178 protein-coding genes, 4 tRNA genes, 1 other RNA gene, 2 pseudogenes and 1 other annotated feature are annotated in these 167,330 nt (G+C 40.8%); of the genes and pseudogenes, 151 read left to right on the forward strand and 34 right to left on the reverse strand.

Annotated features, from left to right (window positions below; genetic code table 11):
- The first annotated feature begins 360 nt into the window (after nt 1–360).
- From AC1EKL_RS04265 to AC1EKL_RS04275, 3 genes are all read left to right on the forward strand, one after another.
- On the forward strand, nt 361–492 hold the full coding sequence (locus AC1EKL_RS04265) for a hypothetical protein (protein WP_006916985.1): 132 nt from the start codon (nt 361–363) through the stop codon (nt 490–492).
- A gap of 217 nt (nt 493–709) precedes the next feature.
- Nucleotides 710–1,102: a zinc ribbon domain-containing protein gene (locus tag AC1EKL_RS04270; RefSeq protein ID WP_480188552.1), complete on the forward strand. Its 393-nt coding sequence runs from the start codon at nt 710–712 to the stop codon at nt 1,100–1,102.
- An 18-nt stretch (nt 1,103–1,120) separates the two neighbouring features.
- Nucleotides 1,121–1,762, forward strand: a complete 642-nt coding sequence (locus tag AC1EKL_RS04275) for a hypothetical protein (RefSeq protein ID WP_480188553.1) — start codon at nt 1,121–1,123, stop codon at nt 1,760–1,762.
- 166 nt (nt 1,763–1,928) lie between these two features.
- Here the strand turns inward: AC1EKL_RS04275 and AC1EKL_RS04280 are convergent, their stop codons facing one another.
- The 3 genes from AC1EKL_RS04280 to AC1EKL_RS04290 form a co-directional block, all read right to left on the reverse strand.
- The gene (locus AC1EKL_RS04280) at nt 1,929–3,014 is read right to left on the reverse strand and encodes a tyrosine-type recombinase/integrase (protein ID WP_480175090.1); all 1,086 of its coding nucleotides are present in this window, start codon (nt 3,012–3,014) and stop codon (nt 1,929–1,931) included.
- A gap of 159 nt (nt 3,015–3,173) precedes the next feature.
- The gene (locus AC1EKL_RS04285) at nt 3,174–3,680 is read right to left on the reverse strand and encodes a hypothetical protein (RefSeq protein ID WP_480175091.1); all 507 of its coding nucleotides are present in this window, start codon (nt 3,678–3,680) and stop codon (nt 3,174–3,176) included.
- 53 nt (nt 3,681–3,733) lie between these two features.
- A complete protein-coding gene (locus AC1EKL_RS04290; protein ID WP_480175092.1) occupies nt 3,734–4,765 on the reverse strand; it encodes a helix-turn-helix domain-containing protein in 1,032 nt (343 codons plus the stop codon).
- A 119-nt stretch (nt 4,766–4,884) separates the two neighbouring features.
- On the opposite strand from AC1EKL_RS04290, the gene AC1EKL_RS04295 reads away from it, so the two are divergent.
- From AC1EKL_RS04295 to AC1EKL_RS04345, 11 genes are all read left to right on the forward strand, one after another.
- A complete protein-coding gene (locus AC1EKL_RS04295) occupies nt 4,885–5,124 on the forward strand; it encodes a helix-turn-helix domain-containing protein (RefSeq protein WP_480175093.1) in 240 nt (79 codons plus the stop codon).
- A gap of 44 nt (nt 5,125–5,168) precedes the next feature.
- Nucleotides 5,169–5,795, forward strand: a complete 627-nt coding sequence (locus tag AC1EKL_RS04300) for a Rha family transcriptional regulator (RefSeq protein ID WP_480175094.1) — start codon at nt 5,169–5,171, stop codon at nt 5,793–5,795.
- Between the two features lie 108 nt (nt 5,796–5,903).
- Nucleotides 5,904–6,158 carry a hypothetical protein gene (locus AC1EKL_RS04305; protein WP_480190213.1) on the forward strand — a complete coding sequence of 85 codons (255 nt, stop codon included), beginning with the start codon at nt 5,904–5,906 and terminating at the stop codon, nt 6,156–6,158.
- Nucleotides 6,159–6,190: 32 nt separating this feature from the next.
- Nucleotides 6,191–6,457 (forward strand): helix-turn-helix transcriptional regulator, encoded by a 267-nt coding sequence (locus AC1EKL_RS04310; protein ID WP_480175096.1) that lies wholly within the window; start codon nt 6,191–6,193, stop codon nt 6,455–6,457.
- Nucleotides 6,458–6,706: 249 nt separating this feature from the next.
- The gene (locus AC1EKL_RS04315) at nt 6,707–7,084 is read left to right on the forward strand and encodes a hypothetical protein (RefSeq protein ID WP_480175097.1); all 378 of its coding nucleotides are present in this window, start codon (nt 6,707–6,709) and stop codon (nt 7,082–7,084) included.
- Between the two features lie 148 nt (nt 7,085–7,232).
- The gene (locus tag AC1EKL_RS04320) at nt 7,233–7,541 is read left to right on the forward strand and encodes a hypothetical protein (RefSeq protein ID WP_480175098.1); all 309 of its coding nucleotides are present in this window, start codon (nt 7,233–7,235) and stop codon (nt 7,539–7,541) included.
- A 17-nt stretch (nt 7,542–7,558) separates the two neighbouring features.
- A complete protein-coding gene (locus AC1EKL_RS04325; RefSeq protein WP_480175099.1) occupies nt 7,559–8,038 on the forward strand; it encodes a hypothetical protein in 480 nt (159 codons plus the stop codon).
- Between the two features lie 1,505 nt (nt 8,039–9,543).
- A complete protein-coding gene (locus AC1EKL_RS04330; protein WP_480175100.1) occupies nt 9,544–9,927 on the forward strand; it encodes a primase-like DNA-binding domain-containing protein in 384 nt (127 codons plus the stop codon).
- 993 nt (nt 9,928–10,920) lie between these two features.
- Nucleotides 10,921–11,097 (forward strand): hypothetical protein, encoded by a 177-nt coding sequence (locus tag AC1EKL_RS04335; protein WP_480175101.1) that lies wholly within the window; start codon nt 10,921–10,923, stop codon nt 11,095–11,097.
- 157 nt (nt 11,098–11,254) lie between these two features.
- Nucleotides 11,255–11,440 (forward strand): hypothetical protein, encoded by a 186-nt coding sequence (locus tag AC1EKL_RS04340; RefSeq protein ID WP_480175102.1) that lies wholly within the window; start codon nt 11,255–11,257, stop codon nt 11,438–11,440.
- Nucleotides 11,441–12,065: 625 nt separating this feature from the next.
- Nucleotides 12,066–12,428 (forward strand): ArpU family phage packaging/lysis transcriptional regulator, encoded by a 363-nt coding sequence (locus AC1EKL_RS04345; RefSeq protein WP_480175103.1) that lies wholly within the window; start codon nt 12,066–12,068, stop codon nt 12,426–12,428.
- Nucleotides 12,429–12,726: 298 nt separating this feature from the next.
- Here AC1EKL_RS04345 and AC1EKL_RS04350 read toward each other — a convergent pair.
- Both AC1EKL_RS04350 and AC1EKL_RS04355 read right to left on the reverse strand, forming a co-directional pair.
- Nucleotides 12,727–12,810 (reverse strand) — tRNA-Leu (locus tag AC1EKL_RS04350).
- An 8-nt stretch (nt 12,811–12,818) separates the two neighbouring features.
- Nucleotides 12,819–12,890, reverse strand: a tRNA-Arg gene (locus tag AC1EKL_RS04355).
- Nucleotides 12,891–13,111: 221 nt separating this feature from the next.
- Here AC1EKL_RS04355 and gap point away from each other — a divergent pair.
- From gap to smpB, 9 genes are all read left to right on the forward strand, one after another.
- Nucleotides 13,112–14,125 (forward strand): type I glyceraldehyde-3-phosphate dehydrogenase, encoded by a 1,014-nt coding sequence (gene gap / locus AC1EKL_RS04360; protein WP_464465328.1) that lies wholly within the window; start codon nt 13,112–13,114, stop codon nt 14,123–14,125.
- A 77-nt stretch (nt 14,126–14,202) separates the two neighbouring features.
- The gene (locus tag AC1EKL_RS04365) at nt 14,203–15,411 is read left to right on the forward strand and encodes a phosphoglycerate kinase (RefSeq protein WP_480190214.1); all 1,209 of its coding nucleotides are present in this window, start codon (nt 14,203–14,205) and stop codon (nt 15,409–15,411) included.
- A gap of 124 nt (nt 15,412–15,535) precedes the next feature.
- Nucleotides 15,536–16,285 (forward strand): triose-phosphate isomerase, encoded by a 750-nt coding sequence (gene tpiA / locus AC1EKL_RS04370; protein WP_480188741.1) that lies wholly within the window; start codon nt 15,536–15,538, stop codon nt 16,283–16,285.
- Between the two features lie 90 nt (nt 16,286–16,375).
- Nucleotides 16,376–17,698 carry a phosphopyruvate hydratase gene (eno, locus tag AC1EKL_RS04375; RefSeq protein WP_480188555.1) on the forward strand — a complete coding sequence of 441 codons (1,323 nt, stop codon included), beginning with the start codon at nt 16,376–16,378 and terminating at the stop codon, nt 17,696–17,698.
- Nucleotides 17,699–17,842: 144 nt separating this feature from the next.
- Nucleotides 17,843–19,231: an amino acid permease gene (locus AC1EKL_RS04380; RefSeq protein ID WP_480190215.1), complete on the forward strand. Its 1,389-nt coding sequence runs from the start codon at nt 17,843–17,845 to the stop codon at nt 19,229–19,231.
- 46 nt (nt 19,232–19,277) lie between these two features.
- A complete protein-coding gene (locus AC1EKL_RS04385) occupies nt 19,278–20,837 on the forward strand; it encodes a ClC family H(+)/Cl(-) exchange transporter (RefSeq protein ID WP_480188557.1) in 1,560 nt (519 codons plus the stop codon).
- Nucleotides 20,838–20,890: 53 nt separating this feature from the next.
- Nucleotides 20,891–21,130: a preprotein translocase subunit SecG gene (secG, locus tag AC1EKL_RS04390; protein ID WP_006916961.1), complete on the forward strand. Its 240-nt coding sequence runs from the start codon at nt 20,891–20,893 to the stop codon at nt 21,128–21,130.
- Between the two features lie 83 nt (nt 21,131–21,213).
- Nucleotides 21,214–23,565 (forward strand): ribonuclease R, encoded by a 2,352-nt coding sequence (rnr, locus tag AC1EKL_RS04395; protein ID WP_480188558.1) that lies wholly within the window; start codon nt 21,214–21,216, stop codon nt 23,563–23,565.
- Nucleotides 23,566–23,580: 15 nt separating this feature from the next.
- Nucleotides 23,581–24,054, forward strand: a complete 474-nt coding sequence (smpB, locus tag AC1EKL_RS04400; protein ID WP_480188559.1) for an SsrA-binding protein SmpB — start codon at nt 23,581–23,583, stop codon at nt 24,052–24,054.
- Nucleotides 24,055–24,097: 43 nt separating this feature from the next.
- Here smpB and AC1EKL_RS04405 read toward each other — a convergent pair whose 3' ends face one another.
- Nucleotides 24,098–24,643, reverse strand: a complete 546-nt coding sequence (locus AC1EKL_RS04405) for an LURP-one-related/scramblase family protein (protein WP_480188742.1) — start codon at nt 24,641–24,643, stop codon at nt 24,098–24,100.
- 125 nt (nt 24,644–24,768) lie between these two features.
- Between AC1EKL_RS04405 and AC1EKL_RS04410 the strand changes: the two genes are divergently transcribed.
- Genes AC1EKL_RS04410 through AC1EKL_RS04425 form a run of 4 tightly spaced genes read left to right on the forward strand, consistent with a single transcriptional unit; the run spans nt 24,769 to nt 27,401 of the window.
- Entirely contained in the window at nt 24,769–25,464 is a 696-nt protein-coding gene (locus AC1EKL_RS04410; RefSeq protein WP_480188560.1) for a uracil-DNA glycosylase, read from the forward strand.
- Between the two features lie 11 nt (nt 25,465–25,475).
- A complete protein-coding gene (gene pta / locus AC1EKL_RS04415) occupies nt 25,476–26,441 on the forward strand; it encodes a phosphate acetyltransferase (protein ID WP_480188561.1) in 966 nt (321 codons plus the stop codon).
- Between the two features lies 1 nt (nt 26,442).
- Nucleotides 26,443–26,895: a tRNA (adenosine(37)-N6)-threonylcarbamoyltransferase complex ATPase subunit type 1 TsaE gene (gene tsaE, locus AC1EKL_RS04420; protein WP_480188562.1), complete on the forward strand. Its 453-nt coding sequence runs from the start codon at nt 26,443–26,445 to the stop codon at nt 26,893–26,895.
- Entirely contained in the window at nt 26,892–27,401 is a 510-nt protein-coding gene (locus AC1EKL_RS04425) for a GNAT family N-acetyltransferase (RefSeq protein ID WP_480188563.1), read from the forward strand. Before tsaE ends, AC1EKL_RS04425 begins: the two co-directional genes overlap by 4 nt.
- Before the next feature lie 56 nt (nt 27,402–27,457).
- Here AC1EKL_RS04425 and AC1EKL_RS04430 read toward each other — a convergent pair whose 3' ends face one another.
- Complete coding sequence (locus AC1EKL_RS04430) at nt 27,458–27,994, reverse strand: 3'-5' exonuclease (protein ID WP_480188564.1); 537 nt, start codon at nt 27,992–27,994, stop codon at nt 27,458–27,460.
- Between the two features lie 95 nt (nt 27,995–28,089).
- Here AC1EKL_RS04430 and murB point away from each other — a divergent pair, with 95 nt between their 5' ends.
- The gene (gene murB, locus AC1EKL_RS04435; protein ID WP_480188565.1) at nt 28,090–28,986 is read left to right on the forward strand and encodes a UDP-N-acetylmuramate dehydrogenase; all 897 of its coding nucleotides are present in this window, start codon (nt 28,090–28,092) and stop codon (nt 28,984–28,986) included.
- A 166-nt stretch (nt 28,987–29,152) separates the two neighbouring features.
- Here the strand turns inward: murB and AC1EKL_RS04440 are convergent, their stop codons facing one another.
- On the reverse strand, nt 29,153–29,821 hold the full coding sequence (locus tag AC1EKL_RS04440; protein WP_480188566.1) for a DUF1361 domain-containing protein: 669 nt from the start codon (nt 29,819–29,821) through the stop codon (nt 29,153–29,155).
- A 126-nt stretch (nt 29,822–29,947) separates the two neighbouring features.
- On the opposite strand from AC1EKL_RS04440, the gene cdaA reads away from it, so the two are divergent.
- From cdaA to AC1EKL_RS04485, 9 genes are all read left to right on the forward strand, one after another.
- Nucleotides 29,948–30,799, forward strand: coding sequence for a diadenylate cyclase CdaA (cdaA, locus tag AC1EKL_RS04445; protein WP_480188567.1), 852 nt, complete (start codon nt 29,948–29,950; stop codon nt 30,797–30,799).
- Entirely contained in the window at nt 30,789–31,622 is an 834-nt protein-coding gene (locus tag AC1EKL_RS04450; RefSeq protein WP_480188568.1) for a CdaR family protein, read from the forward strand. Before cdaA ends, AC1EKL_RS04450 begins: the two co-directional genes overlap by 11 nt.
- A gap of 25 nt (nt 31,623–31,647) precedes the next feature.
- Complete coding sequence (gene glmM, locus AC1EKL_RS04455) at nt 31,648–33,000, forward strand: phosphoglucosamine mutase (protein WP_480188569.1); 1,353 nt, start codon at nt 31,648–31,650, stop codon at nt 32,998–33,000.
- Between the two features lie 248 nt (nt 33,001–33,248).
- Complete coding sequence (glmS, locus tag AC1EKL_RS04460; protein WP_480188570.1) at nt 33,249–35,066, forward strand: glutamine--fructose-6-phosphate transaminase (isomerizing); 1,818 nt, start codon at nt 33,249–33,251, stop codon at nt 35,064–35,066.
- Nucleotides 35,067–35,260: 194 nt separating this feature from the next.
- A complete protein-coding gene (locus AC1EKL_RS04465; protein WP_480172720.1) occupies nt 35,261–35,572 on the forward strand; it encodes a hypothetical protein in 312 nt (103 codons plus the stop codon).
- A gap of 206 nt (nt 35,573–35,778) precedes the next feature.
- Nucleotides 35,779–37,632 carry an acyltransferase family protein gene (locus AC1EKL_RS04470; protein ID WP_480188571.1) on the forward strand — a complete coding sequence of 618 codons (1,854 nt, stop codon included), beginning with the start codon at nt 35,779–35,781 and terminating at the stop codon, nt 37,630–37,632.
- Nucleotides 37,633–37,643: 11 nt separating this feature from the next.
- A complete protein-coding gene (locus AC1EKL_RS04475; protein ID WP_480188572.1) occupies nt 37,644–38,456 on the forward strand; it encodes a Cof-type HAD-IIB family hydrolase in 813 nt (270 codons plus the stop codon).
- A 309-nt stretch (nt 38,457–38,765) separates the two neighbouring features.
- Nucleotides 38,766–39,299, forward strand: coding sequence for an aggregation-promoting factor (gene apf / locus AC1EKL_RS04480; RefSeq protein ID WP_480188573.1), 534 nt, complete (start codon nt 38,766–38,768; stop codon nt 39,297–39,299).
- A 113-nt stretch (nt 39,300–39,412) separates the two neighbouring features.
- Nucleotides 39,413–39,946, forward strand: a complete 534-nt coding sequence (locus AC1EKL_RS04485; protein WP_480190216.1) for an NAD(P)H-dependent oxidoreductase — start codon at nt 39,413–39,415, stop codon at nt 39,944–39,946.
- 59 nt (nt 39,947–40,005) lie between these two features.
- Here the strand turns inward: AC1EKL_RS04485 and AC1EKL_RS04490 are convergent.
- A pseudogene (locus tag AC1EKL_RS04490) lies at nt 40,006–40,950 on the reverse strand (Dyp-type peroxidase).
- Between the two features lie 138 nt (nt 40,951–41,088).
- Between AC1EKL_RS04490 and AC1EKL_RS04495 the strand changes: the two are divergent.
- Nucleotides 41,089–41,745, forward strand: coding sequence for a DNA alkylation repair protein (locus AC1EKL_RS04495; protein WP_480188575.1), 657 nt, complete (start codon nt 41,089–41,091; stop codon nt 41,743–41,745).
- A gap of 180 nt (nt 41,746–41,925) precedes the next feature.
- Nucleotides 41,926–43,938 carry a mucin-binding protein gene (locus AC1EKL_RS04500; RefSeq protein ID WP_480188576.1) on the forward strand — a complete coding sequence of 671 codons (2,013 nt, stop codon included), beginning with the start codon at nt 41,926–41,928 and terminating at the stop codon, nt 43,936–43,938.
- 125 nt (nt 43,939–44,063) lie between these two features.
- Here AC1EKL_RS04500 and ssrA read toward each other — a convergent pair.
- Nucleotides 44,064–44,439, reverse strand: a transfer-messenger RNA (tmRNA) gene (gene ssrA, locus AC1EKL_RS04505).
- A gap of 123 nt (nt 44,440–44,562) precedes the next feature.
- On the opposite strand from ssrA, the gene AC1EKL_RS04510 reads away from it, so the two are divergent.
- The 3 genes from AC1EKL_RS04510 (at nt 44,563) to AC1EKL_RS04520 (ending at nt 47,703) form a co-directional block, all read left to right on the forward strand.
- Nucleotides 44,563–45,276: a response regulator transcription factor gene (locus AC1EKL_RS04510; protein WP_480188625.1), complete on the forward strand. Its 714-nt coding sequence runs from the start codon at nt 44,563–44,565 to the stop codon at nt 45,274–45,276.
- A gap of 5 nt (nt 45,277–45,281) precedes the next feature.
- Entirely contained in the window at nt 45,282–46,748 is a 1,467-nt protein-coding gene (locus tag AC1EKL_RS04515) for an ATP-binding protein (protein WP_480188626.1), read from the forward strand.
- Between the two features lie 94 nt (nt 46,749–46,842).
- A complete protein-coding gene (locus AC1EKL_RS04520) occupies nt 46,843–47,703 on the forward strand; it encodes a GRP family sugar transporter (protein ID WP_480188627.1) in 861 nt (286 codons plus the stop codon).
- Nucleotides 47,704–47,774: 71 nt separating this feature from the next.
- Here the strand turns inward: AC1EKL_RS04520 and AC1EKL_RS04525 are convergent, their stop codons facing one another.
- Nucleotides 47,775–48,656, reverse strand: coding sequence for a TSUP family transporter (locus AC1EKL_RS04525; protein WP_480188628.1), 882 nt, complete (start codon nt 48,654–48,656; stop codon nt 47,775–47,777).
- Nucleotides 48,657–48,847: 191 nt separating this feature from the next.
- Here AC1EKL_RS04525 and AC1EKL_RS04530 point away from each other — a divergent pair, with 191 nt between their 5' ends.
- From AC1EKL_RS04530 to AC1EKL_RS04540, 3 genes are all read left to right on the forward strand, one after another.
- Nucleotides 48,848–50,206 carry a glucose-6-phosphate isomerase gene (locus AC1EKL_RS04530; protein ID WP_480188629.1) on the forward strand — a complete coding sequence of 453 codons (1,359 nt, stop codon included), beginning with the start codon at nt 48,848–48,850 and terminating at the stop codon, nt 50,204–50,206.
- A 130-nt stretch (nt 50,207–50,336) separates the two neighbouring features.
- Complete coding sequence (gene scrK / locus AC1EKL_RS04535) at nt 50,337–51,212, forward strand: fructokinase ScrK (RefSeq protein WP_480188630.1); 876 nt, start codon at nt 50,337–50,339, stop codon at nt 51,210–51,212.
- A gap of 11 nt (nt 51,213–51,223) precedes the next feature.
- The gene (locus AC1EKL_RS04540) at nt 51,224–51,937 is read left to right on the forward strand and encodes an MIP/aquaporin family protein (RefSeq protein ID WP_480188631.1); all 714 of its coding nucleotides are present in this window, start codon (nt 51,224–51,226) and stop codon (nt 51,935–51,937) included.
- Nucleotides 51,938–52,188: 251 nt separating this feature from the next.
- Here AC1EKL_RS04540 and AC1EKL_RS04545 read toward each other — a convergent pair whose 3' ends face one another.
- From AC1EKL_RS04545 to AC1EKL_RS04565, 5 genes are all read right to left on the reverse strand, one after another.
- Nucleotides 52,189–52,848: a matrixin family metalloprotease gene (locus tag AC1EKL_RS04545; protein ID WP_480190217.1), complete on the reverse strand. Its 660-nt coding sequence runs from the start codon at nt 52,846–52,848 to the stop codon at nt 52,189–52,191.
- A gap of 153 nt (nt 52,849–53,001) precedes the next feature.
- Nucleotides 53,002–53,853, reverse strand: coding sequence for an aldo/keto reductase (locus tag AC1EKL_RS04550; protein ID WP_480188633.1), 852 nt, complete (start codon nt 53,851–53,853; stop codon nt 53,002–53,004).
- A 172-nt stretch (nt 53,854–54,025) separates the two neighbouring features.
- On the reverse strand, nt 54,026–55,114 hold the full coding sequence (locus AC1EKL_RS04555) for a tyrosine-type recombinase/integrase (protein ID WP_480188634.1): 1,089 nt from the start codon (nt 55,112–55,114) through the stop codon (nt 54,026–54,028).
- A 155-nt stretch (nt 55,115–55,269) separates the two neighbouring features.
- Complete coding sequence (locus tag AC1EKL_RS04560; RefSeq protein ID WP_480188635.1) at nt 55,270–55,776, reverse strand: hypothetical protein; 507 nt, start codon at nt 55,774–55,776, stop codon at nt 55,270–55,272.
- A 49-nt stretch (nt 55,777–55,825) separates the two neighbouring features.
- Complete coding sequence (locus AC1EKL_RS04565) at nt 55,826–56,500, reverse strand: helix-turn-helix domain-containing protein (RefSeq protein ID WP_480188636.1); 675 nt, start codon at nt 56,498–56,500, stop codon at nt 55,826–55,828.
- A gap of 174 nt (nt 56,501–56,674) precedes the next feature.
- Here AC1EKL_RS04565 and AC1EKL_RS04570 point away from each other — a divergent pair, with 174 nt between their 5' ends.
- From AC1EKL_RS04570 to AC1EKL_RS04640, 15 genes are all read left to right on the forward strand, one after another.
- On the forward strand, nt 56,675–56,914 hold the full coding sequence (locus AC1EKL_RS04570) for a helix-turn-helix domain-containing protein (protein ID WP_480188637.1): 240 nt from the start codon (nt 56,675–56,677) through the stop codon (nt 56,912–56,914).
- Between the two features lie 48 nt (nt 56,915–56,962).
- The gene (locus AC1EKL_RS04575; RefSeq protein WP_480188638.1) at nt 56,963–57,265 is read left to right on the forward strand and encodes a hypothetical protein; all 303 of its coding nucleotides are present in this window, start codon (nt 56,963–56,965) and stop codon (nt 57,263–57,265) included.
- A gap of 20 nt (nt 57,266–57,285) precedes the next feature.
- A complete protein-coding gene (locus tag AC1EKL_RS04580) occupies nt 57,286–57,918 on the forward strand; it encodes a Rha family transcriptional regulator (protein WP_480190218.1) in 633 nt (210 codons plus the stop codon).
- The gene (locus AC1EKL_RS04585) at nt 57,919–58,170 is read left to right on the forward strand and encodes a helix-turn-helix domain-containing protein (RefSeq protein WP_464465498.1); all 252 of its coding nucleotides are present in this window, start codon (nt 57,919–57,921) and stop codon (nt 58,168–58,170) included.
- 35 nt (nt 58,171–58,205) lie between these two features.
- Complete coding sequence (locus AC1EKL_RS04590; protein ID WP_480190055.1) at nt 58,206–58,379, forward strand: hypothetical protein; 174 nt, start codon at nt 58,206–58,208, stop codon at nt 58,377–58,379.
- An 11-nt stretch (nt 58,380–58,390) separates the two neighbouring features.
- Nucleotides 58,391–58,573, forward strand: a complete 183-nt coding sequence (locus AC1EKL_RS04595; RefSeq protein WP_480188641.1) for a hypothetical protein — start codon at nt 58,391–58,393, stop codon at nt 58,571–58,573.
- The gene (locus AC1EKL_RS04600) at nt 58,554–58,766 is read left to right on the forward strand and encodes a hypothetical protein (RefSeq protein ID WP_480188642.1); all 213 of its coding nucleotides are present in this window, start codon (nt 58,554–58,556) and stop codon (nt 58,764–58,766) included. The genes AC1EKL_RS04595 and AC1EKL_RS04600 overlap by 20 nt, the downstream gene beginning before the upstream one ends.
- On the forward strand, nt 58,753–59,070 hold the full coding sequence (locus AC1EKL_RS04605) for a hypothetical protein (protein WP_480188643.1): 318 nt from the start codon (nt 58,753–58,755) through the stop codon (nt 59,068–59,070). The genes AC1EKL_RS04600 and AC1EKL_RS04605 overlap by 14 nt, the downstream gene beginning before the upstream one ends.
- A gap of 103 nt (nt 59,071–59,173) precedes the next feature.
- A complete protein-coding gene (locus AC1EKL_RS04610) occupies nt 59,174–59,362 on the forward strand; it encodes a hypothetical protein (protein ID WP_480188644.1) in 189 nt (62 codons plus the stop codon).
- A gap of 4 nt (nt 59,363–59,366) precedes the next feature.
- Nucleotides 59,367–60,161 (forward strand): bifunctional DNA primase/polymerase, encoded by a 795-nt coding sequence (locus AC1EKL_RS04615; protein ID WP_480188645.1) that lies wholly within the window; start codon nt 59,367–59,369, stop codon nt 60,159–60,161.
- Nucleotides 60,145–61,578 (forward strand): DNA primase family protein, encoded by a 1,434-nt coding sequence (locus AC1EKL_RS04620; protein ID WP_480188646.1) that lies wholly within the window; start codon nt 60,145–60,147, stop codon nt 61,576–61,578. Before AC1EKL_RS04615 ends, AC1EKL_RS04620 begins: the two co-directional genes overlap by 17 nt.
- Before the next feature lie 2,354 nt (nt 61,579–63,932).
- Nucleotides 63,933–64,316, forward strand: coding sequence for a hypothetical protein (locus AC1EKL_RS04625; RefSeq protein WP_480188647.1), 384 nt, complete (start codon nt 63,933–63,935; stop codon nt 64,314–64,316).
- Nucleotides 64,317–64,422: 106 nt separating this feature from the next.
- Nucleotides 64,423–64,557, forward strand: a complete 135-nt coding sequence (locus AC1EKL_RS04630; protein WP_480190079.1) for a hypothetical protein — start codon at nt 64,423–64,425, stop codon at nt 64,555–64,557.
- A gap of 672 nt (nt 64,558–65,229) precedes the next feature.
- Complete coding sequence (locus AC1EKL_RS04635; RefSeq protein WP_480190219.1) at nt 65,230–65,511, forward strand: hypothetical protein; 282 nt, start codon at nt 65,230–65,232, stop codon at nt 65,509–65,511.
- Nucleotides 65,512–65,874: 363 nt separating this feature from the next.
- Nucleotides 65,875–66,237, forward strand: a complete 363-nt coding sequence (locus tag AC1EKL_RS04640) for a DUF1492 domain-containing protein (RefSeq protein ID WP_480188649.1) — start codon at nt 65,875–65,877, stop codon at nt 66,235–66,237.
- 201 nt (nt 66,238–66,438) lie between these two features.
- On the opposite strand, the gene AC1EKL_RS04645 is transcribed toward AC1EKL_RS04640, so the two are convergent.
- Nucleotides 66,439–66,511: transfer RNA gene (locus AC1EKL_RS04645), tRNA-Glu, on the reverse strand.
- 52 nt (nt 66,512–66,563) lie between these two features.
- Complete coding sequence (locus AC1EKL_RS04650; protein WP_480188650.1) at nt 66,564–66,893, reverse strand: hypothetical protein; 330 nt, start codon at nt 66,891–66,893, stop codon at nt 66,564–66,566.
- 126 nt (nt 66,894–67,019) lie between these two features.
- Here AC1EKL_RS04650 and AC1EKL_RS04655 point away from each other — a divergent pair.
- Both AC1EKL_RS04655 and AC1EKL_RS04660 read left to right on the forward strand, forming a co-directional pair.
- Nucleotides 67,020–67,092 (forward strand) — tRNA-Gln (locus AC1EKL_RS04655).
- Nucleotides 67,093–67,312: 220 nt separating this feature from the next.
- Nucleotides 67,313–67,879, forward strand: a complete 567-nt coding sequence (locus AC1EKL_RS04660; protein ID WP_480188651.1) for a hypothetical protein — start codon at nt 67,313–67,315, stop codon at nt 67,877–67,879.
- 67 nt (nt 67,880–67,946) lie between these two features.
- Here AC1EKL_RS04660 and AC1EKL_RS04665 read toward each other — a convergent pair whose 3' ends face one another.
- On the reverse strand, nt 67,947–68,402 hold the full coding sequence (locus AC1EKL_RS04665; protein WP_480188652.1) for a DUF441 domain-containing protein: 456 nt from the start codon (nt 68,400–68,402) through the stop codon (nt 67,947–67,949).
- Nucleotides 68,403–68,534: 132 nt separating this feature from the next.
- On the opposite strand from AC1EKL_RS04665, the gene AC1EKL_RS04670 reads away from it, so the two are divergent.
- From AC1EKL_RS04670 to AC1EKL_RS04685, 4 genes are read left to right on the forward strand one after another with little or no spacing between them, the layout of a single operon-like run.
- Nucleotides 68,535–68,984 carry a MarR family winged helix-turn-helix transcriptional regulator gene (locus AC1EKL_RS04670; RefSeq protein ID WP_480188653.1) on the forward strand — a complete coding sequence of 150 codons (450 nt, stop codon included), beginning with the start codon at nt 68,535–68,537 and terminating at the stop codon, nt 68,982–68,984.
- Entirely contained in the window at nt 68,985–70,721 is a 1,737-nt protein-coding gene (locus AC1EKL_RS04675; RefSeq protein WP_480188654.1) for an ABC transporter ATP-binding protein, read from the forward strand.
- Nucleotides 70,714–72,552 (forward strand): ABC transporter ATP-binding protein, encoded by a 1,839-nt coding sequence (locus AC1EKL_RS04680; RefSeq protein WP_480190220.1) that lies wholly within the window; start codon nt 70,714–70,716, stop codon nt 72,550–72,552. The genes AC1EKL_RS04675 and AC1EKL_RS04680 overlap by 8 nt, the downstream gene beginning before the upstream one ends.
- A 12-nt stretch (nt 72,553–72,564) precedes the next feature.
- Nucleotides 72,565–73,587 (forward strand): serine hydrolase domain-containing protein, encoded by a 1,023-nt coding sequence (locus AC1EKL_RS04685; protein WP_480188656.1) that lies wholly within the window; start codon nt 72,565–72,567, stop codon nt 73,585–73,587.
- 53 nt (nt 73,588–73,640) lie between these two features.
- Here AC1EKL_RS04685 and AC1EKL_RS04690 read toward each other — a convergent pair whose 3' ends face one another.
- Genes AC1EKL_RS04690 through AC1EKL_RS04700 form a run of 3 tightly spaced genes read right to left on the reverse strand, consistent with a single transcriptional unit; the run spans nt 73,641 to nt 76,019 of the window.
- Nucleotides 73,641–73,940, reverse strand: coding sequence for a hypothetical protein (locus AC1EKL_RS04690; RefSeq protein ID WP_480188657.1), 300 nt, complete (start codon nt 73,938–73,940; stop codon nt 73,641–73,643).
- 10 nt (nt 73,941–73,950) lie between these two features.
- Complete coding sequence (locus AC1EKL_RS04695) at nt 73,951–74,682, reverse strand: type 1 glutamine amidotransferase (RefSeq protein ID WP_480190221.1); 732 nt, start codon at nt 74,680–74,682, stop codon at nt 73,951–73,953.
- Nucleotides 74,682–76,019, reverse strand: coding sequence for a MurT ligase domain-containing protein (locus tag AC1EKL_RS04700; protein ID WP_480188659.1), 1,338 nt, complete (start codon nt 76,017–76,019; stop codon nt 74,682–74,684). The genes AC1EKL_RS04695 and AC1EKL_RS04700 overlap by 1 nt, the downstream gene beginning before the upstream one ends.
- A 276-nt stretch (nt 76,020–76,295) precedes the next feature.
- On the opposite strand from AC1EKL_RS04700, the gene AC1EKL_RS04705 reads away from it, so the two are divergent.
- The 5 genes from AC1EKL_RS04705 (at nt 76,296) to upp (ending at nt 80,589) form a co-directional block, all read left to right on the forward strand.
- Nucleotides 76,296–76,892 (forward strand): thymidine kinase, encoded by a 597-nt coding sequence (locus tag AC1EKL_RS04705; RefSeq protein WP_480188660.1) that lies wholly within the window; start codon nt 76,296–76,298, stop codon nt 76,890–76,892.
- A gap of 5 nt (nt 76,893–76,897) precedes the next feature.
- On the forward strand, nt 76,898–77,980 hold the full coding sequence (gene prfA / locus AC1EKL_RS04710; protein WP_480188744.1) for a peptide chain release factor 1: 1,083 nt from the start codon (nt 76,898–76,900) through the stop codon (nt 77,978–77,980).
- Nucleotides 77,973–78,821 (forward strand): peptide chain release factor N(5)-glutamine methyltransferase, encoded by an 849-nt coding sequence (prmC, locus tag AC1EKL_RS04715; protein ID WP_480188661.1) that lies wholly within the window; start codon nt 77,973–77,975, stop codon nt 78,819–78,821. The genes prfA and prmC overlap by 8 nt, the downstream gene beginning before the upstream one ends.
- A gap of 18 nt (nt 78,822–78,839) precedes the next feature.
- Entirely contained in the window at nt 78,840–79,868 is a 1,029-nt protein-coding gene (locus tag AC1EKL_RS04720; protein ID WP_480188662.1) for an L-threonylcarbamoyladenylate synthase, read from the forward strand.
- A gap of 85 nt (nt 79,869–79,953) precedes the next feature.
- Entirely contained in the window at nt 79,954–80,589 is a 636-nt protein-coding gene (gene upp / locus AC1EKL_RS04725; RefSeq protein ID WP_006916904.1) for a uracil phosphoribosyltransferase, read from the forward strand.
- A gap of 35 nt (nt 80,590–80,624) precedes the next feature.
- Here upp and AC1EKL_RS04730 read toward each other — a convergent pair whose 3' ends face one another.
- Nucleotides 80,625–81,278, reverse strand: coding sequence for a histidine phosphatase family protein (locus AC1EKL_RS04730; protein ID WP_480188663.1), 654 nt, complete (start codon nt 81,276–81,278; stop codon nt 80,625–80,627).
- A 138-nt stretch (nt 81,279–81,416) separates the two neighbouring features.
- Here AC1EKL_RS04730 and AC1EKL_RS04735 point away from each other — a divergent pair, with 138 nt between their 5' ends.
- The 21 genes from AC1EKL_RS04735 to AC1EKL_RS04835 all read left to right on the forward strand — a co-directional run bounded on the left by AC1EKL_RS04735 (nt 81,417) and on the right by AC1EKL_RS04835 (nt 99,503).
- On the forward strand, nt 81,417–82,535 hold the full coding sequence (locus AC1EKL_RS04735) for a YibE/F family protein (RefSeq protein WP_480188664.1): 1,119 nt from the start codon (nt 81,417–81,419) through the stop codon (nt 82,533–82,535).
- On the forward strand, nt 82,532–83,323 hold the full coding sequence (locus AC1EKL_RS04740; protein WP_480188665.1) for a YibE/F family protein: 792 nt from the start codon (nt 82,532–82,534) through the stop codon (nt 83,321–83,323). Before AC1EKL_RS04735 ends, AC1EKL_RS04740 begins: the two co-directional genes overlap by 4 nt.
- Before the next feature lie 134 nt (nt 83,324–83,457).
- A complete protein-coding gene (locus AC1EKL_RS04745) occupies nt 83,458–84,735 on the forward strand; it encodes a uracil-xanthine permease family protein (RefSeq protein WP_480188666.1) in 1,278 nt (425 codons plus the stop codon).
- Nucleotides 84,736–84,915: 180 nt separating this feature from the next.
- Complete coding sequence (gene atpB / locus AC1EKL_RS04750; RefSeq protein ID WP_006916897.1) at nt 84,916–85,626, forward strand: F0F1 ATP synthase subunit A; 711 nt, start codon at nt 84,916–84,918, stop codon at nt 85,624–85,626.
- Between the two features lie 31 nt (nt 85,627–85,657).
- Complete coding sequence (atpE, locus tag AC1EKL_RS04755; protein WP_480188667.1) at nt 85,658–85,870, forward strand: F0F1 ATP synthase subunit C; 213 nt, start codon at nt 85,658–85,660, stop codon at nt 85,868–85,870.
- A gap of 44 nt (nt 85,871–85,914) precedes the next feature.
- Entirely contained in the window at nt 85,915–86,418 is a 504-nt protein-coding gene (gene atpF / locus AC1EKL_RS04760) for a F0F1 ATP synthase subunit B (protein ID WP_006916895.1), read from the forward strand.
- Nucleotides 86,415–86,957, forward strand: a complete 543-nt coding sequence (gene atpH / locus AC1EKL_RS04765; RefSeq protein WP_480188668.1) for an ATP synthase F1 subunit delta — start codon at nt 86,415–86,417, stop codon at nt 86,955–86,957. The genes atpF and atpH overlap by 4 nt, the downstream gene beginning before the upstream one ends.
- A gap of 31 nt (nt 86,958–86,988) precedes the next feature.
- Nucleotides 86,989–88,548: a F0F1 ATP synthase subunit alpha gene (gene atpA, locus AC1EKL_RS04770; RefSeq protein WP_480188669.1), complete on the forward strand. Its 1,560-nt coding sequence runs from the start codon at nt 86,989–86,991 to the stop codon at nt 88,546–88,548.
- A gap of 33 nt (nt 88,549–88,581) precedes the next feature.
- Entirely contained in the window at nt 88,582–89,520 is a 939-nt protein-coding gene (locus AC1EKL_RS04775; protein WP_006916892.1) for a F0F1 ATP synthase subunit gamma, read from the forward strand.
- Nucleotides 89,521–89,544: 24 nt separating this feature from the next.
- The gene (gene atpD, locus AC1EKL_RS04780; protein ID WP_480190230.1) at nt 89,545–90,963 is read left to right on the forward strand and encodes a F0F1 ATP synthase subunit beta; all 1,419 of its coding nucleotides are present in this window, start codon (nt 89,545–89,547) and stop codon (nt 90,961–90,963) included.
- 11 nt (nt 90,964–90,974) lie between these two features.
- Entirely contained in the window at nt 90,975–91,400 is a 426-nt protein-coding gene (locus AC1EKL_RS04785; RefSeq protein WP_480188670.1) for a F0F1 ATP synthase subunit epsilon, read from the forward strand.
- A 115-nt stretch (nt 91,401–91,515) separates the two neighbouring features.
- Nucleotides 91,516–91,746, forward strand: coding sequence for a DUF1146 family protein (locus AC1EKL_RS04790; RefSeq protein ID WP_480188671.1), 231 nt, complete (start codon nt 91,516–91,518; stop codon nt 91,744–91,746).
- Nucleotides 91,747–91,760: 14 nt separating this feature from the next.
- Nucleotides 91,761–93,005: a hypothetical protein gene (locus AC1EKL_RS04795; RefSeq protein ID WP_480188672.1), complete on the forward strand. Its 1,245-nt coding sequence runs from the start codon at nt 91,761–91,763 to the stop codon at nt 93,003–93,005.
- Nucleotides 93,006–93,094: 89 nt separating this feature from the next.
- The gene (gene mreB / locus AC1EKL_RS04800) at nt 93,095–94,120 is read left to right on the forward strand and encodes a rod shape-determining protein MreB (protein WP_480190222.1); all 1,026 of its coding nucleotides are present in this window, start codon (nt 93,095–93,097) and stop codon (nt 94,118–94,120) included.
- Nucleotides 94,121–94,126: 6 nt separating this feature from the next.
- Nucleotides 94,127–94,360: a membrane protein insertion efficiency factor YidD gene (gene yidD / locus AC1EKL_RS04805; protein WP_480188674.1), complete on the forward strand. Its 234-nt coding sequence runs from the start codon at nt 94,127–94,129 to the stop codon at nt 94,358–94,360.
- Nucleotides 94,361–94,378: 18 nt separating this feature from the next.
- Complete coding sequence (locus AC1EKL_RS04810; protein ID WP_006916885.1) at nt 94,379–94,603, forward strand: DUF2969 domain-containing protein; 225 nt, start codon at nt 94,379–94,381, stop codon at nt 94,601–94,603.
- 31 nt (nt 94,604–94,634) lie between these two features.
- Nucleotides 94,635–95,831 carry an FtsW/RodA/SpoVE family cell cycle protein gene (locus tag AC1EKL_RS04815; protein WP_006916884.1) on the forward strand — a complete coding sequence of 399 codons (1,197 nt, stop codon included), beginning with the start codon at nt 94,635–94,637 and terminating at the stop codon, nt 95,829–95,831.
- A gap of 8 nt (nt 95,832–95,839) precedes the next feature.
- Complete coding sequence (locus AC1EKL_RS04820; RefSeq protein ID WP_480188675.1) at nt 95,840–96,130, forward strand: biotin/lipoyl attachment domain-containing protein; 291 nt, start codon at nt 95,840–95,842, stop codon at nt 96,128–96,130.
- 63 nt (nt 96,131–96,193) lie between these two features.
- Entirely contained in the window at nt 96,194–97,150 is a 957-nt protein-coding gene (locus tag AC1EKL_RS04825; RefSeq protein ID WP_480188676.1) for a DUF2785 domain-containing protein, read from the forward strand.
- Nucleotides 97,151–97,259: 109 nt separating this feature from the next.
- Entirely contained in the window at nt 97,260–98,393 is a 1,134-nt protein-coding gene (locus AC1EKL_RS04830) for a D-alanine--D-alanine ligase family protein (RefSeq protein WP_480190020.1), read from the forward strand.
- A gap of 288 nt (nt 98,394–98,681) precedes the next feature.
- Nucleotides 98,682–99,503 carry a helix-turn-helix domain-containing protein gene (locus tag AC1EKL_RS04835; RefSeq protein ID WP_040455973.1) on the forward strand — a complete coding sequence of 274 codons (822 nt, stop codon included), beginning with the start codon at nt 98,682–98,684 and terminating at the stop codon, nt 99,501–99,503.
- A gap of 67 nt (nt 99,504–99,570) precedes the next feature.
- On the opposite strand, the gene AC1EKL_RS04840 is transcribed toward AC1EKL_RS04835, so the two are convergent.
- From AC1EKL_RS04840 to rpsD, 4 genes are all read right to left on the reverse strand, one after another.
- Nucleotides 99,571–100,053 (reverse strand): universal stress protein, encoded by a 483-nt coding sequence (locus AC1EKL_RS04840; RefSeq protein WP_480188678.1) that lies wholly within the window; start codon nt 100,051–100,053, stop codon nt 99,571–99,573.
- Between the two features lie 335 nt (nt 100,054–100,388).
- Entirely contained in the window at nt 100,389–101,645 is a 1,257-nt protein-coding gene (locus AC1EKL_RS04845; protein ID WP_480188746.1) for a replication-associated recombination protein A, read from the reverse strand.
- Nucleotides 101,646–101,681: 36 nt separating this feature from the next.
- A complete protein-coding gene (locus tag AC1EKL_RS04850; RefSeq protein ID WP_480188679.1) occupies nt 101,682–102,143 on the reverse strand; it encodes a YueI family protein in 462 nt (153 codons plus the stop codon).
- A gap of 85 nt (nt 102,144–102,228) precedes the next feature.
- Nucleotides 102,229–102,837 carry a 30S ribosomal protein S4 gene (gene rpsD / locus AC1EKL_RS04855; protein ID WP_480188680.1) on the reverse strand — a complete coding sequence of 203 codons (609 nt, stop codon included), beginning with the start codon at nt 102,835–102,837 and terminating at the stop codon, nt 102,229–102,231.
- Between the two features lie 359 nt (nt 102,838–103,196).
- Between rpsD and ezrA the strand changes: the two genes are divergently transcribed.
- The 3 genes from ezrA to thiI all read left to right on the forward strand — a co-directional run bounded on the left by ezrA (nt 103,197) and on the right by thiI (nt 107,415).
- Nucleotides 103,197–104,897: a septation ring formation regulator EzrA gene (gene ezrA, locus AC1EKL_RS04860; protein ID WP_480190021.1), complete on the forward strand. Its 1,701-nt coding sequence runs from the start codon at nt 103,197–103,199 to the stop codon at nt 104,895–104,897.
- Between the two features lie 139 nt (nt 104,898–105,036).
- Nucleotides 105,037–106,185, forward strand: coding sequence for a cysteine desulfurase family protein (locus AC1EKL_RS04865; RefSeq protein WP_480188682.1), 1,149 nt, complete (start codon nt 105,037–105,039; stop codon nt 106,183–106,185).
- Nucleotides 106,186–106,194: 9 nt separating this feature from the next.
- Entirely contained in the window at nt 106,195–107,415 is a 1,221-nt protein-coding gene (gene thiI / locus AC1EKL_RS04870; protein ID WP_480188683.1) for a tRNA uracil 4-sulfurtransferase ThiI, read from the forward strand.
- A gap of 66 nt (nt 107,416–107,481) precedes the next feature.
- Here thiI and AC1EKL_RS04875 read toward each other — a convergent pair.
- Nucleotides 107,482–107,850 (reverse strand): annotated as a pseudogene (locus tag AC1EKL_RS04875) (DUF1304 domain-containing protein).
- A gap of 112 nt (nt 107,851–107,962) precedes the next feature.
- On the opposite strand from AC1EKL_RS04875, the gene tpx reads away from it, so the two are divergent.
- Nucleotides 107,963–108,457, forward strand: a complete 495-nt coding sequence (gene tpx / locus AC1EKL_RS04880) for a thiol peroxidase (protein ID WP_480188684.1) — start codon at nt 107,963–107,965, stop codon at nt 108,455–108,457.
- 190 nt (nt 108,458–108,647) lie between these two features.
- Here the strand turns inward: tpx and AC1EKL_RS04885 are convergent, their stop codons facing one another.
- Nucleotides 108,648–109,655, reverse strand: coding sequence for a cation diffusion facilitator family transporter (locus tag AC1EKL_RS04885; protein WP_480188685.1), 1,008 nt, complete (start codon nt 109,653–109,655; stop codon nt 108,648–108,650).
- Between the two features lie 161 nt (nt 109,656–109,816).
- Nucleotides 109,817–110,037, forward strand: a binding site (T-box leader).
- Between the two features lie 47 nt (nt 110,038–110,084).
- Between AC1EKL_RS04885 and AC1EKL_RS04890 the strand changes: the two genes are divergently transcribed.
- From AC1EKL_RS04890 to AC1EKL_RS05025, 28 genes are all read left to right on the forward strand, one after another.
- Nucleotides 110,085–112,748 (forward strand): valine--tRNA ligase, encoded by a 2,664-nt coding sequence (locus tag AC1EKL_RS04890; protein ID WP_480190022.1) that lies wholly within the window; start codon nt 110,085–110,087, stop codon nt 112,746–112,748.
- A 73-nt stretch (nt 112,749–112,821) separates the two neighbouring features.
- Nucleotides 112,822–114,141: a bifunctional folylpolyglutamate synthase/dihydrofolate synthase gene (locus tag AC1EKL_RS04895; protein WP_480190223.1), complete on the forward strand. Its 1,320-nt coding sequence runs from the start codon at nt 112,822–112,824 to the stop codon at nt 114,139–114,141.
- Nucleotides 114,142–114,192: 51 nt separating this feature from the next.
- On the forward strand, nt 114,193–114,804 hold the full coding sequence (locus AC1EKL_RS04900; RefSeq protein WP_480190224.1) for a JAB domain-containing protein: 612 nt from the start codon (nt 114,193–114,195) through the stop codon (nt 114,802–114,804).
- A gap of 126 nt (nt 114,805–114,930) precedes the next feature.
- A complete protein-coding gene (locus AC1EKL_RS04905) occupies nt 114,931–115,959 on the forward strand; it encodes a rod shape-determining protein (RefSeq protein WP_480188689.1) in 1,029 nt (342 codons plus the stop codon).
- A 111-nt stretch (nt 115,960–116,070) separates the two neighbouring features.
- Nucleotides 116,071–116,922, forward strand: coding sequence for a rod shape-determining protein MreC (mreC, locus tag AC1EKL_RS04910; RefSeq protein WP_480188690.1), 852 nt, complete (start codon nt 116,071–116,073; stop codon nt 116,920–116,922).
- A gap of 10 nt (nt 116,923–116,932) precedes the next feature.
- Complete coding sequence (gene mreD / locus AC1EKL_RS04915) at nt 116,933–117,469, forward strand: rod shape-determining protein MreD (protein ID WP_480188691.1); 537 nt, start codon at nt 116,933–116,935, stop codon at nt 117,467–117,469.
- 455 nt (nt 117,470–117,924) lie between these two features.
- Complete coding sequence (locus AC1EKL_RS04920; protein WP_480188692.1) at nt 117,925–118,572, forward strand: amino acid ABC transporter permease; 648 nt, start codon at nt 117,925–117,927, stop codon at nt 118,570–118,572.
- 18 nt (nt 118,573–118,590) lie between these two features.
- The gene (locus AC1EKL_RS04925; protein ID WP_480188693.1) at nt 118,591–119,235 is read left to right on the forward strand and encodes an amino acid ABC transporter ATP-binding protein; all 645 of its coding nucleotides are present in this window, start codon (nt 118,591–118,593) and stop codon (nt 119,233–119,235) included.
- A gap of 17 nt (nt 119,236–119,252) precedes the next feature.
- Nucleotides 119,253–120,098, forward strand: coding sequence for an amino acid ABC transporter substrate-binding protein (locus tag AC1EKL_RS04930; RefSeq protein WP_480188694.1), 846 nt, complete (start codon nt 119,253–119,255; stop codon nt 120,096–120,098).
- A gap of 109 nt (nt 120,099–120,207) precedes the next feature.
- Nucleotides 120,208–121,455, forward strand: a complete 1,248-nt coding sequence (gene yfmF / locus AC1EKL_RS04935; protein WP_480188695.1) for an EF-P 5-aminopentanol modification-associated protein YfmF — start codon at nt 120,208–120,210, stop codon at nt 121,453–121,455.
- 4 nt (nt 121,456–121,459) lie between these two features.
- Entirely contained in the window at nt 121,460–122,755 is a 1,296-nt protein-coding gene (gene yfmH / locus AC1EKL_RS04940) for an EF-P 5-aminopentanol modification-associated protein YfmH (protein WP_480188696.1), read from the forward strand.
- 79 nt (nt 122,756–122,834) lie between these two features.
- Nucleotides 122,835–123,860 carry a RodZ domain-containing protein gene (locus AC1EKL_RS04945; RefSeq protein WP_480190023.1) on the forward strand — a complete coding sequence of 342 codons (1,026 nt, stop codon included), beginning with the start codon at nt 122,835–122,837 and terminating at the stop codon, nt 123,858–123,860.
- A 15-nt stretch (nt 123,861–123,875) separates the two neighbouring features.
- Complete coding sequence (gene pgsA / locus AC1EKL_RS04950) at nt 123,876–124,460, forward strand: CDP-diacylglycerol--glycerol-3-phosphate 3-phosphatidyltransferase (RefSeq protein ID WP_480188698.1); 585 nt, start codon at nt 123,876–123,878, stop codon at nt 124,458–124,460.
- 78 nt (nt 124,461–124,538) lie between these two features.
- Complete coding sequence (locus AC1EKL_RS04955; protein WP_480188699.1) at nt 124,539–125,786, forward strand: competence/damage-inducible protein A; 1,248 nt, start codon at nt 124,539–124,541, stop codon at nt 125,784–125,786.
- 82 nt (nt 125,787–125,868) lie between these two features.
- Nucleotides 125,869–126,948 (forward strand): recombinase RecA, encoded by a 1,080-nt coding sequence (recA, locus tag AC1EKL_RS04960; RefSeq protein WP_480188700.1) that lies wholly within the window; start codon nt 125,869–125,871, stop codon nt 126,946–126,948.
- A 181-nt stretch (nt 126,949–127,129) separates the two neighbouring features.
- Nucleotides 127,130–128,677 carry a ribonuclease Y gene (rny, locus tag AC1EKL_RS04965; RefSeq protein WP_480188701.1) on the forward strand — a complete coding sequence of 516 codons (1,548 nt, stop codon included), beginning with the start codon at nt 127,130–127,132 and terminating at the stop codon, nt 128,675–128,677.
- A gap of 79 nt (nt 128,678–128,756) precedes the next feature.
- Nucleotides 128,757–131,381: a DNA mismatch repair protein MutS gene (gene mutS, locus AC1EKL_RS04970; RefSeq protein WP_480188747.1), complete on the forward strand. Its 2,625-nt coding sequence runs from the start codon at nt 128,757–128,759 to the stop codon at nt 131,379–131,381.
- Nucleotides 131,382–131,393: 12 nt separating this feature from the next.
- Nucleotides 131,394–133,382, forward strand: a complete 1,989-nt coding sequence (mutL, locus tag AC1EKL_RS04975) for a DNA mismatch repair endonuclease MutL (protein ID WP_480188702.1) — start codon at nt 131,394–131,396, stop codon at nt 133,380–133,382.
- Between the two features lie 14 nt (nt 133,383–133,396).
- Nucleotides 133,397–133,999, forward strand: a complete 603-nt coding sequence (gene ruvA, locus AC1EKL_RS04980) for a Holliday junction branch migration protein RuvA (protein ID WP_480188703.1) — start codon at nt 133,397–133,399, stop codon at nt 133,997–133,999.
- Nucleotides 134,000–134,014: 15 nt separating this feature from the next.
- Nucleotides 134,015–135,028: a Holliday junction branch migration DNA helicase RuvB gene (gene ruvB, locus AC1EKL_RS04985; RefSeq protein WP_480188704.1), complete on the forward strand. Its 1,014-nt coding sequence runs from the start codon at nt 134,015–134,017 to the stop codon at nt 135,026–135,028.
- 14 nt (nt 135,029–135,042) lie between these two features.
- On the forward strand, nt 135,043–136,110 hold the full coding sequence (locus tag AC1EKL_RS04990; protein WP_480188705.1) for a tRNA-guanine transglycosylase: 1,068 nt from the start codon (nt 135,043–135,045) through the stop codon (nt 136,108–136,110).
- Between the two features lie 89 nt (nt 136,111–136,199).
- On the forward strand, nt 136,200–136,598 hold the full coding sequence (yajC, locus tag AC1EKL_RS04995) for a preprotein translocase subunit YajC (protein ID WP_480188748.1): 399 nt from the start codon (nt 136,200–136,202) through the stop codon (nt 136,596–136,598).
- A gap of 67 nt (nt 136,599–136,665) precedes the next feature.
- Nucleotides 136,666–137,613 carry a DHH family phosphoesterase gene (locus AC1EKL_RS05000; protein ID WP_480190225.1) on the forward strand — a complete coding sequence of 316 codons (948 nt, stop codon included), beginning with the start codon at nt 136,666–136,668 and terminating at the stop codon, nt 137,611–137,613.
- Nucleotides 137,614–137,623: 10 nt separating this feature from the next.
- Complete coding sequence (locus tag AC1EKL_RS05005; protein WP_480188707.1) at nt 137,624–139,012, forward strand: DEAD/DEAH box helicase; 1,389 nt, start codon at nt 137,624–137,626, stop codon at nt 139,010–139,012.
- A 246-nt stretch (nt 139,013–139,258) separates the two neighbouring features.
- Complete coding sequence (gene alaS, locus AC1EKL_RS05010; protein WP_480188708.1) at nt 139,259–141,910, forward strand: alanine--tRNA ligase; 2,652 nt, start codon at nt 139,259–139,261, stop codon at nt 141,908–141,910.
- A gap of 97 nt (nt 141,911–142,007) precedes the next feature.
- Nucleotides 142,008–142,271 (forward strand): IreB family regulatory phosphoprotein, encoded by a 264-nt coding sequence (locus AC1EKL_RS05015; protein ID WP_006916838.1) that lies wholly within the window; start codon nt 142,008–142,010, stop codon nt 142,269–142,271.
- Nucleotides 142,271–142,711, forward strand: coding sequence for a Holliday junction resolvase RuvX (gene ruvX / locus AC1EKL_RS05020; RefSeq protein WP_480188709.1), 441 nt, complete (start codon nt 142,271–142,273; stop codon nt 142,709–142,711). The genes AC1EKL_RS05015 and ruvX overlap by 1 nt, the downstream gene beginning before the upstream one ends.
- 9 nt (nt 142,712–142,720) lie before the next feature.
- Nucleotides 142,721–143,026 carry a DUF1292 domain-containing protein gene (locus AC1EKL_RS05025; protein WP_480188710.1) on the forward strand — a complete coding sequence of 102 codons (306 nt, stop codon included), beginning with the start codon at nt 142,721–142,723 and terminating at the stop codon, nt 143,024–143,026.
- Nucleotides 143,027–143,146: 120 nt separating this feature from the next.
- Here AC1EKL_RS05025 and rnhC read toward each other — a convergent pair whose 3' ends face one another.
- Nucleotides 143,147–144,067, reverse strand: a complete 921-nt coding sequence (gene rnhC / locus AC1EKL_RS05030; protein WP_480190226.1) for a ribonuclease HIII — start codon at nt 144,065–144,067, stop codon at nt 143,147–143,149.
- A 38-nt stretch (nt 144,068–144,105) separates the two neighbouring features.
- Here rnhC and AC1EKL_RS05035 point away from each other — a divergent pair, with 38 nt between their 5' ends.
- The 3 genes from AC1EKL_RS05035 to trxA all read left to right on the forward strand — a co-directional run bounded on the left by AC1EKL_RS05035 (nt 144,106) and on the right by trxA (nt 147,422).
- Nucleotides 144,106–144,645 (forward strand): CvpA family protein, encoded by a 540-nt coding sequence (locus AC1EKL_RS05035; RefSeq protein ID WP_480188712.1) that lies wholly within the window; start codon nt 144,106–144,108, stop codon nt 144,643–144,645.
- A 10-nt stretch (nt 144,646–144,655) separates the two neighbouring features.
- Nucleotides 144,656–147,031, forward strand: a complete 2,376-nt coding sequence (locus tag AC1EKL_RS05040; RefSeq protein ID WP_480190025.1) for an endonuclease MutS2 — start codon at nt 144,656–144,658, stop codon at nt 147,029–147,031.
- 76 nt (nt 147,032–147,107) lie between these two features.
- On the forward strand, nt 147,108–147,422 hold the full coding sequence (gene trxA / locus AC1EKL_RS05045) for a thioredoxin (RefSeq protein WP_006916832.1): 315 nt from the start codon (nt 147,108–147,110) through the stop codon (nt 147,420–147,422).
- Between the two features lie 67 nt (nt 147,423–147,489).
- Here the strand turns inward: trxA and AC1EKL_RS05050 are convergent, their stop codons facing one another.
- Nucleotides 147,490–147,990 carry a DUF2507 domain-containing protein gene (locus AC1EKL_RS05050; protein ID WP_480188714.1) on the reverse strand — a complete coding sequence of 167 codons (501 nt, stop codon included), beginning with the start codon at nt 147,988–147,990 and terminating at the stop codon, nt 147,490–147,492.
- 151 nt (nt 147,991–148,141) lie between these two features.
- Between AC1EKL_RS05050 and murI the strand changes: the two genes are divergently transcribed.
- From murI to AC1EKL_RS05065, 3 genes are read left to right on the forward strand one after another with little or no spacing between them, the layout of a single operon-like run.
- Nucleotides 148,142–148,945 carry a glutamate racemase gene (gene murI / locus AC1EKL_RS05055; RefSeq protein ID WP_480188715.1) on the forward strand — a complete coding sequence of 268 codons (804 nt, stop codon included), beginning with the start codon at nt 148,142–148,144 and terminating at the stop codon, nt 148,943–148,945.
- A gap of 2 nt (nt 148,946–148,947) precedes the next feature.
- Nucleotides 148,948–149,541: an XTP/dITP diphosphatase gene (locus AC1EKL_RS05060; RefSeq protein WP_480188749.1), complete on the forward strand. Its 594-nt coding sequence runs from the start codon at nt 148,948–148,950 to the stop codon at nt 149,539–149,541.
- A complete protein-coding gene (locus AC1EKL_RS05065) occupies nt 149,541–150,062 on the forward strand; it encodes a YfcE family phosphodiesterase (protein ID WP_480188716.1) in 522 nt (173 codons plus the stop codon). Before AC1EKL_RS05060 ends, AC1EKL_RS05065 begins: the two co-directional genes overlap by 1 nt.
- Nucleotides 150,063–150,165: 103 nt before the next feature.
- Here the strand turns inward: AC1EKL_RS05065 and AC1EKL_RS05070 are convergent, their stop codons facing one another.
- Both AC1EKL_RS05070 and AC1EKL_RS05075 read right to left on the reverse strand, forming a co-directional pair.
- Nucleotides 150,166–150,969 (reverse strand): HAD-IIB family hydrolase, encoded by an 804-nt coding sequence (locus AC1EKL_RS05070; protein ID WP_480188717.1) that lies wholly within the window; start codon nt 150,967–150,969, stop codon nt 150,166–150,168.
- A 12-nt stretch (nt 150,970–150,981) separates the two neighbouring features.
- Nucleotides 150,982–151,824: a mechanosensitive ion channel family protein gene (locus AC1EKL_RS05075; RefSeq protein WP_480188718.1), complete on the reverse strand. Its 843-nt coding sequence runs from the start codon at nt 151,822–151,824 to the stop codon at nt 150,982–150,984.
- Nucleotides 151,825–151,975: 151 nt separating this feature from the next.
- Here AC1EKL_RS05075 and AC1EKL_RS05080 point away from each other — a divergent pair, with 151 nt between their 5' ends.
- The 21 genes from AC1EKL_RS05080 to AC1EKL_RS05180 all read left to right on the forward strand — a co-directional run bounded on the left by AC1EKL_RS05080 (nt 151,976) and on the right by AC1EKL_RS05180 (nt 166,231).
- The gene (locus tag AC1EKL_RS05080) at nt 151,976–152,380 is read left to right on the forward strand and encodes a DUF948 domain-containing protein (protein ID WP_480188719.1); all 405 of its coding nucleotides are present in this window, start codon (nt 151,976–151,978) and stop codon (nt 152,378–152,380) included.
- Between the two features lie 17 nt (nt 152,381–152,397).
- Nucleotides 152,398–152,775 (forward strand): hypothetical protein, encoded by a 378-nt coding sequence (locus AC1EKL_RS05085; RefSeq protein WP_480188720.1) that lies wholly within the window; start codon nt 152,398–152,400, stop codon nt 152,773–152,775.
- Between the two features lie 225 nt (nt 152,776–153,000).
- Nucleotides 153,001–154,026, forward strand: coding sequence for a catabolite control protein A (gene ccpA, locus AC1EKL_RS05090; RefSeq protein ID WP_480190227.1), 1,026 nt, complete (start codon nt 153,001–153,003; stop codon nt 154,024–154,026).
- A gap of 10 nt (nt 154,027–154,036) precedes the next feature.
- Nucleotides 154,037–154,852 carry a hypothetical protein gene (locus AC1EKL_RS05095; protein WP_480188722.1) on the forward strand — a complete coding sequence of 272 codons (816 nt, stop codon included), beginning with the start codon at nt 154,037–154,039 and terminating at the stop codon, nt 154,850–154,852.
- Between the two features lie 67 nt (nt 154,853–154,919).
- Nucleotides 154,920–155,660 carry a YebC/PmpR family DNA-binding transcriptional regulator gene (locus AC1EKL_RS05100; protein WP_480188723.1) on the forward strand — a complete coding sequence of 247 codons (741 nt, stop codon included), beginning with the start codon at nt 154,920–154,922 and terminating at the stop codon, nt 155,658–155,660.
- A gap of 501 nt (nt 155,661–156,161) precedes the next feature.
- The gene (ltrA, locus tag AC1EKL_RS05105) at nt 156,162–157,544 is read left to right on the forward strand and encodes a group II intron reverse transcriptase/maturase (protein WP_480188724.1); all 1,383 of its coding nucleotides are present in this window, start codon (nt 156,162–156,164) and stop codon (nt 157,542–157,544) included.
- Nucleotides 157,545–157,676: 132 nt separating this feature from the next.
- Nucleotides 157,677–158,480, forward strand: a complete 804-nt coding sequence (gene comGA, locus AC1EKL_RS05110; protein WP_480190026.1) for a competence type IV pilus ATPase ComGA — start codon at nt 157,677–157,679, stop codon at nt 158,478–158,480.
- Complete coding sequence (locus AC1EKL_RS05115; RefSeq protein ID WP_480188726.1) at nt 158,465–158,653, forward strand: hypothetical protein; 189 nt, start codon at nt 158,465–158,467, stop codon at nt 158,651–158,653. The genes comGA and AC1EKL_RS05115 overlap by 16 nt, the downstream gene beginning before the upstream one ends.
- A gap of 40 nt (nt 158,654–158,693) precedes the next feature.
- A complete protein-coding gene (locus AC1EKL_RS05120; RefSeq protein WP_480188727.1) occupies nt 158,694–159,638 on the forward strand; it encodes a type II secretion system F family protein in 945 nt (314 codons plus the stop codon).
- Nucleotides 159,635–159,937, forward strand: coding sequence for a competence type IV pilus major pilin ComGC (comGC, locus tag AC1EKL_RS05125; RefSeq protein WP_480188728.1), 303 nt, complete (start codon nt 159,635–159,637; stop codon nt 159,935–159,937). The genes AC1EKL_RS05120 and comGC overlap by 4 nt, the downstream gene beginning before the upstream one ends.
- Nucleotides 159,934–160,158: a hypothetical protein gene (locus AC1EKL_RS05130; RefSeq protein WP_480188729.1), complete on the forward strand. Its 225-nt coding sequence runs from the start codon at nt 159,934–159,936 to the stop codon at nt 160,156–160,158. The genes comGC and AC1EKL_RS05130 overlap by 4 nt, the downstream gene beginning before the upstream one ends.
- Nucleotides 160,159–160,225: 67 nt before the next feature.
- Nucleotides 160,226–160,360: a hypothetical protein gene (locus tag AC1EKL_RS05135; RefSeq protein ID WP_480190228.1), complete on the forward strand. Its 135-nt coding sequence runs from the start codon at nt 160,226–160,228 to the stop codon at nt 160,358–160,360.
- On the forward strand, nt 160,332–160,598 hold the full coding sequence (locus AC1EKL_RS05140; RefSeq protein ID WP_480188730.1) for a hypothetical protein: 267 nt from the start codon (nt 160,332–160,334) through the stop codon (nt 160,596–160,598). The genes AC1EKL_RS05135 and AC1EKL_RS05140 overlap by 29 nt, the downstream gene beginning before the upstream one ends.
- Nucleotides 160,592–161,026 (forward strand): prepilin-type N-terminal cleavage/methylation domain-containing protein, encoded by a 435-nt coding sequence (locus tag AC1EKL_RS05145; protein ID WP_480190229.1) that lies wholly within the window; start codon nt 160,592–160,594, stop codon nt 161,024–161,026. Before AC1EKL_RS05140 ends, AC1EKL_RS05145 begins: the two co-directional genes overlap by 7 nt.
- Nucleotides 160,995–161,270 (forward strand): hypothetical protein, encoded by a 276-nt coding sequence (locus AC1EKL_RS05150; RefSeq protein WP_480188732.1) that lies wholly within the window; start codon nt 160,995–160,997, stop codon nt 161,268–161,270. The genes AC1EKL_RS05145 and AC1EKL_RS05150 overlap by 32 nt, the downstream gene beginning before the upstream one ends.
- 77 nt (nt 161,271–161,347) lie before the next feature.
- On the forward strand, nt 161,348–162,358 hold the full coding sequence (locus AC1EKL_RS05155) for a class I SAM-dependent methyltransferase (protein ID WP_480188733.1): 1,011 nt from the start codon (nt 161,348–161,350) through the stop codon (nt 162,356–162,358).
- Nucleotides 162,359–162,370: 12 nt separating this feature from the next.
- Complete coding sequence (locus AC1EKL_RS05160; RefSeq protein ID WP_480188734.1) at nt 162,371–163,570, forward strand: acetate kinase; 1,200 nt, start codon at nt 162,371–162,373, stop codon at nt 163,568–163,570.
- An 81-nt stretch (nt 163,571–163,651) separates the two neighbouring features.
- Nucleotides 163,652–164,266 carry a metallophosphatase gene (locus AC1EKL_RS05165; RefSeq protein WP_480188735.1) on the forward strand — a complete coding sequence of 205 codons (615 nt, stop codon included), beginning with the start codon at nt 163,652–163,654 and terminating at the stop codon, nt 164,264–164,266.
- 12 nt (nt 164,267–164,278) lie between these two features.
- Complete coding sequence (locus AC1EKL_RS05170; RefSeq protein WP_480190027.1) at nt 164,279–164,821, forward strand: YutD family protein; 543 nt, start codon at nt 164,279–164,281, stop codon at nt 164,819–164,821.
- Between the two features lie 2 nt (nt 164,822–164,823).
- Nucleotides 164,824–165,600 (forward strand): TIGR01457 family HAD-type hydrolase, encoded by a 777-nt coding sequence (locus AC1EKL_RS05175; RefSeq protein ID WP_480188737.1) that lies wholly within the window; start codon nt 164,824–164,826, stop codon nt 165,598–165,600.
- Nucleotides 165,581–166,231, forward strand: coding sequence for a TIGR01906 family membrane protein (locus AC1EKL_RS05180; protein WP_480188750.1), 651 nt, complete (start codon nt 165,581–165,583; stop codon nt 166,229–166,231). Before AC1EKL_RS05175 ends, AC1EKL_RS05180 begins: the two co-directional genes overlap by 20 nt.
- Here the strand turns inward: AC1EKL_RS05180 and AC1EKL_RS05185 are convergent.
- Complete coding sequence (locus AC1EKL_RS05185; RefSeq protein WP_480188738.1) at nt 166,202–166,858, reverse strand: VTT domain-containing protein; 657 nt, start codon at nt 166,856–166,858, stop codon at nt 166,202–166,204. The two genes, AC1EKL_RS05180 and AC1EKL_RS05185, sit on opposite strands and share 30 nt — an antisense overlap.
- Nucleotides 166,859–167,330: the final 472 nt, after the last annotated feature.

Raw genomic sequence — 167,330 nt, forward strand, 5'->3', positions numbered from 1 at the left:
AGTTCTAAATCAGCACATTCGTTATCTAATTGATCTCGATCTTGATCTGGTTTAATTTCAAACATTTTGAATTGTAAGTCTTGCTTGGACATAATAATCCTCCATCTTAGTTTGGTGTTTGAATTGGTTAATTAAGTTAAACACCGTGATCTTTTAACAGTTTCCATATTATCTTAAATTGGTATAGTTATCAAGAAGTTTATCATTACAGTTTTGATAAACGTTTGCATAAAATGGTCTAACTTTAAGGAGTGGTTAAAAATTACAGGTTCTGGATGGAAAGGTTGCGCTTTTTGCAGCATTTAGTTATAATCGGAATGTTGATTATTAACGATAATATATTAAAGGAGGCATATTGACATGCGTAAAGCACATCCACATGGCGTACAAGGCCGTCGTCCAGTTGCTCCTAAGTACAAGCGGGCATTAAAGGAAAAGAAGATTGAAGAAATTCGTAAGTGGGCTAAAGAAAAGCCAGCTGACGAAAAGTAATCAGTTTAATTATTAAATTATGAGCAGGAATCATTTGATTCCTGCTTTTTTTGTGACTTCAATCAAACGTTTTTTATCGGATGATATCACTTGCAACGCTGGTTTAACAATGATGATATTCCTAGCTAGATAGGATTGTTGACTGACCATTGACTACTTATTGATAATTTGATATATTTTTAGCGATTTAGGAGGTTAATTTTTAGGGAGGATTAAAATGAAAAAATGTCAACGTTGTGGCCAGTCAATGGCGGAACGCTTACTAGTTTGCCCACATTGTGGTCAACCAGTTCCTGGAGCATTAGAAAATGACCATTCTAGTAGTCAACTGGAATCTTCAGAACAAGTGCCAGAACAATCCGCGGAGAAAATTGAAGCTGTCGTACCAAATGTTGGGAATAGTGTTCATTCCCATTCTGTAGATTCAGGAAGTTTTGGTTGGGCCATACTTGGCTTCTTCATTCCATTAGTAGGGTTGATTTTATTTTTAGTGTGGAGAAAAGAACGACCGATGAATGCAAATTCTGCGGGAATTGGTGCCTTGATCAGCGTTGTAGCTAATTTAGTATTTTTCGTATCGTTAACGATTATTGTAATTCTAGCGAGTTAGATTTGGGAGGATTTAGTTATGAAGCGAGTTTGGTACCATAATAAGGTTTACTGGATTTCAATTGTGGCAGTGTTGGCGGTTCTAATCGCACTTGTTGATGTGGCAACTTATCATGGAATCCATAAGTTGCAAGCGGCAGGAGAAAGCACGGGACTAGTGGTTAATCACCATGATGATCACGCTGCAAGAGTCAAGGGGAAGATTAAACTGACGTATGATTCATACCAATATACCGATCAAAAGACTTATCATTTAAACCGGGACGTTAATTCTTGGGATCATGCTAATATTAAGATTAATAGTGTGACAATTTATAAATTGGCTAAAGATTATCAAAGAATCGGCCTTGATGGTAAATCTGGCAATTGCGTGATGCTAATTAATATGACAATCAAAGCCAACCAGGATATTAGTATTTACCCAACTCAAGGAACGGTGTCGACTAATAATGGTTTACAAGCGAATGCGATGATGGGCGACCAAGACTTTGATGGAGATATTGATAATGGAATTGCTAAAACTGGTGATGTTGTAGTGGTATTTAATCACGTCAAGAACATTAATGATATTAAGAAATTGCGTTTTAAATTCGAAGCTTTTGGTAAAAGTGATGACGATGTATCAAATAAACAATACGATCTTCATTTAAATTTGAAGTAAGTAAAAAGGCATCCTGGTGATTAGGATGCCTTTTGTATATATAAACCGCTGATTACTCAACGGTTGAAAGTAATTAATTATGCCCAAGGCAGACACAAAAACCGTGTCCTAAACGTTGATATATCAATGTTTTACTCTGATTTGGTAGCAGTTTGGTAGCAGAAAATCAGAGGTTAGCTAATTTGCTAATAATCAAAGTATCATTCTTTGCCTTGTACTCATCAATCAAATAAGAGTACACCCGTAGCGTAGTAGTGATATTGGAGTGTCCTAGACGCTTGCTAATTGCGTAAACATCGACACCTTGCCCGATTAAATAGGCAACATGAACATGACGTAATGAGTAGAACGTGAAATTTTGCTTTTTAATACCGACATGGTTCATAATACGGTGTAGACATTTATTTAAAGCGGTTGATGTTGGGACGGTTCCTAAACCATTCATAAAGACCAGCGTTGACCCGTTAGCCTTTAAATCTGCAAGATGTTTCAGTAATTCACGATTAACCTTAATCGTTCGGTTACTGGTTGAAGTCTTAGTAGGTTTAAAGGCTTTTTTATTTTCGTCCCATGACTTGTTAATGGTAATGGTGGAATGGAGAAAATCTATATCTTTCCAAGTTAAGGCTTGCACCTCCGCTTTTCGCATTCCCGTATAAATTGCTGTTAAGATCATGTAACTGCTAGTACTTAATGGGTTCAGGCTTTGCACTACCGCATCTTTGAGCTGGACTAATTCAGCATTGGTTAAGTATTCCACATTAACTTTTCTGGAGCGGTCATAAACAATTTGCACGTTATGAGTGAAGTCTTTGGTAATAATATCATCATCAATTGCATAACCGACACAGCTTCGCAATGCACCGTTGAGCTTGGTGACGCTATCCCGTGCATGGTTAGCGCCATACCAATTGATAAAGCCTTGATAGTCAGACCGCCGAATATTAACCAGCTTAGTGTCATCAAAATAATCTTGAATCGCCTTGCCGATGACTTTGTAGCGGTTCTTAGTAACATCCGTGATATTTGCTTGCTTGTAGAGCTTGAACCAGCGTTCATAATAGGCAAGCAAAGTAATATCTTGTAAATCCATGTTACGTTGATCAAGTTCTTTTTCTAAATCATTGCCTGCTTGTTGGGCTTGCCGTTTGAGCTTGAAAAGCCCCGCACTTTTAACGTGACGCTTGCCGTGTTTGTCGTAGTAACTAGCGTAACCGTAATATCCTTTACTAACTTTCTTTGTATAACTCATTTTCTATCATTCCTTTTTTCGCACAGCTAACCAGCGCAATGTGATGTATTTGAATGATATGGGGTCAAAATTGATCCGTGAGAGCTTTTAAAGTAGTTGATGGGTAATTGATCAAAACATGGTTAAAACGTCACAGAGAGCAAAACAACTATTGATTAATCACCATTGATGATTTTGATCATAATCTGGGAAATTATCGTTTCCATTGTCCCAAGCGTTATCACGAGCATAAACCCAATTTTTAAAGTTTTGAGTTTCATTACCGTTTGCGTCTTCGATACCCTTACGCATATTTTCTTCATGTTGCATTTGAGCCGTTTGTGATTGGATGTTAGGGGTATCAGGATGGTCATGCAGATAAGCATTAAAACTTGGGTAACCCTTATATGGTTTATCCCATGTACTTGCATCGAATGGATCAGCTTGATCACCGCTGTTATTTTGCTGTTGGTTCTGCTGATTAGACGCACTCACAGCGGATGAACTACTAGCATGTTTACTTTTGTTAACCTTTTTCTTTGAGCGTTTAGCTTTCTTATGGTGCTTTACCACTTTAGAGCTAGACGCTTTATTATTTGAACTTGCTTTCTTGCTGGAGTTGCTACCGCAAGCCGTCAAGGATAGACCAGCTAATAGAACGGCGCTGAGTAAGGTTAATTTTTTCATGATGTACTTCTCCCAATAGCTTTTAACGTCAATCACGTTTGGACGTATGAATGCTATTTATCGCTATAGTTATTTGCATTGTTTTTTTGAATTAAACGGTTAAAAGTATCAATTAGCAATTTTTTATCAGATAAACTGATGTTAAGACTTTGAATTTTCTTATTAATACTTGCGTACGGGTTTTCGCTAAATTCATCATTGAAAATGTTTTCCTTTAATTTGTTTGCAATTTCATATTCTGGTGTAATGCCAGCCGACCATTCGCTTGCGCCAATGGTCGACAGAAAAACGAAGTCTGATAAAAAGGTGAATTTATTCATACATGTTTTTTTAAATTTTTCAACAGTATTCTGGTCAAAATATTGTTCAAAAGTATTGAAATCTTCTACATTTCGGCCAAACTGGTTTTCAATATTATCAAAATCTTGAGTAAGCATATCATTGCCATTGTCTTTTTTACTTTTATAATCCTGATATTCGAGCCATGTTTTAGCACTTAGCAATTGGTGGCAAAGGCCATCAATCAGTTCTTTGTTAATAGCCTTTTCTAGCAGAGCAACTATATTGATCTCATCGTTTTCAATTCCGTCAATAATTTCATTTCTAATATCATCAATTTCAGATTGATTTAAGTATTTATCCGTTAATTCTGGAATCTCAAATTCATCAACATTTTCAAACTCATCAAAACTCATGTAGTTACTAATATGTTCTAATGCTAGTTTATTAAAGTTTGGTAAATCCTCATTGTCTAATTCATCTAATGTTTCTTTTTCCAATCCATATTTAGCAACCTTACCTCTAAAGGCGTAATGATCCGATGGCAACAACAAATTATCGTTGTATCTGTTAGTAATCATAAACAATAAAAATTTGATAACTTTTGACGCTGACCAACCAGACCCTTGTAAATAAGCCACAGGCACATTAAAGAAATCTGCTAGTTTTTGCCATGTTTCCATTTTTGGTTGCCTTTTGCCTGTTTCGTATTGGCTTAAAGTATTATCACGCATAGAAATTCTATTGCCTAACTCTTTTAAAGTTAGGCTTTTTTCATGGCGTAACTCAGCTATGCGATTATCCATAATTTCACCAACTTTCGTATTAAGGTTACATCAAAACTCACTAAATGTGAATATGTTTATTGACATTCACAAAATGTGAGCTTAAAATAATCACAAAATGTGAATATGGAGGTGAAAACATGGAACTTACTAATCAGCAAGTAACGGCAATCAAACGTAAACGGGGAGAATTGAATTTATCCACCGTTGCGCTTGGTCGTCAACTTGGTTTAAGTCGGTGGACGCTGGATAACATTTTCAAGCGCAACCATCGCAAGGTGACACCAGCTACTTACAAGAAATTAAGTGACTGGTTAATTAGTGAGTATGCAACGGCTGACCAGGAAGAAAGTCAGCTAGTCGCAACTCAGGGCAAATAAAAAGCATCCGCCGTTGAGTGGATGCAGAGAGAGGAGTGGTAAAGATGCACGATTTAGTTTTCATTGGTTCCGTGAATGATGAGCCGTATACCACCGACAAGATTATTGCTGATTACAGTGGTAACGATCTTGATAGTGTAAGGCGACTAATCAGAAACCACAAAAACGATTTTGAAGAGTATGGAATTTTGGGATTTGAAATCCGTAAATTAAAAAGACGAGGTAGACCAGAGAAGATTTACCATCTTAACGAAATGCAAGCGACTTTGTTAATGACCTATCTTGATAACACTGATAAGGTCAGAGAATTTAAGAAACGATTGGTCAGGGCTTTCTTTCAAATGAGAAACGAAAAGCTGGAGCAAGTCAGAAACCGAGTTGTTGGTATTCCGCAACGGCGCACCCTTACGGATGCTATTCAGCAATGGAAACATGGCAACCGCTGGAGCTATAAGACCATTACTGATTTACTGCTGAAACAGGTAACTGGTATGAATGCTAAACAGCTTAAAGCGTCAAGGCACGTTAAGAATGCAATGGACGGTTTAACAACTGCTGAACAAGCAAAATATCAGCAACTGGAAAATGTTGTAACTGGATTTATTGGACTGAATAAAACTTATGACCAGATCAAGGGAATTTTGCTATTAACCGATGGTCAGGCTGTTTAAAGAATTTTGGAGGTATTTAATCATGGAAAAGACACAAAAGATTGTTGTATTAGCACAAGGCGACCAAGTTTGTTGTGAACAGGCAGTTTATACAGCTACTAAAAAGGGTTGGAACTAACCAAGCTACTTGATAACAAGGACAATCGAAATAGGATTTTTGCTGACCGTCAAGTAGACGGAAAGAGCATTCTACCGCTTGCGGCTAATGAAATGATCAGTTACGCAGGCGAAGGCTATTTGTTTGCACAAGTTGACCCATCAATTCCTAATTCCCATGTTTTGGTATGGGATGATGGTTTGCAAATTGCCATTAATGAAAGACGCACCAAAGATGATTTTGTGATTATTGGTTCGCAAAAATAAGGCGCATTGATTTAGAAAGTGAGGTGCCAAACATGGATTTTACTTTCAACATTCCCGATAAGGTCTTACAAGATGCTTTGACGGAACGCATGAAAACTTACAAACCAGTTGATCCGTTCCCTGCTGTACTTAACAAACAGCAAGCATCAAAGTTTCTTGGTTGTGGACGGGCAACCCTTGATAAATGGATTAAAGAATACGATGACTTCCCTGTTGCCGTGATTGGTGGTAGCTATCGTTTTACCAAGTCAGATTTAGAACAATGGGTTAAGTCACGTAGTCAGTTACACAGTCACTAATAATCACAGCTAACCAGCGCAATGTGTTGTATTTGAATGGGTGGACGTAATGAGAACACAGATACAAAACGATTTAAATTTATGTATGGATTTTGAACTAACGAAGAACGGGGCTTTGTTACTCTGGATAATTCTAAACGTGATTATTGCCCTCTGGTTTGGCTTCTATGCTGTTCTGATAGTTCATGCAATAGAAATACTAAGATGGTTTAGAAGCCACTGGAGAATCGAAATTAAGGGGGTCAACGAATGAAAGAACATCAACTAGCACTGTTTACAATGCCAACGATTGATCAGCAAGCAATCAAAGGCGAAAACAACATCGAACGTCAAGTATTAAAATTGTTGCCTTATGGATCAGAAAACCCCATATCACGAAGCAGGGTGGCGGATACCATAGGGGTTGATGTAAGAGCCGTCAGCAACATCATTGCCCGTTTAACTAATGAGGGTGTCCCTATTGGAATGGATAACGGCTATTACTTAATCAGCACTGAAGAGGAGCTGCAACGAACTTACACTAACATCCGCACTTCTGGTCTTTCGATGATGTTAAGGGCGGAACGTTTGAAACAGAATTACTACAATCAATTTAAAGACACAAAAAAAGCCGTTCACGCCGACTAATAACCACAAGAGAAAGCGTTGAACGACTTGGGGAAGATGACACTATCATGCTAGATAATGCACCTAAACCAGAAAGATTAAAGCGGGCTTTGAACTAACCCGCTTTATTCATATTAGCAGATTATGAATAAAAAGGGGAACCAATACCATGAAAGAAACGTATTTTGATATTAACAAGATTGAAAACTTAGTAGCAGATCAAGAAAACGTCAAGGGCTTGTTAGATTTGCTTGATGATGTTTTACGAAAGATCAAGTCTCCAATTGCTGGAGCTGATTATCAGGACTTATCAGACGTTTCAGACCAACAAATGATTGGAGTTGTAGTTGAACTGTTACGCAATGATGATGCTTTGTCGTCAATCGTTCGTTTCTTGCAAGATATGAATACTAAGACGACCCAAACCATTATGGGCGAAGTTGAACACTACTACCAAGACGCACGGATTAGTAAATAGAACGAGGTAATTAATATATGGCAAACGGACGAATGCTAACTAAAGGCTTACTAATGAATAATCACTATTTAAAAGTCAGCAATGATAGTAAAGCACTATATCAATATCTAGTAGTGTTTGCTGATGATGATGGAATTGTTGAGCGGTCAATGATGATTGATGCCCCGTTACAAGTTGACGATAGTAATTATAAGGAACTCGAACAAGCAAAGCTAATAATTAGCTATGATGATCAGATCAAAGTTGTAACGGACTGGAACGCTCTGCAAACAATTCGTAAAGATATTTATACTACTTCAGAACAGGTAGAAGTAAAGAAAAAACTATACTTAAGAACTGATTTTTCCTACTCAACAAATAAAGATGATGACCATGTAATGATTAGTCTAAATGATTGGATAACGTTTGATCGTCCTAAAGACAGGGAAAAAATAAAACAATTTCAAAAATCATTAAACGTTTCTTCTCACACAAAACCATTTGACAATGATTTTTGAACCACGTAACGCATCCGTTACACACACGTTACAGTTACGGCACGTTAATATAATATAAGTAAATATAATATAAATAAATACAAGTAAAGACAAAATCAATTCAACTCAAATCAAAAAAATGTAGTTTAAGAAAGGACTAAGGAAAAGAAAGTCTGAAAGGAAAACCCAAAGTTGCCGTTGAGAAAGTGCAAGGCAAAGTCGCAAGCAAAGTGATAAGCGCCTATGTAAATGCCTAAATAACAGGCTTTTGACCTATTAAAGAAAATTTTAATACCTATTCAAAAAAACTTGATGGGGGTAATTAGTAGAGAAGAAAGGGGACGCTGAAACAACAATCAACGCCCCTTATTGCTAATTTAACAACATTTGTAACCCCGTATAGTGAGCTGTACCCCCCTAGTCTAATCAGCTATACCCCATGTAAACCAACATGACAACTAACATGTATACCATCTTGTAAACCAACATGTACACTATCTTGGTGTTGATTAGTATCATCATTAGATACACTGTTAGGTACACCATTAAATACACTGATAACACCACTAATAAGCACACTGTTATCACTACTAAACATCCGAAACCCTTGATGTTATGCAATCGGACAGGTTGTCTTAATGGAGTTGCCCGAAGTGACAAATGCACAATGAAGCTGATTAGATAGCTAGATATAGTTGGATATATAGCTGTGAATAGTAAGGCACGATTTGGTCCGCTGTTTTAGGTGACCAACTGGGTCCGAATGTTAGATAGCTAGATATAGCTGATATATAGTTGCATGGCTCTAACACCCTTACTACAAGTATCAACGCCAAATAGTAGTAACAATGGTAGTAGTAATAGTAGTAGCAACAGTAGTAATAACAGTAGTAGCAACGGTAGTAGTAGAGTTAGTAATGGAAATGTTTCACACCATCGTTTCACGATAGGGCGGTTAGGGCGCATCCTAAAAAGCCGACAATTCAGACACCCTAAAAAGAGGTAATCAAATGGCAATTCTTAGTAGTTTTGATGACTGGATGTTTTACCGAATAATAGCCAACGTTTTTCATATCACACTAGATCAAGCCTATTGGCGTACCAACATAACAATGCTGACCATTCTTATTTTGGTGGTACTGATTTATGTGTTGGTGGATCATAAGCACTTATGACATCCGCTTAATGGGGCTTGATACCGACAAATGTTAATCGGTTAGAAAGAACGTTGTATCAACGATTAATGATAATTCATTTTGAGCATTAGACGGAAAAGGTGGATTTATATGTTGTGGTTTATGTTTTGGTGGTTTGAGTTCGTACTGTAAATTGCTGGTCTGGTAATTCTGTATTTTTTGAGGTGGAAATGATGAGTGCAAACGTGGTTAATAATTTAGCTTTTGGGTTTCTATTAGGGGTACTGATTCAATTTATTTTTTCACAGTTTAAAAGATAGTTAAAAGAATTAGGCTGGTTACTTTAATTAGTGGTTTAAGTAACGGTTTAACTAAGTTTGGAGGGATTGAATGGGTTGGTATAAAGGGCGATATGTATTTAGTCAACGTAGCTTGTCAACGTGGTTTGATGCAAGCAATCGTAAGAAAGATAACTATTTCAGGATTAGGAACCGTGACCAAGCGGAAGCAAGCGTAGTGAAGTTTGTATATAGTCCTAACGTGATCAAGAATCGGCGCTTATATGCACCGTGCGCAAGGGTTTACCAACACTACACGGAATATTGTAATCAGCAAGGGATTACACCATTAGGCAACCGCCAATTCAAAAAGAACATGCAACTATTAGGGTTTGTCTACCAGAAACATCATCGGTTCTATGCTGGTTACTATCAGAACAAAGTAACCACCGCATATAAGAACATCGGGATTAGGTCACAAGCAAAAAGCAAATAAAATGTTTCCGTACGTTGTCTAATTTTGAAATGCTGATATAACAATGCTTTAAACAAAATGAAGTGGACAAAATTATACATTATTAATGATGTTTGTAGTTAAAAGAATGTTGGTAAAACTTGGTAAGAAATGGGGGTGTTCGTAATGCTGTTATTCTTTGATGGTCAATTCTTACCGTATGAAGTCGGAGCTGTTTTACTGATTATTGCGGTGGTTTACTTGGTGTATCGTTTCCGATAAAAGAGCCTTACAAAAGCTAACATTAATTTTCTATTAGTAGTTAAATGCAATTGCGTTAGTCTGGTTACCTATGATTGCTGATATAACAATATTCAGCGGATGAATGAAGCGCAATTTAGGGCAATAATGGGGGCTTTTTGAGCTGGTATATTTTCCGTTAATAAATGTTGGAGTTTCTGAACAATCGTAGTTAAAAAGCCGTTGGTCAATTGCTGACTAACGGCTTAATTGTTGCGTTGTGTTATATGTATGATAGCTATAAAATGTAATCAGGTTGGCGGTAGGAAGTCATGAGCCTACCAAGAACCAAGATAGTCTACAAAACATTAAACTGCGTCAGCGTCTACATCAATCCGAGTAGACAGGGGCGTGACGTAATATGTTTAGTTTTTGTTTCTACTCAATTAGTGGAGAGCTGTTATTGTGAACATAACAATCACGCTTACTATTTCTAACGGTAAGCTGTTTGCTACTGTATTAATTACGGTAGTTTATGTTGTGTTTATGGTAATAAAAAAACGCCCTAAGTAGGACGTTTCTCACTAACTGAGTAGACTATCGGGCGTTAGGTGCTGACATCACCTAACGCCTTTTACATTTACAATTATATCAAAATTATATGACTATACAAGATATAGAATTAATTGGCTTAATAGCTAGTTGAATGCTTGATTGTGTTGTAATTATGATAGTTATATAATCATTCGTGATAACAATTGAGAGTAATTAACTCATGAGTTATCAAGGCGTGAAATGCTAGACAATGACCAGCGACTTTCAATTACAGCAAGAAACGGGGGCGCTGGTCTTGAATGTGTTTCTTGTCTTGCTAAGGGGTGTAATACCTTGACGGTCAGTGTTACTTTTACCAGTTTTAAAATGCTGGTAGTTGTAATTGCGATTGTTGTAACGGTATTAAAAAAGCGCTAGTAGTCTTCACTACTAACGTTTAAACACACTCTAGCAAGAAACGCCGGGCGTTAGGTTCTCACACAGCCTAGCGCCTTTTACATATCTAATTATATCAGAAACCTATCACTACACAAGATATATTTAAACATCATAGAACACGGAAAGAGGGTTAATTATGGTTAGTCAGGCACAAATGAACGCTACTAGACGTTATGAGAAACGACACCCCGAAAAGAACCGCCTATATCAGTATCGGTCAAATGCTAGAACATTCATCCGCAAATACGCAAGCATTGATGATTTAGACGCACTAATTGCCTTTGCACAGGAACAGAAAACGAAACTCATTAATCAACGGTAATTATCTAATGGTGGATGGTTACCGTTTTAATTTACCCCGCCCCCGTATCTGCTGACAGCAAGAGCGCACACATTGCCGTCAATTTGCATGCAAACCCTAGTTTTAAAAATTTTAGGGTAGGGGGGCTAATGCTAACAAATGCTAACATGATAACATCCGTGTTAGTGAAACTTAATAATTAACGTCTGTAATAGAATGATTGCGTACAAATAGCAATCTTGCATACAAACGGAACCGATTAGATTCATAAACTAACGGCAAACATAGAAGCCCTTATGATGTTTAATTATGTTGGTAGAATGCTGACAAATGATAGTATTTTTTGAATTGGTGCAATGACTATAGTATCGGTGCAATAATTGCAGATTTTGCACTGATAACAAAAAAGAGCCCTGTATCACTAGATACAGAACTCAAAAAATCACCACAACGGCGACTTCCCTAAATATTCAATCAGAGTTTATTATAACGCAAAAGCCGTCACAATGGACGACTCCTATAATAATATAAGCATTTCAATTATAACGATAAAATGAAAAACGACACAAGTCTATTAGCCCTGTGTCGTTTAGTATCGAGAATATCCCGAATGAAAACCCTAATTCATATTATACGGGGTAGCAACATGGATAGTAAAACCATCATCCGCAGTTTGCGGGGCTTTTTTAGAATTGATTATCGTAGTATCTACTTGCGGTCTGGAGCATGGGCAAAACGTGAAATTAAAAACCGTAGGGCGGAAAGTAAGCAATGTTTAAAGTGCTTTCTAGCAATTGAGCAAGCAGTCGGCGGATGCACACCAGATCATCAAAAGACAATTGAATATCGGTATTTAGAGCAACAACAAGGGCAACATGTAATTAAAATGCTGAATATTAGCAAGTCACAATACTATGTACACGAACGTCAAGCATTAATGGAGTTTGCTAATAACCTAAAAACGATCTATCCCGCCCTATTTGATGCAATCATGGAGCAAGGGTATTAACCAATGATGTTTTACGATGTTAAGTAACTAGAAAAGAGTTCCATATAATTAGGTAGATAGAACACTAATAAACAATATAGAGCATATTTTGGTAGCAATTGGTAGCAAAAATAAAACCACTCTCAAAAATGAAAGTGGTCAAAGCGCTGGTTAGAAGCGGTTTTATGTAATTCGATTTTGGTAGCAGTTTGGTAGCAGAAGTTAAAAATAATGGTGTTTTTGGGTGTTTTGGCAAAAATAAAAATGCCTTAATACCAACGATTAAGACATTTCGGAACACCCCGAAAGGGTTCAATTATGCCCAAGGCAGGATTCGAACCTGTACATGGAAATCCATACAACGACCTGAACGTTGCGCGTCTGCCAATTCCGCCACTTGGGCAAAGTTAATGCGCCCCCAGGGAGTCGAACCCTGATCTCGAGAACCGGAATCTCACGTGCGATCCATTACACTAAGGGCGCTTAACAACAAATAATATCTTATCGAATTAGGAAACAAATTGCAATAGTTTTTTCAAATTTAGTTGGGGGATTAGCAGTATTATGGACATTCTGCTAATAATCGGTTATCATAAAGAACGTTGGAAATGTGCGTTAATTTTTGAACTGTACAATCTAATTTTCAGTGTTAAAATAATAACGTACATTTAATTATATGTTTTCCTAAAGGAGGAATTTGCAGTATGACTGTAAAGATTGGTATTAATGGTTTTGGCCGTATCGGTCGTTTAGCATTCCGTCGGATTCACGAATTGGGTGCTAAGGATATTGAAGTTGTAGCCATCAACGATTTGACTACTCCTGCAATGCTTGCATACCTTTTGAAGTATGACTCAACTCATGGTAAGTTTCCTGGTGAAGTTTCTGCTACCGACACTGGTATTGTTGTTGATGGTAAGGAATACCCAGTTTACGCTGAACGTGATGCACGGAACATTCCTTGGGTTAAGAATGATGGTGTTGACTTTGTACTTGAATGTACTGGTTTCTACACTTCTGCTGAAAAGTCACAAGCACACTTAGACGCTGGTGCTAAGCGTGTTCTGATTTCTGCACCTGCTGGTAACATCCCAACTGTTGTTCCTGGTGTTAACCTGGATACCCTTAAGAAGGATGACAAGATCGTTTCTGCTGGTTCATGTACTACTTCATGTCTTGCACCAATGGCTTACTTCCTTAACAAGGACTTCGGTATCAAGGTTGGTACTATGACTACGATCCACGCATTTACTTCAACTCAAGCCATCCTTGATGGCCCTCGTGGTAAGAAGATGCGTAACAACCGTACTGCAAGTGTTAACACGATTCCTCACTCATCTGGTGCTGCTAAGGCCATTGGTTTGGTTATCCCAGAATTAAATGGTAAGCTTTCTGGACACGCACAACGGGTTGGTGTTGTTGATGGTTCCTTAACTGAACTTGTTTCAATTCTTGACAAGAAGGTTACGGTTGACCAAGTTAACGATGCAATGAAGAAGGCAACTGATGGCAATGATGCCTTTGGTTACACTGAAGACCCAATCGTTTCAACTGATATTATCGGTTCAACTTACGGTTCCGTATTTGATCCATCACAAACCGAAATCATGGAAGGTGACGATGGTTCACAATTAGTTAAGACTGTTGCTTGGTACGACAACGAATACGGTTTCACTTCAAACATGATCCGTACTTTGCTTCACTTTGCTACTCTGTAAGCAAAAACTAAGTACTAATTAAAAGGTGGGAGGAGGAAACTCCGCCCACCTTTTTGACAGAAAGAGGAGAATTAATTATGGCAAAAATGACTGTCGAAGACTTACCTTTGGAAGGTAAGAAAGTATTAATGCGGGTTGATTTTAATGTGCCAATTAAGGATGGTGTCGTTGGTGATGACAACCGAATTGTGGCGGCATTACCAACTATTAAGTATGTAATTGACCATAACGGTAAGGCAATCTTGTTCTCACACCTAGGACGGATTAAGAAGGAAGAAGACAAGCCTGGTTTATCAATGCGTCCGGTAGCAGAACGACTTTCTAACCTGTTAAATAAGCCAGTTACTTTTGTACCAGTAACAGAAGGTAAGCAACTTGGAGATGCTATTAACAACATGAGTGATGGTGATGTTTTGATGGTCCAAAACACTCGTTACGAAGATGTTAAGGATGGCGAAAATGTTAAGCGTGAATCCGGTAACGATCCTGAATTAGGGAAGTACTGGGCATCACTTGGTGATGTTTATGTTAATGACGCCTTTGGTACTGCTCACCGTCAACACGCTTCTAACGTTGGAATTGCCCAAAATATTGGGGATGGTAAATCCGGAGTTGGTTTCTTAATGGAAAAGGAAATCAAGTTCTTAGGGAACGCTGTTGATAATCCAGTTCGTCCATTCGTTGCTATTCTTGGTGGCGCCAAGGTTTCCGATAAAATCGGCGTTATTGACCACCTATTGAACAAAGCTGATAAGATCATTATTGGTGGTGGAATGGCCTACACCTTCTTTGCTGCGAAGGGCATTAAGATTGGTAATTCATTAGTTGAAAAAGATAAGATTGATGTTGCTAAGGACATCATGGCAAAGGCTGGCGATAAGCTGGTTCTTCCAGTTGACAGTGTGATTGCTGATGCCTTCAATAATGACGCTAACACCAAAGTGGTTGAGGGCGATATTCCTGATGGCTGGATGGGCCTGGACATTGGTCCAAAGTCAATTGAAGAGTTTGAAAATGTTTTGAAGGATGCCAAGACTGTTGTTTGGAATGGCCCAATGGGTGTCTTTGAAATGCCAAACTTCGCAAAGGGAACTTTGGCTATTGGTAAGTTCTTGGGTAACCTGAGCGACGCAACCACAATTGTTGGTGGTGGTGACTCTACTGCGGCAGCTAAGCAGTTAGGGATTGCTGACCAATTAAGCCATATTTCCACTGGTGGTGGTGCATCATTAACTTACCTTGAAGGTAAGGTTCTGCCAGGAATTGATGCAATTTCTGATAAATAAATCTATTGAATGAGCACAAATCGGGTTCCAGAGTGCGGCTTGGCCGGGCACTGGAACCCATTTATGTACTGTCAGTTCTGGTAAAACAATCTTTTTACAATTATTAAGAATGGGGGATTAGATGATGAGATCGCCAATTGTTGCTGGAAATTGGAAGATGAATAAGACGGTTGAGGAAGCCGTAGAATTTGTGAATCAAATCAAGAATCATTTACCAAACCCGGACGTTCAAGAAACAGTGTTGGCAGCACCAACTATTGCACTTGTGCCAATGGTGAAAGCTGCAGCAGGAACACCATTAAAGATTGCCGCGGAGAATTGCTACTATCAAGACGCGGGAGCATTTACTGGCGAAACTAGCCCCACCACTCTGTATAGTGCTGGTATTCACCATGTGATTTTAGGTCATTCAGAACGGCGAAAATTATTTAATGAGACGGACCATCTTATTAATCTAAAGGTACATGCCGCATTAGATGCTGGCCTTTGCCCAATTGTTTGTTGTGATGAAACCATGGGTCGCCTAGTAGCGGGAAAAAAGGTCCATTGGGTAGTTAGTCGAATCTTAGCTGATTTAAAAGACTTAAAGCCGGAAAACGTAGATAAAGTGACGATTGCCTATGAGCCAAGTTGGGCAATTGGAACTGGTGAAAGTATGGATCCAGACCAGGCGGAAGAAGGTTGTTATCTAATTCGCCAAACCATTGCTGATATGTATGGCGATACTGTTGCGGATAATGTACGAATTTTGTATGGCGGGAGCGTTAACAGTGATAATATCAATCAATTAATGGCTAGTCAGGATATTGATGGCGTCTTAGCAGGTGGTGCTAGCCTAGATCCGCAGAGCTTTTTAAAATTGGTGAACCACTAATTATTTAGACTTGTTTTAGGGTTCACAAAATAATACAATGGTAGCTGTAAGCATAGAGCTTTCCAATTTATTCTGGAGGAGAGAAATACAATGTCACTTATTACAGATATTTATGCTCGTGAAGTCCTTGACTCACGTGGTAACCCAACCGTTGAAGCTGAAGTTTACACTGAAGCTGGTGGTGTTGGCCGTGGAATCGTTCCATCTGGGGCTTCTACTGGTGAACACGAAGCTGTTGAACTTCGTGATGGCGACAAGAATCGTTTTGGCGGCAAGGGTGTTTTAAAGGCTGTTGCTAACGTTAACAACGTGATTGCCAAAGAGATCGTGGGAATGGAAGTTACTGATCAAATTGCGATTGATAAGGCAATGATCAAGTTAGATGGTACCCCAAACAAGGGTAAGTTAGGTGCAAACGCCATTTTGGCTGTTTCACTGGCTGCTGCTCGGGCTGCTGCAGATGAACTTCAAGTTCCTCTGTACAACTACCTTGGTGGTTTCAATGCTCATGTAATGCCAACCCCTATGATGAACGTTATCAACGGTGGTGCTCACTCTGATAACAAGGTTGACTTCCAAGAATTCATGATCATGCCAGTTGGTGCTCCAACTGTTCGTGAAGCCATTCGGATGGGTTCTGAAACTTTCCATGCTTTAAAGAAGGAATTGGAAGCTGCCGGTAAGGTTACTTCTGTTGGTGATGAAGGTGGATTTGCCCCTGACTTTGCAAACAACGAAGAACCATTTGAATTCTTAATCAAGGCGATCAAGGATGCTGGTTACAAGCCTGGTAAGGATGTAGCAATTGCCTTTGACGTTGCTGCTTCAGAATTATGGAATGACGACGACAAGAAGTACAAGCTTCGTTGGTCAACTGGTGAAGAATTCACTACTGAAGAATGGATTGACTACTTGTCAGGAATCATTGCTAAGTACCCAGTTGTATCTGTTGAAGATCCAATTGATGAAAACAACTGGGATGACTGGGTAACGATTACTAACAAGCTTGGTAAGAAGGTTCAATTAGTTGGTGACGACTTCTTTGTTACTAACACTGATTACTTAGCTAAGGGTATTAAGATGGGTGCCGCTAACTCCATCTTAATTAAGCTAAACCAAATCGGTACGTTAACTGAAACTGTTGAAGCCATCGAAATGGCCAAGGAAGCTGGCTACACAGCGATTGTTTCTCACCGTTCTGGTGAAACTGAAGACACGACCATTGCGGACTTAGTTGTTGCTACGAATGCTGTTCAAATCAAGACTGGTTCAATGAGCCGGACTGATCGTCTTGCTAAGTACAACCAATTAATGCGGATTGAAGATAACCTTGGCGATGTTGCTAAGTACAAGGGAATTCGTTCCTTCTACAACTTAAGCGAACAAGCTAAGTTAGATATCGAAAATCGTTAATTGAAACAAAAACTTAGTTTTAAGGACTGAACATTATCTGTTCAGTCCTTTTTTTATGAAATTCAGCTAAGAATTTCTCATTGATTTTTTATTTAAGCTTCTTTATAATAACTCCAGAAATTATTTGAAGGAGTGAATCGGTCAATGGCAAAAAATGATGCTCCAGGATTGTCAAGAACAATGACGGCTGGACAAATGGAAATGATTTCGCTTGGTGGTGCAATTGGGGTTGGACTATTTATGGGCTCCACCTCGACAATTAAGTGGACCGGTCCATCAGTGTTATTGGCATACGCTTTTGTTGGCTTGATTTTATATGTCGTGATGCGAGCGCTCGGTGAAATGATTTATATCAATCCTGGGACCGGATCATTTGCTGATTATGCAACTGAGTATGTGCATCCAATAGCGGGATACCTAGCAAAATGGGCTAATGTTTTTGAATATATTGTTGTTGGGATGTCTGAAGTGGTCGCAGCAACTGAGTATTTAAAATATTGGTGGCCTCATTTACACACGTGGTTTGCTGGAATTGTGATTATCATCTTCTTAGTTCTAGCAAATCTAGCTAGCGCAAAGGCCTATGGCTCCCTTGAATTTTGGTTTGCGATGATTAAAGTGGTCACGATTATCATGATGATCCTACTGGGCTTCATGGTGATTTTCTTTGGGTTTGGTAATGGCGGGCACCCCACAGGTTTTTCCAATCTATGGGCTCACGGTGGTTTCTTCACTGGTGGTGTCAAAGGTTTCTTCTTCTCAATGTCGATTATTGTTGGTTCCTATGAAGGAATTGAATTATTGGGAATTTCGGCCGGGGAAGTTGCAAACCCGCAAAAAGCGATCGTTAAGTCGGTTAAATCCGTTCTATTACGGATCCTGATCTTCTATGTTGGGGCTATTTTTGTGATTGTGACGATCTATCCATGGAACCGATTAAGTGCGGTTGGTTCACCGTTTGTTTCGACGTTTGCCAAGGTTGGAATTACTGCCGCGGCTTCGATTATTAACTTTGTGGTCTTAACCGCTGCTTTGTCTGGTGCTAACTCAGGAATTTACAGTTCCAGTCGAATGCTTTTTAAGCTTTCACACGAAGGAGATGCTCCAAAGATTTTTGGGCGACTTTCCAAGCGCATTGTTCCTGATGCAGCCATTTTGGGAATTTCTGGTGGGATCTTGATTGGCTTCATTCTTAACATGGTGGCGACAATGTTTAGCAAGTCTACTTCTGACCTTTTTGTGGTTGTCTTTAGTTCTTCTGTTCTACCGGGAATGGTGCCATGGTTTGTGATTTTATTAGCTGAATTAAAGTTCCGTCATAATAATCCGGATGTCATGGAGAACCATCCCTTTAAATTACCTTTGTATCCACTATCTAATTACTTTGCATTCTTAATGCTCTTTGTAATTGTTATCTTTATGTTTATCAATCCCGATACTAGGATTTCGGTGATTGTCGGCGCTGCGGTGTTAGTTATTGCTACGGTGGTTTACCTAGCGCGGCATAGGGAAGATCAATCAGCAAGTCATTAATGAATGTGGTACACTCTAAAAGAATGAAAATTTTGGAGTGGCAATTTTGAGTAAATTACATTTTGGGAAATTAAACTTTAGTAATCTTCGCCAAATTGGTCGGGCAATTGTCATTGGAATCCTGACTGGATTAGTTGTGAGTGTATTCCGCTCCGCAATCCAGCATGGATTAACACTGGTAATTGCCTGTTTTAATTTCTTTCATCATCAGCCAATTTGGTTAATCCCCTGGCTAATCGGTTCCGTCATTATTGCTTTGCTTTTGGGGAGAATGTCTCAAAAAAACCCAAATATTAAGGGATCAGGAATTCCCCAAGTGGAAGGACAATTAACGGGGCAGTTTGATGAGCAGTGGTGGCCAGTTCTTTGGCGAAAATTTGTTGGTGGTATTCTGGGGATTGGGTCCGGCCTATTTCTGGGCCGGGAAGGTCCTTCAATTCAGTTGGGAGCCACCATTGGTCAAGGAATTGCGGAACATAATCACGTTACTAAAATTGAGCGGCGAGTTGGGATTGCTTCCGGTGCGGCCGCAGGTTTATCCGCTGCATTTAATGCCCCTATTGCGAGTTCAATGTTTATTTTGGAAGAGGTTTATCATAACTTTTCACCGCTCGTCTGGCAGTCGGTATTTATTAGTGCCGTTGTTGCCAATGGGGTTTCAATGACCTTCTTTGGACTGCGACCGGACCTTGATTTACCACATCAGGTTCTCTTTCCAGCAAATCAGTATATTCATTTAATCATTCTAGGCTTGCTTTTAGGAATCCTGGGGCGGGTTTATCAATACGTGATCCTTCGTTTAGGCACTTGGAGTCGTAAAATAAAATGGTTTAAACCTAGCTGGTATCCGGTAATACCGTTTTTACTGGTTATTCCAATCGCGTGGTATTGGCCAGTTACCCTTGGTGGTGGCAATAATTTAATTGTTTCTTTACCAAAATTACCACTATCCATTCCATTATTATTTGGTTTTTTACTATTACGGTTTGTTTTTTCCATGGTTAGCTATGGTTCTGAAATTCCTGGAGGGATTTTTCTGCCAATCTTAACGCTTGGGGCAGTCATTGGTGCATGCTATTGTGCCACGCTAGTTTCTTTTGGTCTCGTACCTAAAGAATACTTGGGAAATTACGCTATCTATGCCATGGCGGGTTATTTTGCTTGTATTTCTAAAGCACCGTTTACCGCCATCTTATTAATTACAGAAATGGTTGGTTCGATGACCCACCTAATGCCATTGGCTGTAGTAGCGGTCACCGCCTACGTAATGAATGATATTTTAGGGGGCCTGCCAGTTTACATGGCGATGTTTAACAATTTTATTCACCGTAGTCCACGAAAAGAATTAACGGGCATCACTCAAATGACGGTGTCAATCTTTGCGGGCTCCAAATTGGATGGAACTCTGATTAAGGATTTTGGATGGCCAACCGGTAGTTTAGTTCTAGGCATTTATCGTGGTGAGGAAGAATTAGTTCCTCACGGTGAAACCAAACTTCAAGTGGGAGATACCCTGGTGATTCAGCTGACGGGGCATCATCACTTGGGAAACCAGCGCTTAATTAATCAAGCTGCCCATCAGCATGAACAGCCTAGTCAAGAGTAGGAAAGTATGGTATCATTGAATAGTTATAATGTGGGAAATTAGGAGGAAGAACCTTGCAAAGTATGTTAATGACCCTCTTCTTAATTGACTGCGTCGTTTTGATCGCATGTGTTATGATGCAGCCAGCAAAGAATGATAATGACGCCATGTCAGCCTTAACCGGTGGTGCTGGTGATCTATTTTCACGTCGAAAAGCTCGTGGCTTTGAAGCCGTAATGCAAATTGTTACAACCATTGTGGGTGCTCTGTTCTTTATTTTGGCATTGGCACTGGTCTATGTTTCGGCGCATTAAAGAAAAACACAGGAGAGGCTGAGAAATGACGGGAGTTGTTTCGCAGCCTTTTGTTTTATCTAACTTCATTAGAAAGGAACAATATGACTGAATTAAAAGCAAAAATATTAGAAGATTTACAGGCCAATCCGACGATCAGTCTGTCTGCGGAAAAGATTGCCCGCAAACTGGGGATGAATTCAGCGGAAGATTTTACTCCGATTGTACAAGCGCTCGCACAGTTGGAACGGGAGAAGAAGGTTGAAGTTGCTGATCGAGGAGAATTTAAAATCATTCCTCAACAACAACTGGTAACCGGAATTTTCCATGGTAATAGTAAGGGATTTGGTTTTGTAGCCTACGATGAAACCTTACCGGATATCTATGTTAACCCTGATCACACTATGCATGCATTATCTGGTGATGAGGTCCAAGTTAAAATTTTGCGGGCCGGTGGTCCACGTTCTGGACAGGGTCCGGAAGGTGCGGTTGCTGATATTTTGGATCACCATTATGATCATGTGGTGGGTGAGTTCAAAAATCTGACGATGGGGAATTATATCGGTGAAATTATTCTCAAGGATAAGAAATTGAGCCACCTCAAGTTTTATGTATCTGATCAAGGGCTCCACCCGCAAGATGGAGAAATTGTGACGGCCACGATTGCTGAATACCCAAGTGCGGATGCACCGGCGGTGATGACGGGGGCTGTAACAGAGGTTGTTGGTGATAAAAATGAACCAGGGATTGATATTCTATCCGTGGTCTATGCTCATGATGTTCCACATGAATTTCCTAAGGAAGCAATGGACCAAGCAAATAAAATTCCGTTGAAGGTTCTTCCAGAAGAAAAACAAGGCCGTAAGGATATCACTAAGCAGCCGTTAGTTACCATTGATAGTATTGAATCTAAAGACCTTGACGATGCCGTTGTGGCCTGGAAGATGGATAATGGGCATTACCACTTAGGGGTCCACATTGCAGATGTAAGTCATTACGTTCAACCGGGAACGCCATTGGATGAAGAAGCCTTTAAACGTGGGACGTCAGTTTATTTGACTGATCGTGTTATTCCCATGCTGCCGCGGCGATTATCAAACGGTATTTGTTCCTTGAATCCAAATGAGGAACGGTTGGCAATGTCTTGTGAAATGGAAATTGATGAGCAAGGGAATATTTTAAAGCACGACATTTTTCCAAGCGTTATCAAATCACATGCCCGGATGACTTATAAAGCCGTTAACAAAATTCTAGAAGCAAACGATGAGAAAACGAAGGCCCAGTACAAAGAACTTGTACCAATGTTTCAAACAATGGCGGAACTACATCGCATTTTGTTCAAGCACCGTCATCGGCGGGGAGCCATTGATTTTGAAGCGCCGGAAGCAAAGATCATTGTTGATGAAACGGGACACCCAACTGACATCCAACTGCGTGAGCGGGGGTTATCTGAACGGATGATAGAGTCCTTTATGTTAGCCGCCAACGAAACAGTGGCAGAACATTTTGATCATCTTCACGTGCCATTCCTTTACCGGATTCATGAAAAGCCAGATGGTGACCGAATTAAGGATTTTGCTGACTTCCTGAGTGTTCTTGGAATTGAAATGAAGGGCGACTTGAATAATGTTAAACCTAAAATGTTACAACGGGTGTTGAAGCAAGTAGCTGGAACTCCTGAGGAAGAAATGGTCCAAGTTATGATGCTCCGGAGCATGCAGCAGGCGAAATACTCTCCGGATGAATTGGGTCACTTTGGCTTGGGTGCAGAATATTACACGCACTTTACTTCACCAATTCGTCGTTATCCAGATACGACTGTTCATCGTTTGATTAAGTGGTACCGTGAACATGGCACAAGTGAAAGTGCTAAGGCTAAGTATCGTGATCGTTTGCCAGAAATTGCGGAACATACTTCGATTACTGAACGGCGTGGAATTGATACTGAACGAGACGTTGACAGCATGAAGAAAGCTGAATATATGGAAGACCACGTTGGGGAAACTTTTGAGGCGGTCGTTAGTTCTGTAATGAAATTCGGCTTGTTTGTCGAATTGCCGAATACCGTTGAGGGGTTAATTCACATTAGCGCGATGAACGATGATTATTATGAATATGTTGAGAAGCAAATGGCCCTAGTCGGACGGAGTAATCATCATATTTTCCGGATTGGTCAGCCGGTAAAAGTCAAGCTGTTGCGGGTTGATAAGGATCAACGAGAAGTTGATTTTGAATTAGTTAATCCAGAGGATGCTCCAGTAACCAAGCTGCGCGTCGGTCGTGATAATGGTCGTCATGGTCATGGCCGCGGACGTGGTCATCATCAAGGACATGAACGCCGTAATAACCACCAGGGTGGTCGCGATAATGGACACCGGAATAATCGACAAATTAACCGTGGTCAAACCCGTCATGGTGGTGACAAATACCAACACGATCGTAAACGGCGACATTAAAAGAGAGGTGATTGGATGGCTGGCAAAAAGCACCAGGCGCCAAGTGATAACCTAGTAGCGCAAAATAAAAAAGCTCGTCATGATTATGCAGTAATGGCGACTTATGAAGCCGGAATGGTGCTCACGGGTACGGAAATCAAGTCAGTACGCGCCCGACGAATTAATTTAAAAGATGGTTACGCCCAATTTCACAATGGTGAATTATGGTTGATGAACGTTCACATTAGTGAATATAGTAATGGTACGATTTTTAATCATGATCCACTCCGTAATCGGAAGCTTTTGTTGCACAAGAAGGAACTCAAAAAGTTAGCTGGCGAAATGAGTGCCAAAGGGGTAACATTAATCCCACTCAAGGTTTATCTGAAGCATGGTTTTGCAAAGGTCTTATTAGGGCTTGCTAAGGGGAAGCATGAGTATGATAAACGAAATGATATTAAAAAGCGTGAGCAGGAGCGCCAGATTGAGCGGGTTATGAAACATTACTAAATAAGAAACGGTCAGGAGCATTTTTCTGCTTCTGACCGTTTTCTTATTTAGTTTTACAACAACCAAGTTGCGGAAGTGAATTTCGATTCCAACGCCAACCGTGACTCCGTTGCCACTTTCTAGCGGTAGAATGTTTGTTAGCCCAGTGGTTTAAAACACTGGCAATTAAAATTGCGATGGGTTCATCCGCCTGTTGATTAATGGTAATCCGGCAATATAATCCGTTTTGCTCTGGTTCCATGGTAAATACTAAGTGATTATTGCGAAAAACACGATAGTGATTAGTAAAAGCATTGCCAACAATGACCCAATTCAGGCCATGAATATAAATGAATTCACGAACAAAGCCGAATGATTTACCAATCGTCCCCATTCGTTGCCGATTTTGGTAAATGGCAAACTTAGGCATCAGACCAAGTGATAGTTGTTTAAGTTCTGCTAATAATTGTCCCTGCATTGTATAAAGCGACAACGCATCATTCCTAATTCCCCACTTACCAGTTAGAAGATAACACGCTTGATCGAAGTTATCATGGATAATGGTTGCTGAATGATCATTTGCCCGGTTTTTTAGGTACAAGGTCCGCATTTCATTCACCGCTTTTCCACCGTTTGTCGTTTAAATTCATTTTACCAGCTGAACTTTTAATTGAACAGTTTTCTAAAGAGAGTTTAAAGGTGGAATATGGTAAAATATTTACGAGGTGGACAGCATTGAAGCAAATTATTCATAATGATTGGTGGCCCATTTTAAAGCCGCAATTTGAAGCCGATTATTATCAGCAATTACGGCAGTTTTTAATTCATGAATACCAGCATCACACGATCTATCCAGAGATGCACCATATTTTTGAGGCTTTTGAATGGACCCCCTTTAGTAAAGTTAAAGTTGTTATTTTAGGCCAGGATCCTTATCATGGTCCGCATCAAGCACACGGGTGCAGTTTTTCGGTTTTACCGGGAGTAAAGGTGCCACCATCCTTACAAAATATTTATAAAGAACTCCAAAATGACCTCGGGTATCCACCAGTCCACCATGGCTACTTAAAAAAGTGGGCTGATCAGGGCGTTTTACTTTTGAACTCGGTCTTGACGGTTCGTGATGGTCAAGCCTATTCACATCGCGGACATGGTTGGGAAAAACTTACGGATGCTGCAATTCAGGCACTCTCTAACCGCCCTGAGCCAGTTATTTTTATCTTGTGGGGGCGGGCAGCACAAGCCAAGAAGGCGTTAATTAATACGACTACTAATATTGTGTTAGAATCCGCCCACCCAAGTCCACTCTCTGCTAGTCGGGGCTTTTTTGGGTCCCGTCCCTTTTCCAGGACGAACGAAGCATTAAAAGCAATGGGGGAGCAACCAATTGATTGGCAATTGCCAGCCCATGTTGATATTGAAACAAATTAGGAGGAGATAACATGGATATTTTTGAAAAACTAGCCAATGATTTAAAGGGCCAACAACGGACGATTGTTTTTCCAGAAGGTAACGATGAACGAATCATGGGTGCAGCGATTCGTCTGCATAATGACGGCATTTTACAGCCAATTTTACTTGGAAACAAAGCTGATTTGGGACAGGTTGCTAAGGAGCACGGCTGGGACTTAACTGGAATTGAGATTATCGATCCGGCAACTTATGATAAACAGGCAATGCACGATGCATTGTTGGAACGACGGAAGGGAAAGAATACTCCAGAACAAGTTGACCAAATGTTGAAGGATGTTAGTTACTTTGCCACGATGTTAGTGTACATGGGAAAAGTGGACGGGATGGTTTCTGGTGCCGTTCATGCCACTGGTGATACAGTTCGTCCGGCTTTGCAAATTATTAAGACTAAACCTGGGACCAAGCGGATTAGTGGTGCGTTCATTATGCAAAAGGGTGCAGAACGCTATGTTTTTGCTGATTGTGCCATTAATATTGAACTGGATGCCCCAACGATGGCAGAAGTAGCGATGGAAAGTGCTCATACGGCGAAGTTATTTGGGCTTGATCCAAAAGTGGCCATGCTGAGCTTCTCCACCAAGGGATCAGCCAAGGGTGAAATGGTTACGAAGGTTGCAGAAGCCACCCAATTGGTTCATGAACAAGCGCCAGAATTAGCAGTGGATGGTGAATTACAATTTGATGCGGCCTTTGTACCAGCGGTTGGTCAATTAAAGGCTCCTGATTCAAAGGTCGCTGGTCACGCAAACGTCTTTATCTTCCCAAGTTTGGAAGCTGGAAATATCGGTTATAAGATTGCCCAACGATTTGGTGGTTTTGAAGCAGTTGGACCAATTTTACAAGGCTTGAATGCACCGGTGGCTGATCTTTCCCGGGGCACCAACGAAGACGAAGTTTACAAAGTCGCAATTATTACAGCAGCTCAGGTTGATTAGTATGAAAAAGTTCACATTAAATAGTCGGGATGACACCATTGCCTTAGGTGCTAAATTATCACCATTTTTACAAGCCGGAGACGTGATTGTTTTAAATGGTGATTTAGGTGCTGGTAAAACTACTTTTACGAAGGGAATTGCCAAGGGGCTTGGTGTTAGTGCGGTCATTAAGAGTCCGACATTTACCATTATCCGTGAATATCAGGATGGTCGATTGCCGCTCTACCATATGGATGCTTACCGGCTAGAAAATGGCGGTGCGGAAGATTTAGGCTTGGACGAGTATTTTGACGGCGACGGTGTCAGCGTGGTCGAGTGGGCCCAATTTGCTGAAGAGGAGTTACCGGATGAATTCTTGGCGATTACGTTTCGACGGACAGATGATGAAAATAGTCGAGTGCTGACTTTTGAACCACGGGGTGATCATTTTGTCAAAATGGTGGATGCACTATGAGCAACACCGATGAAGTAACGCTCAAAATGGCAGAAACTGAAGATGCCCAGGCGGTACTACGACTATTACGACAAATTAATCGCGAAACAGCAGTGGTGATGATTGATCATCTATCGTCATTAACGGTAGATGACGAACAGGCTGCCCTTCACGAGATAAGTATCCGCAGTGACTGTATAGTATTGCTGGCAATGCTGAATCAGCAACGAGTTGGGATTGTCACAATTACAAAGGTTGATGAAGAAGCAAACGCAGGTGAATTAGGAGTTGCAGTGCTGAAGAAGTATTGGAATCAGGGGATTGGCACCCTCCTAGTGAATGAAGCGGTTTATTGGTTTCAAAACTATAGTTCGTTAGCTCATTTAGTTTTAGATGTTTTCAAAAATAATTCACGAGCTCGTCATGTATATCAAAAATTAGGTTTTATCCAAACGAGCACGGCCTCCCATGAAGATAGTCGTGGGGTACAGCAAGACGTCATTCTGATGGAATTTGTAAATCATTAAGAAAAACACCACGGAGCTTCAATTGCTTTTTGCAAGTTAAAGTTCCGTGGTGTTTTTTAGCCGAGCATTTTAACAAATGGTTTTAATCGACTTGGGCCAAACTGTTCGACCTGGTTAATGAGAATATCAGCACATGCTTGGGCATCGTCTAAAGCATTATGGTGATGATTTAGCTCAATGTTTAATGCATTTGCTACTGTGTTTAATTTATGATTAGGTAATTGCGGCAAGAGTTTTTGACTAGTGCGCAGGGTATCGAGAGTTTGGTAGGCTGGTGGTGTGATCTTGTAATGTTCTAAGGTGTTTTTTAAAACGCTATTATCAAAAGTGGCATTATGGGCAATAACTAATTTATCCGGAGCATAGAATGAAGCAATATGTTTCCAAACTTCAGGAAAGATGGGGGCATTTGCTACATCACTTTCATGAATACCGTGAATTTGAATATTTCGCCAGCTGAAGGGCGTTTGGGGATTAATTAATGAATAAAATTCATCAACGATTTGGTTATCGCGGACAATCGCCAGCGATAACGAACATGCACTATATCTTTTTGGACTAGCAGTTTCAAAGTCCATGGCAATAAAATTCAAAGTTCGGAGACCTCCAGTCATGAAGTGGAATTGTTTTTAAATCTAATTTTATAATGATACAATATTAAATATCAATAAACAAAGGACGATTAAAAATGGCTGAAAATATTAAGACACGTTTTCCAGAAATCGATATTAAAGAGAATGAACTATTAGCGAAATACACCTTTACTCATACGGGAGGTCCGGCAGATTGGATTGCATTTCCGAAGAATGTTGATGAAGTTCAGCAACTGGTAACTTTTGCTAAGGGACATGACTTACCAATTACGGTGCTGGGTAACGCTAGCAATCTAATTGTTAAAGATGGTGGAATTGCTGGATTAGTGTTAATTTTAACGGCGATGAAGTCCATTACCGTTCATGACCAAACGGTCACCGCTGATGCCGGGGCGGCGTATATTGAAGTAACAAAGGTTGCTCGCGACCACTCCTTGAGCGGAATTGAATTTGCTGCTGGAATTCCGGGGAGTGTCGGTGGTGCTGTCTTTATGAACGCCGGAGCTTATGGTGGTGAAACTAAAAATGTAGTTGCCAAAGCAACGGTGATGAACCGAGCGGGTGAAATCTTTGATTTAGATAATCAAGCACTTGATTTTGGCTATCGACATAGTGCCGTTCGAGACCAGCATTTGATTGTGTTATCTGCTGACTTCGCTTTGCAGCCCGGCGATTTTACGACCATTAAGGCGGAAATGGATGATTTAAACGCGCGTCGGGCAGCCAAGCAACCATTAGACCTGCCATCGTGCGGGAGTGTTTTTAAACGGCCGGAAGGTTATTTCGCTGGCAAACTGATCCATGATGCTGGCTTACAAGGTTACACGTCAGGCGGAGCCCAGGTTTCTAAAAAGCATGCTGGTTTTATCGTGAATATTAATCATGGAACGGCAACGGATTATTTGAACGTTATTCATCATGTTCAAGCAACGGTCAAAGAAAAATTTGGTGTTGATTTGGAAACAGAAGTCCGGATTATCGGCCGTGATTAGAAAAGCGAGACAGAAGCCTTCAATGGCTGCGGCTTTGCTCCCAGCGAAGTGTAGTTAGTCTTAAGAGAGTACAAATAGGGCTCCAGAGTTCGGTTTACCGAGCACTGGAGCCCTGTGCTATTTGTATTTTAATTTGTTAGAAATCTTTATTATGTTACAGCCGCTTTTAATTTCGTAATACGAGCAATAGGTGAACAAACCAACAGATGATCAACTGGAGAACAGTTAAAATCACAATGAACTGACAGGCGTTCCACGTCATTGCGGATAAAATTTGTCGCCAGAACCAACTAGGGGTGATGAGCATATAGATGGAATGCAGGCGGAGAAATCGACCGATATAGATTCCAATGCTCGAACAGGTTGCAAAGATGACCATTAAAAGGTAACGAAGTTGCGGATAACGGGGAGCCAATACCTTTGCAATTAATCCACTGGTATTTAGTAGTTCTAGTGAGCCAATCAATACGCAACAAAAGGCACTAATGATCATGATGGCAAAAATTAACCAAATTGATGGCGTGGATTTTAAAATTCCACTGACATTGGTATGTGGATGTAACCAGGAAAGATGGAAGAGATCTGTTAAAACGTATGGGGCGTTTGGATAGAAAAGCAGCCAGATTAATGACGTTAACCAGAATAGTAGTGACCGTCGATCAGCGAGTTTTGGTAAATGAAAGCTAATTTCAATGGGAATGTAACCCAGGAAAGTATTAAAAGCCATAAAATTATACGGAGCTTTCATGACCAGCTTTAAAAAGATGATCCACAGGAAGAAGAACCCCCGTAGCTGCCAGCGGTAGGAAAAATGAGTTGTTTGAATTGTAATCACGTCCTTTGCTCTCATAGTGACTATTATAACGGACGATTAAATGAAACAAAGTGATTTTACGATAATTGCGCTCGGTGATGAAGATGATATAATTAAACGGTAGTTTAGGATCGGAGGGTTAGTTCAATGCAAACAATCGCTACTTTATTAACGTGGCGAAACTTGATTAACTTAATCGATATCCTAGTCATTTGGTTTTTAATCTACGAGCTAATTATGCTCATCCGTGGTACACGAGCCATCCAACTTTTTAAGGGGATTCTGGTGATTATCCTAATTAAGATCGTCAGTTGGTATGTTGGCTTGAGCACCGTTTCTTGGTTAATGGACCAGGTTATTAACTGGGGTGTCATCGCGATTGTCGTAATTTTTCAGCCAGAAATTCGCCGAGGGCTGGAACATTTGGGCCGTGGCACGTTGTTTGCCCGGAACAAGACAGCCAACGAACAAGAAGAAGAAATGATTAAGCAGCTTGATCAAGCAATTCAGTATATGTCCAAACGGCGGATTGGTGCCTTGATTAGTATCCAAATGGATACCGGTCTGGAAGAATATATTGAGACCGGAATCCCAATGGACGCAGATATCACCGGTGCGCTCTTAATCAATACGTTCATTCCTAACACGCCACTGCATGATGGTGCGGTGATTATCAAAAATAACCGGATTGCTGTTGCAGCTGCTTATCTGCCACTATCAGACAGTAAGCTGATCCCAAAGGAATTGGGGACCCGTCACCGTGCAGCGGTCGGTATTAGTGAAGTCACCGATGCTCTGACAATTGTGATCTCCGAAGAGACAGGGGAAGTTTCAATTACAAAAGATAATGAACTGCTCCGCAATATGTCACAGAAAGACTACTTGAAGTTCATGCGGGCACACCTTTATAAAAAGAAGGAAGAACACAAGGATCATGGACTATTCGGTTATTTATTAACCAAGATTCATTGGCAAGGAGGGAAGCATAGTGAACGGTAAAAAAGGTTCTGTCTTTGGTAGCGTTTGGTTTATGCGAATTGCCTCATTAATCTTGGCTATTTTTCTCTTTATGTATGTCAATAGTGAAAAGAATGGCTTTTTACGTCAAACGACCCGGGGATCAGATAGCGGTAATGCTCTAATGTCCAATAAAACAATGAGTGTCCGCATGCCACTCGAGTTAAAAATGAACTCACAAAAGTATGTGGCGACCGGTTATCCACAATATGTAAAGGTTCGAGTCTCGGGCCCATCTGCAATGGTAACAACGGTATCAAATACCCAAAATTTTAAAGTGTACGCTGATTTAACGAAGCTGGGTGTAGGTACTCATACCGTAACCTTAAAGGAAAGTGGACTGAATTCAGAGTTGCGCTCTACGATTAAGCCGCAACAAATTAAAGTCAATATTCAGCCACGGAGTACGGTCACCGCACCAGTCGACGTTCGACTGAATTCCAAGTCGGTGGATGGTAATTACCATGTTGGAACTCCACGACCAGCTTTGAAGACGGTGCAAATCACTGGTGCACGGAACCAAGTAAAGCGAGTTGCCCGGGTGATTGCATACGTTGACGTGCCGAAGGACGCCCACGGTAACTTTAGCCGACAGATTACACTGCAAGCGGTTGACAAAAAGGGACGGACAGTTAACGTTGTGATTATGCCAAGTTCGATCAATGTGGAAGTTCCTGTTTCAAAACAAGGCAATAATGACCCAACTAGTTCCACCAGCAGTAGTAATAGTGCTAGTTCGAACAGCGATAATGATAGTTCTTCAAATACAGAGAGTTCATCCAGCAGCACAAGTAGTAATGATTAATCAACTTTAGAATAGGAGAAAACGAATGAAGTTAAAATATTTTGGTACAGATGGTGTGCGGGGAGTTGCAAATAAGGATTTAAGCCCTGAATTAGCCTTTCGGGTTGGCCGTGCCGGTGGTTATGTGCTCACACGCCATTCAGAACGGAAACGTCCCCAAGTTTTAGTATCGCGGGATACTAGAATTTCTGGTCAAATGTTGGAAAACGCTTTGGTAGCTGGACTTCTTTCGGTTGGAATTGAAGTGTTGCGTCTGGGAGTTGTAACGACACCCGGAGTCGCCTACCTAGTTCGGGCCCAAGAAGCAGATGCTGGGGTAATGATTACGGCATCTCATAACCCAATTCAATATAACGGAATTAAGTACTTTGGTAGCGACGGCTTTAAGCTTTCTGATGAATTAGAGTATGAAATTGAGCAAATCCTTGATGCACCAACCGATGATTTACCACGCCCTTCCGATGATGGCTTAGGTGTGGTTGAAGATTACAAAGAGGGCGCATTAAAGTACACGTCATTCCTTGAACAAACGATTTCGACTGAATTGACTGGCCTCAAGGTAGTTGTTGATGCAGCTAATGGGGCCACGAGTGACTTTGTTTCTAACCTTTTTGCGGATGTCGAGGTCGACTTTGTCCCAATTAATGACCAACCAGATGGACTTAACACGAATTTAAATTGTGGTTCAACGCATCCAGCAGGATTGCAGAAGGCGGTGGTTGAAAACCAAGCTGATCTGGGAATTGCCTTTGACGGTGACGGTGACCGTTGTATTGCCGTCGATGCCGAAGGTAACATTGTCGATGGGGATAAGATCATGTACATCTGTGGTAAGAATATGGATGAAAATGGTCGCCTGAAGAAGGATACCGTGGTTACAACGGTGATGAGTAACTTGGGAATGTATAAAGCCCTGGAAGCACATGGTATGAAGAGTGTGAAGACTAAAGTTGGTGACCGGTATGTGGTTGAAGAGATGTTAAAGAACGGCTACAACCTTGGTGGTGAACAATCTGGTCATATTATCTTTCTTGACCACAATACAACTGGTGATGGGATGCTTACTGCACTGCAATTGCTGCAAGTAATGAAGTTAACTGGAAAGAGTCTTGCTGAACTGGCTGCTGATGTGACGACCTATCCGCAAGAATTAGTTAATATTCGGGTCGCTGACAAGCAAGCAGCAATGAACAATGACAAGTTGCAAACAGTAATTAAAGAGGTAGAAACGGAAATGAATGGTGACGGTCGGGTCTTGGTACGACCAAGCGGGACGGAGCCATTATTGCGAATCATGGCTGAGGCGCCAACTAAAGAATTAGTTCATGATTATGTTATGAAGATTGCAGCGGTTGCCAAGGCAGAACTTGAAGTCTAAAGGAAAATCGTCCCGTGTTTTGATTCAAAATGCGGGGCATTTTTTATATGAAAAAAGGAGTGAAAAAATTGCGAATTAGCTTGATGATAATCGTTTGACATTGTAGACCAATTTTATTAAAAAACATTGACAATCCTTGTGAATATCTATACTATATTATTATTGTCTAAACGTTGACAGGTAAATTGGTTGTTGAAAGTTATCTATACCAATTTATGGAATTTTAATTCAAAGGATGGAACATAATTATGTGTGGAATTGTCGGTGTAACCGGAAATAAAAATAGTGTTTCAATTTTAATTAATGGTTTAAAAAAGTTGGAATACCGTGGTTATGATTCTGCGGGAATCTATGTTAATGACCAGCAGGGGCATGACTACCTTGTTAAACGTCCAGGACGGATTAGCAATTTAGAAGAAGCCCTCACACCGGAAGTTCAAGGAACTGCCGGAATTGGACACACACGGTGGGCAACGCACGGAGAACCAAATGAGGTTAATGCGCATCCACAATACTCCAACGATAACCGTTTCTACTTAGTTCACAACGGGGTCATTGAAAACCATCAACAACTACGTGATCATTATTTAGAAGACGTTCAATTTAAGAGTCAAACGGATACAGAAGTAATTGTGCAACTCGTTGATAAGTTTGTTACCAAGTATAATCTAGATACTAAGTCGGCCTTGTTGAAGACGCTACGGTTGATCAGCCCGGACTCATCTTATGCGTTTGTATTGATGGACCGAGAACAGCCAGATACATTATTTGTAGCTAAAAACAAGAGTCCATTACTAGTGGGATTAGCGGATGGCTATAATATGGTTGGGTCTGATGCTACTTCAATGTTGAAACAAACTAATCGTTTTATGGAAATTGACGATCACGAATTAGTAATCGTCAAGCCAGATGCGGTTAAGATTGAAGACTTGGACGGTAATGAAAAAACACGTGATACTTTTACTGTTGATATGGATCCAAGTGCTGCAGATAAAGGTGCTTACCCATTCTACATGTTAAAGGAAGTGGACGAGCAGCCTGCTGTAATGCGTAAGTTAGTGCAAAAGTACTTTAAGGATGATCAACCACAACTAGACGAAAAGTTACTCCAAGACATGGCTGACGCTGATCACATCTATATCGTTGGTGCTGGGACAAGTTATCATGCTGGATTAATTGGAGCGCGGATATTCGAACGTTTGACGAAGACGCCAACAACGGTGCACATTTCTTCCGAATTCGCTTATGAACAGCCACTGCTTTCGAAAAAGCCATTCTTCATTTTCCTATCCCAAAGTGGTGAAACGGCTGATAGTCGAGAAGTGCTAGTTCACGTAAACGAACATCACTGGCCAAGTCTAACGATTACTAACGTTGACAAATCGACGTTATCGCGGGAAGCTACCTATACTCTCCTCCTGTACGCTGGTCCAGAAATTGCGGTCGCTTCAACTAAGGCCTACACGGCCCAAATTGCTGTCGAAGCAATTTTAGCTAAGGCCCTGGGTGAATTTAAACAGATTCCAGAAGCGCAAAACTTTGCTTTAAAACAGCAATTAGGAATTGTGGCGAATGGGATGCAAGCAATTACTGACAGTAAGGATAAGATTGAATCCTTAGCGGCCCATTACTTATCGAAGCCACGGAACGCCTTTTATATTGGACGGGGAATTGACTGGTCTGTTTCATTAGAGGCAGCGCTGAAATTAAAGGAAATTTCCTATGTTCAAGCGGAAGGCTTTGCTTCTGGGGAACTGAAGCACGGGACAATTGCTTTAATTGAAAAGAACACGCCAGTAATTGGGATTGTGACGCAAGACCGGACGGCTGGTTTAACCCGCAGTAATCTAGAAGAAACTGAAGCACGGGGCGCTAATACGTTGACGATTGCGGCACGGCATCTCGCAAAGGAAGATGATACAATTGTGATTCCAGATGTTGATCCGCTTCTGACACCTTTATTAAGTGTTCTACCAGCTCAATTACTAGCTTACTACACTAGTCTGGGGAAGGGCCTAGATGTTGATAAGCCACGGAATTTGGCCAAATCCGTCACTGTTCAATAATATTTCAAAAATGAACGACTATGCCGAATAGTCGTTTTTTTGTGAAACTTATTGACAGCGCTTACAAAGGGTGCTAATATACAACCATAAGGTATTAATAATTACCTTCTAATCAATTCTCTTTCTCTCTTATGCCGATCACCGTCCCCCTGGCGGTGGTTTTTTTGTTATGATAGAGAATGAGGTGAATTATCATGGCGGATCAACCAGGAACATTAGATTTAATTGAAGAAATTACGCGTAAAGATGGTAGTAAATATTATGAAATTGGTAATATGGTCCATAATGGGCGGGCTGAACTAGCGGCAGAGCGTAATTTCATTACTCAAGTGCGTATTTTGAAGCTTAATATTCCGCATTCCCAAAATGTGATTAAATATGAAAACTACATTAATAGCCACTACCAGATGCAAGATGAATCGATGGATCATTGGGAAGAGTGGAAGAAGACCCCGGAGATGGAAAAACTAGTCCAAGCGATCCTTGCAGAAAATCATGTTGGTTAAGGTGTGTAAGAGATTATCAAAGCAGCGCTTTGGTGATCTTTTTTAGTTAAAAGCTCAATTTTTGGGGGTAATGGTCCAAACTAAAAGGAAAGTTCAGTCAACTGAATTTAATCTGGCATTATCAAGAAATGGTCTGTACGCCGGCCGGGTTTCTGACTATAATAATAAAGTATTTATTCGTATTAATTGAGGAGGAGTCCTGGTCCATGCGCCCAGCTTTTGAAGAACATCAATTGCCACCGCGTCGCCATCAATACGTTACTGGTGTTGATGGGATGCGGACCCTTGCCGTATTAGGGGTCATTATTTACCACTTACTACCTAATGTGATGGTCGGTGGTTTTTTAGGGGTACCATTATTTTTACTGATTTCTGGCTACTTTGTGACTAATCAACTACTCAAAAAATGGGACCGGGGTAATGTTGATTTATTGAGTTTTTATCGCCGAAGGTTTAGTCGCCTTTACCCAGTCTTAGTCACCATGCTGGTGTTAACGACGGCTTACATTACGCTTTTTCAGCGCCAATTATTGCACCACATTAAGGCAGTCATCGTGACTAATTTATTGTGGGTATATAACTGGTGGGAAATTTTTAATGGACAATCCTATTTTGATCGTTTTGGCGGTGAATCGCCGTTTACCCATTTGTGGACCTTAGGGGTTGAAGTTCAATTTTATGTTCTATGGCCGCTGATTTTAATCTTATTACTGAGGTTTCTTGGAAAGCGGACGGTCAAATGGATTGTATTAAGCTTAGCGCTTCTTTCTGCAATCGAAATGGGGATTCTATATGATCCGCAAAATATTAATCGAGTGTACTACGGAACGGATACGCGAGCTTTTTCATTATTACTAGGTAGTTGGTTGGCGTTTATCTGGCCACGAGAAAAGCTACGAGTGGGGTTAAGTACCAGCGAAAGCAGATTTCTAAATGTTGTCGGCGTAGGAAGTTTGGCATTAACGTTAGTCAGTTTTTTTGTGGTAAATGGTCAAAGTACACGGACTTACCATGGCCTCATGTTTTTCTACAGTTTGATTGGGATGTTATTACTGGCCACGATTGTGCATCCAGGTGCTAATATGAACCAGTGGTTGTCCAATCCGTTTTTTAAGTGGGTTGGCGAACGTTCCTACGGAATTTACGTTTACCAATACCCAGTCATGATTTTTTATGAAGCAAAGGTTCAAATAGGAGCACATCCAATGCTGAATGCAATTGTTGAAGTCTTATTAATTGTTTTAATTAGTGAATTATCATACCGGTTTTTGGAACGGCCACTACGTCACTATCAATGGCGGGATTTACCATTGACAATCGTGAACTGGTTTGATGTTAAACGACGCGGTTGGAAACAATGGTTGGCCATTGCACCAGCGTTAGTGATCTTTTTTGTAGCGGTTGCTGGGTTTACGACACCAGACCGGGCACCTAAAAATACGGCCGTTCAGACGCGGATTAAAAAGAGTCGGCACGCAACTGCCGTCCGCAACAAGTTAATCGCGGAGGGCAAGACACCGCAAGTCAATGTGAACAGTAAATCATTACAAAAGAAGTACGGCTTAACCAAGGGTGAATTAAAACGGACGGCTAAGTTAAAGGTGACGGCAGTTGGTGACTCCGTGATGGCGGACGCTTCTGACAGTCTCCAGCAGGTTATGCCCCATGCATATGTGGAAGCAAAGGTTGGTCGTCAGGGAAGTGACGCGCCCGCAGTCATTAAGGATCTGAAAGACAATGGTCATTTAAATAAAAATGTGGTTTTGAACCTGGGAACCAACGGCGCTATGACGGGTGATACGGTTAATGAGATTATTGATGCAATTGGTAAGGGTCACCAGATTTACTGGGTAACTGCTCACGTGCCAACTAAGGCTTGGGAACGGACAGTTAATCGCCAAATCAAGCAAGCTGCGCGGAAACATTCCAATGTGCATGTAGTGGATTGGCACGCGCAAAGTGCTGCCCATCAGGATTGGTTTGCTGGTGATAATGTCCATATGAATGAAAAAGGAAATGTCCAATTTACCCGATTGATTGTTAAGAGCCTCTTAAAATAGGAGAATAAATAATGATAAAGATGATTGCACTTGATCTTGATAATACGCTTTTAAATAGTAATAAAGAGATCAGTCAACGAAATGAAGACGTGTTACGGCGATTACATAATAAGGGCATTAAGGTCGTGTTATGTACGGGACGGCCAATTAATGCAATTTGGCATTATATTGAGCAATTGGGTCTAACCAAAGAAGGCGACTACACAATTAACTTCAATGGGGGCCTGGTTGTAAATAACATAACGAAGAAGCCGTTGTTTTCAATGGGGCTAGCAGCGGATGATTTAGCGATTGTCTACCGCTTTGCTCATGAACATGATTACTCACTGGATGTGCTAGATTTTGACCGGGTGTATGAAATTATGGATATGCCACGTTCGGTATACAAGGGTACGGTTAAGCATATTGAATTTTTGGATCGTCACTTTGCAGACTTACCGATGGGTAACCATCCATACGCTAAAATGGTTATGGCGATTCCAGCAGAACGTTTGAAAAAAATCATTCCGACGATTCCTGATGAAATCCATCAACACTTTAATGTGGTTCAATCACAACCCCACATTTTAGAATTTTTACCTCAAGGGGTGGATAAAGCGGTTGGCCTCAAACATCTGTTGCAACATCTAGGAATGGATTATTCTAATCTAATGACCTTTGGTGATGCGGATAATGATTTAGGAATGATTAAAGCAGCTGCTGATGGGGTCGTAATGGCCAATGGTTTGCCCCAAGTGAAAGCGGTGGCTAATCACCTTACTTCTAGTAATGACGATGACGGGGTTGCCGTTTACTTGGAACAATTTTTTGCAAAATACTTGTAATATAAGCCTTAATTGGTTAGAAAAGTCGCCGAAAAATGCAGGATTCGGCGACTTTTTTAGTATTAATAATCAGACATGATCAGCTTTTCACGAATTGTTTTGGCAAACCTAAAGTTACCGTCATTACGAGTCTAGGCCTTATTAATAAAAAATGATTAATAGCTTATTAATGGTAATTGTTACAAAATATTACAGCTATTTTAGCGAATTAGTGGAAAAGCAAACTCTTTGCAATCAATTAGTAATAATTGCCTTGTATCATATAGACCGTTGATAAAGAAAGATTTTGTAAAGGACGGTTAATACTTTATGTTAAACAAGAATCTATTGAAGATGAGTGCAACGTTTGGGGCGGCAGCTTTGGGTATGGTCGCAACTTCTGCGATCGGTCATGCTGACACTACTTACACTGTTCAAAATGGCGATACCCTTGCTTCGATTGCAGCTAAGTTCAACAATGCAGATGTGAACACAATTGCTAAGAAGAACAATATCGATGACATCAATACGATTCACGTTGGTCAAAAGTTAGTAATTAAGGGTAGTAAGCAATCTGCAAAGCCGAAGGCTAAGATGGAACAAACAGCTTATACTCCAAATAATAATTCAAACCTTTCTGCCGCTGATCAAGCAGCCAAGGATTGGATTGCTTATCATGAATCCCGTGGTTTATACACGGTGCAAAATGGTCAATACTACGGTAAGTACCAATTAAGCTTATCTTACTTAAATGGTGATTTGTCCCCAGAAAATCAAGAACGGGTGGCTGACCAATACGTTGCTAACCGGTATGGTTCCTGGACTGCTGCTCAGCAATTCTGGATGGCTAACGGCTGGTACTAAAATTAATAATTAATATTCATTGGCGGAGATCTTCACATTGGTGGTCTCGGCCTTTTTGAAAACTATGGTATGATAATTATAAAGAATTTGATTGGTATGGGGGTGCACCAGGAGTGAAGACGGTTGTATTGTTATTCCATCCAGATATGCAGCATTCGTTAGTCAATAAAAAATTAGTTGAAGCCGCTGATCAGAAGCGGAGTGTGACCATTCGTGATATGTATGCCCTGTATCGCGGTCAGCCAATTGATGTTGCCGAAGAACGACGAGTTTTAATGAATGCAGATCGGATCGTGTTACAGTTTCCTCTGCTGAAATGGTATGATGCACCGACTTTGGTTCAGCGTTGGAAAGAGGCAGTGTTTGATGATTATTGGCTCCATTCGGGTAAAAGTGGTCAGAGTGTGCTTGCCAATAAGGAATTACTGTTATCAGTAGCTTATTCGGAGCCATCTTATGATTTTACGAAGAATGGTAAGTATCGGACGACGATTGATGAATTACTAAAGCCGTTTCAAGTTCTGAGTATTCATTTAGGAATGCAATTTTGTCAGCCGTTTACAATTTATGAACTAGATGATTTGCAAAAGTCGAGTAAAGAATATGCAGAGATGATTGTTAAAGAAGATTTGCCAATTCAAAAATAATCCTAAATAAAAGATCCACAGTTCAGATGTGAAGTGTGGATCTTTTTAGTAGGGGACAATTAATTCAGTTCACCGTCCGCAATCTTATCTAATAGTGGACGAGATGGGATAAAGAAGAGCTGACCCGATAAAATATCGGAGAAGGTTAGTAAATAATCATTTTGGTCAAGCATGTTTTGCAACATGGTCTTGGTAACTTTCCAGTACCGGGAGTAGCCAATAAAGAAGGTTCCCGTGTTGTCATTTGCTGGATCAGAGTAAGGAACGTTCATGCGGACAATTTTTTGTTAGACTCCATCAATCGTTGCTTGTGAAGCTACGTTGTGGGCATTTTTGAACTTCTCATCATCAGCTAATTCCAAGTCTGAGAATTTCTTACGACCCACGGCTTTTTCTTGCGTTTCTGTGGTGAGATGGTTCCAGATATCCATATTATGGCGCCATTTTTGGGCAAAGGCATATGAGCCGTTTTCAAAGTTGGGATCTTCATCACCAATGATTGCATAGTTGGCAGCGTCTTCCATTTGGGGATTTTCGGTACCATCGATAAACCCGATAATGGCCCGCCCTTCAAAGTAGCGGAAGCCCTTTGTTTCATCAACGACGGTCGTGAAGTCCTTTAAGAAGAGTCGCATTTGACTCATCATTTCGTATAGAACCGCTTCTTCATTGGCACGGAGGTGGATAAAAATATCACCCTTACTTGCAGGCATGGAGTATTTAGGACCGGTCAATGTTTGATATGTTTCCAATTCCTTTGGTTTGGGTGCGTCTGGGAATAAATAGTCCCAGGCCGCGTTGCTAAAGCCGAGTGCTGCACGGACGTTGGCCTTTTTAGCACGAATTCGCATGGAGCGGATAATTGCTTGATAGCGGTCGACAAATTCTTGAATTGCCTCCTGTTCCGCCGCTTGATCCTTTCGATTAAGTTCAAAGGTGGTAAAAAGTACGTTGCTGCCGGCATCTTTCCAAACATCCTGCGCTACTTGTGGATTAACTGCCATAATAAAGCTCTCCTTTCATTCAAAGCATCAATTTTTATCATTGTTAATTATAGCATTTACAGATGAGGATAAGTTGACGGAGAATTTAATTATCGGCATAATAAAGGGCTGAGAGAAGAGAAAGTTGGCGAATTAATCGTGAGATATGAAGATTTAGAAACACGTTTTGCACAGGGAGCAAATCAGGAATTGGCACAGCAAATGGCGGCTTATATGCGGAATCAGTTTGAATTTTACGGGTACCAAAGCGCCGCTCGACGACGACTTTACCATCAATATTTACTGATTGAACGTCGAAATGGCAGAATTGATTGGCAATTGTTGGACCAGGCTTGGGCTGACCCCCATCGGGAAATGCAATATTTTGTTTGTGATTATTTGTGGCAAATGGAAAAGTTTTTAACATTAGCAGATTTACCACGAATTGAACCTTATTTAAGAACCAAGCAGTGGTGGGATACCATTGATAGTCTTATTAAACCACTAGGCAAGCTAGGATTGCGTGAACCGGCTGTAGATGCAGTGATGCTAAGATGGTCGTTGGATCATGACCAGTGGATGCGACGCGTGGCGATCGAACACCAGCTATTGCGTAAAGAACAGGTGAATATTAACCTCCTGGCTGAGATTATTGAAAATAACCTTGACCGGAAGGAATTTTTTATTAACAAGGCGATTGGCTGGGCACTACGTGACTACTCCAAAACTAATCCTCGATGGGTACGACAGTTTATTCAGACACATCAAGAGGGGTTAAGTGCCTTATCGATTCGGGAAGCCAATAAGTATTTATAATGCGATATCAATTGAACCGACCATTGAGCAGTATCAAGAACGAAACTTGATACTGTTTTTTAGTTAAAACAATTATGCTTCTTGCCCTAATATTAAAATATTTGTAGCACTTCTTGTCCCCCCCCGATTTGTGTTACACTATTCTATGAATAGTTACACTTTTTATTTGGAGGAATTAATATGAGTGTTATCAAGCGATACAAATTGTACAAACAGAAAAAGCAATGGGTCATCGGCTGTTCTGCCTTCTTACTTTCTCTGACGATGGGGATGACGGTCGCACATGCTGATCAAACAAATTCAGCAACGCCGGCAACACCAACGACTAGTGATACGCAGAAAGACTTAACCACTAGTCAAGAAAACAAACAAATTGTTACTTTATCTTCCACTGACGATGCATCAAATAGCACCAGTGCTGCGCAAACGTCACAGGAGAATGCTAATTCCCAGCCGGTTCTTAACAATAATCAGCCGGTGGTAAATAACCAAACTGCTCCAGATAAAGAATACAACCGGGTTATTCATATCCAGGCCAGCGGTTTTGCCTATAATGGCCAAACTGTTAAGGAAACTGAACAAACCATTACCCAACAATCAGTGAATGGCCATTGGGACTCGTTTGATTGGACGTTGCCGACCGGTTATGTTCCGGACGGAATCGCAGTACCAAGTATTCACCTTGACGCTGCTGACAGTGTTACGGGTAACCAGGACCTTTATTTCCGTTACATTGCCCGGGTTACTATTTACTCGCTACCTGATGGTGATCGTCCAATTATGAACGTCTACTTGGTTCAAAATGGTCACTCACTGACTATCCCCGATCAAAAATTAGCTCTGCCTTCTGGAGTACCAACCGGATACCGACCATCGCTTCCCTTCGGAATTAATGATCAAATAATTGATCGTGATGGTAACTACTACCTGACTGGTGCGACAGTTACGACCGCAATTCAACGGGGAACAATGGTTGTGACCTATCATGGTAGCAAAGGTTCCACCGAGGATTACAATTCAAACGCCAATAAAATCTACATGAGTGCTCCCGTAAACCTTGTTTTTAAAGATATGAACGGCAACCTGTATAATGCCTACGCTGATAAACGACCATCTGGTAATGCTGTGACGGCGTTGACGCCACTGAATTATGGACAAACGTATGACAAAACCGTTATTTATAATTTTGCTCTGCAGCAGCTTAGTCAATACCTTCAGAATGCTGGTGTATCGAGTGACAATTACCAAATTTATGGCTACTTTGGTAACGATGGTAAATTACATCAAATTAAGAGTAGCGATGACTACCCATTATTGGACGACACCGTTGGTAATGAGGATGGCCTTAATTACGAATTTGTTGTCATTAATAAACAATCGGGGGCTCTTCACCAAACACCACTTACCAAAACACGGACCATCAACGTTACGCAACCAAATGGTAATGTCGTCACAACTAAGCAAACTGTTCAATTCCAGCAGTTTGGCGATTATGATGCTATTACCGGCCAGTCACTAAACGATGCGCCTTGGAAGGTTTTGACGGGCAATAACTCGGCAGATGAAAGTTCCTGGAGTGAATTAACTAACGACAACCATCAATGGGCTTCGTTTACGGCTCCAACCTACGCGGGTTATAAGCCAAGTCAGCCTGTTGTTGAAGCACAAACGGTTACTCCCAATTCTTCAGATACGGTTGTAAATATTGGTTACAGTCAAACCGATGTTCCAGAGAGTGTGCCTGACAAACCGGTTCTCAACATAATTCGTTACGTTGATCAGGAAGGGAACGTTGTTAAAACCGACCATCAGGAAGGTAAGGAAAATGACCCGATTAAGCTTTCTTTACCAGATGGCTATCATTATGTAGGCAGTCAACCAGTGCTGACCATCAGCGCGGAACACCCACTGCAGATAGTGCATGTGGCAAAGGACACAGTACCAACTCCACAAACGCCTGATCAGCCGACGAAGCCAGATCATCAGTCAGAAAGTGTTGATGAGCAGACTGGTTTAACCTCAGCAAAGCCAGTCGTTCAACGTCAGACAGCTAGCAAAGGTGTTACTGCTTCAACAGAAGGACATGCTACCCAGTTGCCACAAACTGGTAACCAAAACAGTGTGCTCGCATTGCTTGGCTTAGCCAGTGCTAGTCTAGCCATCTGCCTTGGCTTGGGTAAGAAGCGCGACTAGACGACTTTATGAAGCGTCAAAAATAATGTATGAAATGACTTTGAATGAACTCATTTGGAGTCATTTTTTACTGAAAAAAATGTTTAAAAAAAGCGGACTGGAAAATTTTCCAGTCCGCTTTGTCATTATGGAGACGGCGGGGATCGAACCCGCGTCCGAGCATATTGCCATCCTAATCTCTACACTCATAGATTAACTATTTAAAATTCGCTAATTAAAACGCCGCTAATCAAGGCACGCATAATCAGCTAGCTTGATGAATCTCTTTTACTAATTACAAACGGAAATTAGTAACGTTAGTCCACTAAATATGAAACCCGGTAACTCACCGTGGACGAGCCCGGCCGGATTTACGCATGCTTACCGACTAGGCAGCGTATGCGTAAGCGTTTGAATTATTGTTTGCAGTTATAATTTAAAAACTGAGCGTTTTTACGAAGACGCAACCTTCGAAGTGCAATTAAGATTCAACCTATACCCGTCGAATCCAAAAACGTCCCCAAAAGGTGTATTAAGTATTATAGCAACAACCCACAGGAATTTCAAAAAATTCAAGAAATCTTCATAGACTTTGCAAAGAATTAATTATAATGTAGAACTAAAGATGAAATAAGGGGTGTAATCATGAACATATTAATGGTTGAAGATAATCACTCGGTTTGTGAAATGATGGCAATGTTTTTTAAAAAGGAAAAGTGGACAGCTGAATTTGTGTATGATGGGGTAAAGGCAGTCGATAAATTTGATGAAGATCCTCAACAGTGGGATTTAGTATTACTAGATCTTAACTTGCCGAAAAAAGATGGGATGCAAGTAGCGGCCGATATTCGACGCATTTCACCAGAAGTGCCGATTATTATGTTGACGGCGCGGGATTCCGAAAGTGATCAAGTGTTAGGACTCGAAATGGGTGCGGATGAATATGTTACCAAGCCGTTTAGTCCGTTGACGCTAATTGCTCGTATTAAAGCATTGCACCGTCGGATTGCAATGGGCAATGTTGGCGGTAAGGAGTCAGCCAGTGAACCGGATTTTGATATTCAGACCCCGCACTTTAAATTAAATACGAAGACTCGGGAAGCCTTTTTAAATGATCAGCCAATTAAAGATTTAACTCCCAAAGAATTTGATTTGCTAAAGACTTTAGCTTCTAAACCTAAGCAAGTCTTTAGCCGGGAACAGTTACTGCAACTGGTTTGGAATTATGAATATTATGGCGACGAACGGACCGTGGATGCACACATTAAAAAATTGCGGCAAAAGATTGAACAGGTCGGTCCGAAAGTCATTCAGACGGTTTGGGGTGTCGGCTATAAATTTGACGATAGTGAGGTCTAAGGCCAATGAAATTAATATGGCGGCAAATTCTCGGCTTTACCACGGTGGTGGTGGTGCTGTGTGCCATTTTAATGGTTTCATTCGTTAGTGTTGCTAATGAAACCATGTATCATCAGACATGGTTTCAACTCAGTCAATACGCAGATAGTCTCATTCAGGATGACGAAGTGATTATTAACCGGAAGACGAATCAAATTGTGGGGTTTCAGCAACAAGCGATCGATTCCAAATCGAAATTATTGTCCCGGCAGAACGTTTATTTTGCGGTATTGGATGCAAAAGGTAATACTCGTTATGATAATAGTCAAGGATATTCAGCGCGGATTAATAAGCAGGATTGGAAAAAACTGCGGAAGGGCGAGATTATCAAAAAGCGAATTGCATACCCGGATGAAAAGGTGATGCAAAAAAAACACCAGAATGTACCGGTGCCACAAATGATTGGAATGCTTAAACCGTACTTCTTTAATCATAAATTAGTGGCGGTTGTTAACATTAGTACTTTCTCGTCGACTGCACGTCAGATTTATGGCCAGATTTTTCACCGAATGTTATGGGACTTTGTGATTGCGCTCGTGGTGGCCTTATTAGTTAGCTACGTTTTAGCACGATCATTAACTCGCCGAATCGATAAGATGAAAACTGCGACAAATCAAATTGCTCAAGGTAATTATGATATTCATCTTTCCAGTCAAGGCAAGGATGAATTAGCTGAATTGAGTGAGAACTTCAATAAAATGGCGGATTCCTTACAGGCTTCGCAAGAAGAGATCAAGGAACAGGAAGAGCGGCGAAAAGAATTTCTCGCTGACGCAGCTCATGAAATGCGGACGCCATTGACTACCATCAACGGCTTATTGGAAGGCTTAATTTATGATGCCATTCCGGAAGAGGACCGTAAGCATAGTCTAGAATTGATGCAGAAAGATACGAAACGTTTAATCCGTTTGGTAAATGATAATTTGAACTATGAGAAGATTCGGACCAATCAAATTAAAATGGATCGACAAATTTTCGACGCGAGCGAAGTTTTGGCTAACTTGAAGGATCAATTGGAGCCTAACGCACGGGAACAGGGTGATCAAATTGTGATTCAGACTCCGCATCCTTTACGGACGTATGCCGACTATGACCGGTTTGTGCAAATTATGTTTAACATTATTCAAAACGCGATTCAGTTTACGCAGCAAGGAAAGATTACGATCCGTGGGGAACGTCTCCCCCAAGGGGCGCAATTTACGATTCAGGATACAGGAATCGGGATGACGGAAGAACAATTAAAGAACATCTGGGAACGCTTTTATAAGGCTGACCGCTCCCGAATGAATACGAAGTATGGAGAATCTGGAATTGGATTGTCACTCGTTCGTCAATTAGTTAAATTACACCACGGTAAAATTACCGTTCAGAGTAAAGTCAACCGCGGGACGACCTTTACTGTCTACTTTCCAGATCGTTCTGACGATAAGTGAAAAATAGAAAAACTTTATGAAAGCGCTTGTCAATTGAGTGCTTTCATTGTATCCTGTTAAAGTTATGATTTTAAGAGAGGGAGTTGAATAGTCAATGGGTTATTTAATCGCTTTAATCCCAGCAGTTTGTTGGGGGATTATTCCATTATTTACGACAAAGGTTGGTGGTTCTTCCAGTAACCAAGTATTTGGGATTGGTTTAGGAGCACTGATTGTTTCAATAATTAGTATGTTATTGATGCGGCCGTCCATCGATTTAGTGCCATTTGTGGTGGCAGTTATTTCTGGAGCTTGTTGGTCAGTTGGCCAATTTGGTCAATTTGCTTCCATGAAAAAGATTGGGGTTTCTAACACCATGCCCCTCTCAACGGCTTTCCAATTAATTGGGAACACTTTAATTGGGGTATGTATTTTCCATGAATGGACGGGAACTAAGCAAGTTGTGATTGGTTTCATCGCTCTGGCACTGGTTGTGATTGGTGCGATGCTGACTTCCATCACAGACAAGTCGGCAGGTAAGTCAGTAACGATTAAGGATATCTTATTCTTACTGGTCACCACCCTTGGTTACATTGTTTATTCTGCCTTCCCACGCTTCCCAGTGCTAGCACATACTGATTCCATTGCCATTTACCTACCGGAAACTATCGGTATCCTGCTTGGGGTAACTATCTACCAGCTGATGACTGAAGGCCCGAAAGTATTTAAACAGCGTGGTCAGTATGCAAACATCCTTTCCGGATTACTCTGGGGTGTAGCTGGATTAAGCTACATTTTTGGTGCCCGGGCAATTGGGATTACCGTTGCTTTCATCTTTAGTCAAATGAACGTCTTGATTTCTACATTAGGTGGGATTTACTTCTTAAAAGAAACCAAGTCACCATTTGAAATGCGTTACACGATGATCGGACTATGTTTCGTTGTCGTGGGTGCAGTATTAACTGTCTTTGCTTAACCAAAATCATGTTACGATCAAAAAAATCCAGTGTTCGAATTTTATCGAGCACTGGATTTTTTGTTGCCTTATTAATATTTGCTTTGACTGGTAACGGATGAACGGTAAAGCTGCAGGGCTGTCCAAAGACATACTAGTACGATCAACCACGTTAGTACTTTCATCGGCAGACTCTTTACAAAGGTTGCAGCAACATAAACCCCGAGGATCCCACCAATCAAGAAACCAAAAACGCCCCGGTAGGAAACCCGTTCTTCTTGAATAAAGTTGTAGCTGGCAACAGGCATCAAGAGGGCACAGGAAAGCATCATAATCGGGAACGCGGCGATTGGTTTCATCCCCAACAGGTACACTAAGACCATACATGGAGCGTACAATCCAACCCCTGCAGTCATCAGTACGCCAAGAATAAAGTTACCCACAATTCCAATCACTAATAACCAGCCATGCAAACCATAGGCGCTATTATCGGTGGCAATGAGGGCAATCCAGCCCATTTTATTAGCTAACATCAAGAGTGAAGTAATCGTTAAGGCAATCGCCATTACCTTTTGGATCATTGCGGTTTCCCACCGCACCACAATCCGGCTTCCAGAATAGGCACCGACTACTGCGGCAATCACCATTGGAATCAGCGTAGTTAATTCCACCGGAACGGCAGTTAAAAAGAAGAAGGATTCAGTCATTGTTGGAATGGCTTGAATGGCATTGAGGGTTCCCGGTAATTTGCGCTCATCCGGGATATAGTTGGTAAAGCGGTAGAAAGTAGTGGTGGTACCGAAATTACCAATTCCTAATGTGTCCCCAAAGTCAGTAATCAAACCAATTAGGAAACCAATCAAGTTAAACTTAAACGGCCGGCTCGTTGGATCCTTTTTAGCATGGATAAAGATTTCAATTGCTAGCCAAAGAATACAGAGAAACACGAGCCCTAAAATTATTTTTAAAATCATCTTATTATCCTCAAATCGTCATTTTGTGGTTATCAGTATATCACGAACCCTGAGCTTAAGAAATGCGCCAGGACTAAAAGAAAAGGTTAATAATTGACATTTTTTAATTAATTATATTGAAAAGGTATTCATAAACAGATATGATTTGAAGTGTAAGTTTAATAGCTATGATTAAGAAAGAGGTTAGACAAATGGCGCATGTTTCATTTGATAGTAGTGCTTTAAAGAAGTTTGTTCACCCAAATGAATTAGGTGAAATGCAGGCAATGGTCAATGCGGCGGATGACGAATTACGGAAAGGAACCGGTGCTGGTTCTGACTTTCGTGATTGGCTCCACTTGCCAAGTGACTATGATCAGGAAGAATTTTCCCGGATTAAGAAAGCCGCTGCCAAGATTAAAGATGACTCAGATGTATTGGTAGTGATCGGGATTGGTGGTTCCTACTTGGGTGCTCGGATGGCCATCGACTTTTTACACAATAGTTTCTATCAAGCTCAAGCAGCCGCTGACCGCAAGAATCCATTAGTCCTGTTTGCGGGTAACTCCTTGAGTTCTTCATATGTATATGACTTGATTGAATTAATTGGCGATCGGGACTTCTCTGTGAACGTAATTTCCAAGTCTGGAACAACAACTGAACCGTCAATTGCTTTCAGGATCTTCAAACAAAAGTTAATTGATAAGTATGGTGAAGAAGAAGCTAACCACCGAATCTACGCTACTACTGACCAAAAGCGGGGCGCATTAAAGAGTGAGGCCGATGATGCTGGTTGGGAAACCTTTGTAATTCCTGATGGTGTTGGTGGTCGTTATTCTGTTCTGAGTGCCGTTGGTTTGTTGCCAATCGCAGCTTCTGGTGCTGATATTGATAAGCTGATGGAAGGTGCGGCAGATGCTGAACACACGTATGTTGATCCTGACTTAACCAAGAACGAAGCGTACCAATATGCAGCTTACCGGAATATCCTTTATCGGAAGGGTTACGAAACCGAATTGCTTGAAAATTATGAACCGAACATGACCATGTTTGCGGAATGGTGGAAGCAATTAGCTGGTGAATCCGAAGGGAAGGACCAAAAGGGGATTTACCCATCTAGTGCCAACTTCACGACGGATCTTCACTCACTTGGTCAATACATCCAAGAAGGTCGCCGCTTCTTAATGGAAACGGTCGTTAAGTTGGACCAACCAAACCATGATCTGACTATTCCAGAGGCGAAGAGTAACTTAGACGGTCTTGAATATTTACAAGGTAAGAATATGGACTGGGTGAACACCAAGGCCTATGAAGCGGTTGTGGCGGCCCACACGACTGGTGGAGTTCCTGTTATGACAGTGCACATTGACAAGGAAGATGAATACACCCTGGGTTACCTGATTTACTTCTTTGAAGTTGCAATTGCCATTTCTGGTTACTTGAATGGTATCAATCCATTTAATCAACCAGGGGTTGAAGCTTACAAGACAAATATGTTTGGTTTGTTAGGTAAGCCAGGCTATGAAGAAATTGGTGACCAACTCCGTAAAGAAATGGCAGATAACCAATAATATTGACGTGTTTTAAAAGATCCCCAATCGAGATGGTTCGGTGAGGATCTTTTTTGTTAAACGCTTGCCATTTTAAATAAAAACTGGGATAATGTTTCTGAAAACGATTTCAAAAAATGAGGTGGATACAATGTTATTAGGGAGTATTGAAGGCGGCGGTACCAAGTTTGTATGTGCAGTCGGAAATGAGGATTATCAGATTAAGGATATGACGGTGTTCCCGACAACCACGCCAGCTGAAACGTTGCAAAAAGCAATTGATTATTTTAAAAAATTTCCTGAATTACAATCACTTTCAGTGGCATCATTTGGACCGATCGAGATTCGGCGTAATTCGCCTAAATATGGCTATATCACCGATACACCAAAGAAGGGGTGGAGTAATACGGATGTTGTCGGTAAACTCCAACAGGCGCTTAATATTCCAGTGTTCTGGACGACGGATGTTAATGGCTCCGCATATGGTGAATATGTCTTGTCGACACTCTTTAACCAACGGTTAGATTCGTTAGTTTATTACACGATTGGAACTGGTGTTGGTGCTGGAGCAGTTGTGGATGGTAAGTTTATTGGCACGATGGGGCACCCGGAAATGGGGCATATTCGTTTGAAACGGCATCCGGACGACTTAGACTTTAAGGGAATCTGTCCGTTCCACGGTGACTGTTTGGAAGGGCTTGTTTCCGGACCAACATTTGATGCGCGGCTTGGTAAGAGTGGTCGAGTGGTGCCGTTGACGGATCACGTTTGGGATATTATGGCTTATTATGTTGCCGAAGCGGCTTTGAACACCACCTTAATGATGCGTCCAGATAAAATTATTTTTGGTGGGGGAGTAACTAGCGAAGAATTCTTAAAGAAGGTTCGGCGTGAGTTTGCTAAGTTAATGAATGGCTATGTTGATTGCGGATCATTGGAAGACTACATAACGATGCCGCTAGCTAAGAATAATAGTTCGGCCACGATTGGTAACTTTGCCTTGGCCCTCAAGAACTTAGAGAGTTAGTGAGGTTTGTTATGGTATGGCATGGCTTTGTTGGTGAGTTAATTGGTACGCTAATTTTAATTACCATTGGTTGCGGAGTAGGTGCGGGGCTGAACTTAAACCGCACTTTCAGTAGTCAGCAGAAAGATTGGTTTTACGTTGCCTTTGCTTGGGGCCTAGCAGTGACAATGGGGGTATATGCTGCCGGTTCATTAGGTTCGCTGGGACATTTGAACCCAGCAGTTACCATTGCTTTTGCTATTAACCACACCTTTCCTTGGCGACAGGTAGTCCCCTATATTTTAGGCCAATTTATTGGGGCCTTTTTAGGGGCGGTTCTGGTGATTATCCAGTTTTGGGTACATTTCCAAGCAACGCCAGAGAAGAAACAAAATACCGTTGGCATTTTTGCTACAGTTCCAGCGATTAAGTCCGGTTGGGCAAACTTATTAAGTGAAGTGATTGCCACCTTTATGTTTATGCTGGTTTTAATTAATTTGGGTAATTTTACGTTAGGCTTGAAACCACTAATTGTTGGATTATCGATTTTTGCCATTGGTGCTGGATTGGGGACGACGACCGGGTTTGCCTTGAATCCAGCTCGAGATTGGGGGCCGCGCTTAGCTTACACGATCTTGCCAGTGCCACATAAAACAAGCAGTCAATGGTGGTACGCTTGGGTACCAATGGTTGGCCCGCTGTTAGGGGCAATTTTTGCAACGCTTGTTGAAGAGATGGTTAAGTGAAAAGAAATTTGAAATCTGCGATTGAGCGGGTACGAATCCGGTTGATTGTGTGGTGTGTTTTAGCGATTGTTTTAGAAATAATTACGGTTATATCGCCACTGCCGTTTGTACAAATAATTGCATGGTTGGCAACGGCCTATTGTGCAGTTCTCCTAGTAATACTGTTTGTTTTAATACTAATGCAATGGCGTCAGTAGTCAAAAGCCGTTCAAAGAACTTGAGGTTGATGGTTCTTTGAACGGCTTCTTCTGTTATGAATTTTGTTGATTATCTTGACTTGGTTTAGTTGGCTTTTTGGTGTAAATATTTTTAACTGCTTGAACGTCAGCCGGTTGAATGGTAAAGGATGAACCAGATGGTTGCATTACAGACTGGTTATTGTTATGGCTAAGGCCAATTGCATGACCTAGTTCGTGTTCAGCCGTATTAACGATCCGCTCGTGATTGTAGCCATATTCAGGATTCAATAAGTAGGCTTTATTGAGATAAATATGACCGTCGGTGAAGTATCCGGAAACGGTATTCTGGTTCATTTCTGCCAGCCCAGCTGCTTGATCATTACTGTTATTAGATGTACTTGCTACTAAGTCAGCTTGCTTACGATCATGGACAACTTTAAAGTGAAAGGCACCAGTGTTGTTCCAAGCGTTGACGGCATCAATCATGGCTTGCTGTAAAGTGGCATTATTCATAGCGATATAAATGGTCGCAGAACGGCTGGTCCACCGGCCGTTGATATTATCAGTTTGACTATTGACGGTTGATTCCTGGTGAGCAGCTTTTTGGTTACTGACGTCATGACTATTCTTGCCATTTAACTCGTTACCGAATTCTTGAACGGAGGTCTTTAAATAAGTAATACCATTGTCGGTTTGACGCTGAAATTGGTGGTTGTTTGTGTAAAACCACATTAACCCACCAAATAAACCAAGGTACAGGATCAGTGTGATTAACGTGTTGCGAAATTTAATAGGATCACATCCTAACGAAAGTAGTGTAAATAAAATACCCCACAGGGCGTGGGGCGTCAATTAGCTGTTGCTAGATTTAATAATTACTTATTATTAGTGAGGGTATTGTTGATTAAATTCGTAAACCAGTTCCGGCTCTTGACTAATCCGGACGTTTTTATTGATCGAATTCATCTGGTCCATATCTTGATCAGTCAATGCAAAGTCATAAATATCGGCATTTTCTTTGATCCGACTAGCATGAGCCGATTTTGGAATGAATGATAGACCATTTTGAAAGTGCCATCGCAATATAATCTGAGCAGGTGTTTTACCATACTTTTGAGCTAATTCTTGAATGACTGGTTCTTCAAAAATCCGTCCACGACCCAACGGTGCCCAGGCTTGAGTCACGATATGGTGTTGGTTATTAAAATCAACCATTGGTTTTTCAGAAAGCCATGGGTGACATTCTAATTGATCAACCACTGGCATTTCGTTTGCTTGGGTAGCAAGATATTGGAGATGTACCATTCCGTAGTTGCTGACTCCAATGGACTTGGTTAGGCCATCCTTCTTCATATCTTCAAAGGCCTGCCAAGTTTCAAAGAAAGAACCATTAATGGGCCAGTGGATTAATAGTAAGTTAACGTAATCTAGTTGTAATTTCTTTAGTGATTCCTTAACTGAATCAATTGCCTTTTGATAACCTTGGTTGCTTTCGGCAACTTTAGTTGTGATGAAGTAATCATCACGATTAACGTTGAGTGACTTTAGTGCCTTACCGAGTTCAGCTTCATTCCCATACATTTGTGCGGTATCGAAGAGGCGGTAACCATCGTCATAAGCACTTTGAATAGTTTGGGTGAAGACAGTTGGGTCGGTTAGTTTATAGACCCCAAAGCCTTGTTGGGGCATCTTTTGACCATCGGCAAGGGTCATCCAGTTGTCTTGAATGGTTGTCATTAGAAATTCCTTCTTTCTTAGGTTAATTCTACCATTTTGTCCAGATAAATAAAAAGCTCTCATTTTAGGTGAGAAGCCTAAATGAGAGTATAAAAAATCACCCGCATGGGGACAACAACCCCTTGATATATCAACGTTTATCGCCGTTTTTGTCGTGAGTTTGTCGTCAGAATTAAAGTTCGGCTAATTTATCAATAATGACATTATCGTTTTTGGCTTTGTATTCATCAATCAAATATGAATAGGTGTTTAGTGTTACCGTAATGTTGGAGTGTCCTAGTCGTTTACTGATTGCGTAAATATCCACACCTTTACCAAGTAAGTAGGCAACATGAACATGGCGCAATGAGTGAAAGTGAAACCCTTGTTTTTGAATACCTGCATCGTTCATAATAGAACGTAAGCATTTATTTAAGGCGTTACTGGTTGGAATCGTACCGAAACCATTCCGAAACACCATGACACTATGATTGGCTTTTAATTCTGCTAAAGTTTTCAGCAATTGACGATTAACCTTGATGGTTCGATTGCTGGATATGGTTTTAGTGGACTTAAAAGCCTTTTTCTTTTCGTCCCATGATTTGTTGATGGTAATAGTACCGTGTAAATAGTCAACATCTTTCCATGTTAAAGCCTGTATTTCCGCTTTACGCATTCCTGTATAAATTGCTGTTAGTATCATGTAACGGCTGGTATTGAAATGATTTAATTGACTATTTACCGCATTCTTTAGCCTAATCAATTCCTCGTTAGTCAGATACTCAACTTTCAGTTTCTTGTTGCGGTTATAGGTAACCACCACGTTATGCGTGAAGTCTTTGGTAATAATATCATCATCAATCGCATAACTTACGGCTGAACGTACCGCACCATTCAATTTACTAACGGTTTTGTAAGCATGGTTAGCACCGTACCAATTTATAAATGCTTGGTAGTCTGAACGCTTGACATCCGCTAACCGGGTGTCTTTGAAGTAATCGGTTAAAACATTCCGCATAATGCGGTATTGATTTTGGGCGGATGCACTGGTTGCCTTATTCTTTTTATAAAGGTCATACCAACGCCTAAAGTAATCAGCCAATGGAATATCTTTCAACTCAATATTTAAGCCGTTAAGCTGGTTTTCTAATGTTGTACTTGCCTCAATGGCTTCACGTTTGAGCTTAAACAGTCCCGCACTTTTGGCGTGCTGTTTGCCGTTCTTATCGTAATAAGTAGCGTAGCCATAATATCCCTTGCTTGCTTTTCTTGTATAACTCATTTTTAATCATTCCTTTACATTCGCACAGCTTGCCGGCTTGGTGATATGTATTTGAATGATATGGGGTCAGAATTGACCCATAAGAGCTTTTAAAATAGTTGGTAGGTAATTAATCGAAACATGGTTAAAACGTCATACAAGGGGAAAGCAACTAATTACCATTGGCGATTTTGATCATAGTCTGGGAAATTATCGTTCCCATTGTCCCAAGCATTGTCACGAGCAGAAACCCAATTTTTAAAGTTTTGAGTTTCATTACCGTTTGCGTCTTCGATACCTTTTCTCACATTTTCATCATGTTGCATTTGAGCTGTTTGTGATTGAATGTTAGGAGTATCGGGATGATCGTGCAAATAGGCGTTAAAACTGGGATAGCCTTTATATGGTTTATCCCATGTACTTGCATCAAATGGATCGGCTTGATCACCGCTGTTATTTTGCTGTTGGTTCTGCTGATTAGACGCACTCGCAGCGGATGAACTGTTGGAATGTTTACTTTTGTTAACCTTTTTCTTTGAACGTTTAACTTTCTTGTGATGCTTTTTAACCACCTTTGAGCTAGTTTGCTTTGAGGTGGTGTTTTTCTTTTGGCTAGGATTACCGCAAGCGGTCAATGACAGACCAGCGAGAGCAACCGCACAGATTAAACTAATCTTTTTCATTAATTACTTTCTCCAAAATCATTTAGTTTCAAAATATTTTTTAATAAATTTATAACATTCTGCTATCCTGCTTATAGTTATAAATTTTTCCGGGAACTGTTTTCTTTTTAATCTTTTTATACGGTTCATCTAAGATTTCGGATAAAGCCCTATCTAATATTTTTTTGTCCTCTTTCGCTGAACTATGCCCGATGATTGCGTTTATATAAATTGAGTAGTAGAGTTCTAACGCATTCACCATGCTTTGAATTTGTTCAGGATTATCAGCTTTTTCAAGTATTAAATCATAATATGGCCCCTTAACTGGATGATTATTTTTCATCATATAATCAGGGTTGATCTTGGAAAACGCCGTATCTAAAACCTTAAAATTATCAATGGCTGATTTGATGGAATTATTGTGTAATTCAACTATGAGTGATGCAGTAGTGTTATTAATCGGTATTTTGTTAGTATCCACTTTGTATTTTTCTAATTCTTTCCAAACATCTTTATCACTTTTATAATTATTGATTCCTTGAAGATAAGGAACAGACACATCCAAGTAATTAGCCATTTTCACCCATGATGCTAATGGTGGTTCACGTAACGCTTTTTCATAGTATGCAATTGCTTGTTCTGAAACTCCTAATAAATTTGCTAAGTCTTTTTGAGTCTTATGTTTTGATAATCGAACTGTTTTGATTCGATTATTATTCATAGGCTCTTTTTTATTTTTTGACATAATTTTCGCCACTCTTTCATCAAACAATAATAAGTCTTTTTAATAATCTAATCAACAAATGGTTGGCCTAACTATTTGTTGGGTGTATTTTATTAGTTGTAGGCCAACAAAATGTTGGCAGTATTTTTGAAATCGAACCCAACATTTTGTTGGCAAATTAAGGTGGTGAACTAAATGGAACTTACTAACCAGCAAGTAACGGCAATTAAGCGCAAACGTGGAGAACTGAATTTATCCACCGTAGCGCTTGGTCGTCAGCTTGGTTTAAGTCGGTGGACGCTGGATAACATTTTCAAGCATAACCACCGCAAAGTTACACCAGCAACTTATAAGAAATTAAGCGACTGGTTAATTAGTGAGTATGCAATGGCTGACCAGAAAGAAAGTCAGTTAGTCGCAACTCAAGACAAATAAAAAACATCCGCTGAACGGATGCAAGGACAATTTAGGAGGAATTATATTATGCAAAGTGTACAAATGAATTTGAAAGATGAATTACGTATTGAAAACAGTTTTTACAGTTTGAGTGAAGATGAGGGGTATTTAACTTTGAACCATGTTGAAGATGCAAGCGACAAGATACCTTTGATTGCTGAAATTATTAAAGATGATGGTACATCAATTCCATTAAAGCCTTACGACACCATCGTAGACGGATACGGTAACACTTACATGTTAATTGATGGAGTTAATGATACACAGCTAGTGGACAAGACTTCACTTTATACAGACGAATTTAAAAAGGCACTAGGAATGAGGAACTAACATGATGCGAGGTAATGCCTATGAATGATTTAGTTTTTATTGGCTCCGTGAACAACGAGCCATATACCACAGATAAGATTATTTCAGATTACAGCGGTAATCAGTTAAAGGTTGTAAAAAATCTAATTCGCAATCATAAGAATGATTTAACAGAATTAGGGGTTTTGCATTTTGAAAATGCTAAACCTATCAAAGGTTCTAAAGGTGGACGACCAATTAAGACATACCGTTTAAACGAAATGCAAGCGACTTTATTAATGACCTATCTTGATAACACTGACCAAGTTAGAGAATTTAAGAAACGACTGGTCAAGGCTTTCTTTCAAATGAGAGATGAGAAGCTAAAACAAGTTAGAAATAGAGTTATTGGTATTCCACAACGGCGCACCCTTACGGATGCTATTCAGCAATGGGAGCATGGCAACAGTTGGAGCTACAAGACCGTTACTGATTTACTGCTAAAACAAGTTACTGGTATGAATGCAAAACAGCTTAAAGCGTCCAGACATGTAAAAAATGCAATGGACGGCTTAACAACCATTGAACAAGCAAAGTACCAGCAACTAGAAAATATTGTCACGGGTTTTATTGGATTAAATAAGACTTATGACCAGATTAAGGGAATTTTGTTATTAACAAGTGAGGTGGTTTAAATGGACGTTAGCGTACAGATACCAGATCACGTATTAGCGGATGCGATTAATGAGAAACTAGCAACTTTCAAGCCCGTTGACCCGTTTCCCGAAGTAATGGACAAGGGCACCACAGCCAAGTTTCTACATTGTAGCCGGGTAACACTAGACCACTGGATTAAAGACAATGGTTTACCAGTTGCCAAAATTGGCAACAATTACCGGTTCGTAAAAGCTGATTTGATTAGTTGGGTTCAATCACATAGTAAATAGTTTAAGTCACAGCTTGCCGGCGTGGAGGTATGAAAATGCTAACTCAAATTACTAACCAAATTAGTTACTTACTAGAAACAGAATTATCCAAGACCAGTGGTTTATTGATATTCAGTTTTCTAGCCTATGTTGTTTATTGCTTAACGGGGTGGTTTGGTCTAGCGCCCCTAATTAGTTATGAATTATTGATGTATTGGCGTACATGTTAGGAGTGAAGAAAATGGATAAAGAATTACACAGCGCTTTGCTGAATGAATTAACCGACAATATCGAAGTTTTAAAGGGTCATGGCACTGTAACAATGGATAATCACGTTATGAGTAGTAACGAATTAATCAATGAAAGCATTCATTTATTACAGCAATTAAAGAAAGTGACGGGTAATGAAAATAAAACCGATTGAAATTAATATCCACATGGATAACGGGAATTGGTACCGTACTGTAATGGACGGAGTAACCAGCGTTGAAGAAATTCGCAAAATCATTTTTGACCAGCCGGAGTTTATGTTTTTAATGCGGGGTGCAGATTACCCGGCAATCATCCGCACGGATGCTATTTCATCAATTGAGGTGTTGTCTAATGAAATTCAATAAAGCAGAACAGCAGTTAATTAATTTAATTCCAAAAGGAAATGAACGCACCGTGTCGCTTGCTGACCTAGCAAGATTAACCGATACGGACAGCCGAAAATTGCGGGCGTTAATTTTCCACTTGGTTACAGTGCACCACATACCAATTGCGGGCGTACATGGAACGCAAAGCGGTTATTTTATCGTAACCAATGAACAGGAACGCAACCAAGCATTACAACCGCTGGTGTCGCAAGTATCGGAACTGCAAAAACGTATCCAAGCAATTACTGATACAGAACTAAAAAAGCCCGTTAATGCTGACTAACTACCACATCCGAAAGCATTAAACGGGTTGAGAATAAGGCGGGTTAAATAATAACTCGCTTTATTCATATTAACAGAATTATGAATAAAAAGAGGTATCAACCATGAAAAACATTAAAACAATTTTTGCAGACGATCATAAAGGAAATAAAGCCATTATTTTAGTGCAAGGTCATTTTACCCCTGAAATGTTAGAAAATTCAGGAGTAATAGAAGGTTCGGCAATCACGGAATTACAAGATAAAATGGCGGATGTGTTGAAACATTCAACGGTAGAAGTAATTAAGGATTAGACGAATGAATAAAGCCGATTACGCTATTCAGTACGCCAAAAAGGGGCTATATGTAATTCCGTTGCGGGAAAACTCAAAAATCCCGACTATGAAGCATAAAGACCAACCAGCGCTACCGATTAAGCGACTATACAATATCTTTAATTCACACCCGGAATTAAATATTGGCATTAAAACCGTTGATTTATTTGTGATTGATGTAGACAGTCCCGAGCATGGCAACCATAACAATAACGGGTTTAAGTCGTTGCAAGATATACCAGCCGATTTATTACCGCCAACCTTAGTTGGTACCAGTCCATCCGGTGGACGGCACTATTTTTACTTAAAGCGCAATGGTGAACCTTCACACAGTGTTATTAATTGGCGTGCGGGCGTGGATGTGGTCGCTGGTCGGAATAACTTAGTCGTGGTTCCACCGTCAACCAAAAACGGCGGTCGCTATGCGTGGTTAAATCCAAACCAGCCGATTGCATCCGCACCAGCGAAGTTAATTGATTTAATTAAACAGCAAACCAGCGATTTTATTAAGACGGATTATACGCACACCAACGGTAAACACTGGACGGGTACATTATTGGATGAAATTGTACAGGGTGCACCAGAGGGACGGCGGAACGATTATTTAACCAGACTGACGGGAAAACTGTTCATCACGGGGGCGGATGGTGAAACAGTGTACGAATTATTACAGGTTGCGAATAACCACAGCCAACCGCCGTTAGGTATGAACGAAGTTAATACGATATTTAACAGCATTTTAGAAAGAGAGGTTGTCAAACGTGAAAGAAGCCGTTAAACCAGACTACAAAAATATGGAAAGACTAAGAAAGCTCAACGAACAGGCGGAGAAACAAAACAAAATGAAATTGCCTAAATGGGCATGGTCACCAGACGGCATCAAGGTTAAAACTAAACCAGAGTCTTTAGGTAGTGTCATTCTAAAAGAAAATCATTGCTTGTATATTCAGAATAAAGATAAATATGCTTTGTACCAATATGAAACAGAAAAAGGCTATTGGCAATTAATCGGTGAACAAGCCATTAAATACTTGATCACCAGCAAATTAAAATCAGTTGGCGCATGGACAGTACGCACTAGCAGCGACACTTTTAAATTCATTAAAGACAGTATTGAAATTAAGTCACCACTGCACACCATTAATAAAATTAACCCCCGTTATTTTAATTTTAAAAATGGGGTCTATGATTTTAAAACCAACCAATTATTACCACATTCACCAGATTATTATTTTACCAGTTGCACCGATTACGCCTTGAATTTAAACGATGATGAGACACCAGAAACCAACTCATGGTTACATTATTCACTTGGTAACGCTCAAAAATTGGTTATGGAATACATCGGCTATGCTTTCTATCGGTCGTATGAACCAATACAAGGTTTTCTAATCTTACATGGCGCCGGTGGTGATGGTAAAACCACGTTTATTAATTATGTAAATAGTTTGTTTGACCATAACGACGTTTCTAGCGTTTCATTAACTGACCTTGCCAAAGCTGATAATAACTTTGATTTATCAGAATTATACTTAAAAACCTTAAACAGTTATCCAGATATATCTAAGTCAATTATTCAGGACACCGCACAGATTAAAGCATTAACCGGGAATGACTTAATTGACGCACGGGTTAAAAATAAACCGCGTTTACATAACCGATTCTTTGCTAAGTTATTGTTTGGTGCGAATGCGCTACCAGATTTTAAAGATACGTCGGAGGGTTTTTCCCGGCGGATTAATTTAGCTAATTGGCAAAAGATCAGTAATTTCAATCGTGATTTTGATACCAAGAAAATTCAAGCAGAACGGGGCACCTTTGTTTACCAGTGTATCCAGTTAGCAAAACAAGCCATGCAACGAGGGTATTTTTCTAACACGGATGAAACCACCGAGTTGCGTAAGAATTGGGTTAAAGCCAATGATCACGTCCAAGAGTTTATTGAAGAATACTGTATCACTGGAGAAGACTATCAAGAAAAGAAAATCTATTTATATAGTGGTTATCGGTCATTCTGTTTTGAGAATGGCTATAAGGCGTTAAGTAATCAAAAGTTTAAACAGGAACTAGCCAACAAGGGCTATTTTGAAAAGAATGCGTATATTGATGGGGTTCGTACCCGTTCATATATTGGCATTCGATTAAAACCAAGCATCGATGTTACTAATAATGATAAAGTTACCAGATTAAAATAGTGGAACGGTTTTAAACCAGTGGTACAACTTTGGAACGGGTTTAGTACAGATTTATGAAGCCCTAAATACTGCTATATCAACGAATGGTACAACTAGTACAATTATTTTTAATAAAGATAATAAAAAACATATATATGGTGGTATGCGTGTATATATGTACGGTATATATTAATCGAAAAAATTGTCCTTTTTGTTCCAAATGCTGTTATACCAACGGTTACAGGCAAAAAAAGTTGTGCCAAAGTTGTACCATAGCACAAAAAATTGTCCAGTAATTAGAAAGAGGATAAATGAGCATTGGTTAAATATAAACTTTTACTAGAAAAGTATGATAATAAACCGCCTTATTGGAATGAACTTCAATATCAGGCGAACCCCATTGGCATTCTTAAAATTGTCAAAAGCAAAACAGCGAAAACTTGTGGAATATTGTAAAAGGAATTTCACACACCGAAAAACGCCTAACTACCATTGTTTAACCATTGTTGGGTAATTGTTTAACGATTGTTTAGGCAGGTTAGATAAGATTAGAAAAGATAAGACTAGGTTAGGTAATGCAAGGCAAGGCGATGTAATGACAGGCGAGGCGAGAAGATGCCAGAAAATGGCAAAAAATCCATTTTTGCGTGCAAGTTAGTGTTAACCAAAGTCACAGTCGCAACTCAGGACAAATAAAAAGCATCCGTTTATCGGATGCAGAGAGAGAACAGGAACAACAAATAAAGACGATTTTTATAAATCGAGTTTTCAATAATCCACTTTACATGCTGACAGTCAAATGACAGTCAAGTGACGGTCAAGTGACCGTCAAGTGACCGTCAACCGGTACCCCCAATATAATATAAGTAAATATAAGATAATATAAATACAATATAAATAAAGATAAAATCAATTCAACTCAAATCAAATCAAAAAAATATAGTTTAAGAAAGGACTAAGGAAAGAGAAGTGTGAGGAGAAAACCCAAAATTGCCGTTGAGAAAGTGCAAGGCAAAGTAGCAAGCAAAGTAACATGTAACCTTGTGGATACCTTTATAACAGTCTTTTAACCTACTTAATATTTTTAATAGGGGTATTGAGTGGAGCAAAAGGTGGAGTAGGTAGTTGAGGAGTTCATGGAGTAAAGAGTGGAGAAGATAGTGGACTAAGGGACGTTGAAACATCAATCAGCGCCCCTTATTGCTTATCTGACAGTATTTGTCTATGTACACTATCTTGTAAACCAACATGACAACTAACATGTAAACCACCTTGTAAACTATGTTGGTACTGTTTAGTACCATCGTTAGGTACAGAGGCATATACAGCATTAACTACACTGTTAAGTACACTGATAACACCACTAATAAGCACACAGTTATCACTACTGACATCCGTAACCCTTGATGTTATGCAATCGGACAAGTTGTCCTAATTGAGTTGACCGAAGTGATAAATGCACGATATAGCTGTTTAGATAGCTGGATATAGCTGATGCATAGTTGCATCACATTACTACAACTGTCAACGGTAAGTAGTAGCAGAGATAGTAGCGGAGATGTTTCACGTCATTGTTTCACACAAGGACGGATGCCTAACGATCATAGCCAACAGAAAACACTATTACGTTTTTTACCCTGCTAATTCTTAAGTTTTGCCTTGCTATGAAGCGAGTATCAGTGAACTAATATAATTAATCATTTAACCATTAGAATTGGTCAGAGAGCCTTAAAATGAGAATTAGAACATAATAAAAAGCCCCTTATCTTGTTGTCAGCAACGGGCGTAGTTAAATTGTAATCATGTTTAAGTTTGTCAGCAGTTAATAAGGGCGGTAAGGGCGCATCATAAAAAAAGATGACAATTCAGACACCCTAAAAAAGAATTCAGGCAGTTCATACACCCTAAAAAAAGAGAGGTAATAAAATGACAATTCTAAATAGTTTCGACGATTGGATGTTTTACCGCTTAATTGCTAACGCCTTTCATATCACACTAGACCAAGCCTATTGGCGTACCAACATAGCAATGCTGATCATTGTAGTTTTGACGGTAATGGGTTATGTATTGGTGGAATATAAACACTAAGTCCATCCGCTTGAGGCATGGCTACACCGACAAATGCTGATGTGATGAAAAGAGCGTTGTATCAGTGTTGATCATTTGTAATTAAAGGAACATTAGGCGGAAAAGGTGAAGTATTTTGTGAGGTGGAAATGATAAGTACAAACATGGTTATAATTTAGTTTTTGGTTTGCTGCTAGGGGTACTTATTCAATCCATTTTTTCGCAGTTCAAAAGATAGTTAAAAGAACTAGGCTGGTTAGTTGACCTAACTCTTTAATTAATAGTTTAAATAAGTTTGGAGGGATCGCATGGGCTGGTATAAAGGGCGGTATGTAATGAACCATCGGACTTTATCGCAATGGTTCGATGCAAGCCGACACAAGAAAGATAATTATTTCAGAATTCGGAACCGTGACCAAGCGGATGAGAGTGTAGTTAAGTTTGTTTATAGTCCGAATGTGATTAAAAATCGGCGGTTATATGCACCATGCGCAACGGTATATAAGCATTATTTAGATTATTGTGACCAGCAGGGAATCACACCATTAGGCAACCGTCCATTCAAAAAGAACATGCAACTACTCGGGTTTGTCTACCAGAAACATCATCGGTTCTATGCTGGTTACTATCAGAATAAAGTAACCACCGCATATAAGAACATTGGTATTAGGTCACAAACTAAGAACAAATAAAACTGTTCCGTACCTTGTCCAATTCTGAAATGCTGATATAACAGTGATCTGGCTAAAATAACGTACACAAAATTGCACATTATCGGGGATGTTTGTAGTTAAAAGAATGTTGTTAATTGTTGTTAAAAATGGGGGGATGTTAGTAATGCTGTTATTCTTTGATGATCAATTTTTACCGTATGCAGTCGGTATTTTATGGGTGCTATTAGTGGTAATTTATCTAGTGCATAATTTCCGATAAAACAACCTCACAAAACCTGTATTTAATTTTCTACTAGTAGTTAAATGCAATTGCGTTTGTCTGGTTACCTATGATTGTTGATGCATCAGCATTAAGCGGATGAATGAAGCGCAATTTAGAGCAATAATAGAGGCTTTTTAAGCTGGTATTTTTTCCGTTGAAAAATGTTGACATTTCTAAACAATCGTAGTTAAAAAGCCGTTGGTCAATTGCTGACTAACGGCTTAATTGTTGCGTTGTGTTATATGTATGATAGCTATAAAATGTAATCAGGTTGGCGGTAGGAAGTCATGAGCCTACCAAGAACCAAGATAGTCTACAAAACATTAAACTGCGTCAGCGTCTACATCAATCCGAGTAGACAGGGGCGCGACGTAATATGTTTAGTTTTTGTTTCTACTCAATTAGTGGAGAGCTGTTATTGTGAACATAACAATCATGCTTACTATTTCTAACGGTAAGCTGTTTGCTACTGTATTAATTACGGTAGTTTATGTTGTGTTTATGGTAATAAAAAAACGCCCTAAGTAGGACGTTTCTCACTAACTGAGTAGACTATCGGGCGTTAGGTGCTGACATCACCTAACGCCTTTTACATATATAATTATATCAGAAATCTATCACTACACAAGATATATTTAAACATCATAGAACACGAAAAGAGGGTTAAACATGGTTAGTCAGGCACAAATGAACGCTACTAGACGTTATGAGAAACGACACCCCGAAAAGAACCGCCTGTATCAGTATCGGTCAAATGCTAGAACATTCATCCGCAAATACGCAAGCATTGATGATTTAGACGCACTAATTGCCTTTGCACAGGAACAGAAAATAATCAACGGTAATTATCTAATGGCGGATGGTTGCCGTTTTAATTTACCCCGCCCCCCGTATCTGCTGACAGCAAGAGCGCACACATTGCCGTTAGCTTGCACACAAGCCCTAGTTTGAAAAATTTTAGGGTAGGGGGGTAATGTTAAGAATTACTAGGGTAATAACATTCGTGATTCTTGAATTAATAAATTAACGACTGTTTATTAGTCCAATAATTGCCGATTTTGCACCCATAATAAAAAAGAGTTCCGTATCATTTAGATACAGAACTCAAAAAATCACCACAACGGCGACTTCCCTAAATACCAATCGAAATTTATTATAACAAAAAAGCCGTCAAAATGGACGACTTCCGCAATAATATCAGCATTTCCATTGTAACGATAAAATAAAAAACAGCACAAGTCTAGTTGACCTATGCCGTTCAGTATCGAGAATATCCCGAATGAAACCTTAATTCATATTATACGGGGTAACAGCATGGATAGTAAAACCATCATCCGCAACTTGCGGGGCTTTTTTAAAATTGATTATCGTGGTATCTATTTACGATCTGGAGTATGGGCGAAACGTGAAATTAAAAACCGTAGGGCGGAAAGTAAGCAATGTTTGAAGTGCTTTTTAGCGATTGAACAGGCAGTAGGCGGATGCACAAAAGAACATCAAAAGATCATTGAGTATCGTTATTTAGAGCAGTTACAAGGGAAGCAAGTAATCAAGATGTTGGATATTAGCAAGTCGCAATATTATGTACACGAACGGGAAGCATTGCTAGAGTTTGGTAGCCAATTGAAACAAGTTTATCCCGCCTTGTATGAGGCAATCATGGAGCAGAATTACTAGATTTTGTCGTTAAACTCTACAAAATAAAAAATGCTACCCTTTGAAAAGGTAGCAGCCAAGCCGACAAGAAGCATTTATTTTTTGTCGTGAGTTTGTCGTGAACTTTGTAAAAAATGGTGTTTAATAGCGTTTAGTGAAAAATAAAAATGCTGATATATCAACGTTTTAAACACCATTGATAATCAGCAAACAATAAAAAAATCACCCGCACGGGGATCGAACCCGTAACTCCGCCTTGAGAGGGCGACGTCTTAACCAATTTGACCAGCGGGCAATAAGCAATATTACTTAATTAGTATACTAAACAAACTAATTTGCGTCAATGGTTACTCGAAGGAGAGTTCAATTAAATAGGCATGTTGTTTGCTAACGTGACCAGTTGTAATCCAGACATCATGGAAGCCCGGATTATCCTGATCGGTCATATCGTAATAATAATCAAGTAAATCACCGTTCTTAGCCACAAAGTCGGGAGAAAGGCGGTTAACCATCAGCTTATGTTCTGGAAAATAGAAATCACTGTCTGAAACCTTCAACTTATCATCGACAGTAATAGCCACTGCATTTGAATATTGAGGGACAGTTGCAATTACTAATTCTGGATGATGGTAAATCTTGGATAAGACGTAATAAAGAGCGTCAGAATTACTTGCCATCGCTATTGCTCCTTTCGATAACAATTTATTTCATTCTAACAAACTTTACTAATTTAGGTTACCGATTTATTAAAAAATCTTGCGTATCGACGATAAGTTTTGTATAATTACCTTGTTCTAATTTATTGGGTATTCGCCAAACTGGTAAGGCAGCGGACTCTGAATCCGTAATCTACTGGTTCGAGACCAGTATACCCAACTAATAATTAAAAGTGAGTGTCATTAATTTGGCACTCACTTTTTCTTTACTATTTCTTAAAAAATGGATAATTCCCATTGCGATCAGGGGTAGCGAGGTTCTTCCCTTAATGTTTTTACAAATAATTTAAAAATGTTTCAAAAACATTACATGTGCGTTACAATATAAATGTAATCAATTAATAAAGTAACTTAAAAAATCTGTTGAGGGGGTTACGATTATGAAAAGCGCACAACAAAAAGTATTGACGGGGACAGTTCTATTGATGTCAGCATTCTTACTAGGAGGCTGCGCATCAACTAGCACAACCTCAACATCTAGTCACAAGCCGACTTCTGCAAAGGTTGTTAAGAAGAGTAATAAGACTAGCGAAAAGAGTGCTAAACAAAATTCAGCAAATAAGAATGTTGCATTTGTTGCTACCCCAGCTACTAATAATTCAAGTTCTAACTCAACGGCGACAGCAGCTAGTTCATCCGTTAGTCGACAAGCAGCGACGACTGCAAGTTCTGCTGTTGCTAACCACCAAAAGAGTTCATCAACAGCAACGGCAAACCGTTCTGATGCGGATGTTTTGAACAGTTTTATCGCGGCTAGTGGTCTTCAACAACGTGAAGGAAATTACTACTTTGTTCAAAGCCAAGGTAATGGACAGTACCGGGTTGAAGTACGGAACACGGGAAAGAACCAAGACCAAAATGTTGCTAACTTGACTGGGCTATACAACTACAACGCCAATAATAATCAAGTTCAAAAGATGGACCCAATCACTGGTCAATTTAACTAATTGAATTAAATTTTTCCTAACTTCAAGGTAAAGGAGCGACTGATAAATTCGGTCGCTCCTTTTGTTATTAAAAATGTAAATTTAACATCGTCACAATACAGTAGGTTAAACCGCTGGCAATGACTGGACCAGCTGCGATTCCTTTGAAGAGTACAACACCCATAATGGTTCCGAATACGAGCGCCACGGTCACTTGTGGTGAGGACGAGAGTTGATTAACGCCCAACCGCGATAAAATCGCGACGGCAATTCCCATTGTAATTGCGATCCAACCTGCTGGTGTTCTAAAGACCCGCATTAAATCATGAAAAGTAATTTCACCCGTAGCAATTGGAATCAGAATTGCTACAGAAATGATTGTTACTCCCCAGTTAATCCCTTTACTTTGAATGACGGGGAGCCATTTTTGGGTAAAAGGGAGTGCTTTAATCAGCATGACAACCAAAGTCGCAATCACTAATGAACTATTCTTTCCCACCATTGCAATTATTAAAACGAGCGCGAGAAATAACCAAGTTTCCATATCAATCTCCTTAAATGTTTTTTACTATCATGCCATTTTCCCTTGTGTTTGTCATTAAAAAGAGTAAGATAGTAAATTATTAGGTACCTAATGATTAGGCGCCACAAAATATCGAAAGTAAAGGACAGTAAAATGGATGAAAAACACGTACTGTTCCACCAATTAATGAAAAACACCCGCGTGATTCACGAAATTGCCTTACGCAATCGTAAACACATTGGACATTTTCAAGGCGGTGGTCAGATCATTGCAGTTCTCGGTCAACACGGGAACCAATTTTATCAAAATGAGTTAGCCAAGCAGGTTCATGTCAGGCCGAGCTCGTTATCCCAAGTTTTGAGCCGTTTAGAGCAGGATCAGCTGATTACAAGAAAGCGCGATCCACAAGATCGACGCCAAATTGTTGTTAGCTTGAGTAAAAAAGGACAGGCAAAGAATCAAGAACTGGAAGCTGAACGTGAAGAGTTTGTCGATGCGCTACTCGACCGACTGAGCATTGATGATTGTAAAGAGTTAATTCGGATTGGCAGCCTTATGGTGTCAGGACTTCAGGATAAATATCAAAAGGATGGTGGAGAGTAAATGATTAAAATTGCTAAACGAAATTTAGAATGGTTACCAACCATGTTGGCCGTCCTATTTCTTTTTTTTCAAGTGGCAGCTGATTTGTATTTGCCGACCATTACCTCGGATTTAATTGATAAAGGGGTTTTGCAACGCGATATTCATTACATTTGGAATGAAGGCGGCAAGATGCTTTTGGTAGCTGCAATTGGGCTAGTTGCTGCTGGTTTGAACGTTTACTTTGCCTCAACGCAATCAATGAAGGTAGGGCAAAAGCTTCGGGAGCAGGTTTACCGGACGGTCTTAAAGTTTTCTAGTCAAGAAATGAGCAAGTTTGGTGATTCCTCACTCATTACCCGTTCAACTAACGACATTGTTCAAATTCAAAATGTAATGGTGCAAGTTTTACGGATGATGCTTCAATCACCGATTATGTTAGTCGCTGCTTGTGTCCTGGCATATTATCGGGAACCCCGTTTAACTAAGATTTTCTTAATTTCCTTACCAGTGTTGGCAATTGTTGTAATTGCCATCATGTACTTTGCCATCCTGCTATTTAAAAGCATTCAACAAAAAACTGACCGGATTAACCTTATTTTCCGGGAAGGCTTGACTGGCGTGCGGGTGATTCGGGCTTTTAACCAGGAAGCGCGTGAGCAAAATCGTTTTAAAGCTGCGAATGAGGATTATACCAAGACGGGAATTAAGGCTTACACACTAGTATCATTTCTCTTTCCGATCATGACGCTAGTGCTAAGCCTAACTAATATTGGGATTATTTGGCTAGGTGCTCATTTGATTGGTCAAATGAGTATGCAAGTTGGTAATCTGATTGCTTTTATGACTTATTCAACTCAAATCTTGATTAGCTTTATGATGCTTTCAATGGTCTTCGTATTTGTACCACGGGCCTCGGCATCTGCTAAGCGGGTTAATGAGGTGTTAGAACAACCACTTGTTATTGCCGACCCAGTTAAACCACAGACGTTTAGTGGTACGCCAACAGCTTCCTTAGCTTTTGATCATGTTGATTTTCGCTATACCGGAGCAGAACAATTGGCACTGTCTGATTTGAATTTTAATATTAAGGCCGGGCAGACGTTGGCCATTATCGGCGGAACTGGTTCAGGGAAGTCATCATTAGTCAATTTAATTCCTCGTTTGTTTGATATTGAAAGCGGACAAATTAAAGTGGATGGTTATCCAGTGAATAAGCTTTCGCAACATGACTTACATAAGTTAATCTCAATTACGCAACAAAAAGCCGTCCTCTTTACTGGAACGATTCGTTCCAACATGCAATTTGGGTTGCCAAACGCAACTGATGAACAAATTTGGCATGCGCTGGATATTGCTCAAGCAACTGATTTTGTTAAAGAAGCGGGTGGCTTGGATGCTGCGGTCGAACAAAACGGGGGGAATTTCTCCGGTGGGCAGCGGCAACGGCTCGCAATTGCCCGGACAATTATTAAACCAGCCTCAGTTTACATCTTTGATGATTCATTCTCCGCGCTTGATTTTAAGACGGATGCTCAGTTAAGAATGGCTCTCCATCAGGATGCGGAATTACAGAAGGCCGTGACCGTGATTGTTGCACAACGGATTTCGACGGTGGCCGATGCTGACTTAATTCTGGTTCTAGATGACGGTAAGGTGGTTGGTCAAGGAACTCACCAACAATTAGTTGCCGAAAATAAAACTTACCAGCAAATTCTGAATTCACAAATTCAAAAGGAGGCGCATCACCATGCATAATGGACCACAACGAGGTAAGCCGGCCAAGGCCACACATTTTTGGCCAACGACCAAACGTTTAATTTCATATTTAGGTCCGTGGAAATGGGGGGTTATTGTTTCGGTCATCATGGCCATCATTTCTGTAATTCTATCGATCATGGCACCAAAGATCTTGGGTGAAGCGACAACCACGATTTATGATGGGGTGGTCCGTGGTTACCAAGAAATGAAGGCGGGAATGAAGCTTCATTCGCTCCCTATTGATTATTCCAAGATTATGCGGATTGTGATTGTCGTTGTCTTGTTGTACGTTTTTTCAGGCCTATTCAGCTTTGTTCAACAAGTGATGATGACGCGGATCTCTCAACGGGTTGTTTATAATCTTCGTCAAGATTTGAAAGCCAAAATGGCGCGGGTGCCAATTAAATATTACGATACCCATTCTAATGGGGATATTATGAGTCGAATGGTGAATGATATGGATAATATCGCCGGGACCCTCCAACAAGGGATGATCCAAATTATTACCAGTACCATTACTTTTGTTGGTGTCCTTGCCCTGATGATTTCAATCAGTTGGAAACTGACGTTGGTGGCATTAGTTATCATTCCACTCAGTCTGTTAGTGGTTGGTTTTGTAGCCCCGACAGCACAAAAGCTGTTTGCTCGACAACAAGCTACTTTGGGTGAAATCAACGATCAAGTGGAAGAAACTTATGCGGGCCACACGATCGTCCGGGTTTTTAACCACGAACAAGATGAACAACAACAGTTTGCCAAGAAAAATCAGCAATATTATCAAGCTGCTTGGAAGGCGCAGTTCTTTTCGATTTTAATTTTTCCATGTATGAACTTTGTGAGAAATGTTGGTTACTTATTGGTGGCAGTTGTTGGGGCAATTCAGGTTGCTCATGGTCAAATTACCCTTGGTAACGTTCAGGCATTCCTCCAATATTCCAATCAATTTTCACAACCCATTACACAGATTGCGAACCTTTCCAGTACCATTCAACAGACAATTGCATCCGCAGAACGGATTTTTGAGGTGATTGATCAACCTGAAATGGATAATGAGCTCGCTACCACTCCCGCCAAATCTGGCGACCAATCAGCAATTGAGTTTGACCACGTCAAGTTTGCTTATCAACCGGATGAGCCTTTAATTAAGGACTTTAATTTATCTGCACCCCGGAATAAAATGGTGGCAATTGTTGGTCCTACTGGAGCAGGGAAGACAACGATTATTAATTTACTAGAACGTTTCTACGACGTTGATGGTGGTCATATTTACTATAATGGTCAAGATACACGATCAATGACGCGGGAAGACCTGCGTAAGCACGTGGGAATGGTTTTACAAGATACTTGGCTCTTTACGGGAACCATTTTCGAAAATATCAAATATGGACGTAACGACGCAACTGATGAAGAGGTCTATGAGGCCGCTCGCTTAGCATATGCAGACTCATTTATTCGCGAATTACCGAATGGATATGATACGATTTTAGATGAAACAGCATCCAATATTTCCCAAGGACAACGGCAATTGCTGACGATTGCCCGGGCCTTTTTGGCAGATCCTGACATCTTAATCTTGGACGAGGCTACCAGTTCAGTTGATACTCGAACAGAAGCGTTAATCCAAAATGCCATGAATGATATTCAGAAGGGGCGGACCAGCTTTGTTGTTGCTCACCGTCTTTCTACGATCCGTGATGCTAATCAAATTATTGTGATGAATCACGGGCAGATTATTGAAACTGGTAATCATGAATCACTGATGGCCCAAAATGGTTTCTATGCTGATCTCTACAATAGCCAATTTGCCGGGAATCAGTTGGCTAATTAGGAAGGGTAAAAAATGCAAACAAAATATGCGCGTACGCAACAATTATTAGCAGAGATGGTCACTAAAAAGGTTGTGCCAGGAGTAAGCTATGCGATTTTTGATGGTTCAAAAACTCTCCGTAAAGTCATGGGAATGGCAGAGGTAACACCGCAATCAATTCCGCTTCGGGATGGGATGCAGTATGATTTAGCTTCGTTAACGAAGGTGGTGGGAACCGTCCCGGTAATTGCATTGCTTCTGCAGGCTGGCGCTCTACATTTGGATGATCCTGTGCGAAAATTTCTTCCTGAGATCAATAATGGAGCGGTTAAAGTACGTCACTTGATAACGCATACGGCGGCCATTGAAGGTTACATTCCTCACCGGAATGAGCTGCCCACCGATCAGTTGCTGGATGGTCTGTTGACGATGGAACAGATTGGCCCTAATTTAGGGAAAAACATTCTTTATACAGATATTGGCTTCATTTATTTAGGGCTCATTGCTGAACGAATTTGGGGACAACCAATTCAGATCTTGAGTCAACGACACATTTTTAAGCCGTTAGGGATGACCCGAACTACTTATACTCCGCATTGGCAAGATTGTGTTCCAACGGAAATTCAGAAGCAACGCGGCCTGATTCGAGGAAGCGTTCATGATCCGAAGGGCTTCATCCTGCAGCGTCATTGCGGGAGTGTGGGGCTTTTCTCAACATTGGACGATTTGTTGAAATATAGTCATGCCTTGTTAGAAACAAATTTAGACGGTATTTTGACTGATCAAACAATCTCGTTGATGTTTCATGATCAGACCCCCCTAACTGGTAATCATAATCGGGGACTCGGCTGGAAATTATTGCATGCCCATACAGCAGATCATCATTCTGTCATCAGCCACACGGGATTTACAGGAACGTGGTTGATTCTAGATCGGCAAGATGATCAAGGAATGATTGTATTATCAAATCGGGTCCATCCAAGTGCGAATAATGATGATTATTTGAATTATCGTGGTTTGATTATGGCTACTTACCTTAATGAAAAGAATCGCTAAAAAACAGGCGGCTTTAGGACACTGTTGAGACAGTGCTTAGAGTCGCCTGTTTTTTAATTAAAATATTGTCGTTTTAGTCGATCCATCCGCATAACCATGAGGGTTTCAAATAGGCATAAAAGTGAGACTAGCGGTATGTAAAAAGAAGATGGGGTTACAAAGATGATGAAGATTAAAATCCATGATCCCCAATTCCACCGGCGATCCAGTTTGAGGGCCTTGGATAGTTGCTGCCGTTCATGCTCGCTACGAATCATGGGTAGTTGGCTGGTTAAAAAGGTAAAGAGGCGGAATTCCCAAAATGATTCACCAATAAAGATAATGGTCATTAAGGTCACAAAGATTGTTGACATGGTATCCCCCTTAAAAGGTTGGTTTAATCTTTAATGCTGCATGTTCGCTAAGGTTAGCATCTGGGTACTTATTATGGAGTGCTTCCAGGAGCATTCGCTTAGCCAGCATACCATTTCGGGTTAAGATTGGTCCGTGGAAGTAGGAGCAGTAAGTGTGCTTATAAATGGCACCTTCGGTATGGTCTTCACCGTTATTACCATGGCCGGATTGGACAATGCCAAGCGGTTTTTCATCTGATCCCAGGAAAGTACGTCCATTATGGTTTTCAAAACCGTGGTACCTTTCACCAGTTTCCTCATTTTTGATTTCAATATCACCAATAAAACGGGTTTGATTTTGCATTGCGGATCGTTGTTGGCTTTGGGTAACGGTGTAATGACTAAGGATCCCTGCTCCCGGGATCTTATCGCCATTGGCATCTACATAGTATTGACCGAGTAATTGAAAGCCACCACAAATCGCGAGGAATGGTTTACCATCGTTAATAAATTTTGCCATCCCAGCTTTTTTTTGTGGAATATCTTTGGAAATTACGGATTGTTCATAATCTTGACCACCACCAAAAACAGCAAGATCAAACTTGGCTGGATCAAAATCATCACCGATGCTGATAATTTCGGAAGTGATGTCAGTGTCCATTTGTTTGCCATAATATTTAAGGGCAATAATGTTACCAATATCGCCATAAGTGTTCATTAGATCACCATAAAAATGGGCAACATGCAGTTGATATTGTGCCATTAGTTCATCCCTCCTTGAATATACTTTCGCTCAGCTAATTCTTTACGTAGTTGAAGCATGGCGGTGTAACTGGAAAGTAAGTAAACGTGCTTCGTGGGCATTTTTTTAATGGCATCAATTACCTTGGTAAGGTCTGGTTCTTCTTGAATATGTTCGATGCCAGCCATCCGCAGACGGGTTGAAATATCTTTGTAGCGTTCTCCTCCAGTAAAGAAGTGGGCAATCCGCGGTACATTAAGTTTTTCAAAGTTACCATCCCAGATCCAGCTAGTATCAATTCCATCCGCGTAGTTGGCGTTTAATAGAAAGCCAAAGCTAAATGGTTCTGGATCAGTGAGGACCATGTCAATAACCTGGTTTAGTCCGACTGGATTCTTCACTAAGACTAGAGTTACTTCTTTCCCATCGACGTTGATAATTTCTTGACGACCAAAAACGTGTTCATCAGCTTGAAAAGCGTTTTGAATCTGTTCAGGGGAGACACCTAAGAAACGACCAAGCGAATAAGCAGCCAGAGCATTGTAAATGTTGTATAAACCACCTACACCAATTTTAAATTGGTGACCATCAATCGAGAATGTTGAATAGTTGGGGGTCATCTGACCTAATTCAGTGACCCGGTACTTTAATTCAGGACGATGAAAACCACAGTGAGGACAGAAGTATTCACCAAGGCTAGCATACGTAATATTATGGAAGTGAAGAATATGTTGACACTTTGGACATAGCAGGCCATCTGTATTTGCAGGGGCTCGCAAATCATCTTGATGGTCATTATCAAATCCATAATAAATAACTGGATTGGGGAGGTCTTTTGTGTTAAAGATCTGTTCATCACCGTTAGCAATAATTGTTGCCTGCGGGGCTAACTTAACTCCCGCCAAAATCTTATCGTAAGTCGTATAGATTTCACCATACCGATCCATTTGGTCCCGAAAAAGGTTGGTCATTACGATGGCAATTGGCTGAATGTGTTTGGTGACCATTCGCACGTTTGCTTCATCTACTTCAAGGACTGCTAGGCCCTTCTTTTTGGCTCGAGGAGCTGTAATGAAGGCCGTCACGATCCCTTGTTCCATGTTAGATCCAGACGGGTTTGTAACGACGTTAGGATACTTTTCGCGGAGTACCCGAACACTGAGTGCGGTGGTTAGAGTTTTACCGTTGGTCCCAGTAATAATTACAAGATCATATTTTTTAGCAAATTCGCTTAAAATATTCGGATCAAGTTTAAGGGTGATTTTACCGGGCAGTGAGCTACCGCCATGAAAAATATTGTGCAAAAAACAGTAGCTGGAGCGACCGGCAAATTCTGCAAACGAGCTTTGAATTGACATTTGAAAGTTATCCTTCCCACTTATTATTTATAACGATTAATTTTAACCGTTCTGATGCGAAAATGAAAGGGAAGCAAATTTCTTTAATGAAAAATAAGCAACATTTTGTGGTACATCCAACAAATTTATCAACGTTAATCAATTCAGACACGATTAAATTGAAACTTGATGGTGTTTAACTAAGTGACAGAGTGTGGGGAATGGATTTACTATTCAAAAACGCCGGGCTTTCCGTTATAATTAAACAGTACTATTGAGATAGAAAAGGTGAATACTGTGGCGCAGTTATTTTTTAAATATGGCGCAATGAATTCTGGAAAGTCGATTGATATTCTTAAAGTTGCTCATAACTATGAGGAACAGGGCAAGCCAGTGGAGTTGTTAACGAGCGGTGTTGATACCCGTTCCGGAAGGGGTATGATCGCGAGCCGGATTGGTTTAAAGCGACGGGTCACGCCAATCATGAATGATACTGACATAGTGGGGCTAGTGAAAGAAAAGCTAACTAAACAAAAGATTTATTGTGTATTAATTGATGAAGCCCAGTTTTTAACTAAACAGCATGTTTTACAGTTAACTAAAATTGTTGATGAACTGAACATTCCCGTGATGGCATTTGGGTTAAAAAATGATTTTCGGAATGAATTATTTGAAGGCTCCAAGTATTTACTAATCTATGCTGATAAAATTGAAGAAATGAAGACGATTTGTTGGTTTTGCCCGCACAAGGCAACGATGAATCTGCGGATCCATAATGGCCAACCAGTCTATGAAGGGGATCAAGTTCAAATTGGTGGTAATGAATCTTACTATCCAGTTTGTCGGAAGCATTATTTCCACCCCGAATTAAATCGTGAACAGGAGAATGACTAATGGAAATGGAAGAAATTTTTGATAAATTACAAGCGGTTGCTGATCGCTATGATGAATTAAATGAATTAATCAGTGATCCAGAAGTCATTGCCGATAGTCAACGTTTTATGAAGTTCTCAAAGGAGGAAGGGAGCTTACGGGAAACCGTTGAAAAGTATCACCAGTATCAAAAGGTCACCCAGACAATTAAAGATGATGAGGAATTACTACGGGATACGAAAGACGATGAGCTCATCGAAATGACCAAAGAAGAGTTGGCTAGTTCAAAAGAAGAACAGGATCAACTAGCTCATGAATTGGAAGTATTACTGATTCCTAAAGATCCAAATGATGACAAAAACATTATCATGGAAATTCGGGGTGCTGCTGGTGGAGACGAAGCCAGCCTCTTTGCCGGTGATCTTTATAATATGTATCTACACTATGCTGAAAAGCAGGGCTGGAATGTCGAAATCGTTGATAAGACGGAAACCGAAGTCGGTGGCTTTAAAGAAATCGTGTTAATGATTTCTGGTGACAAGGTCTACTCAAAATTAAAGTTTGAAAATGGGGCGCACCGGGTACAAAGAATTCCAGTAACGGAATCTGCTGGTCGGGTCCATACTTCTACCGCTACGGTTGGGGTAATGCCTGAAGCTGAAGACGTCCAAATTGACTTGGATCCAAAGGATATTCGGGTAGACGTTTACCGATCATCCGGGGCTGGTGGTCAACACATTAACAAGACATCGTCTGCGGTCCGGATGACTCACCTGCCAACGGGAATTGTTGTGGCAATGCAGGATGAGCGTTCGCAACAACAAAATCGGGCTAAGGCCATGCGAATTTTGAAGGCGCGGGTTTACGATTACTATCAACAAAAAGAGCAAAGCGCTTACGACCAAAAGCGGAAGGATGCCATTGGTACAGGTGATCGTTCAGAACGGATTCGAACCTATAATTATCCACAAAACCGGGTTACCGACCACCGGATTGGTTTAACACTGAATAAGCTGGATAAAATTATGGATGGCGATTTAGACGAAATCATCGAAGCATTGATTATTGCTGACCAGACTAAGAAGTTGGAGCAATTACGGAATGAGTAATTGGACATATTTTCAAGCCCAGCGATGGGCTTCTTCTTTTTTAAAGAAACTAAATAAGGATCCTTATGCGCCTGAATTTGTTTTAAAGATGATTCATGGATGGTCTGATGCAGATTTATTAATGCATAACCGCGAAGTAATGTCGGATGATGAAAAAAAGCGGTATCAGACTGCAATTTTAAGAATCGCCAAGGATGAACCAACGCAGTATGTTGTTGGCAAGGCGCCTTTTTTTGGACGAACTTTTGTGGTAAATCAGGATGTTTTAATTCCAGAAAGTGAAACGGAAGATTTAATTGAATGGGTATTGCAAGAAATGCCTCAAGATCAACCGTTAAGGGTGCTGGACCTGGGAACTGGCAGTGGAGTTATCGGAATTACGCTTTCGTTGGAGTGCCCAAGGTGGCGGGTAACCTTGAGTGACATTTCAGCTGGCGCTTTACGAGTAGCGACGGCTAACCAGCGACTGCACGGTACTAATCTTAGAACGGTCGAGAGTGATTTATTTACTCATTTTCAAGGGGAACGTTTTGATTTAATCGTTACTAACCCGCCATATATTTCGCTGAATGCGACTGAACTGATTGATCGGGCAGTCATTAAGTATGAACCGCCGTTAGCTCTTTTTGCTTCGGAAAACGGTTTAGGATTTTATCACCGGTTATTTGATCAGGTCCAAGATCATTTGACCGAACAGGGAGTTTTATTTGGGGAAACTGGCTTTGATCAAGAAGAATCCATCCAGCGACTCTTTACTAAGATGCAGCCGGGGGCGACAATTGAAACTAAACATGATATTGCCGACCGGATGCGAATGATTAAAGCCTGGGATTTTAATTAAGGAACAAGGGTGATCAACATGGAAACAATAATTTATAATCTCGATCAAATTGATGAAGCTGCCCAAGCTTTACGTTCTGGTCAGCTAGTAGCTTTTCCAACAGAGACGGTTTATGGGTTAGGCGCTGATGCGACAAACGAGGAAGCGGTAAAAAAGGTCTATCAAGCCAAAGGGCGGCCAAGTGATAATCCGCTCATTGTTCATGTGGCCTCAGTTGCGATGGTGGAGAAGTATGCTGCTGAGATTCCAGAAAAAGCCCGTCAATTAATGACGGCTTTTTGGCCTGGTTCGCTAACAATTATTTTGAAAATCAAACCAGGATCATTATCTAAAACCGTTACTGGCGGTCTTTCAACTGTGGCGTTCCGTTTTCCAAAGTGTCAGCCCACTTTAGACTTAATTGAAAAAGCGGGGGTACCAATGGTAGGACCGTCTGCTAATACCTCAGGGAAGCCTAGCCCAACGACTGCCCAACATGTATACCATGACTTACATGGTAAGATTTGCGGAATTTTGGATGATGGTCCAACTAAAGTTGGGGTTGAATCGACGGTTCTTGATATGTCGACTGATCACCCAGTAATTTTACGACCAGGCGCTGTGACTAAAGCGGATATCGAAGGAGTAATCGGTTCGATTGATCTCAACCATCATCATGTCGGTAAGGGTGAGACACCGAAAGCACCTGGTATGAAATATAAGCATTACGCCCCAAACGCGCAGGTTTATATTGTTGATCCCGAAGAAGATTGGGCAAACGTTATGAAATGGGTTGAACAACAGCCATTTGCGGTTGGAGTAATGGCTGAAGATACGATCCTAAAACAATTGACGCTGCCGAAGAATGCGCAAGCATTTTCTTTGGGAAATGGGGTAACAGACGCTAGTGCCCGCTTGTTTGATGGATTGCGCATGTATGATGACGAAAAACAAGTTCAAGCGATTGTGACCCAAGCTTTTCCAGCTCATGATTTAGGACTTGCTTATATGAATCGGTTGAATAAGTCTGCTGGTGGTCAACACTTCCGCGATGAATTTTTAAAATAAATTTTTAAATTAAATGCCGGAAAGGTCTAACAAATGACATGGTTTTTGGTACAATAATTGAGAAACAAAAAGGAGTGTATTAACCATGGGAAAGTTTGAAGTTTTAGACCATCCGCTGATCCAACATAAATTGACGATGATTCGGGACAAAAATGTTGGTACGAAGGTGTTCCGTGAAACGGTCAAGGAATTGGCGACGTTGATGGCATATGAAGTTGCTCGTTCGATGCCACTCAAGGATGTCGAAGTAGAAACCCCAATTGCCAAAACCACTAAAAAAGAATTAGCTGGTAAAAAAGTAGCGATTGTGCCGATTTTACGGGCTGGTTTAGGAATGGTGGATGGCATGACTGAATTAATTCCAGCTGCCAAGATTGGTTTTATCGGGATGTATCGGGATGAAGAAACTTTAAAGCCTCATGAATACTTTGTGAAGTTGCCCAACGACATTACAGAACGCCAATTATTTGTGGTTGACCCAATGTTAGCCACTGGTGGTTCAGCAATTATGGCAATCGAAGCCTTGAAGAAGCGTGGATGTTCCGAAAAGAATATCAAGTTTGCCTGCTTGGTAGCTGCACCAGAGGGTGTTCAAGCTGTTCGTGAAAAGTTCCCTGACGTTGATTTATACACTTGTGGTTTAGATGATCACTTAAATGATGATGGTTACATTGTTCCCGGACTGGGTGATGCTGGGGACCGGCTATTCGGTACGAAGTAAATAAAAAAGCTCTGCATTCAAGCAGAGCTTTTTTATTAAAGAGTGGAGCGATTATATTCGACCATTCGGACGTTACTTGGTAGTGACATGGCCAATTCCGTTACCCCAGCATTACTAGGGAAATTATTTACGATATTAACCCCGAGATAATCTGCGATGGTTCTGATGAAGGCACCATGAGAAACAATTAGTACGTTGCCACCGGTCGGTAATGTTTGGGTAATATGAGCAAGCCCCTTACGAAAGCGAGCGATGACGTCAGGATAGAGTTCTGCTTTATGAGTAGGATCATCATCTTGCATCAGTTGACGGACATATGCGAACCCCTTTTTGGCGATGATATCGTCCTGGCTAATGAAGCCATTGCGTTGGGCGATTCTTTGAAAAACTAAGTCGGCGGGCAGACCCTCAAATGCAGAGAAGAAGACTTCACGGAAAGCAGGGTCAGATTGAATCGGCAGCGCGGCAGAAGATAGCTGCTGGACAATCAGGTCCCGGGTTTGAATGGCACGGTTTAGATCTGATGAAACTACTAAGTTGAAATTAATATCATGCAAGGCTGCTCCGGTAGCAACGGCTTGCTTTTTACCGAGTTCTGTGAGTCCGGAATCAATCCATCCTTGAAGGCGATGAAAAGTATTTAAAAATGTCTGGCCGTGGCGAACCAAGTATAAATGATACTCAGCCATAAAAAAATCAGTCCCTTTTGATGTATTTGATGGGTTTATTTTAAAACAGATTGATTAAAAAAACGATTAGTTTACTAAATTAATGCTGACAGGAAAATGATCCAGCGTAAAATAGCTGTTATAGAAAGAAGCGATTTAATGCTAAAATCACGAGTGAAATGGTCGCGACGCTGCTGGCTAGTATGCTTACTGATTATTGGTGCTGTAGTTAGTATTATTTGGAGCTGTAATAATCAGCGATTTTACCAACGCCCAATTGGTAAAGTAGTGAGTGTACAAGTGACCCATCAACAAAAAACACAAGATCAGTTTAATAATCGAGATCAACAATTTAAGCAACGGGTCACCATGAAAATGATGAACGGTCGTTATCGTGGGCAACGGGTGACAGTCAATAATACATATTCAAAGTCAGGCGGCATGGATCAAAAGTACCGGCGTGGCCAACAGGCTTTTTTAACTCAATTGCGAAGTGACCACGGTCACTTAACTGCTAACGTAACTGGATTAAAGCGTGATACGACGGTCGTTATTTTAACTTGGTTAGTGATTTTATTGTTAATCATTATGATGGGCAAGGTCGGAGTATTTGCGTTATTATCAGCATTGCTTAACGTTGGCTTATTCATCGTGGCAATCCAGATTGACATTGCAACGCAGGCTCAATATATCCTTCCAATTTTTGCAGGATTCTCGTTTTTGATGGCTTTATCAACACTCACATTTGTTTATGGTTGGAATAAACAGACTTTTGCCACGCTGTTAGCTACAATGATGGGTGTTGGTATATCATTAGGAACTTTTTTATTGGTTAGTTCGCTAACCAATGAACGCGGGATTTACTATGAGGCGATGCAGTTTGTTACCCAAAATTACCGATTATTATATTTAGCAGAGATCATGATCGGTTGTTTAGGAGCAGTAATGGATGAATCAAGTGATATTTTAGCCATGATGTTCGAAGTTAAACGACTGGATCCCCAGGTTCCATGGCGTAAACTCTTTGATGTAGGACGGCAAGTCGGTCAAACAGTCATGGGTCCGCTGACTAACATTCTTTTAATGATTTTTCTGTTTTCAACACTGACCAACGCAGTTTTGATGCTGCGTAATGGAAACTCATGGGGTTATACCTTTAGCATGACGATGAGTCTAGGGGTTGCCCAAAGTTTAGTTTCTGGAATTGGCATTGTGGTAACTATCCCAGTGGTCAGTCTAGTGACATCTTTGTTGATCGCAAAGGAGGGTACAAAATGAGTACAATTACTGCACTAGGCCTGATTCTGCTTATCTTAATGATCATTGTCGGTGGTCGACAGGGCTGGATAACGTTTTTAAGCTTGTTTCTGAATTTTTGTTACTTCTATATTGGCTTAGTTTTAGTTGCTCTCCATGTGGCGCCGCTTTGGGTGACACTTGTTTTAGGAACGTTAATTCTTGCAACGACCATTTTTATGGGGACTGAAGATCTTCGAGTCAGTGTCAGTGCTTTTGAAGCAGCATTCATTGTCATGATCATGGTGGTAGGCTTAGTATTATTAACAGAGCACTTTGTTCAAGCTACCGGGTTCAGTCTGGAGAATAGCAATGAATTGGAAGGAATGTCCATTCTGATTGGGATTAATTATGTCAAAGTGGGCGAAATGACAATGATTTTAAGCTGCTTAGGAGCAGTGGCAGAACTCACAATTGCCTTAGCTAGTGGCCTTAGAGAAATTATTACTGGCCAACCATTACTTAAAGCTACTGCTTTGCTAACAAGTGGCTTGCAAATTGGTCAGCATATTATCGGCACAACATTGAATACATTATTACTGGGCTTTCTAGGTAATTTTTTAGCTCTTTTTGTCTGGTTTTGCGGACTTAACTATTCGTTTGGCGCAATTTTTAATAATAAATTACTGGTGACTGAATTAGTAACGGTCTTAATTTCGTTTATCGGGATTATTATTGCAGTTCCAATTACTAGTGGCCTTGTGATTTGGAATTCGCGAAAAGGTGTTGACAAGGACAAGGAAAGTCAGTATGATACAGGCAATGAATAATTATCCTTTAATTAGGTCCAGAGAGGCCTCAAAGGTAGTACGTTTAAATAGGCACGGAGTGGATTGCTTTCCGTGAACGTAAACCCTTGGGTTCTCGAACCTAAGGGTTTATTTTTTGGAAGGAGCGAGTTGCAATGGCAAAACGACGCGACGTAGTTCTGGACGTTGATGAACGGCCAAAAGCAGGGCAATGGTTTGGCTTATCCCTGCAGCACATGTTCTCAATGTTTGGGTCGACCGTGCTGGTACCAATTCTGGTGGGGTTAAATCCCGGAATTGCACTATTTAGTTCAGGGGTGGGGACTCTAATGTACCTGCTGATTACGCGGCATAAAATTCCTGCCTACATGGGATCAAGTTTCTCATTTGTGGTTCCGATGATGGCACTGATGAAGACAACGGGATATCCGGGGATTGCCCAAGGGACGGTTGCAGTAGGTTGTGTCTACTTAATTGTCGCTTTAATTGTTAGTTTCTTCGGCTCAGATTGGATTGACCGGATTTTGCCACCGATTGTTGTTGGACCGGTAGTAATGGTAATTGGTTTGTCGCTTGCCGGTACGGCGGCGAAGGACGCAACGATTAATAATGGACATTATGATATTCGTTTCTTTGCTGTTGCCATGCTTACGATGTTGTTGACGGTAGCATTTAATATGTACTTTAAGGGCTTTTTGGGATTGATCCCAATTTTGATGGGAATTGTTTTTGGCTACGTCATTGCAGTTTTATTTGGAATTGTGGACTTTAGCCCGGTAATGGCGGCACACTGGTTTAGCCTCCCTAAATTCCAAGTACCATTTGTCAACTACGTGCCAAAGTTTTATTGGGGAGCAATTCTTAGTATGGCTCCAATCGCCTTTGTAACAATGACTGAACACCTTGGCCACATTATGGTGTTAAACGAATTAACGGAACGAAACTACTTTAAGAATCCCGGATTGAACCACACTCTCGCCGGTGATGGGACGGCATCCATTATTGCAGGATTTGTTGGTGGACCGCCAGTCACTAGTTATGGTGAAAATATTGGAGTTTTAGCAATTACGAAGGTCCACAGTGTCTACGTTATTGCTGGAGCGGCCCTCTTTGCAGTGTTCTTTAGCTTCGTTGGTAAATTAAGTGCGTTAATTGAATCAATTCCTTCACCAGTAATTGGGGGGATTTCCTTCCTCTTATTCGGGGTCATTGCTTCAAGCGGTCTGCGAGTAATGATTGAAGATCAAATTGATTTTAACAAGAAGCGGAATTTGATGATTTCTTCAGTTATACTAGTGATTGGGATTGGTAATGCTTATCTGAAATTAGGTCAATATCAATTTTCTGGTCTCGCCGTAGCGGCAGTTCTCGGCATTGCCTTGAACTTGATTTTGCCGCAAGAAGCGGCTAGTGAACGAAATGATGAAAAATAGATTAAAACATCTAATAATTTTATCATTTTACATCTTGGTCAAGAGTCAGAATTCATCGGTGGGCCTTTGATATTTAGATTAAAAAATGATATATTTAGGTCTGTAATTTGAGTCTTGTCATTACATTTCTCAACTTTACAGACCTTATTTTATGTTATGAGGAAAAGAGGTGGAATATGAATGGGCGGTGATGCTTATACTTTTAACCTTTTTGGCCTGACATTTAATATCACCAATATGATTTCTGGACTAGTTGTCTGTGTAATCGTCTTTTGCTTATTGTTTGGGTTGTCACGACATATCCAAATGAAGCCAAAGGGTGGTCAAAATGTTCTTGAATGGCTGGTTGAATTTACGAATGGGATTGTGCGCGGCCAGATGAATCGTGACATTAGCGGTGCATACAGCTACTTCATTTTCATTCTGTTTATTTTCATCTTCGTTGCCAACCAATTGGGACTCTTTCTTCAGGTTGGTTGGAACGGTCATGAATTGGTTAAAAGTCCAACGGCCGATCCAGTGATTACCTTGACGTTCTCACTGATGGTGATCGTTCTCTCACACTTTGCTGGAATGGTTCACAATGGTATTAAAGGATACTTTGCTGAATTCGTTTCGCCAAGTGCATTGATGTTGCCAATTAACCTAATTGAAGAAGTAAGTAACTTCTTAACATTGGGTCTCCGGATTTTTGGTAACATTTATGCTGGGGAACTTTTGCTAGGCTTGCTTGGTAAAATGGCTTTCTCGCACGGATGGCCAACAATCATTGTTAGTTTGCCAGTTGAAATGATTTGGCAAGGATTCTCAGTGTTTATTGGTGCAATCCAAGCTTATGTCTTTGTAACATTAACAACGGTTTATATTTCTCGGAAGGTTTCTGGGGATTAGTACTTATATAATTTTAAGGAGGTACTCAAAAATGGGTGCAATTGCTGCTGGTATTGCTGCCGCTTGTGCAGCGCTCGCTACTGGTTACGGAAACGGATTAGTTATTTCTCATACTGTTGATTCAATGGCTCGTCAGCCACAAATGGCAAGTCAGCTCCGGACAACGATGTTTATCGGTGTTGGTTTGATTGAAGGGGTTCCTATTTTGGCAATCGTTGTTGCCTTCTTGGTTATGAACAAGTAGTGACGACAGAAGCGCTTTAAAGAATAGGAAAGGAGGTGTCATGAATGCTAGTTCTGGCTGAATCAAACAGCTTATACATGGGTGATATGTTATTTTACTTAATTTCATTCATTATCTTGGCACTATTAGTTTGGCACTTTGCATGGAAGCCGGTTACCGAAATGATGGAAAAACGGGCGAATAAGATTGCTGATGATATTGATAGTGCCGCCAAAGATCGCAAGGATGCTGCGAAGTTAGCTGCTCAACGGCAAGCTGAATTACAAGGCTCAAAGCAAGAAGCCACCCAAATTGTGGATGAAGCACGGAAAAATGGTGAAAATCTTCGTAACCAAATCGTGGATGAAGCTCATCAAAACGCGCAATCCATTCAAGAACAAGCACAACGTGACGCTGAACAAGCACGTCAAGATGCACTGAATGGCGCAAAGGATGACGTTGCAAACCTATCTCTTGAAATTGCGGCTAAGTTGATTAATAAGCAATTAAATGCGGACGATCAACAACAGTTAATTGATTCTTACATTGAAGGGTTGAGTAAAAAATGAGTCTTGATAAGAAGACGGTTGCTAAGCGGTATGCCAAGGCATTATTTGAATTGGTTGATACTGACGACCAACTTGAACAGACTTATCAAGAACTTGTTGCACTGCGGACTGTTTTCGAGCAGAACGCGGGTCTGCAACGGGCCCTTAGTGGAACCAATTTAAGTCAAGACCAAAAAGTGGCGATGGTTAATGAATTAAAGCAGGGTGCCAGTCAATTGGTAGCTAACTTAATTCAAATGGTCTTCGATTATGGTCGAATGGACGAAATGGTTGCAATTATTGATGAGTTTGAAACACAGTATGACCAAGCACACAAACGGATTCATGCTGATGTCGTCTCTGCCGTGCAACTGGATAAAGAAAGACGTAATAAACTAGCTGAAACATTAGCACATCGTTTAGGTGCCAACAAAGTCGTACTAAATGAAACAGTTAATCCACAAATTATTGGTGGATTGATTGTCAAAGTCGGCAGTCAGACACTTGATGGTAGTCTAAAAACAAAGTTGGAGAAAATGCGTCGGTTACTTGTTAATTAGGTTGTTTTGTACTTGAAGAGGTGAGATTTGTATGAGCATTAAAACTGAGGAAATCAGTTCACTCATCAAGAAGCAACTTGCCAACTACCAAGACACAATCTCCGTTGAAGAAACGGGAACTGTGACTTACGTAGGTGATGGTGTTGCTCGTGCCGACGGGCTTGAAAATGCCATGGCTGGTGAGTTGCTCGAATTTGATAATGGCGTCTACGGGATGGCCCAAAACCTCGAATCGAACAACGTCGGTATCGTTGTTCTAGGTGACTATACAGGAATTCGTGAAGGAGATACAGTCAAGCGGACTGGTCGAATCATGGAAGTCCCTGTTGGCGATGCCTTACTCGGTCGGGTTGTGGATCCTTTAGGACGACCAATTGACGGTCTTGGCGAAATTAAAACCGACAAGACACGTCCAATTGAAAAGAAGGCTCCCGATGTTATGGAACGGAAGAGTGTCTCTGAACCGCTCCAAACCGGGATTAAGGTGATTGATGCATTAGTACCAATCGGTCGTGGTCAACGTGAATTGATTATCGGTGACCGGAAGACTGGTAAGACTTCAATCGCCATTGACACAATTATTAATCAAAAAGATCAAGACATGATTTGTATCTATGTCGCAATTGGTCAAAAGGAATCAACGGTTCGGGCAGCAGTAGAAACTTTACGGCGTTATGGTGCCCTGGATTACACGATTGTTGTATCTGCTTCTGCTTCTAACCCGGCTCCATTGCTATATATTGCGCCATATGCAGGTGCCGCTATGGGTGAAGAGTTCATGTACAATGGTCGGGACGTTTTGATTATCTATGATGATTTATCAAAGCAAGCGGATGCTTACCGTGAACTTTCATTGATTTTACGGCGGCCACCTGGTCGTGAAGCATACCCTGGTGATATTTTCTACACTCACTCACGGTTGCTAGAACGGGCAGCCCGGTTATCAGATGACTTGGGTGGGGGATCAATGACGGCCCTACCAATCATTCAAACGCAAGCCGGTGACGTGTCTGCTTATATTTCAACGAACGTTATTTCCATTACTGATGGTCAAATCTTCTTAAATGCGGATTCATTCTATGCTGGACAACGACCAGCCATTGATGCCGGGGCTTCGGTTTCACGGGTTGGTGGTGATGCCCAAGTTAAGGCGATGAAGAAAGTATCTGGGACCTTACGTTTGGATATTGCTTCCTATAACGAACTGGCTTCGTTTGCCCAATTCGGTTCTGACTTGGATGCTGCTACCCAAGCTAAGCTGGCCCGTGGTGAACGGACGGTTGAAGTCTTGAAACAAGGTTTACACCAGCCACAACCAGTTGAACAACAAGTTGTGACCCTGTATGCCCTTGGCCATGGTTACTTGGATAGTTTACCTGTTGATGATATTCTGCGGTTTGAAAGTGAGTTAGCTAACTTTATGCGTGCTAACCACCAAGACTTGTATGATCAAATTAAGTCAACTGGTAAGTTGCCAGAAGGAGACGCACTGGATCAAGCAATTAGTTCCTTTAAGGACACCTTTGAAACCAGTGATCAAAAGAAGGCAACCGCTACTGGCCAAGATGAAGCACAAGAGGCTGAAGACTAAATACTGACGTTTAAGAAAGGATGGTGAGATTTAGTGCCAGCATCATTAGCTGCAGTTAAGCGTCGGTTGGATTCAACGCGGAGTACGCGTCAGATTACAACCGCAATGCAGATGGTTTCTACGGCAAAGTTGAACCAAGTTCAAAGCCATACCAAGACCTATCAAGTTTATGCTGATGAGGTCAAGGCAATTTTGGCAAGCCTGGTTAAATCTCATATTGCCACTCTAAAAAACAGAGAAAATGCTGAGAAAATAGGGGCTGAAATTGGCTCGCTATTTGATGAGCGCCCGGTAAAAAAGGTCGGTATTTTAGTAATTACATCTGATCGGGGATTGGTGGGGAGTTACAACAGTAACGTCATTAAATCTACCCTCGATACAATGAAAAAGAATGGCCTCACCAAAGATAACACCGTTTTTCTCACGGTTGGAAAAACCGGGACGGAATTCTTCAAAAAACGCGGAATGAATGTTGTCTTTGAGTATACGGGTGTGAGCGACGTGCCCACCTATCGTGAAGTGGAAGGAATTGTAAAAAAGGCTGTTCAAATGTTTGAGGACGGGGTTTATGATCAACTATATATTTCGTATAGCCATTTCGTAAACCGGATGGTCTCGCATGAACGAACCGAATTGTTCCTCCCAATTTCGCAAAAGTCATTAGAGGAACATGAAGATGAACGGGTAAAAGAAAGTGTAACTGCAGATATCGAAGCAGAATACGATCTTGAACCGGGCTTACTACAGATGATTAGTTTGTTAGTTCCCCAATATGCTAACAGTTTAGTATATGGAGCGATTTTGGATGCTAAAACGTCGGAACACGCATCAAGTGCTAACGCTATGAAGTCTGCTTCTGATAATGCTGACGATATTATTGCGACATTACAGTTGCAATATAACCGTGCACGTCAAGCTGCCATTACCACGGAAATAACAGAAATTACTGGTGGAATGACAGCACAAGAATAATTCGTAAATGGGAGGAAATACATGATTACTACTGGTAAAGTTGTCCAAGTTATTGGACCAGTTGTCGATGTTGAATTTCCTGCAGACGAAAAACTCCCTGAGATTAATACTGCTTTAAAGATTCAAGAGGCTGATGATAAGACCTTAACGGTTGAAGTGGCCCTTGAATTAGGTGATGGTGTCGTCCGGACAATTGCGATGGATGGTACTGACGGCTTAAAGCGTGGTATGGACGTTGAAAATACTGGTGCTTCAATTAGTGTGCCAGTTGGTGACGATACTCTCGGACGGGTGTTTAATGTCTTAGGTGAACCAATCGATGGTGGACCAGAATTTGGCGAAGACGCTCAACGGATGCCAATTCACCGGGATGCACCGAAGTATGATGATCTGAACAACGAAACTGAAATTCTGGAAACTGGGATTAAGGTTATTGATTTGTTGGCTCCTTACGTTCGTGGGGGTAAGATTGGACTCTTCGGTGGTGCCGGAGTTGGTAAGACCGTTTTAATTCAGGAATTAATCCATAACATTGCCCAAGGACACAACGGGATTTCAGTTTTCACCGGTGTTGGTGAACGTAGTCGTGAAGGTAACGACATGTACTACGAAATGAAGGGTTCTGGAGTCCTTGACAAGACAGCCATGGTTTATGGTCAGATGAACGAACCACCTGGTGCCCGGATGCGGGTTGCTTTGACTGGTTTAACAATTGCTGAATACTTCCGTGATGTGAAGGGGCAAGATGTTTTGCTGTTCATTGATAACATCTTCCGGTTTACCCAAGCCGGTTCAGAAGTATCTGCTCTACTGGGGCGGATTCCTTCAGCTGTTGGGTATCAACCAACTCTGGCAACAGAAATGGGTCAACTGCAAGAACGGATTACTTCTACTAAGAAGGGGTCCATTACTTCAATTCAAGCGGTTTATGTGCCGGCCGACGATTACACCGACCCAGCACCGGCCACTACGTTTGCCCACTTGGATGCCACTACAAACCTGGAACGTCGGTTAACGCAAATTGGGATTTATCCAGCCGTGGACCCACTAGCATCGACATCAACGGCCTTAACGCCAGAAATCGTTGGTAAGGAACACTATGAAGTAGCAACCGAAGTTCAACACGTCTTGCAACGGTACCGTGAACTTCAAGATATCATCTCAATCCTAGGGATGGATGAATTATCTGATGAAGAAAAAACGATCGTGGCGCGTGCACGACGGATTCAAAACTTCTTATCCCAAAGTTTTAGTGTTGCCGAACAATTTACGGGTACTCCAGGGGCCTATGTACCATTGAAGGAAACCGTAAAGGACTTCAAGGAAATTCTTGAAGGAAAGTATGACGATCTTCCAGAAGAAGCTTTCCGGTTGGTTGGTAATATTGATGACGTCAAGGCAAAAACAAAGAAAATGCAAGAAGACTCAGCAGTTAAAGATTAGGAGGGATGATCATGGCTGATGCAACTTTCCACGTTAGCATTATCACTCCCGATGGTACGGTTTATAACGATGAAACTACTATGTTGATTGTGACAACCGGGACTGGTGAAATGGGATTGATGGCAGATCACCTTCCGCTAATCGCGTCCTTAACGATTGGTGAGTTAACTGTTAAGCATGCGGATACTGGCGACCATGACACTTTTGTTGCGGTGAACGGCGGTTACGTTAAATTTGATGGACAACATGCCGAAGTCATTGCTGATAGTGCCGAATTGCAAAAGAATATTGATGTCAAGCGAGCACAAAATGCGAAAGCAAGGGCTGAAAAGTCCATTCAACACGCTCGTGAGGTCAATGACCCAGATGAATTGTCTCGTGGTCAAGTGCACTTAGCACGGGCAATTAACCGGTTACGAGTATCAAATGAAAATTAAAAAGGTAGCTTGGCACAACGCCAAGCTATTTTTTTAATATAAATTTAAACTTTACGTTGATGATGGGGTGCTCCTTGATGAATATGGTAAGATAAATTGGTTGAGGAGGCATCAAATGCAGTACAACGGAATGCAGTCAGTTTTGACATTGATTTTACAATTAACGTTTACGATTATTACTTTTCGTGCCATTCAGTCGTTTCATTTGGAGACGTTTTTCCGCCATCCACCACAAGGCTTGCCAGCTATGATCGTTCTACTTGCGATTACCATTGGCTATGCTTGTGGCTCGTTTTTTGCGGAGTTCTTTATGGTTCTACATGGATTACTAAATATGGTGCGCTAAAAAGGAGGGGTTGGATGACTAAATTATTGATCCAAGGTCATCATTCATTGCGTGGCGAGGTCGAATTAAGCGGTGATCAACAGACGATTATGGCGATTCAAGCTGCTAGTTTACTATCAACCCACGGCACGGTCATTATTGATAATGTTCCAGCCACCGCGAACGTTGTTGCTATGAATCAATTATTACAATCTTTGAACGTTGTAATTGAGTTTGATCGCCATCAACAAATTTTAAAGATGGATGCAACACGACATATTGAGCCGGTTAAAATTAGTGGTCAAGAACTGTTAGCTACCGGAGCAATTTTAGCTCGCTGTCGGCATGTCCAACTAGTCGATAATGGTGTTAATCCTGAATATCAACAAACGATGATTCGGATTGGTGAATTTCTTTCACAAATGGGTGCCACGATGACGACTGCTAATGAAATGATTGATATTACGGCAGATCATTTAATTGGTCAGAAGATTGATTTACAAAATGATACTTTAACAACCACCCTTACACTAATGATGGCGGCAACCATGGCCCAGGGAATTACGGTTCTGAATAACCCGTATGATCATCCCGCAGTAATCGAATTAGCAAAGGTTCTCAATAAGATGGGGGCCCGGGTTCATGGTGCAGGAACTAGGGTGCTGCGAATCCAAGGAGTAACGTTCTTACATTCGACCGATTATTACGCACTAGATGATCAAGAAGAGGCGAGTGTTTATCTAATCATCGGTGCTCTCACGGCGGGAGATGTGCTTGTCCGTGGTGCCCGGCAGGTACATCTCCAACATTTGATTGATCACTTAGAGCAGATGGGAAATACGGTGATTATTCAGCGGAATGGAATTCGAGTAATCGGTACCAGATTACAACTACCCATTGACATTCAGCCTGAAATCATTCGATTTACTGGATCATATACGCAAATTGCGTTATTGGCTCTTCAAATGGTTGCTCAAGGTACTTCCACAATTTCAAACTTTTCTAAAAGTGAGTTAGATGTTTTAGGATGTGCAGTCGCCGATCAACAGGAGCAATTAAAATATGGTGGACGGCAGCTAGTAATTCATGGACCACTAAAGCAGTATCCAACGGTTGTAACGACAAACTCACCAATTACAGGGCTGTTAGCTTTACTGGATGCGTTAGTTGCAGATCAAGTGACAACGATTAATCCAGCAGAGGTTGCGGGTGGCAGTTTTGTCCATCTAATTGACCGACTTATCGAACTTGGCGCAAAGATTGAATTAAGTTTTGAATAAGTCCGGTTTACCAAGTGTTACTAGCCAACATTGTGAGTAGTGATGTGGTATAATATCAAACGATTTATTTATGATTAAAGGAGAAAATTATGGCAAAAGATATTGGAATTGACCTGGGAACAGCCAATGTTCTAATTTATGTTCAGGGAAAAGGAATTGTCTTGAATGAACCATCTGTGGTAGCAATTGATACAAATACCAACAAGGTGTTGGCAGTTGGATCAGAAGCATATCGGATGGTGGGACGGACGCCAAGTAATATTCGGGCGATTCGGCCATTGAAGAGTGGGGTCATTTCTGATTTTGATGTGACTCAAGAGATGCTTTCCTACTTTATTGGTAAACTGAGTGTTAAAGGGGTAATGTCAAAGCCCAACATTATGATTTGTGCTCCAACCAACATTACCGAAATTGAAAGAAAGGCGATTATTCAAGCGGCCGAACAATCTGGTGGTGGCAAAGTTTATCTTGAATATGAACCAAAAGTTGCGGCGATTGGTGCAGGCCTAGATATCTTTAAGCCAAGCGGTAACATGGTTATTGATATGGGTGGTGGTACCTGTGATATTGCCGTCCTATCATTAGGTGATATTGTAACCAGCCGTTCGATTCGAATGGCGGGGGACAAGTTAAACGCAGATATTGCTAACTACATTAAAGATCACCATGGCTTGATAATTGGTGAACATACCGCTGAACAAATTAAAATTAAGCTTGGGACTGCCCTGAAAGTGGACGACCCAAAGAAGATGGATGTTCGGGGACGTGATGTTACCAGTGGAATGCCACGGCAAATCGAAACGGATGAAAATGAGATTGAAGAAGCCCTTCATGATACTCTTCAACAAATTGTCAAGGCAGCGATTTCTGTTCTTGAAACGGTGCCACCAGAATTAGCTAGTGATATTATCGATCGCGGGATTATGTTGACTGGTGGGACTTCACTATTAAATGGGGTTGACCAACTCTTTAGCGACAATTTAAAGGTTCCAGTGGTGGTTTCTCAAGACCCATTAGACAATGTTGTCAGGGGTGCAGGAGAAATGTTGGAGCGGATGCAAAAGAATGCTAGTGATAGCGGTGCTAAGTCTAGCTGGTTCTCGCGGAAGAAGTAATGATTGATGGCGAAGTGGTTAATTAAGGCGGTTCGGTGGTATCAACAATGTATTTCGCGCCGCCGACCATACCGGGTCTGTCGATTTGAACCGACCTGCTCTGAATACATGATTCAAGCAGTGGCGCGTTTTGGGATAAAGGGCATTCTTTTAGGAATTGGACGCATCCTGCGTTGTCACCCTTTAGCAAAGGGCGGCATTGATCCGGTTCCGCTTCATTTTACTTTTAAACATAACTAGATAGGTACAGGTGAAAAAGTGGCAAAAAAAGAGAAAAATATTGAGGTAAACGTTAAAGATCTTGAACGAAATCATCAATCGATTCAACAAGTTTTCATTGGGAAACAGCTGATTGGTGAAGTAACAACTGAGGAGAGCCGGTTTAAGGCCCTTCTCTTGAGCGGCAACCAAGAGTTTATTGTCCAATCACAAGAAGAAGGGTTGGAAACAATCCTGCAACAATACCATTTACATCAACGCTAATTGTTAGCGGGAGAAAGGAAGTTGACTGGACATGCAACGTTCGCAAAGCGAAGAGATTGAGTCGCGAATTGACTGGGGAATTATCTTTTGCGTACTGCTGTTAGCGTTGATTGGTTTAGCATCGATTTACGTAGCTGGGACCCACGATCGTCAACAAGTGAGCGTGGTTCGACAAGTTGTTACACAATTAGCTTGGTATGTAATTGGGACCATTTTAGTAATTGTCATTATGCAATTTGATTCCGAACAACTGTGGAAGATTGCACCAATCGCGTATTGGGTAGGAATTTTCCTGATGTATGCGATCCTAGTTTTTTACAGTCGATCATACTACGCTAGTACGGGGGCCAAAAGTTGGTTTGCAGTTGGTCCGTTTACGTTTCAGCCCTCAGAAATTATGAAGCCAGCCTATATTTTGATGATGGGGCGGGTAATTACTACTCACAATAGTGAGTATGCTGTCCACACTGTTAAAAATGACTGGCAATTAATAGGAACGATGGTCCTATGGCTATTACCAGTCCTCATCTCATTAAAACTTCAAAATGACTTTGGGACGGCTCTGGTATTTTGCGCAATTTTTGCAGGAATGATTTTAGTTTCTGGGGTAACTTGGAAGATCATCGCGCCAGTTGCAGCTGGAGCGGTCGTAATTGGTGGCTCTGTATTAGCCATGGTAACGAGTACGGTTGGACGACGAATTTTGGAACACGTTGGCTTTCAAGCATACCAGTTTGATCGAGTTGATACCTGGTTAAATCCAGCTAAGGATACGACTAACCAAGGGTATCAATTATGGCAAAGCATTAAAGCGGTCGGTTCTGGTGGAATTATGGGAACTGGATTCAACAACTCGCACGTGTACGTACCGGTGCGTGAATCAGATATGATTTTTTCAGTAATTGGTGAAAACTTTGGCTTTTTAGGAAGCATCTTGTTGATTTTGCTGTACTTATTACTTATCTATCTGATGATCCGAGTAACCTTTGATACGAAAAATGAATTTTATGCCTATGTATCAACGGGGGTTATTATGATGATCCTTTTCCACGTGTTTGAAAATATCGGAATGAATATTGGACTATTACCATTAACGGGGATTCCGTTACCGTTTATTTCAGCCGGAGGGTCTTCATTAATTGGAAACCTGATTGGGATTGGTATGATCATGTCGATGCGTTACCATCACCATTCGTACATGTTTAGCAGTAATCAGGAATTTCACTAGGTGATTCGATGATTAAATTTGAAAAACCGTGGGTAGTCGAAGAGAACGATGAAGAATTCATTTTAAAGTTTTCGCCACTACTTCTTAAGGAGTTGGGGACGATAACTTTTTTGGACCTGCCTAATCGTGGTGCACTTTTAACTGATGGAATGCCATGTATTAGTCTTGAAGCTACTAATTGGCTAGGAACTTGTAAAATGCCGGTTAGCGGTAAAGTGGTTGATGTGAATGATCAGATTGCTGGTCTTAACAGTCAAAAATTAACCAGTCAAGACTGGATTTTGAAATTAAAAAAGTGAACAGTAGCAAAGGTCTGAATCTGTGTAGGGTTTAGACCTCTTGTTATTAATGAGGAGTGTCAAATGGTAAAAAGAAGTATTACTGAAGTGCAGACGGCATTAGTCACTCTCCACCAGCAGTTAGTGAGTGGGGAGATCTATCTTGGTGCAATTCCCAAGATTGATAGCTTGATTGAGAATGTGAAACACGAAAGCCGTACGCCAGTTGAGATTGCTGAACCAGAACATCACGATCAACAAATTTTGACTAATTTTGTTAGTGATGTCCAGTCTGGACAGCATCCGCAAGTTGATGCGGAACTAATTAACGTCATTTTGAAGTTTGCTAACGCTAAATCTGTTACTTTTCGGCGGATGATTTTAGTAACGGTCGAGAGTGCATTAGAAAATAATCTAATTTCGACAGCGCAACTCAAAACGCTATTTCAACATTTTAGCCAACCAGATATTTTGTTGGCCCATATTGATCAGGCGACTAATCAGGCTGCGTTTGGTCGTTCGATTGCAGTGAATATTTTACGGTTGATATTAATTGCCGATCGTTCTGGATACTTCTTCCTCACCCAAGATGATATTTCATCCTTTTTAAATGTGGTTGGATTAATGGCAATTTTGGAACGGGATACCCGTGGATTTGTTGAGGGTGTCGGTTGGGTTCATTTATTTACTGGAATGGCGAACCTTAATAATGAACTAGCCGAACATGACGAGTTAGTCCGCGGTGATAAAATTTTCTTAATGGCGACCTTAGTAGAAGGCTATAAGAAAATTGAACATTCTTTTGCAATGGGTGAAAATGAAGATGTGGCTAACTTTTTACTGAAGCTTTTCCAACAACACCAGTTATATCAAGACTTCTTTATTGAGCAACTAAAAGTTTGGCGGAGTGAACTGAATAGTTTTAATCCGTATTCAAAGGTTCAGTGGGTCCAATTATTCAATTACCGTCACTTAATGCAGAGTTTAATCATTGACGGTAACCTGCCCGAAAAAGTAATGAAGGCGATCGTTACCGATTAATTAAGGATGATCATAGTCAAGTTAATTAGGAGTATGGTATACTTAGGGTTCAGTAAAACGGACTGAGGTTACTCGGTAAAAATAAAAAAATAAAATAGGTGGTATTTTTATGACAGAAAAAAAGCTTAATATTGCACTGCTCTTTGGTGGTAATTCATCTGAGCATGATGTTTCCAAGCGTTCCGCACACAATATCTATGACGGAATGGATAAGGATAAATATAACGTAAAGGTTTTTATGTTTACCAAAGATGGGATCTTACTTGATAATGCTGCTTCACAAAGAATTTTTGATGGTGAACCAGAAGACCAAGTGGTTAAGGAAGCATATGCCACGATGGATTTGGATTCACCATTAGCACCACTGGAAGCTTTACGAACTGCGGGGCCAATTGACTTCTTCTTCCCAGTAATTCATGGGAACCTCGGTGAAGATGGAACGGTGCAAGGACTCTTCCGGCTGTTGAAGAAGCCATACGTTGGTTCTGGGATTACGGCGAGCGCCTTGTCCTTTGATAAGGATTATACAAAGCGGATCTTAGATCTTGCCGGGGTCCGGAATACACCATACGTATTAGTAACTCCAGAAAATCGTGATCAGTACGATTGGCAAGCAATTGAAAATGAATTGGGCACAACCGTATTTGTAAAACCAGCAAAGCAGGGATCTTCAGTTGGTATTCATAAGGTTGAAAATGAGCAAGAGTACCAGGCGGCACTTGATGATGCTTTCATCTATGATTACAAGGTGCTAGTTGAGCAAGCCATCAATAACCCTCGCGAGGTGGAAATTTCCATTTTAGGAAACGAAAAGCCAATTGCATCTAAGTTGGGCGGTGTTCGTGTGCCAAAGGGTGATGCGTTCTATGATTATGAAAATAAATTTGTGGACGCTTCCGGTGTGGTTTTTGACCTTCCCGTAATCTTACCGGAAAAGTTAACCCGAGAGATTACTGAAATGGCCTTAAAAGCTTATAAGGCATTGGATATGAAGGGCTTGTCACGGATTGACTTCTTAGTGGATGAGAATGATGTTCCATACTTAGGTGAACCTAATACCTTACCGGGCTTCACCAACATTAGTTTGTATCCGCAAATGTGGAGTGTTTCTGGAATTGATTACTCAACATTGATTGATAAGTTAATTGAGTTAGGAATTGAAGAATTTAATCATCGTTCCAAGATTAAGTACTCTTTTAAGGAACTTGGCGAAGAGCACGTCGGAAAAAAGGAATATCATTAGATTCAAATTAAGATAATTTAAGATTTAGATGGACTACGATTGTATTTCATATAATCGTAGTTTTATTTATGATTTAGTTATCAAGTGGTTCTTATCGTTTGTTAATTAATTGTAATATTAAATAATTGGCAATAATTCTTAACATTTCGTAAGTAAAGTTATAAAATTAGAAATAGTTAAGCAGGAGATAGGTCATTTGTTAAATTAATTGGCATATTGATGAGTTTGATTAATATTGCTAAATTATCGCAGGATAATTTGAATATTTTAATGTTAGAAGGGGATCGTATGAAATTAAAGGGAGAGAAGCTACGTAATATTCGGCGGAAGCGGGGGCTTTCACAAACTGCGCTTTCTGTAGGAATTTGTACTCAGGCTACAATTAGCTTGATGGAAAAACAAGATCGAATTCCGAAGATGAACATTTTGACCGCAATTTGTGGCCGACTGGATATTGACGTAAGTGAAATCGTTGAAGATGACAATAATTCGATGACACTATTATTCGATCAAATTGAAAATGCTGTCGTTCACGAAAATTACGCCGATGCTAAGAAAATGCTGACAAAGATCAAAGTTAAGAATTTGGAAAATGAATTTGATAAGCAGCGGTATTACTACTTGGTTGGGATGTACCAAGTTGAAACAGATCAAGTTGATGATGCAATCTTTAACTTTGAATTGATTTTGACGCAATTTTCAACCATGAGTGCCAATATCTACTGGGCTTTAACGACTGTCGGAATGGCAATCGCCTATGAAAAGTTAAATAACCAAGCACGAGCACTCAAATTTGTCCAAAGGGCAGTTAGTTTAATTGACGAAAAACAAATGACCGGTGGACAACGTCAATGGCAAGTAATTTACCGTAACATCGCTGAATTATACATTAGTTTGAAGCAATGGAAAGATGCTATCAAAATGGCTCAACGGGGGATTAAGATTTGTCGGGAAAATGAATCATTCTTCCTATTAGATAATTATTATTACCTGATTGCTCAAGCCCAGATGGTGGGTGGACAACGGCAAGCAGCCAAGGATTCAATGGTGATTGCTAAAAATGTTGCTTTAGCAGCAGATGACCAGGATCTCGTTAAGAAGATTGGTTAAAACTAAAAAAAGAGGATAACGAAATCACTTGATGTGAAATCGTTATCCTCTTTTTTAATTGTATAGTTTACTTTTTAGGAACTGCTACTGGCTTGTTGTCCAAATTAGTCCGAATGACCATCACATCACAAACCGCGGTCCGTGTAACGAATTCAGTTACTGAACCGATTAAGATTCGTTCAACGGCATTTAAACCAGTGGCCCCAATCATAATCAAATCAGCATTTAATTTTTGGGGAACATCACGAGCAATGATCGTCTTTGGTGCCCCATATTCGATGGTGTAGCTAACTTTAGCAACGCCCTGCTTCTTTGCATAATCTACATATTCATCAAGGGTCTTCTTAGCAGTCTTAGTTACCTGTTCAACCATTGAACTGTCAAAACTTGAAATGTTTTGGAACGCCCGCGTATCAATAACGTGAAGCAAGTGGAGTTCAGTTTCATCACCATTTCGCTTGGCAAAGGCAACTGACTTCTTGAAAGCTAATTCAGCTTCTTCGGAACCATCAACTGGAACTAAAATACGCCGATATTGTTGTACAACCATGATAACAACCTCCTGTACATTTGTTACCATTATTTTACACCATTTTTGTAATCTTCGTAAAGAAACTCTAAACAAAAAGGGGCTGATATAGATCAGCCCCTCTATGTACGGAGAACTCCGTTTATGCCGTTATCTGTTCGACAGTGTTGACCTGTAGTTAAGACAGGTGGGATCTGGTGCACAATTTTCAACTACCGAATGAAAGGGCATGTTGGCCACTGTGTTAACGCTGATCCCGATACAAAATGGTTGTAAGGCAAACCTGTGAAATGAACAAAGCGTACACAATAGAATTCCCTTACCCAAATCCTAGCATATTATTTATGGATGTGCAATTAAGACTGTTTTCCCTGAGCATTGCGCAACGCCTGATATTGCTTTGCGTATGCCGTTTCAAAGCGCCCATTGTACTTTGGATGATAATATTGATCATCTTTAATGGCCGTCGGTAAGTATTGTTGACGAACCCAATCTTCAGGGTAGTCATGCGGATATTTATAATCTGTTCCGTGACCAAGCTTGGCAGCACCTTGATAATGAGCATCTTTGAGGTGATCTGGAATACTACCGTAGTGCCCCTGATGAAGCCGTGATAGAGCAGCATCAATGGCCGTGATGGCAGAATTTGATTTGGGAGACAAGCAAAGTTCAATGACCGCATTTGCGAGTGGAATCCGTCCTTCAGGGAACCCTAATCGTTCCGCCGCTTGAATAGCAAGAATGGTTCGCTCACAAGCGGGAGGATTTGCTAACCCAACATCTTCATAGGCAATCACACTGAGCCGTCGAGCAATACTTGGCAAATCACCCGCTTCAATAAGACGTGCAAGGTAGTGAAGGGCAGCGTCGACATCACTTCCGCGAATCGACTTTTGAAACGCAGAAACGGTATCATAATGGCCATCACCATTTTTATCAGCAACGAGGCTCCGTTTCTGAACACTTTCTTCGATGATGGGTAGGGTTAAATGAATTTTACCTGCGTCATTCGGTGAGGTTGATTTAGCAGCTAACTCAAGGCCATTAAGAGCACTCCGTAAATCACCGTTGGTGGCAGTTAATAATTGTGTTTCCGCATCGTCATCCATTTGAATGGGTAATTTACCTAGGCCACGTTTTGGATCCTGAAGAGCACGTTCAACGGCCACGCGCATTTCACTAGTTTTAAGGGGGTGGACTTCAAAAATTTGCGTCCGACTCCGGATAGCTGGGTTGATATTAATATATGGATTTTCAGTTGTCGCACCGATGAGGACGATTTTACCACTCTCTAAATGGGGCAAGAGGAAATCTTGTTTAGCCTTGTCTAACCGGTGAATTTCATCCAGTAGTAAAATCACAGTTCCACTCATCTTGGCTTCTTCTGCCACAATTTGGAGATCTTTCTTGCTATCAGTAGCGGCATTTAAGGTGCGGAAAGCATACTTGGTAGAACCGGCGATGGCACTGGCAATACTGGTTTTGCCAGTGCCGGGTGGTCCGTAGAGAATCATCGACGAAAGCATCTTAGCTTGGACCATTCGCCAAATGATTTTTCCAGGCCCCACCAGGTGTTGTTGGCCAACCACTTCTTCAATTGTTCGTGGGCGCATTCGATAGGCTAACGGTTCCACATGAAAGCCTCCTTTCTATAGATGAAAAATTCTTTTTAAAAGTGATGGATGGTGTTTAGTTTGCTGATCATCTTGAGGCGATTGCTGACCATACTTTTTGCTGACATCTACCGGTGATTGGTAAACAGCTTTGTGATCCGTCACAATTACGGCCAGATCATCATCGCCAGTTTTAGTTTCGGTCCCGGTCTTAATCGTAAATTGCACATTTGCGTTATTGGCGACCGTTAGGTAGTTACGGGTAAGCGAGTCGTCAATATTACCATTAATGATAACCAAACTGTCAGGATGAATAGTGAGTTCTTGGCGAAGGGCGTCAGACCAGTCTTGTTGTTTAGCCTCAGCAACGGAAATCGTCAACCACATTCGTTCACGAAACGTACCTAGGTATCGACGCTGTTCATCGGGCTTAATTTTCGGGGAACCATAGATTCCATTTTGCAGTCGTTGTTCCACATTTGAATGTTCTTCAGTCATATTACCAGCGCTCCTTTATAATAAGGCTATTGTAACAAAAAAGACCGGGAATGAATCCCGATCTTTTTGATATGGATAATGATGATTAAAGCTTGTTGTAGAATTCAACGATCAGAGCTTCATCAATATCAGCGTTCATATCTTCACGTGCTGGAAGACGAACTAACTTACCTTCGAGCTTGTCAGCATCAAATTCAACATATGAAGGACGAGCAACCACAGCGTCAACCGCGTTCTTAATAATGTCTAAGTCCTTAGACTTTTCGCGAACACCAATTACTTGGTCAACTGAAACTTCATATGAAGGAATGTCAACGCGCTTGCCATTAACGGTAATGTGACCGTGGTTAACCAATTGACGTGCTTGACGACGGGTAGTAGCCAAACCTAAACGGTAAACCATGTTGTCCAGCCGACGTTCCAAAAGAACCATGAAGTTAGTACCGTGAGTACCTTCCTTGATCTTACCGGCACGCTTGAAGAGGTTCCGGAATTGACGTTCAGTCAAACCATACATGAAACGAAGCTTTTGCTTTTCACGTAATTGAGTACCGTATTCAGATAAGCTACCACGACGATCATTACCATGATCACCAGGAGCGTATGGACGCCGAGCTAATTCCTTACCAGTACCTGAAAGTGAAACACCAAGGCGACGAGATAATCGCCAACTTGGACCTGTATAACGAGACATAAATAAATTCCTCCAATATTATTAGTTGGAGTAAAATAATCCGATTGTAAGGTCACATTCGTGCATGATGATTGGATCGTTCACCCTCGCAGCCGGGTTACTAAAAACACCAAAACGGCATCACCATGTTGACGAGCTTGCTCCTCACTGCTGCATTATTTTACACAAAGACTATCATACTATAGTGATACGCCCTAGTCAATGCAAGCTTGCTTAATATTGAAATGAAACCTTTAAATCGATAAGCATTATCCGACTGAACGGTAAAAAAATTATAATTTATGATATAATTTGAAGCGATGTAAGATTTTCACAATCCTAGTAAATTTGGTTACGATATTTTAGGTGGGTTTAACGATATGTTGCAAATTTTAATTGGTATTTTAATCATTGCATTGATTGTATTAGCCGTGATTTTCTTCTATCAGCGACGAGTTAATTCGATGATTAAAGAATTGACGGAACAATTAGAGAATTTAAATGTTGATCAGTTAGCAAAGGAATTAGCGCCGGTTCATTTGGAGAGTTTAATGGGAGAATCACTCAAAAAATTTACGGCACTGCGTAAAGATTATGATGACAACTTTGCAGGTAAGTACCAAGAAGCGCAGAAATTGGTGAAGGACATTCAGGCTAATTTGCATGGAATGAGTGTGTTTAGCACCAATCAACAGGTAAATGAACTGCGTGCATTGGTAACGGCGCTTACTACAAAGGAGCAGGAGCTGCAAAGGCAGGTTGATGAACTTAACCATGCAGTCAAGGCTCAGGATGAGGCGATTAGGGAGTTGCGCCAACAGTATAATCAGTTTGGCCGGACACTAGATGAAAAAGCCTTTGACTATGGTGATAGTCAGGATGAATTGCAAAAACGGCTAGTCAACTTAGAGAAAAAGTATGAACAATTTGCTGAAATTGCCCGGCGTGGTGATCATGAGGCCGCACAGGAACTACTGAATGATTTGCAAGAACGAACAGCTGCATTTAAAAAGCTGATTCAAGAGATTCCTGGCTTATATCGCCCTTTATATGCGGTTTTTCCAGATCAGTTGAAGGAATTGCAAAGTGGTTATCAGAAGTTAGTAGATCAAGATTATCATTTTAGTGAAGATAACATTGATCAACAAGTTGAGCAGTTAGAAAAAGAACGTCAAATGGCGCTGAAAAAACTCACGAATTTAAATATCGCTCCAGTTAAACAGGCTAATCAAAATCTAGCACAAAAGATTGATCATTTATATGATGTTATGCAAAAGGAACTGGATGCCAAACCGTTAGCAGAAAAGAACCAACCAAAAGTGGTGTCTCATTTAAACCATGCACAAAAGCAAAATCAGGAATTGATGACTGAGCTACAACGGTTGAGTAATAGTTATACATTGAATAATGATGAAATTTCGGATACGCGGCAGTTGGATGAACAATTAAAGGATATTGCAAAGCAGTGTCAGGATGATCAAGCAATGCTTGATAAACATACGGCGATTTTCAGTGTTATTTGGGAACGTCAGCAAAAGTTAGAAAATAATCTTTTAGAGATTGAAAAGCAACAGAAGGCCATTAATGATGGTGTAGCAAGTTTGCAAGCTGATGAACAACGTGCACGCAAGGCATTACAACGGTTTGTAACCGATATTCGTGCAACAAAACGCCGTGTAGAAAGTTTAAACCTACCTGGAATTCCACAAGATTACTTAGACTATTTCTTTGTGGTGAGTGATGAAATTACCAAATTATCAACGGCAATGAACCAACAACAAATCAATATGGAAGATATTACGAAACAATTGTTGATTGTCCAAGATGATTTGGAAACATTACATGAAAGGACCGATAATTTACGTGATAGTGCTGCTTTGACTGAGCGGATGATTCAATATGCTAATCGGTTAAGCACAACCAATGATACGATTGACCAAGATATTCAAAAGGCTCAGGAATTATTCAACCGCCACGAATATTCATCGGCATTGGAAACGATCGGTACGGCCCTGGAAGAAGCAGAAGCTGGTTCGTTTAAACGAATTGAAAAGGATTATTACCAACAGATGAAGAATTAAAACTAAATAATAAGGGCGATTCAACTCAGTAATGAAACAGTTACGACTTGAGAAATCGCTTTTTTAGTTACCAATAGTAAGTAATGTTTGTTATAATCAAACGATGACTAGAAATTGGTAAGGGAAAAGGGGGATTAGTTTGATCTATTTCGATAACAGTGCAACAACGCAGATTAGTCCGGAAGCTTTGACGACCTATAATACGGTTAGTCAAAAGATTTGGGGAAATCCATCGAGTTTGCATAATTTAGGAGAAACTGCATGGAACCTTTTGCAGCAGTCACGCAAACAGATTGCTGATTTATTCAGTGTCCAACCAGGAGAAATTGTGTTTACAAGTGGTGGTAGCGAAGGTGATAACTGGGTTATTAAGGGAACCGCGTTAGCAAAACGGCAATTTGGTAAGCATATCATTACCAGTTCGGTTGAACATGCAGCCGTGAGAAATTCGCTTCACCAATTGGAAGAATTAGGGTTTGATGTAACCTATCTCCCTGTTGATGGAGAAGGACGGGTAGATCCAGCAGCAGTTCAGGAGGCTATTCGTCCTGCTACGATTATGGTTTCAATCATGGCTGTCAATAATGAAATTGGAACTGTCCAACCAATTAAAGAAATTGGTGAAATTTTGAAGAACTATCCACGGATTCACTTTATGGTAGATGCCGTGCAAGCGATTGGTAAGGGATTAGATGATGTTGTTTTTAGTGAACGGGTGGACTTTGCGACGTTCTCTGGGCATAAATTTCACGCACCACGTGGAACTGGCTTTGTTTATAAGAAGAATGGCCGTCAACTAATGCCACTAGTTAATGGTGGTGGCCAGGAACAAGGCCTTCGTGGCGGTACCGAGAATACTCCTGGTGACGCGGCAATGGCCAAAGCCATTCGGTTAATGAAGGAAAAGGAGACCGTAACGGTTCAGCAGGAAAGAGAAGTTAAGCAGCGGATTATGGACCATCTAAAAGGTTTTCCTCACGTTAAGGTGTTCTCGAAAAATGATGCTGGGTTTGCCCCACACATTTTGTGCTTTGCAATTGTTGGTGTACGGGGTGAGACTGTCGTACATGCCTTTGAAGATCGGGGAATTTATCTTTCCACGACCAGTGCATGTTCATCCAAAAAGGACACGGAAACGAGCACCTTGTCTGCAATGAAGGTACCGCAAAATGTTGCGGAATGTGCAGTGCGGGTTAGTTTGGGGGATCAGAATACGTTGACAGAAGCTGAACAATTTAACCAAACTTTTGATGAACTATATGCAGGTTTTAAAAAGATTTTAGATTAGGAGGCGGCTATGCAGTACGATGAAATAATGGTTCGCTATGGTGAACTGTCTACGAAGGGACGCAATAAGCGGCATTTTATCGATCGGTTAGGCACCAACGTACGGGATGCGCTTCATAAATTTTCCAAAGTGAAAGTTCATCCTAATCCTGACCGGTTGCACGTGATTTTAAATGGTGAAAATAGTACCGAAGTGATGAGTCACTTGAAAAAGGTTTTTGGAATTCAAACTTTCTCACCGGTCTTAAAAGTTGCTAAGGATTATCAAGCAGTTTGTGACGCCGCAAAGGAAATGTTGGCTGATCAGATTACTGAACCAGCAACTTTTAAAGTGGAAACCAAGCGAAGTGACCACCACTTTGAAATGGATACTTTTCAAATGAATCGAGAATTAGGTGGGTTCATTTTAGACCACTTTGGTGATCAATTGACGGTGGACGTTCATCATCCGGATATCACGGTGTGGGTAGATATCCGACTAGATGGGATCTATTTAAGTAGTGAAGTCATCAAGGGGGCTGGTGGATTACCAGTTGGTACAGCTGGAAAGGGAATGATGATGCTTTCTGGCGGAATTGATTCTCCGGTAGCTGCTTACCTAGCATTAAAACGTGGTGTTTCTCTAGAAATGGTCCATTTTTATAGTCCGCCCTATACTAGTGAGCAAGCGCTTGCTAAAGCCAAAGAATTGACGGGTAAGTTGGCGCATTATTGTGGAAGTATTAACTTTATTGAAGTGCCGTTTACTGAAATTCAAGAGACGGTTAAGGAAAAGGTCCCCGAAGGCTATTTGATGACCATTCAACGGCGTTTTATGTTGCGGTTAGCGGTGGAAATTGCTAATCGGCGGAAAGGATTAGCGGTCTTCAATGGTGAATCCCTTGGTCAAGTTGCCTCACAGACGATGGAAAGTATGCGGACCATCGAGGAAGTTACTAATTTACCGGTTTTACGGCCAGTTTTGTCGTATGATAAAACGGAGATTATTAAGATTGCCGAAGAAATCGGTACTTATGATTTATCGATTTTGCCATATGAAGATTGTTGTACAGTCTTTACACCGCCTTCTCCAAAGACCAAGCCACGGATTGATCGGGCACAAAAGTATGAACAGGTCTTGGATATTGATGGCTTAATGCAACGTTCGCTTGATGGAATTAAAATCACTAAGATTCACGCTGGTGATGAATTTCTCAATCAAAACGAGGACGTCTTTGCTGAATTACTTTAGAAAAAAACGATGGGATTAAACCGCTAAGGGTTACATAATCCCATCGTTTCTTTTTTGGACCAGTCTTTACTTGGCGATCCACAGAGCAATGATGGCTAACACCGCTGGTAAAAACTGGATTAGCCAGATTTTTTTGGTTGCAGTAAAACCACCATAGCAAGCGACCACCGCAACGTAGAATAGTAATAATAGTTGGACGTTATATTGCACTGGGCCACTAAAAAGCTAAAAACTAAGTAACAATGAAAGGCCCAACATACCGTTATAAATTCCCTGATTTGCTAGAAGGACGCGAACTTCAGGGATTTTTGTGAAGTCTGACGATAGGTCAAAATATTTTGCTTGTTGTTGGGGCTGACCAAACATTTCCAAAAGCATAATGCCGAGGTGCTCGATACCAACCACGACGACCAAAATAGTTGCAATTATTAACATTGTTTGCTCCTTTTCAAATTTAGTAGGTTAATTATATATTTTTTAGCTCCTTAGGGAAAGAGTTTGTTATACTTAGGCTAAGTTAAGAATTTTAGTGAAGGAGCATTGCAAGATGGAAATCACAATTAATGGTGAACAGCGTCAATTAGTGGGCAATCCACCAATGGTTGGTGAAGAATTACCTCACTTTAAAGTTTTTGATCAGGATAACGAAAAGGTAAAGACGAGATTCTTATTTGGCAAACCAACGTTACTGAGTGTGGTTCCGGACATTAACACTCCAGTCTGCAGCCTACAAACAAAAAAGTTTAACCAAACAATGGATCAATTTTCCGGAGTGAACTTCCTCACGATCTCCACTAACCGAATTGAAGATCAACAAAAATGGTGTGCAGCAGAAGGCGTCAAAAAGATGAAGCTAGTGTCTGACTATGAACAATCTTTTGGCTATGCCATGAATTTATTAATTCCAGATGAAGGTGTATTGGCACGGTCAGTATGGGTTATCGACGCTAACGGCAAGATTGTTTACCGGCAAATCGTGAGCGAATTAACGGATGAACCAGATTATGATGCGGCACTAGCAGAGTTGAAAAAGTTATTGTAGAGGGTGAGGTAAGATAACTAACCAATGGGAAAGTTGACGAATTATACTTACTATTAGCCTTCAAGCAAGCTCGTCCGATTGTGACGAGCTTTTTTTATGAACCTTTTTAGAAATGTTACGTAAAAAAGCCCACTATAAAGTGGACCGTATTGTGGGTATGACCAATTGTTATCAAATAGGTTATTAGTGCTTAGTTATTTTGATCATTCAAATTATTTGGAATAAAAGAAACATCGGTATCAATAATCCCAAATTTAGTTTTCATTATTGACTCAAGCCGTTCAGCAAGCTCAAAACTATCACTTACCTTCATGTTTCCATCAATAACAACTGAAACGCTGAGAGTTACCAAATTTCCATTATAGTGTGCTTTAAGCTTAGGTACGTTAAAGATTTGAGGCATTTGCATGATGGTGTCCCGGTATTCTTGTTCTGCCGCTGGACTAAAGTAATCTGTTAAATTCAGACTGCTTTCCCGGAAAATACTTAGACCTGAATATAAAATAAAGAAGCCAACAACGATGCTAGTTGCAGAATCTAACCATTTAAGTTGAAAGAGCATCGCACCCAAAAGCGAGATAAAAGTCCCGATGCTTGTAAAAGCATCGCTTAAACTATCCTGTGCCGACGCTAACAGAGCAGCATTGTTCAATTTTTGCCCAGCCTGTCGATTCATAAACCAAATAACTAACATAATAATAGCAGCAATTCCGGCTCCAATAAGTGCGACTGGTTGTGGTATAATTCGGGTTTGTGGGCTAATCAATCCTTTAATGCCATCGTAAATAACGCTGATTGCAATTGCAACCATGACTGCGCCTGTAATTAATGAAAAAATAGTTTCATATCGCCAGCGAACAAACTGCATTCGTTGGTCTGAGCTAAGGTTGTTGTGTGTTTCTTCACCCGACATCTTAGCTCCTACGAGATTATTATCATCAATACCGCGGGCTATGTGGAGACCAATCATTAATAGAAATGTGGAAACAATACCGGAAAGATTATTAAATGCGTCTGCTCGTAAAGTTTGCGATTTACTAAGATATGATAACCAATATTCAATGATTGAAATAGTAACATAAGCAACCAAATTGTAGATAAGGTGTTGTTGAGAAAGCTTGATATTACTTAATTCGTTTTTTGGAATGGTTTTCCATTGGGTTATTTCTTTTGATAAATGCTGATCTATTTTAGACATTAGATAACCTCCTAAAAAAACTAAAAGTATATTATCATAGGCCAAATATTTATTTCTAATGTTTTTTGAAGAAATTATTAGGTCAGTTGTAAATATTCTTAACAATAAATTGCCCGAAATTAATACTTGACGGAAATTGATTATTTAGCTAAGATACACTTTAATAAGCATTGACCGAAAGAGTAGTAAAGCGGTACTTAGACAAGCGAAATCCTGATGGTGTGAGGGGATTAGTTAAACTTTATGAAGGTAGTTCGGGAGCTGATATGCTGAAGCTATTAGTAGGCATATCCGGTTCATTTACCGTTACTAAATGGTAAAGTGGAGTATGCGTTGCTGCATACTTAATTTAGGTGGTACCGCGAGTAAGCTCGTCCTATTGTAAGGGCGGGCTTTTTTGTTTACCACCATGAAAGGAAGTTTTTAATTATGACAGACCAATCAAAAGAAATGTCAACCAAGTACGATCCGACTGCCGTTGAAAAGGGTCGCTATGCTTGGTGGCAAGACCATGGATTCTTTAAACCGAGTGGTGATAAAAAGGCACACCAGTATTCAATTGTTATTCCGCCACCGAATGTTACAGGTAAGTTGCACCTAGGCCATGCTTGGGATACAACCCTGCAAGACATGATTATTCGTCAAAAGCGAATGCAGGGCTATGATGTTCTTTGGCTCCCTGGAATGGACCACGCAGGAATTGCTACTCAAGCCAAGGTTGAAGCCCGGTTGCGTAAGCAGGGCATTTCGCGTTATGACTTAGGACGGGAAAAGTTTGTCCAACAAGTTTGGGATTGGAAAGACGAATATGCAGATATTATCCATAAACAATGGGCTAAGATGGGAATCTCGGTTGATTATGATCGTGAACGATTTACCCTTGATGAAGGGCTAAACAAAGCCGTACGGAAAGTCTTTGTTGATTTATACAACAAGGGACTTATTTATCGGGGAACCTACATTATTAACTGGGATCCGCAAGCACGAACGGCCTTGTCTGATATTGAAGTTATTCATAAGGATGATAAGGGTGCCTTTTACCACGTTAAATATCCATTTACTGATGGCACAACATTTAACGGTAAGGACTACATTGAAATTGCAACTACCCGTCCAGAAACAATGTTTGGGGATGAAGCAGTTGCAGTTAACCCTCATGATGATCGGTATAAGGAATTAGTCGGCAAGCATGTTCGGGTTCCACTAGTTGATCGGGAAATTGAAATTATTGCCGATGATTATGTCACTCCTGATTTTGGAACTGGGATGGTTAAGATTACTCCAGCGCATGATCCAAACGACTTTAAGGTCGGTAAGCGGCACAATCTTCCAGAATTAAATACCATGAACGAAGACGCTTCCATGAACGAAAATGCGGGTAAGTATGAAGGCATGGATCGCTTTGAAGCACGGAAGGCCATGGTAAAGGATTTACAAGACCAAGGATACATGCTTAAGATTGATCCAATTGTTCACTCAGTTGGGCATTCCGAACGGACTGGGGTGCAAGTTGAAGCACGGTTGTCAACGCAATGGTTTGTTAAGATGAAACCATTAGCTGAGGCTGCATTAAAGAATCAAAAGACATCAGATCGGGTCAACTTCATTCCAGGACGGTTTGAAAATACCTTTACGCAGTGGATGGAAAATATTCATGATTGGGTTATCTCACGTCAATTATGGTGGGGACACCGAATTCCAGCTTGGTATAACAAGCAAACTGGTGAAATGTACGTGGGGATGGAAGCCCCAAAGGATGCAGAAAATTGGGAACAAGATCACGACGTCTTAGATACTTGGTTCTCGAGTGCATTGTGGCCATTTTCAACAATGGGGTGGCCAGATACGGATGCCCCAGATTACAAGCGTTACTTCCCAACCAGTACGCTAGTTACCGGGTATGATATTATTTTCTTCTGGGTTTCCCGGATGATTTTCCAATCGCTTGAGTTTACCGGCAAGGCGCCGTTTAAGAATGTTCTCCTCCACGGGTTAATTCGTGACGAACAAGGTCGTAAGATGAGCAAGTCATTGGGAAATGGAATTGATCCAATGGATGTCATTGCTAAATACGGTGTAGATGCTTTACGTTGGTTCTTAGTAACTGGTTCGACTCCTGGTCAGGATATTCGCTTCTCATATAAGAAGATGGATGCGGCATGGAACTTCATTAACAAGATTTGGAATGCCAGTCGTTACGTTATCATGAATTTAGATGGGATGGAGCATGCACCACAGTTACCTGATAAGAGTAAGTGGGACTTGGCAGACCGGTGGATTTTAGCTAAATTGAATGCAACGGTTAAGCAAGTGAATGCTCAATTTGAGAAATTTGAATTTGGTGAGGCTGGCCGAGCCCTTTATAACTTTATTTGGAATGATTTCTGTGATTGGTATATCGAAATGTCCAAGGAAAAGTTGACTAATGGAACGCCAACTGAAAAGGAAGATACCAAGAATATTTTAGCTTACGTTCTGGATCAAACGCTGAAATTGATTCACCCAATTATGCCATTTGTGACGGAAAAACTATGGTTATCAATGCCACATGATGGTGAATCAATTATGGTCAGTGATTACCCAGTTGCACATGCTGAATTAGCAGATGCCAATGCCGTTGAACAAATGAGTGACCTTATTAATCTGATTAAGGCAGTGCGGACGATTAGAAATGATGCGGGTGCACCATTATCTAAACCAGTTAACATGCTAATCAAGGTCGATACTGAAGCATTAGGGAACATTTTCCGCGATAATCAGGATTATATTCAACGGTTCTGTCATCCAGCAGAATTGACGATTGGAACAGAAGTTGAAGTACCGAAGTTGGCAATGAGCGGTATCTTAGCAGGAGCAACGGTTTATATTCCAATGGCAGAATTAGTGGACCTTAACGAAGAGAAGGCGAAGGTTCAAGATGAAATTGCAAAATTGCAAAAGGAAGTAGAACGTTCTGCTAAGAAGTTAGGTAACGAAAAGTTTGTTCAAAACGCACCAGAAAAGGTTGTAAACGATGAACGTAAGAAAGCTGCTGAGTGGCAGCAAAAATTAAATGCTGCCAAGGAGCGATTAGCATCGCTCGAAAATGCATAGCAGACTAGCGGGGCGTGAATACGAAGTCAGATATGGCTTCGGTCACGCCTCTTTTTATTAAAAGGAGAATTAAATGGTAATTCAAACTTATGAGGATGCGTTAAATTTTATTCATCAGCGGCCGCGTTTTAAGAAAAAGCCAACCCTGGCTCGGATGCGCTTATTTTTGCAACGATTGGGCAATCCACAGCGTGGCCAAAGATATATTCACGTTACCGGAACTAACGGTAAAGGGTCTGTAGTGGCAATGACCAGGCAAATTTTGATGGAACAAGGTTTAACGGTCGGATCATTTACTTCTCCGTTCATTACCCGATTTAATGAACGGATTGCAATTAATGGAGAACCGATTGCAGATCAGGACCTGCTGCACTATGTTCAACAAGTGGTACCAGTTGTTGAAGCCCTTGATAAAGAACTGCCAGAGGGCGGACCAACAGAGTTTGAAATTGATACCGCAATCATGTTTTGCTATTTTGCGGATCATGACCTAGATGTAGTAATTTTAGAAGTCGGCATTGGGGGATTATATGATTCAACGAATATAATTGAAGATCCGATCGTGACAGCAGTAGTGACCGTTGGCTATGATCATATGAAATACTTGGGCTCCACCATTGCGGATATCGCGCGACAAAAGGCGGGGATTATCAAAAATGGGGCACCAATGGTCATTGGTAATCTACCGAAGGATGCACAACGCATGATTGAACAAGTGGCAAAGAAACATAATTGTACTGTCTATCAGTTTGGTCGCGATTTTCGAACAACACTGGTTGGTCATCAAACAATTTATCCAGAGTTGAGTTATTCAGGACTCCAATTGCATAATGAGCGGTATCGTTTATCGTTGGCTGGTGATTATCAGCTTGCTAATTGTGGGATTGCAGTGACGATCGTCCAACTCTTTATGCAAGCTGGTGGCTTGAAGTTAGATCGGCGTGCAGTTAAACAAGCTCTCCAGAATACTAAGTGGCCTGGTAGAATGGAGCTGGTTAATCAAGAACCAATGATAATTCTAGACGGGGCACACAATCTTCCGGGAATGCAAGCACTAACTGAAACCATTCGTGGCGATTTTAAAGGGCATGAAGTTTATGTATTAGTGGCGATTTTAGCTGATAAACAGTATGAATTGATGCTCGGTGAATTAGCTAGCCTGAGCAACGTTCATATTATGGTAACGACTTTTGACGGTCCATATGCTGGTCGTAAGAGTGCTGACCTAGGTGCGGTGGTAAAAATGATCCCAAGCCACCATCCCATTCAAATGGTTCCAGATTGGCAGCGAGCATTTGCTAAACTTGCTACGCAGGTTTCTACGGATGACGTCATTTTAGTTACTGGATCCTTATACTTTATTTCTGATGTCCGACATTTAATGTTGGATTAAAAATAATTTGACTGATTTCTTCCGTCTATAAAAAGTGAAGGGAGAGATTAGATGATTTTAGATAATACAAGTAGTAATTACCACCAATTAGTTCGGAAGTATTTTGCTGATCAGCCGCAAGTAGCGGAAGCGCTACTGCTTAAGTCACCAACACCGGCAGATTTTCATCATTTAACTAAAAACGAGCTCCGGTATTTAAAGGGAACTAGTCCAGCAGAAGTGGAGAAATTTTTGTTGGCGGTGCAACTTGGTGCACTCATTGTCAAGAGTCCGCGGAACCTTTATGGTCACGCATATTCCAGTGCGCTAGTGGGAAAGAACTTTATGAACGAGTATGCCGGTGACCAACAGGAGAGCGTTGTGGTTCTATGTACGGATGTTCATAATGAAATTATTGCCCGTCAGCAGTTATTCATTGGTGGGCGGAGCCAGTGCAGTTTGTATCCAGATCAGATTTTTCGCTACGCACTCAAAAATTGCGCAGCGGGAGTGATTATTGTGCATAATCACCCAACTGGCTACAGCGAACCGTCAGATAATGATTTAATGATGTGTCAACACCTTGAACGAGCTGGAAACCTCATTGGAATTCAGCTAATTGATTTTCTAATTATTGGTCATAATAAATACTATAGTTGGCGGGAGTGCGCGGCGGATCTTTAATTATTTTTAAATGTCAGGAAAAAATTGGTTTTTTTATGCTGAGTGTAGTATATTGTGACTGTTAATCTGTAGAACGGCTATGGTATAATACTGCTGTTCTATAATAAAAAGATACTTGAAACCAAAATGAAGGGACGACATAGATTGCCATTAGGAATTGGAACCAAAAATATTGGTATTGATTTAGGAACTGCCAATACAATTGTTTACATTGAAGGTAAGGGAATCGTTTTACGTGAGCCGTCTGTGGTTGCACGAAATAAAAAGTCTGGCGAAGTGATTTCGGTAGGTGAAGCCGCCCGGGATATGATTGGACGGACGCCGGCTAGTATTGTTGCGATTCGGCCAATGAAGGACGGTGTGATCGCTGATTATGATACGACGGTTGCCATGATGAAGTACTACATGGATAAGGCGCTTGGTGGTAATGCTGGGAAGCCATACGTGATGGTTTGTGTGCCAAGTGGAATTACTGAAGTTGAAAAACGAGCAGTAATTGATGCTACCCGTGTTGCGGGGGCCCGGGATGCTTACGTTATTGAAGAACCATTTGCAGCTGCGATTGGTGCTGGTTTGCCAGTCATGGATCCAACCGGGAGCATGGTTGTTGATATTGGTGGTGGAACCACTGATGTTGCTACCATTTCACTTGGTGGAATTGTTTCTAGTCGTTCTATCCGGATGGCTGGTGACAAGATGAATGATGCCATTATTCAATTTATCCGGCAAAATAAGAACCTTTTGATTGGTGAACGAACGGCTGAAAAGCTCAAGTGGGATATTGGTTCAGCTTCGCTTGAAGCTGCTAAAGATATGGAAAGCTCAGAAGTTCGTGGCCGCGATCTCGTCACTGGATTGCCAAAGACAATGGAAGTGACCGCAGAAGAATTATCTGGCGCACTACAGGATGTCGTGGCGGAAATTATTGAAGCAATCAAGTCGACCCTTGAAGAGACATCACCGGAAATTGCAGCGGATGTTATTGACCACGGGATTGTGTTAACTGGTGGTGGTTCACTTTTGAAGCATTTGCCAGATGTAATTGCTGATGCTACGAAGGTACCGGTCTTTATTGCGAATGATCCGCTGGATTGTGTTGCAATTGGAACGGGAGAATCCCTCAAGAGCATTGATGTAATGAAGAAGAAAAAGTAATTCAAATAAACCAATTGAGAATTAATTATCCAGATGGGCGGGGCGAGTCGCAAAACGATGTGTTTTGCCAAGCTCCGCTTCACTTTTCTCAATTGGGAGGAGGATTTCAGAATGCGCAAGTTTTTTTCAAACCGGCGATTAGTATTTATTGTGATCGTGCTGGTTCTTGCATTCGGTTTAATGGGTGGATCAGTCGCTTTACGAAATCGGCGACAGACGCCACCACTGATTCAGCAATTTGGCAATGACATTGTCGGTATGGTTGATGGGGTAATAGCTTATCCCGTCAACGCAGCTCAAAATGGCGTTCAGTCATTTACTGAACTGTTGAATACTTATTCCGAGAATGAAAAATTAAAAGAACAAGTATCTGACTTAGCTCAGGCTAAGGTTCGTGATCAAACCTTAGCCAAGGAAAACCGAGAGTTAAAGAAGGAACTTAAAGTTAACAAGTCGATGACTGACTATACTACCATTAGTGCTGCTGTGATGTCGCGAACCCCTTCATCTTGGCAAAAGCAGCTGGTTATTAATAAGGGCCAGACAAGTGGCATTAAGAAGAATATGCCTGTAATGTCATCTGGTGGTTTAATTGGTCGAATTACGGAAGTTAATAAAACCAATAGTAAGGTGGAATTATTAAGTAATACTAGTGAATCCGCCAATCGTTTTGCCATCCAAATTGACGGTGAAGGTGGTAAAACCGTGAACGGAATCATTACTGATTATGATTCTGAAAGTAATAGCTTGATTATGGGGCAGGTAACCTCAAAAGCAAAGATCAAGAAGGGAACCAAAGTTACGACTAGTGGCATGGGAGGTATTACTCCAAAGGGACTGTATGTCGGTCGAGTATCTAAGGTTGGTAAAGACGATTATGGTCTTGCCCAAAAAATTTATATCAAGCCAGCAGCCAACTTTAACGATGTTAATATCGTGACTGTGGCTGAATTAGATTCATAGGAGGGATCAAATGTACCGGTTATCTCGCTTAAGATTTCTATTTCCGATTGGCTTGTTTATCACATTTTTTCTGGATGGTTCGTTTAGTAAGGTTTTTGCCAATCAGTTCTTCAGCTATCCATATTCAATGGTCAGTCAATTAGTGTTGCTGTGGTTGGTGTTAGCTTACTTTTTTGAAAGTAATATCAAGATTCCATTGTATGGATTTGCGATTGCAGTTGGTGTGTTGACCGACTTATTCTATTCGGGGATCTTTGGATTATTTATTGTCTTGTACCCACTGATTGTGTGGTTAACGAAGTTGTTGGCAACATTTTTTAACGAAAACTTTTTTAACACCTTGTTGATTTTCTTTATTGACGTTTGTGTATTTCAACTCTTAAATTATTGGGCATTTTTGCTAATTGGAGTAATCCATGTCAACATGGGCAGTTTTCTGCTGGATACCTTAGCACCAACGTTAGCATTAAACTTAGTTTATTTTGTTCTATTGTATTGGCCAATTCATGCACTTTATGTACGAGCCTTGGCTAAGCAGCGTTCATAAACTATTATGAGAATTTTTTAATATTAATGTTGACATTCGAATAAAACGTGGTTATTATACTTATAACAAATTAAAGACGAAGAGCAGACTAGTAGAGTGATTGGTTCTTTACAGAAAGTTTCAGTGGCTGAGATGGGACATGAACTGGTGCTTGAATCACAACTGTGAGTTGACTATTGACAAAAAAATGGTCCGGGGAAGCCCGTTACAGCGCGGAGTTTATTTGAACTTGCTGAGGTTAGATTCGTGAGAATTTAACAATAATGAGGTGGAACCGCTGCAAAGCCCTCTTACTACGTTGAGTAGTAAGAGGGCTTTTGATTTCAAATGAACTTGTTGAGGTAACCAGTGTAAGCTGGTTATGAATTGGGGTGGAAACACGGTCTAGCGTCCCCTTGGAGATTATTCCAGGGAGGCGTTTTTTGTTTGCTCAGACAGAGAGTAGGAGGTTGCTTATGTCACTAAAATATGTATTTGAAATTTTACCATCATTATTTCAGGGTGCAGGAATGACGTTGGAGTTGTTCTTTCTTACGTTAATTGGGTCATTACCCTTGGGAATTATATGTAGTTTAGGATTAGTATCAAAAATTCGCCCACTTAAATGGATTCTAGAATTTTATGTGTGGCTGATGCGTGGAACGCCGCTGCTATTGCAATTAATTTTTGTCTTTTATGGTTTACCAATTGTTGGAATCGTTTTTCAACGTTTTGATGCAGCCTTAGTTGCCTTTATCCTTAATTATGCTGCCTACTTTGCGGAAATTTTCCGGGGTGGATTACAATCCATTGATGAAGGGCAGTACGAAGGAGCACGGGTTCTAGGTCTGAGTTATTGGCAAACGGTTCGGAAAATTGTGATTCCTCAAGTGGTTAAAATCGTGATTCCATCAATCGGTAACGAAGTTGTTAACTTAGTTAAGGACTCCTCATTGGTTTACGTCATTGGGCTGGGCGATCTTCTACGGGCTGGAAACGTAGCTACCGCACGAGATGTTACTTTAGTTCCATTAGTATTAGTTGGGGTTATTTACTTATTGATGGTTGGAATTTGCACCTTTATTCTACACAAGGTTGAACAACGTTATTCTTACTATAAATAAACAAAGGGGGGCTTTAAAATGTTAAAAGTCGCAAATTTAAAAAAGAGTTTTGGCGGTCGACAAATTCTTGATGATGTTAATTTTACGGTTGAAGATGGAAATATTTTGACCATTGTTGGCCCATCTGGAGCCGGAAAGACGACCCTTTTACGTTGTATCACGGGATTGGAAGCTGCTGATTCTGGAACTTTCACAATTGACGGCAAAGAATTTAATCCCCAAGATTTAACGAGTGCTGATAATGTGATGGGAGTAGTCTTTCAAGACTTTAACCTTTTTCCACACCTATCAGTTCTAGAAAATCTAACACTTGCTCCAACCTTAGTTTTAAAGCAAGAGCGCAATACAGCTGAGAAAAAGGCGCGGGAATTATTGGAACAATTAGGTTTAAAGGGTAAGGAACAACTTTACCCATATCAACTTTCTGGTGGACAGAAGCAACGAGTAGCCATTGCTCGGGCATTGGCAATGCAACCGAAGATCCTTTGTTATGACGAACCTACCAGTGCACTAGATCCGAATCTGCGGGATGAAGTCGCTAATCTGATATTGTCATTAAAGGCGCAAGGAGTTACTCAATTAGTAGTTACTCACGATATGGAATTTGCCAAAAAAATTGCAGATAGTATGTTGACGGTTCAAGCATTGGATCAGCAAAGCTAAAGTGAGAGGGTGACAATATGAAAAACCGTCGCGGATGGGTATTGATTCTGTGCTTATTACTGCCACTCATGATGCTCAGTGGTTGTGAAAGCGTGACAAAGCGGGCCAATCAGCAAGACACGTGGTCACGAATTGAACGACGTCACAAGGTGATTATTGGTGTTGATGATAGCTTTGTCCCAATGGGCTTCCGACAAAAAAACGGCAAGTTGGTTGGGTATGATGTGGATTTAGCTCGTGCAGTTTTCAAGCAATATGGAATTAAAGCAGATTTTCAAACGATTGATTGGTCAATGAAGGAAACTGAGTTGAAGAACGGGACCATTGATTTATTATGGAATGGCTATTCAGTCACTCCACAAAGACAGAAGAAAGTGGCGTTTAGTCGTGTCTACCTTCTGAATAAGCAAATTCTGGTTACCAAAAAACGTGATCACATCAACAATTTTCAGGAAATGACGGGGAAAACTCTGGGAGTTCAAAATGGGGCAACTGGGATGACGATGCTGGATGAATACCCACGGTTATTGAAAGATCGGATTAAAGATCACAAGCCGGTTTTATATGATACATTTCCCAATGCGTTTATCGATCTGAATGCAAACCGAATTCAAGGTATTTTAATGGATGAAGTATATGCGGACTACTACATTCAACACCAGCCAGACCGCAATGCTTACGCGACTTATAGTAGTTCGAAAATGCCAGCAGATAAATTTGCAGTCGGAATGCGTAAAGGTGATCGAACCTTGCGTCAAAAAGTCAATCAAGGTCTCGGCCGACTACAAAAGAATGGTGAATTACGTAAAATTAATGAAAAATGGTTTGGTAAGGATAGCAATTATCTAGGACCAAATAACTAATTTTCGAGGTTGGGGTACCCCAGCCTTTTTATTTTGCTGGGCATTGCTTGTCTTTTGTAGTAAAAATGCGTATGATATTTGGTACATTGATTAAAAAAAGGAATCAAAAATGCAGATAGAATTAGTAAAAGGTGTTCACTTAACGATTATTCCGACAACGAAATATACGACTACTAAAATTTTAGTAAACTTTGCGACTAGGCAAACACTTACGAATAGTTCAGTGCGGAATGTCCTTGTTAATCTATTGGTTAATGTAACTGCTAATTACCCGAATCAAACAATATTAGCTCGTAAGTTAGCCACAATGTATGGTGCAGAATTGGACGGCTATGTCACCAGAGTCGGAACAACCCATAACGTTCGCTTAACCTTATCATTTGTTAATCAGAACCTAGCGCCACAAATGAGGATTAATGATGCGTTAAAGCTCATGCGAGAATTAATATTTAATCCACTTCGTGACCAGGATGAACTATCTCCCCAAAGTTGGCAACTGCAACGGGACAACATTGCGGCAACCCTATCTTCTTGGGAAGATGATAAGCAATACTTGGCAGCAAAACGACTGCTGAATTTATACTTCACTAATGGTTCAGTAATGAAGATGCCAAGTACCGGGACAGCAGAAACGGTTGCCAAGGTGTTGAATCCAGAAATAGTTCGTGCCTATCAAAACATGCTGGCCAAAGACCAAGTTGAAATTATTATCGAAGGTGACGTTAATGCCGATCAAGTGGAACGAGCATTACGGCAGTGGCCATGGCAAGCACGATCTTCATTTGAAACCGATATTTTTTATCGTCAGCCAGTTTGGCCTGATGTTCAAATTGGAGCTCACCAGATTGATATTCAACAGGCCAAACTCGATTTAGCCTATTCTTTTCCCGTATATTTTATGGATCCTGATTACTATCCAGCGTTAGTTATGAATGGCTTATTTGGCGCAGGACCGTATTCACTCTTATTTAAGAATGTACGTGAAAAGGCCAGTTTGGCCTATTATGCATCGACTGGGCATCGGCCGTTTGCGGGTTACCTCTTTGTTCAATCGGGAATTAATAGTCAGGATCGTCAGCGAACTCAACAATTGATTGGCGACCAGTTAAAAGCTATTCAAGATGGTCAAATTAATATTAACGATTTAGAACAAGTTAAGAAGAATCTTGTTAATGGTTATCTAGTGTCCCAAGATAATCCTAACTACTTGGTTGAGCGCGTTTTGATTAGTAACTTAACTGGCTTAAATTTGCCTGCGAATCCGATCGAATTGATCCAATCAGTCGACCGGCACCAAGTGAGTGATGTAGCACAAAAGCTAAAGTTGCAGGCAGAATATTTTCTGGATCGGAGATAGGAACGTGGAAAAAAAGATTTATTCTCAATTTAATCAACCCGTTTACCATGACCGACTTTCGAATGGCTTGGATGTGGTGTTAATTCCCCGTCGTGGTTTTCAGAAAGTGTATGGAATATTAACGAGTAATTATGGCTCTGTTGATAATCAGTTTATCCCGCTAGGCAGCCAAGAAATGGTTCAAGTTCCTGATGGGATCGCCCATTTTCTAGAACATAAGCTTTTTGAAAAAAAGAATTACGATGCGTTTGATTTATTTGGTGAGTTAGGGGCTGATTCAAATGCTTTTACTAGCTATACGCAAACTAGCTATCAATTTTCAACAACGCAAAATATCCAAAAAAATTTGACAACTTTGTTGGATTTTGTTCAAACACCCTATTTTTCAGCAACTGGTGTGGCGAAAGAACAAGGAATCATTGGACAGGAAATTCGCATGTATAACGATAATCCGGATTCACGATTATATACGGGAGCGTTAGCGAATTTATACCCAAATGATCCAATAAGCGTTGATATTGCTGGAACTGAATCTAGCATTGCGCAAATTACACCAGCATTGTTAATGCAGTGCTACCAAACCTTTTATCAACCGTTTAATTTACGCTTAGTTATAGTTGGTAACATCGACATTGCTGAGACAATGGCAACCGTTTATGAGAGTCAAAAGGAACATGCGGCAATTATTCGTTCCATTCACCGAGCGCCGCTAATTAGTGATGAGCAAGGAACAGATGTTGTTGCCACAGGGAACTTGCGGATGGCGGTTCAGCGTCCCAAAGCGATGGTTGCTATTCGGGGCCTCCAGCAATTTATGGATGATCGGGAACGTTTACGTTATAAGTTAGCCTGTGAATTAATGTTAGAAATGATTTTTGACGATACCACTAGCAATTATTTACGTCTGTATAATCGGCACGTAATTGATGATTCTTTTGGTTTCAGTTTCGAAATGGAACGGGGCTTTCATTTTGCAACCATTAGTTCCGATACGGATGATCCGCAGCGATTTATTGGTGAAATTGAGGATATTTTGCAATCTGCCACCGATCATTTAGATGTAATGAAAAATGAATTTATAGCCACCAAACGGGGTGCCATTGGCCGGGTCATTATGAGTTTGAATTCTCCAGAAGCGATTGCAAATCGTTATTCATCAGCTCTTTTTGGTAATTTAAATGTTTTTGATGAAATTGACTTATTACAATCAATTCAGCTCGATGATCTCTACCAAGCCTGTCAACAATTTATTCAACCGCATTGTTGGACAAACTTCGTGATTGAGCCGTTAAAGATGTAATAGATTTTTAGAATTTACATTAGACGAAGTATGCTATACTAGGTTCTGGTTTAAATAAAGAAGGGTGTGGAACATAGTAATGAGTGAAGAACAAGAACAAAAGCTCAATATTGGAAAAAAACTAAAAGACGCACGGGTCGCAAATGGCTTTACCCTTGATGATCTTCAACAAGCTACCAAAATCCAAAAGCGGTATTTGATTGCAATTGAAGATGAGCAATTTGATGAGTTACCCGGAGATTTCTACGTCCGGGCTTTCATTAAGCAGTATGCTAATACGGTTGGTCTCAATGGTAATGAATTATTGAAAGAGTACGATGACTATCTGCCAAAGACCAAAACAGCTGATTATTCGGAACATCTTAATGAAGCGGTTGAGCCACGGCGGAGCGGTAACCGGCCGACAGCAGTGAAACGGATTGATGGCATGCGTAAGTATCTGCCAACTATTATTATCAGTGTGATTGTTTTGGTGATTTTAGCAGCAATTTGGGTAACGGCAATCGCGCGTAACCATAATGATTCTTCCAAGATTGATAGCAGTTCAGTTTCAGTTTCTGGTGAATCTAGCAAAAAGAAAGCTTCATCCAGTTCGAAAAAGACGACCAAAAAAGCAAAGGATGATCTTAAATTAACGCAAAGTTCACGAACTGCCAATGCGGTAACTTACCGGTCAACTAAGGCACTTTCTAAGGCCACTAGTTTAGAGATTACGACGACTGGAACATCAACGAACAGTGTGATGGTTGATGGAACCACTCGGTTGAGTCGAACGATGACTGCTAATGGGAAGCAAACAGTTGCTTTAGCGAAGAATGCACGCAGTATTACCATTCGAGTTGGTAATGCTCGGGTTACGAAGATTAAGATTGGCAATCAAACACTTGACTTTACGGATAATAATCGGTACCCAGCTACCCGCGTAGTAACGATTTTACTTGGTAATGAAACAGCTAGTTCCAGTAGTTCAAGTAGTTCAACCGTTTCAAGTACGCAACGCACGAACAATAATCAGTCCAATGTCACAACCCAAACTAGTCGGACCCAAGGAACGACTACGCAAAGAAATAACGGGACTGCGCAACAGACTACTACTCGGCAATAATGAGGAGGAAGAAACTTGAATTTACCCAATAAATTAACCATTGTTCGGTTAATAATTATTCCGTTTTTCTTAATTTTAATGGTTGTGCCACTGACATGGGGGACAGTAACGTTTCTTGGGGCCACAGTTCCGGTGGCTCAGTTGATCGCTACAATCCTGTTCATTGCGGCAACAATTACTGATAATTTGGATGGACGAATTGCTCGTCGCGATCACTTAGTAACCAATTTTGGTAAGTTTACTGACCCATTAGCAGATAAGTTATTGGTCATGACAGCATTTATCGTTTTAACTGCTAGTCATGCAGTACCAGCTTGGGTTACTTGTATCATTATTTGGCGTGAATTATCAGTGACCGGATTACGGTTGTTAATCGTGGAACAAAATGGTCAAGTATTAGCTGCCAAGATGCCGGGTAAAATTAAAACGACCACGCAGTTCATTGCCATTATTTTCTTGCTGCTTCATAATGCTATTTTTGCAATTTGGAATATTCCGTTTGGTGAAATTATGTTATACATCTGTCTATTCTTCACGATTTACTCCGGAGTTGACTATTTCGTCCAAGGACGCGGTGTGTTCGCAGATGGTTTTAAGTAGAGCAGTTAACAAAAAGACTGGTGAAATTTAATTATTTCACCGGCTTTTTTCGTTTATATAAGTTAGGAGGTTAATAAAATGAATGCAGAAATTATTTCGGTCGGAACGGAACTAACTTTAGGTGAAATTACTAATAGCAATGCCCGATTTTTAGCAGATCAATTGCGTCAGTTTGATATTCATAATTATTGGCAAACGACAGTTGATGATCAAAGGAAACGGATTGTTACTGCAATTAGACAGGCCGAACAACGTGCTCAACTGATCTTTATTTGCGGAGGATTAGGGCCAACAGCTGACGATGTGACGATGGCAAGTGTTGCCCAGGCACTAGATACAGATTTAGTACTTGATGACATGTATTGGGAAACTGTGCAGGATGACTTCCGCCAGCGGCACCTTACTTTGAGTCCCGAAAATATTCGTCAGGCTTACTACTTAAAAGGTGGGCAGGCTTTAACTAATCCTGTTGGGTTAGCACTAGGTAGTATTTTTAGTGATCATTATCATACCTATGTGGTACTGCCGGGGCCACCACGTGAATTTCAGGCAATGGTAACTGAATCATTGCGACCACATTTAGAGCAGTTGACTAGTGACAGGACCATCATGAACCGGGTATTACACTTTGTTGGTTATCCAGAATCAACGTTGATGGATGATATTCAGAAAATCTTAGGGACACATACGAAGGTGATTGCAACTTCGTATGTTCAACCCGATGAAACCCAAGTTCGGTTAACGGTTTTTGATTGTCCGGTGGACGCGGCTCAGCAACTATTGGATCAAGCTGAGGAGCAGATTGTTAGTAAGTTAGGAAGTTATTATTTTGGAAGTGGCGAAGGACTGACCTTAGCAAGCCAGGTAGTTAAGCATTTGAAAAAGTTAGGTATGACGATTACTGCTGCAGAAAGTCTGACGGCTGGTTTGTTCCAGTCTACAATTTGTTCAGTACCAGGCGCTTCAGAAGTGTTTACGGGGGGCTTTGTTACCTATGCTACAGAAATGAAAACTAAGTTGCTAGGAATTCCAGAAGAGTTAATTAATGAACACAGTGTAGTGAGCGGGGAAGTTGCAGGTGCAATGGCGCAACATTCACGTCAATTAACTGGTGCGAATTTAGGCATTGGTTTTACTGGAGTGGCTGGCCCCGATGGCTTGGCAGGACATCCAGTAGGGGAAGTTTGGATTGGTATCGCAAATGGCCAACAAACGGTCACCAAGCAGTTGCATCTTTCACAGCAAATGGGACGACAAGCAATCCGTCGGCAAAGCGTACAACTCGGATTGCTGGCTATTGAACATTTGTTAAAATCTCTCGATTAGCTCGAACATTGGTTCGAAAAATGCTTGTGTTTTGATAAAAAACTGATATTATTAAAACAGGATCCTGTTAAGGAGGAAAATAATGGCAGATCAAAGAAAGACAGCATTAGATAATGCTCTTAAAAAAATTGAAAAAAACTTTGGTAAGGGCTCCATCATGCGAATGGGGGATGCAGCAGATACCAAAATTGCATCAGTGTCGAGTGGTTCCTTAGCAATCGATGACGCACTTGGAATTGGTGGATATCCTCGTGGACGGATTATTGAAATGTATGGGCCGGAAAGTTCTGGTAAGACTACGGTGGCTCTCCATGCAGTAGCAGAAGTTCAAAAGCAAGGTGGGACAGCCGCTTACATTGATGCTGAAAATGCCTTAGACCCACAATATGCGGAAGCATTAGGGGTCGACATCGATAATTTATTACTTTCTCAGCCGGATACTGGGGAACAAGGATTAGAGATTGCGGATGCCTTAATTGCCAGTGGTGCGGTAGATATTGTCGTTGTAGACTCAGTTGCTGCCTTGGTACCACGAGCAGAAATTGAAGGCGAAATGGGAGATACGCATGTGGGCCTTCAAGCCCGATTAATGTCACAAGCTTTACGAAAGCTTTCTGGTGAAATTAATAAGACCAAAACAATTGCCATCTTTATTAACCAGATTCGTGAGAAGGTTGGAGTGATGTTTGGTAATCCGGAAACTACTCCTGGTGGTCGGGCTTTGAAGTTCTACTCCACTATTCGGATGGAAATTCGGCGGGGTGAACAACTTAAAGAAGGCAAGGAAGTAATCGGAAACCGTGCCAAAATTAAGATTGTTAAAAATAAGGTTGCACCGCCATTCAAGCGTGCTGAAGTCGATATTATGTATGGTACTGGAATTTCCAAGACGGGCGAATTGCTTGACATGGCCGTAGAAAAGAATCTGGTCAAGAAGAGCGGAGCTTGGTATTCCTATGGATCAGATCGGATTGGGCAAGGTCGTGAAAATGCCAAAAAGTGGTTAAGCGAGCACCCTGAACAGATGCAGGAATTAATGACTAAGGTCCGGGAAGCCTATAATATGCCGGTTAGCGATGAAGACAAAGCTGAAGCTAAGACTGTTGCCAGCCAGGAACCAGCAAGTACCCAAGAAACCATTGAAGAAGCCTCAGAAAAATAGCTAACCAGAAAATGGGTGAGAATGCGTGTTATTTTCTCACTCATTTTTTATTTGTGGAATAACCATTTATTGACACCCTTTCCGACAACGATTAAAATTAACTTTGTACGTGTTTTTTACACGACAGTTTGTAATTTGATTGATTAAATCACAACTCAATAGTTGATTTGGAGGGGTCATAATGAAAATATTGACGGCCGTCATCGCTATTGTTGCTTGTGTTTTTGGTTACTTTATTCGTCGCTTCATTGTGGAACGACAAGTTGAACAGGCCAAAAATAATGCTAAGGAAATCATTTCGTCTGCTAAGAAAGAAGCGGCAACCGCAAAAAAGGAAGCCATTCTGGAAGCAAAAGAAGAAAGTCATCGCTATCGGGAAAGTGTAGAACAGGATCTACAAGAGCGTCGTCAAGAAGTTCAAAAACAAGAGGAACGCTTAATTCAACGGGAAAACACGTTGGATCGGAAGGATAGTGCCTTAGAAGATCGAGAAAATGTAATTAGTTCTCGGGAATCCAAATTGGATGTAAAACGAGAACAAGTTCAAAAAGATCATGAACAAGTGGCAAATTTAATCAAGCAACAAGCAGATAAATTGCAGGAAGTTGCAGGATTAAGTGAGGATCAAGCTAAGAAACTATTGCTAGCAAAATTAAAGGAAGAGTTAGCAGTTGAACGCGATAAGATGATCCGAGAAAGTGAAGAAGACGCACAATTAACGGCGGAAAAGAAAGCTAAAAGTTTGATTGTTAGTGCTATTCAACGGAGTAGTGCTGATATGGTATCAGAAGCAACAGTGTCAGTGGTTAATCTCCCTAATGATGATATGAAAGGACGAATTATTGGTCGTGAAGGGCGTAATATTCGGACCTTAGAAACATTAACGGGAATCGATTTGATCATTGATGATACACCTGAAGCGGTGGTACTAAGTGGCTTTGATCCGGTCCGCCGAGAAATTGCCAAAATGGCGCTGGAACGGCTAATTCAAGATGGGCGGATTCATCCAGCACGGATTGAAGAGGCAGTTGAAAAGGCGCGTAATGATATGGATGCACAACTACGTGAAGTCGGTGAAGAAACGATCTTTGACCTTGGAATTCATAGTATGCATCCTGATCTCATTAAGACAATTGGTCGAATGAAATACCGGACAAGTTATGGTCAGAATGTTCTTCAACACTCAATTGAAGTTGCTAAATTGACAGAGATTATGGCAGCTGAACTGGGCGAAGATACCACTTTAGCTAAGCGTGCCGGATTATTACATGACATTGGTAAAGCAATTGACCATGAAGTTGATGGTTCTCATGTTGAATTAGGGGTTGAATTGACCCGTAAGTATAAGGAAAATCCAGTGGTCATTAATACGATTGCTTCGCACCATGGAGATGTCCCAGCAACATCCATCATTGCGGTGCTGGTTCAAGCGGCAGATGCGATTTCTGGCGCCCGTCCAGGGGCACGGAGTGAGTCTTTGGAAGAGTACATTCAGCGGTTAAAGCAGCTTGAATCAATTGCCAATCATCATAAGGGTGTTGACCATAGTTATGCAATTCAAGCTGGTCGTGAAGTCCGGGTGATTGTTAAACCGAAGAAGGTTTCTGACAACCAGGCTGCTGCCTTGTCGCATGATATCAAACATGAAATTGAAGATCAGTTAGAGTATCCCGGACACATTAAGGTCACGGTTATTCGGGAAGTTCGTGCTGTAGACTATGCAAAATAAAAACGAGGCTGGGATGTTGACCCGGCCTTTTTCGTTTAAAATGGTGAGAAGAGAGATCAAGTAACGAGAGGTGAAAATGGTGGCTAAAAAGCTAACGCCAATGATGGAACAATACCAGAAAGTAAAGGACCAATATCCGGATGCGTTCTTGTTTTATCGGTTGGGTGATTTTTATGAACTATTTAATGACGATGCAATTAAGGGTGCACAATTACTGGAGTTAACATTAACTAGTCGGAGCCATAGTGCGAAAAATCCTATTCCAATGTGTGGGGTTCCACACCGTGCTGTGGAAAACTATGTCGATATTTTGATTGACAAGGGGTATAAGGTAGCCATTTGTGAGCAGATGGAGGATCCTAAAAAAGCTAAGGGCATGGTTAAACGGGCAGTCACTAGATTAGTGACTCCGGGAACGCAAATGGACCTAAAGGGCGATCAGGCCCAGAGTAACAATTACTTAACAGCGGTCTATCTGGATGGTAGTGACTACTGCCTGGCTTATGCGGACTTATCAACCGGGGAACTGAAAGCCACAACTTTTCAGCAGCAGAGTGAGTTGATGAATGAATTAATTAACCTACAAACGCGTGAAGTTGTTCATTTTGAAAAGTTGCCGCAATCCATTACTGATGAATTAGGAAAACGGAATATTTTAATTTCTAGTCAACCTCAGTTGGCAAAGGAAGCAGAAGTTAGTTATCTGACCCAGAATCTGGAAAACCAAAATCAGCAACACGTGGTTGCTATTTTGGTGTCATACCTTTTGACAACCCAGAAACGTTCGCTGGCGCATTTACAAATTGCGCAGTCATATCAGCCAAGCTCTTTTATGAAAATTGATCATTATTCAAAAACTAATCTTGAATTAATGACGAACTTACGGAGCGGCAAACGGCAAGGGACGCTGGTGTGGTTGCTGGATGAAACCAAAACGGCGATGGGAAGTCGGCTATTAAAACGCTGGTTAGATCGACCGTTAATCAACCAGCAAAAGATCGAAGAGCGACAGGATAAAGTGCAAGTTCTTTTAGATAATTACTTTGAACGCCAGAACCTTCAAGATGAATTGATTAAGGTGTATGACTTAGAACGATTGGCCGGGCGTGTGGCGTATGGCAGTGTTAATGGTCGGGATTTGATCCAATTAAAAACTTCACTGCAACAGGTACCAAAAATTAAATATGTGTTGGAAACGATGGATTCACCAGTGTTTGACGAGCTTGTTAATCGGTTGGATCCACTGGAAGACATTGCTGATTTAATTGACCAGGCCATTAATGATGATCCACCGATTTCGGTAACGGATGGTGGAGTTATTAAAGACCACTATAATGATCAACTAGATAATTACCGTGACGCCATGAATAATGGAAAACAATGGATTGCCGATTTGCAACAAAAAGAACGTCAAACGACCGGAATTAATAACTTAAAGATTGGTTATAACCATGTGTTTGGCTATTACATTGAAGTTACCAAGGTGAATTTGGATAAACTCCCTAAAGATCGCTACGAACGAAAACAGACACTAACGAACGCAGAACGTTTCTCAACCCCAGAATTAAAGGAAAAGGAAGCACTAATCCTAGGGGCACAGGAAAAATCAACCGCGTTGGAGTATGATTTGTTTGTGGAAGTGCGTGAGCAGGTGAAAACTGCGATTGAACGACTTCAAGCGCTCGCGGAAGCGTTATCTGAATTAGATGTTTTACAAAGTTTTGCTGTAGTTTCGGAAAAATATCATTTTGTGCGGCCAGAGTTGAATCATGATCATCAGCTAATGATCAAAAATGGTCGCCATCCGGTAGTTGAAAAATTTATGGGCCATCAAGAATACGTCCCGAATGATGTTCAAATGGGGCAAGATACGGATATTCTACTGATTACCGGACCTAACATGTCGGGAAAGAGTACTTATATGCGCCAATTAGCTTTGTCGGCAGTGATGGCCCAAATGGGTTGTTTTATTCCGGCTGAAAAAGCTAATATGCCGATTTTTGATCAGATTTTCACCCGAATTGGTGCTGCCGATGATTTAGTATCAGGTGAAAGTACCTTCATGGTTGAAATGATGGAAGCCAACAATGCTTTACTGCATGCTACCCGTAATAGCTTAATTTTGTTTGATGAAATTGGTCGGGGAACGGCGACTTATGACGGGATGGCACTAGCACAGGCGATTATTGAATATGTTCATAATAATGTGCACGCCAAGACCCTCTTTTCAACTCACTATCATGAGTTAACTGGCTTGGATCAGCAGTTGGATAAATTGCAAAATGTTCATGTTGGTGCCACTGAAGAAAACGGTGAATTAATCTTCCTCCATAAGGTGACAGCAGGTCCGGCAGATAAGTCATATGGGATTCATGTTGCTAAACTGGCTGGGATGCCGGCAACGTTACTGAAGCGGGCTAATCATATCCTACAGTCGTTGGAGAGTGAGCATGAAGATGATCATGTCGCTGGAGCTACGCATACTGAACCTAAAGAAGTTAATACGGTTAATGAAAGCAATGCGCAGCAGCAGTATCCAGAGGAGCAAGATGGTCAGCTGGCACTCTTTTCACCAGCACCTAAGCAGTCAAGTCGTCGGCGAAATGATAAGGTACTTAAGCAATTACAAGACTTAGATTTGATGAGCATGACGCCGATGGAAGTAATGAATCAAGTTTACCAGTGGCAGCAAAAGTTAAAGTAGGGATGATGTGAATTGGGTAAAATTCATGAATTAAATAATGTACTTGCGAATCAAATTGCGGCTGGTGAAGTGATCGAACGTCCAGCCTCAATTATCAAAGAGTTAGTCGAAAACTCCCTTGACGCTCACAGTAAAAGAATTGATATTGTGGTGACCAAAGCGGGACTGGGTGAATTAAGGGTGATTGATGATGGTGATGGAATTGCCACGGAAGACGTTAAAGAAGCTTTTAAGCGCCATGCCACCAGTAAGATCAGTACCCGGCAAGACCTGTTTCGCGTGCAGACGATGGGTTTTCGTGGCGAAGCGCTACCAAGTATTGCTTCAGTTGCAGATGTAGTAATGACAACGGCGACTGGTGGTGCATCAGGAACAATGATCCACTTTCATGGTGGCGAACTAAAAGATTTTCAGGCTGCACCAGCACGGCGCGGTACGGATGTCAAAGTTAGTGAGCTGTTTTTTAACACTCCGGCCCGCCTAAAATACCTCAAATCACCGCAGACGGAACTTAGTCGAATGGTTGATATTATTAACCGGTTAGCGCTTGCCAATCCTGATGTGGCGATTTCATTTACTCATGACGGTCGGGAAATGTTTCGGTCGGCCGGAAATGGCAATGTTCAACAAGTGATTGCAGCAATTTATGGGGTCAAAGTGGGGCGTAAAATGTTAGCAATTCACGGCGCTGATCCAGATTTTACGGTTGATGGCTTTGTTTCTTTACCAGAACTAACCCGTGCAAGCAGGCAGTACATGACGATTACTATCAATCATCGTTACGTGCGTAATTACCAATTAACAAAAGCGATTATTGAGGGTTACGGCTCTAAATTAATGGTTGGTCGCTATCCAGTAGTGGTCATTAATATTGATTTGGATCCACTGTTGGTGGACGTTAATGTGCATCCTGTTAAACGAGAGGTTCGTCTAAGTAAGGAGCAACAACTGGCAACCTTAATCAGTACGACTATTCAGCAGAAAATTGCTCAGCAGAATTTAATTCCAGATGTTGGCGAACGGGCCAATCAATTACTAACCACGCCGAATTTGTCGGTGGTTGAGGAAAAAACTGATAAGTATAGTCAAACTGCTAATTTAACGAGCACGGAAAACGTTGCCCATGTTCCGGCGGATCATAGTAATCCGGCGAAAGCTGATAGTAGGGATAGTATTGTTGAAAAACCGATTGTTATCCATAGTCGGGCTGAACTTCAACAACCGCGGTTAAAAGAATTTGATCGTAAATATCAAAATGAAGTTGCAACCCCGTTTAGTGATGAGCAAATCAACGTGAATAATAGAAAAGAGACTAACCGGCAGACTGAAGAAGTAAGCCTGGCGATTAATGATCAAGAAGATCATGATCAACAGCGCTTCCCTGAATTACAATACATTGGCCAATTACAAGGGACCTTTTTATTGGCGCAGGCTTCTGATGGGTTATATATTATTGACCAACATGCTGCCCAAGAACGGGTTAACTATGAACGGTTTAGGAAAGCAATTGGGCAGGTTTCAGCCGATCAACAAAATTTTTTACAGCCGTTGGTATTAAATTATTCCGTCGCAGATGCTTTAAAAATCAATGAACAATTAACCACCTTGCAACAGGTTGGTCTTCACTTGGAACAATTTGGTCAAAACAGCTTTTTATTATCTAGCCATCCGACTTGGTTTATTGATGGTCAGGAAGAAGATACTGCTCGTGAAATGATTGATTGGGTAATTCAAAATGGTCATCTTACGGTAGCAGAATTTCGTGCCAAAACGGCGATTATGATGAGCTGTAAGCGGGCCATCAAAGCCAATCATCGTCTGGATGCTTTACAAGCTAAGGCCCTATTAAAAACTTTACCGCATTGTGAAAATCCATTTAATTGTCCTCATGGCCGTCCAGTATTGATTCACTTTACTGATACTGACTTAGAGAAGTTATTTAAACGGATTCAGGAAAGTCATCAACCGTTTGCTAACGATTTTGATGATCATGAGTATTAGAAACGAGGAAGAGAATGTACGAATATCTACTGGGAACCATTACGGAAGCCCATCCTGATTATTTAGTAATTGAAGTGAATGGGGTTGGCTTTCGGGTTCAAGTTGCTAACCCTTATAGCTATCCATTAAATGAAGATGCGACTAAGATTTACGTCTATCAAGCAGTTCGCGATGATGCAATTAGTCTATTCGGCTTTCACAATGCCGAAGAAAAGCGCCTTTTTACAAAATTATTAGCTGTATCTGGCATTGGTCCAAAGAGTGCGTTAGCAATTCTTGCTAACCCTGATCATGAAGGATTAGTCGAAGCGATTGCTAATAATAATGTTTCATACATTACCAAATTTCCGGGAATTGGTAAAAAAACGGCTTCACGAATTATTATTGAATTACAGGATAAGGTTGACTCATTATTGCCAACGTTTGATCTACGGCCACAAGTTGAACAACGACCGACGAATGATCAAGATAACCCTGAATTAGCGGATGCTTTAGCTGCATTAAAGGCGTTGGGGTATTCAGCAAAGGATGTTAAAAAAGTGGCTAGTTCACTTAAGCAAGAAGGAGGTCTCACAACAGACCAATATCTACGGAAGGGTTTGACCTTATTGAGTTAGTGAAAGGAGGATGTGATGGTGAGTGATGCAGAAAATATTATGTCAAATCAAGCGGCTAATGAAAATGAAAGCATAATCGAAAAGAGTTTGCGTCCGCAGACCTTGGATGATTACATTGGCCAGCGTAAAATCAAAAAAGAATTGAGAGTCTACATCACAGCTGCTAAATCCCGTTCTGAAGCATTGGATCATGTTTTGCTGTATGGACCACCAGGTCTTGGTAAAACAACATTAGCAATGGTGGTGGCGCATGAAATGGGTGTGCAAATCAAAACGACCAGTGGTCCTGCAATTGAAAAACCAGGGGATTTAGTAGCGTTGTTAAATGAATTGCAAGCCGGGGATGTGCTCTTTATTGATGAAATTCACCGGTTGCCAAAGGTGGTTGAAGAAATGCTGTACTCAGCCATGGAAGATTTCTATATTGACATAGTGGTCGGTGAAGGGCCGACTGCACATCCAGTTCACTTTCCATTACCACCCTTTACATTGATTGGGGCAACCACCCGGGCTGGTGCACTATCGGCTCCCTTGAGAGATCGTTTTGGAATTGTCGAACATATGGCGTACTACGATTCAGCAGAACTTCAGCAAATTATTTTACGGAGTGCTGATATTTTTAAAATTTCAATTGAGCAGACAGGAGCACATGAATTAGCGTTGCGGTCGCGAGGAACACCACGAATTGCCAACCGGCTATTAAAGCGGGTGCGCGATTTTGCTCAGGTTGCTAAGAAGCCAGCCGTTGATCATGAGATTGTGGTTAAGGCGCTCCGCTTACTTCAAGTTGATGGCAAGGGTCTGGATGAAGTCGACCGGAAGATGCTTTTAACAATGATTAACCTGTATCATGGTGGCCCAGTCGGGGTGAAAACAATTGCTGCTAATATTGGTGAAGAAGTCGATACGATTGAGGAAATGTACGAGCCATACTTATTACAAATCGGCTTTCTGTCACGAACTTCCCGTGGTCGAGTAGTAACACCAGCCGCATATGAACACTTAGGGTTAAATTATGAGCCGAATTAAATGGGGAAATGGTAATGGAAAATCAGTTTAAAATTTTAGCTTCACGTTCTGGAAAGGGACAACTACGGAGGGGCGAACTAATTACTGACCATGGTTCAATTCAAACACCAGCAGTGATTCCTTTTGCAAAGCGAGGAGCGGTCAGTCCATTAACGATGACTGAATTAGCATCGCTAGAATGCCAAGGCTTAGTGGTACCGGCGTTACCGTTTTTTGTTCAACCTGGTGAAAAAGCAATGCAAAAACTTGGTTCATTGCAAAAGTTCATGAACTGGTCACGACCTTTAATGTCATTGGTGGCGGAGTTTGGACCAATGCAGAAGGTTAAGAAGAATGCTGGTGAGCTGGGGATTCGTTATGAAGAACCATTTACCAAAGCTCATAAACGGTTAACGAGTTACCAAGCAAATCAATTCCAGGTATTGGGCAAAGCTGATATTCAATTTCCTGTTTATCAGGTTCCTGACTACTATGCGCCAGTTGACGATTTGAAAACTGCAGTCGAATTGAATCTCACATGGCAGAAACAAATCAATAGTAAGTGGGGAGTGGTTGTCGGTGCTGGCTTGCGAGCGCTTCGTAGCCACTGCATTACCGAGCTAGGGGACAAATGTGGTTACTTAATTGCTGATCTGCCAGATGAACCTGAAGAGTGGTATCGGATTGTTAAAGAGACTTGTGACCTATTGCCAAATGATCGTCCCCGACTGATCATTGCATCAGATAGTTGGCAAATATTTGCTGCACTACGTTTGGGCGTCGATATTGTAATCACTGCGTTACCAATGGAGGCTGCTCACCGTGGTGAGCTATACACAGCAACAGGCGCTTGTCGGATTGGTCATGAAAAATATCAGGATGATTCACGATTAATAACTGTGCATGCCGCAACACAGGTTACGTGTGCTTACTTACACTATCTTAACCATCAGCGCGATCCCTTGGCTGACCATTATTTAGGATTGAACAATTGGTGGTGGATCAATAGTTTTGTTGAACAATTCCGGGATGCGATTCAAACAGAAAATTCAGAAAAGATTAATGACTTGTGGCGGATCGCTAAATATTATACTGAGGGTTGAAATAAGATAGTGGTAATTACCCTTGTTTTTTGGTATTCTTAAAGGTGAATTATTTTTAGAAGGGATGAAGAATATTGGGTAGTCAAGGTATGTCAAGCATCATTTTGATTGTTTTGATGGTGGTCTTCATGTATTTCTTCATGATTCGTCCTCAACAAAAGCAACGTAAAGAACATCAGGCAATGATGAGCAAGTTGCAACCGGGCGATCACGTGGTAACGATTAGCCGTCTGCACGGTGTAGTAAGTGAAGTCAACGAAAAAGAACAAACAGTTACGCTTGACTGTGAAGGAATTTACTTAACATTTGACCTAGTTGCTGTTCAACGGGTCGTTGCTGCTAACCAATCAGCAAAGAATGTTGAAGAAAAGCCAGCAGATAAAGCAGTTCAAGATGCTCCTGCAGAAGAAGCTGCTCCTAAAGAAGCCGCGGCTGATGATGCCAAGGATTCTGCTGAAGTTGATGATCATCAAGATTCAGCTAAATAGTGAGAAAAGTTGGGAGCAATCCCAGCTTTTTTATTTAGGATCATGATTAATTGATAAGGAGAACATTATGGAAATTTTGAACCAAATCTATCAAGAAATTAAAAAATACCCAAAGATTATTATTCATCGACACCAACGCCCAGATCCAGATGCGTTTGGCTCTCAGGTTGGTTTAGCGGAGATTATCAAAGCTTCCTTTCCTTATAAGGATGTTTATGTTGTCGGCAAGGATTTTCCAAGTTTGAGTTGGATTGGTCAGATGAATGATCTTAAATCAGCTGAATTTAATGATGCATTAGTCATTGTTGTTGATACGGCTAATGCGCCCCGGATTGATGATCGGCGATTTGATAATGGGGATAAGTTAATCAAAATTGATCACCATCCGAATGATGAACCTTTTGGCGACTTAATGTGGGTCCGTCCAGAAGCATCAAGTTGTTCAGAAATGATTTATGATTTTTACCAACACTTTGCTGATGATTTGAAGTTACCGAAGAAAGCGGCAAATGCCTTATATGCAGGAATTGTTGGTGATACTGGCCGTTTCCTATACCCTGCAACGACAGCTCGCACGATGTTAGTTGCGGGGGCGTTAATTGCCCATGGATCAGATGCAGCTGCAATTAGTCAACGAGAAAATCAAATTACAGTTCCGCTAGCACGACTGTCCGCATACGTTTACGATAATTTAACCATTTCCGAAAGCGGGGCTGGTTATGTGGTTTTAAGTTCAGAAGTTTTGAAACGCTTTGGATTAACTGAAGCGGGAACGTCAGCGGTAGTTCCCCTGCCAGGACGCATTAATGAGGTTAAGGCGTGGGCGATTTTTGTTGAACAAGAGGATGGTCACTTCCGTGTCCGGCTCCGCTCTAAGGGTCCAGCAATTAATGAACTGGCAAAGAAGCACCGAGGCGGTGGCCATGAATTAGCTAGTGGGGCCAAAGCAGCCGACTTAGCGGAAATTAACCAGATTGTGGAAGAATTAGAGAAATTAACTAGTCAAGATAGATAGTGAGGATATTATGACAACAACGTTTGCTGATTTTAAATTAAAACCTTGGCTGCTGACTGCATTAAAGTCAAAGTCCATTAATTTTGTTCAGCCAACTCCGGTTCAAGAACGGGTGATTCCGGAAGTTTTAAAAGGTGAAAATGTCGTTGGCCAATCGCAAACTGGTTCAGGGAAAACACATGCGTTTTTATTACCCATTTTTTCAATGATGGACGTAGATGAACAAAGGGTACAAGCAGTTGTGACAGCGCCGAGTCGTGAATTGGCCACTCAGACTTATAATGCTGCCAAACAATTAAACAAGTTTGCTCCAGAACCATTTACGATTCATAACTATGTTGGTGGAACGGATAAAGAACATCAAATTGAACAATTAAAGCGGAAACAACCTCAATTAGTCATTGGGACGCCAGGAAGAATTTTAGACTTGATTAATTCAGGAGCGCTAGACATTCATCTAGCAACTCAATTTGTGATTGATGAAGCTGATATGACTCTGGATATGGGCTTCTTGGAACAGGTTGACCAGATTGCTGGGCACTTTCCAGAAAAACTACAAATGATGGTCTTTTCCGCGACCATTCCAGTTGGCTTACGCCCGTTTTTAAAGAAGTATTTGGAGAACCCAGTAGTTGAAGAGATTCCTACTGAAACGGTGATTAACCCGAATGTAGAAAACTGGTTAATGTCTACCAAGGGTCGTGATAAGAATTCACTGATTTATGAATTGCTGACGATGGGTGAACCTTTCTTGGCATTAGTATTCGCTAATACCCGGGAACGGGCAACGGAGATTTACCATTACTTAACGGAACAGGGCCTGAAAGTGGCACTTATTCACGGGGGACTTGAACCACGGGAACGTAAAAAAATGATGCGCCAAGTGCGTAACTTAGATTTTCAATATGTGGTTGCTACTGACTTAGCGGCCCGCGGAATTGATATTGAAGGGGTTTCACTGGTGATTAATGATGATATTCCAACTGATTTGGAGTATTTTATTCACCGGGTCGGCCGAACCGGACGGGGCAACCTTCAGGGAACGGCAATTACACTGTATGCACCCTCTGAAGATGATTTAATCGCCAAATTGGAAGAACGGGGAATTAAGTTCATTCCGAAGGTAATCAGCAATGGCCGAGTCAAGACCACTTATGATCGAAATCGGCGGCGTGGTTATAAGCGTCGTAAGAAGGCCCTTGATCCAACTATGAAGGGGTTTGTCAAAAAAACCAAGAAGAAGGTTAAGCCTGGTTATAAAAAGCGGATTCGGAATAAAATTAAAGAAGAGGCGCGACAACAGGCAAAGCAAGAGCAACGGCATAAAATTCGGAAGGCCAAGCGGGCGCGTCAACGTCAGCATCGAGCCGAAAGGAAAAAGCAGTCATTAGGCCGTTGATTTTATGCATTGGTAAAGTTATAATAAAATCCGTCTGGGACATGGTAGATGATCGGAATGTTTAGAGAGATCCTGGTTGGTGAAAGGGATTCTGAAGATTTTTTATTGCTCCCCAGTAAGATAAGTGAATAAATCCCGCTTGGGAATCAAAAGAGGTTAACGATCCATCGTTGCAAACAGAGTGGTACCGCGCTTTCGGCGTCTCTGTATGCAGGGATGGTTTTTCTTTTGGAGGAAGAGAAACGAATGAAAAAACTAAAGAAATTAAATAGTGCGCAAGTGCGGCGGATGTATCTGGATTTCTTTATCCAACATGGCCATAAGGAAATGCCAAGTCGCTCATTAGTGCCGGTTGATGACCCGACTCTATTGTGGATTAACTCTGGTGTGGCCACAATGAAAAAGTACTTTGATGGTAAAGTGGTACCGGATAACCCACGAATGACCAGTTCACAAAAGAGTATCCGGACTAACGATATTGAAAACGTTGGTAAAACGGCTCGCCACCACACAATGTTTGAAATGCTTGGTAACTTTTCCGTAGGTGATTACTTCAAGAAGGAAGTTATTCCATGGGCCTGGGAACTATTAACCAGTGATGAATGGTTTGGCTTTGATCCAGAAAAGCTATACGTTACTTACTATCCGAAGGATCATGATGCTTACAATTACTGGCGGGCAGCTGGAGTGCCAGAAGATCATCTGATTCAGAATAAGGATAATTTCTGGGATATTGGTCAAGGTCCTTCTGGCCCAGATACTGAAATCTTCTATGACCGTGGTCAGGAAATGAATAATGTTGCTAAAGATGATCCAGAAAACTATCCCGGTGGCGAAAACGAACGTTACTTAGAGATTTGGAACATTGTTTTCAGTCAATTTAACCATACTCCTGAAGATACTTATGAACCACTGCCACATAAGAATATTGATACGGGGATGGGCTTGGAACGGGTAGTTTCAATTTTTGAAAATGCCCCAACTAATTTTGAAACGGACCTCTTTATGCCATTAATTAAGCAGACGGAGACGTTTAGCCAAAATAAGCAGTATGGACAAAATGATGCTGATGATGTCCAATTTAAGATTATCGCTGATCATATCCGGACAATTACTTTTGCAATCGGTGATGGTGCTTTACCATCCAATATGGGTCGTGGATACGTTATTCGTCGTCTACTGCGGCGAGCAGTAGTTGCTGGTAAAAAGCTCGGAATTGACGAACCATTCTTGGCCAAGATGGTACCAACTGTGGGCGAGATTATGAAGGATTACTATCCAGATGTGTTAGAGAATGCTGACTACATCGCCTCCGTAATTAAATCAGAGGAAGAACGGTTTAGTACAACGTTAAACGGCGGGTTAAATCTGCTAAACAACGTCATTGACGATGCTAAGCAAAATGGTACGAATGAAATTGACGGGAAGACAGCCTTTAAACTATATGATACCTATGGTTTCCCAATTGAATTAACCAAGGAATACGCAAGTGATGAAGGGTTAACCGTTGATCAAGCAGGCTTTGAAGCTGCCATGACTGAACAACAAAATCGGGCTAGAAACGCGCGTGATATTGATAATGGAATGGGTGTGCAGACTGACGTTTGGACTGACTTTACAGAACCAAGCAAATACGTTGGTTATCACCAATTGAGTGTTGATGATGCGAAGGTAATTGGTTTAACTGCGGATGGCCAGCACGTCCAAGAAGCGGACCCCCAAGCGGATGATATTGAAGTGATTTTTGATGTAACGCCGTTTTATGCTGAAATGGGTGGTCAAGTAGCCGATACTGGTGACATTATTGATAATTATGGTCATCAAGTGGGCCGAGTTGTGGATGTTCGACATGCTCCTCACCAGCAGAATCTTCACCGGGTTAAGCTGACCGCACCAATTAAACTGGGTGCTAAGTACCGTTTAGTTGTTGATCGGATTCGTCACCTTAAGATTGAAAAGAACCATACGGCAACCCACCTCTTAGATCAGGCATTGCGGAACGTTCTGGGCGGTCATACGCAACAAGCAGGTTCACTTGTTGAAGAGCATTACTTACGGTTTGATTTTAATCACTTTGGGCAGGTCACTGCTGAAGACTTAAAAGCAGTTGAGAAAATGGTAAATGATCAAATCTGGAAGGAAATTCCGGTTACCACAGTGGAAACCGATATTGACTCAGCTAAGGAAATGGGTGCTATCGCCCTCTTCTCTGATAAGTATGGTGATAAGGTCCGGGTAGTCAAGATTGGCGACTACAACACCGAATTTTGTGGTGGAGATCATGTTCAAAATACGAATGAATTAGGACTGTTCAAGATTGTTTCCGAAGCTGGGGTTGGTGCTGGAATTCGACGGATTGAAGCCGTTACTGGTAGTGATGCCTTTAAATTTATGCAAGAACGGACCGATCTTTTGGATGCAGCCGCTAATGAGTTAAAGGTTAGCCAAGAAAAGGAAGTTCCACATCGGGTTCAAGAGCTGCAGACGCAGTTAAAGGATTTAGAAAAGGATAACGCCAGTCTCCAAGCAAAGATTGCTGCTCAACAGGCATCACAAGTGTTTGATGATGTTCAGGACACCAAGCAGGGTCGACTGATCGCAGCAGAATTGAATGTTGCTGGGATGGGACAATTACGACAATTAGCCGACCAATGGCGAGCTAAGGGTCAATCTGATTTCTTAGTGTTAGCAACAGCTAATGGAGATAAGGCCAACTTATTGGTTGCAGTTAGCGATACGAAGGCTAAAAAAGTTAAGGCCGGTGATTTGATTAAGGCGATTGCCCCTGCCATCAACGGTGGTGGCGGTGGCCGGCCAACCTTAGCACAAGCAGGTGGAAAAAATCCTGCTGGTATCAAACAGGCTTTGCAACAAGCTAACGACTATTTAAATCAATAATTGAATTAGGGACGGGGATGAATTAATGACCACGTCCCTTTTATAATTTAGATATGGTATAATTTGAACATTAGAATAAAAAGGGGAGGTTACCCGAATGGCAAATGATGAAACGATGTTCTTTAACTTTGATGAACAACACGAAAAGAACGTTAAGGAAACATTAAAGACAGTTTACAATGCACTTGAAGAAAAGGGCTACAATCCCATCAATCAAATTGTTGGGTACCTTTTATCGGGAGATCCTGCTTACATCCCACGGCTAAATAATGCCCGGAACCTAATTCGTGAGCACGAACGTGATGAGATTATTGAAGAACTCGTGCGTTCATATCTAACTAGTAATGAGGCACAAAAGTAATGCGACTATTAGGGTTAGATGTCGGTTCCAAAACAGTTGGGGTGGCTGAAAGCGACCCCTTAGGATGGACTGCTCAAGCAGTGGAGATTATTCCGATTGATGAAGAAAATGAAATTTTTGGAATTGACCGGATTGCTGAACTAGTCCAGGCTCGTCAAGTAGCAGGCTTTGTATTGGGATTACCTAAAAATATGAATAATACTGAAGGACCACGTGTTGAAGCATCACGTCATTATGGCGAATTATTGCGGAAGCGGTTTCCGGAATTACCAATTGATTTTCAAGATGAACGGCTAACTACTGTTCAAGCACACCGGATGTTAGTGGAAGAGGCCGATGTATCACGACGGAAGCAAAAAAAGGTAATTGATGAATTAGCGGCGAGTTTAATCCTGCAAAATTATTTGGACCGACACGGCAAATTAGTTCAAGAATTGTGAGGTAACAAAATGGCAAGAATTCAACCAGAAGATCATGGTGAAACCTTTACCCTGATCGATGAAAAGGGGAATGAGGAGTTATATAAGGAAGCGCTACGTTTCCAAGCCGATCATTCTGATAAATGGTACATTTGTCTTTACCCAGTCGATCAAGAAAATGCTGAAGAAGTAAATGTTCAAGCGTTTGAAATGCGTCCGACAGAGGATGAAGATGATGAAGTTCAATTATTACCCATTGAAAGTGATCAGGAATGGGAAATGGTTCAAGAAGTCATCAACACGTTTATTGATGATGATGGTAACTTCAATGTTTAATAATGAAATGAATCAAATTTAGTCAGTTACTGATAAATGATTCCAGAATAAAGTGAACTCCAGAGCCGGTAAAATCTGACTTTGGAGTTCGTTTGTATCTGCTCTTTTTTGGTTCAATATTTATTGATGAGCCAATTTAATTGCCTTTTTAGTGTTGGCAAAGTGAAGCTTAGCAAAATTATTTAGATCCTGTCCTTGTTTCAGTAGTTGAGCTGCAACTTGGTCGACTTTGAGACCGGCACCAATTGGTAACGTCATTCCGGCGCGGGCTGATAAGTCGTCCATCGTTTGGAGGGAAATATAACGTGCCACAATCGAAGCCGCCGCTACGGCTAAATGGTAGCTTTCTCCCTTTTCTTTAAAGAAAACGTGTTTCTCAATGATTGGCGATTGATCACGAATATAGCGGAAATAGGTGGACGGTTGCACAAACTGGTCGATTAGAATTGCTGCTGGTTGGACTGGCGCAATTTGGGTAAGGACTTTTCCAAGAACAAAGTTATGGCAAATGGCCTTTAGTTGGGCCTGATTATATTTATGGATCAGTCGGTTATAGTCATGCGGTTTCACATTCACGACATGGTAAGGACATTCCGCCATAATTTGTTTGGCAATTTTAATAATGGTTGGGTCGGAAAGTTTTTTGGAATCTTCTACTCCCAACTTACGCAAAGGAGCTAAGTGATCTTGATCAACGAAGACGGCAGCGGTGGTTAAGGGGCCAAAGTAGCTCCCGGTGCCCACCTCGTCAGAGCCCAGGACCGCTAATTGACTGAAGTTAGCTGGTAAATCGCTGGCGGATTTCATTCGTGGGTAGACTTCGTTAGTTGATATAGCAGCTGCTTGCCATTGTGAAGCTTCCTGAGAAGCTAATTTCCCTTGAAACATGACTTTGCCAGACTGATATCCAGTGATGGTGACACCGGGGAGTTTAGCTAGAAATTTAGTCCCCTTTGGTAATTTTTGATGAGCTGCATGAGTAGTATAATGATTAGCGATCTGGTTTAATTGGGTGGGGGTAACTTTTAAAACTTCGGTCATTATCAATAACTCCTTTAATTTGAAATGGATGTGGAAGTATGATTATTAATCTGATCATCTTATTAATATTACTTGGCTGTTGGATAAATGGTCGTAAACGCGGTTTAATTGCCCTAGTTATTTCAACGATCACCTATTTGATTGGGTGGGTAGTAGCCCGTTTGGGGGCGAAGTCGTTAGGAATGATCCTCAGTAGTATTTTACCATCAATTGGTAATCAGGATGTGCCTGCGACCGGTGGCTCGATTTCTGGTGCCCTAACGGCTAGCAGCAATCAGTTTTTCTATAATGGAATTGCATTTATTATTATTTTTTACGGCATTACTTTTTTTAGCCGGTGGTTATTAAAGCGTGTTAATTTTCTAAAAAAGGTGCCAGTTTTAGGAACCCTTAATGGTTGGGCTGGCGGCCTACTGGATGTCCTTTTAGGTTATCTGATTATTTTTATGGTACTCATCATTTTTCAAATGTGGCCAGCTGTTTGGTGGCAGAATCAACTAGCAAATTCTGGACTAGCACAATGGATTATCTTGAAGACACCTATTTTAGCGGAAAGTGCACTACACTGGTTTATGTAGGAGAGTAATTATGAATAACAAAATTTTAGAAATATTAGAATATCGACGATTAAAACACATGGCGGTACCATTTTTGGCGAGTGCAGCTGGACAAGAAGAACTCGAACAGCTGGTCCCTCAAACTGATTTGAAGACGGTTCAAACTATGATTGAGGAAACTACAGATGCAGCGGATATTAATCGAATTGTGGGACCAATTCCAGTGCCCGCATTAGCGAATATTCGTCCCCAATTGAAACGGCTGCGGGTTCAGGCCAGCCTCAACGGAACAGAATTGGCACAAATTGCTAAAGTATTACAGACGACTTTAGCGATGAATAATTTCTTTGACCGTTTGCGTGATGACCAGATTGATCTACGACAGCTCTATCAAGTGGTTGAACAGTTAGTAACCATCCCAGATGTAACGAAACGCCTCCTAAAATCAGTTGATGAAGATGGTCGTGTGAAGGATGAAGCTTCGAGTAAGCTGCATGGCTTACGTCAATTAATAGCAGCAACGGAGACAGAGATTCGGCAAGCATTGGAAAAGTATACCCGGGGACGAGAAGCTAAATACTTGAGTGACACGATTATTACTATGCGGAATGATCGCTATGTGATTCCAGTTGAGGCCCATTATCGGAGTAGGTTTGGCGGAGTTGTTCATGACCAAAGTGCAAGTGGACAAACGCTCTATATTGAACCGCAGAACGTGGTTGAAATTAATAATCGACTGCGACAAGCACAAATTGAAGAACGCCAAGAGGTTCGACGGGTACTGGCTGAGTTATCTGCGTTAATTGCGCCTTACCGAAAAGAGATTGCTAATAATGAGCGCCTGTTAGGTCATCTTGATTTTGTAAATGCTAAGGCCCGGTTAGCTACGAAAATGCACGCAACACTGCCCGTTATCAATGCCGATGGATTAATTAATCTACGTCAAGCACGGCACCCGTTAATTGATCCACAACGGGTCGTGGCTAATGATATCCAATTAGGAGAACAATACCGAACGATTGTCATTACGGGACCGAACACTGGTGGTAAAACCATTACCTTAAAAACATTAGGGTTAATTCAGCTAATGGGTCAATCTGGCTTTTTCATTCCGGCAAATGAGGGTAGTCAAATCACAATCTTTGATAATGTGTTTGCGGATATTGGTGATGAGCAATCGCTGGAGCAAAATCTTTCCACCTTTTCTGGCCACATGGAAAATGTCAAAAGAATATTAGAACAGATCACGGAGCGGTCACTAGTTCTACTGGATGAATTAGGAGCGGGTACTGACCCGAAAGAAGGGGCCGCATTGGCGATGGCGATCCTTAACCAAATCCAACAGGTGGGGAGTGAAGTCGTGATTACGACCCACTATCCTGAATTAAAGGTGTATGGATTTGAACGTCCGCAGACCATTAATGCTAGCATGGAGTTTGACGTGGATACATTTCAGCCCACCTATCGGCTAATGCTGGGGGTTCCAGGGCAATCGAATGGGATCGCAATTGCGCAACGACTGGGATTAGCATCCACGGTGATTAATTATGCGCAGTCGCTAGTTAAAGATGATAGTCAAGAACTGAACGCGATGATCGGTGAGTTAGTTGAGCAACGCAAACAGTCACGTGAAAATCAGAAACGGTTAGCCAAATTGGTTGCGGAGAATCAACAAAAAGCGGCCGATTTAGAACAAAAATTGAATCGGTTCAATGAACAGCGGGATGATCTTTATGAAAAAGCGCGGATGCATGCAAACCACCAGGTCGCGGATGCTAAACGGAAGGCTGATCGGATCATTCACCACTTGCGTCAAATGGAAGTCCAGCGGGGAACCCAAATTAAGGAAAATGAATTAATTGATGCGCAGGGACAATTAAATGCTTTGCATCGTGATCCGCGTTTGAAACGGAATAAAGTTTTACAACGAGCTAAGCAGAAACATAACTTAAAGATTGGTGATGCTGTTAAAGTAAAATCGTATGGGCAAATTGGCACTTTAATCGCAAAACGTGGTAAGCATCAATGGGAGGTTCAACTGGGAATCCTCAAAATGGCAATTGATGAACACGATCTGGAAAAGGTATCTTCAAAGGCTCTTGCCCAAGCAGAGAAGGAACAAGTTGTAAAGCCAAAACGAGTTCGGACAGTTCAAACTCGGCGGACATCCGCACGGTTAGACTTACGTGGCCAACGATACGAACCAGCAATGGCAAATTTGTCTAGCTTTATTGATCATGCGTTGTTGAATAACTTACCAAGCGTCACGATTATTCATGGTAAGGGAACGGGAGCAATTCGCAAAGGAACTCAAGAATATCTACGGAGTAATCCGCGAGTAAAGTCTTTTGAATATGCCTCACCTTCAAATGGAGGGGATGGTGCTACAATTGTTTACTTTGAATAAGTAAGTATTTTTAATTGTTTTTACAATTTCTTCTGGTAAAATAGAGATAACAATTCGATTTAAGGAGGAATTAAAAATGGCAGTTAACGTAACAACGGATCAAAGTTTTGAACAAGATACTGCAAAAGGCCTGGTCTTGATTGATTTTTGGGCAACCTGGTGTGGTCCATGTCGCATGCAATCACCAGTGGTTGAAAATTTATCAGAAACAATGGCAGATCAAGTTAGTTTCTTTAAGTTAGATGTTGATCAAAACCCAGATACCGCCAAGAAATTTCAGATCATGAGTATTCCGACGCTGATGATCAAAAAAGATGGTGAAGTCGTGGATAAGGTAATTGGTTACCACTCGAAGGAACAACTGCAAAAGGTGCTTGAGCAATACATGTAGTCATCATGCTCCAGGATACAATAACGGCTCAGAGTTCTTGATATTGAACTCTGAGCCGTTATTTTTATTATTTGTCTTGACCATCCTTTGGATGCTTGAGCTGAATAAACGAAGCGATTTCAGTTTCCTCTTGATCACTTAATTTTTGCGGATCATTTTGGGCAAAAATACGGACTTCCTTATGCTTAATGCTTTCAATTTCTGCTTCAGTAATAGTGCCCAGTTGGAATTCTAGTTCTTGAGCAATAAAGCCGGCTTCTAAAGTAAACGAGGTTTTTTCTTTGTCAATTGCTAAGCGTTCAGTTACTTCAGGACCACTTAATTTAAAGGTATGCTGGAGTGGGGAATCCTTAATTAACTGTAAACTACCAAAACCCAGTTGGTGAGTAAGTAAAACTAGGTCGTCAATTGAAGCGACGGGGAATTCACGGGCCAAATCTTTTCCAATCCAGTAAAGAATCCCATCCGTTTCCTTGCCTAATAGGGCAGGTAAAATCACATCACACATGGTGGCAGTTACAAACCCACGCCGACTACCTATTAATTGATCATAACGTTTTTGAGTCATTCTAAACGTAATCCTTCCATTTCAAATCATTTATCATTATAACTAATTCATAAACAAAAGTGCACAGAATTAGTAATTCTTTTTAAATAACGATATAATGAAATTGAATATGTCATTTAATCTAATTTGTATAATTTAAGGAGGCACTACAATGGATAATCGACCAATTGGTGTTATGGATTCTGGACTCGGTGGTTTATCGGTCATCCGTATTGTTCGGGAACAATTACCAAACGAATCAATCGTTTTTGTTGGTGATCAAGGTCATTTCCCTTATGGGGTACGGACACAAGAAAATGTATGTCAACTGGCATTAAATATTGGTAGGTATTTAATGACCCATGATATTAAGATGATGATCATTGCATGTAATACAGCGACTGCGGCGTCATTACCAACTTTACAAAAAGAATTACCAATTCCTGTAATTGGTGTGATTAAGCCAGGGGCAGAAGCTGCCTTAGCGCAGCCTAAACATGCTCGGATTGGGGTAACTGCGACTGAAGGAACGATTAAGGCCGGTGCCTACCCGAAGACAATTCATGAATTAAATCCAGATGTCACGGTCATTCCAAAAGCCGCTCAACCGATGGTAAGTGTGGTTGAACACAATGAAGTTGGTACTCCTAAAGCACAAGAAGTTGTCAATGAGCAGCTGGCGATCTTTAAGAAACAACCGGTGGACGTTCTGGTGCTGGGGTGCACGCACTTCCCATTCCTGGCAAAGGAAATTAGCAATCTACTGCCGGATGTGAAATTAGTTGATCCCGCATTAGAAACGGTTAAAACTGCTAAGCAAATGTTAACGGATGCTGATCAATTAACTAGCAGTGATCAACCAGGAACGATGAAGCTATATAGTACGGGGGATTTCCAGGAATTACAAACCGGTGCTGAAAAGTGGCTCCCTGGAGATCATTTTACATGTGAGCATGTTGATATTCCGGGAGATTAATGATGAAGACAATTGTAATTGCAACGAAAAATTTGGGCAAAGCGCGTGAGTATGCTGAAATGTTAGAACCAGTTGGTATTCAAATCAAAACGCTAGCTGATTTTCCAGAATTTCCAATTAATGAAAATGGGCAGACTTTCGAGCAGAATGCTTTCATCAAGGCCCAAACGGCGGTTAAAAATTTGGGATTACCAGTATTAGCTGATGATTCTGGATTAATGGTTGATTATTTACAGGGTGCACCGGGAGTTCATTCGGCACGATATGCCGGTGATCATAATGATCAGGCTAATAATCAAAAATTATTGCGTGAGTTAGCCGGTGTGGATGATTTGTATCGAACGGCGCATTTTCATACCACGATTGTGGGGCTAAAACCGAATAGAGCTAAACTGGTTGCCCACGGGCGAGTGGATGGTCATATTTTACGTAATCCGCAGGGTGAGAATGGTTTTGGATATGATCCACTGTTTTATGTTGACGAACTGGGTTGTGCAATGGCCACGTTGACTGACGAACAGAAGAATGCGGTTAGTCATCGGGGACGGGCATTAGCTACATTTATGAAGAATTTTAATGATTGGTGGCTACAGTAATGAAGGTTTTATTTGTAAGTGATAATCATGGTGATGAAGAAATTCTTCAGGAGATTGTAACTCAGTTTGCTGGCCAGGTTGACGGTATTTTCCACTGTGGTGATTCGAATTTAGCACCATCAACGCCCGTCATGAAAAATTATGCAACGGTGATTGGTAATACTGATTGGGGATTTGATTATCCGTCAATAATTACTCGGCAAATCGATGATCAAGTTGTGACAGTCACGCATGGTCATCTCTATCAAGTTAATACGACCCTAACACCATTGCTACTGCTCGCTCAGGAAACTAATGCCGACATTGTTGCATATGGGCATACGCATCAATTAGCTGTAACTGAGCGTGATCAGCGACTATTTATAAATCCGGGAAGCATTAGTTTTCCACGTGGTGAATATGTTGGAATCGGTGGAACCTTTGCCATTGTTGAAGCCACAGATGAAGACTTTCATGTTCAGTATTACGATCGTCATTTACAACCGGTGCCAAAATTAAAATTTACGTTTAAACGTGGTTAATATCAAAACCGCCTCATCATTCAGACTGTCAAATGATGAGGCGGTTTATTTTATTGGGCAACTTGGCGCGGTAGCTTCATGTCAAGAATATTCATGATGGTTGCTAAACACCATCATCATTATTTGAAACAGCAGTCGTGTGAGCGGCTTGTAATTTAATGTGGTCAGCAGCGTTAGCCATTGCAAAGCTGTTTTTGGTCATTGATAACATGCCGAGATCATTTTCGTTATCACCAAAGGTCACAATTTCGTTCGGATCTTTGATGCCGTAAATGGTTTGTAAAGGTTGGATGGCGTTCCGTTTAGTTGCCAAGGCGTTGCCGATTAATTCACAGTTATAACCGGAATTTTCCATTAGTAAGTTGGCTGGTAGATGATTGTCTAATTTGGCGTGAATGTCGTCCAAGTTTAAAGAATGGGAAAAGCAAATCGTAATTTTAGTGAAGATTTCATCTGGGAATGTTTGAAAAACGTTTAATAATGATGGAACCCGGGTAATTTTTTCGTAGTAAATTTTCATTCGGTTAAAGTCATCATTACTCATGGAAGCATCAACGTAAGAACCATGAACTCCGGAAACAACTAGTTGATCAATGTAGTCAGTTAAAGAAGTACGATGCAGAACAAACAAAAGACTATTTAAATCATGCGGGGTGAGGGGGATGTAGTCAATTAGACGGTTGCCCACATGGGTGACAGACCCATTTTGTGAAATAAATCCTAGATGGTCCTTGAATTCATAAAAGTCGCGCCGCAGTCGTGGATAACTTGAACCACTGGCTAAGACAAATTTAATTCCCCGTGCTCGCATCAAGGCGAAAGCATAGGCAAATAAGTTATGGTTATAAGAATGATGGTCATTTAAAAAGGTTCCATCCATATCCGTAACGATCATTTTCACGGTCATGGTATTCATCTCCTATTCAGCTAGATGAATGCCTCCCCGAGCAAGTGCTTTCAGGTAGGCACTCAATAATTTTGCGGTAATTTTGGCTTGATTGTTGGTTGGCATATTTACGGCAACGCGGAAAACTACTTTACCATTAACGTCGACTGGTCCAATAATTTCTGGCGCTGCCACTAGCTCGGCTTGCTCGGTTTGCATCATTTCTTGATTCTCCTTTGTTATGATTTGTTTGACTTTTTCTAAATCCGCATCCACTGGAATATTTAAGTCAATGTTGACCAGGTGGGCATGGCGGGAATAGTTCTTAATAATATTGATAGAACGGTTGGGAATAAAATTAAGAGTTCCGTCAGGGCTCAACAACTTTGTTGTACGTAAACCAATTGCGGTTACGGTACCCTTAATTTGATTGATCTCAACTAGGTCACCAACATCCAATTGTTCTTCTAATAAGATGAAGAAACCATTCACAACATCACTAACGAAGCCCTGAGCACCTAAACCAAGGGCAATACTAAAAATCCCTGCCCCAGCAATTAAGGTCCCCACTGGAACGCCAATAATTGATAGGACCGCATATAAGTAACAAAAGTAAGTTGTATAGCGGAAAATATTCAAAGATAGCGCTCGAAAAGTGGCAGCACGTTTAAAGCCACCGAGGATTTCAATTCGATTAGTTTGTTTAAAAATGGAGTTAATGATCCACTTACCCACCCATAAAATAATTGCAAAGACAACCGTGGCAAACACTAATGTACTGAACTTATGAATAATATTGTCACCAATGTGAAACCAATTAATGTCAGTAATCGTTTTTTGAAAGTGTTTGGAATAGGTTGTGAGTTGTGAATTCATTAAATTAAGTCATCCTCATCAAATGATTTTGTCACTTTTTGAAAAGTGTTTGTATTGCTAGTATCATATCAGAAAATGCGAAAAAAGCAATGGTTTGCCCGAATTTTGTATTCGTGATATTCTTTGAACAAGGAAAGTAAGGAGGAGCAAAATGACAGTTGGACAAACAGCTGCTTTAATTGCAGCAATTGCATTCTTAATTTTAGTAATCTGGATTGGCTGGTTCCTAACTAAGGTAGTCAAGAATTTAGCTAATCTTGCCAATAACGTTAATGATCTAACTAATGAACTCGATAATGTTCTAACTAATACGAATGAATTATTGACAGATGTTAATGATAAAGCAGAAATGCTGACCCCTGCAGTTCAAGCAATTGCTGACGTGGGCCAAAGTGTTTCTGATGTGAATGATGCTTCCCGCAATTTGATTGAGAAGATTAATACACGCCGGAATCAGCGGAGTACCGTTTCTAAAGTAGTATCAAACCTTAGTCAAGCAGCAGCATTAGGTTTGTTTCATCGTTTTAAAAATCGTCGTCAGCAAAGGAATAATTAATCAAGGAGGACTTTGAAATGGGTAAAAAATTTCTGACTGGGATTGCTTTTGGTAGTCTCGCAGGGCTGGCAGCTTGGGCTTCGTTAGATGATCAACAACAAAAGCGGATTAAGGCCAAAGTTTCTGACAGTGTTTATACAGCAATGGATGTAGTAACTGACTATACCTTAAATGCATTAGATATTGCTGATGCAATGCTTCACGATTATGGTGAAGGAGCAGTTGATAAAATGAGTAATCTTAAGGATGCAGTTAATGACCAAAAGGATAGATTTACTAATCATTTCGTTAGTGATGATTTTGATGAACAAACAGCCGATATTCGTGAGGCGTTAAAAAATTCTCATAAGGATGACAATGACGATATTATTATCGATGAAACAAGTCAAAAGTAGAAGTTGAGAATAAAGTACGACTTTTCTAACGGGTTGCAGAGCTTGGCTTTACCAGGCACTGCAGCCCGTTTGGTTTCATGATATTTACATTGAAACCGGGCTTAAAAAGCATGAATCACAATCTTTGGTGATAAAGTTTGAACTTTAGTAGTTTTTTTGGTATATTCTTCTGTAATGAAAAAAGATATGAAAACAAGTCATATCAAAGAAGAAAGGGCTTATATTATGGAAAAACAAACAATTACCATTTATACAGTGGCAAATGAAGCACATGTTTCAATGGCAACCGTTTCGCGAGTTGTCAACGGTAATCCAAATGTTAAACCAGACACCCGGAAGAAGGTTCTAGAAGTAATTAAGAAGCTTAATTACCGGCCAAATGCAGTGGCACGTGGTTTAGCTAGCAAAAAGACTACGACAGTGGGAGTTGTCATTCCAGATATTACTAATGATTACTTTGCAGAATTGGCACTAGGAATTGATGATATTGCCACGATGTATAAGTACAATATGATATTGACGAATTCTGACGCGGATGATAAAAAAGCCATTCAAGTAGTCCGGAGCATGTTTGCCAAACAGGTTGATGGAATTATCTTTATGGGTCACGATATTAGTAATGAATTACGTGAAGAATTTGAAAATTCAACAGTGCCAGTCGTAGTCGCTGGGTCAGTTACTAACGATGAAGAACTCCCGGCAGTGCGAATTGATTATCAGAAAGCTACCGAGGAAGCTGTTACTCGGTTATTAAAGAATAACCAGAAGGTGGCATTGGTAGTTGGTAGTAAGTCAAGTACTATTAATGCTCAGCAACGAATTCCAGGTTATCAAGCAGCCCTGAAGGCAGCCGGACAAAAGTATGATGAAAGCCTTGTGTTCGAGGCTCATGATTCATATGATGAAGGGTACGCATTAGCTGAAAAAGTGATTAAATCTGGTGTTACGGCAGTGTTCTCTAGTGATGATGGAATTGCGGCTGGTTTGTTAAATGGATTAAATGATCGGGGAGTAGCAGTTCCTGATGATTTCGAAATTATTACTGGTAATGATACTAAATTGGCAACGGTAACCCGACCAATGATGACTAGTGTGACGTTGCCTCTTTATGATATTGGGGCAGTTTCAATGCGCCTGTTAACTAAGTTAATGTCGGAAGACAAAGAAACGGCAGAAGCCGACGCTGAACAAGATGAAAATAGCAATGTAATTTTGCAGCATGGTTTCGTCGATCGTCAGTCAACTAAGTAAGGTGATTCGTGTGCCGTCTCGTAAACAACTTCGTGAACTTAATCAAGGTTCGTCGGTTCAAAATAAACATCATTGGGGAACCCGGTTATTAGGAATTTGTGCAGTAATTGTGCTCCTATTTTGCTCATTTGCACAGACCACGGTTTTGAGTGAACGATTCATGGTTAAGGAACTAACAAATTCTGGTTTAGCACGGGAAGTCCGAAATGATGTGAATGCAAGTTTGGCGAGTTATGGTATTCAAGGGGATGTAATTACGACTTCCCAAACGAATCAGCTGTTAAAACAAGCCATCCACCAAATATATCAGGGCAAGCCACTTCAACTGGATACTAGTGATGTGGCGAATGCGGTTCAGGACAGTGCAGGGAATACTTTAGCAAAATACGGAGTGTCGTTTTCGTTAATTGGTGATGTACCAACTTCATCAATTAATACTCAAGTGTCGACAGTTATTAATAATCGCCTCAACACTTCGGATGTCAAAAAATTAGAAAATGGTATCCATGTGGCGCGAGTTGGATCAGTTATTGGCTTGGTTGTTAGCATTATAGTTTTATTGTTGATTGTTATTCGGGATGTCTTTTCCAAAGCGATTATAGCAGACTTTCGATGGATAACACTTCTAAGCGGAATTTTGAGTGCGTTTGGTTTAAGTTTAATTAAGCCGGAAAGGTATGCTAGTGATTATGCTTCATTTTCTGAAGTGATTAATGAGATTGGGCATGCTATTTTAAAAGTGGGCTGGCAAATGATAATGGTCGATCTTGGATTGGCAATCTTTCTTTTTATTATTGCTTTTGTTTTCAACCGGCGAAAAGCTTGAATTATACCACTTCATTTGGTAAAATTTTAATGTTTACGTATCATAAATAGAAAAGAGGAGTTAGTTCATGTCAGGACATTCAAAATGGCATAACATTCAAGGACGGAAGAACGCCCAAGATGCTAAGCGTGGTAAAATCTTTCAAAAAATTTCTCGTGACTTATACCAAGCCGCTAAAGCAGGTGACCCTGATCCCGACAACAACCCTCAATTACGTCTGGTGATGGATAAGGCACGGGCTGCAAACATGCCTAAGCAAAACATCCAACGGGCCATCGATAAGGCGACTGGTGCTGGTGGCGCTAACTTTGAGGAAACCACTTATGAAGGATACGGCCCAGGTGGGGTTGCTGTAATGGTCTTCTGCCTTACGGACAATAAGAACCGGACAGCAGCGGCAGTTCGTTCTGCATTTACTCACTCAGGTGGTTCACTTGGGGCGAGTGGCTCGGTTTCATACATGTTTAACCGTCAAGGATTAATTGAAATTCTTCGTGAGGGGTTAGACATGAGCGAAGATGATATGTTAATGGATGCTTTAGATGCTGGAGCTGACGATATGAATGCTTCGGATGAAAAATTCCAAATCTTCACTGACCCAAGTTCAATGACTAGTGTTCGTGATGCTTTACAGGAAAAGGGTTACGATTTAGATACTGCTGAAGTTACAATGATTCCAGAAAACAAGACTGAAGTGCCAAGTGACAAAGTTGGTCAATACCGTCATTTGATTGAGGAATTACAAAACAATGATGATGTGGCTGATATTTACGAAGCTGGATTCATTGCGGAAGACGAAGAAGATTAGTTTAATTTAAAAATCACAAAAGTCTGTCAAACTTTTATTAGTTTGGCAGACTTTTTTAAGTGCGCCCGGCATGGGTATTAGCTAGGCGGTGAAAGTCCGCTATGGGCCGTAGTAGTTGGAACCATGAGCCGAGGACAAGGGTGTCCACTGTGAGGTGGAATCTGAAGGAAGTCTAAGGCAAAGTACTGCACTGATGAACAAGAAGTAGCTATAAGGCTGAGAGTAACTGGATAAGACTGCTTAACAAGGTGAAGTCCAATACTACTCGAAGTTACTTTCAGTAAAGCTAACGGTGACATGGTACTAAAGTTAATATTCTTACCCGGGGAGGTCTGGCTTACACGTTTCCGACAAGAGGAATAACTTAATTTCCACAGAAACAAGCGATGCAGTGATGTAGCGTTGAGTAGGTCAGAAGTCAGCCGAGGTCATAGTAGTCTGTTTAAGCAGATGAAGGACTGAACGACAATAACCCATAACTTATATCGGAGGTGTAATCAGGTGCGACAATCGCAGAAAACAGAACAACAAGCTGACCGCTTGTCGAGGATAGGTTTGGAAAAACGAAAGTACACAAGGGCGCGTAGTACCGATTATGGTGAAGGTAAAGGTATGAGTGTCACTATCCAAGACTTAGTCTTGGACCGCAATAACCTTAATCAGGCTTATTTGCGAGTTAAGAGAAATAAAGGAGCAGCGGGCATTGATGGCATGACTATCTCTGACCTTCTGCGGTACCTTAGAGAAAACAAGGCGGAATTAATCACCAGTCTGCGTGATGGTAGTTACAAGCCGGCACCAGTTAAACGAGTGGAAATTCCGAAACCCAACGGTGGAGTAAGAAAACTTGGGATACCAACGGTGGTGGACCGCATGGTCCAACAAGCAGTGGCCCAGGTTCTCACACCCATATTTGAGCGTGTTTTCTCCGATAATAGTTTTGGCTTTCGCCCTCATCGGGGAGCCCAAGACGCAATCGAAAGGGTAGTTGATCTGTATAATCAGGGTTACAGACGAGTAGTCGACTTAGACCTAAAGGCCTATTTTGACAACGTCAACCATGATTTAATGATTAAATACCTCCAACAATATATTGATGACCCATGGACATTAAGACTTATTCGAAAATTTCTAACGAGTGGAGTCTTAGACCATGGGCTTTTCGCTAGAAACGACAAAGGCACTCCGCAAGGAGGACCATTATCACCATTACTGGCGACCATCTATTTAAATGAGTTGGACAAAGAATTGACCAAACGTGGTCATCACTTTGTGCGCTATGCGGATGACTGTAACATCTATGTTCAAAGTCAACGGGCTGGAGAACGAGTAATGCGAAGTATTACTAAGTTTCTGGAAAAGCGATTGAAGGTAAAAGTAAACCCAGATAAGACTAAAGTTGGTAGCCCGTTACGATTGAAGTTTCTTGGTTTTTCACTAGGCGTAGACCGTAACGGTGCCTATGCTCGACCAGCCAAACAATCGCAAAAGCGAGTTAAGCAAGTACTAAAGCTACTAACAAAGCGTAACCGGGGAATATCTCTTAAGCAAATGTTTGAGGAAATTCACCGCAAAATGCGCGGGTGGCTTCAGTACTACTCAATTTGGAAACTAACCGGCTTTATTCAACGTCTTGACCAATGGCTGAGGGCGCGAATAAGGCAATATATCTGGAAGCAATGGAAGAAGTTCAAAACTAAGGTTACTAACTTACAAAAGCTAGGTCTGTCGTACCGTGATGCGTATATCTTCGCTAGTACCTGTAAGGGCTATTGGCGAACTGCACACAGTAAGACTTTAAGCTATTCTCTAACTAATAGAAAACTGGAGCATCTTGGACTAATAAATATGTCCAAGACGCTCCAGTCAATTCAAAGTGATTAAATTGTCGAACCGCCGTATACGGAACCGTACGTACGGTGGTGTGAGAGGTCGGTAATTGAACTAATCAATTACCTTCTACTCGATTTTTTTGGAACCTTTTTGCCGTCTTTAAATATTGAGGAGGTAAAAAAGATGATACCACAGAAATATGTTCAACGGTTATTTAATGCGGCTTGTCAAAAATCGTTTGCCGATATTTATTTATTATGGTCGGGAAAGCAGTATCGAATTATGGGTCACAACAATAACCGTGTTGTTTTAATTGGTCACTTGAATACGGCTGATGGTCAACGGCTGATGACTTACCTAAAATACCAAGCCAATATGGCAGTTAGTGAACATCGCCGACCCCAGAGTGGTGCTTGGCGTTGGCAGTATCGAAATCAGACAATTAATATTCGGTTATCAACAGTTGGTGACTTCCGTGGCTATGAATCCATGGTATTGCGGTTTATCTATCCATTGCAAAGCTTATCCTATCAAATGTTGGAACCAGAACAGTGGGGGAAATTAAAGCAAATGACTGCTCAAGCTGGCTTGGTCCTTTTTGCGGGACCGATGGGATCAGGAAAGACTACGACCATGTATAGATTAGTCCGTGAGCAGTATTCTCAAGCCGTTGTTTTGACGATTGAAGACCCAGTAGAGGTTGTTGAGGAGAACTTTATTCAGCTACAAGTTAATTCAATTGCAGGGATGGGATACCAGGAATTATTGCGTTTAGCACTTCGTCACCATCCGCAAGTTTTAATTATTGGTGAAATTCGAGATCCGACAACAGCTAAAACAGCGATTGAAGCAGCCTTAAGTGGCCATGTCGTATTAGCAACAATCCATGCGCAAAGTGCTGGCGGAGTTATCGCACGACTAGAGCAGTTAGGAATTGAAAAATATTATGTCCAACAAGCGGTGCATGGGGCATGTTACCAAGCTTAGTACCGTTAATAAGGCGGGATGATCAAGGAATTATTTTTGATTTGCAGACTTTTGATAAATTACAAGAGAATCAGGAAGGAAAAATTGGTGATGAATGGAAAGCAATCTTACAGGCAGCTTTTGACGAGGGTAAAATTACTAAAAAAACCTGTCAGAACTTTTGGCAAGGATAGTTGGAGTCACACTCAGCAGCAGCGTTGGTTTGAAGTGTTAATGGAGTTATTAAACACTGGATTTTCTTTGCGTGAAGCAATTGAATTTTCGCTAATTTTGTATCCACAATGGTCTAGTGTGTTACAGCCCATTGAACAGTCATTAGCAAGTGGTCATTCTTTTGCAAAAGCTGTTGCAAGCTTTGTATCCACTGACACTTATTACTTATTTTTGTTGGCGGAACAACATGGTCAGATGACGAAAACGATTGAGCATTACTGCCATTATTTAACGATGCGAAATGACCAAGTGAAAAAATTGTGTCATCTTTTAGAATATCCGTTGATATTGTTGGCCATGTTGGTGGCGATAATTGTAATGTTGACGATATTTGTATTTCCGCAATTAAATCAATTCCATCAGTCAACTTCCTATGAGTTGTGGAATATTTTAGCGCTAAGTTTTGCAAGCCTTGGAGGTGTCATAATATCAATTTCGGTAATTGGATATTGGCGTTATTGTCATAGTAATCGACTTCAACAAGTTCACCAACAATGTCATTTACCAATAATTGGGACATTGGTCCGTGATTATTATGGCTACTATATTTGTAGTAACCTAGCGTTGTTCTTGGATGAAGGAATCTCAACCCAGGGAATTATTCAAACTTGTCACCAATTTCGTCATGATTCACTTCTTTATCAACTCAGTGATCAATTAAAAGAAATTACTAGCCGTGGTGAATCAATTACACGGTTGGTCAGTCAAATTGACTTTATTCCCGATCAACTATCATTACTGATTAAACAAGCATTATCAAATCAACAGTTAAGTCAACGGGTCAATGCGCTGGCTGACCAATTATTCAACCGGCTAATGCGGAAATGTGAACGCCGTTTAACATTTGTGCAGCCGCTAATCTACCTTATAATTGCGTTCGTGATTGTGATGCTTTATTTACGAGTAATGTTACCAATTTATCAAAATTTGCAGGTGGTCCAATGAAAAAACGTCGTCAAGGATTTACGCTTTTAGAAATGTCGATTGTCTTATTTATTATTAGTTTACTGATTTTAATTATGATTCCAAATTTAACGAAACAGCGTCAAAATGCCTCGAAAATTCATCAACGGGCAATGGTGAACGTCGTTCAAACCCAGGTTGATTTATACATCAATGAGACTGGGCAAACACCAACGAACCTTCAGCAGCTATATCAAAAGCACTATCTGACCATTACGCAAGTAAAAGCTGCTAACCAGAATCGCTTAAAAATTAAAGGTGGTCAGGTGATAAAGGATTGAAAAGGTTTGGTTTCACCTTTGGAGAGATGGTGATTGTGTTAGGAATCGTTAGTATGATTCTACTATTTACGGTGAGATTAGCAGGGAATGGTATTTGTCAATGGCAACACCATCGTTTCTGGCGTGAATTGCGTCAGGAATGGCAATTTAGTCAAAGCACGGCATTAGTCAATCACCAACCAACTACGATTAATTATGATCCAATGAATCGCGAATACTAGCAATAATCATGAACGAACAATTCAGGTACCAGAAGAGTTACGTGTTCAATCAGCACCAGCTCGAACAATGAAAGCAAATGGATATATTCAACCAGGAACTTGGCGATTCGTTGATCAGTTAGACCAACAGCAAATACTGATGCGTATTCAAATGGCGGGAGGGGGATATCGTCTTGAGAAGAAACGGCTTTTTGATCGGTGAACATTTATTAGCATTGGGCGTTTTAATTACTGGGGTAACATTTTTTATCATCACTGCGCACTCGATGCTGGTTTCGAATCGTCGGTTGGAAGAACGGTTAGTGGCGGCACGGCTTTGTAAAGAATATTTATATACAGGAAATGTTAGTTATCAATCAGACTATCAATTGAGACAAAAAAATGGCAGTATTATCGTATCGAAGGGCCAACAGAACATTCTGGAGATTAAAAAGTGTTAAAGAGGAAAGGTTTCACCATTTTAGAATGCATCGTGAGTCTATTAGTATTGGTAATGATTAGTGGTCTAATTCAGTTTGTAATACCAGTGGCTAGTAAGATCAATACACATTCATGGAAAGATGCAACAGACTGGTATTTATTTTTGCAGCGGTTAGAGGATCCTGCCTACAAATTCCGCTTAGTAAAAGTGATGAGTAATTGCCTAGAATTGAACAGTATGGTTAATGGGGAAAATTATTTTTTACTAGGGGGCAAGAAGGCGGTTTATCTAAAAACAATGCAGGGTGGTTATATGCCGCTTTTAGTGAATTATCAACCGTATAGTCTTGCTTTCTATGAAAGCGGATCGAATAGTGTAATGGTGATTTGTAGATTAGATAATGGGGAAGAGAAGAATGCGAAAATTAGTTTTCAACAGGAATGGTAGTGCATTATTAATGTCAATGGTGGTTTTAGGAATTCTTTGTGGTATGATGACTGGTTGCCAACATTATTTGAAACGTCAGCGGATGATTAATATGAAACTAACGAATCAATTAATTGCGGAGAGCATGGTTAAACTGTCAACGAAGCAAGATAGCCAGTTTAACTATGGATGGACGACCAAAATTTCACAAAGTAAATGGCTGGTGACGATGAAAAATGGCGAGAAGATTAAAGTTATTATTTGAGCCAACTTGAATTTCTTTCTAGTAATAGGTAAACTTAAGATTGTGAATTTATCCATAGAAAGGAGCGGCGGTTTGGAATGCAAAGGACACCTGAGCAGTTATTTGAACAATTTGATCACGCTACGGAGTTAATTCAGTCTGATTTAGATTGTTCGTATTTAGATGCCTATTTGGAAAATGCAGAGAATGTCATTGACGGCGGTAAAGTTCGGGTCGAAGATGGGTTGCCAAAACCAACAACGGTTAAGAAATTGGAAACCATTTATAATGAATTAGATCTGCCTCATCAGTCATCGGAAACGGTCCGGCGCCTTCTCCAGCTTAGTTTATTAAAGGTTATTCAAAAGGATACAATTCAACCAAATTATCAGATGACGCCTGATACAATTGGAATGCTGATTGCCTATTTAATCGAACAAATTGTGGGATTGGATCAACCATCCACAATTTTAGATCCAGTTGTGGGAACCGGTAATTTATTGACGACGGTGATGAATTATCTTGCCAAGGTTAGTAAACAACCGGTTCAAGGATATGGAATTGATAATGATGAATCAATGCTCGCGGCAGCCAGTGTTAGCAGTGAACTGCAACGTTTGCCGATCCAATTAATCCATCAAGACGCAATTTCTAATTTAGATATCCCACAGGTAGATTTGGCAGTTGCTGATTTGCCAATTGGTTATTACCCGTTAGATGATAATACGAAGAATTATCAAACTAAAGCGGTGTCTGGTCATTCGTATGTTCATCATCTTTTGATTGAACAAACGATGAACTATTTAGTGCCGGGTGGGTTTGCATTCTTTGTAGTGCCGAGTGATCTATTTAAGACTAAGGAATCTGAGAATTTCGTAAAATGGATTCATTCAGTAGCATTTTTGCAAGGATTTATTAACCTCCCAACAGACATGTTTAGGAATGCCAAAGCACAAAAATCTATTTTAATTTTACAAAATCATGGTAGTGGTGCACACCAAGCTAAACAAGTTTTATTGGGAACATTCCCGTCAATTAAGGATCAACGTGCTTTTCGTAGTTTTATGACGGAAATAAATCAATGGGTTAAGACTAGTTTGAACAGATAAGGAGATAGTAAGATGTCAAAAACAATTGCAGTTAACGCTGGTAGCTCAACAGTTAAGTTTAAGTTTTTTGATATGCCAAGCGAAAATGTTGTGGCAGAAGGATTGATTGAACGAATTGGGATGGATAAAGGTCATGCCAAAATTAAGTTTGGTGATGGTCAAGTTAATGAAGATGAGCGGAAATTTGCTGATCATGGAGAAGCAGTCCAATATTTATTAGACCAATTAATTTCTCTGAAGATTGTTCAAACGTATGATGAAATTACGGCAGTTGGCCATCGAATTGTGGCTGGTGGTGAATTCTTTAAAGATTCAGCAGTGATTGATGATGACGTTATGAAGAAAATTGACGAATTATCCGAATATGCTCCACTGCATAACCCTGCGGAATTGGAAGGAATTAAGGCTTTTAAGAAGGTCTTACCGGATGCCTTTGCAGTTGCGGTATTTGATACTTCATTCCACTCAGATATGCCAAAAATGAATGCACTATATAGTGTTCCTTATGAATGGTACGAAAAGTATGGTGCTCGTCGCTACGGTGCCCATGGTACTAGTCACCGGTATGTTGCCCAACGAGCAGCAGAAATGTTGGGCAAGCCATTAGATGAATTGAAGTTAATCACTTGTCACTTAGGTGCTGGGGCTTCAATCACGGCAATTAAAAATGGAAAATCGTTTGATACTTCAATGGGCTTTTCTCCACTAGCAGGGATTACCATGGCAACCCGTTCTGGAGATGTTGATCCATCCTTGGTTAACTTTATGGAGCATAAGCTGAACATTGATAGTGACGAAATGATCGATATTCTCAACCATAAGTCTGGACTATTGGGAATTTCAGGGGTTTCTAGTGATATGCGTGATGTTCAAGCGGCAGCAGATAAAGGAAATCAACGGGCTCAGTTAGCGCTGGATATTCACGAAAATACTGTTGTTAAGTACATTGGTTCATACTTAGCAGAATTGAATGGTGCGGATGCAATCGTCTTTACTGCCGGCGTAGGTGAAAATGATAAGGAATTCCGCCAGACCATTGCGGATCGTCTTTCATTCTTTGGAGTTGGTGTTGATCCAAAGAAGAATGATGTTCGCGGAGTTGAACGTGATATTTCGAGTGATGACGCTAAAATTAAGGTTCTTCTGATCCCAACTAACGAAGAATTAATGATTGTTAAGGATATTGAACGGCTGCGAAAAGCAGCTAAATAACTGATGATAAACGGGGCTGAGATCGACTCAGCCCCGTTATCGTTTACTAAAACTAACGTCAAAATAAGGAATGTGGTTAAAATGATGTATGTTGTGTCGGATACGCATTTTTTCGATGAACATTTATTAGGCATCGATAATTTTGCTCCGCGACCATTTAATTCAGTTAATGAGATGAATACGACCATTATTAATAATTGGAACTCCCGAGTTACAGATAATGATGTTTTTTATCATTTGGGAGATATTGCAGTTAACTATACAAAACCACCACGTGTAGGTGATCAGCAAGTGCTGTCTGTTTTACGAGAACTCAATGGTCGGTTAGTGTTAATTAAGGGTAATCATGACCGACGCGATCTGTTTAAGTTTTTAGCCAGTCATAATTATCAAGTTGCTGGTCATCCTAAGTTTGAATTTCATGATGTGGGTAAGCTAATTAAATATAATCATCAGCAATTGTATATGACGCATTATCCAATGATGATGGGAATTGCTCCTCAGATTTTAAATCTGCATGGGCATATTCATCATTACATGGTGCCAAGTGCGCATAACATTAATGTTGGAATAGATGCTCCTGAATTAGATCTACTCGACCATCATTTACCCTTTGGAACGCCCATCTTATTGCGTGAAGTTGATTACATTGCACAAAAAAAGGTAGAATTATTAAAGAAAAAGCAAGATAAATGAGGGGTATAAGTTGTGAATAGAGCTAAGATTCAAGATTATATTGATCAACGGGTTGCGGAGCGAAAAGGGACATTTCACGCGGCAATGGTTGATGAGCACCATTTTGTGATTAATAAGCATCCATACACGATTGTAGCTGATGAACACAGCTCGTTTGATTTAGAGAGATTTACTGACCGTTTCAGTATGATTTTGAGCAAGTATGATTATATTCTGGGTGATTGGGGTTATGACCAACTCCGGTTACGTGGTTTTTATGATTCTAAAAATCCGCTTTATCATCCCGAGCGGGGAGTTGAAACGATTCAAGACTATCTGTATGAGCAGTGTAATTTTGGGTGTGATTATTTTGTCATTCATAATGAAGAAGTTAACATCCCACGGAATGCGAAAACTAATCGACGGCATGGCCGTAATAGGCACTCACGTCCTTTTCACGAAAAGAAGGACAAGTTAACTTCACCAAACATTAGGAAGCGACATCACCAGGAAGTGCGGAGTGTTAAAAGACGAAATAAACGCCATTTTGTGATCAAAAAACGAAATGAGGGTTAGACTTGAAAAGAGATTATGCTGCATATTTTATTGATTTAGATGGAACAATGTATAAAGGGAGAGAGCGGATTCCTGCAGCTGCACGCTTTATTCGTCGTTTACAAGCTCATCAGAAGAAGATCGTTTTTGTAACGAACAATAGTACGCGGACTCCGGAGTTTGTTGCTAAAAATTTAACTCAAAATCACGACATTAATGTCACCGCAGCAAATGTTTATACCACTGCGCTGGCAACGGCTGATTATTTAGATTCAATTGCCGGTGACATGCGGAGAGTTTATATGATTGGAGAAAGTGGCTTGGCGAACGCACTTCGTCAGCACAATTTTGTATTAACTGATCAAGAGCCATATTATGTGGTTGTAGGACTCGACACAGCGGTTAACTACCAAAAATTTGAACGGGCGGTATTGGCAATTAGAAATGGTGCAAAGTTTATTGGTACCAATGCAGACAGTAATCTGCCTAATGAACGGGGGATGGTACCTGGTGCGGGGTCGCTGGTGGCCTTAGTTCAGTATGCTACTCAAAAATCACCATTAATGATTGGTAAACCAGAGAAAACGATTATGCAAATGGCATTACGACGTTTTAATTTGTCAAAAGACGAAGTAATTATGGTTGGTGATAATTATCGAACTGATATTACAGCTGGAATTAATGTTGGAATGGACACGTTACTCGTCTATACTGGTTTATCAACCAAAAAAGAAGTCAGTGAGCAAAGAATTAAGCCAACATATGAGGTCGATTCGCTTGATGAATGGAAAATGGAATGAAATAAAAAATAATCTTCTAGCAGTTATAACTGTTGCTGCTGGGATTATTACATCAATTGGAATTAGTTTTTATACCACGTTAGTATGTTCAGGAGTATTTTTAAAAATTCCGAGAAATTTTTCAGGGATAGATTCACAAGAAGTAATGGTTGATTATTATCGACTAGTGATTTTCCTAATGAGTTTTACAAAGAAGGAGTTTAAGTTTGACCAAATACCGATGTCAAAGTCGGCAATTCAACACTTTGCGGATGTCCATTACCTGACACAAGCTGGTGAATTGATAACAATGGTTTCTGGATTGTTGTTTATTGTTTTTTTCTATTATGAAAAAAAGAGGTACCAGTTGTGGCGACTGGTACCTCTTTTTGAACAAGCCTTAATTTTAATTAGTGTTTTAACGTGTTTATTTTTAGTTAGTTTTCAGGACAGTTTTTTACACTTTCATGAGATTGTTTTTCAAAACAATGATTGGGTGTTTGATCCGAAAACTGATCCGATTATATTAATTTTAACAGAGAATTACTTTATACATTATTTGTTAGTTTGGTTAGCTTTAACCTTATTCTTAATATTAGTTATTATTTGGATCACTAAGCTGCTAATCAATTTCTTCTTCAGCCGGAGCTAGTTTAGATTTAATTGCACCAACGACAGCTGGAATCAAGGTTACCACAATGATTGCAATGATGATTAGTGAGAAGTGTTCTTGAACGAAGGGAAGGTTACCAAAGAAATAACCTGCGCCACAACAGATGAAGACCCATGAGAAACAAGCAATAAGATTATATTTTATGAACCGGTGATAAGGAAAGCCAGATCCAGCAGCTGCGAACGGAGCAAATGTTCTAATGATTGGCATATAGCGGGCAAGGATAATAGCGGGAGCACCATGGCGTTCAAAGAATCTTTCAGTTTTGTGAAGACTCTTTTGGTCTATCAGTTTGTTAAACCATTTGTGTTTGGATAAGGTTTTAGAAAGACGACGACCAATGAAAAAGTTGAGAGAGTCACCGCTGATACAAGCAATTAGAAAAGTAAGAGTGAAGATTTCAATGCTGAGATGATACTGTGGATTTGCGGAGAGTGCCGCTGCAGCAAATAAAAGTGAGTCACCGGGGAGAAAAGGTAAAATTACTGCACCCGTCTCAATAAAGATCACTAGAAAAAGTAATATGTAAGACCAATTACCAAATGTATTGACGATTTGAATGATATGTGCGTCGATATGTAAAATAAAATCAATTAGGAATCCCATTATTTTCTCCTTTATATTTTAATTCGTTGTAAATTCTATCAGTACCAAATAGTAATGTGAAGAATTAGGTGATAATTTTAATAAAAGTAAATTCTTCGTAACATAGATTGCGAAAAAATAGTTATGATCCATTCATTCTTTAGATGATATTTTCATTCGTGTTTAGCGGTTTAATTTATAATCGTAGGTCAAAATTGTACAGCTTTAGAAAAAAGTTGAAAAAGTTTACGAAGTTTTGTTGACAACTAACTAGGGTCACTGGTATATTAATTATCGTTGTCACGGCGGCAATGAGTTATCGCTTCGACAACTTACCAAATTCAAATTAATGCTTGACATTAAATTGTCACTTTGGTAACATTAATAATTGCTGATACGGAAAACGTTATCAACAAGGTAGACCTTTGAAAACTGAATAAAGTTTCGACGAATCAAATGTGTAGGGTCTTTGATCGGAAGATCAAAGCAAAAA

It is taken from the genome of Limosilactobacillus sp. C0001E2, from assembly GCF_056590915.1.

Bases quoted from the DNA above. Each gene is read 5' to 3' on its own strand.
- AC1EKL_RS04830 (WP_480190020.1), top strand. From the start codon at position 97,260: ATGACAGAAAAAAAGCTTAATATTGCACTGCTCTTTGGTGGTAATTCA.
- ccpA (WP_480190227.1), top strand. From the start codon at position 153,001: ATGGAAAAACAAACAATTACCATTTATACAGTGGCAAATGAAGCACAT.
- AC1EKL_RS04405 (WP_480188742.1), bottom strand. From the start codon at position 24,643: ATGCGGACCTTGTACCTAAAAAACCGGGCAAATGATCATTCAGCAACC.
- atpF (WP_006916895.1), top strand. From the start codon at position 85,915: ATGCTAGTTCTGGCTGAATCAAACAGCTTATACATGGGTGATATGTTA.
- AC1EKL_RS04895 (WP_480190223.1), top strand. From the start codon at position 112,822: ATGGTAATTCAAACTTATGAGGATGCGTTAAATTTTATTCATCAGCGG.
- AC1EKL_RS04515 (WP_480188626.1), top strand. From the start codon at position 45,282: ATGAAATTAATATGGCGGCAAATTCTCGGCTTTACCACGGTGGTGGTG.
- glmM (WP_480188569.1), top strand. From the start codon at position 31,648: ATGAAGTTAAAATATTTTGGTACAGATGGTGTGCGGGGAGTTGCAAAT.
- AC1EKL_RS05000 (WP_480190225.1), top strand. From the start codon at position 136,666: ATGGAAATTTTGAACCAAATCTATCAAGAAATTAAAAAATACCCAAAG.
- mreB (WP_480190222.1), top strand. From the start codon at position 93,095: ATGGCAAAAGATATTGGAATTGACCTGGGAACAGCCAATGTTCTAATT.
- AC1EKL_RS04835 (WP_040455973.1), top strand. From the start codon at position 98,682: ATGAAATTAAAGGGAGAGAAGCTACGTAATATTCGGCGGAAGCGGGGG.
- ezrA (WP_480190021.1), top strand. From the start codon at position 103,197: ATGTTGCAAATTTTAATTGGTATTTTAATCATTGCATTGATTGTATTA.
- AC1EKL_RS05150 (WP_480188732.1), top strand. From the start codon at position 160,995: ATGCGAAAATTAGTTTTCAACAGGAATGGTAGTGCATTATTAATGTCA.
- AC1EKL_RS04475 (WP_480188572.1), top strand. From the start codon at position 37,644: ATGATAAAGATGATTGCACTTGATCTTGATAATACGCTTTTAAATAGT.
- AC1EKL_RS04325 (WP_480175099.1), top strand. From the start codon at position 7,559: ATGGCAAACGGACGAATGCTAACTAAAGGCTTACTAATGAATAATCAC.
- AC1EKL_RS04815 (WP_006916884.1), top strand. From the start codon at position 94,635: ATGCAACGTTCGCAAAGCGAAGAGATTGAGTCGCGAATTGACTGGGGA.
- prmC (WP_480188661.1), top strand. From the start codon at position 77,973: ATGAGTAATTGGACATATTTTCAAGCCCAGCGATGGGCTTCTTCTTTT.
- AC1EKL_RS05065 (WP_480188716.1), top strand. From the start codon at position 149,541: ATGAAGGTTTTATTTGTAAGTGATAATCATGGTGATGAAGAAATTCTT.
- AC1EKL_RS04690 (WP_480188657.1), bottom strand. From the start codon at position 73,940: ATGTCAACAATCTTTGTGACCTTAATGACCATTATCTTTATTGGTGAA.
- AC1EKL_RS04650 (WP_480188650.1), bottom strand. From the start codon at position 66,893: ATGGCAAGTAATTCTGACGCTCTTTATTACGTCTTATCCAAGATTTAC.
- AC1EKL_RS04905 (WP_480188689.1), top strand. From the start codon at position 114,931: ATGAAGGGACGACATAGATTGCCATTAGGAATTGGAACCAAAAATATT.
- AC1EKL_RS05155 (WP_480188733.1), top strand. From the start codon at position 161,348: ATGCAAAGGACACCTGAGCAGTTATTTGAACAATTTGATCACGCTACG.
- smpB (WP_480188559.1), top strand. From the start codon at position 23,581: ATGGCTGGCAAAAAGCACCAGGCGCCAAGTGATAACCTAGTAGCGCAA.
- AC1EKL_RS04700 (WP_480188659.1), bottom strand. From the start codon at position 76,019: ATGTCAATTCAAAGCTCGTTTGCAGAATTTGCCGGTCGCTCCAGCTAC.
- yajC (WP_480188748.1), top strand. From the start codon at position 136,200: ATGTCAAGCATCATTTTGATTGTTTTGATGGTGGTCTTCATGTATTTC.
- AC1EKL_RS05165 (WP_480188735.1), top strand. From the start codon at position 163,652: ATGATGTATGTTGTGTCGGATACGCATTTTTTCGATGAACATTTATTA.
- AC1EKL_RS04670 (WP_480188653.1), top strand. From the start codon at position 68,535: ATGGATGAAAAACACGTACTGTTCCACCAATTAATGAAAAACACCCGC.
- AC1EKL_RS04525 (WP_480188628.1), bottom strand. From the start codon at position 48,656: ATGATTTTAAAAATAATTTTAGGGCTCGTGTTTCTCTGTATTCTTTGG.
- AC1EKL_RS04295 (WP_480175093.1), top strand. From the start codon at position 4,885: ATGGAACTTACTAATCAGCAAGTAACGGCAATCAAACGTAAACGGGGA.
- AC1EKL_RS05025 (WP_480188710.1), top strand. From the start codon at position 142,721: ATGGCAAGAATTCAACCAGAAGATCATGGTGAAACCTTTACCCTGATC.
- mreC (WP_480188690.1), top strand. From the start codon at position 116,071: ATGCGCAAGTTTTTTTCAAACCGGCGATTAGTATTTATTGTGATCGTG.
- AC1EKL_RS04550 (WP_480188633.1), bottom strand. From the start codon at position 53,853: ATGACAACCATTCAAGACAACTGGATGACCCTTGCCGATGGTCAAAAG.
- alaS (WP_480188708.1), top strand. From the start codon at position 139,259: ATGAAAAAACTAAAGAAATTAAATAGTGCGCAAGTGCGGCGGATGTAT.
- AC1EKL_RS04730 (WP_480188663.1), bottom strand. From the start codon at position 81,278: ATGGCTGAGTATCATTTATACTTGGTTCGCCACGGCCAGACATTTTTA.
- AC1EKL_RS04825 (WP_480188676.1), top strand. From the start codon at position 96,194: ATGGTAAAAAGAAGTATTACTGAAGTGCAGACGGCATTAGTCACTCTC.
- recA (WP_480188700.1), top strand. From the start codon at position 125,869: ATGGCAGATCAAAGAAAGACAGCATTAGATAATGCTCTTAAAAAAATT.
- AC1EKL_RS04275 (WP_480188553.1), top strand. From the start codon at position 1,121: ATGAAGCGAGTTTGGTACCATAATAAGGTTTACTGGATTTCAATTGTG.
- AC1EKL_RS04570 (WP_480188637.1), top strand. From the start codon at position 56,675: ATGGAACTTACTAACCAGCAAGTAACGGCAATTAAGCGCAAACGTGGA.
- AC1EKL_RS04310 (WP_480175096.1), top strand. From the start codon at position 6,191: ATGGATTTTACTTTCAACATTCCCGATAAGGTCTTACAAGATGCTTTG.
- AC1EKL_RS04820 (WP_480188675.1), top strand. From the start codon at position 95,840: ATGATTAAATTTGAAAAACCGTGGGTAGTCGAAGAGAACGATGAAGAA.
- AC1EKL_RS04500 (WP_480188576.1), top strand. From the start codon at position 41,926: ATGAGTGTTATCAAGCGATACAAATTGTACAAACAGAAAAAGCAATGG.
- AC1EKL_RS04695 (WP_480190221.1), bottom strand. From the start codon at position 74,682: ATGGCACAATATCAACTGCATGTTGCCCATTTTTATGGTGATCTAATG.
- AC1EKL_RS04615 (WP_480188645.1), top strand. From the start codon at position 59,367: ATGAATAAAGCCGATTACGCTATTCAGTACGCCAAAAAGGGGCTATAT.
- AC1EKL_RS04630 (WP_480190079.1), top strand. From the start codon at position 64,423: ATGTTGTTAATTGTTGTTAAAAATGGGGGGATGTTAGTAATGCTGTTA.
- rpsD (WP_480188680.1), bottom strand. From the start codon at position 102,837: ATGTCTCGTTATACAGGTCCAAGTTGGCGATTATCTCGTCGCCTTGGT.
- AC1EKL_RS04510 (WP_480188625.1), top strand. From the start codon at position 44,563: ATGAACATATTAATGGTTGAAGATAATCACTCGGTTTGTGAAATGATG.
- AC1EKL_RS04345 (WP_480175103.1), top strand. From the start codon at position 12,066: ATGGATAGTAAAACCATCATCCGCAGTTTGCGGGGCTTTTTTAGAATT.
- tpx (WP_480188684.1), top strand. From the start codon at position 107,963: ATGGAAATCACAATTAATGGTGAACAGCGTCAATTAGTGGGCAATCCA.
- AC1EKL_RS04300 (WP_480175094.1), top strand. From the start codon at position 5,169: ATGCACGATTTAGTTTTCATTGGTTCCGTGAATGATGAGCCGTATACC.
- glmS (WP_480188570.1), top strand. From the start codon at position 33,249: ATGTGTGGAATTGTCGGTGTAACCGGAAATAAAAATAGTGTTTCAATT.
- AC1EKL_RS04265 (WP_006916985.1), top strand. From the start codon at position 361: ATGCGTAAAGCACATCCACATGGCGTACAAGGCCGTCGTCCAGTTGCT.
- AC1EKL_RS04520 (WP_480188627.1), top strand. From the start codon at position 46,843: ATGGGTTATTTAATCGCTTTAATCCCAGCAGTTTGTTGGGGGATTATT.
- AC1EKL_RS05160 (WP_480188734.1), top strand. From the start codon at position 162,371: ATGTCAAAAACAATTGCAGTTAACGCTGGTAGCTCAACAGTTAAGTTT.
- thiI (WP_480188683.1), top strand. From the start codon at position 106,195: ATGCAGTACGATGAAATAATGGTTCGCTATGGTGAACTGTCTACGAAG.
- atpA (WP_480188669.1), top strand. From the start codon at position 86,989: ATGAGCATTAAAACTGAGGAAATCAGTTCACTCATCAAGAAGCAACTT.
- AC1EKL_RS05040 (WP_480190025.1), top strand. From the start codon at position 144,656: ATGAATAACAAAATTTTAGAAATATTAGAATATCGACGATTAAAACAC.
- AC1EKL_RS04540 (WP_480188631.1), top strand. From the start codon at position 51,224: ATGGTATGGCATGGCTTTGTTGGTGAGTTAATTGGTACGCTAATTTTA.
- AC1EKL_RS04955 (WP_480188699.1), top strand. From the start codon at position 124,539: ATGAATGCAGAAATTATTTCGGTCGGAACGGAACTAACTTTAGGTGAA.
- AC1EKL_RS04735 (WP_480188664.1), top strand. From the start codon at position 81,417: ATGCTAAAATCACGAGTGAAATGGTCGCGACGCTGCTGGCTAGTATGC.
- AC1EKL_RS04945 (WP_480190023.1), top strand. From the start codon at position 122,835: ATGAGTGAAGAACAAGAACAAAAGCTCAATATTGGAAAAAAACTAAAA.
- yidD (WP_480188674.1), top strand. From the start codon at position 94,127: ATGGCGAAGTGGTTAATTAAGGCGGTTCGGTGGTATCAACAATGTATT.
- cdaA (WP_480188567.1), top strand. From the start codon at position 29,948: ATGCAAACAATCGCTACTTTATTAACGTGGCGAAACTTGATTAACTTA.
- atpH (WP_480188668.1), top strand. From the start codon at position 86,415: ATGAGTCTTGATAAGAAGACGGTTGCTAAGCGGTATGCCAAGGCATTA.
- AC1EKL_RS04320 (WP_480175098.1), top strand. From the start codon at position 7,233: ATGAAAGAAACGTATTTTGATATTAACAAGATTGAAAACTTAGTAGCA.
- AC1EKL_RS04330 (WP_480175100.1), top strand. From the start codon at position 9,544: ATGGGTTGGTATAAAGGGCGATATGTATTTAGTCAACGTAGCTTGTCA.
- AC1EKL_RS04660 (WP_480188651.1), top strand. From the start codon at position 67,313: ATGAAAAGCGCACAACAAAAAGTATTGACGGGGACAGTTCTATTGATG.
- AC1EKL_RS04790 (WP_480188671.1), top strand. From the start codon at position 91,516: ATGCAGTACAACGGAATGCAGTCAGTTTTGACATTGATTTTACAATTA.
- AC1EKL_RS04640 (WP_480188649.1), top strand. From the start codon at position 65,875: ATGGATAGTAAAACCATCATCCGCAACTTGCGGGGCTTTTTTAAAATT.
- AC1EKL_RS05075 (WP_480188718.1), bottom strand. From the start codon at position 151,824: ATGAATTCACAACTCACAACCTATTCCAAACACTTTCAAAAAACGATT.
- AC1EKL_RS04315 (WP_480175097.1), top strand. From the start codon at position 6,707: ATGAAAGAACATCAACTAGCACTGTTTACAATGCCAACGATTGATCAG.
- comGA (WP_480190026.1), top strand. From the start codon at position 157,677: ATGATACCACAGAAATATGTTCAACGGTTATTTAATGCGGCTTGTCAA.
- scrK (WP_480188630.1), top strand. From the start codon at position 50,337: ATGTTATTAGGGAGTATTGAAGGCGGCGGTACCAAGTTTGTATGTGCA.
- trxA (WP_006916832.1), top strand. From the start codon at position 147,108: ATGGCAGTTAACGTAACAACGGATCAAAGTTTTGAACAAGATACTGCA.
- AC1EKL_RS05015 (WP_006916838.1), top strand. From the start codon at position 142,008: ATGGCAAATGATGAAACGATGTTCTTTAACTTTGATGAACAACACGAA.
- ruvA (WP_480188703.1), top strand. From the start codon at position 133,397: ATGTACGAATATCTACTGGGAACCATTACGGAAGCCCATCCTGATTAT.
- AC1EKL_RS04685 (WP_480188656.1), top strand. From the start codon at position 72,565: ATGCAAACAAAATATGCGCGTACGCAACAATTATTAGCAGAGATGGTC.
- AC1EKL_RS04340 (WP_480175102.1), top strand. From the start codon at position 11,255: ATGGTTAGTCAGGCACAAATGAACGCTACTAGACGTTATGAGAAACGA.
- AC1EKL_RS04785 (WP_480188670.1), top strand. From the start codon at position 90,975: ATGGCTGATGCAACTTTCCACGTTAGCATTATCACTCCCGATGGTACG.
- apf (WP_480188573.1), top strand. From the start codon at position 38,766: ATGTTAAACAAGAATCTATTGAAGATGAGTGCAACGTTTGGGGCGGCA.
- AC1EKL_RS04335 (WP_480175101.1), top strand. From the start codon at position 10,921: ATGCTAGACAATGACCAGCGACTTTCAATTACAGCAAGAAACGGGGGC.
- AC1EKL_RS04365 (WP_480190214.1), top strand. From the start codon at position 14,203: ATGGCAAAAATGACTGTCGAAGACTTACCTTTGGAAGGTAAGAAAGTA.
- AC1EKL_RS05185 (WP_480188738.1), bottom strand. From the start codon at position 166,858: ATGGGATTCCTAATTGATTTTATTTTACATATCGACGCACATATCATT.
- AC1EKL_RS04560 (WP_480188635.1), bottom strand. From the start codon at position 55,776: ATGAAAAAGATTAGTTTAATCTGTGCGGTTGCTCTCGCTGGTCTGTCA.
- AC1EKL_RS04795 (WP_480188672.1), top strand. From the start codon at position 91,761: ATGACTAAATTATTGATCCAAGGTCATCATTCATTGCGTGGCGAGGTC.
- AC1EKL_RS04610 (WP_480188644.1), top strand. From the start codon at position 59,174: ATGAAAAACATTAAAACAATTTTTGCAGACGATCATAAAGGAAATAAA.
- comGC (WP_480188728.1), top strand. From the start codon at position 159,635: ATGAAAAAACGTCGTCAAGGATTTACGCTTTTAGAAATGTCGATTGTC.
- AC1EKL_RS04720 (WP_480188662.1), top strand. From the start codon at position 78,840: ATGGAAACAATAATTTATAATCTCGATCAAATTGATGAAGCTGCCCAA.
- AC1EKL_RS04470 (WP_480188571.1), top strand. From the start codon at position 35,779: ATGCGCCCAGCTTTTGAAGAACATCAATTGCCACCGCGTCGCCATCAA.
- AC1EKL_RS04675 (WP_480188654.1), top strand. From the start codon at position 68,985: ATGATTAAAATTGCTAAACGAAATTTAGAATGGTTACCAACCATGTTG.
- AC1EKL_RS04665 (WP_480188652.1), bottom strand. From the start codon at position 68,402: ATGGAAACTTGGTTATTTCTCGCGCTCGTTTTAATAATTGCAATGGTG.
- AC1EKL_RS04285 (WP_480175091.1), bottom strand. From the start codon at position 3,680: ATGAAAAAATTAACCTTACTCAGCGCCGTTCTATTAGCTGGTCTATCC.
- mreD (WP_480188691.1), top strand. From the start codon at position 116,933: ATGTACCGGTTATCTCGCTTAAGATTTCTATTTCCGATTGGCTTGTTT.
- ruvX (WP_480188709.1), top strand. From the start codon at position 142,271: ATGCGACTATTAGGGTTAGATGTCGGTTCCAAAACAGTTGGGGTGGCT.
- murI (WP_480188715.1), top strand. From the start codon at position 148,142: ATGGATAATCGACCAATTGGTGTTATGGATTCTGGACTCGGTGGTTTA.
- AC1EKL_RS05070 (WP_480188717.1), bottom strand. From the start codon at position 150,969: ATGACCGTGAAAATGATCGTTACGGATATGGATGGAACCTTTTTAAAT.
- AC1EKL_RS04465 (WP_480172720.1), top strand. From the start codon at position 35,261: ATGGCGGATCAACCAGGAACATTAGATTTAATTGAAGAAATTACGCGT.
- AC1EKL_RS04990 (WP_480188705.1), top strand. From the start codon at position 135,043: ATGGAAAATCAGTTTAAAATTTTAGCTTCACGTTCTGGAAAGGGACAA.
- AC1EKL_RS04925 (WP_480188693.1), top strand. From the start codon at position 118,591: ATGTTAAAAGTCGCAAATTTAAAAAAGAGTTTTGGCGGTCGACAAATT.
- AC1EKL_RS05120 (WP_480188727.1), top strand. From the start codon at position 158,694: ATGGAGTTATTAAACACTGGATTTTCTTTGCGTGAAGCAATTGAATTT.
- AC1EKL_RS04580 (WP_480190218.1), top strand. From the start codon at position 57,286: ATGAATGATTTAGTTTTTATTGGCTCCGTGAACAACGAGCCATATACC.
- eno (WP_480188555.1), top strand. From the start codon at position 16,376: ATGTCACTTATTACAGATATTTATGCTCGTGAAGTCCTTGACTCACGT.
- gap (WP_464465328.1), top strand. From the start codon at position 13,112: ATGACTGTAAAGATTGGTATTAATGGTTTTGGCCGTATCGGTCGTTTA.
- AC1EKL_RS04635 (WP_480190219.1), top strand. From the start codon at position 65,230: ATGGTTAGTCAGGCACAAATGAACGCTACTAGACGTTATGAGAAACGA.
- AC1EKL_RS04280 (WP_480175090.1), bottom strand. From the start codon at position 3,014: ATGAGTTATACAAAGAAAGTTAGTAAAGGATATTACGGTTACGCTAGT.
- AC1EKL_RS04590 (WP_480190055.1), top strand. From the start codon at position 58,206: ATGCTAACTCAAATTACTAACCAAATTAGTTACTTACTAGAAACAGAA.
- AC1EKL_RS04545 (WP_480190217.1), bottom strand. From the start codon at position 52,848: ATGTGGTTTTACACAAACAACCACCAATTTCAGCGTCAAACCGACAAT.
- AC1EKL_RS05085 (WP_480188720.1), top strand. From the start codon at position 152,398: ATGGGTAAAAAATTTCTGACTGGGATTGCTTTTGGTAGTCTCGCAGGG.
- AC1EKL_RS05060 (WP_480188749.1), top strand. From the start codon at position 148,948: ATGAAGACAATTGTAATTGCAACGAAAAATTTGGGCAAAGCGCGTGAG.
- AC1EKL_RS04920 (WP_480188692.1), top strand. From the start codon at position 117,925: ATGTCACTAAAATATGTATTTGAAATTTTACCATCATTATTTCAGGGT.
- AC1EKL_RS04840 (WP_480188678.1), bottom strand. From the start codon at position 100,053: ATGGTTGTACAACAATATCGGCGTATTTTAGTTCCAGTTGATGGTTCC.
- AC1EKL_RS05080 (WP_480188719.1), top strand. From the start codon at position 151,976: ATGACAGTTGGACAAACAGCTGCTTTAATTGCAGCAATTGCATTCTTA.
- rny (WP_480188701.1), top strand. From the start codon at position 127,130: ATGAAAATATTGACGGCCGTCATCGCTATTGTTGCTTGTGTTTTTGGT.
- AC1EKL_RS04555 (WP_480188634.1), bottom strand. From the start codon at position 55,114: ATGAGTTATACAAGAAAAGCAAGCAAGGGATATTATGGCTACGCTACT.
- prfA (WP_480188744.1), top strand. From the start codon at position 76,898: ATGGAAGAAATTTTTGATAAATTACAAGCGGTTGCTGATCGCTATGAT.
- AC1EKL_RS04595 (WP_480188641.1), top strand. From the start codon at position 58,391: ATGGATAAAGAATTACACAGCGCTTTGCTGAATGAATTAACCGACAAT.
- AC1EKL_RS05100 (WP_480188723.1), top strand. From the start codon at position 154,920: ATGTCAGGACATTCAAAATGGCATAACATTCAAGGACGGAAGAACGCC.
- atpE (WP_480188667.1), top strand. From the start codon at position 85,658: ATGGGTGCAATTGCTGCTGGTATTGCTGCCGCTTGTGCAGCGCTCGCT.
- AC1EKL_RS04380 (WP_480190215.1), top strand. From the start codon at position 17,843: ATGGCAAAAAATGATGCTCCAGGATTGTCAAGAACAATGACGGCTGGA.
- AC1EKL_RS04890 (WP_480190022.1), top strand. From the start codon at position 110,085: ATGACAGACCAATCAAAAGAAATGTCAACCAAGTACGATCCGACTGCC.
- AC1EKL_RS04575 (WP_480188638.1), top strand. From the start codon at position 56,963: ATGCAAAGTGTACAAATGAATTTGAAAGATGAATTACGTATTGAAAAC.
- AC1EKL_RS05035 (WP_480188712.1), top strand. From the start codon at position 144,106: ATGATTATTAATCTGATCATCTTATTAATATTACTTGGCTGTTGGATA.
- AC1EKL_RS04885 (WP_480188685.1), bottom strand. From the start codon at position 109,655: ATGTCTAAAATAGATCAGCATTTATCAAAAGAAATAACCCAATGGAAA.
- upp (WP_006916904.1), top strand. From the start codon at position 79,954: ATGGGAAAGTTTGAAGTTTTAGACCATCCGCTGATCCAACATAAATTG.
- rnhC (WP_480190226.1), bottom strand. From the start codon at position 144,067: ATGACCGAAGTTTTAAAAGTTACCCCCACCCAATTAAACCAGATCGCT.
- AC1EKL_RS04290 (WP_480175092.1), bottom strand. From the start codon at position 4,765: ATGGATAATCGCATAGCTGAGTTACGCCATGAAAAAAGCCTAACTTTA.
- AC1EKL_RS04585 (WP_464465498.1), top strand. From the start codon at position 57,919: ATGGACGTTAGCGTACAGATACCAGATCACGTATTAGCGGATGCGATT.
- AC1EKL_RS04600 (WP_480188642.1), top strand. From the start codon at position 58,554: ATGAAAATAAAACCGATTGAAATTAATATCCACATGGATAACGGGAAT.
- pta (WP_480188561.1), top strand. From the start codon at position 25,476: ATGGATATTTTTGAAAAACTAGCCAATGATTTAAAGGGCCAACAACGG.
- AC1EKL_RS04850 (WP_480188679.1), bottom strand. From the start codon at position 102,143: ATGACTGAAGAACATTCAAATGTGGAACAACGACTGCAAAATGGAATC.
- tsaE (WP_480188562.1), top strand. From the start codon at position 26,443: ATGAAAAAGTTCACATTAAATAGTCGGGATGACACCATTGCCTTAGGT.
- yfmF (WP_480188695.1), top strand. From the start codon at position 120,208: ATGCAGATAGAATTAGTAAAAGGTGTTCACTTAACGATTATTCCGACA.
- AC1EKL_RS04845 (WP_480188746.1), bottom strand. From the start codon at position 101,645: ATGCGCCCACGAACAATTGAAGAAGTGGTTGGCCAACAACACCTGGTG.
- AC1EKL_RS05050 (WP_480188714.1), bottom strand. From the start codon at position 147,990: ATGACTCAAAAACGTTATGATCAATTAATAGGTAGTCGGCGTGGGTTT.
- AC1EKL_RS05115 (WP_480188726.1), top strand. From the start codon at position 158,465: ATGTTACCAAGCTTAGTACCGTTAATAAGGCGGGATGATCAAGGAATT.
- atpB (WP_006916897.1), top strand. From the start codon at position 84,916: ATGGGCGGTGATGCTTATACTTTTAACCTTTTTGGCCTGACATTTAAT.
- tpiA (WP_480188741.1), top strand. From the start codon at position 15,536: ATGAGATCGCCAATTGTTGCTGGAAATTGGAAGATGAATAAGACGGTT.
- AC1EKL_RS05180 (WP_480188750.1), top strand. From the start codon at position 165,581: ATGAATGGAAAATGGAATGAAATAAAAAATAATCTTCTAGCAGTTATA.
- AC1EKL_RS05005 (WP_480188707.1), top strand. From the start codon at position 137,624: ATGACAACAACGTTTGCTGATTTTAAATTAAAACCTTGGCTGCTGACT.
- AC1EKL_RS04680 (WP_480190220.1), top strand. From the start codon at position 70,714: ATGCATAATGGACCACAACGAGGTAAGCCGGCCAAGGCCACACATTTT.
- AC1EKL_RS04745 (WP_480188666.1), top strand. From the start codon at position 83,458: ATGGCAAAACGACGCGACGTAGTTCTGGACGTTGATGAACGGCCAAAA.
- AC1EKL_RS04625 (WP_480188647.1), top strand. From the start codon at position 63,933: ATGGGCTGGTATAAAGGGCGGTATGTAATGAACCATCGGACTTTATCG.
- AC1EKL_RS04530 (WP_480188629.1), top strand. From the start codon at position 48,848: ATGGCGCATGTTTCATTTGATAGTAGTGCTTTAAAGAAGTTTGTTCAC.
- AC1EKL_RS04425 (WP_480188563.1), top strand. From the start codon at position 26,892: ATGAGCAACACCGATGAAGTAACGCTCAAAATGGCAGAAACTGAAGAT.
- AC1EKL_RS05135 (WP_480190228.1), top strand. From the start codon at position 160,226: ATGAAAGCAAATGGATATATTCAACCAGGAACTTGGCGATTCGTTGAT.
- AC1EKL_RS04565 (WP_480188636.1), bottom strand. From the start codon at position 56,500: ATGTCAAAAAATAAAAAAGAGCCTATGAATAATAATCGAATCAAAACA.
- rnr (WP_480188558.1), top strand. From the start codon at position 21,214: ATGACTGAATTAAAAGCAAAAATATTAGAAGATTTACAGGCCAATCCG.
- AC1EKL_RS04605 (WP_480188643.1), top strand. From the start codon at position 58,753: ATGAAATTCAATAAAGCAGAACAGCAGTTAATTAATTTAATTCCAAAA.
- AC1EKL_RS04930 (WP_480188694.1), top strand. From the start codon at position 119,253: ATGAAAAACCGTCGCGGATGGGTATTGATTCTGTGCTTATTACTGCCA.
- ruvB (WP_480188704.1), top strand. From the start codon at position 134,015: ATGGTGAGTGATGCAGAAAATATTATGTCAAATCAAGCGGCTAATGAA.
- AC1EKL_RS04900 (WP_480190224.1), top strand. From the start codon at position 114,193: ATGATTTTAGATAATACAAGTAGTAATTACCACCAATTAGTTCGGAAG.
- murB (WP_480188565.1), top strand. From the start codon at position 28,090: ATGGCTGAAAATATTAAGACACGTTTTCCAGAAATCGATATTAAAGAG.
- AC1EKL_RS04270 (WP_480188552.1), top strand. From the start codon at position 710: ATGAAAAAATGTCAACGTTGTGGCCAGTCAATGGCGGAACGCTTACTA.
- AC1EKL_RS04740 (WP_480188665.1), top strand. From the start codon at position 82,532: ATGAGTACAATTACTGCACTAGGCCTGATTCTGCTTATCTTAATGATC.